This is a genomic window from Haloarcula halobia (assembly GCF_029338255.1).
Lineage (GTDB): Archaea > Halobacteriota > Halobacteria > Halobacteriales > Haloarculaceae > Haloarcula > Haloarcula halobia.
On sequence record NZ_CP119787.1, the window covers coordinates 2,036,168 to 2,255,283 of the forward strand.

At 66.8% G+C, this 219,116-nt stretch carries 233 protein-coding genes, 4 tRNA genes and 4 pseudogenes (2 of these 241 running past the window's edge); 101 read left to right on the top strand and 140 right to left on the bottom strand.

The genetic code is table 11. The annotated features are described in order from the left end of the window. On the bottom strand, nucleotides 1–366 hold the 5' portion of the coding sequence (locus tag P1K88_RS10785; protein WP_276410182.1) for an MBL fold metallo-hydrolase. Its footprint begins 465 nt before the window's first position; only the first 366 of its 831 coding nucleotides appear in the window; its start codon is at nucleotides 364–366; the stop codon falls past the left edge of the window. A gap of 105 nt (nucleotides 367–471) precedes the next feature. Next, nucleotides 472–870 carry a YlbF/YmcA family competence regulator gene (locus P1K88_RS10790; RefSeq protein WP_276410183.1) on the bottom strand — a complete coding sequence of 133 codons (399 nt, stop codon included), beginning with the start codon at nucleotides 868–870 and terminating at the stop codon, nucleotides 472–474. Between the two features lie 114 nt (nucleotides 871–984). On the opposite strand from P1K88_RS10790, the gene dph2 reads away from it, so the two are divergent. Then, nucleotides 985–2,031, top strand: coding sequence for a diphthamide biosynthesis enzyme Dph2 (gene dph2, locus P1K88_RS10795; RefSeq protein ID WP_276410184.1), 1,047 nt, complete (start codon nucleotides 985–987; stop codon nucleotides 2,029–2,031). A gap of 139 nt (nucleotides 2,032–2,170) precedes the next feature. Further along, nucleotides 2,171–2,797 carry an METTL5 family protein gene (locus P1K88_RS10800; RefSeq protein WP_276410185.1) on the top strand — a complete coding sequence of 209 codons (627 nt, stop codon included), beginning with the start codon at nucleotides 2,171–2,173 and terminating at the stop codon, nucleotides 2,795–2,797. 1 nt (nucleotide 2,798) lies between these two features. On the opposite strand, the gene P1K88_RS10805 is transcribed toward P1K88_RS10800, so the two are convergent. Together P1K88_RS10805 and P1K88_RS10810 are read right to left on the bottom strand one after the other, a co-directional pair. Then, on the bottom strand, nucleotides 2,799–4,457 hold the full coding sequence (locus tag P1K88_RS10805; RefSeq protein ID WP_276410186.1) for a rhomboid family intramembrane serine protease: 1,659 nt from the start codon (nucleotides 4,455–4,457) through the stop codon (nucleotides 2,799–2,801). A 120-nt stretch (nucleotides 4,458–4,577) separates the two neighbouring features. Then, on the bottom strand, nucleotides 4,578–4,997 hold the full coding sequence (locus P1K88_RS10810) for a DoxX family protein (protein WP_276410187.1): 420 nt from the start codon (nucleotides 4,995–4,997) through the stop codon (nucleotides 4,578–4,580). A 136-nt stretch (nucleotides 4,998–5,133) separates the two neighbouring features. Here P1K88_RS10810 and P1K88_RS10815 point away from each other — a divergent pair, with 136 nt between their 5' ends. Together P1K88_RS10815 and P1K88_RS10820 are read left to right on the top strand one after the other, a co-directional pair. Next, entirely contained in the window at nucleotides 5,134–5,481 is a 348-nt protein-coding gene (locus tag P1K88_RS10815; RefSeq protein WP_276410188.1) for a winged helix-turn-helix transcriptional regulator, read from the top strand. Between the two features lie 48 nt (nucleotides 5,482–5,529). Beyond that, nucleotides 5,530–5,856 carry a DUF5789 family protein gene (locus P1K88_RS10820; RefSeq protein ID WP_276410189.1) on the top strand — a complete coding sequence of 109 codons (327 nt, stop codon included), beginning with the start codon at nucleotides 5,530–5,532 and terminating at the stop codon, nucleotides 5,854–5,856. Nucleotide 5,857: 1 nt separating this feature from the next. Here P1K88_RS10820 and aglJ read toward each other — a convergent pair whose 3' ends face one another. Then, a complete protein-coding gene (gene aglJ / locus P1K88_RS10825; protein ID WP_276410190.1) occupies nucleotides 5,858–6,859 on the bottom strand; it encodes an S-layer glycoprotein N-glycosyltransferase AglJ in 1,002 nt (333 codons plus the stop codon). 141 nt (nucleotides 6,860–7,000) lie between these two features. Between aglJ and P1K88_RS10830 the strand changes: the two genes are divergently transcribed. Further along, nucleotides 7,001–7,852, top strand: a complete 852-nt coding sequence (locus P1K88_RS10830) for a TrmB family transcriptional regulator (protein WP_276410191.1) — start codon at nucleotides 7,001–7,003, stop codon at nucleotides 7,850–7,852. On the opposite strand, the gene P1K88_RS10835 is transcribed toward P1K88_RS10830, so the two are convergent. Continuing rightward, the gene (locus P1K88_RS10835) at nucleotides 7,843–9,297 is read right to left on the bottom strand and encodes a sulfatase (protein WP_276410192.1); all 1,455 of its coding nucleotides are present in this window, start codon (nucleotides 9,295–9,297) and stop codon (nucleotides 7,843–7,845) included. The genes P1K88_RS10830 and P1K88_RS10835 overlap by 10 nt on opposite strands. A 3-nt stretch (nucleotides 9,298–9,300) precedes the next feature. Continuing rightward, complete coding sequence (locus P1K88_RS10840; protein WP_276410193.1) at nucleotides 9,301–10,278, bottom strand: alkaline phosphatase family protein; 978 nt, start codon at nucleotides 10,276–10,278, stop codon at nucleotides 9,301–9,303. 42 nt (nucleotides 10,279–10,320) lie between these two features. On the opposite strand from P1K88_RS10840, the gene P1K88_RS10845 reads away from it, so the two are divergent. Genes P1K88_RS10845 through P1K88_RS10855 form a run of 3 tightly spaced genes read left to right on the top strand, consistent with a single transcriptional unit; the run spans nucleotide 10,321 to nucleotide 14,598 of the window. Continuing rightward, nucleotides 10,321–11,760, top strand: a complete 1,440-nt coding sequence (locus P1K88_RS10845; RefSeq protein ID WP_336407539.1) for a sulfatase — start codon at nucleotides 10,321–10,323, stop codon at nucleotides 11,758–11,760. Further along, nucleotides 11,757–13,196 carry a lipopolysaccharide biosynthesis protein gene (locus P1K88_RS10850; RefSeq protein ID WP_276410194.1) on the top strand — a complete coding sequence of 480 codons (1,440 nt, stop codon included), beginning with the start codon at nucleotides 11,757–11,759 and terminating at the stop codon, nucleotides 13,194–13,196. The genes P1K88_RS10845 and P1K88_RS10850 overlap by 4 nt, the downstream gene beginning before the upstream one ends. Nucleotides 13,197–13,251: 55 nt before the next feature. After that, nucleotides 13,252–14,598 carry a sulfatase family protein gene (locus P1K88_RS10855; protein WP_276410195.1) on the top strand — a complete coding sequence of 449 codons (1,347 nt, stop codon included), beginning with the start codon at nucleotides 13,252–13,254 and terminating at the stop codon, nucleotides 14,596–14,598. Here the strand turns inward: P1K88_RS10855 and P1K88_RS10860 are convergent, their stop codons facing one another. Then, nucleotides 14,599–15,741, bottom strand: coding sequence for a glycosyltransferase family 4 protein (locus tag P1K88_RS10860; protein ID WP_276410196.1), 1,143 nt, complete (start codon nucleotides 15,739–15,741; stop codon nucleotides 14,599–14,601). A gap of 4 nt (nucleotides 15,742–15,745) precedes the next feature. Further along, complete coding sequence (gene aglG / locus P1K88_RS10865) at nucleotides 15,746–16,681, bottom strand: glucosyl-dolichyl phosphate glucuronosyltransferase (protein WP_276410197.1); 936 nt, start codon at nucleotides 16,679–16,681, stop codon at nucleotides 15,746–15,748. A gap of 173 nt (nucleotides 16,682–16,854) precedes the next feature. Here aglG and P1K88_RS10870 point away from each other — a divergent pair, with 173 nt between their 5' ends. Beyond that, the gene (locus P1K88_RS10870) at nucleotides 16,855–19,908 is read left to right on the top strand and encodes an oligosaccharyl transferase, archaeosortase A system-associated (RefSeq protein ID WP_276410198.1); all 3,054 of its coding nucleotides are present in this window, start codon (nucleotides 16,855–16,857) and stop codon (nucleotides 19,906–19,908) included. A 126-nt stretch (nucleotides 19,909–20,034) separates the two neighbouring features. Here the strand turns inward: P1K88_RS10870 and P1K88_RS10875 are convergent, their stop codons facing one another. The 3 genes from P1K88_RS10875 to P1K88_RS10885 form a co-directional block, all read right to left on the bottom strand. After that, the gene (locus P1K88_RS10875) at nucleotides 20,035–20,211 is read right to left on the bottom strand and encodes an HEWD family protein (protein WP_276410199.1); all 177 of its coding nucleotides are present in this window, start codon (nucleotides 20,209–20,211) and stop codon (nucleotides 20,035–20,037) included. Nucleotides 20,212–20,267: 56 nt separating this feature from the next. After that, nucleotides 20,268–20,723 (bottom strand): DUF7992 family protein, encoded by a 456-nt coding sequence (locus P1K88_RS10880; protein ID WP_276410200.1) that lies wholly within the window; start codon nucleotides 20,721–20,723, stop codon nucleotides 20,268–20,270. A gap of 120 nt (nucleotides 20,724–20,843) precedes the next feature. Continuing rightward, a complete protein-coding gene (locus P1K88_RS10885; protein WP_276277410.1) occupies nucleotides 20,844–21,119 on the bottom strand; it encodes a PadR family transcriptional regulator in 276 nt (91 codons plus the stop codon). A 336-nt stretch (nucleotides 21,120–21,455) separates the two neighbouring features. Here P1K88_RS10885 and P1K88_RS10890 point away from each other — a divergent pair, with 336 nt between their 5' ends. Genes P1K88_RS10890 through purM form a run of 3 tightly spaced genes read left to right on the top strand, consistent with a single transcriptional unit; the run spans nucleotide 21,456 to nucleotide 24,659 of the window. Beyond that, complete coding sequence (locus tag P1K88_RS10890) at nucleotides 21,456–22,976, top strand: TraB/GumN family protein (protein WP_276410201.1); 1,521 nt, start codon at nucleotides 21,456–21,458, stop codon at nucleotides 22,974–22,976. Next, a complete protein-coding gene (locus tag P1K88_RS10895) occupies nucleotides 22,973–23,605 on the top strand; it encodes a site-2 protease family protein (RefSeq protein WP_276410202.1) in 633 nt (210 codons plus the stop codon). Before P1K88_RS10890 ends, P1K88_RS10895 begins: the two co-directional genes overlap by 4 nt. A 49-nt stretch (nucleotides 23,606–23,654) precedes the next feature. Next, nucleotides 23,655–24,659, top strand: a complete 1,005-nt coding sequence (purM, locus tag P1K88_RS10900) for a phosphoribosylformylglycinamidine cyclo-ligase (RefSeq protein WP_276410203.1) — start codon at nucleotides 23,655–23,657, stop codon at nucleotides 24,657–24,659. A 6-nt stretch (nucleotides 24,660–24,665) separates the two neighbouring features. Here purM and P1K88_RS10905 read toward each other — a convergent pair whose 3' ends face one another. The 3 genes from P1K88_RS10905 to P1K88_RS10915 form a co-directional block, all read right to left on the bottom strand. Beyond that, nucleotides 24,666–24,827: a hypothetical protein gene (locus tag P1K88_RS10905; RefSeq protein ID WP_276410204.1), complete on the bottom strand. Its 162-nt coding sequence runs from the start codon at nucleotides 24,825–24,827 to the stop codon at nucleotides 24,666–24,668. A gap of 122 nt (nucleotides 24,828–24,949) precedes the next feature. Continuing rightward, nucleotides 24,950–25,492 (bottom strand): CBS domain-containing protein, encoded by a 543-nt coding sequence (locus P1K88_RS10910; protein WP_276410205.1) that lies wholly within the window; start codon nucleotides 25,490–25,492, stop codon nucleotides 24,950–24,952. Between the two features lie 74 nt (nucleotides 25,493–25,566). Then, nucleotides 25,567–25,935 (bottom strand): DUF555 domain-containing protein, encoded by a 369-nt coding sequence (locus P1K88_RS10915; protein WP_276277416.1) that lies wholly within the window; start codon nucleotides 25,933–25,935, stop codon nucleotides 25,567–25,569. Nucleotides 25,936–26,210: 275 nt separating this feature from the next. On the opposite strand from P1K88_RS10915, the gene P1K88_RS10920 reads away from it, so the two are divergent. From P1K88_RS10920 to P1K88_RS10930, 3 genes are all read left to right on the top strand, one after another. Further along, nucleotides 26,211–26,381, top strand: coding sequence for a hypothetical protein (locus P1K88_RS10920; RefSeq protein ID WP_276410206.1), 171 nt, complete (start codon nucleotides 26,211–26,213; stop codon nucleotides 26,379–26,381). Nucleotides 26,382–26,457: 76 nt separating this feature from the next. Then, a complete protein-coding gene (gene psmB, locus P1K88_RS10925; protein WP_276410207.1) occupies nucleotides 26,458–27,180 on the top strand; it encodes an archaeal proteasome endopeptidase complex subunit beta in 723 nt (240 codons plus the stop codon). A gap of 188 nt (nucleotides 27,181–27,368) precedes the next feature. After that, nucleotides 27,369–27,647, top strand: a complete 279-nt coding sequence (locus P1K88_RS10930; protein ID WP_276410208.1) for a DUF8106 domain-containing protein — start codon at nucleotides 27,369–27,371, stop codon at nucleotides 27,645–27,647. Between the two features lie 30 nt (nucleotides 27,648–27,677). Here P1K88_RS10930 and P1K88_RS10935 read toward each other — a convergent pair whose 3' ends face one another. From P1K88_RS10935 to P1K88_RS10945, 3 genes are all read right to left on the bottom strand, one after another. Further along, on the bottom strand, nucleotides 27,678–29,825 hold the full coding sequence (locus tag P1K88_RS10935; protein ID WP_276410209.1) for a PAS domain S-box protein: 2,148 nt from the start codon (nucleotides 29,823–29,825) through the stop codon (nucleotides 27,678–27,680). Nucleotides 29,826–30,620: 795 nt separating this feature from the next. Further along, a complete protein-coding gene (locus P1K88_RS10940; RefSeq protein WP_276410210.1) occupies nucleotides 30,621–30,761 on the bottom strand; it encodes a hypothetical protein in 141 nt (46 codons plus the stop codon). Nucleotides 30,762–30,786: 25 nt separating this feature from the next. Further along, entirely contained in the window at nucleotides 30,787–31,275 is a 489-nt protein-coding gene (locus P1K88_RS10945; RefSeq protein ID WP_276410211.1) for a type II toxin-antitoxin system death-on-curing family toxin, read from the bottom strand. A gap of 177 nt (nucleotides 31,276–31,452) precedes the next feature. Between P1K88_RS10945 and P1K88_RS10950 the strand changes: the two genes are divergently transcribed. From P1K88_RS10950 to P1K88_RS10960, 3 genes are all read left to right on the top strand, one after another. Then, nucleotides 31,453–31,827: a hypothetical protein gene (locus P1K88_RS10950; RefSeq protein ID WP_276410212.1), complete on the top strand. Its 375-nt coding sequence runs from the start codon at nucleotides 31,453–31,455 to the stop codon at nucleotides 31,825–31,827. Nucleotides 31,828–31,830: 3 nt separating this feature from the next. Beyond that, a complete protein-coding gene (locus P1K88_RS10955; protein WP_276410213.1) occupies nucleotides 31,831–32,160 on the top strand; it encodes a hypothetical protein in 330 nt (109 codons plus the stop codon). A gap of 163 nt (nucleotides 32,161–32,323) precedes the next feature. Next, nucleotides 32,324–32,794 carry a hypothetical protein gene (locus P1K88_RS10960; protein ID WP_276410214.1) on the top strand — a complete coding sequence of 157 codons (471 nt, stop codon included), beginning with the start codon at nucleotides 32,324–32,326 and terminating at the stop codon, nucleotides 32,792–32,794. 257 nt (nucleotides 32,795–33,051) lie between these two features. Here the strand turns inward: P1K88_RS10960 and P1K88_RS10965 are convergent, their stop codons facing one another. Continuing rightward, a complete protein-coding gene (locus P1K88_RS10965) occupies nucleotides 33,052–33,483 on the bottom strand; it encodes an ester cyclase (protein WP_276410215.1) in 432 nt (143 codons plus the stop codon). A 407-nt stretch (nucleotides 33,484–33,890) separates the two neighbouring features. Beyond that, nucleotides 33,891–35,249: an NAD(P)/FAD-dependent oxidoreductase gene (locus P1K88_RS10970; RefSeq protein ID WP_276410216.1), complete on the bottom strand. Its 1,359-nt coding sequence runs from the start codon at nucleotides 35,247–35,249 to the stop codon at nucleotides 33,891–33,893. 141 nt (nucleotides 35,250–35,390) lie between these two features. On the opposite strand from P1K88_RS10970, the gene P1K88_RS10975 reads away from it, so the two are divergent. Beyond that, entirely contained in the window at nucleotides 35,391–36,344 is a 954-nt protein-coding gene (locus P1K88_RS10975) for a D-2-hydroxyacid dehydrogenase (RefSeq protein WP_276410217.1), read from the top strand. A 69-nt stretch (nucleotides 36,345–36,413) separates the two neighbouring features. On the opposite strand, the gene asd is transcribed toward P1K88_RS10975, so the two are convergent. After that, entirely contained in the window at nucleotides 36,414–37,451 is a 1,038-nt protein-coding gene (gene asd, locus P1K88_RS10980) for an aspartate-semialdehyde dehydrogenase (protein WP_276410218.1), read from the bottom strand. Between the two features lie 72 nt (nucleotides 37,452–37,523). Beyond that, nucleotides 37,524–37,961, bottom strand: a complete 438-nt coding sequence (locus tag P1K88_RS10985; RefSeq protein WP_276410219.1) for a DUF7960 family protein — start codon at nucleotides 37,959–37,961, stop codon at nucleotides 37,524–37,526. A 91-nt stretch (nucleotides 37,962–38,052) separates the two neighbouring features. On the opposite strand from P1K88_RS10985, the gene P1K88_RS10990 reads away from it, so the two are divergent. From P1K88_RS10990 to P1K88_RS11000, 3 genes are all read left to right on the top strand, one after another. Next, the gene (locus P1K88_RS10990; protein WP_276410220.1) at nucleotides 38,053–39,087 is read left to right on the top strand and encodes a tyrosine--tRNA ligase; all 1,035 of its coding nucleotides are present in this window, start codon (nucleotides 38,053–38,055) and stop codon (nucleotides 39,085–39,087) included. Between the two features lie 144 nt (nucleotides 39,088–39,231). Then, nucleotides 39,232–39,888, top strand: a complete 657-nt coding sequence (locus P1K88_RS10995) for a class I SAM-dependent methyltransferase (protein ID WP_276410221.1) — start codon at nucleotides 39,232–39,234, stop codon at nucleotides 39,886–39,888. Nucleotides 39,889–39,954: 66 nt separating this feature from the next. After that, nucleotides 39,955–40,025 (top strand) — tRNA-Gly (locus P1K88_RS11000). Between the two features lie 184 nt (nucleotides 40,026–40,209). Here P1K88_RS11000 and P1K88_RS11005 read toward each other — a convergent pair. The 3 genes from P1K88_RS11005 to P1K88_RS11015 are packed head-to-tail and all read right to left on the bottom strand — an operon-like array spanning nucleotide 40,210 to nucleotide 41,989. Further along, a complete protein-coding gene (locus P1K88_RS11005; RefSeq protein ID WP_276410222.1) occupies nucleotides 40,210–40,608 on the bottom strand; it encodes a hypothetical protein in 399 nt (132 codons plus the stop codon). A 50-nt stretch (nucleotides 40,609–40,658) separates the two neighbouring features. Next, nucleotides 40,659–41,471, bottom strand: coding sequence for an HD domain-containing protein (locus P1K88_RS11010; protein ID WP_276410223.1), 813 nt, complete (start codon nucleotides 41,469–41,471; stop codon nucleotides 40,659–40,661). Nucleotides 41,472–41,515: 44 nt separating this feature from the next. Next, the gene (locus P1K88_RS11015) at nucleotides 41,516–41,989 is read right to left on the bottom strand and encodes a redoxin domain-containing protein (RefSeq protein ID WP_276410224.1); all 474 of its coding nucleotides are present in this window, start codon (nucleotides 41,987–41,989) and stop codon (nucleotides 41,516–41,518) included. A 208-nt stretch (nucleotides 41,990–42,197) separates the two neighbouring features. Here P1K88_RS11015 and P1K88_RS11020 point away from each other — a divergent pair, with 208 nt between their 5' ends. Then, nucleotides 42,198–42,443: a twin-arginine translocase TatA/TatE family subunit gene (locus P1K88_RS11020; protein ID WP_276414141.1), complete on the top strand. Its 246-nt coding sequence runs from the start codon at nucleotides 42,198–42,200 to the stop codon at nucleotides 42,441–42,443. An 80-nt stretch (nucleotides 42,444–42,523) separates the two neighbouring features. Next, a tRNA-Arg gene (locus P1K88_RS11025) sits at nucleotides 42,524–42,597 on the top strand. Between the two features lie 184 nt (nucleotides 42,598–42,781). Here P1K88_RS11025 and P1K88_RS11030 read toward each other — a convergent pair. Further along, on the bottom strand, nucleotides 42,782–43,318 hold the full coding sequence (locus P1K88_RS11030) for a halocyanin domain-containing protein (RefSeq protein ID WP_276410225.1): 537 nt from the start codon (nucleotides 43,316–43,318) through the stop codon (nucleotides 42,782–42,784). 204 nt (nucleotides 43,319–43,522) lie between these two features. Between P1K88_RS11030 and P1K88_RS11035 the strand changes: the two genes are divergently transcribed. Then, entirely contained in the window at nucleotides 43,523–45,052 is a 1,530-nt protein-coding gene (locus P1K88_RS11035; protein WP_276410226.1) for a cryptochrome/photolyase family protein, read from the top strand. Between the two features lie 15 nt (nucleotides 45,053–45,067). On the opposite strand, the gene P1K88_RS11040 is transcribed toward P1K88_RS11035, so the two are convergent. From P1K88_RS11040 to P1K88_RS11060, 5 genes are all read right to left on the bottom strand, one after another. After that, nucleotides 45,068–46,804: an ABC1 kinase family protein gene (locus tag P1K88_RS11040; protein ID WP_276410227.1), complete on the bottom strand. Its 1,737-nt coding sequence runs from the start codon at nucleotides 46,802–46,804 to the stop codon at nucleotides 45,068–45,070. A 60-nt stretch (nucleotides 46,805–46,864) separates the two neighbouring features. Further along, a complete protein-coding gene (locus P1K88_RS11045; protein ID WP_276410228.1) occupies nucleotides 46,865–47,572 on the bottom strand; it encodes a TMEM165/GDT1 family protein in 708 nt (235 codons plus the stop codon). Further along, nucleotides 47,569–48,282 carry a metal-dependent transcriptional regulator gene (locus P1K88_RS11050; RefSeq protein ID WP_276410229.1) on the bottom strand — a complete coding sequence of 238 codons (714 nt, stop codon included), beginning with the start codon at nucleotides 48,280–48,282 and terminating at the stop codon, nucleotides 47,569–47,571. Before P1K88_RS11050 ends, P1K88_RS11045 begins: the two co-directional genes overlap by 4 nt. A gap of 64 nt (nucleotides 48,283–48,346) precedes the next feature. Beyond that, nucleotides 48,347–48,496, bottom strand: a complete 150-nt coding sequence (locus tag P1K88_RS11055; RefSeq protein WP_276410230.1) for a hypothetical protein — start codon at nucleotides 48,494–48,496, stop codon at nucleotides 48,347–48,349. 106 nt (nucleotides 48,497–48,602) lie between these two features. Next, nucleotides 48,603–48,851 carry an MTH865 family protein gene (locus P1K88_RS11060; RefSeq protein WP_276277455.1) on the bottom strand — a complete coding sequence of 83 codons (249 nt, stop codon included), beginning with the start codon at nucleotides 48,849–48,851 and terminating at the stop codon, nucleotides 48,603–48,605. Between the two features lie 113 nt (nucleotides 48,852–48,964). On the opposite strand from P1K88_RS11060, the gene P1K88_RS11065 reads away from it, so the two are divergent. Beyond that, complete coding sequence (locus P1K88_RS11065; protein ID WP_276410231.1) at nucleotides 48,965–50,311, top strand: PQQ-dependent sugar dehydrogenase; 1,347 nt, start codon at nucleotides 48,965–48,967, stop codon at nucleotides 50,309–50,311. Between the two features lie 96 nt (nucleotides 50,312–50,407). After that, nucleotides 50,408–51,010 (top strand): metal-dependent hydrolase, encoded by a 603-nt coding sequence (locus P1K88_RS11070; RefSeq protein ID WP_336407540.1) that lies wholly within the window; start codon nucleotides 50,408–50,410, stop codon nucleotides 51,008–51,010. A gap of 3 nt (nucleotides 51,011–51,013) precedes the next feature. Here the strand turns inward: P1K88_RS11070 and P1K88_RS11075 are convergent, their stop codons facing one another. The 5 genes from P1K88_RS11075 to P1K88_RS11095 form a co-directional block, all read right to left on the bottom strand. Next, on the bottom strand, nucleotides 51,014–51,604 hold the full coding sequence (locus tag P1K88_RS11075; RefSeq protein WP_276410233.1) for a DUF2238 domain-containing protein: 591 nt from the start codon (nucleotides 51,602–51,604) through the stop codon (nucleotides 51,014–51,016). A gap of 66 nt (nucleotides 51,605–51,670) precedes the next feature. After that, on the bottom strand, nucleotides 51,671–52,264 hold the full coding sequence (locus P1K88_RS11080) for a DJ-1/PfpI family protein (RefSeq protein ID WP_276410234.1): 594 nt from the start codon (nucleotides 52,262–52,264) through the stop codon (nucleotides 51,671–51,673). Nucleotides 52,265–52,319: 55 nt separating this feature from the next. Then, nucleotides 52,320–53,126 (bottom strand): HAD-IIA family hydrolase, encoded by an 807-nt coding sequence (locus P1K88_RS11085; protein WP_276410235.1) that lies wholly within the window; start codon nucleotides 53,124–53,126, stop codon nucleotides 52,320–52,322. Between the two features lie 79 nt (nucleotides 53,127–53,205). Further along, complete coding sequence (locus tag P1K88_RS11090; protein WP_276410236.1) at nucleotides 53,206–53,907, bottom strand: DUF2071 domain-containing protein; 702 nt, start codon at nucleotides 53,905–53,907, stop codon at nucleotides 53,206–53,208. Between the two features lie 25 nt (nucleotides 53,908–53,932). Continuing rightward, nucleotides 53,933–54,631, bottom strand: coding sequence for a YqjF family protein (locus tag P1K88_RS11095; protein WP_276410237.1), 699 nt, complete (start codon nucleotides 54,629–54,631; stop codon nucleotides 53,933–53,935). 97 nt (nucleotides 54,632–54,728) lie between these two features. Here P1K88_RS11095 and P1K88_RS11100 point away from each other — a divergent pair, with 97 nt between their 5' ends. Both P1K88_RS11100 and P1K88_RS11105 read left to right on the top strand, forming a co-directional pair. Next, on the top strand, nucleotides 54,729–55,232 hold the full coding sequence (locus P1K88_RS11100; protein ID WP_276410238.1) for a macro domain-containing protein: 504 nt from the start codon (nucleotides 54,729–54,731) through the stop codon (nucleotides 55,230–55,232). Further along, a complete protein-coding gene (locus P1K88_RS11105; protein ID WP_276410239.1) occupies nucleotides 55,229–55,501 on the top strand; it encodes a DUF8145 family protein in 273 nt (90 codons plus the stop codon). The genes P1K88_RS11100 and P1K88_RS11105 overlap by 4 nt, the downstream gene beginning before the upstream one ends. A gap of 6 nt (nucleotides 55,502–55,507) precedes the next feature. On the opposite strand, the gene P1K88_RS11110 is transcribed toward P1K88_RS11105, so the two are convergent. From P1K88_RS11110 to P1K88_RS11135, 6 genes are all read right to left on the bottom strand, one after another. Then, nucleotides 55,508–55,801: a hypothetical protein gene (locus P1K88_RS11110; RefSeq protein WP_276410240.1), complete on the bottom strand. Its 294-nt coding sequence runs from the start codon at nucleotides 55,799–55,801 to the stop codon at nucleotides 55,508–55,510. A 114-nt stretch (nucleotides 55,802–55,915) separates the two neighbouring features. Beyond that, nucleotides 55,916–56,347, bottom strand: coding sequence for a DUF7522 family protein (locus P1K88_RS11115; protein WP_276410241.1), 432 nt, complete (start codon nucleotides 56,345–56,347; stop codon nucleotides 55,916–55,918). Nucleotides 56,348–56,497: 150 nt separating this feature from the next. Then, on the bottom strand, nucleotides 56,498–57,475 hold the full coding sequence (locus P1K88_RS11120; RefSeq protein ID WP_276410242.1) for an aldo/keto reductase: 978 nt from the start codon (nucleotides 57,473–57,475) through the stop codon (nucleotides 56,498–56,500). A gap of 42 nt (nucleotides 57,476–57,517) precedes the next feature. Then, on the bottom strand, nucleotides 57,518–58,603 hold the full coding sequence (locus P1K88_RS11125) for an ABC transporter permease (RefSeq protein ID WP_276410243.1): 1,086 nt from the start codon (nucleotides 58,601–58,603) through the stop codon (nucleotides 57,518–57,520). Further along, nucleotides 58,596–60,467 carry an ABC transporter permease gene (locus P1K88_RS11130; protein ID WP_276410244.1) on the bottom strand — a complete coding sequence of 624 codons (1,872 nt, stop codon included), beginning with the start codon at nucleotides 60,465–60,467 and terminating at the stop codon, nucleotides 58,596–58,598. Before P1K88_RS11130 ends, P1K88_RS11125 begins: the two co-directional genes overlap by 8 nt. Next, nucleotides 60,468–61,370: an ABC transporter ATP-binding protein gene (locus P1K88_RS11135; protein ID WP_276410245.1), complete on the bottom strand. Its 903-nt coding sequence runs from the start codon at nucleotides 61,368–61,370 to the stop codon at nucleotides 60,468–60,470. A 60-nt stretch (nucleotides 61,371–61,430) separates the two neighbouring features. On the opposite strand from P1K88_RS11135, the gene P1K88_RS11140 reads away from it, so the two are divergent. Continuing rightward, entirely contained in the window at nucleotides 61,431–61,868 is a 438-nt protein-coding gene (locus P1K88_RS11140; RefSeq protein ID WP_276410246.1) for an SRPBCC family protein, read from the top strand. Nucleotides 61,869–61,908: 40 nt separating this feature from the next. On the opposite strand, the gene P1K88_RS11145 is transcribed toward P1K88_RS11140, so the two are convergent. From P1K88_RS11145 to P1K88_RS11165, 5 genes are all read right to left on the bottom strand, one after another. Further along, entirely contained in the window at nucleotides 61,909–62,145 is a 237-nt protein-coding gene (locus tag P1K88_RS11145) for an HVO_2901 family zinc finger protein (RefSeq protein WP_276410247.1), read from the bottom strand. Between the two features lie 154 nt (nucleotides 62,146–62,299). Further along, nucleotides 62,300–63,310, bottom strand: coding sequence for a sensor histidine kinase (locus tag P1K88_RS11150; RefSeq protein WP_276410248.1), 1,011 nt, complete (start codon nucleotides 63,308–63,310; stop codon nucleotides 62,300–62,302). A 42-nt stretch (nucleotides 63,311–63,352) separates the two neighbouring features. Beyond that, the gene (gene sucD, locus P1K88_RS11155; RefSeq protein ID WP_276410249.1) at nucleotides 63,353–64,225 is read right to left on the bottom strand and encodes a succinate--CoA ligase subunit alpha; all 873 of its coding nucleotides are present in this window, start codon (nucleotides 64,223–64,225) and stop codon (nucleotides 63,353–63,355) included. Further along, entirely contained in the window at nucleotides 64,222–65,370 is a 1,149-nt protein-coding gene (sucC, locus tag P1K88_RS11160) for an ADP-forming succinate--CoA ligase subunit beta (RefSeq protein ID WP_276410250.1), read from the bottom strand. The genes sucD and sucC overlap by 4 nt, the downstream gene beginning before the upstream one ends. 141 nt (nucleotides 65,371–65,511) lie before the next feature. Next, complete coding sequence (locus P1K88_RS11165) at nucleotides 65,512–65,940, bottom strand: universal stress protein (RefSeq protein WP_276410251.1); 429 nt, start codon at nucleotides 65,938–65,940, stop codon at nucleotides 65,512–65,514. A gap of 113 nt (nucleotides 65,941–66,053) precedes the next feature. Between P1K88_RS11165 and P1K88_RS11170 the strand changes: the two genes are divergently transcribed. Continuing rightward, nucleotides 66,054–66,338, top strand: a complete 285-nt coding sequence (locus P1K88_RS11170; protein ID WP_276410252.1) for a VIT1/CCC1 transporter family protein — start codon at nucleotides 66,054–66,056, stop codon at nucleotides 66,336–66,338. Then, nucleotides 66,338–66,499 (top strand): annotated as a pseudogene (locus tag P1K88_RS18465) (VIT1/CCC1 transporter family protein); the annotation flags it as partial. The gene P1K88_RS11170 and the pseudogene P1K88_RS18465, both read left to right, overlap by 1 nt. An 87-nt stretch (nucleotides 66,500–66,586) precedes the next feature. Here the strand turns inward: P1K88_RS18465 and P1K88_RS11175 are convergent. After that, on the bottom strand, nucleotides 66,587–66,874 hold the full coding sequence (locus P1K88_RS11175; protein WP_276410253.1) for a hypothetical protein: 288 nt from the start codon (nucleotides 66,872–66,874) through the stop codon (nucleotides 66,587–66,589). Nucleotides 66,875–66,963: 89 nt separating this feature from the next. Here P1K88_RS11175 and P1K88_RS11180 point away from each other — a divergent pair, with 89 nt between their 5' ends. Further along, nucleotides 66,964–67,719, top strand: a complete 756-nt coding sequence (locus P1K88_RS11180; RefSeq protein ID WP_276410254.1) for an NAD-dependent deacylase — start codon at nucleotides 66,964–66,966, stop codon at nucleotides 67,717–67,719. On the opposite strand, the gene P1K88_RS11185 is transcribed toward P1K88_RS11180, so the two are convergent. Then, nucleotides 67,720–68,145 carry a DUF5793 family protein gene (locus tag P1K88_RS11185; RefSeq protein WP_276410255.1) on the bottom strand — a complete coding sequence of 142 codons (426 nt, stop codon included), beginning with the start codon at nucleotides 68,143–68,145 and terminating at the stop codon, nucleotides 67,720–67,722. Between the two features lie 125 nt (nucleotides 68,146–68,270). Between P1K88_RS11185 and P1K88_RS11190 the strand changes: the two genes are divergently transcribed. From P1K88_RS11190 to P1K88_RS11210, 5 genes are all read left to right on the top strand, one after another. Continuing rightward, a complete protein-coding gene (locus tag P1K88_RS11190; RefSeq protein ID WP_276410256.1) occupies nucleotides 68,271–68,771 on the top strand; it encodes a TIGR04206 family protein in 501 nt (166 codons plus the stop codon). Between the two features lie 123 nt (nucleotides 68,772–68,894). Beyond that, entirely contained in the window at nucleotides 68,895–70,514 is a 1,620-nt protein-coding gene (locus tag P1K88_RS11195; RefSeq protein ID WP_276410257.1) for a type II/IV secretion system ATPase subunit, read from the top strand. 1 nt (nucleotide 70,515) lies between these two features. Beyond that, complete coding sequence (locus P1K88_RS11200) at nucleotides 70,516–72,957, top strand: type II secretion system F family protein (protein ID WP_276410258.1); 2,442 nt, start codon at nucleotides 70,516–70,518, stop codon at nucleotides 72,955–72,957. A gap of 38 nt (nucleotides 72,958–72,995) precedes the next feature. Beyond that, on the top strand, nucleotides 72,996–74,654 hold the full coding sequence (gene ligA, locus P1K88_RS11205) for an ATP-dependent DNA ligase LigA (RefSeq protein WP_276410259.1): 1,659 nt from the start codon (nucleotides 72,996–72,998) through the stop codon (nucleotides 74,652–74,654). Nucleotides 74,655–74,702: 48 nt separating this feature from the next. Then, the gene (locus P1K88_RS11210) at nucleotides 74,703–75,446 is read left to right on the top strand and encodes an MBL fold metallo-hydrolase (RefSeq protein ID WP_276410260.1); all 744 of its coding nucleotides are present in this window, start codon (nucleotides 74,703–74,705) and stop codon (nucleotides 75,444–75,446) included. Nucleotides 75,447–75,473: 27 nt separating this feature from the next. Here P1K88_RS11210 and P1K88_RS11215 read toward each other — a convergent pair whose 3' ends face one another. The 3 genes from P1K88_RS11215 to P1K88_RS11225 form a co-directional block, all read right to left on the bottom strand. Continuing rightward, on the bottom strand, nucleotides 75,474–76,076 hold the full coding sequence (locus tag P1K88_RS11215) for a class I SAM-dependent methyltransferase (RefSeq protein WP_276410261.1): 603 nt from the start codon (nucleotides 76,074–76,076) through the stop codon (nucleotides 75,474–75,476). Between the two features lie 95 nt (nucleotides 76,077–76,171). Then, on the bottom strand, nucleotides 76,172–77,278 hold the full coding sequence (locus P1K88_RS11220; RefSeq protein WP_276410262.1) for a DNA topoisomerase IV subunit A: 1,107 nt from the start codon (nucleotides 77,276–77,278) through the stop codon (nucleotides 76,172–76,174). A 1-nt stretch (nucleotide 77,279) separates the two neighbouring features. Further along, nucleotides 77,280–79,667 carry a DNA topoisomerase VI subunit B gene (locus tag P1K88_RS11225; RefSeq protein WP_276410263.1) on the bottom strand — a complete coding sequence of 796 codons (2,388 nt, stop codon included), beginning with the start codon at nucleotides 79,665–79,667 and terminating at the stop codon, nucleotides 77,280–77,282. A 252-nt stretch (nucleotides 79,668–79,919) separates the two neighbouring features. On the opposite strand from P1K88_RS11225, the pseudogene gyrB reads away from it, so the two are divergent. From gyrB to P1K88_RS11240, 3 genes and pseudogenes are all read left to right on the top strand, one after another. After that, nucleotides 79,920–81,849, top strand: a pseudogene (gene gyrB, locus P1K88_RS11230) (DNA topoisomerase (ATP-hydrolyzing) subunit B). After that, nucleotides 81,846–84,299 (top strand): DNA gyrase subunit A, encoded by a 2,454-nt coding sequence (gene gyrA, locus P1K88_RS11235; protein WP_276410264.1) that lies wholly within the window; start codon nucleotides 81,846–81,848, stop codon nucleotides 84,297–84,299. Before gyrB ends, gyrA begins: the two are co-directional and overlap by 4 nt. 13 nt (nucleotides 84,300–84,312) lie before the next feature. Continuing rightward, a complete protein-coding gene (locus tag P1K88_RS11240) occupies nucleotides 84,313–85,095 on the top strand; it encodes a glycerophosphodiester phosphodiesterase (RefSeq protein WP_276410265.1) in 783 nt (260 codons plus the stop codon). Here the strand turns inward: P1K88_RS11240 and rocF are convergent. Both rocF and P1K88_RS11250 read right to left on the bottom strand, forming a co-directional pair. After that, nucleotides 85,092–86,006, bottom strand: a complete 915-nt coding sequence (gene rocF, locus P1K88_RS11245) for an arginase (protein ID WP_276410266.1) — start codon at nucleotides 86,004–86,006, stop codon at nucleotides 85,092–85,094. The two genes, P1K88_RS11240 and rocF, sit on opposite strands and share 4 nt — an antisense overlap. 55 nt (nucleotides 86,007–86,061) lie before the next feature. Beyond that, nucleotides 86,062–86,979, bottom strand: a complete 918-nt coding sequence (locus P1K88_RS11250; RefSeq protein ID WP_276410267.1) for an NAD-dependent epimerase/dehydratase family protein — start codon at nucleotides 86,977–86,979, stop codon at nucleotides 86,062–86,064. A gap of 123 nt (nucleotides 86,980–87,102) precedes the next feature. Between P1K88_RS11250 and P1K88_RS11255 the strand changes: the two genes are divergently transcribed. Continuing rightward, nucleotides 87,103–87,636 carry an HTH domain-containing protein gene (locus P1K88_RS11255; RefSeq protein ID WP_276277488.1) on the top strand — a complete coding sequence of 178 codons (534 nt, stop codon included), beginning with the start codon at nucleotides 87,103–87,105 and terminating at the stop codon, nucleotides 87,634–87,636. Between the two features lie 152 nt (nucleotides 87,637–87,788). Further along, nucleotides 87,789–88,952 (top strand): NAD(P)/FAD-dependent oxidoreductase, encoded by a 1,164-nt coding sequence (locus tag P1K88_RS11260; RefSeq protein ID WP_276410268.1) that lies wholly within the window; start codon nucleotides 87,789–87,791, stop codon nucleotides 88,950–88,952. Nucleotides 88,953–89,134: 182 nt separating this feature from the next. On the opposite strand, the gene P1K88_RS11265 is transcribed toward P1K88_RS11260, so the two are convergent. From P1K88_RS11265 to malQ, 4 genes are all read right to left on the bottom strand, one after another. Then, complete coding sequence (locus tag P1K88_RS11265; RefSeq protein WP_276410269.1) at nucleotides 89,135–89,959, bottom strand: nucleoside phosphorylase; 825 nt, start codon at nucleotides 89,957–89,959, stop codon at nucleotides 89,135–89,137. After that, the gene (gene cdd, locus P1K88_RS11270; RefSeq protein WP_276410270.1) at nucleotides 89,956–90,342 is read right to left on the bottom strand and encodes a cytidine deaminase; all 387 of its coding nucleotides are present in this window, start codon (nucleotides 90,340–90,342) and stop codon (nucleotides 89,956–89,958) included. Before cdd ends, P1K88_RS11265 begins: the two co-directional genes overlap by 4 nt. Nucleotides 90,343–90,405: 63 nt before the next feature. Next, entirely contained in the window at nucleotides 90,406–91,761 is a 1,356-nt protein-coding gene (locus P1K88_RS11275; protein WP_276410271.1) for a phosphohexomutase domain-containing protein, read from the bottom strand. Nucleotides 91,762–92,030: 269 nt separating this feature from the next. Continuing rightward, nucleotides 92,031–93,521, bottom strand: coding sequence for a 4-alpha-glucanotransferase (malQ, locus tag P1K88_RS11280; RefSeq protein ID WP_276410272.1), 1,491 nt, complete (start codon nucleotides 93,519–93,521; stop codon nucleotides 92,031–92,033). 137 nt (nucleotides 93,522–93,658) lie between these two features. Here malQ and P1K88_RS11285 point away from each other — a divergent pair, with 137 nt between their 5' ends. Beyond that, entirely contained in the window at nucleotides 93,659–94,720 is a 1,062-nt protein-coding gene (locus P1K88_RS11285; RefSeq protein ID WP_276410273.1) for a glycosyltransferase family 4 protein, read from the top strand. Here P1K88_RS11285 and P1K88_RS11290 read toward each other — a convergent pair. Next, complete coding sequence (locus P1K88_RS11290) at nucleotides 94,717–95,070, bottom strand: DUF7510 family protein (protein ID WP_276410274.1); 354 nt, start codon at nucleotides 95,068–95,070, stop codon at nucleotides 94,717–94,719. The genes P1K88_RS11285 and P1K88_RS11290 overlap by 4 nt on opposite strands. A 93-nt stretch (nucleotides 95,071–95,163) precedes the next feature. On the opposite strand from P1K88_RS11290, the gene P1K88_RS11295 reads away from it, so the two are divergent. After that, a complete protein-coding gene (locus P1K88_RS11295; protein ID WP_276410275.1) occupies nucleotides 95,164–99,714 on the top strand; it encodes a DUF7997 domain-containing protein in 4,551 nt (1,516 codons plus the stop codon). 90 nt (nucleotides 99,715–99,804) lie between these two features. On the opposite strand, the gene P1K88_RS11300 is transcribed toward P1K88_RS11295, so the two are convergent. After that, nucleotides 99,805–100,629, bottom strand: a complete 825-nt coding sequence (locus tag P1K88_RS11300) for a CPBP family intramembrane glutamic endopeptidase (RefSeq protein WP_276410276.1) — start codon at nucleotides 100,627–100,629, stop codon at nucleotides 99,805–99,807. A gap of 71 nt (nucleotides 100,630–100,700) precedes the next feature. Further along, nucleotides 100,701–101,249 carry a DUF1684 domain-containing protein gene (locus P1K88_RS11305; protein WP_276410277.1) on the bottom strand — a complete coding sequence of 183 codons (549 nt, stop codon included), beginning with the start codon at nucleotides 101,247–101,249 and terminating at the stop codon, nucleotides 100,701–100,703. A 99-nt stretch (nucleotides 101,250–101,348) separates the two neighbouring features. Between P1K88_RS11305 and hisD the strand changes: the two genes are divergently transcribed. The 3 genes from hisD (at nucleotide 101,349) to P1K88_RS11320 (ending at nucleotide 103,515) form a co-directional block, all read left to right on the top strand. After that, nucleotides 101,349–102,620: a histidinol dehydrogenase gene (gene hisD / locus P1K88_RS11310; protein ID WP_276410278.1), complete on the top strand. Its 1,272-nt coding sequence runs from the start codon at nucleotides 101,349–101,351 to the stop codon at nucleotides 102,618–102,620. Nucleotides 102,621–102,662: 42 nt separating this feature from the next. Further along, on the top strand, nucleotides 102,663–103,037 hold the full coding sequence (locus P1K88_RS11315) for a HesB/IscA family protein (RefSeq protein WP_276410279.1): 375 nt from the start codon (nucleotides 102,663–102,665) through the stop codon (nucleotides 103,035–103,037). Between the two features lie 73 nt (nucleotides 103,038–103,110). Further along, nucleotides 103,111–103,515: a hypothetical protein gene (locus P1K88_RS11320; protein ID WP_276410280.1), complete on the top strand. Its 405-nt coding sequence runs from the start codon at nucleotides 103,111–103,113 to the stop codon at nucleotides 103,513–103,515. Here the strand turns inward: P1K88_RS11320 and P1K88_RS11325 are convergent, their stop codons facing one another. From P1K88_RS11325 to P1K88_RS11355, 7 genes are all read right to left on the bottom strand, one after another. Continuing rightward, nucleotides 103,516–103,716, bottom strand: a complete 201-nt coding sequence (locus P1K88_RS11325; protein ID WP_276277503.1) for a dodecin — start codon at nucleotides 103,714–103,716, stop codon at nucleotides 103,516–103,518. It abuts the gene before it with no gap. 35 nt (nucleotides 103,717–103,751) lie between these two features. Continuing rightward, the gene (locus tag P1K88_RS11330; RefSeq protein WP_276410281.1) at nucleotides 103,752–104,420 is read right to left on the bottom strand and encodes a DUF2238 domain-containing protein; all 669 of its coding nucleotides are present in this window, start codon (nucleotides 104,418–104,420) and stop codon (nucleotides 103,752–103,754) included. Next, nucleotides 104,417–105,037 (bottom strand): hypothetical protein, encoded by a 621-nt coding sequence (locus P1K88_RS11335; RefSeq protein ID WP_276410282.1) that lies wholly within the window; start codon nucleotides 105,035–105,037, stop codon nucleotides 104,417–104,419. The genes P1K88_RS11330 and P1K88_RS11335 overlap by 4 nt, the downstream gene beginning before the upstream one ends. Nucleotides 105,038–105,134: 97 nt before the next feature. Next, complete coding sequence (locus P1K88_RS11340; protein WP_276410283.1) at nucleotides 105,135–106,049, bottom strand: metal-dependent hydrolase; 915 nt, start codon at nucleotides 106,047–106,049, stop codon at nucleotides 105,135–105,137. A gap of 40 nt (nucleotides 106,050–106,089) precedes the next feature. Next, nucleotides 106,090–106,620 carry a mechanosensitive ion channel domain-containing protein gene (locus P1K88_RS11345; RefSeq protein ID WP_276410284.1) on the bottom strand — a complete coding sequence of 177 codons (531 nt, stop codon included), beginning with the start codon at nucleotides 106,618–106,620 and terminating at the stop codon, nucleotides 106,090–106,092. Nucleotides 106,621–106,644: 24 nt separating this feature from the next. Next, a complete protein-coding gene (locus tag P1K88_RS11350; protein WP_276410285.1) occupies nucleotides 106,645–106,959 on the bottom strand; it encodes a DUF7116 family protein in 315 nt (104 codons plus the stop codon). Between the two features lie 72 nt (nucleotides 106,960–107,031). Continuing rightward, nucleotides 107,032–107,271, bottom strand: coding sequence for a DUF5816 domain-containing protein (locus P1K88_RS11355; RefSeq protein ID WP_276410286.1), 240 nt, complete (start codon nucleotides 107,269–107,271; stop codon nucleotides 107,032–107,034). A gap of 128 nt (nucleotides 107,272–107,399) precedes the next feature. Here P1K88_RS11355 and P1K88_RS11360 point away from each other — a divergent pair, with 128 nt between their 5' ends. After that, nucleotides 107,400–107,843, top strand: coding sequence for a universal stress protein (locus P1K88_RS11360; RefSeq protein ID WP_276410287.1), 444 nt, complete (start codon nucleotides 107,400–107,402; stop codon nucleotides 107,841–107,843). Here the strand turns inward: P1K88_RS11360 and P1K88_RS11365 are convergent. Then, nucleotides 107,804–108,808, bottom strand: a complete 1,005-nt coding sequence (locus P1K88_RS11365) for a mechanosensitive ion channel family protein (protein ID WP_276410288.1) — start codon at nucleotides 108,806–108,808, stop codon at nucleotides 107,804–107,806. The genes P1K88_RS11360 and P1K88_RS11365 overlap by 40 nt on opposite strands. A 208-nt stretch (nucleotides 108,809–109,016) precedes the next feature. On the opposite strand from P1K88_RS11365, the gene P1K88_RS11370 reads away from it, so the two are divergent. Next, nucleotides 109,017–109,211: a DUF8106 domain-containing protein gene (locus tag P1K88_RS11370; RefSeq protein ID WP_276410289.1), complete on the top strand. Its 195-nt coding sequence runs from the start codon at nucleotides 109,017–109,019 to the stop codon at nucleotides 109,209–109,211. A 48-nt stretch (nucleotides 109,212–109,259) separates the two neighbouring features. On the opposite strand, the gene P1K88_RS11375 is transcribed toward P1K88_RS11370, so the two are convergent. Continuing rightward, complete coding sequence (locus P1K88_RS11375; protein WP_276410290.1) at nucleotides 109,260–110,111, bottom strand: eIF2B alpha/beta/delta subunit family protein; 852 nt, start codon at nucleotides 110,109–110,111, stop codon at nucleotides 109,260–109,262. Between the two features lie 88 nt (nucleotides 110,112–110,199). Between P1K88_RS11375 and P1K88_RS11380 the strand changes: the two genes are divergently transcribed. Next, nucleotides 110,200–110,637, top strand: a complete 438-nt coding sequence (locus tag P1K88_RS11380) for a type IV pilin domain-containing protein (protein ID WP_276410291.1) — start codon at nucleotides 110,200–110,202, stop codon at nucleotides 110,635–110,637. 14 nt (nucleotides 110,638–110,651) lie between these two features. On the opposite strand, the gene P1K88_RS11385 is transcribed toward P1K88_RS11380, so the two are convergent. Together P1K88_RS11385 and P1K88_RS11390 are read right to left on the bottom strand one after the other, a co-directional pair. After that, nucleotides 110,652–112,112 (bottom strand): RtcB family protein, encoded by a 1,461-nt coding sequence (locus P1K88_RS11385; RefSeq protein WP_276410292.1) that lies wholly within the window; start codon nucleotides 112,110–112,112, stop codon nucleotides 110,652–110,654. Nucleotides 112,113–112,165: 53 nt separating this feature from the next. Then, nucleotides 112,166–113,260, bottom strand: a complete 1,095-nt coding sequence (locus P1K88_RS11390; RefSeq protein ID WP_276410293.1) for a DoxX family protein — start codon at nucleotides 113,258–113,260, stop codon at nucleotides 112,166–112,168. 134 nt (nucleotides 113,261–113,394) lie between these two features. Between P1K88_RS11390 and P1K88_RS11395 the strand changes: the two genes are divergently transcribed. Genes P1K88_RS11395 through P1K88_RS11405 form a run of 3 tightly spaced genes read left to right on the top strand, consistent with a single transcriptional unit; the run spans nucleotide 113,395 to nucleotide 115,970 of the window. Then, nucleotides 113,395–113,874: a GNAT family N-acetyltransferase gene (locus P1K88_RS11395; RefSeq protein ID WP_276410294.1), complete on the top strand. Its 480-nt coding sequence runs from the start codon at nucleotides 113,395–113,397 to the stop codon at nucleotides 113,872–113,874. A gap of 39 nt (nucleotides 113,875–113,913) precedes the next feature. Then, nucleotides 113,914–115,092 carry a DNA primase small subunit PriS gene (gene priS / locus P1K88_RS11400; protein ID WP_276410295.1) on the top strand — a complete coding sequence of 393 codons (1,179 nt, stop codon included), beginning with the start codon at nucleotides 113,914–113,916 and terminating at the stop codon, nucleotides 115,090–115,092. Beyond that, the gene (locus P1K88_RS11405) at nucleotides 115,089–115,970 is read left to right on the top strand and encodes a hypothetical protein (RefSeq protein ID WP_276410296.1); all 882 of its coding nucleotides are present in this window, start codon (nucleotides 115,089–115,091) and stop codon (nucleotides 115,968–115,970) included. The genes priS and P1K88_RS11405 overlap by 4 nt, the downstream gene beginning before the upstream one ends. 47 nt (nucleotides 115,971–116,017) lie before the next feature. On the opposite strand, the gene P1K88_RS11410 is transcribed toward P1K88_RS11405, so the two are convergent. Continuing rightward, nucleotides 116,018–117,115, bottom strand: a complete 1,098-nt coding sequence (locus P1K88_RS11410) for a S1C family serine protease (RefSeq protein WP_276410297.1) — start codon at nucleotides 117,113–117,115, stop codon at nucleotides 116,018–116,020. A gap of 78 nt (nucleotides 117,116–117,193) precedes the next feature. Between P1K88_RS11410 and P1K88_RS11415 the strand changes: the two genes are divergently transcribed. The 5 genes from P1K88_RS11415 (at nucleotide 117,194) to P1K88_RS11435 (ending at nucleotide 120,792) form a co-directional block, all read left to right on the top strand. Next, the gene (locus P1K88_RS11415; protein ID WP_276410298.1) at nucleotides 117,194–117,457 is read left to right on the top strand and encodes a hypothetical protein; all 264 of its coding nucleotides are present in this window, start codon (nucleotides 117,194–117,196) and stop codon (nucleotides 117,455–117,457) included. A 59-nt stretch (nucleotides 117,458–117,516) separates the two neighbouring features. Further along, the gene (locus P1K88_RS11420; RefSeq protein ID WP_276410299.1) at nucleotides 117,517–118,227 is read left to right on the top strand and encodes a metal-dependent hydrolase; all 711 of its coding nucleotides are present in this window, start codon (nucleotides 117,517–117,519) and stop codon (nucleotides 118,225–118,227) included. A 306-nt stretch (nucleotides 118,228–118,533) separates the two neighbouring features. Next, nucleotides 118,534–118,929, top strand: coding sequence for an OsmC family protein (locus P1K88_RS11425; RefSeq protein ID WP_276410300.1), 396 nt, complete (start codon nucleotides 118,534–118,536; stop codon nucleotides 118,927–118,929). Between the two features lie 71 nt (nucleotides 118,930–119,000). After that, nucleotides 119,001–119,438, top strand: a complete 438-nt coding sequence (locus P1K88_RS11430; protein ID WP_276410301.1) for a DUF5799 family protein — start codon at nucleotides 119,001–119,003, stop codon at nucleotides 119,436–119,438. A gap of 220 nt (nucleotides 119,439–119,658) precedes the next feature. Continuing rightward, the gene (locus tag P1K88_RS11435) at nucleotides 119,659–120,792 is read left to right on the top strand and encodes a hypothetical protein (protein ID WP_276410302.1); all 1,134 of its coding nucleotides are present in this window, start codon (nucleotides 119,659–119,661) and stop codon (nucleotides 120,790–120,792) included. A 21-nt stretch (nucleotides 120,793–120,813) separates the two neighbouring features. Here P1K88_RS11435 and pfkB read toward each other — a convergent pair whose 3' ends face one another. From pfkB to P1K88_RS11490, 11 genes are all read right to left on the bottom strand, one after another. After that, entirely contained in the window at nucleotides 120,814–121,728 is a 915-nt protein-coding gene (gene pfkB / locus P1K88_RS11440; RefSeq protein ID WP_276410303.1) for a 1-phosphofructokinase, read from the bottom strand. Beyond that, entirely contained in the window at nucleotides 121,725–122,486 is a 762-nt protein-coding gene (gene glpR / locus P1K88_RS11445) for an HTH-type transcriptional regulator GlpR (RefSeq protein ID WP_276410304.1), read from the bottom strand. Before glpR ends, pfkB begins: the two co-directional genes overlap by 4 nt. Before the next feature lie 80 nt (nucleotides 122,487–122,566). Beyond that, on the bottom strand, nucleotides 122,567–123,550 hold the full coding sequence (locus tag P1K88_RS11450; RefSeq protein WP_276410305.1) for an isocitrate/isopropylmalate dehydrogenase family protein: 984 nt from the start codon (nucleotides 123,548–123,550) through the stop codon (nucleotides 122,567–122,569). A gap of 115 nt (nucleotides 123,551–123,665) precedes the next feature. Then, the gene (locus P1K88_RS11455; RefSeq protein ID WP_276410306.1) at nucleotides 123,666–124,034 is read right to left on the bottom strand and encodes a hypothetical protein; all 369 of its coding nucleotides are present in this window, start codon (nucleotides 124,032–124,034) and stop codon (nucleotides 123,666–123,668) included. Between the two features lie 92 nt (nucleotides 124,035–124,126). Continuing rightward, entirely contained in the window at nucleotides 124,127–124,825 is a 699-nt protein-coding gene (leuD, locus tag P1K88_RS11460) for a 3-isopropylmalate dehydratase small subunit (protein ID WP_276410307.1), read from the bottom strand. A 100-nt stretch (nucleotides 124,826–124,925) separates the two neighbouring features. Beyond that, nucleotides 124,926–126,347: a 3-isopropylmalate dehydratase large subunit gene (gene leuC / locus P1K88_RS11465; protein WP_276410308.1), complete on the bottom strand. Its 1,422-nt coding sequence runs from the start codon at nucleotides 126,345–126,347 to the stop codon at nucleotides 124,926–124,928. Further along, nucleotides 126,344–126,643, bottom strand: a complete 300-nt coding sequence (locus P1K88_RS11470; RefSeq protein ID WP_276410309.1) for a DUF7989 family protein — start codon at nucleotides 126,641–126,643, stop codon at nucleotides 126,344–126,346. The genes leuC and P1K88_RS11470 overlap by 4 nt, the downstream gene beginning before the upstream one ends. Beyond that, the gene (ilvC, locus tag P1K88_RS11475; protein WP_276410310.1) at nucleotides 126,636–127,667 is read right to left on the bottom strand and encodes a ketol-acid reductoisomerase; all 1,032 of its coding nucleotides are present in this window, start codon (nucleotides 127,665–127,667) and stop codon (nucleotides 126,636–126,638) included. Before ilvC ends, P1K88_RS11470 begins: the two co-directional genes overlap by 8 nt. Continuing rightward, nucleotides 127,660–128,247: an acetolactate synthase small subunit gene (gene ilvN, locus P1K88_RS11480; protein WP_276410311.1), complete on the bottom strand. Its 588-nt coding sequence runs from the start codon at nucleotides 128,245–128,247 to the stop codon at nucleotides 127,660–127,662. Before ilvN ends, ilvC begins: the two co-directional genes overlap by 8 nt. Nucleotides 128,248–128,261: 14 nt before the next feature. Next, nucleotides 128,262–130,022: a biosynthetic-type acetolactate synthase large subunit gene (ilvB, locus tag P1K88_RS11485; protein ID WP_276410312.1), complete on the bottom strand. Its 1,761-nt coding sequence runs from the start codon at nucleotides 130,020–130,022 to the stop codon at nucleotides 128,262–128,264. 345 nt (nucleotides 130,023–130,367) lie between these two features. Beyond that, nucleotides 130,368–131,564 carry a LeuA family protein gene (locus P1K88_RS11490; protein WP_276414142.1) on the bottom strand — a complete coding sequence of 399 codons (1,197 nt, stop codon included), beginning with the start codon at nucleotides 131,562–131,564 and terminating at the stop codon, nucleotides 130,368–130,370. A gap of 188 nt (nucleotides 131,565–131,752) precedes the next feature. Between P1K88_RS11490 and P1K88_RS11495 the strand changes: the two genes are divergently transcribed. Together P1K88_RS11495 and P1K88_RS11500 are read left to right on the top strand one after the other, a co-directional pair. Further along, a complete protein-coding gene (locus P1K88_RS11495; RefSeq protein WP_276410313.1) occupies nucleotides 131,753–133,567 on the top strand; it encodes a formate/nitrite transporter family protein in 1,815 nt (604 codons plus the stop codon). A gap of 89 nt (nucleotides 133,568–133,656) precedes the next feature. Continuing rightward, on the top strand, nucleotides 133,657–133,959 hold the full coding sequence (locus tag P1K88_RS11500) for a DUF5779 family protein (protein WP_276410314.1): 303 nt from the start codon (nucleotides 133,657–133,659) through the stop codon (nucleotides 133,957–133,959). A gap of 3 nt (nucleotides 133,960–133,962) precedes the next feature. On the opposite strand, the gene P1K88_RS11505 is transcribed toward P1K88_RS11500, so the two are convergent. Then, entirely contained in the window at nucleotides 133,963–134,649 is a 687-nt protein-coding gene (locus tag P1K88_RS11505; protein ID WP_276410315.1) for a VOC family protein, read from the bottom strand. A gap of 88 nt (nucleotides 134,650–134,737) precedes the next feature. Here P1K88_RS11505 and P1K88_RS11510 point away from each other — a divergent pair, with 88 nt between their 5' ends. Both P1K88_RS11510 and P1K88_RS11515 read left to right on the top strand, forming a co-directional pair. Next, on the top strand, nucleotides 134,738–135,418 hold the full coding sequence (locus P1K88_RS11510; RefSeq protein ID WP_276410316.1) for a hypothetical protein: 681 nt from the start codon (nucleotides 134,738–134,740) through the stop codon (nucleotides 135,416–135,418). Between the two features lie 43 nt (nucleotides 135,419–135,461). Then, nucleotides 135,462–135,872 (top strand): JAB/MPN domain protein-containing protein, encoded by a 411-nt coding sequence (locus tag P1K88_RS11515; RefSeq protein ID WP_276410317.1) that lies wholly within the window; start codon nucleotides 135,462–135,464, stop codon nucleotides 135,870–135,872. A gap of 1 nt (nucleotide 135,873) precedes the next feature. Here P1K88_RS11515 and P1K88_RS11520 read toward each other — a convergent pair whose 3' ends face one another. The 5 genes from P1K88_RS11520 to P1K88_RS11540 form a co-directional block, all read right to left on the bottom strand. Next, nucleotides 135,874–136,083 carry a ribbon-helix-helix domain-containing protein gene (locus P1K88_RS11520; RefSeq protein WP_276277535.1) on the bottom strand — a complete coding sequence of 70 codons (210 nt, stop codon included), beginning with the start codon at nucleotides 136,081–136,083 and terminating at the stop codon, nucleotides 135,874–135,876. Between the two features lie 39 nt (nucleotides 136,084–136,122). Then, nucleotides 136,123–136,284 carry a hypothetical protein gene (locus P1K88_RS11525; protein WP_276410318.1) on the bottom strand — a complete coding sequence of 54 codons (162 nt, stop codon included), beginning with the start codon at nucleotides 136,282–136,284 and terminating at the stop codon, nucleotides 136,123–136,125. Between the two features lie 199 nt (nucleotides 136,285–136,483). Next, nucleotides 136,484–137,659 carry a M24 family metallopeptidase gene (locus tag P1K88_RS11530; protein WP_276410319.1) on the bottom strand — a complete coding sequence of 392 codons (1,176 nt, stop codon included), beginning with the start codon at nucleotides 137,657–137,659 and terminating at the stop codon, nucleotides 136,484–136,486. A gap of 50 nt (nucleotides 137,660–137,709) precedes the next feature. After that, nucleotides 137,710–138,966, bottom strand: coding sequence for a thiol-disulfide oxidoreductase DCC family protein (locus P1K88_RS11535; RefSeq protein WP_276410320.1), 1,257 nt, complete (start codon nucleotides 138,964–138,966; stop codon nucleotides 137,710–137,712). Next, the gene (locus P1K88_RS11540) at nucleotides 138,956–139,672 is read right to left on the bottom strand and encodes a hypothetical protein (RefSeq protein ID WP_276410321.1); all 717 of its coding nucleotides are present in this window, start codon (nucleotides 139,670–139,672) and stop codon (nucleotides 138,956–138,958) included. The genes P1K88_RS11535 and P1K88_RS11540 overlap by 11 nt, the downstream gene beginning before the upstream one ends. Before the next feature lie 297 nt (nucleotides 139,673–139,969). On the opposite strand from P1K88_RS11540, the gene aroA reads away from it, so the two are divergent. Continuing rightward, a complete protein-coding gene (gene aroA, locus P1K88_RS11545; protein ID WP_276410322.1) occupies nucleotides 139,970–141,262 on the top strand; it encodes a 3-phosphoshikimate 1-carboxyvinyltransferase in 1,293 nt (430 codons plus the stop codon). A gap of 47 nt (nucleotides 141,263–141,309) precedes the next feature. Here the strand turns inward: aroA and P1K88_RS11550 are convergent, their stop codons facing one another. From P1K88_RS11550 to P1K88_RS11560, 3 genes are all read right to left on the bottom strand, one after another. Further along, on the bottom strand, nucleotides 141,310–141,600 hold the full coding sequence (locus tag P1K88_RS11550) for a HalOD1 output domain-containing protein (protein WP_276410323.1): 291 nt from the start codon (nucleotides 141,598–141,600) through the stop codon (nucleotides 141,310–141,312). A 2-nt stretch (nucleotides 141,601–141,602) separates the two neighbouring features. Next, nucleotides 141,603–141,956 (bottom strand): DUF7344 domain-containing protein, encoded by a 354-nt coding sequence (locus tag P1K88_RS11555; protein WP_276410324.1) that lies wholly within the window; start codon nucleotides 141,954–141,956, stop codon nucleotides 141,603–141,605. Between the two features lie 143 nt (nucleotides 141,957–142,099). Beyond that, on the bottom strand, nucleotides 142,100–142,768 hold the full coding sequence (locus P1K88_RS11560; RefSeq protein ID WP_276410325.1) for a helix-turn-helix domain-containing protein: 669 nt from the start codon (nucleotides 142,766–142,768) through the stop codon (nucleotides 142,100–142,102). Between the two features lie 120 nt (nucleotides 142,769–142,888). On the opposite strand from P1K88_RS11560, the gene aroC reads away from it, so the two are divergent. Continuing rightward, nucleotides 142,889–144,088 carry a chorismate synthase gene (gene aroC, locus P1K88_RS11565; RefSeq protein WP_276410326.1) on the top strand — a complete coding sequence of 400 codons (1,200 nt, stop codon included), beginning with the start codon at nucleotides 142,889–142,891 and terminating at the stop codon, nucleotides 144,086–144,088. A gap of 1 nt (nucleotide 144,089) precedes the next feature. Further along, complete coding sequence (locus P1K88_RS11570) at nucleotides 144,090–144,716, top strand: uracil-DNA glycosylase (RefSeq protein WP_276410327.1); 627 nt, start codon at nucleotides 144,090–144,092, stop codon at nucleotides 144,714–144,716. A gap of 397 nt (nucleotides 144,717–145,113) precedes the next feature. Here P1K88_RS11570 and P1K88_RS11575 read toward each other — a convergent pair whose 3' ends face one another. The 8 genes from P1K88_RS11575 to P1K88_RS11605 all read right to left on the bottom strand — a co-directional run bounded on the left by P1K88_RS11575 (nucleotide 145,114) and on the right by P1K88_RS11605 (nucleotide 150,870). Then, entirely contained in the window at nucleotides 145,114–145,680 is a 567-nt protein-coding gene (locus P1K88_RS11575) for a hypothetical protein (RefSeq protein ID WP_276410328.1), read from the bottom strand. Nucleotides 145,681–145,800: 120 nt separating this feature from the next. Continuing rightward, the gene (locus tag P1K88_RS11580; RefSeq protein WP_276410329.1) at nucleotides 145,801–147,051 is read right to left on the bottom strand and encodes a DNA methyltransferase; all 1,251 of its coding nucleotides are present in this window, start codon (nucleotides 147,049–147,051) and stop codon (nucleotides 145,801–145,803) included. A gap of 87 nt (nucleotides 147,052–147,138) precedes the next feature. Continuing rightward, entirely contained in the window at nucleotides 147,139–147,870 is a 732-nt protein-coding gene (locus tag P1K88_RS11585; RefSeq protein WP_276410330.1) for a DNA methyltransferase, read from the bottom strand. 69 nt (nucleotides 147,871–147,939) lie between these two features. Next, on the bottom strand, nucleotides 147,940–148,407 hold the full coding sequence (locus P1K88_RS11590; RefSeq protein WP_276410331.1) for a DUF4870 domain-containing protein: 468 nt from the start codon (nucleotides 148,405–148,407) through the stop codon (nucleotides 147,940–147,942). Nucleotides 148,408–148,749: 342 nt separating this feature from the next. Then, nucleotides 148,750–148,968, bottom strand: a complete 219-nt coding sequence (locus P1K88_RS11595; RefSeq protein WP_276410332.1) for a hypothetical protein — start codon at nucleotides 148,966–148,968, stop codon at nucleotides 148,750–148,752. 262 nt (nucleotides 148,969–149,230) lie between these two features. After that, a complete protein-coding gene (locus P1K88_RS11600) occupies nucleotides 149,231–149,659 on the bottom strand; it encodes a CBS domain-containing protein (protein ID WP_276410333.1) in 429 nt (142 codons plus the stop codon). Nucleotides 149,660–149,977: 318 nt separating this feature from the next. Beyond that, the gene (locus tag P1K88_RS18585; RefSeq protein ID WP_473092250.1) at nucleotides 149,978–150,235 is read right to left on the bottom strand and encodes a DUF8106 domain-containing protein; all 258 of its coding nucleotides are present in this window, start codon (nucleotides 150,233–150,235) and stop codon (nucleotides 149,978–149,980) included. 422 nt (nucleotides 150,236–150,657) lie between these two features. Then, nucleotides 150,658–150,870: a hypothetical protein gene (locus tag P1K88_RS11605; protein WP_276410334.1), complete on the bottom strand. Its 213-nt coding sequence runs from the start codon at nucleotides 150,868–150,870 to the stop codon at nucleotides 150,658–150,660. A gap of 389 nt (nucleotides 150,871–151,259) precedes the next feature. On the opposite strand from P1K88_RS11605, the gene P1K88_RS11610 reads away from it, so the two are divergent. After that, nucleotides 151,260–151,496, top strand: a complete 237-nt coding sequence (locus P1K88_RS11610; RefSeq protein WP_276410335.1) for a hypothetical protein — start codon at nucleotides 151,260–151,262, stop codon at nucleotides 151,494–151,496. A gap of 350 nt (nucleotides 151,497–151,846) precedes the next feature. Here the strand turns inward: P1K88_RS11610 and P1K88_RS11615 are convergent, their stop codons facing one another. Together P1K88_RS11615 and P1K88_RS11620 are read right to left on the bottom strand one after the other, a co-directional pair. Further along, complete coding sequence (locus P1K88_RS11615) at nucleotides 151,847–153,217, bottom strand: hypothetical protein (RefSeq protein ID WP_276410336.1); 1,371 nt, start codon at nucleotides 153,215–153,217, stop codon at nucleotides 151,847–151,849. 250 nt (nucleotides 153,218–153,467) lie between these two features. Beyond that, nucleotides 153,468–153,605 carry a hypothetical protein gene (locus tag P1K88_RS11620; protein WP_276410337.1) on the bottom strand — a complete coding sequence of 46 codons (138 nt, stop codon included), beginning with the start codon at nucleotides 153,603–153,605 and terminating at the stop codon, nucleotides 153,468–153,470. A gap of 85 nt (nucleotides 153,606–153,690) precedes the next feature. Between P1K88_RS11620 and P1K88_RS11625 the strand changes: the two genes are divergently transcribed. Next, a complete protein-coding gene (locus P1K88_RS11625) occupies nucleotides 153,691–153,846 on the top strand; it encodes a hypothetical protein (protein ID WP_276410338.1) in 156 nt (51 codons plus the stop codon). Between the two features lie 344 nt (nucleotides 153,847–154,190). Here the strand turns inward: P1K88_RS11625 and P1K88_RS11630 are convergent, their stop codons facing one another. Together P1K88_RS11630 and P1K88_RS11635 are read right to left on the bottom strand one after the other, a co-directional pair. Next, complete coding sequence (locus P1K88_RS11630) at nucleotides 154,191–154,919, bottom strand: DUF7847 domain-containing protein (RefSeq protein WP_276410339.1); 729 nt, start codon at nucleotides 154,917–154,919, stop codon at nucleotides 154,191–154,193. 234 nt (nucleotides 154,920–155,153) lie between these two features. Then, the gene (locus tag P1K88_RS11635; protein ID WP_276410340.1) at nucleotides 155,154–155,612 is read right to left on the bottom strand and encodes a pyridoxamine 5'-phosphate oxidase family protein; all 459 of its coding nucleotides are present in this window, start codon (nucleotides 155,610–155,612) and stop codon (nucleotides 155,154–155,156) included. Nucleotides 155,613–155,724: 112 nt separating this feature from the next. Between P1K88_RS11635 and P1K88_RS11640 the strand changes: the two genes are divergently transcribed. After that, the gene (locus P1K88_RS11640; RefSeq protein ID WP_276410341.1) at nucleotides 155,725–156,144 is read left to right on the top strand and encodes a DUF8059 family membrane protein; all 420 of its coding nucleotides are present in this window, start codon (nucleotides 155,725–155,727) and stop codon (nucleotides 156,142–156,144) included. 202 nt (nucleotides 156,145–156,346) lie between these two features. On the opposite strand, the gene P1K88_RS11645 is transcribed toward P1K88_RS11640, so the two are convergent. The 4 genes from P1K88_RS11645 to P1K88_RS11660 all read right to left on the bottom strand — a co-directional run bounded on the left by P1K88_RS11645 (nucleotide 156,347) and on the right by P1K88_RS11660 (nucleotide 159,995). After that, nucleotides 156,347–156,850: a hypothetical protein gene (locus tag P1K88_RS11645; RefSeq protein WP_276410342.1), complete on the bottom strand. Its 504-nt coding sequence runs from the start codon at nucleotides 156,848–156,850 to the stop codon at nucleotides 156,347–156,349. Between the two features lie 233 nt (nucleotides 156,851–157,083). Next, nucleotides 157,084–157,293, bottom strand: coding sequence for a hypothetical protein (locus P1K88_RS11650; RefSeq protein WP_276410343.1), 210 nt, complete (start codon nucleotides 157,291–157,293; stop codon nucleotides 157,084–157,086). A 238-nt stretch (nucleotides 157,294–157,531) separates the two neighbouring features. Continuing rightward, nucleotides 157,532–158,659 carry a right-handed parallel beta-helix repeat-containing protein gene (locus P1K88_RS11655; protein ID WP_276410344.1) on the bottom strand — a complete coding sequence of 376 codons (1,128 nt, stop codon included), beginning with the start codon at nucleotides 158,657–158,659 and terminating at the stop codon, nucleotides 157,532–157,534. Between the two features lie 808 nt (nucleotides 158,660–159,467). After that, complete coding sequence (locus tag P1K88_RS11660; protein ID WP_276410345.1) at nucleotides 159,468–159,995, bottom strand: hypothetical protein; 528 nt, start codon at nucleotides 159,993–159,995, stop codon at nucleotides 159,468–159,470. Nucleotides 159,996–160,340: 345 nt separating this feature from the next. Here P1K88_RS11660 and P1K88_RS11665 point away from each other — a divergent pair, with 345 nt between their 5' ends. Beyond that, nucleotides 160,341–160,775 carry a universal stress protein gene (locus P1K88_RS11665; RefSeq protein WP_276410346.1) on the top strand — a complete coding sequence of 145 codons (435 nt, stop codon included), beginning with the start codon at nucleotides 160,341–160,343 and terminating at the stop codon, nucleotides 160,773–160,775. A 33-nt stretch (nucleotides 160,776–160,808) separates the two neighbouring features. Beyond that, a complete protein-coding gene (locus P1K88_RS11670; RefSeq protein WP_276410347.1) occupies nucleotides 160,809–161,027 on the top strand; it encodes a hypothetical protein in 219 nt (72 codons plus the stop codon). A 22-nt stretch (nucleotides 161,028–161,049) separates the two neighbouring features. On the opposite strand, the gene P1K88_RS11675 is transcribed toward P1K88_RS11670, so the two are convergent. The 3 genes from P1K88_RS11675 to P1K88_RS11685 all read right to left on the bottom strand — a co-directional run bounded on the left by P1K88_RS11675 (nucleotide 161,050) and on the right by P1K88_RS11685 (nucleotide 162,439). Continuing rightward, nucleotides 161,050–161,229: transfer RNA gene (locus tag P1K88_RS11675), tRNA-Trp, on the bottom strand. 54 nt (nucleotides 161,230–161,283) lie between these two features. Continuing rightward, nucleotides 161,284–161,511, bottom strand: a complete 228-nt coding sequence (locus P1K88_RS11680; protein ID WP_276410348.1) for a DUF5795 family protein — start codon at nucleotides 161,509–161,511, stop codon at nucleotides 161,284–161,286. A gap of 40 nt (nucleotides 161,512–161,551) precedes the next feature. Continuing rightward, nucleotides 161,552–162,439: a DUF5794 domain-containing protein gene (locus P1K88_RS11685; RefSeq protein ID WP_276410349.1), complete on the bottom strand. Its 888-nt coding sequence runs from the start codon at nucleotides 162,437–162,439 to the stop codon at nucleotides 161,552–161,554. Nucleotides 162,440–162,822: 383 nt separating this feature from the next. On the opposite strand from P1K88_RS11685, the gene guaB reads away from it, so the two are divergent. After that, nucleotides 162,823–164,307: an IMP dehydrogenase gene (gene guaB, locus P1K88_RS11690; RefSeq protein WP_276410350.1), complete on the top strand. Its 1,485-nt coding sequence runs from the start codon at nucleotides 162,823–162,825 to the stop codon at nucleotides 164,305–164,307. A gap of 30 nt (nucleotides 164,308–164,337) precedes the next feature. Here the strand turns inward: guaB and P1K88_RS11695 are convergent, their stop codons facing one another. After that, nucleotides 164,338–164,562: a hypothetical protein gene (locus tag P1K88_RS11695; RefSeq protein ID WP_276410351.1), complete on the bottom strand. Its 225-nt coding sequence runs from the start codon at nucleotides 164,560–164,562 to the stop codon at nucleotides 164,338–164,340. 107 nt (nucleotides 164,563–164,669) lie between these two features. Between P1K88_RS11695 and P1K88_RS11700 the strand changes: the two genes are divergently transcribed. Continuing rightward, on the top strand, nucleotides 164,670–165,104 hold the full coding sequence (locus tag P1K88_RS11700) for a GNAT family N-acetyltransferase (protein ID WP_276410352.1): 435 nt from the start codon (nucleotides 164,670–164,672) through the stop codon (nucleotides 165,102–165,104). Between the two features lie 18 nt (nucleotides 165,105–165,122). Here P1K88_RS11700 and P1K88_RS11705 read toward each other — a convergent pair whose 3' ends face one another. Both P1K88_RS11705 and P1K88_RS11710 read right to left on the bottom strand, forming a co-directional pair. Continuing rightward, on the bottom strand, nucleotides 165,123–165,362 hold the full coding sequence (locus P1K88_RS11705; RefSeq protein ID WP_276410353.1) for a hypothetical protein: 240 nt from the start codon (nucleotides 165,360–165,362) through the stop codon (nucleotides 165,123–165,125). A gap of 345 nt (nucleotides 165,363–165,707) precedes the next feature. Next, nucleotides 165,708–165,781 (bottom strand) — tRNA-Lys (locus P1K88_RS11710). Nucleotides 165,782–165,977: 196 nt separating this feature from the next. On the opposite strand from P1K88_RS11710, the gene P1K88_RS11715 reads away from it, so the two are divergent. After that, nucleotides 165,978–167,435, top strand: coding sequence for a DHH family phosphoesterase (locus P1K88_RS11715; RefSeq protein ID WP_276410354.1), 1,458 nt, complete (start codon nucleotides 165,978–165,980; stop codon nucleotides 167,433–167,435). On the opposite strand, the gene P1K88_RS11720 is transcribed toward P1K88_RS11715, so the two are convergent. Then, nucleotides 167,432–167,731: a PRC-barrel domain-containing protein gene (locus P1K88_RS11720; RefSeq protein WP_276277563.1), complete on the bottom strand. Its 300-nt coding sequence runs from the start codon at nucleotides 167,729–167,731 to the stop codon at nucleotides 167,432–167,434. The two genes, P1K88_RS11715 and P1K88_RS11720, sit on opposite strands and share 4 nt — an antisense overlap. Before the next feature lie 129 nt (nucleotides 167,732–167,860). Here P1K88_RS11720 and P1K88_RS11725 point away from each other — a divergent pair, with 129 nt between their 5' ends. From P1K88_RS11725 to P1K88_RS11740, 4 genes are all read left to right on the top strand, one after another. Further along, the gene (locus P1K88_RS11725; protein ID WP_276410355.1) at nucleotides 167,861–168,295 is read left to right on the top strand and encodes an SRPBCC domain-containing protein; all 435 of its coding nucleotides are present in this window, start codon (nucleotides 167,861–167,863) and stop codon (nucleotides 168,293–168,295) included. A 70-nt stretch (nucleotides 168,296–168,365) separates the two neighbouring features. Then, entirely contained in the window at nucleotides 168,366–168,740 is a 375-nt protein-coding gene (locus P1K88_RS11730) for a thioredoxin family protein (protein WP_276410356.1), read from the top strand. 122 nt (nucleotides 168,741–168,862) lie between these two features. Further along, on the top strand, nucleotides 168,863–169,564 hold the full coding sequence (locus P1K88_RS11735) for a metal-dependent hydrolase (protein WP_276410357.1): 702 nt from the start codon (nucleotides 168,863–168,865) through the stop codon (nucleotides 169,562–169,564). Between the two features lie 50 nt (nucleotides 169,565–169,614). Continuing rightward, nucleotides 169,615–170,319, top strand: coding sequence for a protein sorting system archaetidylserine synthase (locus tag P1K88_RS11740; protein WP_276410358.1), 705 nt, complete (start codon nucleotides 169,615–169,617; stop codon nucleotides 170,317–170,319). Here the strand turns inward: P1K88_RS11740 and P1K88_RS11745 are convergent. After that, complete coding sequence (locus tag P1K88_RS11745) at nucleotides 170,308–171,081, bottom strand: alpha/beta fold hydrolase (protein WP_276410359.1); 774 nt, start codon at nucleotides 171,079–171,081, stop codon at nucleotides 170,308–170,310. The two genes, P1K88_RS11740 and P1K88_RS11745, sit on opposite strands and share 12 nt — an antisense overlap. A 153-nt stretch (nucleotides 171,082–171,234) precedes the next feature. Between P1K88_RS11745 and P1K88_RS11750 the strand changes: the two genes are divergently transcribed. The 3 genes from P1K88_RS11750 (at nucleotide 171,235) to P1K88_RS11760 (ending at nucleotide 174,433) form a co-directional block, all read left to right on the top strand. After that, a complete protein-coding gene (locus P1K88_RS11750) occupies nucleotides 171,235–171,486 on the top strand; it encodes a DUF7127 family protein (protein WP_276410360.1) in 252 nt (83 codons plus the stop codon). Beyond that, nucleotides 171,483–173,753: a CDC48 family AAA ATPase gene (locus tag P1K88_RS11755; protein WP_276410361.1), complete on the top strand. Its 2,271-nt coding sequence runs from the start codon at nucleotides 171,483–171,485 to the stop codon at nucleotides 173,751–173,753. The genes P1K88_RS11750 and P1K88_RS11755 overlap by 4 nt, the downstream gene beginning before the upstream one ends. Before the next feature lie 119 nt (nucleotides 173,754–173,872). Then, nucleotides 173,873–174,433 carry a DUF420 domain-containing protein gene (locus P1K88_RS11760; protein ID WP_276410362.1) on the top strand — a complete coding sequence of 187 codons (561 nt, stop codon included), beginning with the start codon at nucleotides 173,873–173,875 and terminating at the stop codon, nucleotides 174,431–174,433. Nucleotides 174,434–174,449: 16 nt separating this feature from the next. Here P1K88_RS11760 and P1K88_RS11765 read toward each other — a convergent pair whose 3' ends face one another. The 5 genes from P1K88_RS11765 to P1K88_RS11785 all read right to left on the bottom strand — a co-directional run bounded on the left by P1K88_RS11765 (nucleotide 174,450) and on the right by P1K88_RS11785 (nucleotide 180,196). Then, the gene (locus P1K88_RS11765; RefSeq protein ID WP_276410363.1) at nucleotides 174,450–175,400 is read right to left on the bottom strand and encodes a zinc-dependent metalloprotease; all 951 of its coding nucleotides are present in this window, start codon (nucleotides 175,398–175,400) and stop codon (nucleotides 174,450–174,452) included. Between the two features lie 159 nt (nucleotides 175,401–175,559). Further along, nucleotides 175,560–175,718 carry a hypothetical protein gene (locus tag P1K88_RS11770; protein WP_276410364.1) on the bottom strand — a complete coding sequence of 53 codons (159 nt, stop codon included), beginning with the start codon at nucleotides 175,716–175,718 and terminating at the stop codon, nucleotides 175,560–175,562. A 416-nt stretch (nucleotides 175,719–176,134) separates the two neighbouring features. Beyond that, on the bottom strand, nucleotides 176,135–177,574 hold the full coding sequence (xacF, locus tag P1K88_RS11775) for a 2,5-dioxovalerate dehydrogenase (protein WP_276410365.1): 1,440 nt from the start codon (nucleotides 177,572–177,574) through the stop codon (nucleotides 176,135–176,137). A gap of 956 nt (nucleotides 177,575–178,530) precedes the next feature. Next, nucleotides 178,531–178,803 (bottom strand): hypothetical protein, encoded by a 273-nt coding sequence (locus P1K88_RS11780; RefSeq protein WP_276410366.1) that lies wholly within the window; start codon nucleotides 178,801–178,803, stop codon nucleotides 178,531–178,533. A 217-nt stretch (nucleotides 178,804–179,020) separates the two neighbouring features. Beyond that, on the bottom strand, nucleotides 179,021–180,196 hold the full coding sequence (locus P1K88_RS11785; protein WP_276410367.1) for a mandelate racemase family protein: 1,176 nt from the start codon (nucleotides 180,194–180,196) through the stop codon (nucleotides 179,021–179,023). Nucleotides 180,197–180,342: 146 nt separating this feature from the next. On the opposite strand from P1K88_RS11785, the gene P1K88_RS11790 reads away from it, so the two are divergent. The 3 genes from P1K88_RS11790 to P1K88_RS11800 are packed head-to-tail and all read left to right on the top strand — an operon-like array spanning nucleotide 180,343 to nucleotide 183,243. Beyond that, complete coding sequence (locus P1K88_RS11790; protein ID WP_276410368.1) at nucleotides 180,343–181,149, top strand: SDR family NAD(P)-dependent oxidoreductase; 807 nt, start codon at nucleotides 180,343–180,345, stop codon at nucleotides 181,147–181,149. 4 nt (nucleotides 181,150–181,153) lie between these two features. Next, nucleotides 181,154–182,026 (top strand): amidohydrolase family protein, encoded by an 873-nt coding sequence (locus P1K88_RS11795; protein WP_276410369.1) that lies wholly within the window; start codon nucleotides 181,154–181,156, stop codon nucleotides 182,024–182,026. A 50-nt stretch (nucleotides 182,027–182,076) separates the two neighbouring features. Continuing rightward, complete coding sequence (locus P1K88_RS11800; protein ID WP_276410370.1) at nucleotides 182,077–183,243, top strand: enolase C-terminal domain-like protein; 1,167 nt, start codon at nucleotides 182,077–182,079, stop codon at nucleotides 183,241–183,243. A 15-nt stretch (nucleotides 183,244–183,258) separates the two neighbouring features. On the opposite strand, the gene P1K88_RS11805 is transcribed toward P1K88_RS11800, so the two are convergent. After that, the gene (locus P1K88_RS11805; protein WP_276410371.1) at nucleotides 183,259–184,056 is read right to left on the bottom strand and encodes an ATP-binding cassette domain-containing protein; all 798 of its coding nucleotides are present in this window, start codon (nucleotides 184,054–184,056) and stop codon (nucleotides 183,259–183,261) included. 117 nt (nucleotides 184,057–184,173) lie between these two features. Between P1K88_RS11805 and P1K88_RS11810 the strand changes: the two genes are divergently transcribed. From P1K88_RS11810 to P1K88_RS11820, 3 genes and pseudogenes are all read left to right on the top strand, one after another. After that, nucleotides 184,174–185,160 carry an ABC transporter permease gene (locus tag P1K88_RS11810; protein WP_276410372.1) on the top strand — a complete coding sequence of 329 codons (987 nt, stop codon included), beginning with the start codon at nucleotides 184,174–184,176 and terminating at the stop codon, nucleotides 185,158–185,160. 72 nt (nucleotides 185,161–185,232) lie between these two features. Next, a complete protein-coding gene (locus P1K88_RS11815) occupies nucleotides 185,233–186,327 on the top strand; it encodes a substrate-binding domain-containing protein (protein WP_276410373.1) in 1,095 nt (364 codons plus the stop codon). A 34-nt stretch (nucleotides 186,328–186,361) separates the two neighbouring features. Continuing rightward, a pseudogene (locus tag P1K88_RS11820) lies at nucleotides 186,362–186,700 on the top strand (MBL fold metallo-hydrolase); the annotation flags it as partial. A gap of 1 nt (nucleotide 186,701) precedes the next feature. Here P1K88_RS11820 and gfo6 read toward each other — a convergent pair. The 5 genes from gfo6 to P1K88_RS11845 form a co-directional block, all read right to left on the bottom strand. Continuing rightward, complete coding sequence (gene gfo6, locus P1K88_RS11825; RefSeq protein ID WP_276410375.1) at nucleotides 186,702–187,784, bottom strand: D-xylose 1-dehydrogenase Gfo6; 1,083 nt, start codon at nucleotides 187,782–187,784, stop codon at nucleotides 186,702–186,704. Between the two features lie 161 nt (nucleotides 187,785–187,945). Next, nucleotides 187,946–188,701 (bottom strand): IclR family transcriptional regulator, encoded by a 756-nt coding sequence (locus tag P1K88_RS11830; RefSeq protein WP_276410376.1) that lies wholly within the window; start codon nucleotides 188,699–188,701, stop codon nucleotides 187,946–187,948. A 75-nt stretch (nucleotides 188,702–188,776) separates the two neighbouring features. Further along, a complete protein-coding gene (locus P1K88_RS11835) occupies nucleotides 188,777–189,745 on the bottom strand; it encodes a carbohydrate kinase family protein (protein WP_276410377.1) in 969 nt (322 codons plus the stop codon). Nucleotides 189,746–189,798: 53 nt separating this feature from the next. Next, nucleotides 189,799–190,455: a transaldolase family protein gene (locus tag P1K88_RS11840; RefSeq protein WP_276410378.1), complete on the bottom strand. Its 657-nt coding sequence runs from the start codon at nucleotides 190,453–190,455 to the stop codon at nucleotides 189,799–189,801. 52 nt (nucleotides 190,456–190,507) lie between these two features. Then, nucleotides 190,508–191,284, bottom strand: a complete 777-nt coding sequence (locus tag P1K88_RS11845) for an SDR family NAD(P)-dependent oxidoreductase (protein WP_276410379.1) — start codon at nucleotides 191,282–191,284, stop codon at nucleotides 190,508–190,510. 162 nt (nucleotides 191,285–191,446) lie between these two features. Between P1K88_RS11845 and P1K88_RS11850 the strand changes: the two genes are divergently transcribed. The 4 genes from P1K88_RS11850 to P1K88_RS11865 are packed head-to-tail and all read left to right on the top strand — an operon-like array spanning nucleotide 191,447 to nucleotide 195,405. Next, a complete protein-coding gene (locus P1K88_RS11850; RefSeq protein ID WP_276410380.1) occupies nucleotides 191,447–192,580 on the top strand; it encodes a sugar ABC transporter substrate-binding protein in 1,134 nt (377 codons plus the stop codon). 57 nt (nucleotides 192,581–192,637) lie between these two features. Beyond that, a complete protein-coding gene (locus P1K88_RS11855; protein ID WP_276410381.1) occupies nucleotides 192,638–193,633 on the top strand; it encodes an ABC transporter permease in 996 nt (331 codons plus the stop codon). After that, nucleotides 193,630–194,463 (top strand): ATP-binding cassette domain-containing protein, encoded by an 834-nt coding sequence (locus tag P1K88_RS11860; RefSeq protein ID WP_276410382.1) that lies wholly within the window; start codon nucleotides 193,630–193,632, stop codon nucleotides 194,461–194,463. Before P1K88_RS11855 ends, P1K88_RS11860 begins: the two co-directional genes overlap by 4 nt. Nucleotides 194,464–194,508: 45 nt before the next feature. Further along, nucleotides 194,509–195,405: an SMP-30/gluconolactonase/LRE family protein gene (locus P1K88_RS11865; protein WP_276410383.1), complete on the top strand. Its 897-nt coding sequence runs from the start codon at nucleotides 194,509–194,511 to the stop codon at nucleotides 195,403–195,405. Nucleotide 195,406: 1 nt separating this feature from the next. Here the strand turns inward: P1K88_RS11865 and P1K88_RS11870 are convergent, their stop codons facing one another. Then, nucleotides 195,407–196,375, bottom strand: coding sequence for a mannonate dehydratase (locus P1K88_RS11870; protein ID WP_276410384.1), 969 nt, complete (start codon nucleotides 196,373–196,375; stop codon nucleotides 195,407–195,409). Between the two features lie 80 nt (nucleotides 196,376–196,455). Here P1K88_RS11870 and P1K88_RS11875 point away from each other — a divergent pair, with 80 nt between their 5' ends. After that, entirely contained in the window at nucleotides 196,456–196,791 is a 336-nt protein-coding gene (locus tag P1K88_RS11875; RefSeq protein WP_276410385.1) for an L-rhamnose mutarotase, read from the top strand. A 139-nt stretch (nucleotides 196,792–196,930) separates the two neighbouring features. Further along, nucleotides 196,931–197,386 (top strand): universal stress protein, encoded by a 456-nt coding sequence (locus tag P1K88_RS11880; RefSeq protein WP_276410386.1) that lies wholly within the window; start codon nucleotides 196,931–196,933, stop codon nucleotides 197,384–197,386. A 7-nt stretch (nucleotides 197,387–197,393) separates the two neighbouring features. Here P1K88_RS11880 and P1K88_RS11885 read toward each other — a convergent pair whose 3' ends face one another. Both P1K88_RS11885 and P1K88_RS11890 read right to left on the bottom strand, forming a co-directional pair. Beyond that, nucleotides 197,394–198,416, bottom strand: coding sequence for an aldo/keto reductase (locus P1K88_RS11885; RefSeq protein WP_276410387.1), 1,023 nt, complete (start codon nucleotides 198,414–198,416; stop codon nucleotides 197,394–197,396). Nucleotides 198,417–198,470: 54 nt separating this feature from the next. Then, nucleotides 198,471–198,929, bottom strand: a complete 459-nt coding sequence (locus P1K88_RS11890) for a MaoC/PaaZ C-terminal domain-containing protein (RefSeq protein ID WP_276410388.1) — start codon at nucleotides 198,927–198,929, stop codon at nucleotides 198,471–198,473. A gap of 127 nt (nucleotides 198,930–199,056) precedes the next feature. Here P1K88_RS11890 and P1K88_RS11895 point away from each other — a divergent pair, with 127 nt between their 5' ends. After that, a complete protein-coding gene (locus P1K88_RS11895) occupies nucleotides 199,057–200,058 on the top strand; it encodes an LLM class flavin-dependent oxidoreductase (RefSeq protein ID WP_276410389.1) in 1,002 nt (333 codons plus the stop codon). Between the two features lie 43 nt (nucleotides 200,059–200,101). Further along, nucleotides 200,102–201,112, top strand: coding sequence for an aldose 1-epimerase (locus P1K88_RS11900; protein WP_276410390.1), 1,011 nt, complete (start codon nucleotides 200,102–200,104; stop codon nucleotides 201,110–201,112). A 2-nt stretch (nucleotides 201,113–201,114) separates the two neighbouring features. Here P1K88_RS11900 and P1K88_RS11905 read toward each other — a convergent pair whose 3' ends face one another. After that, a complete protein-coding gene (locus P1K88_RS11905) occupies nucleotides 201,115–202,299 on the bottom strand; it encodes an AGE family epimerase/isomerase (RefSeq protein ID WP_276410391.1) in 1,185 nt (394 codons plus the stop codon). A gap of 125 nt (nucleotides 202,300–202,424) precedes the next feature. On the opposite strand from P1K88_RS11905, the gene P1K88_RS11910 reads away from it, so the two are divergent. Further along, nucleotides 202,425–203,090: an RraA family protein gene (locus tag P1K88_RS11910; protein WP_276410392.1), complete on the top strand. Its 666-nt coding sequence runs from the start codon at nucleotides 202,425–202,427 to the stop codon at nucleotides 203,088–203,090. On the opposite strand, the gene P1K88_RS11915 is transcribed toward P1K88_RS11910, so the two are convergent. From P1K88_RS11915 to P1K88_RS11925, 3 genes are all read right to left on the bottom strand, one after another. Continuing rightward, entirely contained in the window at nucleotides 203,087–203,875 is a 789-nt protein-coding gene (locus P1K88_RS11915) for an SDR family NAD(P)-dependent oxidoreductase (protein ID WP_276410393.1), read from the bottom strand. The genes P1K88_RS11910 and P1K88_RS11915 overlap by 4 nt on opposite strands. Before the next feature lie 206 nt (nucleotides 203,876–204,081). Further along, nucleotides 204,082–205,134 carry a mannonate dehydratase gene (locus P1K88_RS11920; RefSeq protein WP_276410394.1) on the bottom strand — a complete coding sequence of 351 codons (1,053 nt, stop codon included), beginning with the start codon at nucleotides 205,132–205,134 and terminating at the stop codon, nucleotides 204,082–204,084. 55 nt (nucleotides 205,135–205,189) lie between these two features. Beyond that, on the bottom strand, nucleotides 205,190–206,425 hold the full coding sequence (locus P1K88_RS11925; protein WP_276410395.1) for an ABC transporter substrate-binding protein: 1,236 nt from the start codon (nucleotides 206,423–206,425) through the stop codon (nucleotides 205,190–205,192). 139 nt (nucleotides 206,426–206,564) lie between these two features. Between P1K88_RS11925 and P1K88_RS11930 the strand changes: the two genes are divergently transcribed. The 4 genes and pseudogenes from P1K88_RS11930 to P1K88_RS18590 all read left to right on the top strand — a co-directional run. Continuing rightward, a complete protein-coding gene (locus P1K88_RS11930) occupies nucleotides 206,565–207,755 on the top strand; it encodes a CaiB/BaiF CoA transferase family protein (RefSeq protein WP_276410397.1) in 1,191 nt (396 codons plus the stop codon). A gap of 50 nt (nucleotides 207,756–207,805) precedes the next feature. Then, on the top strand, nucleotides 207,806–208,981 hold the full coding sequence (locus P1K88_RS11935; protein WP_276410398.1) for a glycoside hydrolase family 88 protein: 1,176 nt from the start codon (nucleotides 207,806–207,808) through the stop codon (nucleotides 208,979–208,981). After that, nucleotides 208,978–210,636, top strand: a complete 1,659-nt coding sequence (locus tag P1K88_RS11940) for an acetate--CoA ligase (protein ID WP_276410400.1) — start codon at nucleotides 208,978–208,980, stop codon at nucleotides 210,634–210,636. The genes P1K88_RS11935 and P1K88_RS11940 overlap by 4 nt, the downstream gene beginning before the upstream one ends. Then, nucleotides 210,633–210,977: pseudogene (locus P1K88_RS18590) on the top strand (DUF8173 domain-containing protein); the annotation flags it as partial. The gene P1K88_RS11940 and the pseudogene P1K88_RS18590, both read left to right, overlap by 4 nt. Before the next feature lie 676 nt (nucleotides 210,978–211,653). Here P1K88_RS18590 and P1K88_RS11945 read toward each other — a convergent pair. The 3 genes from P1K88_RS11945 to P1K88_RS11955 all read right to left on the bottom strand — a co-directional run bounded on the left by P1K88_RS11945 (nucleotide 211,654) and on the right by P1K88_RS11955 (nucleotide 215,768). Continuing rightward, nucleotides 211,654–212,124 (bottom strand): halocyanin domain-containing protein, encoded by a 471-nt coding sequence (locus tag P1K88_RS11945; RefSeq protein WP_276410401.1) that lies wholly within the window; start codon nucleotides 212,122–212,124, stop codon nucleotides 211,654–211,656. Nucleotides 212,125–212,342: 218 nt separating this feature from the next. After that, nucleotides 212,343–213,875, bottom strand: coding sequence for a glycerol kinase GlpK (gene glpK, locus P1K88_RS11950; protein ID WP_276410402.1), 1,533 nt, complete (start codon nucleotides 213,873–213,875; stop codon nucleotides 212,343–212,345). Between the two features lie 318 nt (nucleotides 213,876–214,193). Further along, nucleotides 214,194–215,768, bottom strand: coding sequence for an ATP-binding protein (locus P1K88_RS11955; protein ID WP_276410403.1), 1,575 nt, complete (start codon nucleotides 215,766–215,768; stop codon nucleotides 214,194–214,196). 156 nt (nucleotides 215,769–215,924) lie between these two features. On the opposite strand from P1K88_RS11955, the gene P1K88_RS11960 reads away from it, so the two are divergent. After that, nucleotides 215,925–217,151: a lactate racemase domain-containing protein gene (locus P1K88_RS11960; RefSeq protein WP_276410404.1), complete on the top strand. Its 1,227-nt coding sequence runs from the start codon at nucleotides 215,925–215,927 to the stop codon at nucleotides 217,149–217,151. Here P1K88_RS11960 and P1K88_RS11965 read toward each other — a convergent pair. Together P1K88_RS11965 and P1K88_RS11970 are read right to left on the bottom strand one after the other, a co-directional pair. Continuing rightward, the gene (locus P1K88_RS11965) at nucleotides 217,137–218,879 is read right to left on the bottom strand and encodes a PH domain-containing protein (protein WP_276410405.1); all 1,743 of its coding nucleotides are present in this window, start codon (nucleotides 218,877–218,879) and stop codon (nucleotides 217,137–217,139) included. The two genes, P1K88_RS11960 and P1K88_RS11965, sit on opposite strands and share 15 nt — an antisense overlap. Then, on the bottom strand, nucleotides 218,876–219,116 hold the 3' portion of the coding sequence (locus P1K88_RS11970; protein ID WP_276410406.1) for a PH domain-containing protein. The gene runs 221 nt beyond the window's last position; 241 of the gene's 462 nt are visible here — the last part of the coding sequence; its start codon lies off the right edge, out of view — the gene reads right to left on this strand; the stop codon is at nucleotides 218,876–218,878. Before P1K88_RS11970 ends, P1K88_RS11965 begins: the two co-directional genes overlap by 4 nt.

Consider the following 219,116-nt stretch of genomic DNA (forward strand, 5'->3'; position numbering starts at 1 on the left):
TGCCCAGTTCTCGAGCCACCGCTCCTCGCTGACGACCTTGTGACCGCTGTCCGTGGTGTAGTAGTCGGCGTTCGTCCCGGCGAGGATGGGCGCCTGGGACGGGCCGTGGACGTGGTCCGTGTGCTCGTGTGTGCCCAGGACCGCGTCGGCCTCGATGACGTCCTCGGGGTTGAACGGCACCGGAATCATCCGGACGGTCCGCGGGGGGTCGCCGATGCCGAGATACGGGTCGACGAACACCGTCGTGCCGCCGCTGGATTTCACGGCGAAGCCGTTGCAGCCGAGGAACCAGACGGCGAGGCCGTCGGGGTCGGCGTCTTCGATAGCGCGCGGGAGCCAGTCGTCCCAGTCGGATTCGATGGGCATACCGTGGACTGCTCGTGGCTCGGGTTAAGTCGTTACGGACCACCGGCGGGGTCGTCCGCGCGTGGTCACCAGATGTGGCTCGTGGAGACCCGACGTGTCGGCCCGTCAGTCCTCACAGCAGCCGCCGGCCTTCCCGCCGAAGTCGACGGTCAGTTCCGCGGAGACGAGTTCGTTGAGTTCCTGCAGGCGCAGTTCGAGCTCGTTTTGCACCTCGAGGTACTCGCTCATCACGGGCATCTCGTGTAGGTCCTCCTGAGCCGCCTGGACCGACCGGAGGTCCTCCTGGGTGGCGCGGCCGGTCTGTCGGGCCAGCATGTACTCCTCGCGGATCTGCTCGAACTCCTGGATGGCCGCCTGGGCCTCCTCGTCGGCCTCGACGGCCGCCTTGGCCTCCTGGTAGCGCTGGTAGACCGGCAGGTCCGCGATGGCCTCGCCGAACTCGCGTGCGAGCTGGTCGACCCGGTCGCCGGCCTCTTCGGTCGCAGTGTCGGTCTCGATGCTCATCAGCGAACGATTGGGACTCGCGCTGTATGAACCTGCCGAAGCCGTGTGCGGGGCCGTCACGGCCGCCAGGACGAAGCGCGGAGGTTTTACGCACCGAGCGGGTACCCCGGATCAATGAGCCAGGAACGGACCGAGGGCGACCTCCGCAACACGGGCCTCTCGCTGAAGCACGACCGCGAGTGGGACTACGAACTCGACCGCATCGTCGACGCGGTCGTCGAGCGGGACGCCGCGACCGTCGGCCTCCAGTTCCCGGAGGGGCTGAAACGGCGTGGTCCCGCCGTCGCCGACGACCTCCGGGCGGAACTGCCCGACGACGTCCAGGTGATGATATCCGGTCAGCCGTGTTACGGCGCCTGCGACCTCGATACGTACCTGATGCGCCGGACCGACGTCTTCGTCCACTTCGGCCACTCCCCGATGAAGGAGTCCGAGAAGATCATCTACGTGCCCCTGTTCTCGAACGTCGACGTCTTCCCCATCATGGAGCAGGCCCACGAGGAGGAGCTCGCACCCCCCGAGGACGACCCCGACGTGGGTCTCGTGACGACGGCCCAGCACATGAACAAGTTCGGCGAGATGCGCGAGTGGCTCGAGGACCGGGGCTACGAGGTCCACACGCGCAAGGGCGACGACCGCCTCACCCACGAGGGCCAGGTGCTGGGCTGTAACTACGCCTCGGCGGACGTCGACGCCGGCCAGATTCTCTACGTCGGCGGGGGGAAGTTCCACCCGCTGGGCCTCGCGATGGAACACCCCGACAAGAAGGTAATCATCGCGGACCCGGTCAACAACGCACTGACCGTCGCCGACACGGAGCAGTTCATGAAACAGCGCTACGCGTCGGTCCACAAGGCGATGGACGCCGAGACCTGGGGCGTCATCTTCTGTACGAAGATCGGGCAGGGCCGCTGGGAACAGGCCCAGGAGATCGTCGAGAACAACGACGACGCCTACATCATCACGATGGACGAGGTCACCCCCGACCGCCTGACCAACTTCGGGATGGACGCCTACGTCAACACCGGCTGTCCGCGCATCACGACCGACGACGGGCCGCAGTTCAAGAAGCCGATGCTGACCCCCGGCGAGTACGAGATCGCAATCGGCGAGAAACCGCTCGAGGAACTCGAGTTCGACACGTTCCACGGCACCTGGTAGGTGCTGTCTCGCGGCTCTCTTCCCGCGCCTCGATAGACCGGTCCGTCGCCCGGACGCCAGGCGGACCGCGGGCCGCATCGGGTGGATAACTGCTGGACATTTCCAAACATTTTTGCATGAATCCAGCGTATCGCGACCGATGCCGACGAAGAGCGCCCTCGCCCAGCAACTCGCCGTCGTCGCCGGGTTCGAGAACCCACGGGCCGGTCTGGAACAGTATCGGACGCCGCCCGAGCTGGCGGCTCACCTCGTCCACACGGCCGACCTGCAGGGGGACGTCGAGGGCCGCATCGTCGTCGACCTCGGGTGTGGCACCGGGATGCTCGCGCTCGGCGCGGCGCTCCGGTCGCCCGAGACGGTCGTCGGGGTCGACATCGACCCCGCGCCGCTCGCGACCGCCCGGCAGAACGAGCGCAAGGTCGGGTCGACTACATCGGTCTCGTGGGTGCGCGGCGACGCCACGGCGGCGCCTCTGTGCCCGCCCGTCGAAGACACGACGGTGGTGATGAACCCGCCCTTCGGCGCCCAGTCGGGCAACGAACACGCCGACCGGCGGTTCCTGGAGACGGCCGCCGAGATCTCGACGGTCTCCTACTCGGTCCACAACGAGGGCAGCCGGGAGTTCGTCGAGTCCTTCGCGGCCGACAACGGCGGCAAGGTGACCCACGCCTTCGAGACGGAGTTCGAGCTCCCCCGCCAGTTCGACTTCCACGACGAGGAGGCACGTGTCATCACCGCCGAGGTCTTCCGCGTCGCCTGGCAGTGAGTCACCGCTCGCGCTGGTCGGTCTGGTAGCGCGCTATCTGGACGCGGGTGTCGTTGCGCCCCACGTAGAGTCGCGTCCGGTTCCGTTCGAAGGTCAGCCCACCAACGTCCGCCGTGGTCATGTTGGCGGGGACGCGGCCGACGCCGAGCGTCTGGTTCCCCCGCCACACCTCGAGGACGAACCCATCCTCGGCTGCCCGAACGGTGACGTTCCGGCCGGCGACGGTCGTCGGCGGCGTCGAGGGCGGCGACGCGAACACCGGTTTCGGCTCGCCGCCCGCCCGACGGAGGGTGACCCGATAGACGGTGTCGTTGCCGAACACGACCCACCCGGCCCGGTTGGCGACGACGCGTTCGCGCCACCCGACCCCGCCCACGACGACCGTCGCTCGTCCGTTCAGCGCGAGCTGTCCCTTCTGGACGACCGGGAGCCACGTCTCGCGGGCGTCGCTCGCGACGATGACGCCGCTCTCGTTGACGGCGGTTCGGTCCGTCTCGACCGGCGTCCAGATGCCGGCCGCGTACTCGTTTCGGACGTTCTCGTCGTAGGTGACGACGTAATCGCGGACCGTCACGCCGTCGTCCGGGACCTCCTCGGGCCCGATGGTGACGACGCTCGCGGGGACAGCCGCGAACGCGAGGGCGCCGATGACGACCAGCAGCACGAGCGTCGCCAGCGACGCGCTCGGCCGCTCGAACCCGACCTCGAGCGGTTGCTCCACGTCGGCCACGGCCAGCGCCACGACGAGCGCGAGCAGGAACACTCCCGCGGTCCCGACCCATCGGAACAGCGTGAACCGGGCCCCGCCGAGTGGCACGTAGATGGCCCACAGTCCCTGGAAGACGGCGAAGACGAGGGCCGCAAAGAAGACGCGGGGCACGTTGGGCTGGGACTCGCGCCGTCGGAGCATCCAGGCGGCAAGCACGACGCCGGCCAGCATCCCGATGGCGTGACCCTGGATGGCGACGTCGGCCCACCACGGGGTCACGAACTGCTGGCGCGCTCGCGCTGTGAACTCAGGGAACCGGAGCGCACGCACGAACAGGTCGACGATGCGACCGGCCAGCAGGGCTCCCAGGAAGAGGACCGGCCGGGTCACGAGTGCAAAGCCGGCCAGCGCGAAGACGACGCCGGAGAACCCGACCACGGGGCCGATGGCAAACAGTGCGGTGAAGAGGCCGACGACGAACGCCGCCAGCGGGATTGCGAGCACCCTGGCGAAGGGGTTCGTCCGGATCGAGGAGAACGTCTGGACCCCCCGCCGTCGCGGGTAGTGACCCCAGGCGTACTCGACGACAGAGCCGTAGACGAGGGTCCCGAGCAGGTTGCCCGTGATGTGGCTCTGCCCGCTGTGGGTGAACGCGCTCGTGAGGATGCCCAGCGGGTAGAAGTACGACCACGTCCGGAACGGCGTCACGAGCGGGCGCGCGTGCCACCACGTCCCCTGCAGGAACAGGTAGACGGCCACGAGGGCCCCCATCGTCAGGAGCGTCCCCCACGGCACGCCCAGGAGGAGACGCGTCCGGGCTGTCTCGGGCACCCGCACGCCGGTCACCCGTCGCAACCCGAGGCCGGTCGCGAGGACGACCAGGACTACGGCGGCCCCACGCAGTGGGAGGCCGGTCAACACGCTCGGCAACTCGGGCGTCGCCTGTATCATTGGTTTCCCTCTGGACGGCGAGGATTTATCACTGACGCCGTGTCTGTGGCCATCTTCGGCCGCCCGCAAGCGAATCGATCGCGCCGCCGGAGGCCCACACCGGGACCGGCACAGCCCCCTTCAGAACAGGCCGACGCCGAGGCTGTAGGGCCAGTTCGTCCCCGCCAGGGCCAGCAGCGTGAACGCGCCGCCGGCCATCGCGACGTTCTTCAGGAACTGCGTCATCTCGTCTTGCTGCTGGTCCTCCGGGACGGCCCAGAAGTCGTGCATCGTCAGGGCCGACCCGAGGAGGAACGTCGCGAGTGCGCCGGCCGCGAGGACCGGATAGGCACCCAGGATGAGCAACACGCCGCTGGACGCCAGCAGCCCACCGCTGAGGTACACCGACAGCGCGGGCGCGGGGAGCCCTTTCATCTCTGCGTACGGGATCATCTGGTCGCCGTTCAGGAAGTGGTTCAGGCCCATGAACGCCAGGATGCCGCCAAACAGGATCCGTCCGAGGAGGAACACCTCGGCCGAACCGGCAGTCTCGAAGGCCATCAGGTCCGCACCTCCGTCGCCGCTGTGGTCGTCGTTCGGTTCCGGTACCAGTCGACAAGTGGTTTCGTCACGTTACGTGGTTCGAATCCGAACCTATATATCGATTCCCGGACATAGCCGATACCAGGTAGCATCGATGTCATCTGACGTATTCACAGACGCTGTCGAGGAAGAGACCGGGCCGTGTGCCGTCGTCGAGTCGATCGACCAGATCGGGTCGCGCTGGCGCCTGGTCGTGCTCCACGAACTCCAGGACGGGGAACGACGCTTCAACGAACTCAAGCGGGCGACCGACGCGAGCTCGCGGACGCTCTCGCGCGTGCTCGACGACCTCCAGGAGACCGACTTCGTCGAACGCCGCCTGGAGGAAGACGCACCCGTCGCGACGTACTACCGACTCACCTCCAAGGGGCGGTCGCTCTGTCCGGTCTTCGAGGAGATCGAGGCGTGGGCCGACGAGTGGCTCGCGACCGAGGCCGAGTGAGGAACGCGAACACAGGATTTTCGACCCCCCGGGCCGAACCAACACCCAATGGGAGTCCGGCCACCAAGCGACGACAGCGACGAACCAGACGTCATCGAGTTCGGGATCGCAGCACTGGACGGCAAACTGCCCAGCGACGACCTGGAGTTCCCAGCCACTGCCGGTGAGATTCGCGCTCACGCAGGCACGATCGAGGTACCCTACGACCCGGCCGGACACACGATGACGGTCGGCGAGGCCCTCGACGAGAGTCCAGAGCAGCGCTTCGAGACCGAACAGGACCTGCTGAACGCGCTCCACCCTGTTTTCGAACGGAAACGGCTGTCGGGCGGGACCAGCCTACTCGCACAGTTGCGCTCGCTCGTCCCCTTCTGAGTCAGTCTTTCGACTCGCTTGTGGTCACCGTCGGCTCCGTCTCGACGCTCCCCGACCGCTGGTCGCTCCCGTCCTCCTCGGTCAGCTTCCGGGCGATGTCTTCGAGCTGGCGCGTCTGTTCGCGATTCACCGCGACGATCATATCCGAGAGGACGCCGAACATCAGCAACTGGAGGCCGAGCAGGATGGCGACGCCGCCGACCAACGCGATGACCTCGTGGGAGGTGCTGTTGACGAACCAGTCGTAGGCGACGTAGGCCGCGAGCACGGCCCCCAGCAGAATCGAGCTCAGGCCGACGCTCCCGAAGTAAAAGAGCGGGTTGTTCGTCTTCGCCATCTGGTAGAGCGTGAGGATGATGGTCGCGCCGTCGCGCAGCGGGTGCAGGTTCGTGTCGGACTCCTCGGGCCGGGGTTCGTACGTTATCGGCACGACCGCTGTCCGGACGTTGTGCTTGACACACTCGACGGCCATCTCCGTCTCGATGCCGAAGCCGTCGGCGGACAGCGACAGCCGCTCGAAGGACTCGCGGGTGAACGCGCGGTAGCCCGAGAGGATGTCCCCCATGTCGCGGCCGTGGATGACCGCGAACGCCCGGTTGATGAATCGATTTCCGACCATGTTGAGCCGCGTCATCGCCCCCGGGAGCATGTTCGCGAACCGGTCGCCGATGACGTGCTCGGCGTCGCCATAGAGGAGCGGTTCGAGCATCCGGTCGGCCTCTTCGCTCCGGTAGGTCGCGTCGCCGTCGGCCATCAGCACGTACGGTTCGTCGATCCACCGGCGGACCGCCTCGCGGACCGCCTGGCCCTTGCCGCTACCGGACTGCTCGACGACGCGGGCCCCGGCCGCCGCCGCGATGTCCCGGGTGTCGTCGCTCGACCCGCCGTCGACGACGAGGACGTTGTCGAATCCGGCCTCGCGAAAGCCCGTGACGACAGACCCGATGGTCTCTGCCTCGTTGTAGGTCGGCAGCAACACGCAGACGTCGTCACGGTCGGCCATCGTCCGAATGTCTGCCACGCGCACTCAAATAAATCACGGGTCTGCGCTGTCGCCACGGGCCTGCCCTGACGGCGGTGGCCCCGTCCTGCTGGACGCATGGCGAGTCGCGCCTTTTACTATCGTGGCCCCGCTGGCTCCGGTATGGCCGACCCGTCGGACGTGTTCGAGCGCCTGGGGCTGACCGAGTACGAGACGACTGCCCTGGAGAAACTGCTCTCGCTCGGTCGCACCACCGCGCCGAACCTCGCGTCGGCCACCGGTATCCCGAAGGCCCGCATCTACGGCGTTCTCGACTCGCTGGCCGACCGGGGGTTCATCAAGGTCGTCCCCGGCCGTCCCAAGGAATATCAGCCCAAGTCCCCCGAGGCCATCCTCGACCGCGCGGTCGAGAACCGCCGGCAGTCCTTCGAGGGATTCGCCCGGGACATCGACAGCCACCGGGAGGCGTTCCTCGCGGAGTATCGCCCCCGGTACGAGCGGGCCAGCGAGGACATCTCGCCGACTGCGGAGCTGTTCCACGTCGTCGACGTCGGCGACCCCAGCGAGCGCGAGACGCGACGGCTCTACCGCGCCGCCGACGAGACGCTGCGCATCATCACGAACAGTTTCGCGTACCTCGACAGTGTCGCCGGCGCACTCCGGGACGCGGTCGACGCGGACGTCGACGTCGCGGTGCTGTTCCTCGACCCCGACTGGTTGCCAGCCGAGAAGGCCGCCGTCCAGGCCGAGGTGGTCGACCGACTCGAACAGGAGTATCCGGCCGCCGACGTTCGCTTCAGCGAGCAGCGCCTCCCCTGGCGTGGCACCGTCGCCGACCCGAGCATGGACTACGACGGCGGCGAGGCCATCCTGCTCGTCGAGGAACCCGACGTCCCGAACCACATGCGACAGGCGGCACTGACCGACAACGGCTCGTTCGTGGCCGGGATGCAACGGTACTTCGACCTGGTCTGGGAGTACGAGAGCCGAGAGCCGGCGGACGTCTACACGTAGCCCAGGTCCGCAAGCCGGTCGTACGTCGCGCTATCCAGTTCGTCGAAGTCCTCGCCGTCTTCGCGGACGCCGAGTTGCTCGACGTCGGCGAACGCCGCCTCGACGCGCGCCAGGCCCTCGTCCGACGTCCGGTAACTCGTCTGTGCGTCCCGTACGTCCACGGTCACGGCCCCCCCGTCCTTGGCACAGTACTTGTGAACGACGTCGCCGTCGCGCTCGTAGACCGCCCGAGACGTCCCGAGCCACGGCGAGAGGTCGTCGACGTACTTCCCGGCCCGCTCCTGCAGCGGTTCGTCGAGTCCGACCGCCGTCGTGATGACCGGGTCGTCTGAGCGGAACGCACCGGGGGTCCTCTCACCGTCCCGGGCCCCCGCGACGACGTCCGGGAACGCGGTGAGTGAGACGGGCTCGTCGAACCGCGCTGGGTCCGTCTGTCCGGGCTGGCGGACCACGAGCGGGACGTGGAACAGTACCTCGTGGATCGCGACACCGTGTTCGGCGACGCGGACGCCCGGGCGGAGACGACTCGGTTCGCCGAAGCCCTCGCCGTGGTCGCTCGTGATCACGAGCAGCGTGTCGTCGAGATCCCCTCGGTCCCGAAGCGCGCCGACGAGTCGTTCCAGTTCGGCGTCGAGCTGTCGTATCGCCCCGTCGTAGAGCGACTCGACGGCCCGCTTTTGCCACCAGGGCCGGTCGCCAGCGTTGAACGACCACTTCTGGTCCTCGAATGCGGACTGCAGACTCCGGGCCTTCGCCCCGCCCCACTCGTCGTACTCGCGTGCGGGTTCGTAGGGGATGTGTGCGTCCATCAGGTTGACACACGCCGCCCACGGCCCCTCCCGTCGCTCGCTCCAGTCGAGGAACGCGTCGACGTAGACGTCGGCCGGCGTCGACGACCGGACGCCGTCCGGGAGGAAGCGCTTGTAGTCCGACTGGACCTTCGTCGCGACGCCGTTGGCCAGCGACTGCAACGGCTGGTCGCTCCCGAGTGCCGCTTTGACGAAGGCGCCGTACTGGCCCTGCCCCTCGTTCGAGACGAACTCGTGGGGGTTCATCCCCGCCGGGAACGGGACGTTCCGCGCGCCGACGACGGTGTCGAACCCGTCTTTGAGACCGACGTCGACCGCCGTCAGCCAGTCGTTCTCCGTGAAGACGCCCGTCTCGTAGCCGGCATCCCGGAGCGTCGAGAAGACAGAAACCGACGGGTCGAGCCGGTGGCCCGCGGAGACGATGCCGTGTTCCTCGACGTGGAGCCCCGAGAAGAGGCTCGCGTGGCTCGTCACGCTCCTGGCGCCGGGCGCACGTGCCTGTTCGTAGACCGTCGCGTCGGCATCGGCGAACGACTCGAGGAACGGGGTCGTCTCGTTCGCGTGCCCGTAGAGGCTGCAATTCCGCGCGCGAGCGCTGTCGAGGACGACCAGGAGGACGTTCGGGTCACCAGGCATCGGTCACATGTACCCCAGGTCTTCGAGTTGTTCCCTGACCGCGTCCGCGTCGCCGGGACCGGTCGTTTCGACGGTGCGCTCCGGGGGGGTGTGGTCCGCCCGCGCGAGTGCCGTCTCGATCGCGCCCTTGACGTCGAGAACGCTCTCGACGTCGTCGACGACGCTCGGTTCGGTACTGGCGACCATCGCCTCGTGGGTGTGGACGCCGTCCTGCAGGCCGTGGTCGCTCACGAGCAGCAGTTCGTCCGTCTCGCCCAGATCCTCGCGCACCTCTCTCACGAAGTCGTCGAGTTCGTCGTACGCCTCGCGCTGGAGCCCAGGGGCCTCGTACGCGACGTGACCGACGAGGTCGAGGCCGCTCGTGTACGCGAAGACGAGCTCGGACGCGCCGCCACGGAGCGCCCGCCGGGCCCGGGCGATGCGTATCATCACCATCTCGAGGCACTGCTCGTAGAACGCCACGGGGTCCGCCGACCGGTGGCCGCCGACGGCGTCCGGGTCCCGCTGGAACAGGTCGCCCATGTTCTGGCGCAACTGGTTCTCGCGGTCGGTCTCGTCGGGGTCGACGACGTAGTTCGGGATGCCGATGGCGGTCCCGTCCGTCGTATCGAACACCGTCTCGATGCCGCGTTCGGCGTAGTACGTCGCCGGCGTCCGGAACGCGTCGGCGGCGGTGTTCGTGAGGATCCAGGCGCCGATGCGGGTCTGGATCGCGTCGGGCAGCAGGTAGTCTGCGACCCGGCTCCCGGCGTCGAGCAACGGGTTCTCCCAGGCGACGCCGTCGTCGTCGAGCGTCAGTCCGTGCTCCCGGGGTTCCAGCCCCGTGATGATCGTCGGCCAGAGCTCGTGCGTGCTCGGTTCCCCTTCGACGCTGTCTATCGTCGCTATCGAGTCGTGGGCGTCCAGCACGAGGTTCGGGTGTCGCTGCCCGTCGACGAGTTCCGGGTCGAGGGCGTCGATTCCCAGGACGACGAGGACCATCGTTGTCACGGAGGAGACTCGGCGGCCGCTAATCTCTTTCGGATGGCAACCGGAACACAGAAACTCCTCCCCCGGAAACGGACCACTCACGTAGCGATGGCGCGCCCCAACATCGTCTGGATCACGCTGGACAGCGTCAGGGCGGATCACACCACCCTCGACGGATACGACCGCGAGACGACGCCGGACCTAGAGCGTATCGGGCGCGAGGGACACGCGTTCCGGAACTGCTTTGCACACAGTCTCTCGACGCTGCCATCGACCGGGGCGATGATGAGCGGGTATCCCCCGTCACGGAACACCGTCGGCGTCGACGGCAACCAGCTGCCCGACTCCATCAGCACGATGCCGGAGCGATTCGCCGACGCCGGCTACACGACGGCGTGTCTCTCCCGCAACTCGTATCTCAGTTCGGCGACCGGCCTCGACAGGGGATTCGATCGCTTCCAGTGGCTCTCCTCGTCGACACTCCACGAGGCTGGTCTCAGGCCGCTCCTCTCCTATGCGTTGAACCTCAGGACACATTCCGCGGGGCTGTCGACTGATACGGCCAAGCACTCGTCGGCGTACCTGATGAACGAAGTGGCGAAAGACTGGCTGTCTGACTTCCGGCGCGCGGACGACCCGTTCTTCTTCTACCTGCACTACAACGAACCGCACCGCCCGTACTACCCGCCCCGGAAGTACCTCGACCGGTTCACCGACGACATCGCGATGTCGGGGACGGAGGCCGCCGAATTCGCGCTCGACGTCCACTACAATCTGGAGGACGTCGTCGCGAACGGCTGTGGGCTGACCGACGACGAGTGGGCTGCACTGAAGGCGATGTACGACGCGGAGATAGCCTACACCGACGAGATGGTGGGCCGCCTGTTCGACCATATCCAGTCGAACGCCGATCGGGACACCGTCGTGGTCATCACCGCCGACCACGGCGAGCTGTTCGGCGAGTACGGCCTCCTGTCGCACAGTTACGTCCTCCACGACGCAGTCACGCGCGTCCCACTGGTCGTCCACGGGCTCGAGGACGACCTGGCCGTCGACGGGGACGAAACGGTCCAGCACCTCGACGTGTTCCGGACCTTGTTGAACGTCGTCGGTGGGGACCCGGGGGACACTATCGGCGTCGACCTGCGGGAGGAGACGCGGGACTTCGCCGTCTCGCAACGTGGCCCGACGGATTTCGACGAACTACTCGCACACAATTCCTCGTTCGATACGTCGCGCTTTCACACCGAGACGCTGACTGCACTCCGGACGCCGGAGTTCAAGTACCAGCGGAGCGCGGACAGATCGGAACTGTTCGCGCTCCCGGACGAGGACGAGGACGTCTCGGCCGACTACCCCGACGAACGTACGGCGCTCGACGAGGAACTGGGCGACTGGTTGGAACAGTACGGACAGCCGGTCGGGGACGCCGAGGAGGACGAGTTCTCCGACGCGGTGACCCGTCAGCTTCGCGACCTCGGCTACATGGAATGAGACTCGGGAAGACCGCCGCCTCTCACTTCGCTTCGCAGGTCGTCGTCACGCTGTCGGGGTTCGTCGCGACGTGGCTCATCGCGTTCGTCCTCGGGGCCGAAGGGCTCGGTCGGTACTCGGTGGTGGTCTCGCTTGGCTTCTTCTGGCTGGTCATCCCGTCGAACGCGGTCAGTATGGCGATCAAAAAGCGGATGAGCGAGCAGGAGTCGCCGGCGGCGTTCTTCGGGGGCGGCGTCCTGCTGAACATCGCGTTGGCCGCCGTGCTGGCCACGCTCGTGCTCGCAGCCGGTGAGCTGCTGGGCGGCATCGTCTCGCGGAATCGCGAACTGATGATCGTCCTCATCGAGTACGACGTGGAGATAGCGGTGTTACTCTCCGCGGCGATCGCCCACCAGACGGCGCAGGCGGTCCTCCAGGGACAGAAGCGCGTTGCCACGACGGGGTGGTTGAAAGCCGGCGAGCGAATCGGCCGGACCGCGTTCCAGGTCGGTGCGCTGGTCCTCGGACTGGGCGTCGCGGGCATCTCGTTCGGTCACGCCGCGTCCCTCGCACTCGTCGCCGTGGCCGGTTTCCTCTTCAGCAAGTATCGGCCCTCGATTCCCTCACTCGCCCAGGTAAAGAGCCTCCTGCGATACGCACAGTTCGCCTGGGCCGGGGCGCTGCGGGGTCGCGTGTTCGGGTGGCTCGACACCATCGTCCTCTCGTTTTTCGTCAGCGCGTCGTTCATCGGTATCTACGAGGCTGCGTGGGGTATCGCGTCGATGCTGGCCATCGCGAGCGGGTCTATCAGCCAGACGCTCTTCCCGGAGGTGAGCGAGCTCAGCACCGACAGCGGGTTCGACCGCATCCGCCACTACCTGGACGAGGCCCTGGCGTTCGGTGCCATCTTCGTCATCCCGGGGCTGTTCGGGACGCTCGTCCTCGGCGAGCGAGTCCTGCGGTTCTACCGACCCGAGTTCGGGCAGGGGACACAGATACTGCTCGTCCTCATCCTCGCGTACCTGGCCGACGTCTTCGCGTCGCAGTTCACGAACGTCCTCAACGGCATCGACCGCCCCGACGCGGCGTTCCGCGTCAACGGCCTCTTCATCGTGGTCAACATGGTGCTGAACGTCGTCCTCGTCTGGCAGATTGGCTGGTTCGGCGCGGCACTCGCGACGGCGTCGTCCTCCCTGCTCCGGGCCGTCGCCGGCTACTGGGTCCTCGAGCGGATTCTCGGTGGCGTCAGCATCCCGTACGGCGAACTCCTCCGGCAGGTCGTCGCGGCACTGGTGATGGCCGGCGCAGTCTTCCCGGTCGTCGGCCTGGCGCCGAGCGGCCGCGTGGGGACCGTCCTGCTCGCCGGGTTCGGCGGCGTCGTCTACTTCGCCGTGCTGCTGGGGATCGCCCCGCGGATTCGCTCGAAAGCGTTCTCGCTCGTTCCCGAGGCCGCCTGAGCGCTCCTGGTCGCTATGGGAATTCTTAATTGCGAGAGTGCTGGACACTCCAGACATGGAGAAGGTCCTCCTCGTCACTATCGACTCTCTGCGGGCCGACCACGTGGGGTACCACGGCTACGACCGGGACGTGACGCCCAATATCGACGAGCACGCGGCACGCGGCAGCCGGTTCACGAACGCCCACTCGCACGTCGGTGGCACCCGGTTCTCGTTTCCCGGCATCCTGACGGGCGTGACGCCGATGATGTACGGCGGTCACGAGCGCATCTCGGCGGACCAGACGCTCGTCTCCGAGGTGTTCCACGAGGCCGGCTACCGTACCGGGGGCTTCCACTCGAACCTCTACGTGTCCGGACAGTTCGGCTACGACAGGGGCTGGGACGAGTTCTTCGACTCGGCGCCCGACGAGTCGGCGACCTCGAAGTTCCGCAAGTGGGCGAAGACGAACCTCGACGGGGTCGTGCTCGACGTTCTGAAGAAGGGCTACGACTTCCTCGAGTCCTCACAGGGGATGAACGTCGGGTCGTACCACGTCCCCGCCGACGAGATGACCGACCGGGCCATCGAGTTCGTCGAGGACACGGGCGACGACCCGACGTTCGCCTGGGTCCACTACATGGACGTCCACCACCCGTTCCTCCCGCCCGAGGAGTACCAGCGCGAGTTCCTCGACGAACCGGTCTCTCACGAGGAGTCCATCCGGCTTCGCCGGAAGTTCATCGAGAACCCCGACGACGTCACCGACGAGGAACACCAGACGTTCATCGACCTCTACGACGCCGAGATCAAGTTCAACGACGCCGAGATCGGCCGCCTGCTCGACGCCGTGGAAGCCGAGTGGGGCGACGACCACCTGCTGGCGCTGACCGCGGACCACGGCGACCACTTCCTCGAACACGGGTACTTCGGCGGCGCCCGCCTCCTGGAGGTCAAGAACCACGTCCCGCTGTTCGTGAGCGGGTGGGACGACCAGGGGGAGTACGACGAGCTCGTCGGCCTGACGGACCTGCCGTCGACGCTTGTCGACAGCGCCGGCCTCGAGATTCCGGACAACTGGTTCGGCTACAGTCTCCGGGACCTGGTGTTCGACGGCGAATGGGCGCGTACCGACGTCATCGGGGGCTACCGTGACGAGGACGGCGAACACATCCGCGTCAGGGATCCCGAGTGGAATCTCGTGGTTCACGAGGACGAACCCGACGCTCTCTACCACCTCACCGAGGACCCGGGCGAACACGAGAACGTCATCGACGAGTACCCCGAGGAGGGACGGCGACTCCGGAAACGGCTCGACGCTCACAGACAGCTCGTGGAGTCGACGGTGGCCGAGGACGTCGAGCGTCCCGACATGAGCGAGGACGTCAAGGAACGGCTCCGCCGGCTGGGCTACAAGGAGTAGTCAGGCGACAACGGCGAGGATCTCGCGATACCGCCCGCAGGCCGCCTCGAAGCTGTACTCCGATTCTATCAGTTCACGCCCGTTCGCACTCACTTCCGAGAGGTCGTCCCGTCCGAATATCGCCTTGATGCCCGCACACAGCGCGGCCGGGTCGCGGCTGTCTATGTGGAACCCCGTCTCCCCGTCTCGGACCACGTCCGGGACCCCCGAGACCGGCGACGCGTACACGGGCGTCCCACAGGCCAGCGCCTCGAGAATCGTCGTCGGCAAGCCCTCGGTGGGCTGGGAGGGGAGCACGAGCAGGGACAGTCGGTTCAGTTCCGCGGGGACGTCGTCGTGGTCGACCCAGCCGGCCAGTTGAACCTGCCCGGACTCGATTTCTGTCGCGAGCTCGCCCTCGAGCCACTCGCGGAGGTCGCCGTCGCCGATGAAGCGGAAGGTGACGTCCGCCGGGAGGTCGCGGGCCACCTCGGCGAGCTCCCGGATTCCCTTTTCCTCGTCGAGTCGCCCGAGGAACCCCACGACCTGCTCGCGGTCGTCGTAGGGCGTGGCCACGTCGAAGGCGTCGGTCCGGACGTATCGGGCGCCCTGCGGGTACACGTCGGGGGCTTCCGGATGCAGTCCGAGCTGGCGGGCCATCGCCGGCGTGTAGGTCACGACGCCGTGCGCAGCGGCGAAGCCGGCCCGTTCGAGTGTGCGGACCAGGCCAGCGAGGCCCCGGGCGACCGGGTCTGGCAGTCGCTGCTCCCAGTTGAGTCGCAACGTGAGCGGCACGTCGCCCCGGGGTTCGACCAGGACGGTCTTGCCGAGGAGTCGCGCGGCGAGTATCGGGAGGAGATACGACGTCGCGCCGTAGAACAGGACGACGTCCTCGTCGCGGCTCGCGAGCACACGACACATCCGGAGCTGGTTCAGGACGAACCTGGCGGCGGCCACGGGGACCGAGTCGCCGGCGCCCTTCTGGGTCAGTTCGATCAGCTCGTGTCGGTCACGAATCTCGGAGTCGGCCGGCAGGTCCGCGGTGACGAGCGAGACGACGGTAATCGCCGACAGGATGTCGAGCAGGCTCCGGGTCGCGTTCTCGCCCGCGGCCGCGAGCGGGTGGGTGACCACACAGACGTCGGGGAGAGTGGTGTCGGGCATCGGGTTACCCCCACACGTACATGCCATAGAGGTAGCCGACGCCCACCGCACCGGTCAACACGACGAGGAAGACCAGCTGGAGGACCGCCGCGACGGACGGCGAGCGAACGAGGCCGCCGAGACGGGCCGGGACGTACGAGAACAGCAGGTCGCCGAGGAAGGCAGACTCCTCGCCGGTCGACTCGGGGACGAACACCTCCATCCCGCGTTTCGAGTAGCCCTGCCAGAACGCCCGGTCGACGAGCCACCCCGGGTCGGTCCGGTACTGGAACACCTTGTGGGCCACCAGCGCGTCCGGGGTGTAGTAGACGCCCGCGTCGTACTCGCTTCGGAGCCGTGCACAGAGTTCGGTCTCGCCGCCCTGCAGGTTCTTCTCGCCCGTCCGCCCGCCGATGTCGTCGTCGAACCCGCCCAGGTCTAAGAACACCTCGCGGTCGAAAGAGATGTTCGAACCGAACGTGTTGCGGACCTCGCCGGGTTCGTCCGGGTCGCCGTCGGGGCCGAACCCGCGATGGGTGACCCCGACGAGCCAGTAGAACTCCTCGGGGAGGAAGGCCGGCTTGCCCGCAACCCACGCCGGGGTCATGCGGCCACCGACGGCCAGTACGTCTTCGCGGTCGTACGCACGCACGAGTGCTTCCACCCAGTGCTCGTCGGCGATTGCGTCGTCGTCGATGAACGCGACGACGTCGCCCGTCGCCACGGCCGCGCCGTTGTTCCGACTCTCGAGCAGGCCGACGTTCTCGTCGTTGCAGTGGGTCAGGACGTCCTCGCGGTCGCCGAAGTCCGCCTCGTAGCGCTCGTAGACGGCCTCGTCGCCGTCCGAGACCAGCACCAGCTCGACGTCGCCGTAGGTCTGGTCGAGGACGCTCTCGGCCGCCGCGCGACAATCGTCGTACCGGTCCAACGTGTGCGTACAGAGGACGACCGAGACGCGCATGTCGGGCATTGGACGACCGGCGCTGTTAGTCGTTTCTATCCGCCATGTGGTCCGTCGCTCGCGGCGGCGCGGGATTCCGAACCGCCAGACCGTCGGCGTGTCGCTGCTGTTCGAGGCGCGCGCTCGTCCAGAGGTCAAAAGGCTTATGCGCGCCTTGGCAGTTTCTCCGTCCAATGAGTCAATCGTCGGGCTATTTTGACGACAACCCCGAACTCGACGCCGCCCTGGACTGGGCCGAGCGGTGGTATCACGTCCCGATACTGCTGGTCATGGTCGGGTTCATGCTCTGGAACCGCGTACAGAACTGGCGCCGTTTCGTCGTCGACGGCGAGGTGCTGTTCAGCGGGAACGACCCGTTCTATCACTTCCGGTCGACGATGTACGTCGTCAGGAACTGGCCGGCGACGATGCCCTTCGACCCCTGGACCCGGTTCCCCATCGGGAATCGCTCCGGACAGTTCGGAACCCTGATGGATCAGGTCGTGGGGACCGTCGCGCTGGTACTCGGTCTCGGGTCACCGAGCGAGGGTACCGTCGCGATGACCGCGCTGTTCGCGCCGGCCGTCATGGGGACGCTAGCGGCGATTCCGACCTACTACGTCGGCAAGCGCCTGGGTGGGCGCATCGGCGGCGTCACCGCCGTCGTCGTCCTGGCCCTGTCGGCCGGCACCTTCACACAGCGGAGCCTCGTCGGCGTCTACGACCACCAGGTCGCCGAGGGGCTCCTCCAGGTGACGGCGGTGCTCGGGGTGATGGTCGCCCTGAGCGTGGCCGAACGCGACCGCCCCATCTACGAGCAGTTCGTAGAGCGCGACGTCGCCTCCCTCCGTGACACCCTCGGCTGGTCGGTGCTCGCCGGCTTCGGCGTCGCCATCTATCTCTGGACCTGGCCGCCGGCCGTCCTCCTCATCGGTATCCTCGGCACGTTCTTCCTCCTCCGACTCGTCGTCGAGTTCTGGCGCGGCCAGAGTCCGGAACACACCGCCATCGTCGGCGCGGTGACGATGGGGACGGTCGGCGTCCTGACGCTGGCGTCCTTACAGACGTTCGGCCTCACCGCGACCGATCATTCCCTCCTCCAGCCGCTTCTGGCCTTCACGGTCGCGCTCGGGTGCGTGTTCATGGCCTGGCTCGCCCGCTACGTCGAGGCCGAATCGCTCGACCGGAACCTCTACCCGGTGACGGTCTTCGGTATCATCGCCGTCGGGGCGGTGCTCATGGCCATCATCCTGCCGGACGTCTTCAGTTACTTCGTCGACCAGGTGCTCCGGGTCGTCGGCTTCACCGCCTCGCCGTCTGCGACCCAGACCTCGGTCGGTGAGGCCCAGCCGCTGCGGAACCCCTCGTCGCTGTACAACGAGTACGGCCTCGCGTTGCTGCTTGCCATCATCGGCGCGCTGTACGTCCTCTTCCAGCAACTTTTCGGCAGCAGGCGGTCGGCCGAGGAGTTCTTCGTCTTCGTCTGGACGGCGTTCATCTTCGCCGCCACGCTCACGCAACTGCGCTTTGGCATCTACACCGTCTTCCCCATCGCGACGCTCACGGGACTGGTCGTGGGCAAGGCCGTCGACTGGATCGACCTCTCTGCGAACGACGGCGTCGACACGTACCAGGTGCTCGCCGTCATCACCGTCGTGTTCGTGGTCGTCGGCCCGCTGGTGTTCGTGACCCCCACGGCATTTGACCTCGGTCGCTCGGCCGAACCGGGTGACGGGATCCAGGGCTGGGACCAGAACCTCGAGTGGATGCAGGGCAACACCCCCGAGGAGGGCGCCTACGGTGTCGGCGGCAACCGGTCGCTCGAGTACTACGGCACCTACCAGATGCAGGACGACTTCGACTACGACGAGGGCGAGTACGGCGTCATCTCCTGGTGGGACTACGGGCACTGGATCACGACCCAGGCCGAACGCATCCCGAACGCGAACCCGTTCCAGCAGGGCTCTGACCTCGCCGCGAACTTCCTACTCGCACCGACCGAGGAGAAGGCCAACTCGGTGCTCGACGGCGTCGACGAGGACGACGCGCACACGCGGTACGTCGCCGTGGACTGGAAGATGGCGCAGGTCGCTGCCGGGCCCGGCTTTCAGGGCAAGTTCTTCGCGCCGCCGCGCTTCGAGGACCAGTACAACACCACTGCGTCAGACTACTACCGCCCACTCCAGGTCCAGCAGAACGGCGAGGTGACCAACCAGCGGTTCTACTACCGGACGCAGGACTACTACAACACGACCGTCGTCCGGCTCTATGAGTTCCACGGCAGTGCCGTGCAGCCACAACCGTTCGTCGTCGACTGGGACCGCGAGACGGTCAACGGACGGACCTTCAGGGTCACCCCCACCGACGGTCGAACCCTCAAGCAGTTCCCCAACATGTCCGCGGCCCGCGCGTACGTCCGTGAGGACGGAACCGCGCAGGTCGGCGGGTTCGGGACCAATCCGGGCGAACGCGTCCCGGCGATGGAGCACTACCGCTACGTCGGGTCGAGTTCCATGAGCGCGTACGAGTCCACCGCGCACAACCGCGCGACGCTCGTCGAGGCCCAGAGCATCGGGCTCCGGCTCCGCCAGGCGAGCACCTGTACGGCAAACGAGACGAGCATGCCTCTCGGCAGTGCGAACTTCTGTATGCCCGACGGCGGTGCGGACCTGATGAACGCCAACAACCCGGCGTGGACCAAGACGTTCGAGCGAGTGCCCGGGGCGACCATCGAGGGCACCGGTCCGGCCAACACGGCGGTGACCGCCGCCGTGCGGATGCACAACGAACAGACCAACGAGACGTTCGTCTACCGCCAGCAGACACGGACCGACGCCAGCGGCAACTTCGCGATGACGGTCCCGTACTCGACGACCGGCTACGACGAGTGGGGGACGGAAGCTGGCTACACGAACGTCAGCGTCCGTGCCGAGACGAGCTACCAGCTGACCGCGACGAGTGCACAGAACGGCATCCAGATGCCCTTCACTGCGACGACCAACGTCACCGAGGGCCAGGTCATCGGCGAGAACGAGTCGGCGGCGACCGTCGAACTCGAGCCGGCCTTCGAGATACAGTCCAACGATACCACTCAGAGCGAGAACGAGACGGCGGGCGACGTCACCACCGACGACGGTGACCAGACGACACCGAACGAGACCAGCGGGTCGGACACCTCGACGAACTCGACGGACACCTCGAACTCGCTCGCGCCTGTCGCCGGTGAGCGGTTCGTCGTCGCGCCCTGACAGCCCTCGTTCGTTCGTTTCGGTGCGGGTCCCTGCGCAGGTCCCTGTCGAGGCCCTGGCCGTGGCTGTGGACGCCGCTCTGGCTCAGTCACACAGAGGGTGGTTGCGTCGGGCCGACGGCCGGTCTCAGGCGAGCGGGTTGTAGGACCCGCTGATGTCCCACTCGTGCAGGCAGTAGGGGCTGCCGGCCTCCTTCTCGCCGTCCTCGACGGCGATGACCCAGCCGACCGTGCTGTCGTCCCACACGTCGTGTCGCCCGCACCGTTCACAGACCCGCTCCCGTGGGGGTGCGATTTCTGCCATGTGCGCTGAAAGTAGACGAATCCCTATCAGCGTGCCGGTCTTCCGGGGTGTCCGGCTCAGAAGTCCGGCAGGTCGTCGACGTCGGGCTCCTCGGCCTCCCAGTCGAGGTACTCGTCTGCCAGTACGTCACAGACGACCTGGCCGAGTTCGGTCAGGCCGGCGTTGATGCCCGAGACGGTCGCCCAGGACTCGATCGAAGGGTGGACCTCCCGCTCGCGCCAGTCCTCCGGGAGGCCCGGCGCGTGGTAGCCGACGCGGCCGGCAAAGGAGTCCCAGAAGAAGTCGAACTCGCCGACCAGCCCCAGGTCGGTGACGACTTGCCACTCCGATTCCTCGAGGCCCGTCCGGACCGCCCACGCCTCGAACGCGTCGGCCCAGGCGCCCGCGCGGAGCGCCTCGGCAAGTTCCTCGCGTCTGTACTCGTCACCCTGGACGTCCGCGTCGTCGTACTCGTCGACCGACGTTCCGGTCGCGAGGTCCGGTACCGGCGGTGTAGCCACGTCGAGTCCCATACCGGTCCTAGGGCGTCACAGGGGATAAAATCAGGCCGTCGGGCGCTCGCGCAGGCGGACCTCGGACGCCCAGTTGTGACTGGTCGTAGCGCCGCTCGTGTCAGGGAGACACGTCGGGTGTTACGCCGAGACGTACTGCGCTTCCCAGTCCTGCCGGGCGTCGAGCTCCCGCAGCCCTCGCTGGGTCAGCGTATAGAAGTTCGTCCGTCTGTCGAGCTGGCCCTTCTCTACGAGCCCCTTCTCGACCAGTGTGTCGAGGTTCGGGTAGAGTCGCCCGTGGTTGACGCCCCCCTCGTAGTACTCCTCGAGTTCCTCTTTGATGGCGAGGCCGTGGGGTTCGTCCAGCCCGGCGATCACGTACAACAGGTCACGTTGAAAACCAGTCAGGTCATGCATAAACGGTAACTAGTACACCGTACCCAACATATATCACTCTTGTTAATCTCGGAGTGAGTAGAAACCCCGATAGTACGTTCGTAGCGAACCGGCGGTAGTGGAATCGCGTCTCTCCCGACACACTTCTGGCCGGGTATCGACCCCGCGCCGAGGTCCGAATACCTAGATGAATAGACATAACAGATGACGAGGCCTGGGTAACACATGTCGGGAATGTAGACTGACTGGACGGTACCCTCGCAGTATCGGGGACTGCATCGGGGATCACGGGTGCTCGTTTCCGGGCCTTCGCCCGTACCCGACAACGGTAAAGGAGATGACTGTGTAACGCGGGTGATGACCGAACACGCGGAGTCGGCGCCGGACGACCTCCCGGAACCGTCGGGGGAGGGGTCCGTCCAGGTCGTCGGAACCGCCCACGTCTCGGAGCACAGCGTCGCGGAGGTGCAGGAGGCGATAGCCACCTCGCGGCCCGACATCGTCGCCGTGGAACTCGACGAGGGTCGGTACCGGCAGATGCAGGGCGAGACGCCCGACGACCTCGACGCCAGCGACCTGCTCAAGGGGAACACCGTCTTTCAGTTTCTGGCGTACTGGATGCTCTCGTACATCCAGACCCGCCTGGGCGAACAGTTCGACATCGAACCGGGCGCCGACATGCAGGCGGCAATCGACACGGCCGAGGAGCTGGGTCTGGGCGTCGCACTCGTCGACCGCGACATCCAGACGACCGTCCAGCGGTTCTGGGCCCGACTGACGGCCAGAGAGAAAGTCAGACTCGTCGGGAGTCTCCTGGCCGAGCTCGGACCGCCGCTCACCGTCGGACTCAGCATCGGTGTCATCGTCGGCATCTCCGGGTTCGTCGTGGCCTCGGCGCTGGGTGGCCCGTTCGTCCTCCCGCCGGCCGTCGCGGGCACCGTCGGCGGATCAATCGTCGGGATCGTGGATGCGCTGCTGGTCGGCCTCGCGGTGACGCTCCTGGTCGGGACCGCCATCGCCGCGTTGCTCGCCCGGCAGCGCGGCGGTGACGACATCGACGAGTTCGACATCGAACAGCTGACCGACACGGACGTCGTGTCGGCGATGATGGAGGAGTTCCGTCGGTTCTCGCCGGGCGGCGCCGAGGCGCTCATCGACGAGCGCGACGCGTTCATCGCCCACCGCCTCGTCGGCCTGCGTGAGGCGGGCTACGATGTCGTCGCCGTCGTCGGCGCGGGCCACCGGGAAGGCATCGAGCGGTACCTCGAGCACCCCGAGTCGCTCCCGCCGATGGAGTCGCTGGTCGGCAGGGAGACAGGGAGCCGGTTCTCGCTGTACAAGCTCGTCGGGTGGGCGATCACCGTCGGGTTCGTCGCGTTCTTCGTCCTCCTGGCGATGGCCGGCGTGCGCGATACCTTCCTGCTCCAGGTATTCGCCGCCTGGTTCCTCATCAACGGCATCGTCGCCGCGGGTCTGGCGCGACTGGCCGGTGCCCACTGGAGCAGTTCGCTGGTCGGCGGGGGCGTCGCCTGGATGACCAGCGTCAATCCGCTGCTTGCCCCTGGCTGGTTCGCCGGCTACGTCGAACTGCGCTACCTCTCGGTCAACGTCGGCGACATCGGACGACTCAACGAGATTCTGGCCGACGAGGAGTCGCCGATCCTGGACCTCGTCCGGCGTATGCGCGCCGTGCCCCTGTTCAGACTCATCCTCATCGTCGCCATGACGAACATCGGGAGCATGATCGCGAGTTTCCTGTTCCCCGTGATGGCGCTCCCGTATCTCGCCTCGCAGGACCGCGACGTCGGCTGGGTCGTCTCGAAGATGATTGAGGGCGCACAGAACAGCGCCGATTTCATCTGGGGGCTAGTCGTATGAACGTCACCTTCAGCGACGAGGAGATAACGGACCTGCTGGTGGCCTGGGCCGCTCTGGGCGTCGCGTTCACGCTCTTTCTCGAGCGCGACATCCGGATGGCGCTCCTCGGGCAGGTCGAGGGACTCACCGTCGCCGGCGTCGTCTCGACGCTCCTGGTCAGCCTCCTGACCGTCGGCGTCGGGTTCCTGCTCCACGAACTCGCACACAAGGTCGTCGCCGTCCGCTTCGGGCAGATCGCCGCGTTCAAGGCGGACTACCGGATGCTGGGCTTTGCCATCGTCGGCGGCCTCGTCGGGTTCCTCTTCGCGGCGCCCGGTGCGGTGGTCCATCGTGGCCGCATCACGGAACGCGAGGGCGGTCTCATCGCGCTGGCCGGTCCGGTGACGAACCTCGGGCTGGCACTGCTGTTCATCGTCTCCGTGCTCGTAACGCAGCTGGCGGGCCTGCGCGGGTTCCTCCTCAATCTGGCGCAGATGGGGGTCCAGATCAACCTCCTCCTCGCTGGATTCAACATGATTCCGTTCGGCCCGCTCGACGGTCGGAAGGTGTGGTCGTGGAGCAAGGTGGTTTTCGTCGGTGCCGTCGTCGCCGTCATCCTGTTCGGCGTCGCTGGCTTCGCAGTCCTGTAGGGGTCCCGGGAACGATGCGCTTTTGCCCGCGCCACGTCCCCACACGGGTATGACCGAAGACCACGACGACGAGACGGGCACAGAGGAGGGGCTCACCTACGCCGAGACGGGCGTCGACATCGACGCCAGCGAGGCGGCGACGAAGGCTCTCATCGGCGCCGCGGGCGAGTTCGAGGGCGACTACGCGGGCCTGGTCGACATCGGCGACCAGTACCTCGCGCTCGCGACGGACGGGGTCGGGACGAAGCTGCTCGTAGCCGAGGCCGTCGACGACTACTCGACTATCGGCATCGACTGCATGGCGATGAACGCCAACGACCTCGTCGCCACGGGTGTCGAACCGGTGGCCTTCGTCGACTATCTTGCCGTCGAGGCGCCCGACGAGGAAACGAGCGAGGCGATCGGCGCGGGGCTCCGTGAGGGGGCCGAGCGGGCCGGCGTCAAGCTGGTCGGCGGCGAGACGGCCGTGATGCCCGACGTCATCAGGGGACTGGACATCGCCGGCACCTGTGCGGGCCTGGCGCCCAAGGACGGCGTCTTCCCGGGTGAGGCAGAGGCCGGCGACGCCATCGTCGGGTGGCCCTCCTCGGGCATCCACTCGAACGGGCTGACGCTGGCCCGGGAGGCCGTGACCCGGACCCACGACTACGGCGACCCGTTCCCGCCGAACCCGGACTCCACCATCGGCGAGGAACTGCTGACGCCGACGCGAATCTACAGCGACGTCCTCCCGGCGCTGCGGGCCCACGAGACCCACGCGGCGGCCCACGTCACCGGCGGTGGCTGGACGAACCTCACGCGGATGGGCGCGTACCGCTACGACGTCGATGACCCCTTCGAGGCACAGCCGGTCTTCGGGTTCGTCCAGGCGGAGGGCGACGTGAGCGACGAGGAGATGCACCGGACGTTCAACATGGGGACCGGGTTCGTGGCGGCGCTACCGCCCGAAGACGCCGAGTCGGTCGTCGAGGCCTCCGCCGACGCCCGCATCGTCGGCGCTGTGGTCGACGGCGACGAGGTGGTCTCGATTCGGGGCCTCGAGCTGTCCGGCTGAGTCCGTTCAGGCGGGCTCGACGGCCTCGGTGTCGTCGGGGCCGTCGGTACGCGCCGACTCGGCCACCCGCAGCTGGAGTGCCTCTCGCAGGTGATAGCGGACGCGCTCGTGTTCGGCCCGTTCGAGTGCCGATTCCAGGTGCTCGTCGACGGACGCGGCTCGTGACATGGCTCTATCCGGATCGTCTCGCGACCGACCGATATACCCACTCGATCGTTCGAGCGCGTAGGCGGTGGCTGCGTGCCGTAAGCGAGCGCATAACTGTCCCAGATGGAGCGGGCCCGGCGACGTCAGCTGACCGTCCGGGCGATGTCGGCTTCGGTGATGACGCCGACGGTCCGCCCGTCCTCGACGACCATCACGGCCGCGTTGTGGTTGAGGTAGGCGTCGACCTCGTCGATGGTCGCGTCGGGTTCGACCGTCGCGATGGACTCGTGCATCACTTCCGCGACGGGCAGGTCGCCGACGTTCTCCTCGGGGCGCTGGCGGATGTCCGAGTTCCCGATGAGCCCCTGGGGCGACCCGTCGCGGATGACGGGGACCTGCGAGTACCCCTTCTCGTCCATCAGCGCCTTCGTCTCGTGGACAGAGTCGTCGGGGGCCACCGAGACCACCGGGGAGTTCATCAGGTCGGCCGCCCTGACGATGCCACCCTCGGCCTCCTCGAGCGCGTTGACGATCCGGCGGAGTGTCGAGAGACGCGGGTCGACGTCCCCGCCCTCGATGCGCGCGATCAGCGGCTGGGAGACGTCGGCCTGTTCGGCCAGTTCGCTCTGGGTCAATCCGAGCTCGTTCCGGCGCTCCCGGAGGTCCTCGGGCGTCGGCAACTCCATACCTCGTATTACTGGAGGTAATACAAAAAGCCATCGGCTACCCGTTCCGGCCAGCGACCGCGAGCGCGCGCCGGTCAGGCCTCGGCCTCGGCCTCGTCGTCCTCCTGGGTCTCGAACACCTCGATGACCTTCAAGGGGACGTCGCGGAGGGCGCCACCGATCTCGCTCTTGGCGATGCGCTGTGCGTGTTCGGTCGACTCGGCGTTGAAGACGTCCATCTCGAGGACGAGCCCGACCAGTGCCGTGTCGGCGGCGATGAACGCCGAGTCGAACGGTTCGCCACAGGCGGGACATCCCGTCGCGCCGACCTCGACTTCGACGTAGTCCATCTCAGCCTCGTTGAGCCGTTTCCCTGCCTCGCTCACGGCGACACCGATGGCGTCGTCGATGTCTTCGACGTCACGGACCAACCAGGCTGCTTCCATCGCTACGAGATAGTTCATACACGACCCAACGACGCCCGCCTATTCGTTAGTTTTGATTCGCTCGCGGTGCGCACGTCATCGGGAATATTCCCATAACGTATCCAGACTCCGGCGCTCCCCCATGACCCAGTTACGCCGCGAACGGCGCGAACGACTCAACGAGTTGGACTCTCTGCAAGTGGAGTTTAATCGCACCACGGCGGCAGGACTGTCTGTCACGAACGTTCAAACATGACTGATCGGTGTCAATAACTTATTTATACCGGCGTTTTCCTCTCCACAACCGAGGGACGATGGAATCCCAACTGCACAAGACGACGCTGCTCGCGCTGTACCAACTGAGCCTGATGCTGGGTATCGTACTGTTCCCGGTGGCGGTGGTCACCCAGCGACTCGGTGTCAGGCTGCCCGTCGAACGACTCGTGACTGGGCTCAACGAGGCCTACGAGCAGGCGAGCGCGTGAGGTGAGAGCCGCCTGGTGGCGGTCAGGCTCACCACAAGAAGAGGTTTTATCACCGCCCGACTGATACCGGTGGGTAATGCGAGAGACAACTCCTGGCCCCGATTTCTCCCGACCGCCGAGCGCGGACGAGTTCCAGAGCGACCCGTACGCACCCGAGGTCGGATCGCTGCCCGACCAGTCCCCTCGTGACACAGAGAAGGTAAACAAGACGGGGACGACCACCATCGGCATCTCGACGACCGACGGGGTCGTCATCGCGACGGACATGCGCGCCTCCCTCGGTGGCCGGTTCGTCTCGAACAAGAACGTCCAGAAGGTCGAACAGATCCACCCGACAGGTGCGCTCACGCTCGTCGGCAGCGTCGGCGGCGCCCAGTCGTTCATCCGCACCCTCCGGGCCGAGGTCGACCTCTACGAGGCCCGTCGCGGCGAGGACATGTCGATGCAGGCCCTCTCGACGCTCGCGGGCAACTTCGCCCGCGGCGGTCCCTTCTTCGCTATCAACCCGATTCTGGGCGGCGTCGACGAGGACGGCCACCACGTCTACTCCATCGACCCGGCCGGCGGCGTGATGAAAGACGACTACACCGTCACCGGGTCGGGGCTGACCGTGGCCTACGGGACCCTTGAGGACCGGTACGAGGACGATATGAGCAACGAGGAGGCACGCGAGGTCGCGGCCGCGTCCATCAAGGCCGCCGCCGAACGTGACACCGGGTCCGGCAACGGCATCTACCTGGCCGACGTCACCAGCGACGGCGTCGACATCCAGGGGTACGACTTCGACGACCTCCTGTAGTCCGGCCGGTTCGCTCCCCGGGAGTCGTCTCTCCCGGTCCTCTGAGTCCGGCGGGTCCCGGAAACTTCGCTCGGCCCCGGCATGGCGTCGCCGGAAGTCCCACACGATTTTTCACCGACGTACATACATATTTGTCCAGAAACACCGCGTTACAGAAGACATATATGCCGCTGTTGGCAGGGTGACGTATGACCTCCACAGAACCGACCCGGAAAATCAAATCGACGTTGTTCTGCCCCAGCTGCGAGTACCGCGGCGAGGCCGACACCGACTGGGTGGAGTACACCCTGCGAGGACACACCCAGCGTCGCTGTCCTGCGTGTTACGACGTCGTGGACAGGCGGCCGGCACGCGGCGACGAGGACGCGTGGGCACGGTACACGGCACCGATGCAGTCCGGTCTCGTGGCCTGGAAGGCCGGCCTGCAACGCGTCAGCGAGTCGGTCAGACAGTTTTCCCCACTGTAGCGTCCCCGACTACGCTGCCGTATCCCGCCGTCAGCGGGTGACCTCGACGCCGGTAATCTCGAACCGGGCGCCGCCCGTCTCGCCGGAGGCGTGGTCGAGTGACCAGCCGTGAGCGTCGGCGACCCGGCGCGCGATGCTGAGGCCGAAGCCCGTCCCCTCAGCGAGATTCGACCACCCGGGCTCGAAGACCGCGTCCCCGTACGCGGCCGGCAGGCCGGGCCCGTCGTCCTCGACGTAGAAGCCGTCCGCCAGCTCCCCGACGGTGACGGTCACCGACTCCCCGCCGTGTTCGACGGCGTTGCGCAGGAGGTTCTCGAAGAGCTGCTTGAGTCTGGACCGGTCGGCGTGGACGGAGCAATCGACGTCCGCCCGCAGGGTCGCCGCCTCCGTCTCGACGGTCTGCCAGCACTCCGTCACCAGGGTCGCGAGGTCGACGGGTTCGGCGTCGTTCATCTGGTTGCCGTCCCGAGCGAGTTGCAGGAGGTCGTCGATGAGCGTCGACATGCGTTCGTGTGCGTCCTCGATACGGTCGAGGTGGTCACTCTCACAGTCCTCGCGGGCGAGTTCGAGGTGGGCCCCCGCCACGTGGAGTGGGTTCCGGAGGTCGTGACTGACGACGGACGCGAACTGCTCGAGTTGCTCCTCGCGCGCTTTCCGCTCGGAGATGTCGCGGCTGACGACGATGAACCGCGCCTCGTCGTCCATGTCGTGGCGCCGGGTGTGGACCTCGACTGGGAACGTACTCCCGTCTTTCCGGCGGTACCGTCCCTCGATCGTGAATTCGTCGTCCTGGTCCATCGACTGCCAGTGGGCCCTGGCGGTCTCCGGGTCGGCGCGTTCGTCGACGTCCCAGACCTTCATGGCGGTCAGCGTCGACTCGTCGTAGCCGGTCTGTTCGCACAGTCGCGGGTTCGGGTCGATGATGTTCCCGTCTATGTCGTGGATGTTGATCATGTCGGGCGACTCGTCGAACAGCGATTCGAGCCGGGCCTTCGTCTCCTGGAGCGCCTGTTCGCGCTTCTTCCGTCCGGTGACGTCGCGGCTGTTGACGACGATGCCGTCGATGCCCGGGTGGTCCCGGTAGTCGGTGGCACGGAGTTCGAGCCAGCGCCACTCGTCGCCGGCCGTCCGGAACCGTAGTTCGTCGTCGGTACGCCGCTCGTCGCTCGTCAGGAGCTGCTCGAAGGTCTGGAGTGCCGAGGCTCTGTCGTCCGGGTGAACGTACTCGAAACCCTGCTCGCCCACCAGCTGACCCGCGTCGTAGCCGAGGATCCGCGTCACCGACGGGCTCTGGTACTGTATCGTTCTGTCCTCGTCGAGGACGGTGATGATGTCGGTCGATCCCTCGAGATACGCCTTGTAGCGCTCGAGGTCGCGCTGTCGCTCCCTCCGGTCCGTGACGTCTTGGAACAGCGAGATGACGGTCACGACGTCGCCGTCGTCGTCGGTGATGACGCGATTGTGCCACTCACAGACGATTCGCTCGCCGTCCTTGCGCACGTTCTCGTCGACGCTCCGGAACCCACCCCTCGCCGCCTCGAGTTCGTCGGTGACCCGGTCGACGTGCTCGTAACTCTCCTCCGTCACGAGTACCTCCCACGTCTCGCCGACGAGTTCCGATTCGGTGTACCCGAGGATCTCCTCTCCAGTCTCGTTCAGCCGGACGATCTCGAAGTCCTCGTCGTACTCCAGGACGCCAAGCGGCGACTGCTCAAGGAGCAACGACAGCCGGTCCCGACTCTCCTCGAGCGCGGTCGCGGCCCGGTACTGCTCGACGGCGTTCGTGATGCGGTTGGCGAGCACGGTGTACTGTCCCGTGCCCGTCTCTTTCTGCAGATAGTCGGTGACGCCCCTGGAGATGGCTTCGCTGGCGATCTCCTCGGACCCTTTCCCGGTGTAGAGGATAAACGGCAGGTCCGGGTGGTCCTCGCGGACGGCCGAGAGGAACTCGATGCCGTTCCGGTCCGGGATGTCGTAGTCGGAGACGATGCAGTCGAACCGGTGTTCGGCGAGCATCGCCAGTCCCTCGTCGACGTCGCTGGCCGTGGTCACCTCGAACCGGTCGTTTTCCACCTCGAGATAGGTCTTTGTGAGATCCAGCAGGCCCGGTTCGTCGTCCACGTGGAGGATGGCGATCGTACCGTTGTCGGTCGCGCGCCTGCTCGGGGAGGAGGTCATCTGTCACCCCCTCCCTTCCGGGGGCGTTCGCCACTCGAGCGGTCGCACTCGCCACCGTGGGCGGGTCGCCAGGATCGTACCGCGATGGCGGCCCGGCCACGTGAAGTAGCCAGGCTGACCGCGATGGTCGTCGTCCGAGCGGTGCCAGAGACGTGGCCGGGGCGTAGCATCGTCATGTGTATCGTGGGCACGGAGCGATGTGTCAGGTGGGATACCGCGACCGGCCGAGGAATGACCCGTCCGCTCGCGACGCCACCGAGAACATTCGCTCCCGGGTCCGACACCCTTGCATACAGTGTAGAACAGTGACGTATCGGGATATAGTTTTATCTCACCCTGTGGCAACCTTCACGGTTCAACGGGTGGTGCTACGCACGTGCTGTTGACAGTCCTCCGACGAGTCTTCGTCCGGGCACATCAAGACAGGGATCCGCATGATATCCGGAGGGATACTATGGCGTATCGTTTTACACTGAGAGGACAGGACCTGCTGCATCCGTACCCTGAATCTCGCGCGGCTAACCAGAGTAGACAGATTTCGGGGCACCCGACGGGTCTCATCTCCGACTCCTCATCATCGACAACTTCCGATGTCTCGTGAGATAGACGGGCTACTACCGAGGAACCCACCTCCACGGTAGACAGTGGCTGAAGTGGCCTGTAGTACTCGGAAATCAGTCTAACAGGACGCTCGAAATGTACGCCCGGAACACTACCGGAAGAGAATCTACTAGTAGGTTCGGTAGAAGTAAAACTCACGTTTCTGCGAACCGAGAAGGGACGGACGTGAGAACGCTATTCGTTTTCTAGAGCGTCGTAAATGTCGCGGTGTTCGTCCCGATCAGCCTTGGCGACACGCAACACGAGCTCTCGACGAATCTCCTCCATCACGTCGTCAAGCTGTGTTCGTTCCTCTGTTTTCTTTTCCGTCGCCATGTCTACTTCTTGACCACGAATCCGGTTAATCGTTCGGGTCCGATGATTCGTCGGACAACTGATCAAGTCCATACTCGACGAGGTCGCCTCGCCATCGTTCGACCACTTCGTTCAAATCAACGTCTGTCGTGTGTGCTCGAAGATATTCGAGCACGTCGTCCTCATCGACTGCCTTCTCGTCGGTGCCGAACTCCACCAGTATCTCTCTGATTTCGTCGTCGTAATCGAAGCGATAGCCGTTGAGCAGATAGAATACGACCACCACGTTGAGTGCGGTGCGCTTGTTTCCGTCCACGAACGGATGGTTGGCGACGAGAAGCCGAAGCAGGTGAAACGCCTTCTCGTGAACCGTCTCTGGAACCGACCCGAAGCTCCCTTCCTCGACGTACTCAAGTGCGAACTCAACGTCACCCCGGTTCCGGACGCCAGGGCTGGTATCCGGGTATTCGGAGACGATATCGTCGTGGATATCGACGATGTCCTTGGCGGACGGATACCAGAGCCGATCACTCATCGTCCGCGCCAACGGGTGGGGAGAAAATGTAGCTTTCCACGCGGGGATTCGCGCGACCGCCGCTGGAACTCAGTTCGAAAATGTACGCCCGGAACACTACCGGACGAGGATCTACTAGTGAGCCCGTACGCGAAGTACAGCAGTACATTCATTACATCAGCACTCTAATTCCTCCGTATGCCCGTGAGTATCGACGAGTTCGAATCGGGGGACTTGCCGGAGGGGCCGAGCGTGCCCGAGCAGGTGATCACGTACCTCCACACGCATCGGGACGCAGCGTTCACCCGGTCAGAGATTGCGACCGCTATCGACGAAGATCCGAACACGGTCGGCACAGCACTCACGCGACTGAAAGAGCGCGATCTCGTCCGTCACCGTGGTCAGTACTGGGCAATCGCGGAGGACGAACAGCGAGTCACTGCCGCGTACGACCTCCACGACGTGAGCAGACGGCTTGACGAAGCCGACGGTGGGATCGATTCAGCGGATTGGGACGCTGTCGCTCCTGACCAAACCCATCCGAGCGAACAGGATTCGAGCGAGGACGGGTAATCGATGGAGCCGGAACGCGGCGATGTCGTCAGGAGTACCGATCCATTCAAACACGGTACCGAGCGTCAGCGTCCGTGGCTCGTCGTGAACACCAGTACCCACCCGTTCGCCGACGAGCAACACATTGCGGTCGCTATCTCTACGAAGGAATACGACGACTCGCTTCCGCTCAGTGAGGACATCTGGGAAGTCGGCGGCGTTCCACGAGAGTCGTTCGTCTCGCCATGGGCGGTCCACTCACCCCGGAGCGAGGACATTGTTGCGTGGCAGGGTCGAGTCACTGACGAATTCGTGGACCGCGTCGTCGATTCGCTGGAGACGTATCTCCGGTAGTTCTGAGATGTACGCCCGCAACACTACCGAGCGAAAATCTACTAGTAGGCCTAGTGAAAGTGAAATCGTATGAGTGGTATCTGCTCAGTACAGGCCGATCATTGGCGGACTGACGCACATTTTTATTACTTATGTCGTCGTTTGTTGTTACCATATACCATACATGACCACCGCAGAATCTTCAACAGTCGCGGATAGTCAGTCAGCCACACAGAAGAGCGGAACGCTCGGTGGATTCGCTGGCACCTTCGTTCCGGGACTTTGCTTCGAGAGCGGCTACTGTTTTTGGCTCCTCGCATTCACCGATACACCGACTCAGTTCAATGAGTACACCGAACTGTGGATTATCACGCCGGATGGAGAACGGATTCTCTATACTGACCCTGAACCAGCCGCAGAGGAAGTCCAGAAGTACCATGATTTCGACCGGGTGAATGGTGCTACCATTACTTGTGACCTCAGTGACAAGCGTTTCAGTGTTGAGATGGAAGCGACCGATGGGACGGAGTTGGAACTGACCGGCGCTGCCCGCCAAACCATCGGAACCAGAATATTGAATACCGTCATTGGACTGACGCCTGACGCTATCCTTCAGAGCCGTGTGGGAACAACAGTAAGCACTCTCTCTCTCTGAATCTGCTTTTGGATGCTAATGGGCTGAAAGTCGCCGGACGGACGGAAACAGACCGACGGTATCGGCTGGATGCCAAGCGGTTACAACAGATTACAAACGCCTCTGGGACCTTAGATGAGCGCGATCTCGGTTCGCTCAGTTCCCCGGACCAACCGATTGAATTTGGCGACGCAAAAACGACTTCGGACGCGCTGTATGTTCCCGGTACATTACATTTGGAACAACGCAACGGAAAAAAGTAACACCCAAGAGGGGTGTCAAAACGGGAGTTCGACGGCACCAATGCCTTCCATAAGCCCCAACATATCTGTCCGTGGCCACTCGTCAACGACATACCCATCATTAATTCGGAACAGGGCCGCATTGGTTATCTCGAAGCGATTCCCCGTTGCGGGAATTCCCAGCATCTCCCCTGAATGAGTCATAGCCATCTCGAAGTCGTAGGCGACGATGTCGTCCTCGACCAGACAGTGTAGTTCCGTGATCTCGATGTCGGAGAACCCACCGAGGGCTCCCTGCAGGTATCCTTGAAGCGCTTCGCGGCCCTCAATACTTCCCTGCAGGCCACCGTGGCGGGTTGCTCCCGATGCGTAGAACTCCGGGACTACATCGAATGACTGCTTCTCGTAGAGCGTTTGATAGAGCTCACGGACCAGTTCCTTTTGTTCTGCTGAGCTGTCTTCACTCATAGTTCGGCTCCTGTTGCGTTCCGTAAGATGGCTACCTCTCCAATCAGCTACTGACCCCGTGGAACGCTACTCTCGAAATGTACCAGCGACTATGTTAAATGTTACCTCTCCTCAAGAAATCCGTTGTAGTCCATATTATTTTGAAGTTATCTAAATATCATACTGAAATTATCGCCCGGAACACTAACGTCCGGCATCATCCTGGGCGGTGTGCCAGGTCAGCCGACAAACCCTCGTGCCGGGCGGTCGCCTCACGGCGACGGGTCCGCTGTGTCACGCGCCCGGGTTCTCCGGTCTGTCATCGTCCCGATGTCGGGCCTCGGCCGGGGATTGAAGGCACGTGCTCGACGGTACCGTGTCGGTACACCTAAGCGTGGCGTTCGGGTCCGGGCCGGCTTCGCGTGGCCCTATACGGTGTAGTCCGACTCGCGCAACTGGACGTACCGGCCGTTCCGGTAACCGAACTTACCCCACTTGTACGTCACAACCATCTTCAGGCCGTAGTAGCCGCCTCTGAGGGCCGCGTCGGCCTTGATACCGCGGGTGTCCATCAGGGCATTGGCGGTGGCGAAGGCGCGGTCCCAGTCCGCCGGGCGCCAATCACGGACCATGTCGGCGAAGGTGACGTTGCGGAGGATCTCGTCACCGATGGCGGCGTGCCACTCGTCGTTGTAGCGGTCGAGACGCCCCTGAGCGGCGAGGCGACCGGCGATTTTCCCGGTCCGGACAGCGACGTGGTCGCCGCCCTCGTGGAACGCCGACGTCGCGCCCATCGCCCCGCCAGTGACGGCGATGCCCGCCCGGCAGGGGGATTCGATGGGGCGTGTCGAGGAGATGGGGTAGGTCTCCGTCCCGCCGGACTTGCCCCGGTCCTCGACGAGCGGGAAATCGGCGAGGTCGTAGTCGGGGAACTGCCGTTCGAGGAGGCGTCTCACATACTCGTTCCCGCGGGGGATGCCATCGTCCTCGTGACGCAGCAGGTCCCACTCGCGCTTGTCGTAATCCCCGATGTCGAGGCCGATTGGCATCGTCAGGCCGATGCGAGCCACCGGCGGGTCGTTCGGGAAGATCCAGGGATAGGCCGTGTGGCCGGGCATGATACCCCACCAGAACTCGATGAACTCCGGGTCGAACAGCTCCTCGGGCATCCGGCGGTGTTCCTGGTAGGCGATGTGGTTGGCCGACGTCGAGGGGAGAATCTCTGCCATCGAGCGCCCGTCGGGGAGGAACTGGTCGAGCGTCCCGCTGGTCACGGTGCGCTGTGGCCCGTCGGCCAGCACGACCGCGTCGGCTCTGAGATTCTCGCCGTCTGCGAGGGTGACCGTGTGGCGTGGCGTCCGGGAGAGGTCCGACTCGACGCCGGTGACGCTGACGCCCGTCCGGTAGTCCGCCCCGGCCTCGAGGGCACGCTCGCGGAGCCAGTCGTCGAACTTCGCCCGGTGGAACGTGAATCCGAACCCGTCGTAGGTGGCGTCGATGCCCGTCTCGGTCAGCTCCAGTTCGCTGTCGGGGCCGTAGAACCTCGCGCCCTCGAGTTCGCTCAAGACCACGTCCTCGGGGAACTCGCCGGGCTCGAACTCCATGATGTCGAGCCAGTAATCCAGCAGTCCGGCCGCGTCCGTCGAGTCCGGACCCAACCCTTCGCGGTCGGCCCTGGGGACCCCCTTCTCCAGGACCACAGCGTCGGCGCTGTGGGCGGCCGCGGCCCGGGCCGCAGCGGACCCGGCCGGGCCGCCGCCGACGATAGCGACGTCTACGTCTTCCATACGCACAGTCGTGCCGCCCCGGTGGCTAAAACCTATTGTCTCGGACCGCTCGAGTGCTCGTCTCGCCGCCGTTCGCCGCCACAATTTTGCCAGTCCGGTGAGCAGGCCACCTATGCACGATACCGACGCACGGAGGCCACGATGACGGACATCCTCGTGATGCGACACAACATCCACGGGATACCTCTCGACCGGTACGTGACCGCCCTCAGAGAGCGTCTTCCGGACTACGACGTCGCCGTCGCCCGGACCCCGGACGAGGAACGGGAGCTGGTCTCCGACGCGACGGTACTGACCGGCGTTGCGCTCCCCGATGCGGTCCTCGACAGGGCCGAGTCCCTCGAACTGTTCGCCAACATCTACGCCGGCTACGACCACCTGCCGCTCTCGGAACTGGCAGCCCACGGGATCGCGCTGACGACCGCTTCGGGCGTCCACGGACCGAACATCGCCGAGCACGTCATCGGGAACTGGCTTGCGTTCGCTCGTGGCTTTTTCACCGCCCGGGACCAACAGCAGGACCACGTCTGGCAGTCGTTCCCCTCTACGGACTTCGCGGGAAGTACCGTCTGTGTCGTCGGTCTCGGGGCCATCGGCCAGGCCATCGTCGACCGCTTGGGCGGGTTCGGCGTCGACACCGTCGGCGTCCGGTACTCGCCGGAGAAGGGTGGCCCGACCGACGAGGTCTACGGCTTCGACGAGATACACGACGCCGTCGTCGACGCCGAGTACGTCGGCATCGCGTGTCCCCTGACCGAGACCACGCGACACCTCTTCGATGCCGACGTCTTCGAGACGATGCGGCCGTCGGCCGTCGTCTCGAACGTCGCCCGTGGGCCCGTCGTCGAGACGGACGCGCTGGTCGACGCGCTCCGGCACAACAACATCGGGGGCGCGGCGCTGGACGTCACCGATCCCGAACCGCTCCCCAACGACCACCCGCTCTGGGACTTCGACAACGTGCTCATCACGCCCCACAACGCGGGCCACACCGAATCGTACTTCCAGCGCCTGGCCGACATCGTCGCGGAGAACGTCCGCCGTCACGAGGAGACCGGGACCTGGGACGACCTGCAAAACCAGGTCGACCTCTGAGGGGGCGTCGACCGGCGAGACGCGCCGCTCCGACCCTGGTCCCTCGAAACGTCCGAGTGTGTCGGCTCCTTACAGGTAGCCGCGCTGTTTCAGGAGTTCGCCGTTCAGGATGCTCGCACCGGCGGCACCGCGCATCGTGTTGTGCGCCAGGCAGTTGAACTGGACGCCCTTCGTCGTCCCCTGGAACCCGCCGACGGCGACGCCCATCCCGTCCTCGACGTTCCGGTCGAGTCGGGGCTGTGGGCGGTCCGGTTCCTCGAAGACGGTGATGAGCTGGTCGGGCGAGGACGGGAGGTCGATGCCGGTGACCTCGGTCATCGCGCCCTCTGCGTCTGCGGCGGTGACGTCCGCGGCCGTGTCGGCCCAGACGTTCTCGAGGTGGCCGTCAAGCGTCGCGATGCGGTTACACGATGCGGCGACGTCCATGTCGTGGAGGGAGACCTCCGCGCCGTCGAACGAGCCCAGCAGTTTGCGGGACTCGGTCTCCATCTTCTCCTCCTCGCCGCCGATGTACGGGATGGCGTTGTCGATGATCTCCATCGACGTGACGCCGGAGTAGCCCGCGCCCGAGACGGCCTGCAGGGTCGAGACGTTGACATCGGTCAGGCCGAAGGCCTTATCGAGAGCGGCCAGCGGCGGGACCATCGTGATGGTCGAGCAGTTGGGGTTCTTCAGGAGCGCGCCGTCCCACCCGCGCTCGTCACGCTGGACCTCGATGAGGTCGACGTGGTCGGCGTTGATCTCGGGGATGGTCAGCGGGACGTCGGGGTCCATCCGGCCGTTCGAGGAGTTCGAGGAGACGACGTAGCCCGCCTCGCAGAAGTCGGGTTCGACCTCGGCCCCGACGCTCGAGGGGAGCGACGAGAAGATGAGGTCGACGTCGTCGGGGACGTCTTCAGGGGTCGTCGCGCCGACCTCGATTTCGGCGACGTCCTCCGGGATGGGGGAGTTGACACGCCACTTCGCGGCCTCCTTGTAGGTCTTCCCGGCGCTCGATTCGCTCGCGGTCAGTGCGGCGATCTCGAACTCGGGGTGCGGGTCGAGCAACTGGATGAGTCGCTGTCCCACTGCCCCGGTCGCGCCGAGAACGCCTACGCGTACAGACATTGTGCTACCGGTCTGCGTCGGGTACACTAAGCAGTTTGGGTATCGTCTACCCCTGTCAGCCTGCCGTCAGATTCAGGACTCGACCAGCGTGTCCTCGAAGGCCCACGTGACGACGCGTGCCTCCACCAGGTCGCGCTCGTCGACGTACGGGTCCTCCGGGTCCGAGAGGACCGCTGTGGCCGACTCGCGCATCTCGCGCTCGAGGTCGCTGTGGTCCGGTTCGTCCCGTACGTCGTTCAGCAGCGCCTCGAAGTCCTCGCGCAGGTCGAAGGAGGCGTGGGCGACGTTACACCGGGAGAGCGGGCTCATTCCGGTCTCCAGCACCAGGTCACGGACGGTCTCCCAGTCACGCTCACAGAAGTAGATGGACACCTCGCCGACGATGTCGCGCCAGGCGATGGCCTCCGAGTGTTTCAGCAGCGGGACGGCGCGCGGGGGCAGGTCGATGCGCGTCTCGATGTCAGGGTTCCCACACAGGCAACAGGCCGTCTCCGTCTTCCCCGTGTACATGCCGTCGTGTTGGGCCGGACGGACTTGTGTGCACCGCTCCCGGGCGAGGCGACACGGAACGTTTTACTCGCCGGAGCGGGGACCGGAGCGTATGGATACGGCCGAGCGACTCGACCTGGTGACGCGACACACACAGGAGGTCGTCACCGAAGACGAACTCGAAGCACTGCTCGACGACGACCCGTCGGCCTACATCGGCTACGCCCCGACCGGCGAGATGCACATCGGCCACTTCACCACGATGCGCAAGCTCGCGGACTTCCTGCAGGCCGGCGTCGACGTGACGGTCCTCATCGCGGACCTGCACGCTCACCTCGACGACAACAAGAGTCCCTTCGACCTGCTCGACGCCCGCTCGGAGTACTACCAGATCGCGATCGAGGCGATGATCGACGCGGCCGGCGCCGACCCAGACGACGTCGAGTTCGTCCGCGGGACGGAGTTCCAGCTCGAGGAGGACTACACCCTCGAGATGTACCGGATGGCCGCGGAGACGACCATCTCGCGCTCCCAGCGCGCCGCCAGCGAGGTCGTCCGCGAGTCCGAGAGCCCGAAACTGGGTGGCCTGCTCTATCCGCTGATGCAGACGCTCGACGTGAAGGCGCTGGACGCCGACATCGCCTACGGCGGCGTCGACCAGCGCGGTATCTACATGCTCTCCCGGGAGGTGCTTCCCGACCACGGCGGCGACGCCCCGGTCTGTCTGTTCGCCCCGCTGCTCTCTGGGCTCTCGGGCGGCAAGATGAGCGCCTCCGAGGAGGCCTCGAAGGTGAACCTCACCGACTCGCCCGACGAGGTCGAGGAGAAGATCGGCCAGGCCTACTGCCCGGCCGGCGAGCTCGAGGACAACGGCGTCCTGGAGTACCTCGACCACCTCGTCTTCCCCGTGTTGGCGGAGCGCGGCGAGGACTTCGTCGTCGAACGGCCCGAGGAGTACGGCGGCGACCTCGTCTACGAGGCCTACGAGGCCGTCGAGACGGACTTCCTGAGCGGCGAGCTCCACCCCGCGGACCTCAAGCCCGCGGCCGCGGCGGCGATCTCCGACGTCATCGGCCCCGTCCGGGAGCGACTGCGCGAGGAGCCCGACCTGCTGGCGGATGCCTACCCCGACGCGTACGGCGAGTAAGGAAGGAGTGCCCACGCACCGAGGGCCGAGGCCCGTCGTCTGCTGGGCCGTCTCCCGGGCCGGTTCGTAGCCGCGGCAGTGACTCCTTCCCTGTCGAGCGGCGCTGTCGAAACCCGTAAACCGCCGGTTCACCCACTCGATGACATGGACGAGCGGTCCCGCCACGGCGTCCGCGAGACGTACGAGACCATCGGCGAGCACTTCTCGAAGACCCGGGAGTACGCCTGGCCGGAGGTGGCGGCGTTCGTCGGGACTGACCGGGAGGTCGACATCGCGCTCGACCTCGGGTGTGGCAACGGCCGGCACGCCGCGCTGCTCGCCGACGTCGCGAGCCGCGTCGTGGGCGTCGACGCGAGCCGTGCGCTCCTGTCGGCGGCCCACGAACGGGTGGGCGACGACGTCGCCCTGGTCCAGGGAGACGCATCGCGGGTGCCGCTGGCGGCCGACAGCGTCACCCTGGCCGTCTACGTCGCGACGTTACACCACCTCCCGACGGACGCCGACCGGGCGGCCAGCCTGGACGAACTCGCTCGTGTCCTCGCCCCGGACGGGGAGGCACTCGTGAGCGTCTGGAGTACCGCCCACGACCGCTTCGACGCCGACGCGGACGCCGCGACGGGGTTCGATACGACCGTCGACTGGACGCTCCCCGGCGGGGAGACGGTCCCGCGGTTCTATCACATCTACGCACCGGCTGAGTTCCGTGCCGCCCTGGAATCGCGTTCGCTTCGCGTCGTCGACTTCGAGGTTTCGAGCGGGAACTGCTATGCCGTCGTCGAACCGGAAGGGAAACGCCCTTAACGGACACCCGGGTAAGACCAGGTACGTTCGCGACACGGCGTGCCCGTGGACGGACGCGCGACTCGAGCGGCGGTGGTCTAGTGGTAGGACCTGAGCCTTCCAAGCTCATGGCCCGGGTTCAAATCCCGGCCGCCGCATTCTGCGAGGAACGCAGGTGACGAGTGTAACAGCTGCGCCGGAGTCGTGAATCCTCTCGGTCCCGCCAGCAACAGCACCGCGTGGTCGGGACGCTTTCTGAGACGCCGCGTGCGGCCGGTCTGTCGACGAGTAGAGAGTGAAAAGTGGAACCGGCGACGAATCGGTGTCAGACCCGCTGGGCCGTCACCGCTCGACGTCTTCCCACACGTCGGAGGTTATCGAGGCGTCCGGATTGTCCGGGTGTGTGATGGTGAGCGTGTCCCGGCGCGTCTCGCCGACGAGTTCGACGGCGTTTCGTTCCGAACGGTTCCGCGCTGGATACGTGAACGGGCGGCGCCGGTCCGGGAGTCCGGCGACGCTCCCCCCTCGTGGTGGGTCGACGGCCGCGTCCGCCAGCGCGTCCGCTGTCGTCTCGTCCCCGCCTCCGTCGTCGCTCTCTGTGACCACTCGGCGGACACCCGGAACGCGTCGAAGCACCTCCGTGAGTCCGTCCAACACCCGTCGCGTCAGCGACCGGTCGTCCGCGTCCGCTCGCGGTACGGCTTGCCCACCCGTTCCCCCACCCTTGGGTGTGACACTCATAGCCGGAGTATATGTTACCTGGCTACAAAATCGTTGTGTCACGCCCCCGTTCAGAGTTCGATGCGCTCGACGATCTGGTCGCCGTTGTCGTGGCTGTTGATGGCCACGATACGCACGTGATCCTCGAGGCCCGACTGGTCCAGCTTCGCCTTCAGGAGGTTGTCGACCTGGTAGACGCCGGCCGCGTTGTTCATCGCTATCTCGACCAGCACGGGGGAGTCCTCGCCGGGGTTCAGCTCTACCTGCTCGATGGCTTGGCTGGAGACGGTGTTGATGCCGCGGCCACCGCTCTCGTAGGGAATCCGAGAGCGGCCATGTTCCATGTCCAGGGCGTCGGCGACGCGCACCACGCCGGCCTCGAGCGTCAGGGGAGTCTCTTCGGTGTGGTGACAGAGGATAGCGTGGAGCACTTCCCCCTTCACGCGGATCGCCTCTGGCAGGTCGTAGAACTCGGTCAGGAAGTCATCGAGGACGTCGGCCGCCAGCGGAATCGAGTAGTAGGGGTGGGAGTCCCGGTGGACGACGTGGCCGATGTCGTGCAGCGTGGCGGCGAGCGCGATGATGACGGCCTCGTCGGCTTCCTCGAGCCCCTGATCGCTCGCGCCGTTGAACTCGACGTCGCCTCGCTTGAGGAGGTCGTACAGGCACAGTGCCCGGTGGCGGACGATGTCGATGTGTTTCGCGCCGTGGTCGTTGTACCGCATCCGCTTGACGGGGTTGACGTTCTGTGCGTCGAGGTAGGTCTGTATCCGCTCGTTCTCGGCGATCGAGCGGAGCACCGCGTTCACGCGGCCGTCGGGAAAGGCGTGCTGGGCGTTCTCGTCGTATCGCCGACCCCCGTGGGTGGCATCGTCGCTACTCATACTCTCGAAGAGACGGGCCGGTGCAAAAAGGGCTTCCCGGGAAGTCAGTCGTCGCGGACGGCCTCCAGGACGTCGTCGTAGTCCGGTTCGACGCCGGGGTCGTCGCTGACCCAGGCATAGGAGACACGGTGGTCCGTGTCGACGACGTACACCGCTCGCTTGGCGAGGTTTCGGACGCCGCTCGATTCGAAGTCCATCGAGATGCCGTAGGTGTCGACTATCTCGCGGTTGGTGTCGCTTACCAGACCGAACTCGAGTCCGAGCTGGTCACGAAACTCGTTGAGGGTGAACGGTGTATCGATGCTGACGCCGTAGACGTCGGCGCCTGTGTCCGCGAACTCGCCGAGTCGGTCCTGGAACGTGCTCATCTCGTGACTGCAGGTGCTGGTGAACGCGGCGGGGAAGAACGCGAGGACGACCGGTTGTTCGCCGACGGCCTCCGAGAGCGTGAACTTGTCGACGGTGCCGTTGGCGAGCGGTGCAGTGAAGTCCGGGGCGGTGTCACCGACAGTAATCATGTCCGACGGGCGTTCGCGGTGGGCGCTGATAGCCCTTGGGAAAGCGTCCGACCGATCGAGGGTGATAGCGTCGCCGTGGGCCGGTTCGCTGCCGCCGGAAAATCCATCGACGGCGGCCCAGGAACGGGGCTTTTGCAAAAAGACTATAATAACAACCACGTAAACTCCGGTTACAATGGCAGCACCATTCGTACCACTGTTCCCCGGCATGCCGGGGACGACGGAGATGATGGTCATCCTCCTCATCGCCGTCCTCCTGTTCGGAGCGAACAAGATTCCCAAACTCGCACGGTCGACCGGTGAGGCGATGGGCGAGTTCCAGAAGGGGCGCGAGGAAGTCGAGCAGGAACTCGAGGAGATGCGTGGGGGGGCGACGGGCGAGGCCGATTCCGAGACGACCGAGGTCACCGAAGCCGACGCCGAGACCAGTACCAGCACCGAGACCGAGAAGTAACTCCGCTCCATCTTCCTCCGCTTTTTGGCGCCGAGAGCGGTAGCGAAAGCGTTTTTCACGCGCTCCCCGACGACCCGGTAGGGCGTGTGGCCTAGTGGACGAGGGCGAGGGGTTCCTAACCCCTCGATCGCGGGTTCGAATCCCGCCACGCCCGTGCATCGACCGCAGGGAGCGAACCGGCATGGCGGGATTCTAATCAGGGAGGTCGCGCGCAGCGGAGCGAGCACGTCCGACCGTGGTTCGAATCCCGCCACGCCCGTGCTGCGGGGAGCGGACGCGACGAGGGAACGGGCGTGACCGCCTTCGAGCCCCGGATAGAAAACCAGCGGAGACGGTGCCTATTCGACGACGACGGCGCCTTTCATCCCGAGTGAGAGGTGGGGTTCACACTGGTAGAGGTAGGTTCCGGCCTCCTCGAAGGTGTATTCGAAGGTCGTCCCCTCCTCGGCGACGGCCGAGCCGGAGTCGAACGCGCCGTCCTCTTCGACGACGTTGTGGGTGCCGCCCGCGCCGGTCCACTCCCAGACGACGGTCGTTCCCGTTCCGACCTTGATGGCGACCGGTTCGTAGGCGAAGGCACCGCCGTTGCCCTCGGCGCCGACCATGACCGTTACCTCGCCCTGGCCGGTCATGTCCTGGACCTGCCCATCGAAGTTCGAGGTGTCGCTCAGGTACTCCGAGACCTCGTCACTGGCGCTGCTGCTGCCGGAGCCACCGTCACCGCCCGAACCGCCATCGCCACCGTCACCGCCCGAACCGCCATCGCCACCGTCACCGCCCGAACCGCCATCACCGCCACAGCCAGCGAGCATCGAGACGGCCGAGACAGCAGCGGTAGTACGGAGGAACGTCCGTCGATTCAGGTTGGGTTGCATACGTACTCCTGTACGGATTCAATACATAAAAGAGGGGCGTTTTCCGACCGATAAAACGAGCGCATTACGCCCTCTACCGCACGATTCCGAGCGTTTCGGTCACGATTTATCGTGATACGTATCACCACCGTTACCAACGTGATTGTGGCGTGGTTTGATGACCATCCCGTCCGTAGGCGACGTAATGATTCGGAGGATCACACCGTGACTGTCTGGCTCCGCGGTGACCACCTCGTTCGCCGCCGTGGCCCGCTGACGGACCGGCCGGACGACCGCGTCGTGCTCGTTGAGGCCACGTCGTTCGCGCAGAAGCTCCCCTACCATCCCCACAAACTCACGCTGGTGTTCAGCGCGATGCGACACTTCCGTGACGAACTCCGCGACGCTGGGCGGACCGTCGACTACTACCGCGAGGAGACGTTCGCCGACGCACTCGAGGCCCACTTCGAGGCACACCCCGGGGACGAGCTGGTGACGCCGGCACCGGTCACGGAGCGCGAGCGTGACCGCCTCACGGAACTGGTTGCGGCCGCCGGCGGGACTGTCGAGTTCGTCGCCGACGAGCGGTTCGTCTGCTCGCCGGCGCAGTTCGACGAGTGGGCCGGCGACGCGGACGGCTACCGTCACGAAGACTTCTACCGGTTCCTGCGCCGCGAGACGGGGTACCTGATGGACGGCGACCGACCGGTCGGCGGCGAGTGGAACTACGACGACCAGAACCGCGAGACACCGCCGGACGACTGGACGGCGCCGGACCCGCCGTCGTTCGAACCGGACGAGCTGACCAGGGAGGTCGCCGTGTGGGTCGACCAGACGTGTGCGGGTGGGTACGACGAACCGCCGTACGGCGGTGACTGGGCCGACCCCGGGCCGTTCCGGTGGCCGGTGACGCGACGGCAGGCCGTCCGGGCGCTGGACGACTTCGTCGCGAACCGCCTCGCAGAGTTCGGACCGTACCAGGACGCCATGCGCCGCGAGGAGTGGGCGATGAGCCACAGCCTCCTGTCGACGTCGATCAACATCGGGCTGCTCGGACCGCGAGAGGTGGTCGAACGAGCAATCGCGGCCTACGAGGCCGGTGAGGCGCCCCGCAACAGCGTCGAGGGGTTCGTCAGGCAGGTGCTGGGGTGGCGCGAGTTCCTCCGCCACGTCTACCGGCGCGAGATGCCCGCCCTCGCCGGGGCGAACCAGCTCGGCGCCGAGGAGGACCTGCCGCCGTTCTACTGGACCGGGGAGACGGACATGGCGTGTCTCGCTGACGTCGTCGATGGCGTCCGGACGCGGGGCTACGCTCACCACATCGAGCGCCTGATGTTGCTCTCTAACTTCGGGCTCGTCTACGGCGTCGAACCCGTCCAGCTCAACCGCTGGTTCCACGCGGGCTTCGTCGATGCCTTCCACTGGGTGACGACGCCGAACGTCGTCGAGATGGGGCTGTTCGGCGCGGGCGTCTTCGCGACGAAACCGTACGCCGCCTCGGCGAACTACGTCGACCGGATGAGCGACTACTGCTCGGGGTGTCCCTACTACAAGACCAAGACCACCGGAGAGGGTGCCTGTCCGTTCAACGCGCTGTACTGGGACTTCCTCGACCGCAACGAGGAGCGATTGCGGTCGAACCACCGCATGGGGCTCGTCTACAGTCACCTCGACGACAAGGACGACGACGAGCGGGAGGCGATTCGCGAGCGGGCCGACCGGGTTCGGACGATGGCCACACGAGGGGATCTGTAGGTTACCGCCCGGCGCTCACTCGTCGGGGTCGGTCCCCCGCTGGCGGAGCTGGTGGCGGGTGAACTGGGGCTGGGACAGGCGCGGGCCACGCCGCCGCCGAAACGAGACGAGGAGTACGACTGCGGCGATGGCCGCCACTGTCACGGCTGTCCCGAGGGCGAGGGGGTCACCACGGGTGTAGAAGAACGCCACGACGGGCACGCCGGCGCTCACGACGATTCCGAGCAGGAGTCGGCGCGCCATCAGCGTCGTCAGGCCGTCGCTGTCGGCGAGCAGCGCCCGGACGGGCAGCCCCTCCCTGCTGGCGGTGTCCAGGGTCGACTCGAGCGACGGCGGCGTGTGGATTATCGCCCGGGCGGTGGCCGTCGCGGCTGTCTGGACCTCCTCCCGGACGGCCGTGCCTGCGTCGGCCGCGCCCTGTTCCATCACGTACTCGGTGATGATGTCGATGAAGTCGAACTCGGGGTCGAGCGACCGGCAGACCCCCTCGAGGACGGTCGTCACGCGCACCACGAGCGCGAGGTCCTGCGGGAGTCGCATGGGGAACTCGTACAACTGCTCTTCGAACTGGCCGACGAGTTCCTCGATGCGGTACTGGCTGATGTCCTCACCGCGGAACTGCTCGATGACGATCCCGAAGGCCTCGCGCATCACGTCGCGGTTCGCCTGCGGGTCCAGCGCCCCCATGGCGACGAAGGCGTCCATCACCCGATCGACGTCGTCTGTCGCCAGCGCGACGTAGAACTCCATCAGCTGCGCCCGGGTCCGGGCACCCAGGTGGCCGGTCATCCCGAAGTCGTAGAAGACGAGCGCCCCATCGGGCTGGACCGCGAGGTTCCCCGGGTGCGGGTCCGCGTGGAAGACGCCGTCCTCGACTATCATCTGGATGTAGACCTCCTCCAGCCGACGTACCAGTGCCCGCCGGTCGATGCCGAGTTCGTCGAGTCGGTCGACGTCGTCTATCTTCACGCCGTCGACGTAGGTCATCGTGAGGACGCGGTCGGTGGTCCGTGACGGCAGGACCGACGGTATCACCACGTCGTCCCTGTCCGCGAAGTTCGCACCGATCTCCCGGAGCATCCGCGCCTCGTGGCCGTAGTCCATCTCCCGGCGGATGGTCGCCGCGAACTCCTCGGCGAGGTTCTCCAGGGTGTATGCCTGGCCTGGCGGGGCGCCGCTGGTCAGAATCGGCGTCAGCGCGCGCAGGACCCGGAGGTCGGATTCGACCCGCTGGCGGATCCCGGGCCGGAGGACCTTCACGGCGACCGTCTCGCCGTCGCACTCGGCGACGTACACCTGGCCGAGCGAGGCGCCGCTGATGGGCGTCGTGTCGAAGTCCTCGAACTGCTCGTCGACGGGGCCCAGTTCCGCCTCGATGACCTGCCGGATGTCGCCCCAGTCGTCCGGCGGGACGCGGTCCTGCAGTTCCGCGAGGACGTCGACGTACTCCTGTGGGATTGCGTCCGGCCGGGTCGAGAGCATCTGGCCGAGCTTGATGAAGGCCGGCCCGAGGTCGACGAACGTCGTCTTGAGCTCTCGGGCTCGCCGCGTCCGCTCGGCCGCCGGCACGGAGCGCGACCGGCCAAAGAGGACGAACCGGCGTCTGTCCCGGGCCCAGGCCAGCACCAGGGGGACGAACTGCCAGACGATGACCACCGTCCGCCAGAGGGCGCGCAGGGTGACCCGGAGGCCGGTCGGCCGCGCCTCGCCGCGCTGGTCGTACCCGTGACCCCCGCTCTCGGAGTCGCTCACTATCGCTCTGTCGGGGCCCGTGACAGATGAGTGTACTGGACGAGGCAGTCGCGGGCCGGGTCACACCGGCACGAGGCTGCTGGCGACCTCGACCCCGGTCTCCCAGACGGAGACGCCGACGGTCACCGAGAGCGCGAAGTCGGCGGCGAAAAACAGGAATATCACCGCGCCGACGAAGTGTGCCTTCCGGAGGTCGAACGCGTGTGAGAAGCGATGGAAGAACAGCGCGTTCGCGATGCTCACCGGGATGATGGCCAGCATCTCGCCGGTCCAGATGGCTGTGGGGAAGGACGGATACTGGGTCGCGAGCAAGATGGTGATAGTCTGGGTCTTGTCCCCGAACTCGCCGAAGGCCATCATGGCGAAGATGGGGAGGAACCCACCCAGCCTGTTCGGGACGCGAACACCGAGGAGGGGGACGCGGACCTCCAGCTCGCCACCGTCCGTGGTGAACCCGGACTGGGTGCTGGTGTCGGGTGCGCCCTCCGGCGGTGCCGACCGCACGAGCAGGACGGCGAAGGCCACGAACAGCAGTGCGGTGAGTGCGTCGAGGTAGACGCCGGGTAGCAGCTCGGTGACGCGCCGGCCGACCCAGACCTCGACGACGGTCCAGCCCGCGAAGGCACTCCCGGCGGCGGCGACGACCATCGCCGGGTGGAACCGCGTCGAGAGCCCCGCGATGATGAACTGGACCTTCTCGCCGGGGAGGACCGCCAGCTGGGCCCCCGCCGCGATGGCGACCACGCCGAGCCAGGTCACCTCGCTCATGACTGGGTGGATTCGTCGGTCCCGGGGACGGTCGATTCGACGCGCGGCTCTTCGAGCGGGCGGACCTGGATTGCCTCGGTGATGTGGTCGGGGAGCGAGACGGTCCCCGTCCCGTCGATCCGGACGGTCATCAGCCCGATGGGCGCAATCTCCTCGACGGTGAACCGGGTCCCGGGCGTGATGCCCTCCCGGTCGAGGTAGGTGAGTTCCTCCGGGTCCCGGTCCCGCACCCGGACCACCTCGAGGTGGTCGCCCTCCCCGTGGTCCGACAGCGACGACTCGCCTGCGTCGTCGATGGGTTCGAGCGCGTCGTTGGGAATCGGGTCGCCGTGCGGGTCGACCACGGGCTGGTCGAGGCGGTCAGCCACACGGCGCTCGAACTCCTCGCTGATGTGGTGTTCGAGTATCTCGGCCTCCTCGTGGACCTCGGCCCAGTCGTAACCGAGTTCCTCGCTGAGGAACGTCTCGATGAGGCGGTGGTGGCGGATGACCTCGAGCGCGACCGTCTCGCCCTCCCGGGTCAGCGTCACGCCCGTGTACTTCTCGCGGTCGACGAGGCCACGGTCTGTCAGGTTCTCGATCATGCTCGTGGCCGTCGGCGGCGTGACCTCGAGCTTCTCTGCGAGTCTGGAGGTGGCCACCGGCCCTCGGTCCTTCCGTTCGAGGGTGTAGATGGCTTTCAGGTAGTCCTCCATCTTCGCGCTTAGCATACCAGAATTTAGACGTGTCGAATTCAAAAGTGTGGTGATGTGCTAGTCCGGCGTCGTGGGGGCCTCACTCGTCGGCGGCGTAGGTCTCGGTCCGGTACCTGGTCAGCAGGTACAGGAACAGGTACCCGATGGCACCGAGGATGAAGAGCGTCGCCGGGATGAGGAACGGGCCGAACGTGCTGACCAGCGTCTCGACCACCGGCGTGACGAACATACCCGGGTTTGGGAACGGGCACTGATAAAACGACGAGACACGAACCGGCCTCAGTCACGGCGCCGTCGCTCGCAGTCTTCGTACCCGTCCGACCGGAGCCGGCCGTTCAGATGAGGTCCTGGTTCTCGAGTGACTCCATCACGTCGTCGACGAACGCGTCGACGCTCTCGTATGGGAACTCACCGTCGAGTTTCGTGTTCAGTTCCATGGCCGTCATCGAGAACTCGCCCGACTCGAACTTCGTCGACGGGCCGGCCGGCAGGGCCGGGACGAGGTCCATCGGACTGGATATGGGGTAGTCCGCACCCTCGAACGCCTCGACGAACTGCTCTCGGAGGTCTGCTTTGTCTACCATCGTTCGTCTGACTGTACCGCCAGCCGTTCCATAAAAGGTTCGAAGGGGAGACACTCTTCCGTTGTTTGAAGTTTATTCCGCGCGTTCTTGTCGCTCCAGTCCCAACAGCGGGTATGGTCACACAGCGCCGACGGCAGTTCCTCCGCGCGGGCCTGCTCGGACTCGGCGGGCTCGCAGGGTGCGTGGGTCCGGGTGGGCCCGCATCCTCGCGCACCGAACCGGCCGACGACACCGGACCGTCGCCACCGTCCCCGGACGAGTCGCCCGACCAGTCGCTCGCCTCGCTCGAACTCACCGGGGACCCGGTAGCGGACGGGTTTACTGCACCCGTCGACGTCCTCGCGCCCCGGCCGGACGAGTACTTCGTCGCCGACCAGGCCGGTGTCGTCACTCGCATCGGTCCCGAAGGGGAGTCACGCCCCGTCCTCGACGTTCGGGACCGTATGGTGTCCGTCAGCGGGTACGACGAACGAGGTCTGCTCGGCCTGGCGCTGCACCCCGATTACGACGGCGACGGCCGCCTGTTTGTCAGGTACAGCGCTCCACGGCGACCGGGGACGCCCGAGAACTTCTCGCACACGTTCGTGCTGGCCGAGTTCGCGGTCCGCGACGGCAGCGTCGACGAGGGGAGCGAGCGGACCGTCCTGGAGATCCCACAGCCACAGTCGAACCACAACGCCGGCGCCGTCACGTTCGGGCCGGACGGGTACCTCTACGTGGCCGTCGGTGACGGCGGTGCCGGCGGTGACCGGGGACGGGGCCACGTCGACGACTGGTACGACGCCGTCGAGGGCGGCAACGGCCAGGACGTCACCGAGAACCTCCTCGGGAGTATCCTCAGACTCGACGTGGACGACGCGCCCAGCGGCGAGCCCTACGGGATTCCGGACGACAACCCGCTGGCCGGCGAGTCCGGGCTCGACGAACACTACGCCTGGGGCTTTCGCAACCCCTGGCGCTTCTCCTTTGGTCCCGACGGGCGATTCTTCGTCGCCGACGTCGGGCAAAGCGAGTTCGAGGAGGTGAACCTCGTCGAACGGGGCGGGAACTACGGGTGGAACGTCCGCGAGGCGACACACTGTTTCGATGCGTCGGACTGTCCGACCGAGACGGCCGACGGCCGGCCGCTCGCCGATCCGATCATCGAGTACCCCCACGGCGGGAGCGACGTCTCGGGCGTCTCCGTCATCGGCGGGTACCTCTACGACGGCGCGTCGATTCCGGCCCTCGACGGCCGGTACGTCTTCGCCGACTGGCGGGCGAACGGTCGCCTGTTCGTCGCGAGCGAACGCGACCGCGACCGCTGGCCCGTCCGTGCCGTCCCCATCGTCGGCGAGGACGTGGGCCAGAACGTGCTCGCGTTCGGGCGGACGACGGCGGGGGAACTGCTCGCCTGTACCACGGAACGCGGGGGCGTGAGCGGCGAGAGCGGCGTCGTCCACCAGATTCGGGAGCGCTGATGCCGGCTTCCCGCCCTCGCGGCGGGAGGCGGTCGGTGTGTCACCACACCTGCCGATACGGTTTTACGTCGCAACGCGATATCTTCGGGCGAGATGATGGCAACGACCCACGCGCTCGTCGGGGTGGCCGTCGCGTCCGTCGTCGCGGTCACCAACCCGGAGTACGCCGGTGTCGCGATGGTGGGGGCGTTCGCCGGCGGGGTGTTCCCCGACCTGGACCTCTACGTGGGCCACCGCAAGACGCTGCACTACCCGACGTACTACTGGGTACTCGTCGGCGGCGCGGCGCTGGTCGTGGCCGTCGCGAGTACGCCGGTCACCGTCGGGGTCGGGTTCTTCCTGCTGGGGGCGGCCCTGCACTCGACGATGGATATCTTCGGCGGGGGCCTCGAGTTGCGACCCTGGGAAGCGGGATCGGAACGTGCGGTGTACGACCACTTCCGGGGGCGCTGGCACCCCCCTCGCCGGTGGATTCGCTACGACGGGTCGCCGGAGGACGCCCTCGTCGCCTCGGCCGTCGCGATACCTGCACTCACCGTGACGGACGGGCCGGTGGCGACGCTCGTCGCGGGGGCGGTGCTGGTCTCGGTGACCTATGCGCTGGTCCGCCGGCAGATACCGGTGCTGACGGAGCACGCGCTCCGGTTCGTCCCTACGCCGCTGTACGCCTACCTTCCAGACCGGTTCGTCGAGGGATGACCGTCAGCGGTCGTCCCGGCGACTCTCGTCCCGGTCGATGAAGTTCTCGAGGTACTCGTCGCCGACGGCCAGGACGACCAGTGCGCCGACGAGGTTGAAACAGAGGTCAAGGAGCGTGTCCGTTCGCCCGTAGGTCCGCAACATGGGCTCGACATCCAGCGCGTCCGCGACACTGTGGATGCCGTACTCCCCGATCTCCCAGACGATGCCAGCCAGGCCGACGGCACCCATGACGGTCGCGGTGGGGTCGTTCCCCCGCCGTCGCGTGACGACGTGGACCAGGCCACCGAGTAGCGTCGCCGAGTGAGTGTGCGTGAGGTGGTCCCACCACCAGACGTCGTCGTAGGGGCCGAGCATACCGACGGCGTGGGTCACCATCGCCGATCCGGTGTACAGCCGTTGCCAGGGCAGGAACTCGACGCCGTACCTGGATTCGAGGACGGGAGGGAGGAAGGTTCCGGCCAGCGAAAGGACGGCGTTGACTGCCGCACTCCAGTTCCGCCGGTGGACGCCGACGAGGAAGACGGCGACGAGCGTGACTCTGATGCCTCGCTCGGCGGTCCGAGCGGGGCCGTTGGAGGAGGATGACGACACTGGGGCTCGTTTCGTATCTGACGGATGGCGTGGAAAAATGTGTTTCGCCGACGCGAGTGGCGTCGGTCAGTCGTCGGCCGGCACTGCCGCGTCGCCGTGGGTGACCTCGTCGCCCATGAGCGTCATGAACTCCGCGAGCCACTCGGGGTGGTCCGGCCAGGCCTGTCCGGTCACGAGGTTCCGGTCGCGGACGACGCCGTCGACCCACGAGCAGCCGGCGGCTTCACACTCCGGGCGACAGGCCGGATAGGACGTCGCCTCGTAGCCGTCGAGGACCCCTGCCGCGGCGAGTATCTGTGGGCCGTGACACAGCGCCGCGACGGGCTTATCCGCCTCGAAGAAGTGCTGGACCGCGTCGATGACCTCCTCGTGTGTCCGCAGGTACTCCGGGGCGCGGCCGCCGGGGACGACCAGCGCGTCGTAGTCGCTGGGGTCGATATCGGCCATCGTCGCGTTCAGCTCGAAGTCGTGGCCCCGCGCTTCCATGTACGTCTGGTCGCCACGGAAGTCGTGTATCGCCGTCTTGATCTTCTCGCCGGCCTCCTTGTCCGGACAGACCGCGTGGACGTCGTGACCGACCATCTGCAGCGCCTGGAACGGGACCATTATCTCGGCGTCCTCGCCGAAATCGCCGACTATCATCAGGATGTCGTTGCTCATTGGTACCACCGTCCGTACGTTCTCGCTCGGCGGAAATAAAGACAGAGGTGAACTATCAGATACGTTTCCCTTCCGGCGGCTCCTCGAAGAGCCGTCCCACGTCGGCGAGCGAGTCGAGGACGTAGTCGGGTCGGACGTCGCTGCGGGCGAGTTCAGCCTCGTCGGTGACGCCCGTCGTGACAAGCGCCGTCGTCATCCCGGTCCGTTCCCCCATGGCGATGTCCGTGTCGAGACGGTCCCCGACCACCAGGCACTCCTCGGGCGGACAGCCGACCCGGTCGAGGGCCGCGTCGACGGCCACCTGTGAGGGCTTCCCCAGGATGGCGTCCGGGTCCCGGTCGACGACGCCGGCGATGGCGTTGATGATGGCGCCCGAACCGGGGGTGGCCCGGCCCGCTTCGTCGGGGAACGTCCGGTCCGGGTCCGTCCCGAGGAACGCCGTGTTCTCGTCGACGGCACGGAGCGACGCCACCAGGTCGCGGTAGTGAAACGAGTCCGTCCACGAGGCCAGCAGCACGTCGGCCGCCGCCGGGTCCGAGACGACGTCGACCGACGTCGCACGGACGTGTGCCCGGAGCGGCTCGCTGCCCACGACGAACACCCGGTCGCCGGCGTGACGCGAGTCGAGGTACTCGCAGGTGACGACCACCGACGAGCAGGCTTCGCCCGGCCGGGCGTCGACGCCGAGCGCACCGAGGCGCTCGACGTACTCGGTGCCGTCGTGGAGCGGGTTGTTCGAGAAGAAACAGACGTCGGCCCCCCGACGCCGTATCTCGTCGATGGCGTCGGAGACGCCCGGCAGGAGGGTGTCGCCGCGATAGACGGTGCCGTCCAGGTCAAGAATTACGCCCCCGTATGTCATCTACCGACGCTTCGGACCCGAGAGACAAAAATCCGTCTCGCCGGCGGCGTGATCTCGCCGGCGCTCACCCGGCCCGCCGTCAGCGACGCCGGGACCCGACCAGCGGCGTCGGCGGCGCCAGGGCGACCTCGATGCCGGGGCTGTAGTGAACCAGCGGGTCGGCGACGGGACCACCGAGCCCGACCAGTTCGAGCGGCGCGCTTCCGACCGACGCCTCCACCGGGACGAGTCGCCAGGGGTCGTGGCCGACACTCCCGGCGAGACGGGTCCCGGCGGGCCCCGTCGCGAAGTAGCGCTCCCGCTCGACGAGAAAGCCCGCAAGCGAATCGGGCGGTGCCGTCGCCCCGTCGCTATCGGCGGGCACGTACTCGACGTCCAGCGCCCGACGGTCGTCCACGTCCAGCGTCCGGTGGGTCGAGCCGTCGGGTCCGTGGCGAACAGCGAGGCGTCCACGGCGGTAGGGGAGACCGAGCAGGCGGCTGGCCGTCTCCCGGGTGAACCGGTCCTCGGTGTACAGGCCCAGGAAGTAGACGCCGCGCTGGTCGGTCGGCCCCCGGACGTACGTCCGCAGGTTCACGGCAGCGGCCGGGCGCGTCAGGTCGACGCCGAACGACCGGACGCGTTCGACCGTGTGTGCGACCGCCGAGACCCACGCGTCGCCGTCGACGGCCTCGACGGTGAGCCAGTCGGGCACCAGCGGGGTCAGGACTTCGGGAGCGACCGGCCAGTGACAGAAGCACACGTCGTCGAGTGTCGTCCGAAGCGGGGTGACCGAGACCACGGCATCGCTTGGAGCAGGACGACAATCAGTCTAGCGCCCGGGCCTCGAACCGGTGGAGCACGCCGGCGGTCACGTCGATCCCCTCGCTGTAGTGGACGAGCGGTTCGCCGTCCGGGTACTCGAACCCGTTGACGTCGAAGAGCTCGTTCCGGCGGACGTCGGCCGTCCCGGCCTCCAGCGGCCACGGGGCGTGGTCGATGTCGGCGTAGTAGACCTGTCCGTTCTCCGCGCTGGCGTAGAACCGGTACCGTTCGACGAGGAACTGCTCCAGCGAGTGTGCGTCGGGTGTCGACGGCGCTCCGTCACCCTGGTAGGTCACGTCGAACCGCGCCGTCGACCCGTCCGTCCCGGGCCGCTCGCTTTGGAACCTCACTCGGCCGTCGCGGGACTCGACGCCCATCGACGCCGAGTAGTACGGCAACATGAACAGTCGGCGGGCGAGGCGGACGCTGAGCGAGTCGTCGGCGTCCAGGTTGTAGAAGTATACCCCGGGAGTCCCGTCGGCGCGGACGTAGGTCCGCAGGTTCAACTCGCCGAACGAGCGGCCGATCGGGCTCCCCCGGGGTCTGATGTCGGCCATCCGGAAGGGAACGACGCCAAGGTACGCGTCGCCGTCGTAGGTGTCGACCGTCATCGGGTCGGGAAGAGTCTCGGCGACGACGGACGGGTCGACCGGCCAGTGGAGGAACCCCACGTCCCGCCAGCGCATCCGGAGGATGTCCATACTGGATAGTACGTGCTCGAGGACTTTCGGCCTGTCGTGAGAGTCGTCCCCACGCACCCGGCAACGCTTTTTTCGCCAGGGGCCCGACGGTCCACGTATGGACTTCGAGGTCATCCAGGGCGACATCGCCGCCCAGTCGGCGGACGTACTGGTCAACGCCGCGAACACGAGCCTCCACATGGGGTCGGGGGTCGCCGGGGCGCTCAAACGGGCGGCCGGCGGGGGGTTGGACGACGAAGCCGTCTCGAAGGGACCGGTCGAGCTCGGCGGCGTCGCGACGACGGACGCGTACGACCTGGACGCCGAGTACGTGATCCACGCAGCGGCGATGCCCCCGGGCGGGTCCTCGACGGCCGACAGCATCCGCGACGCCACACGGCACGCCCTCGAAGAGGCCGACGCGCTGGACTGTGAATCGATGGTCCTCCCGGCGCTCGGGTGCGGCATCGCCGGGTTCGACTTCGAGTCGGGCGTCCGCATCATCTGTGAGACCATCGCGGCGTTCGACCCCGGCTCGCTCGAGAACGTCCGTCTCATCGCCTACTCCGACGACGACTACGAGCGCATCCGGCGTGTGGCAGACGAGGGACGCACGGCGTGACGGACCCCGACAGACCGGCCGACACCGGGGCCGACGAACCCGAGTCGGACGGCCCCGTCCGCTGTCCGGTCTGTGGCGCCGACTTCGAGTCGGCGTCGGTCCACGACGAGGGGCTGATGGTCAACCTGCTCGAGAACGACCGGTTCAGACGCGTCTGCGTCCAGCCCGTCGGCGACGGCGACGGGACGCCCCTCGTCCGCTTTTTCCACCACACGCACGAACAGGCCGGGACGGGCCAACCCGGGACTGTCGGCGGGCGGGTCCCCTGACGGCGGTCAGGTCAGCACCAGTCGGCCGGCGCGCCACTCCCAGAGCGCCTCCAGCGTGAGCCAGACCAGCAGCCAGGCGGCCAGGAACGTAAACACAAGCAGCGTCGAGGAGAGGTAGTGCAGGACCTCGCTGGCCGCCGCTAGCGCGGGGTAGAACAGCGCGGTTCCGACGAACGTCAGGGCGAACCCGACGAAGCCGGTGACGTAGTGTTCGACGGGGTCGACCGGGAGACCCTGTGGGGCCTCAGCACCGCACGTGCGTCCCGACTGTACCCGGTCGTCGGTCCGTGACGTGGGCATTGTTCACACACCACACCTAGACGGACGCGATCGGCCTATTTAATCTTTGGCACCACCGGCTGCGTGCGCGGGGAGATCTGCCCACCGAGGGCACGGACCGGTCAGCAGTGGCGCTCAGTCGGCCGCTTCCTCGAGGAGTTCCGTCACGGCCTTCGCGGCGTCCTGGAAGGCCTCGACCTCCATCTCGTCTGTCGTCAGGAGGACGCCGATGCCGTCACCGAGGAAGCGGATGACGTAGCCGTCGTCGTGGACCCGTACGGTGAACTCGTAGGTCCCGATGCTTGAGGGGTCGCCCGGGACGGAGAGCACCGATCGGACCGGCGCCTCGTCGAAGCCGATGCGTTCGAACTCGACCAGTCGCGACTTGGCCTCCATCGCGCCCTGCTGGGTCTCGTAGAGGTCCTTGCGGACGTAAAGCAGGTCCATGTCCCGCTCTGTGAAGTAGATGACGCTGCGGAGCGTGTCGCCCAGCGTCGTCCGGGCGGCGCTGATGAGGCTGTCGGCGAACGTGGTGTCGATGCCGGTGCTGAACGGGACAGAATACATGCGCCTCGTAGGTATCCTGATATCTTAAAGTTATGCGTCCCTTTTCGAGCCAATAGTACGAAAAAGAGTCCAGGATTGCGAGAGAATTGAACCGTATCCGGACTCCGTCGTGACTCGTGGGCGTCTGTCAGCGGTCGACGCCCACCGCTCTCACTCGTGTCCGGACACGCGGACCGGTTCGTACGGGTCTTCGAGCCACTCGACGTCGCTCGCCGAAAGGTCGATATCGAGGGCAGCGACGGCGTCCTCCAGGTGTTCGATGCTCGTGGTTCCGACGATCGGTGCGTCGACCCACTCCTTCTCGAGGATCCACGCCAGCGCGATCTGGGCCATCGAGGCGTCGTACTCGTCGGCCAGCTCCTCGACGCGTTCGTTGACCTGGCGGCCGCCGCCATCGAAGTAGGGATGGCCGCGCGCGTGGTCGTCCGTCTCGCCGCGCGTGGTCGCTTCGAACTCCTCGTGGGGCCGGGTGAGATAGCCCCGCGCGAGCGGACTCCACGGGATGACACCGACGTCCTCCTGCTCACACAGCGGCAGCATCTCGCGTTCCTCCTCCCGGTAGAGGAGGTTGTAGTGGTTCTGCATCGTCACGAACCGTTCCAGCCTCTCGCGGTCGCTGGTGTGCAGCGACTCGGCGAACTGGTGGGCCCACATCGACGACGCGCCGACGTATCGCGTCTGGTTCCGGCGCACCAGGTCGTCGAGGGTCCGCATCGTCTGCTCGATGGGCGTGTCGTAGTCCCACCGATGGATCTGATAGAGGTCGACGGTGTCCATCCCCAGACGCTCCAGTGAGTTCGCACACTCCTGTTCGAGGGCCTTCCGCGAGAGACCGGCGGAGTTGGGATTGTCCTCGTCCATCCGGTGGAACCCCTTCGTCGCGACGACCTGTGCGTCGCGCTCGTAGTCCGCGAGGACGTTCCCGAGGACGCGCTCGGACTCGCCCAGCGAGTACATGTTGGCGGTGTCGAAGAAGTTGATGCCCAGGTCGATGGCGCGCTCGATTATCTCCCTGCTCTCCGGTTCCTCGAGGACCCAGTCCCGCCAGTCGGACGTACCGAAACTCATACACCCCAGACAGAGGCGGCTGACTTCCACGCCGGTCGAACCGAGTGTCGTGTACTCCATACCCACACGGCGAGCGCCGGGGATAAAAAGGTAGAACCCGGGTCAGAGTCCCTCGGCGTCGACGGTGCCGACGTACCGCCTGGCGACGGCGTAGGTCCCGACGGCGACGGCAACGGTGGCGACGACGTGGCCGTAGGTCAGCAGCGTCGGACTGTCGACGGCGAGTTTCGCCACCGTCGTCGCCGGGTGCTCGGGGAGCAGCACCGCCGCGCCGAAGACGACCAGCGTCACCACCGAATACAGCAGTTGCGCGGGCCGCCGGCGCTTCGTCGCCAGGCCGAGGACGACGCCGAAGGTCACCACCAGCAGCGCGACGGCCGTGACGAAGACGACGAGCGTCCCCAGGTTGGCGACGGTGATGCCGTTCGTCGAGAGCAACAGGACCCACAGCAGCGCCTGGAGCGGCGCGAGGATCACCATCCCCAGCGCCTTGCCGTCGACGATGTCGAGCAGAGAGACGGGCGCGACCCGCAGGAGCTCGAGCGTCCCGCGCTCTATCTCCTCGGTGACGACGTCGACGGCGACGGACCCGCTGATAAAGGGCGGGAGGAAGAGCAAGAGCGGGATCAACACGGTGTAGGTGAACCCGAAGTAGGGGCTCGCGCCGATCTTACGCGGCAGCGGGGCCGGTGGCTCGTCGAGCGAGGCCGCTCGTTCGACCCGCTCCTGTCGTTCGAGCGCGTTCAGGACCCGCCGCACCTCCACGACGACGAGTGTCGACCTGATGCTCCCCTCGGGGACCGTCGCGATGACGTCTATCGTCCGGCCGCCCCCGTCGGGCGCCGAGACGTACTGGCCGACGAGGACCGCGTCGACGCGGCGGTCCTGGAACGCCTGCCGGGCCCTGTCGGGGTCTTCGAAGACGGTGGCCCCGGCCCCCTCCTGTTCGCGGGCCGCCTCGAGCAGTTCCGCTCGTGCGTCGCCGGTCACGGCCATCTCGACGTCCTGCGTGGCGACCGAGGACGGGTCGTACAGCGAGGTCAGGCCCACGACGAGGAAGGACGAGAACCCGGCGACGAACAGCTGGATGAGCAGCGCCAGGACGATCGTCTTCTCGCGAGACAGCGAGCGCACGTCCCGCTTGGCGACGACGAGACGCGGGTCGCGCCACCAGGGTCGGTCAGACAAGGCTGGTCACCACCGTGAGGTTGTAGGCGAAGTGGACGACCACGGCCGCCCCCAGGCCGGCCAGGTAGCCCGACCGGCCCCGCGTCGCCCCGACGGCCGACAGCGCCGCTGTCACCGTGTGCAAGACGAGCGGCGCGAGCAAGAACAGCAGCGCGACAGCCCACAAGGGCACGCCGGCGGGCGGGGTCGCCCCCTGGAGCGCCGCCTGGCCGATGGGCAGGCTCTCTAAGTTCGAGAGCCGGGCGATGAGGAGGCCCTTCTCGGCGACGAAAAACCCCAGCCCCGAGAGCGCGCCGAGGCCGAGCGCCGAGCGAACCGTCCGCTCGTACCGGGCGGCGTCGTAGCCGGCGTAGACGTGCAGGCTCTTTGCTACCTCCTCGACGACGGCGACGACGCCCAGAATCAGCAGGACGCCGAGGGTCTGGTTCGTCCCGAAGACGTTCAGCGACACCGAGTCGAGGACGAACAGGAACGCGATGGCGACCAGTTCCGCGACGACGACGAAGGGCAGCAGGACGACGCTCATCTTTGCCGCGCTCCGCCGGGACCTGATGCGCCCCGACAGCGCGTCGAGCACCTTCAGCGGGATGGCGCGCTGGGTGAACATGTCCTCCTCGCGGTAGAGGCCGGCGCCCAGACCAAAGAGGACGAGCGCCGTCACCAGCGGCGGGAGCGTCGAGAAGGCGAAGGCCGACGGACTGATCGCCTGTCCAGTGAGGTCCATCACGACCAGCGTGAGCGGCGAGATGAGCGCGATGGGTGTGATGTCGGTGAAGATGGCCGGGACGAACGCGTAGGAGGTCAACGAGACGGTTATCGTGACGGTGACAAAGGTCAGTTCCTTGAACGACCGCGCGAACATCGCCCCGCAGAACGTCGCCGCGAGGAAGAGCAAGGCGAGTGGCACCACCGCCAGCACGGCGATGGGACTTCCCCCGGGCGCGATACCGCCAAAGCGCAACGTCGCGGTGATGGCCGTCGCCACGCCGACGGCCCCAAGCAGGTACGGGAGCGTCTTGCCCGCGATGATGTCGGCCCGCGAGGCGGGCGTCACGAGCAGGAGTTCGCCCCGGCGGTTCAGGCGCTCGGAGAGCATCGACGACCCGTAGGCCTGGATGACGAAGTTCATCGGGACGATATAGAGGAAGGCGAGCACGAGCGACTCGAAGGGGAACGGCGGGGAGATATCCGACGGCGTGCCGCCCTGCACCTCGCCGGCCAGCCGCCCCCCGAGGCCGCTCAGACTCGCCCCCCCACCACCGGCCTCGCCGAGGCCGCCATCACTACCGCCCGCGCTCGCACCGCCGTCGGACCCACCGCCGGCACCGGCGCCACCGCCACCGGCCCCGTCGTCGTTGCCGCCATCGCTGCCGGCGGTCCCACCGTTCTCCCGGGGATCCAGCACGTCGGTGCCGGCCTGCTCCCGGTAGACCAGCGTCACCGAGACGGGGAACGCCGCCGTCTGGTTGTCGTCGCCGGCGAGCGTCCGGTCGTTGTACCGCTCGGTGCTGGAGCGGAACTCGTCGAGTGCAGCGCGTTCCTTGGGCGTCTGCGGGACGCTGACGAGGCGCGTGCCACGGAACAGCAGTTCCTGCTCCCCGCGTTCGACGGCCGCCGGATCCGGGTCCCGGACGACGAACGTCCCGTCGTCGGCCGCCACGTCGTAAAACGGGCTCGCGTCGTCGACGCCGACGCGGTAGAGGCCGTCGTCCAGGCCGGCGCCACCGCCGCCGACGGCGATGGCCGCGACGCCCCCCATCGCGACCAGCGACAGCGCCATGACGGCGACGGTCCGCCGGTCGAGTCCGCCGGCGTTCTTGGTGACCTCCCACCGCGCGACGCGCAGGAGTTTGTCCCACTCCATCTACGGCGCGTCCTCCCCCACGTACCGCGTCCCGCGCGTGCCGGCCTCGGCCACGTTGAGGAACACCTCTTCGAGGCTCGACTCCTCGGTCCTGATGTCGACCACCTCGCCGCCCGCCGCGCGAGCGGCCTCTCTGGTCTCCTCGACGGCGGCCATGCTCTCGACCACCCGCTCGTAGTTGCCGTTGACGCGGGTGGCGTCCGGGACGTCGACGGTGGTGTAGACGTGATAGCGCGTCTCGCCGTACTCGTCTTGAAGCTCCGCCAGGTCGCCGCGGGCGACGATGTCGCCCTCGTTCATGATCGCGACGCGGTCACAGATGGATTCGACGTGAAAGAGATTGTGCGCGGAGAAGACGATGGTCTTGCCCTCGGCGGCCAGCTGCTCGGTGAACTCGATGACGTAGTTGGTCGTCAGCGGGTCCAGTCCCGAGGCTGGCTCGTCGTAGACGAGCACGTCGGGGTCGTTGATGAGCGAGCGGGCGATGGCCACCTTCCGTTTCATCCCCTTGGACATGTCACCCAGCTTCCGGTCGCGGTGCTCTAGATCCAGTTCGTCGAGCGTCTCGTGCATCCGCTCGTCGGCCACGTCGGGGTCGACGTCGTAGAGGTCGGCGAAGAAGTCGAGATACGAGACGGGCGTCATCTCCTCGTAGAGGGGCGACTCCTCGGGGAGGAAGCCGAGTCGGCGGCGCATCTCTGTCGTCTCGGTGTCGTAGCCGGCGATGGTCGCCTCGCCGCTCGTCGGTTCCAGCAGGCCGGCGAGCATCTTCAGCGTCGTCGTCTTGCCGGCGCCGTTGGGGCCGATGATGCCGAACACCTCGCCGCGGTCCACCGAGAACGAACTGCCCCGGACGGCGACGAAGTCGCCGTACTCCTTGCGAAGGTCGCGGGCGTCTATCATCTGCGCGTCGGTTGTGACGGCACGAACCTATACCTTGGCGCCGGTCTATTGGTTTTGATAATGGTCGCCATCGGCGAGGCGGACGTCTCGGTACAGCAGACGGAGGACGGCCGCCGACTGGTCGTGAGCCACCCCGTCGACGCGTCGCGCGACGCGGTGTGGACAGTCCTGACCGACACGGCGCTGTGGCCCGACTGGGGCCCCTCTCTCACCGACGTCGAGGTAGACACCCGGGTCATCGAGGACGGGACGACCGGTCGGGTCCGGACGGTCGGGGGCCTGTGGCTCCCCTTCGAAGTGACGGCGTGCCGGGCCCACCGGTGGACGTGGGACGTCGCCCGGATACCGGCGACGGGCCACCGGGCGGACGCGGGGCCCCTGGGCTCACGGGTCGTGTTCGAGATACCCGTACTCGCCGCCGGCTACGTGCCGGTGTGCGTGCGGGCCTGCCGGAACGTGGCGTCGCTGGCCGCCGGGGAGTCGGCGCCGGAACCCTGAGCGCTGCTCGGGGGTGTTCGTGTCGTGACGGGCCGCAGGACTACTTGCTCGTTACTCGCGCGTCAGATACGTTGTGGATGTCCTCGCCGATACCTTCGCCGTCGCAGTCCTCGTTCGGACATCGATAGTGCCACCCGTCCTCCGTCGCCGAGCGCTCTGTGAAGCGGCCGCCGCACTCGTCGCAGTAGAGCTGGCCCGCAGAACAGGTGTCGAGGTGGAGTTCGAGTTCGAGTTCCGTGCCGAACGTCCGCTTGCAGTTCCGGCAAGTGTGGGGCATAGAAAAATCTACATATCCATGCCTTATATCTACACCGGAACGTTCACGAGTGGCGCTTCGGCGGTCCTACCCCGGTCTCTCCGTTCTCAGCGACGGGGCCGACGTGGCGGCCGTCGGTCCGGCATCTCGTCGTGGGCGGTCGGTTCAGCCAGCCCTACCGCGGCGTCGCTCGGCGACCGGTGGCTACCGACACGCGGGTCCCACCGGCCTCGCTCTCGCCGACCTCGAGGGTCCACCCGTGGGCATCGGCGATGGTCGCGGCGACGAACAGGCCGTACCCCTCGCCGCCGTTCGTTGTCGCGTACCCCTGTTCGAAGACGTGGTCACGGTCGTCGGCGGGGATGCCGGGGCCGTCGTCAGCGACGGCGAAGCCGCTGTCAGTCGCCGCGACGGTGACGGTGACGTCCTCGCTGCCGTGTTCGAGCGCGTTCTCGAAGAGGCGTTCGAGGAACGTCTGCAAGCGTTCGGGGTCGGCCACGACGGTGACGTCGTCATCGGTCTCCAGGGTCGCGTCGTCGACATCGAGGGTCTGCCAGACCGTCTCGGCGACGTCGCCGACGTCGACGCGTTCCGTCTCCGTGACCGGCCGACTCACCGACCCGAGCGTCGACAGCTCCTCGAGCAGCGAGTCGATGCGGTCGACCGATCGGGTGATTGCGTCGGCGTGGACCGGGTCCATCTCCATCAGTTCCAGTCTGCCGACGACCACGTTCAGCGGGTTCTTCGCGTCGTGGGCGAGATTGCTCGCGACGTCGCTAAAGCGGTGTGCCACACCGTGGCCGTCGCCGGTCGGTGTGGCGGTCCGGGCACGGATCCGTGCGATGAGTTGTGCCATACTCCCGGGACTCCCGAGGACCGTCACGTCCGCGGCGCCGGCCGACAGCAGCGCCTCGACACGCGCTGGGTCGGTCGACTCGGTAGCGACGAACACGGGGCGGGACGGGTCGGCCTCGCGGGCCTCCTCGAGTGCAGCGAGCCCGTCGTGGGCCGGCAACGCGTCGGTGACGACCACGGCGTCGACGTCGCGGTCGGCGGCCGCCGTCGCGGGCTCCGTGGACTCGACGACCTCCACGGTCTCGGTGTCGAGGTCCAGCTCGATTGACTCAGAGTGCGTGGTGGTTTCGCCGACGACGGCCACCCGCAGTGACTCACCCGTTCGGTTCACTGCCGACCGCTACGAAAGGGGCCCCTATGAATCCGTCGCCGCCTACAGCAGGTTCTCGACGTGGTCGGCGACCTCTTCGGGGGTGTCGCCGACAGGGACGCCGTTGTCCTCGAGGGCGTTGATCTTCGACTGGGCGGTCCCGGTTCCGGACCCCGAGACGATGGCGCCGGCGTGACCCATGCGCTTGCCGGGCGGTGCCGTCCGACCGGCGATGAAGCCGGCGACCGGCGTGTCCATGTGCTGGCCGATGAACTTCGCGGCCTGTTCCTCGTCCTCGCCGCCGATCTCGCCACACATCACGACGGCGTGCGTGTCGGGGTCGGCCTCGAACAGCTCGAGGGCGTCGATGAACCCGGTGCCGATGATTGGGTCGCCGCCGATGCCGATGGCGGTGGTCTGGCCCAGGCCGCGGTCGGTGAGGTTGTCGACGACCTGGTAGGTCAGCGTGCCCGACCGGGAGACCAAGCCGACGTTCCCCGAGGAGAAGATGTTGCCAGGGAGGATGCCCAGTTTGGCGACGCCGGGCGTGATGACGCCGGGACAGTTCGGCCCGACGAGGTGTGTGTCGGTCTCCTGCAGTTTGCGGTAGACCCGCGACATGTCCTGGGTCGGGACGCCCTCGGTGATGGCGACGACGAGGTCGACGCCCTTCGCGTCCAGCGCCTCGAAACAGGCGTCCGCGGCGAACGCGGGCGGGACGAACACGACGGAGGCGTTGGCGTCCTCCTCGCGGGCAGCCTGCTGGACCGTGTCGTAGACCGGCACGCCGGCGACCTCCTGGCCGCCGCGTCCCGGCACTGCGCCTGCGACGACGTTGGTCCCGTACTCGAGCATCTGCTCGGTGTGGAACTTCCCTTCGCCGCCGGTGATACCCTGTACGACAACGCGCGTGTTTTCGTCGACTAGAACGCTCATGTGTCCACCTCCCCGGCGTACTCGACGGCACGCTGGACGGCGTCCTCCAGCGTGTGTTCGACGGTCACCAGGTCTTCGTTCAGAATCTCCATACCTTCCTCGGCGTTCGTGCCCGCGAGCCGGACGACGACCCGCTTGGGGATCTCGTCGAACTGCTCCAGAGCCTGATTGATGCCCTGGGCCACCTCGTCACCGCGGGTGATGCCCCCGAAGATGTTGAACACGACCGAGTCGACGTTCTCGTCGGAGAACACCATGTCGAGTGCGTTCGCGATGCGGTCGGCCTTCGCGCCGCCGCCGACGTCCAGGAAGTTGGCGGGCGACCCGCCGTAGTGGTCGACGAGGTCCAGCGTCGTCATCACGAGGCCAGCCCCGTTGCCGATGATGCCGACGTTGCCCGAGAGGCGGACGTAGTCGAAGCCGTACTCGTCGGCCTTCTGCTCGAGCTCGTCGCCGTCGGCTGCCTCCTCGCCCATCTCGGCGAGCTCGGGCTGGCGGAACAGCGCGTCGTCGTCGATGTTCATCACCGCGTCGGCGGCGATGACCTCGTCGTCGCTCGTGATCATCAGCGGGTTGACCTCGACGTCGCTGCCGTCGCGGTCGTCCCAGAGCTGGTAGAGCGTGCGCAGGACGCCTGCGACGTCGTTGGCCAGGTCGCGGTCGACGCCGGCGTCGTAGACGACCTTCCGGGCCTGGAAGGGGTGCATGCCGAACGCGGGGTCGACGTGCTCGCGCGCGATGGCGTCGGGGTCCTCCTCGGCGACCTCCTCGATGTTGACGCCGCCCTTCGTCGAGACCATCGCGACGGGCTTGCCAGCGCCCCGGTCCATAGTCACGCCGACGTACAGCTCGTTGACGAAGTCGACGGCCTCCTCGACGAGCACGGTCCTGACGTGATAGCCCTTGAGGTCCATCCCGATGATGTTCTCGGCGGCCTCGCGGGCCTCATCGGCGTTCTCGACGAGTTCGATGCCGCCGGCCTTCCCGCGCCCACCGACGTGCACCTGTGCCTTGATAGCGACCGGATAGCCGATTTCCTCGGCCGCGTCGACGGCCTCCTCCACTGTCTCGGCCAGCCTCGATGCGGGTGTGGGGACGCCCGCGTCGGCGAAGACTCGTTTCGCCTGATATTCGTGCAATCGCATGTCATGCGGAAAGGGGAGTGGGGACGGTTTAAATCCGTCTGTACACGACGGAGCGGCCGGTACCGGGCCAACAGTATCGCCGGTCGACCCGGTACCGTGCTCCCGGCCGTGTATTTCGGGGTGCAGCGGCCGTCATAGCGCCTATCGCACGACGGTGACCGGGACCGGCGACTGCCGCATCACCTGTTCGGCGACGCTACCGAGGACGAGTCGCGAGACACCGGTCCGCCCGTGACTCCCCATCACGACGTGGTCGACGTCGTGTTCGTCGGCGTACGACAGTATCTCGCGGGCAGGCCGGCCGGTCACGGTGGCGGTCGTCACCGTACTGTCGTGGTCGGCTGCCAACGCCTCCGCGTCGGCATGGAGTGTCGCTGCGTGGGCCTCCATCTCCTCGACCCACGAACTGGCAGTGGGGAGCCCCTCCGTCTCCGCGTCGTAGACCGCGAGCATCGGGTCGACGACGTAGAGGACGTGTATCCCGGCGTCGGGGTGGTGAGTGAGGACCCGTTCGAGCGCGCGCTTCGAGAGCGGGGACCCCTCGTAGGGGACCAGAATCAGTTCGTCCATGTGACATCTTAGCGGGGACGGGTCGAAAACCTTCCTCCGCGCTCGAGTGCACAACGTAATTGTCGGCAACCAGTCTAGCGGGACACACGATCGAACGGCTCCTCCGCGACGAGGTGCAATCGTCCGGCCGGTACCTCGCAGAGGTCATCTACGGCGCCAACGACAGCATCGTCACGACGTTCGCCGTCGTCTCGGGTGTCGCCGGCGCCGCGCTGAACCCCGCCATCGTCCTCGTTCTCGGGGCCGCGAACCTCTTTGCCGACGGGTTCTCGATGGGCATGAGCAACTACCTCAGCCGCCGGTCCGAACTCGAGTACGGGGAGTCGGTGGGGCCGACTCGCCGGACAGCCCACCGGCGGACCTCGACGGCGGGAAGTCCCCCAGGCGGACTGCGCTGATCACGTTCGCAGCGTTCGTCGTCGCCGGGTGGGAACCGCTCGTGCCGTACATCCTCGCCGCCACGCCTGCCTTCCCGCTTTCCATCGGCTTCACCGGCGTCGCCTTCTTCCTCGTCGGAGCGAGTCGGAGTCTGGTGACCCGGCGCGCCTGGTACGTCAACGGCGTCGAGATGTTCGTCGTCGGGATGCTCGCCGCGGCCGTCGCGTTCACCGTCGGGCGACTGCTCGGCGGCCTGGCCCGACGGAACTCAGGCCGATTCCACGGACCCCTCGCCGCGACCACCGAGACGGGCCCGCCCACGCTGGACGAGTGCGCCGGCGACGAAGAGACAGAGGTGCAACACGGCCCCCAGCGCCACGGCGCCCGCCACGCTCGCGACGACCAGTAACGCGGCCGCGCCCTCGAACAGCGCGACACCGAGGACGAGCGCCCCCGCCAGGCCGCCGTTCCGGAGCGCACAGCGCAGTTCCGACGCCACCAGGTCCCGGAACGGCGTCTCGGTCACCCCGTCCCCGGTCAACCGATCGTAGCACATGCCCGTCGCTGGGGCCGCGATCTGTATAAAACGTCGGACAGAGTCGTCGTACCGACGACGCTTTTTGCCTCGCTGTCGTACGCCCGGGCGTGACCGGGGACGACGTATTCGACGACGTGGCCAGTACCATACGGACCGCCGACTCGACGGTCGCGCTGACCGGCGCGGGCGTCTCGACGGCGTCGGGCATCCCATCGTTCCGCGGCGAGGACGGGGTCTGGGACGAGTTCGACCCGATGTCCTTCCACCGCCGGCGGTTCGACGCCGACCCGACGGGGTTCTGGCGGGACAGACTGGACCTCCGCCGAGCGATCTACGCCGACCTCGACCCGGCCCCCAACGCGGCCCACGAGGCGCTCGTCGACCTCGAGTCAGACGGGCGACTCGAGGCCGTGGTTACGCAGAACGTCGACGGCCTCCACCACGCCGCCGGGACCGACCGGGTCGTCGAACTCCACGGCACGCACCGGCGTGTCCGGTGTGACGACTGTGGCGACCGGCTGCCAGCCGACGAGGTGTTCGACCGGGCCGCAGACGGTGAATTACCGCCACGGTGTGCCTGTGGCGGCGTCTACCGCCCCGACGTGGTCCTGTTCGGGGAGTCCCTGCCCGACGAGGCGATGGACGCCGCCCAGCGCCTCGCCCGGGAGAGCGACGTGTTCCTGGCACTCGGGTCCTCGCTCTCGGTGCGGCCCGCGTCGCTGCTCCCCCGGATTGCCACGCGGGCGGGGAGCACGCTCGTCGTCGTCAACCTCGACCCCACGCCCAGAGACGACGAGGCGACCCTCGTCGTCCGCGATGACGTCACGACCGTCCTGCCGGCCGTCGTCAGGCGTCTCCGGTAATCACAGCTGGACGCCGCCGGGGATCAGGCTCTGACTGCGAAGCAGGCTCCCGTCGTGGTCGTAGACGAGCAGCGTCCGCTTCTCGTAGACGAGCGACTTCCCGTCGCTGTCGGTCAGGCGGACCTCGTACGTTCCGTCCTCACGGTCCTCCGCGGCGCCGACGAGGGCCAGTATCGCCTCCGTCGGTGCGCCGGCCTCGAGGATGTACTCCCCTGTCAGCCGCGTCGACAGCGAGACGACGCCGTCCTCGTCGCCCGGCTGGCGACGTAGCGTGACGTCTATCTCGTCGGCGTCGAGTGTCCCGGTGTCTGTACTGAAGCGCTCGCGCAATCCCCCCGTCGGGCCGCTGTAGTCGATGCGTATCGTCGGTGTCCCCCCGTCGGTCGGGTCTGGCTCTACGTCGACGGTGAAGTAGTCGCGCCTCATTCGGTTACGCTTCGCTAGGTGTCGCGATGCAATGAACGTAACGGCGGCGGGGTCACGGGGCCCCGTCGAACCGGTCGGCCGGTATCGGTAGCTTTTCCCTGGCACCCCATCCTTCTGGAGACGTCATGGCCTGGGTCAAATCCGAGTACGCCGGCGAGATGGCCGTCCTCTCGACGTGGCTGGTCGCGCTGGCGCCGTGGTCCGTCTCCGTCTTCCAGGTGTCGGACCTCACCGTCGTCGCCCTGCGCTTTCTCCCCTTCCGACTGCAGTTCATCTTCGGGGCGACCATCGAGAACGAGCGGCCCTTCCTGTGGGCCTGGGAAGTGGCGCGGTTCCAGACGTCGCCCGAACTCACGCTCGCCGGGACGCTCGGGTTCGCCGCGCTGGTCCTGTTTGCTCTGCCGTTGACGCTGAGCGTCTACTACTACTTCGAGGAGGAACGGGTCGGCGACCTGCTCCCGCTGGACCCGGTGCGCCTGTTCGGCGGTCTGCTGGGTCTGGTGGCGCTCGCGACGGTGGCGGCCACGGCGCTTTTCGTCCGGTTCTTCCCCGGCGTCACCCTCCCGGTCGGTGCTGCGCTCTCCGCCCTGTTTGCCTATCTCCTGTTGACGATAGACCGCACCTGAGTCGTCCGTTCGCTCGACGGTACCATACTCTCTCGTGATAATTCGGAGAGCGAATTTAAGTAGGAGGCCGAACAAGGCACGACAGACCGTAGCCTACGCCGCGATCACCGGTCGTTTCCGCAGATGTCCAATCCCGAGACACCAGATCCAGGTGACGTCGTCAAGGACCCCATCGGCCACATCCAGTCGTGGCTCTCGCGGACGGCGACCATGCTCAGTGGCGGGGCCATCCCCGAGTCGAACTACGACCCGGGCCGTCACGGCGCGCTGGTCGCCTTCGACGGCCTGGCGGGCCAGGAAGAACTCGACCGCTACTGGCTCAACGCACCCTTTGCCTTCGTCTCGATCAACCACGACCCCGACCGTGACGAGAACCGGTACCACGTGGTCGAACCCTCGCTGACCGACATCGAGGCGGAACTGCTGGACCGACTGTACGAGGACATCCGCGGGCCGCTCATCTACCGGGACTCGGTGGACCGCGACCCCGAGACGGCGCTCCGCGAGGAGCTCCGCGTTCGCCTCGAGGAGTACGGCGTGGTCATCGAACCGGAGACCTTCTACCGCCTCTATTACTACCTCTACCGCTCGTTTCTCGGCTATGGCTACATCGACCCCCTGATGCACGACCCGGCCATCGAGGACATCTCCTGTGACGGTGCAGGCCTGCCCATCTTCGTCTACCACGACGAGTACACCGACGTCGAGACGAACATCACCTACGAGTCGGAGGAACTCGAGGAGTTCGTCATCCAGCTGGCCCAGCGCTCCGGCCGGCACGTCTCCGTGTCCGACCCCGTCGTCTCGACGACGCTGCCCGACGGGTCCCGCATCGAACTCGCGCTCGGCCAGGAAGTGACCCCGCGAGGCAGCGCCTTCACCATCCGGAAGTACGCGGACGAACCGTTCACACCCATCGACCTGCTGGAGTACGGCACCTTCTCCGTCGAGATGCTGGCGTACCTCTGGCTGGCGATCGAGTCGAACAAGTCGCTCATCTTCGCCGGCGGGACCGCCGCCGGCAAGACGACGTCGATGAACGCCGTCTCGATGTTCATCCCGCCCCGGTCGAAGGTGCTGACCATCGAGGACACCCGCGAGCTCTCGCTGTACCACGACAACTGGCTCTCGTCGGTGACCCGGGAGCGATTGGACGACTCGGACATCACGATGTACGACCTCCTGCGCTCGGCGCTCAGACACCGCCCGGAGTACATCGTCGTCGGGGAGGTCCGCGGCCAGGAGGCCATCACGCTGTTCCAGGCGATGAACACCGGCCACACGACGTTCTCGACGCTCCACGCCGACTCGGTCCAGACGGTCATCAACCGCCTGGAGAACGAACCCATCAACGTGCCACGACCGATGGTCCAGTCGCTCGACATCCTCTGTGTCCAGGTGCTCGCCCGGTCGGGCGATGAGCGCGTCCGGCGGGCCAAGACCATCGCCGAGATAGAGGGCATCGACCAGCGGACGGGCGAACTGGACTACTCGAACACCTACGCCTGGCAGTCGACCGGCGACGAGTTCAGTCGGTCGAACAGCGAGCTGCTCGACGAGATCCGCTCGGAACGGGGCTGGAGCCAGTCGGAGTTGCTCACGGAGCTGCAGAACCGCCGACGGTTCCTCGAGTACCTCCGCCGGGAGGGCATCTCCGACTACCGCCGGTTCACTGCGATGGTCAACAAGTACTACGCCGACGCCGAACAGGTCATGAAACGAATCGACGACGAGTCCCTCTGAGATGGCCCTGAACCCGCTCGGCCTGACACCGCTCGCGCTGCTGGTCGTCCTCCTCTCGATCGTCGGCCTCGGTTTCGTCAGCGAGCACTGGGACCGCCGCCTGACGCGGTTCTCGCGGCGCCTCTTCGGCCGGTACGTGGGGGCCTCACCCGAGCGCAAGCGGGTCCTGGAGTCCGCGTACATCGGAGAGACCTACCGCGGATACGCGGCTCGCACCTACCTGTTTACAGCCATCGCGGCGGTGTGCGGGGCACTCGGTGGGGCCTACCTCGTGGGCTTGGTCTTGCTCGCGATCCCGACCATCGTCGACCTGCTGCTGGGCCTGCCGAACACGATGGTCAACGCGCTTGGCATCCGTGGCTTCGAACTGGTGTTGGCCCCGACGCGGACGCTCGCCATCCTCGCCGCCGGCGGCGTCTTCACCGGCGCTGGGGCGGCTGGGCTGACCTACATACTGCGCTGGGAGCTCCCGAAGAACACCGCGGCGGTCCGCCGGCGCAACATCGAGGAGGGGATGCCACGGAACATCGCCTTCATGTACGCACTGGCCCGGGGCGGCATGTCGTTCCCCGACATCGTCCGAGTGCTCGGTCGCAACCAGGACATCTACGGCGACATGTCCCGCGAGATATCCATCGCCGTCCGCGAGATGGACCTCTTTGGCCGGGACGCCATCTCCTCGCTCCAGCACGTCTCACACCGCACGCCCAGCGAGAAGATGAAGACGTTCACCGAGAACCTCTCCAGCGTCCTCCAGAGCGGGCAGTCCCTCGAGTCGTTTCTCCACGACCAGTACGAGCGCCACCAGGAGGACGCGGCCCAGCGACAGGCGGACATCATCGAGAGCCTCGCCACCGTCGCGGAGGCCTACGTCACGATCTTCGTCGCCGGGGTGCTCTTTCTCATCACGATCCTCCTCGTGTTCGGCCTGACGACGACCGACACGCTCCCCTTTCTCCAGTTGCTCGCGTATCTGGCCATCCCGCTCGCGAACGCCGGCTTCATAGTCTACCTCTCGTCGAAGATGGAAGCGCTCGGCATCAGCGACAGCGGCACGACAGACGTACTGGACCGCCTGGAGACGACGACGTTCGGCAAGCCGGCGGCACGGCCCGAGGGCGGCGTCACCGACGGTGGCCAGGTCGGTACGGCCACCGACAACTGGGCCCGCCTGCGCCTGTACGACCGGGTCCGGCGGGTGAAGCGGATACTCCGCTCGCCGGTCGAGACGCTCGTCTGGAACCCGACGCAGATACTCTACGTCGCCGTCCCCGTCGCAGTGCTGGCGTTCGCCCTGCGCGCCCCGGCGGCCTTCCAGACCTCGCTGGTCAACGTGCGACTGCTCGACGACCTGCTCGTCCAGTCGACGCTGCTTGTGCTGGGTTCTTTTGCCGTCGTCAGGTTCGTCTACGTCCGTCGGGTCGCCCGCATCGAGCAGGTGACGCCGGAACTGTTAGAGCGCCTGGCGAGCCTCAACGAGGCGGGCATGACCGTCGTCGAGAGCATCCGCCGCGTCCGGGGCAACGACGTCGGCGTCCTCACGTCCGAAGTGAAACGCATCTGGGCGGACATCCGGATGGGCGCAAACGTCGACGACGCGCTAATCCGGTTCGGGCGCCGCATCAAGACGACGGCGATCATCCGGGTCGTGACGCTCCTGATACATTCGATGCGGGCCTCCGGGGAGTTGGGGCCGGTCCTCCGTATCGCCGCGACCCAGGCACGCTCGGAACTGCAGCTGCGGAGGCGCCGCCGGCAGCAGATGCTGACCTACCTCGTCGTCATCTACATCTCCTTCGTCGTCTTCCTGGTCATCATCGTCGCCGTCCAGGAGGTGCTCGTGCCGGCGCTCCCGTCAAACGTCCCGACGCCGACGGGGTCGGCCAACCGCCTGGGCGTCGGCGTCGACCAGTTCGCCCGCTTCGGACGGGTCGACAAGGCGGCCTACACGCTGGTCTTCTTCCACACGGCGCTCATCCAGGCCGTCCTGACCGGGTTCATCGGCGGCCAGCTCGGCGAGGGGACGCTCAAAGACGGTGCAAAACATGCCGCCGTCCTGCTGGGGGTGGCCTACGTCGCCTTCCTGCTCCTGTCCTCGCCGGTGGCCTCGGTGACCGTCGCCGACCAGCCCGTCGACGGGGGCGAACTGACCGTCGGGTCAGCGTCGCTCTCTGACGGCGGGTTCGTCGTGGTCCACGAGCGAGACGCCGATGGCCCGGTCGTCGGTACCTCCGGCTACCTCCAGGCGGGGACCCACCAGAACCTCCGGATATCGCTCGACAGGTCGGTGAGCTCGGGCACGCCGCTGGTCCTGGTGGTCCACCAGGACACCAACGGGAACCAGGCCCTGGACTACGACTTCGAGGGCGCGGGTGGTCCAGACCAGCCCTACGCCGCGACCGGCAACGAGGAGTTCGTGACAGTCGAACTGACGGTCGAGTGACGCTGGGTTTACGGTCGTCAGCGGGGAAGACGGGGTAGATGGAGTTCGCCGCCTTCGCCGATGCCGCCGCCGCCATCGGGGCCGAGAGCACAGACACCGCCGTCGTCGCGGCGGTGACCGACCTGCTGGCCGACGCCGACGACGACCTGGCCCACCTCGCGCGCTTCGTCCAGGGCCGGGTGTTCCCGGCCCACGACTCCCGCACGCTCGACATCGGGCCACAGCTCTGCTACGAGGCCATCGCCCGCGCGGCCGGACAGAACGTCTCCGCCGGAGACGTCGAGGACCGCCTGGCCGAGGTCGGCGAGATCGGGGCCGTGGCCGCCGAGTACGACTTCGGCGGGCAGCAGGGTCTCGCGGCGTTCGGGGCCGGTGGGCGCGAACAGCTGACCGTGGCCGAGGTGACCAGCGAACTCGTGGACCTGGCGGCCGTCGACGGCGACGGGAGCCAGTCGACGAAAGTCGAGATGCTCTTTGGCCTGTTCAACCGCTGTTCGCCGACGGAGGCCCGGTACCTGGCGCGACTCGTCCTCTCGGAGATGCGCATCGGCGTCGGGACGGGCACCGTCCGTGACGCCGTGGCCGCGGCGTTCGACGTCCCCGTCGCGGCCGTCGAGCGGGCACTCCAGGTTTCGAACGACTACGGGTACGTGGCGACAGTGGCCCGCGACGAGGGCGTCGACGGCCTCGACGACATCGACCTCGAGGTCGGCCGGCCGGTCCAGGCGATGCTCGCACAGGCCGGGACCGTCACCGGCGCGCTCGAGGACTGGGAGACGGTCGCCGTCGAGTGGAAGTACGACGGCGCCCGGGTCCAGGTCCACTTCGACGGCGAGTCCGCCCGCCTGTTCTCGCGCAACATGGAGGAGGTGACCGACCCCCTCCCGGAGGTGGTCGAGACCGTCGAGTCGACGCTCTCGGTGCCGGCGATTCTCGACGGTGAGGTGGTCGCCGTCGACGACGGCGGCGACCCGTTGCCCTTCCAGGAGGTGTTGCGGCGATTCCGCCGCAAGCACGACATCGCCGCCACGCGGGCGGACGTCGCCGTCCGCCTGCACGCATTCGACTGTCTCCACGCTGACGGCGAGGACCTGCTCGACGTTCCGCTGCGAGAGCGCCACGCACGCCTGCAGTCGCTGTTCCCGGACGGCAGCGAGGCGGTCTCGACGCTCGCGCTCCGGTCCGAGGCCGACGCTATCGGCGACATCGAACGCGAGGCCCTGGCGGCCGGCCAGGAGGGCATCATGCTCAAGGACCCGCGTGCCGCCTACACACCCGGCAAGCGGGGCAAGCGCTGGCGCAAACGGAAACCCGACGTCGAGACGGTCGATTGCGTCGTCACCGGGGCCGAGTGGGGCGAGGGGCGCCGGGCGAACGTGTTCGGCACCTTCGAACTGTCCGTGCGGACCGACGACGGGTTCGGGACGGTCGGCAACGTCGCGACGGGCATCACCGACGAGCAACTCGAGGCGCTCACCGACCGCCTGGAGCCCCTGACTACGGCGGCGTCCGGTCAGCAGGTCCGGCTGGACCCGACCGTCGTCTTCGAGGTGGGGTACGAGGAGATACAGTCCTCCTCGAACTACGACTCGGGCTACGCGCTCCGGTTCCCCCGGTTCGTCGCCGTGCGGGAGGACAAAGCGCCCGGCGAGGCGGACTCCCTCGAGCGTCTCGAGGGGCTCGCCGGGGAGCAGTGAGCTGCCGGGACCGACATCTGTTTCAGACTGGTGCGCGTACCGACACACATGACAGTCAGACACGACAACGTCACCGCCGAGTGGCTCGGGTACGCGACGCTCAGACTCGAGGCCGACGACACCGTCGTCTACTTCGACCCGGGCCGATACGGCGTCCTCACAGGCGAGTGGGAACCTGACGACCCCAACGCGGGCCACCCGGAACCTCAGGACTACGACGCCCGCGACGGCGACGTCGTCTGTGTCACGCACATCCACCACTACGACCCGGACGGCATCCGCCGCGTCGCAGGGCCCGACGCCACGGTCGTCGCCTTCGAGGGCATCGACGTCCACCAGTCCGACCGCGACCTCGAACGGCTCGCCGACCTGGACTACGAGGTCCGCGAGGTGTCGATGGAGGACGAACTGCTCGTCGACGGCACGCCCATCTGGACGGTCCCGGCCTACAATCACGAGGACGGCCCGAACGTCAAGCCCGACGGGTCGCCCATCCACCCGAAGGGCATCGGCTGTGGGTTCCTGGTCTCCCTCGAGGGTACGCGCGTGTTCTGGACGGGCGACTCGGACGTCCTCGACGGGCACGACGAACTCGACGTGTCGCTGTTCGTCCCCTCCATCGCGTCCAGCTTCACGATGGACCGCCACGGGGCCGCCGACCTGGCCGAGGCGATGGATCCGGACCTCGTCCTCCCGATGCACTACAACACGTTCGACTCGCTGGCGGCCGACGACGAGGCCTTCGCGGCCGACGTCGCCAGTCGGGGCGTGCCGGTCGTCCTCGACCGGTAGTCACCGGTTCGGTTCGACCCACCCCGCCTACCGGGCGATATCGGGATACGACTGGCGACCGCCGCTGGACTTGCGTGCGACCAGCTGTGCCGTCGCGGACCGGCCGCCCTCTGGCCTGGTGCTCGTCCGCTCGTCGTAGTGCAGGACGGTCAACCCCAGGCCGGTCCGTAGCAGTTCGTTCGCGGCGAACCGGTAGCGGTCCGTCGACGGTCCGACGTCGGCGTCGTCCGTCGTCCGGAGGTGGTGCTGGACGAAGAGACACCCGCCGTCTGCGAGGGCCTCCACGACGTCGGGGAACCGGTCGACGACGCGGTAGAAGCTGACGGTGACCACGTCGTACGTCGACTCGGGGAACCCGTACCTAGGAACGTCGGCCTGGATCCACTCGATTCGGTCCGCGACGGCTGCCTCCGTCGCGTTCTCCCGTGCGATCCGGAGGCCGGCGCGTGACTGGTCGATTGCGTCGACGTCGTAGCCTGCCTCGGCCAGCGGGATCGCGTTGCGACCGGTCCCCGTCGCGATATCGAGCGCCCGCCCCTCGGGAAAGGTCGGCAGGTACTGTTCGAGCACCGGATGCGGGTCGGGATGTCGCGGGTACGACCCGCTCCGGAACCGTTCGTCCCAGTCCATACGACAGGGTGAGGGCCGGCGGGGGGATGAATCCTCTGCCCGCGGCGGTCACTGGGACTGTCGAGTCACGCAGCGAGAACCGCCCGCGTGACACCTCAGAGGACGCCCATATCGGTCAGTCGCTCGGGCAGGTACGTGTCGGTCACGAAGTCGAGGCCGCGGGAGGCGAGCGCCTGCTGTTCGGCCTTCTTCCCGATGTCGAGCTGGAGTTCGATCTGCTCCGTCCAGAACTCAGTCTGGAACCGGGGGTCCTCGAGCTCGGACTCGAGGGCGTTGACGTCCGAGTCCGACAGCGGGTCCGTCGGAAGTTCGTACTCGACGATGTCGGCCGGCCGGATGCCGATGAACTCCGCCTCGGGGGTGGCGAGGTACTCCGAGAGGTGGGCCGACTTGATAGAGCCGTAGGCGACAGAGCCGTAGATGCGGTACGACCACGGGTCGCCGTCGGTGAACACGGTGACCGGGAGGTCGAGTTCGTCGTGGAGGCGCTTGGTGATGCGGCGGGTGGCCCGGGCCGGCTGGCCCTTGAGGTGGACGACGATGACGTTGTACTCCTCGTCGAAGCCGTTCTCGACCAGCCGGTCGCGCATGCCACCGGTCTCGACACAGAGCACGAAGTCGGCGTCGTTCTCCAGGAACTCGATGGTGTCGGGGTTGTTGGGAATCTGGTAGCCGCCCTCGCCGACGTCTTTCTGACAGTGAATCTCGCGCTCGCCTCGCCGGGTCTGCTCGCGCAGCTTCAGCGGGCCCATGATGGTCGCGCCGGACTCCTCCGGCCGCATGTGGAAGTCCTCGCGGGTGACCTCCGAGACGATCTCCAGGTCCTCGACGAGCTGGTTGGACTCGTCCTGGTCGTTGAACTGCGCGTCCTCCATGTCCCAGGATTCGGAGAGGTAGTACAGTTCACGCAGGGTCGACGAGCGGTCCTCCTCGAGTTGCGTCGAGAGGAAGTCGATGGTGTAGATGGCCTTCAGGAGCTTCTGGGCCCCGGAGACGGACTTGGCCGACCGGGTGGAGTGGCGGTCGCCGTAGACCCAGACCTTCTTTTCCTCGTCGTACTCGATGTTGGACTTCGTCCGCGTGGGGATGCGCATCGACGGCACCTCGCCGCCGGCGAACTGGTCGTAGAACTCCGCCGCGAGGTCGATGAGTCGCTCGCGGGCCGTCTCCGATTGCTGTGGGATGTCTGAATCTGAGCTCATATCAGGCGTTCACCGTCAGTTTCTCGTCTTCGATACCGTCGACCGAGACGGTGAACTCGGCCTCGTCTGTCACGCTGTACTCCAGGACGGCACGCTCGCCGGCCCCGACCGTCGGGGACCACTTGACGAACCATTCGCCGTCCATCTCGACGACCGTCGCCCCGTTCGTGTCCCGTGGCTCGGCGGTCACGATGTCGGTCAGTTCGACGTCGGCGTTCCGGTCGTCGTTGTTCTCGACTATCAGCCGGACCCGCCCGTCCTCGATCTCTCGCTCGACGAGGACGTTGTTCATGATGCGGGCCAGCGAGTCGTCGATATCGAGCTCCTCGTTCCCGGTGACCTCGGTGAGTTTCCGTGCCATCTCCGGGAGGATGGTGGCGAGCTTGTTCTGTTTCTTCCGGCGTTGCTGCATCGACCGGCGCTTGTTGAGGTAGCTCTTGAGCTCGCGTGCGGCCTCCCGGATGGCGAGCTCTATCTCGTCTTCCATCTCGGGGATGTTCGCGATGGCGTCCTTGGACTCGCTGGTAAACGGGACGTTCGTCGAGGCGACGTGGACCATCACGACCGCCGGGCCGTTGGGGATGCCCGAGCCGCCGGGCTGGTCTAAGTTGTAGTTGCGCCAGTTGATGGTCTTGATGACGTCGGTGGTGGCACACGCGCCCCGCTGGTAGACCAGCGGGACGCGGTTGGCAAAGCGCATCACGTCGACGGCGCCCTCTGCCGGCAGGTCGCCGCCGTATGCGATGCCGGCCTCCACGACGAACGGGTCGCCGCCGTGGACTGCGGCGTCGCGGGTCGACGCCGCGTAGAAGTCGGCGTCGAACTCCTTCCGGAGCCCCTCCTCGACGAGCTCTGCGGTGATGGGCGAGAGGCAGTCCGTCGGCGGAGCGATGATGTCCGTCTGGCGCATCGCCGTCAGGAGGTCGCTCGCGGTGTCCCGGTCGTCGGCGACGGCAGAGACGTTCGGCGGGTCGTCGGGCACGGGAACGGCGGCCGTCCAGAGCGCATTCACGATGTTCCCGCGGGCCGTCTCGCCGAAGGTGGCGCCGTCGTGGTCCTCGGTCATGTCGGCGGCCCGGTCGACGTAGTCCCGGAGGGTCTCGCGCGTGACCCGATGGCGGCCGTCACCGAACTTGTCCACGAGGCGGCCCGAGATGCCTTCGACGGCAGCGTCGTCCTTGCGGGTCGAGGTCGCGTCGTCGACCAGTCCGTAGAGGTCGCTCCGGCGCTCGGCGACGACGGCCGTCCAGGCGGCCTCGACGGCGTTCCCGGTGACCGTCGCGCCGAACGTGGTGTCGTACTCGGCCTCGATGTCCTCGGCGACCTCGTCGACGATGGCCACGATCTCGTGGTATGCGACCCGGTCGCCGTCGTGGACGGCGTCGGCGACGGCCTCGGCGAACGCCGCGGTCGCGTCGGCGCCCTTGTTCGCGACCGCGTCCTCGACGGCCGTCCGGACGTCCTCGTCCTCGTGGGCCTGGGGTGGTCGCCAGGCCATCCCCCGGCCGTAGTGGTAGTCGTTGAAGTTCGCGATGACCTTGTCGGCCGTCTTCGCGCCGACCCGGGTGAACTCGCCCTGCAGGAACCCCGAGATGGAGTACGAGTCCGTCTCGGCGAGCATCTTCAGCAGCGTCCCGAGTTCGACGCCGTGGGGATGGGGGCGTATCTCCGAGGTCTCGGCCGGCAGCTCGGCGCCCTCGACGCGTTCGAACTTGAGCGGTTCCTCGAGCCCCGGTTCGTCGAACTCGATGCGTGCGTGGGGATTGACGACGGCCGTATCCTGGATGTAATCGTGGAGGCTGGATCGGGCACGCATGTTCGCCTCCATCTCGAGTTCGATGCGCGTCCCGTGGGGGCGCTCCCAGGTCGTCGTCTCGTCGGCGCTTATCTCCGGTTCGTTCGTGTCCGTGTCGATGATGAGTTCGAAGTACTGCGCCTCGGACTGACCCTTGGGTCTGGAGGTGATCTTCGCGGGCTTCCCCGAGGTCAGCTGCGAGTAGAGGACGGCGGCGGAGATGCCGATGCCCTGCTGTCCGCGGTTCTGTTCGCGGGCGTGGAACCGCGAGCCATAGAGGAGCTTCCCGAATATCTTCGGGAGCTGTTCCTTGGTGATGCCGGGTCCGTTGTCCTCGACGACGAGGCGGTAGTAATCGCCGGCCTCCTGTATCTCGACGTAGATGTCGGGGAGGATGCCGGCCTCCTCGCAGGCGTCGAGCGCGTTGTCGACGGCCTCCTTGACGGCCGTGACCAGCGCCCGGGCCTCCGAGTCGAACCCGAGCATGTGCTTGTTCTTCTCGAAGAACTCGGCGATGGAGATGGCCCGCTGTGTCTGGGCCAGCTCCTCGGCGATTCCCTCGCCCTCACCGAGTTGGGACTGAAACGAGGTCATTGACGTGGGGGAAGGTACTAACGTCGAGTTTAAAAGGTGTTCGCCAGGGGAGTGAAAGTGAAACGGGCGAGCCCCCGGTCGGCACTTCGTCCGGGAGACGACCGATCCGATCGTCACAGCAGGGGCGAATCGACGTCCCGGCCGACGTGAATCTGGGCCGTGTGAGCAGTTCTCGACGGGGAAATCAGACGGCTCTCGCACGCGCGTGCGGGGATTTTATATTCCCCCCGCTACTAGAACTCGTAAGTTCCTATGTCAGGTGAGTCTGATGAGTACGGCGCAAAGTCTATCCAGACCCTCGAAGGTCTCGAGGCCGTCCGGAAACGGCCCGCGATGTATATTGGCTCGACCGACGCGAGGGGGGCTCCACCATCTCGTCTACGAGGTCGTCGACAACGCCATCGACGAGGCGCTGGCCGGGTACTGTGACACCATCGGTGTGACGATTCACGACGATGGATCGGTCTCCGTCAGCGACGACGGCCGTGGCATCCCCGTCGATATCCAGGAAGAGCACGGCGTCCCGGCCGTGGAGGTGGTGATGACTATCCTCCACGCGGGCGGGAAGTTCGACAACAAGTCCTACCAGGTCTCCGGCGGTCTCCACGGCGTCGGCGTGAGCGTGGTCAACGCGCTCTCGAAGTGGCTCGAGGTCGAGGTCAAGCGCGACGGCGCAGTCTGGAAGCAGCGCTTCGACCACGGCGAACCCGAGACCGAGCTCGAGCGGGTCCGCGACCTGGAACCCGGCGAGGGGACCGGGACGACGGTCCGGTTCTGGCCCGACGACGAGATCTTCGAGACCGGCGAGTTCGTCTTCTCGACGCTCGAGTCGCGCCTGCGCGAACTGGCCTTCCTCAACTCCGGCGTCGCTATCACGCTCGGCGACGACCGCGACGGCGAGACCACGACGTTCGAGTACGAAGGCGGTATCCGGGAGTTCGTCGAGTACCTGAACGAGACCAAAGAGCCCCTGCACCCCGACGTCATCTACTTCGAGGACGAGGAAGACATCGGCGAGGGGGTCGTCCAGGTCGAGATCGCCATGCAAGGCACCGCCGACCTTCAGGGCTCGATCCACGCCTTCGCCAACAACATCAACACCCGGGAGGGCGGAACCCACCTCACCGGATTCAAGACCGCACTCACGCGCGTGGTCAACGACTACGCGACCGAGAACGGTCTGCTGAAGGACCTAGACGACACGCTGAAGGGCGACGACATCCGCGAGGGCCTGACAGCGGTCATCTCCGTGAAACACCCCGACCCGCAGTTCGAGGGCCAGACCAAGACCAAACTCGGCAACAGCGAGGTCCGGGGGGTCGTCGAATCGGCGATGCACGACGGCCTGGCGACGTTCTTCGAGGAGAACCCCGATACCGCCGAGGCCATCGTCGGCAAGGCCGTCGAGGCCGCGAAGGCCCGCAAGGCCGCAAAGAAGGCCGAAGAGCTCACACGCCGGAAGTCGGCGCTGGACTCGACGGCCCTGCCGGGGAAACTGGCCGACTGCCAGACCCGCGACCCGAGCGAGGCGGAACTGTTCGTCGTGGAGGGCGACTCCGCGGGCGGCAGCGCCAAGCAGGGGCGAAATCCCGAGTTCCAGGCCATCCTCCCCATCAAGGGAAAGATCCTGAACGTCGAGAAACACCGCCTGGACCGCATCTTAGAGAACAACGAGATCCGCAACCTCATCACCGCGCTGGGAACCGGCATCGGCGACGAGTTCGACATCGAGGACCTGCGCTACGAGAAGGTCATCATGATGACGGACGCCGACGTCGACGGAGCCCACATCCGGACGCTCCTGTTGACGCTGCTCTACCGACACATGAAGCCGCTCATCGAAGCCGGGAACGTCTACGCCTCCCAGCCCCCGCTCTATCGCATCCGGTACCGGGGCGAGACCTACGACGCGATGACCGAGGAGGAGCGGGACCGGATAGTCGAGGAGAAGTGCGACGGCAACCCGACGCAGGTCCAGCGGTTCAAGGGACTGGGCGAGATGAACCCCGACCAGCTCTGGGAGACGACGATGGACCCGGAGAACCGCATCCTGAAGCAGATCACCATCGAGGACGCGGCGGCCGCCGACCGGATGTTCAACATCCTGATGGGTGACGCCGTCGAACCGCGCAAGGAGTTCATCAAGGAACACTCGCCGGAAGCGGAGTGGGTCGACATATGAGCTCGGACGCACCAGAGGACGCGAACCCCCCGGCACAGCGCATCAAGCACGTCCGCATCGAGGACGAGATGGAGCAGTCGTACATCGACTACGCGATGTCGGTCATCGCTGGTCGGGCGCTCCCTGACGTCCGCGACGGTCTCAAGCCCGTCCACCGGCGCATCCTCTATGCGATGCACGAGATGGGCATCTCGTCGGGGTCGAGCCACCGGAAGTCCTCGTCGATCGTCGGCGAGACGATGGGTGACTACCACCCCCACGGCGACAGCGCCATCTACGACACGCTGGTCCGGATGGCCCAGGACTTCTCGATGCGCTACCCGCTGGTCGACGGCCAGGGGAACTTCGGGTCGATGGACGGCGACCCGCCCGCAGCGATGCGGTATACGGAGGCCCGCATGGCCCCCATCGCCGAGGAGCTGCTCGAGGACATCGAGAAAGACACCGTCGACTTCTCGGGGAACTACGACGACCGCCTGGAGGAACCGGACGTCCTGCCCGCGAAGGTCCCCAGTCTCCTCCTGAACGGCTCGTCGGGCATCGCGGTCGGGATGTCGACGAACATCCCGCCCCACAACCTCGGTGAACTGGTCGACGCCACCGTCACACTCATCGAGGACCCGGACGCGACCGTCGAGGACCTGATGGAGCATATCAAGGGCCCGGACTTCCCGACCGGCGGGAACATCGTCGGCCGCGACGCCATCTACTCGGCGTACACGACCGGCCGCGGTCGGCTCAGAGTCCGCGCGGAGTACGAGATCGACCGCGAGGACGGGCGCATCGTCATCAGCGAACTCCCCTACCAGGAGAACAAGGCCCGCATCGTCGAGCGCATCGCCGACGACGTCAACGAGGGCAAGATCGAGGGCATCGCCGACCTGCGCGACGAGTCCGACCGGAACGGCGTCCGCATCGTCGTCGAACTCAAGCGCGGCGCGAACATCGACGTCGTCGAGAACCGCCTGCTGGACCACCACCTGGAGTCGACGTTCGGGGTCATCAACCTCTCGCTGGTCGACGGGCAGCCGAAAGTGCTCTCGTTGAAAGAGACCCTCCAGCACTACATCGACCACCGCCGAGAGGTCGTCCGGCGGCGTTCCGAACACGACCTTGCCGAAGCCGAGGACCGCGCGCACATCCTCGAGGGCCGGCTCAAGGCCCTGGAGAACGTCGACGACGTGGTCGAGCTCATCCGCAACAGCGAGGACCGGGACGCCGCCCGCGCGGGCCTGCACGAGGAGTTCGACTTCTCGGAGGACCAGGCCGCCCACATCGTCCGGATGCAACTGGGCTCGCTGACCTCGATGGAGACGGCCGAAATCGAGGCGGAGTACGAGGAGGTCCAGGAGACCATCGGGTACCTCGAGTCCGTGCTCGACAGCCGCGAGAAGCTCGACGGCGTCATCGTCGACGAACTCGAGGCGATGAAAACCGAGTACGACGACGACCGACGAACCTCCATCGTCGAGGACGAGGGGCAGGTCACCCACGAGGACCTGATCCCCGAGGAGGACTGCGTCGTCGTCATCACCGAGGACGACTACATCAAGCGGATGCCCGTCGACGCCTTCGACCCGCAGGGTCGCGGCGGCAAGGGCATCATCGGGTCGGACCCCAAGGAGGGCGACCGGGTCTCGAAGGTCTTCCGGGCAAACAGCCACGACTACCTGCTGTGTTTCACCAACCGGGGCCAGGTCTACCGGCTGAAGACCTACGAGGTCCCCGAGATGTCCCGGACCGCCCGGGGGAAGTCGGCGGTCAACGTCATCAAACTCGACGACGGCGAGGAGATAACCGCCGTCGTCTCCACCGACGACTTCGAGGCCGACGAGTGCATCACGATGGTCACGCGCCACGGGTACGTCAAGCGGACCTGTGCGACGGATTTCGAGAACATCCTCACGACCGGGATCCGCGCCGCGAAACTCGAGGACGGAGACGCGCTGATCGACGTCGAGGTGACCGACGGGACGAAGGACCTCGTCGTCGCCACCGAGGGCGGGATGACCATCCGCTTCGACGAGAACGAGGTCCGCGAGATGGGGCGGTCGGCACGCGGGGTCCGTGCCATCGACCTGCAGGGCGACGACCGGGTCGCCGCGATGGTCGCCACCGACGACGCCGACGAGCGCGCGCTGCTGACGGTCACCCGGAACGGCTACGGGAAGCGCACGAAACTCGCCGAGTACCGCCGCCAGTCCCGGTACGGGAAGGGCCTCATCGACATCAAGACCGACGACCGGAACGGCCCCGTCGCGACGGCGAAGGCCGTCACCGAGGACGACCACCTCGTCATCATGTCCGAGACCGGCCAGATAATGCGCATCCGGGCCGGCGACGTCTCGCAGGTCGGGCGCAACACCAAGGGCGTCACCATCATGGGCCTGGAGGCAGGCGACCACGTCGCGAGCGTGACCGTCGTCCCCGACGTGGCAGACGAGACCTGAGTGACGCGTTTCGATGGCTACCCTCCCGACGACCATCGCGCATCGAGGGTTCACCGGCTGTCTCCCCGAGAACACGGTCGCCGCAGTCCGGGGCGCCGTCGACCATGGCGCCGACGTCGTCGAGGTCGACGTGATGCCGACGGGGGACGGCGACGTCGTCGTCTTTCACGACGACCACCTCGGGGACGCCGGCGAAAGCAGGGGCATCACCGACCGCGAGGGTCTGGTCTGGGAGCGGCCGACAGACGTCGTCACCGCGGCCCGGGTCCTCGGCACCGACCAGCGAGTCCCGACGCTCGCCGACGTCGTGGCGGCGCTCCCCCCGGACGTCGCCCTCAACGTCGAGCTGAAGAACCCCGGTACGGCGGCCATCCGACCGTTCGAGGCCCTGTCTGGACGGGACCGTGACCGGGCCCGCGAGCGGTGGACCCCGTTCGTCGACCGGGTGCTGTCCGTGACCGAGGAGTGCACCTTGGAGGTACTGTTCTCGTCGTTCTGCGAGGGGGCGCTCGCGACAGTCCGGGCACATCGGCCCGACGCGCGTCTCGCCGCGCTGTTCGGGCGGCGTGACTGGGGGGCCGGGGCGACGGTCGCCCGGCGCTACGACGTCGACGCGCTCCACGTGCCACTCGAGCAGGCCGACCACCCGAACCTGGCGGACCTGAGTGCGGCGCTCGGAGCGGCCGTCAACGTCTGGACGGTCCGTGACTGGCAGGACGCCCGCCGGGCGCTCGCGGCGGGCGCCGACGGAATTATCGCGGACTATCCCGGCCTCCACCGCTGCGTGTCCGATTAAAGCGTCCGCTTGCCGAACGCACTGGCGACCAGCTCACAGGCCAGCTCGGCGGTGCGGTTGTGGTCGTCGAGGATGGGGTTGACCTCGACCAGTTCCATCGAGCGCAGCGCCTCGCGCCGTTCGGCGACGGACTCCATGGCGACGTGGGCCTCGCGGTAGGAGACGCCGCCCCGGACCGGCGTCCCCACGCCCGGTGCCTCCGTTGGGTCCAGCCAGTCCATGTCCAGCGAGACGTGGATGGCGTCGGTACCCTCGGTCGCGACGTCGAGCGCCTCCTCGACGACGGCGGGGGCGCTCCGGGTGTCGATGTCCGACATGGTGTAGGCGGTGACCTCGCTCTCGTTGATGAGGCGGCGTTCCCCGTCGTCGACGTCACGGAGGCCGACGAGGACGACGTTCTCCGCTCGGATTTCGGGCGTGTGTGCCCAGTCGTGGTCGGCGAACTCGCCGTACCCCAGGATTGCCGCGAGCGCCATCCCGTGGGTGTTCCCGCTGGGCGAGGTGGCGGGCGTGTTGAAATCGCCGTGCGCGTCGAACCAGACGACGCCGACGTCCTCGTCGGGGCCCGCCGCCCCGGCGACGGTGCCGATGGCGATAGAGTGGTCGCCGCCCAGCACCAGCGGGAACTCGCCGTCCGCGACGGTGGCTTCCACGGCCGTCCTGACGTCGGCACAGACGTCGCGTGTCTCTTCGAAGTACTTCGCCCGGCCGCGTTCGAAGACCCCCGAGTCCGGGTCGCGCTCCTCGGGGTTGGGGACAGCGAGGTCGCCGCCGTCGACGCAGTCGTACCCCAGGCGCTCGAGCTGGCCGGCGAGCCCGCCGTACCGGATGGCAGACGGCCCCATGTCGACGCCACGGCGGTCGGCACCGAGGTCCATCGGCACACCCAGGATACGGACGTTCGACTGCATACGCGGAATTCTCGGGGCGACGAGAAAAAGCCCGGTGCCCGTTCGTCCCGGGGGGTCAGGTGTACTGCTCGCAGACGCGCTCGATGCCTTCCTCGAACGGGATCCGGGGCTCCCACCCGGTCGCGGCCCGCATCTTCGAGGCGTCGGCACAGGTGTCGTGGACGTAGACGTCCTCGGGGATGGGGTTCTCGACGAACTCGGGTTCCACGTCGGTGCCCAGTTCGTCGTTCAGCATCTCGACGACGGTGAGGAAGTCGTAGGCCTCGCCGGTCCCGAGGTTGTAGATGCCGTCCAGCTCGTGTTCGGCCGCCTGCACCAGTCCGCGGACGATGTCGTCGACGTGAGTGAAGTCCCGGGTCTGCGTTCCGTCGCCGTACAGCACCGGCGATTCGCCGTTCGCGATGTCGTCTGCGAACTGGGCGATGACGTTGGCGTACTCACCCTTGTGTTCCTCGGCCCCGCCGTACCCCTGGTAGACCGAGAAAAAGCGCATGCCAGCAAGCGAGAGGTCGTAGTGGTTGTGGAAGTACTCGGCGTAGGTCTCGCGGGCCATCTTCGACGCCTCGTAACCCGTGTTGACAGTGACGTCCATCGACTCCGGGGACGGCTCGGTCCGACTGCCGTAGATGGACGACGTCGACGCGTAGACGACCGTCTCACACCCGTCATCGCGGGCCTGTTCGACGGTGTTGACGAACCCCTCGACGTTGACTCGGGCCCCGCGGGTCGGGTCGTCCTCGTGCATCGCGTACGAGGACAGCGCCGCGAGGTGGAAGACGACGTCGACGTCGGTCGGGAGGTCGTCGCCGACCACGCTCCCCTCGACGTACTCGACGTTCTCGTCGAGGTTCCCCGGCGTCCCGAGGTAGCCGTCGTCGAGCGCGACGACCGCGTTGTCTTCGGCCAGCGCGTTGGCCAGATTCGACCCGATGAACCCGCCGCCGCCAGTCACCAGCACTCGATTGCCGTTCATGGGTAGTCACCCACGAGCAGGCGTGATAGTGGTGTCGTTTTCCGCACGAAAGCGCCCGGACAGCGGCGATTGTTGATGATGTTCACCGCCGGGTTTAAGGACAGCTACACCGAACGAGAGAATATGTCATCAATCGAATTGACTCCGAGTCAGAAGAACATCCTCCAGGAACTGGTGAACCTGTACCGGGAGAGCGAGTCCGCCGTCAAGGGCGAGGACATCGCCGCCGAGGTCGACCGCAATCCCGGAACGATTCGAAACCAGATGCAGAGCCTCAAAGCCCTCCAGCTCGTCGAGGGCGTCCCGGGTCCGAAGGGCGGCTACAAGCCGACCGCGACGGCCTACGACGCCCTGCAGATCCAGGACATGGAACAGGCCGCAGAGGTCCCCCTCCGACACAACGGCGACCTCGTCGAGCACTCGAACGTCGAGGAGATCGACCTGACCAGCGTCCACCACCCCGAGGAGTGTCGCGCCGAGATCCAGCTGCAGGGGTCTATCTCGGGGTTCCACGAGGGCGACTCCGTCACGGTGGGCCCGACCCCGCTGTCGAAACTCCAGATAATCGGTACCGTCGAAGGAAAGGACGACACCAACAACAAGCTCATCCTGACCATCGACGACATGCGAGCACCGGCGGGCGAACCCGAGCACTAGTCCGGTCGCGATTTCTCTCTGCGGTCTCTCTGTGGCGCCCCACTCTCCAGTCCCGATTCCGACCGACATCCCACATGATTATTATCGCGGGAAGACGGCGCGCTCGCAGACGTTTCAAAGCCTTTGTATCACCCCACTCCTCAACGTGAGATATGACTGATAAGGTCGTCGTGCTCGGTGCTGGCTACGCCGGTGCAGGCGCCGTCAAGAGTTTCGAAGACGAGTTGAACGGTGATGCAGATCTGACGTGGATCTCGGATACGGACTATCACCTCGTCCTCCACGAATCCCACCGCTGCATCCGCGATCCGTCCGTCCAGGACAAGATCACGATCCCGGTCAACGAGATAAAGGAACCGACGACGTCGTTCATCCAAGACGAGGTCGTCGACATCGACACCGACGAGCGCGTCGTCGAACTCGCCGACAACGACGGCGTCGACTACGACTATCTCCTGGTCTGTCTTGGCTCCCAGACGGCGTTTTTCGGCATCGAGGGCCTCGAGACGCACGCCCACACGCTCAAGAGTCTCGACGACGCGCTGGGCATCCACGAGGCCATCCAGGACGCCGCACGCGAGGCCACGCAGAGCGACCCCGCACAGGTCGTCGTCGGTGGCGCGGGCCTCTCTGGTATCCAGACCGCTGGCGAGGTCGCGGAGTTCCGTGACAGGCACAACGCCCCCATCGAGATTCATCTCGTCGAGGGCCTCGACGAGATCTTCCCGGGCAACGACCCTGAACTCCAGGGCTCGCTCCGCAAGCGTCTCGTCGAGCGCGACGTCGAGATAATGTGTGGCGAGTTCATCGGCGAGGTCGACGAAGAGACCGTCTACATCGGCGACGACGAGGAACTCGACTACGACGTCCTCGTCTGGACCGGCGGCATCACCGGTCGCGACGCCGTCCGTGACGTCGACCTCGACAAGGACGAGCGCAACCACCGAATCCACACGGAGAGCGACTTCCAGACCGACGACGAGCGCGTCTTCGCTATCGGCGACTGTGCCCTCATCGACCAGCCGGGCGAACAGCCGGCGCCGCCGACGGCCCAGGCCGCCTGGCAGGCCGCCGAGGTCGCCGGCGAGAACCTCGCTCGCGCCGTCCGCGGTCAGCCCCTGACCACCTGGACCCACAAGGACAAGGGGACGGTCATCTCCGTCGGCGAGAAGGCCGTCGCCCACGACGTGATGGGCCTGCCCATCTCGACCTTCGGCGGCCTCCCGGCGAAGATCCTCAAGAAGGGCATCGCCGCCCGCTGGATCGCCGACGTCACCGGCATCGGTCGCGCCGCGAAGGCGTGGCCGGACATGTAGTACCTTTTTACTTCGTCGGGTGTCCTCGCGTCGCCGAAGGCGACGCTGCGGGCACCACTCCTCGCAAAAATCTACGCTAAAAACGTCCTTCACGCCCCCCTCGCTCCGCTCGGTCGCGTGAAGTGAAACCGCGCCTCACGTCGTTCGGCGCGGTATGCACTGAGGCGGTCGGGAACCCTCTGTTATCGGTCTATCGAGAGGCCAGCGTGCCAGCCGTCGCTGTCGCTCGCCTCGACGGTCGCGTCCATCCGTTCGAGATACGTCACTGCGAGACTCGCACACTTCGCGGCCTTGCGTTCGCCCTCGGTCCGGAACTCCCCGGTCACGCGGTTGGCATAGACGGTACAGACCGCGCCCGCCCGGAGGCCGTAGATGCTGGCGAGCGTGAGGATGCTCGCGGCCTCCATCTCGAAGTTGAGGACGCCGGCCTGGCGGAGTTCCTCGAGGCGCTCCTGGCTCCCGCGGGCCTCGAAGTCATCGAAGCCGGGGCGTGACTGGCCGGCGTAGAAGCTGTCCGTCGAGCAGGTGACGCCGAGGTGGTAGTCGTAGCCCAGTTCCTCGGCGGCGGCGACCAGCGCCGAGACGACGCGGTGGTCCGCGCTCGCCGGGTAGTCCTCGCGGACGTACTCCTTGCTCGTCCCCTCCTGGCGGACCGCCCCCGTCGTGATTATCAGGTCGCCGACGCCGGCCTCCTCGCGGATGGCCCCACAGGACCCGACCCTGAGGAGCGTGTCCGCGCCGACGCGGGCCAGTTCCTCGACGGCGATTGCCGCCGAGGGCGACCCGATGCCGGTGGAGGTAACCGAGATTGGCGTCCCCTCGTGCGTACCAGTCGCCGTGCGGTACTCGCGGTGGTCGCCGACGACGTCGTGGCCGTCCCAGTCGTCGACCACCTTCGCCACGCGCTCGGGGTTCCCCGGGAGGAGCACGCTGTCGGCGACGTCGCCGGGGCCCACCTCGAGGTGGTACTGGACCTCGTCGCTCGGGTCCTCGCTGTCGCCGGTCATTTGCCAAGGTGGGCGGGCGAGATGGTCTCCGGCAGGAGCTCCCCCAGCGTGTACTCCGTCCTGTCCTCGCCGTCCGTGACGACGGGCAGCGACTCGTCACAGAACTCCGCGAGCGTCTGGCGACACATCCCACAGGGCGTCACGCCGTCCCGAGCGGCCGAGGAGACGGCCAGCCGCGAGAACTCGCGATGGCCGTCCCGGACCGCCGCCCCGACGGCCAGCTCCTCGGCGTGGAGGCTGTTGCTGTAGTTCGCGTTCTCGACGTTACAGCCCGTGTAGACGATGCCATCGGCCGTCTCGATGGCAGCGCCGACCCGGTACTCGGAGTAGGGCGCGTACGACGCGTCGATGGCGTCCCGTGCGGCCTGCATGAGGTCGTCCATGGTCACGGGTGGACTGGCCGGGTGAAATAGCCACCGCCGGGGCCCACGGAGCGGTCTCTCGCCTCAGCTCGCGTCGTCGACGGCGGCCCGGACCAGTGATTCCACGCGGCCGACCAGGTCGTCGACGGACTCGCTCTCGGCGTAGACGCGGACGTACGGCTCCGTGCCGCTGGGGCGGACGAGTGTCCAGGCCCCGTCGTCGAACGACAACCGGGCGCCGTGGTCGGTCGATATCGAGGCATCCGGGAAGGCCGCGGGCAGCGTCTCGGCGAGCGTCTCCATCGCGCCAGCCTTGGCCGCCTCCGGACAGGGGACGCTCACCTTCCGGTAGGGCCGTTCGTCGACGACGGCCCGTCGCTCCGCGAGCGGTGTCGCCGCGAAGAGCCGGGCCAGGACGGCCGCGCTGGCGACGGCGTCTATCCAGCCGCCGAAGCCGGGGTGGACGTGCTTCCACGGTTCGGCGGCGAAGGCAACCTCGGTGTCCGAGCCGGCGTCGGCGCGAACTGCAGCGATGCCCTCGTGGAGCGCGCCAAGACGGACACGTTCGACACGCCCCCCGGCGTCCTCGACGCGCCGGTCGATGCGACCCGACGCGTTCGGCGTGGTGACGACGACCGGGTCAGCAGCGCTCGACCGGGCGGTGTACTCCTCGGCCAGCATCGCGACCACCGTGTCCTCGTGGACAACCTCGCCCTCGCCGTCGACGAGCACGAGTCTGTCGCCGTCGCCGTCGTGGCCGATGCCCAGGTCGGCGTCGGTGTCTCGCACGAACGCCCGGAGGGCGGCGAGGGACTCGGCCGTCGGTTTGCTCTCGCGGGCGGGGAAGTGCCCGTCGACGTTCGCTTCCGTGGCGACGACGTCCGTGCCCAGATCCCGGAGGACCTGCGGTGTCGCGACCCCCGCCGTTCCGTTCCCGCAGTCGACGGCGACGGTCAGAGCCGACGGGCGACCGCCGAACGAGCGGGCGTACTCGGCCACCGCCGCCCGGTAGGCCGGCAGGACGTCCTCGCGTTCGGACGCGCCCCACTGGTTCCACGACGCCGGGGCCGCGTCGGCACCGACGCGCGCTTCGAGTCGGCGTTCGGCGTCGCTGTGGTACTCGACGCCGTCGACGAACAGTTTGAGGCCGTTGTCCGTCGGGGGGTTGTGACTCGCGGTCACCATGACGCCGCGCCGGCCCCGCGAGGCGTAGGCGAGCGCCGGCGTCGGCACTCGACCGAGCTCGACCACCTGTGCGCCGGCGCTCTCGAGCCCGGCAGCCACCGCGTCGGCGAGCGCCGGGGAGGTGACACGGCCGTCGTACCCCACCACGAACGTCCCGCCGTCTCGGCCGGCGGCCCGGCCGACCGCCAGTGCCCGGTCTGGCGTGACGTCGGCGTCGACGGGGCCTCGGATGCCGGCCGTCCCGAACAGGTCCATAGGTTGCGTTCCGTGAGGGCGCGGTTTAATTCTCCCGTTCTCACGAGTCAGGACTCGCCGGTCCGGTTCGGGACCCTCCAGTCGTACTCACTCCGGTTCGGCACGACTACCGGCCCGTCCATCCGACTGTGGCCGGCCGCGCACGCCGACTCGACGAACGTCCCGATCCGCTCGGCGAAGGTCCAGCGGGCCGCGGGGATGGTGCCGTCGTCGGCGCTGAGGACGGCGCCGCCGGTGTCGCGGGCGGCACGGGGAGCACACGCGTCGGACTACCGGATGGTCCGGTCGGTCACCTGGCGCAGCCGCTCGGCGACGTCCTCGTCGAACCCGTCTTCGGTGACGCGCCACTGCCAGTTGCCGGTGGCGCTCCCGGGGAGGTTGAACCGGGCGTCGCTGTCCAGTCCAAGCAGGTCCTGCATCGTCGTCATGGCGACGACGGCGTTGGAGTTCCAGACCGCCTCGATCATGTCCCAGTTGATCTCGCTGCCGTCGGTGCCGAGGTTGTAGTGCAGGCAGTCGCGCTGGTGGTCGTCGAGCTGGCGGTAGTACCCGACGATGGTGTCGGTGTCGTGGGTCGAGGTGTAGCCGACGGCGTTCTCCGGGAAGTGCATCGGCTGGTACATGTGGCCCTCCTGGCACCAGTCGGCGTACTGCGGCACGCGCATCCCGGGGAACTCGAAGCGGTCGCGAAGCGACATCACGCTCTCGTCGACGAACCCGAGGTCCTCGGCGAAAAAGGGGAGGTCGCCGAGTTCGGCCTCGACCGTCTCGAAGAAGTCGGCACCGGGTCCGTCGCGCCACTCGCCGTCGGCGGGGTCGTCCGAGTCGGCGGGGATAGCCCAGTACTCGTCGAACCCCTTGAAGTGGTCGAGACGCGTGATGTCGACCAGCTCGAACAGTCGCTCCAGGCGGTCGATCCACCAGTCGTAGTCGTTCTCGGCCAACGTCCCCCAGTCGTAGAGGGGGTTCCCCCAGCGCTGGCCGCTGTCGTCGGGGTTGGGCGGGACGCCGGCGACGACGGCGGGGTCGTTGTCCTCGGTCAGCTGGAACGCCTCGGGGGCCGCCCAGACGTCCGCCGAGTCGAGCGCGACGTAGATGGGCAGGTCGCCGACCAGTTGCACGCCGGCGTCGCTGGCGTACTCGTAGAGGGCCTGCCACTGCTCGTCGAACACCCACTGGACGAACTCGTGGTAGCCCACTTCGTCGGCCAGCTCCACGCGGTAGTCTTCGAGCGCCTCGGACTGGCGAGTCTTGACCTCGTCGGGCCAGTCTGTCCAGATCTGGCCGTCGAACTCCGCCTTCAGCGCCATGAACAGCGCGTACCCGTCGAGCCACCCCGCCTCACGCTCGCGGAACGCCTCGAAGGCCTCCCGGTCGGCCTCGCTCGCGTCGTCGTCGAAGCGCTCGTAGGCGATGCGGAGGCGGTCTCGCTTGAACTCGCTAACCGTCCCGTAGTTCACCGAGCGGGCGGCGACGCCCTCGGGCGGGTCGAGCTCGTCGTCGGTCAGGTAGCCACGGTCCCCGAGGTCACGCAGGTCCACCAGCAGCGGGTTCCCGGCGAACGCCGAGAACGACTGGTACGGCGAGTTCCCCAGCTCGGCCGAGGTTGGGCCGAGCGGACAGAACTGCCAGAGCGACTGGTCGGCCCGTTCGAGGAAGTCGACGAACCGGCGAGCGCCGGCCCCGAGGTCCCCGATGCCGTGCGGGCTCGGCAGCGACGTGTGGTGGAGAAAGAGTCCACTCTGTCGTTCGAATCGCATGGGAAGGTGTTCATCCGACACCCCCTTCAACGGTCCGATACTTTCCGAGGGGGCTGCTGAAGGGGGCTGTGGGCCCCGTCGGACGGCCGTGCCCAAAGGTACATAACCGCATCGGCCATCCACTCGGGTATCCGAACATGCCACCGAAAGTGCTGATGCTTGGCTGGGGGTTCCCACCGAACATCACCGGCGGCCTGGATACGGCCATCGGGGAACTGTTCGAGGTGATGCAGCCCCGCGACGACGTCCAGTTCGAGCTGGTGTTGCCCGAGGAGTACGCACCGGCGGGGCGTGAGAACATCCACGGCGTCCCGACGGGGAAAGGTGACATCATCACCCGCATCGGCCGGCTGGCGGGCGCCTTCGCCGACCACGCCGAGGACGCGGACATCATCCACACGAACGACTGGTTCGGCTACAACCCGGGCTCGCGAGCCAAGTCCGCCCACGACGTCGAGTGGATAACGACCTTCCACTCCCTGTCGTCCGACCGGAACGTCAACCCGCCCGAACGGGAGGTCGAGACCGAACAGCGCGTCGCCGACCGGTCCGACCACCTCGTCGCCGTCAGCGAGTTCACCGCCGGGAAGATACAGGCGGAGTACGGCGCCGACTCGACGGTCATCTACAACGGCTTTTCTTCCGTCGAGGCCACGGGCCGGGACGTCAAGGCCGAACTCGACATCGACGGGAAGATGCTCTTTTTCGTCGGTCGCCACACCGACCAGAAGGGTATCTCCTATCTCCTCTATGCCCTCCCGAAGCTCGACCGCGACGACGTCACGCTCGTGCTCGGGGGCTCGGGCCACCTCACCGAGCAGCTCGAGCGGTTCGCCGAGCTGCTCGGCGTAGAGGACCGGGTCCGGTTCCCGGGGTACATTCCCCAGGCGGAACTGGGCGATTACTACGCCAGCGCGGACCTGTTCGTCTCCCCGTCGCTGGCCGAACCGTTCGGCATCACCTACGTCGAGGCGCTCTCGGTCGGGACGCGCGTGCTCGCCTGCGAGAACGGCGCCGGCGAGATCCTTCCGGACGACTGCGTCATCGAGGTGGACCCGAACTCCGACTCGATCGCCGAGGGCATCGAGTACGCCCTAGACATCGACTCGCCCATCGAGTACGAGGAGCGGACCTGGGAGGAGGTCGGCGACGAACACGTCGAGTTCTACCACGAGGTCCTCGAGGACGCCGACAGTTAGCGGAGGAACCGGACGTCAGTCACCGGTTCCGGGTGCTGTATGATGTACCCGTCGGCGGTCGGTTCCAGGCCCGTGACGGAGGTGGCGTCGGGGTGAGAGTCGTAGGGACTGTCGCCGCTCCCGCTCTGTGACTGGTACGGGCTGTCGTAGGGCGTCTGTCGGCCCTCAGTCGCCGACCGGTCGAAGTCCTCCGGGGGCAGGTATATCTTCTCGCCCGACGCCGAGACGACGACGACGGCGGTGTCGCGGTCCCCCGAGACGACGATACGTGTCTCGCCGTCCACGATGTCCATCTCGAAAGAGACGGTCTCGTCCTCGGTCGCCTCCGTGGTGTCTGCCGGGTCGTCCATACGCCGACTCGGTGGGTGAACCCCTTAGGTATTCTCCCGTCGCGACCCGAAATCACCCAATTTACTATACACGACGCGATGTAGGGGTGGGATATGCGGCTGCGCACGGCGCTCAACAACTACAAGCGCGACCGGTCTGACCCCGACAGGTACGCCGGGGAGCGGCGGACCACGGAGGGAGCCTTCTCCGGTCACGGCGACCGGCTGGTGCACGTCGACGCCGACGGCTATCTCCGTGACTTCTCGGCGCCGCTGTCTGAACTGTACGGCATCGACCGCTCGCAGCTCGGCATCAGGACCGGGACGGAAACCTACTGGTTTGCCGACTTAGACACGATTCGCCAGCACTACTACCGCGAGACGAACCTCGTCGAGACCGAGTACGACGTGGGGGAGTTCACCGTCCACCAGTACGACCTGACGCTGGGGCGGGCCCACGTCACCCACGTCGAACTGCGCGGTGCCGTCCCGTCACAGGCCCACCTGGTCGCGTTCATGACGCTCGCGCCGGAGGGGCGGGAGACCCGCGTGGGCCGCCTCATCCACGAGGACGGCGGGCCCGACGGGAGCAAGGCCGTCGAGGTGTTCCACCACCACGAACACGACTACGTGACTGCCTCGACCGGCCTCGACGAGGTCCACGGCCAGGTCCCCGAGCGGTTCGACGAACTATTGGGCGAGGAGCCTGTCTCTTTCCCCCGAGACGTCGCCGCCCGGCGCTACGAGGACACCCACCTGAGCGGCGACATCCTGGTGACCGCGCCGCTGGAACAGACCGGTCGCGCGGCGCGGACCTCGCTCGTGACACAGCTGTCCGACCACGACGCGATCTCCCGCGAGGAGGCCCTCGCGGACCTCAGACACTGCGTCAGCACGCACGAGACGTCCGACGACCTGCGTGCGGCGGCCCGCGAACGGACGTCGGTGACGGTCCCCGAGGAGTCCCCTCGCCCCTCGGTGGTCCGGACCGACCTCCGCGTCCTCGACCTCCTGCTCGCGCCGACGGGGGCCCACGTCTCGGCCCCCGACTTCGACCCCTTCTTCGTCAACTCGGGAGGCTACGGCTACTGCTGGTTCGGTGAGGATGCCACCGTCGCGAAGAACTTGCTCGCCGTCGACGACAGCGTCGGCCTCGGCGTCGCCGACCGCCTCGCCGATAAGGCCGCCTTCTACTGTGCTGGCCAGCTCGAGGACGGGACCTGGCCCCACCGCGTCTGGGCGTCGGACGGGGACCTGGCCCCGGGGTGGGCCAACGCGCGAGTCGAGAACGACGACACCTCCGGCGAGTTCCAGGCCCACCAGTCGGCTCAGGTGACCGCGTTCCTCGCCCGGTTCCTCCGAACCCGGGGTGACGACATCGACGACGTCCTGGCGGGGGAGATACGGAAGACACTGGCCGACGCCGTCGACGCCATGGACGGCTCGCTGGACCAGAACGGGCTGCCAGAACTGTGTCAGAACGTCTGGGAGGACACGATGGGGCAGTTCGCCCACACGGCCGCCTGCTACATCGAGGCCTACGTGGCGGTCGCCAGAGCGCCGGTCGGACCGGCGGTGGAGGCCGCCGCGACCGACAGCGCCCACCGTGTCTACGAGGCACTGGACGAGCTGTGGGGCGACGACGCGGGGACGTTCGCCCAGCGACTCGACGGCAACGGCATCCCGGACCGGCGCCTCGACGCCTCGACGTTCGCGCTGGTCGACGCGTTCCGGGCCTACGCCTCGCTGGAGTCGGTCACGCTCTCGGAGACGGACCTGGACCGGCTGTCGAGTCACGTCGGTGCCCTGCTCAACGGCCTGTACCGGAACCCGCCCGGCAACCCCGTCGGCGGCCTCGTACGGTTCGAGGGGGACCGCTGGCGGACTATGGACCAGGCAGACGAGAAGATCTGGCCGCTCGCGACGGCGATGGGGGCCGCGGCCGCCGCCACCCTCGGCGAACTGCTGGAGGGCTACGGCCGCAGCGGCGAGGCGTTCCTCAAGCGCGGGAGCGACCTGTACAACCTCCTGCGGGAGGAGGGGCCGCTGACCAGCGACGTGGGGTACCTCCCGGCGCAGGTCTTCGACGACGGGACACTCGACGGGGCGACCCCGCTGGGCGCCGCCCACGCCCTCAGACTGCGGGCCACGACCGTGCTCGGCGAGCAAAACGCCCTGCCGACGGCGCCCGCCCCGACCGGGCCCGAAGAGCGGCTGCGGTGGACGACCGGGGAGAAGTACGGCGTCAGTACCGTCGCTGACCACGGCAGTCAGGACCCCTCCCGGGTGTGGTTCACGCTCACCGAAGGGGCGCTGACGGAGGCCCGGTTCCCGCGCATCGACCTGATGAACCTCCGGACGCTGGATTTCCTCGTACGCTGCCGGGACGAGCAGTACGTCGTCCGGACACACAAGGAAAACCGGCGGCGCAGCGCCACCGACACCGTCGACAGGCGCGTCGAACCGGCGGCCGACGACGCCCTCCTGTTCCGGCACGTCATCACCGAACAGAGCGACGGCCACGGCCACGCGTGGTCCCTGACCGTCGAGTACGCCGCCGACCCGGACCACGACGCCGTCGTCGCCGACGTCACGTTCGAGGCCCGCGACGGGAAGACCTACGACGTCTTCGCCGTCGCCGACACCGCTCTGAGCACGACGGGCGAGACGGAACGGGGCCTTCGCCTCTCGGGGTCGACCGGTCACCACCTGGTCGCTCGCGACGCGGAGGCCTACACGCAGTCGGCCACCCCGCCGCTGCTGGTCGACGAGGACGGCGAGGGCTACTCGGTGGCGCTCGCGCTGGCCGCCGAGGGCCGCTTCGACTGGGCGACGGTCGGCGTCGCCGGCGACCGGCACCTCCAGACGCTCTTCTCCGAGGAGGAGCTGCCGGCCGGACGCGACAGCGTCGAGAGCGACCACGTCGTCCTCGTGGGTCGCATCGGGAGCGGCGCGGAGACGGACACCCGCATCGCGCTGGGGTTCGCGGGCAAGGCCGACACCGCGGCGGCACTCGGCGAGGCCGAGGGTGCGCTGGCGGCCGGGTACGAGTCCATCCGCGACGGCTACCGGGACAGCTGGCAGTGCTTCCTCGCGGACAAACCGCTGCCGGACTCCGTCGCCGGCGACCCGGACCTGGCCGCCCAGTACCGGAGCGCGCTGATGACGCTGCTCGCCGTCGAGGACAAGACCTTCGACGGGGCGTCGGTCGCGTCGCCGTCGGTGCCCTGGGGCGAGGTGGTCACCGCCTCGAAGGCCCAGGGGGTCGGGTACAACTTCGTCTGGTCGCGGGACCTCTACCAGGTCTTTACCGTCTTCGACGCCGTCGACGGCCTGGACCGGGCCATCGACCACCTGGAGTTCGTCTACGAACACCAGCAGCAACCGGACGGGTTCGTGCCACAGAACACCTACGTCAACGGCGAGACGCGCTGGGTGGGCGAGCAGATGGACAACATCTCGTTCCCGCAGGTGATGGCCTACCACCTCTGGGAGCGCGGTGTCGACTTCGAGGACGTGGCCTACGACTTCGGGAACCTGCGGCGGTCGGCCGACTACGTCGCCCGGAACGGGCCAGCGACCTCACAGGAGCGCTGGGAGGAGGAGGCGGGCTACTCCCCCTCGACCATCGCCGCCGAGATCGCCGGCCTCGTCTGTGCCGGGAAGGTGGCGATGGACACCGGCCGGGACGCCGACGCCCTCTCGTGGTTCGCGCTGGCCGACCAGTGGACCAACGTCGTCGAGTCCTGGACCGCGACGGAGACGGGCACCGAGAAGCACGACCGGACGCCGTACTACGTCAGGGTGACCCGCGAGGGCGAACCGGAGTCGGGGGTCAAGCGGACGCTCGCGAACGGCGGGCCGACCCTCGACGAGCGGGACATCGTCGACGCCGGGTTCCTCGAACTGGTCCGTCTCGGCATCAAACCCTGGGACGACGCGGTCGTCCGCAACTCGGTGGCCGAGGTCGACAAGACCATCCGCGTCGACCTGGACGGCAAGCCGGCCTTCTACCGCTACAACGGCGACGGCTACGGCGAGCGCGAGCGAGGCGACCAGGGGGGGCCCTGGTCCGTCGAACACAACGGTAAAGGACGGCTCTGGCCGCTCCTGACCGGCGAGCGCGGCGAGTACGAGCTCCTCACGGAGGGCGAGGCAGCGAGCGACGACCCCCAGGATCTCCTCGACGCGATGGCGGCCTTCGCCAACTCCGGGCGGATGCTCGCCGAACAGGTCTGGGACCGCCAGTACACCACCGACTACGACTGGGAACCAGGCGAGGGGACGGGTGCGGCGACGCCGCTGGCCTGGGCGATGGCCCAGTTCGTCCGACTGGCCCACGGCATCGACGCCGGCGAGCCGGTCGAGACGCCCGAATTCGTCCGCCAGCGCTACCTTGAGAGGGAGGTTCACGAACACGACCGGGGGCCGGCACTCAGCGTCGACACCCGGTTCCAGGGCGAGCGCATCGTCTTCAACGGCAAGACCACGGGCGCGCTCGTGGCGGTGAAGACGCCCGTGGACTCGGCGCTGGTCGAACCCGAGGACGGCACGTTCGAGGTCGGCCTCGAGATGGAGTACGGCGAGAACACCTGCATCGTCGCCGCCGCGTCGGGGACGGACCTGGAGCGGGCCGGGACGACGGTCTCGCGCTTTACGCTCTGAGAGGGTCACTCATACTGCCGGCTGTAACATGTAGAAAATACTCGGCTCCCCGGGGTGCCGAGAATTGGTACGAACGTACAGCCGGCAGTATCAGAACACCAGCGCCGCCTCGGGCAGCCCCTCGCCGTACTCGATGGCGACGTACAGCAGGGTAAACAGCGTCGCGTTGTAGACGCCGTGGATGAGCGACGGGACGACGATGTTGTCCGTGAACTCGTAGGCCAGGCCGAAGACGAGGGAGGGGCCGACCAGCACGCCGAGGACGACGAGGTTCCCGGTGGTGGACCCGCCGCTGAGTGCGAACCAGTGGAGGGCGGCGAAGATGACGCTGGCGAGGACCACCGCCACCTGCCACCCGAACACCTCCTTGAGTCGGCCCTGGACCACGCCCCGGAAGAGCAGTTCCTCGCCGGGGCCAATGAGGAGGATGGACGCCGGGATGAGCAACAACAGCACCTCGGGGTTCTCCATCCCGACCTCCGCGGCGGCGTTCTGGCCGGTCTGGACGTTCAGCGACGATACGACGAGGCCCCCGACCATGGCGGCACCGATGGCGGCGACGTACCCGACGCCGACGATGAGGACCTGTCCGACCGTGGGCACCGCCGCCGGCAGCGAGAGCGAGGAGACGCCGCCGGACAGACCCAGCACGGACCGAACCTTCGGCGCGAGTCGCGGGCGATACTTGCGATAGGTCAGCGCGACGCCGGCTGCCCCGATCCCCTGGACGAATATCAGGCTGATGACGATAAAGCGAACCGGCGTCATCTCGATGCCGACGCCGGCCGAGAGGACGAACCCGGCGAGGAGGGCCAACACAAATCCCAGGAAGAGGCCGCCGCCGCCGAGGCCGACGGCCGCGACGAGGGCGACGGCCGACCGGACGACGGGGCGCTCTCGGGCGACTGTTTCCATACGTCATGTAGCGTCGGTACGACGAAAAATGTTCGTTCTTCGGGTGGGGTTTCCGGGACCCGTAGAGACGGCTACCGATCGCGCTCGCCGGCCTCGACGGTGGTCTCGAGCCAGTTCTCCTCGGGCGGGACCGGGCAGTCGAACGCCTCGCTGTATGCACAGAACGGGGCGTACGCGAGGTTGAAGTCGACCGTGAAGGTGTCGCCGTCCTCGAGTTCCCGGTCGGCCTCCAGTTCGAGGTACCGACCCTCGTGGTAGGTCTCCTGTCCGGTCGTCTTGTCGCGGAACGGGACGAACAGCGACGTCGGGTCGTCGCCCGCCTGGCGGTAGCCGTGGAGTTCGACCCGGTCGCCGTCGAGGTCGAACGACAGCGTCGCGACGCGCAGGTAGCGCACCGTGCGGCCGGCCGTGGTGTCCATCTCAACGGGCTCTGGGTCCTCGTGGACCGTCACCGTCGCCTCGACACGGTAGGCCGGGTCCGGGTCGTAGTAGTGCAGTCCCTCGAAGGAGTCGCGCTCGTCGGGCGGGATGGGCGACTGGTCGTGTTCGGCGAGGAACCGGTCTTTCTCGGCGCGGTTGGCGCGCAGTCGCTCTGCCCAGTCCTCGGTGGCGTCGGTCATACGCAGCTGTTCTCGGCCAGCAGTTTGGGTCTGTTGGGACGCGCCGACCGGGCCCGTCGAAAGGGAAACCCGTTTTTCCACGCGTCACGAACGCCGCCTATGAACGTACGTACGGTTGCCGACCTCGCACCAGACGAGCGGGCAGCGCTGTTCGACCGCGACGCCGGGGTCGAGGCGGTGCGCGACGACGTCCGGGACATCGTCGACCAGGTGCGCGAGGAGGGCGACGTGGCGCTGCGGCGCTTCGCCAGCGAGTTCGACGGCGTCGAAGTGGGGAACGTCGACATCACCGACGCCGCCGAACGCGCCGCGAACGAGGTAGACGACGAGGTGCTCGCCGCCATCGAGACGGCCGCCGAGAACGTCCGCGAGTTCCACGAACGGCAGGTGCCCGACGACTGGCGCGAGGACTTCGACGGCCGGGAACTCGGGCGTCGTTTTCGCCCCCTGGAGAGCGCCGGCGTCTACGCGCCCGGCGGCACCGCGGCCTACCCCTCCAGCGCGCTGATGGGCGTCATCCCGGCGAAGGTCGCCGGCGTCGACCACGTCGCCGTCGCGACGCCGCCGGCCGACCCGGTCAACCCCGTCACGCTCGCGGCCATCCACGTCGCCGGCGCGGACGCCGTCTACCAGGTGGGCGGGGCACAGGCCATCGCCGCGCTGGCCTACGGCACTGAGACGGTCAGCGGGACGGACATCGTCGTCGGCCCCGGGAACCGCTGGGTCACCGCCGCGAAGGCCACGGTCCGGGGCGACGTCGCCATCGACTTCCTCGCCGGCCCCTCCGAGATCATGGTCGTCGCCGACGAGACGGCCGACCCCGCGTTCGTGGCCGCGGACATGGTCGCCCAGGCCGAACACGACGAGAACGCCTCCGTGGTGACCGTGACCGACGACGAGGCCCTCGCCGAGGCGGTCGTAGACGAGATCGAGGCCCAGGTCGACGGGCGACAGCGCCAGGCGGTCATCGAAGCGGCCCTCGAGAACGACGCCTCGGGCGTGTTCCTGGCGCGCTCGATGAGCGAGGCGGTCCTGTTCGCCGAGGAGTACGCCGCCGAACACCTCTCGATACAGGCGGCAAACGACGAGGACCTCCTGGAGCGCATCCCCTCGGCCGGGTCGGTGTTCCTGGGCTCTTACAGCCCGGTCGCCGCGGGCGACTACGCCGCCGGGACGAACCACGTCCTCCCGACGGGCGGTGCCGCGCGCGTCACCGGCGGCCTCTCCGTGGACACGTTCGTCCGCTCGACGACTGTCCAGCGACTCTCGGCCGACGCTCTCAGCGACCTCTCGGGGACTATCACGACGCTCGCCGAGGCCGAGGGCCTGGAAGCCCACGCCGAGAGTGTCCGCAGGCGCTCGGAGGAGTAGGTCGGCGTCACTGTTAACCCGTTCCGGAACGCACGTTCTCCCATGAGTAGCACCGCCGACGACGCCAAACCGGAACCGGGCGGGACGAACGTGGCCGTCAGCGAAGAGGCGGCAGCCCAGGCGCGCGAGCTCATGGAGAGCGAGGGGATGGACCTCGAGGCGGCGGGCCTGCGTCTGTACGTCCAGCAGGGCGGGTGTGCCGGCCTCTCGTACGGGATGCGCTTCGAGCACGAACCGGAGGCCGAGGACAACGTCTTCGAGCGCAACGGCCTGCGGGTGTTCGTCGACGGCGCGAGCATCGACTACATCGAGGGGTCGGTGTTAGACTACGAGGGCGGCCTCCAGGGAGCGGGCTTCCACGTCGAGAATCCGAACGTCGTCAGCGAGTGTGGCTGTGGCGAATCGTTCCGGACCTGACCGGCCGACACGTTCTCGCCGTGCGGTCCTGTCCGCGCTGGGCTCGCTCGCCGGACTGGCTGGCTGTAACACGGTGAGCGACAGCCGCCGGGAGACTGTCACTCCGGTACCGGTTCCGTCACCGGACGCGACGACGCCCGGTCCCGCCGACGGCGAGCTGGCTCCGTTCGAGGAGGGGGCGTCACTGCGACTCCGAAACGAGCGGGCCTCCCGCCGGAGTCTCGTTGTCCAGGTCACACTGGACGGGACGGTCCTGTTCGAGGCCAGCGAGACGGTACTCGGCGGTCGGGGGGTCACCTACGAGGGTGTCCTCCCCCGGACCTACGGTCTCACGAGCGACAGTCCCCTGACTGTCGTGCTCTCGACCCTCGACGGTCGACTCCGCTTCGAACGGGACATCGCCGTGACCGGTTCCACGCGCTTGCTCGTCGCCGGACTCGTCCGCGACGGGGTCGAGTGGACTCGACTCGACGGCTGATCACTCCTCGAGCTCGAAGGCGACGACGACTTCGGCCTGGTACTCGCGACCCTCGACGCTGGCGATCTCGACGCCCAGCTCCTCCACCTCGACCCACTTCAGGTTGTCGAGCGTCTGCTCGGCGCGCTCGATGGCGTCGTCGGCGGCAGCGTCGAAGCTCTCGGGACTGGTACCGATTAGTGTAATCTTCTTGAACACCATGGCGTGGTGTCGAGTCGTCCGGTGACGACATAAAACTACGGCCGGAGGCCGGTGCGGGACTCCAGCAACTCCTCGACGTAGCCCACGGCGTCTGTGAGGTGGGCCGTCCCCCAGACGGCGACGATGATGGCGCCGATAGTGTTGAACACCAGGTCGAGCATCGTGTCACGGAGGCCGTACTGGGTGAGGATCGTCTGGTTCCCCGTCGCCTCGGCGAGAAGCGAGACAGAGAACTCGATGACCTCCCAGATGACGCCGAAGGCCATCACGAACAGGAGGAGGAACACGAACATGAACCGGGGCGGGAGGTAGAGCCCCTCGGAGTGCCTGTCGAGGGCCCGAACCGTCGTGTAGCCGACGGCGGCGACCACGGACGACGAGAGCGCATGTGTCACGTTATCCCACAGGGGGACCGTAGCGTAGAAGTTCTGCTCGGCGCCGGGGAGACCGACGACCCCCAGCGCGTGGAGGAAGACGGCCGAGGTGATCCACAGCGTCAGGGCGGGGTCGAGCGCGATACCGTAGTCGCGTTCGAGCAGCGACGGCAACTGCGTGACCAGCAGGCCGATGCCCGTGTTGACCATGATGCCCAGGTTGCCACGCTCCAGGCCGATGGCGAAGATGCCGACGAGACAGAGCGTCAGGAACCGCGATATCTGGCGCTGTCGTCGGCGACCGACGCCGATGCGGTCGCGCAGCCTCATGGCTCCGGTTGCACCTCCGGCGGTATCCGACGTGTCCCCAGCTGGCGGCGGACGTAGAACGCGAAGACGAGGCCGGCCCCGACCCCGGCGATGGTGGAGGCCACGAACTCCCACATCAGCGCCTCCTCGATCTGGTGTTCGGTCAGCGCCGGGTCGAGGACGAACGTCGTCCCCAGCAGGACGTCGGCCCCCCACCGGAGCACGGCCCACCCGCCGGCCGCGGCCATCGTCGCGATGGCGACGAACACGACGGCAAAGCGGGGCGTCATCCGGACCGGCGTGAACACGTGGAGCTCCACGGCGATGATGAGCGCGATGGCCGCCACCGAGAGGTAACTGGCCAGGTTCCCGGTGACCGGCACCGTCGCGAACAGGCGGCCGACCACGGGGAGGGACGCCAGCAGGAGTATCTCCCACGGCAACATCGCGTAGCGGTTGACGAGCATGACTGGCGGTAACACCGCCAGCACCCCCACCGTCGCGGCGAACACCGTCCAAAGGTGGTTCCCCCCGAGGAGACTCGTCGCGGCCACGGCGAAAAGGACGGCCACGATGGTCCACCCGACCAACGCGTTCAGTTGCTTGTCGCGCAGGAGGTCGGTGACGTCCCGGTTCATACTCTCTGCAAACCACCCGACCCCGAAAATGCTATCGGCTACGGGCCGATCGACCTGTTCAACGAGCACACACGTTCCCGTCTCGCCCGACAGCCGGTCAGAGCAGGCCGTATGCAAGCGTGTACGCCACGGCCGCGATGGTGATGGCGGCGAGTCCCGTCACGAGCGCCTGGAGCCAGTCGACACCCTCGCTGAACGACCGGACGGGCGTCCCGACCGCACCGAGGGCGAGCACGCTGAACACGAAGTGGGCCGACTGGTCGAGTGTCGGGGCGGGGAGGACGAACACGGCGACGGCGTAGCCGACGCCGAGCGAGGCCCGGGGGTAGACCAGCGCCGTGAGCGTGTACCCGTTGAGTCGCGCGTAGGTCCAGACGGCCAGCCAGACTGTCGCCAGTTCGACGGCGAACGCCGCCAGGAGGTGTCCAGTCGGGTCGGGGTGCAGGAGGACACGCTCTGCGAACAGCGTGACCTCGAACGGGTAGAGCATCGGCGGCGGCGATCCGGTGAAGAGGTCGCCGAAGGGGTGCGAGAGGAGGCCGACGAGTGCGACGGCCAGCGCCTGGCGCGGGGCCACGTCGAACCGCTCGGTCAGGAGCGCCACCGCGAGGCCGCCCAGCCCGTAGACGAGGACCACGAGGCCGCCCACCCCGCCGCTGAACAGCGTCGCGACGGCGGCGAGTCCGCCCACCACGCCGATCGAGAGCACCCGCGCCGGGTTACGGCCGGACACCCACAGCGCGACGGCGACGGCCAGGACCGTCCCCATCACGAGCGAGTGAGTCGGTCCCCGGTGGATGACGTTGGCCGTCTCCCAGAACACGTCCGGGCCCAGCGAGTTGACCGACCGCAGCAGGAGGCCCACCGGCGCGTAGACGACGTCGACGTCGGGCACGGTGGCAAAGAGCGCGGCCAGCACACCGAGCGTCAGCGCACGTGCTCGCGGGAGCCCCCACCGGTCCGCGGCGAGGGCCACGAGCGAGAACGCCAACAGGCCGTGTCCGACGAACATAGGGTTACCTTTGTGGTCAGGACTCTTAACTACCCCTGTGCTACGTGCTGGCGTTCTTCGTCCACTGCTTCTCGATGTCCGCGTTGGCTCTGACGACGGTGTCGCCGTCCACCAGGAACCGGGTCTTCCGGAGTTCGATGGCGACGACTTCGCCCGTGACGCCGCCGGCCGTGACGTGGTCCCCGGGGTTGAAGTCGGGGTCCCGGAGGAGGTAGACGCCGGCGACGGCGTCGGCGATCATCCCCGACAGGGCGTAGGAGACCCCCAGTGCGAGGAACCCGGTCGCCGTGCCCAGCGACGCAGCGATAGCGGTGAGCCCGACGATAGAGAGAAAGGAGAGCACGACCGCGAACCACAGGAACACCAGCACCAGGACGGCGATGAACTGGCGGTAGACCGTCGATTCGCCTGGAAAGGCGTTCTTCAGGACCGCCCTGACGACGACCATGACGAGTTTGATGAGCACCGCGGCTACCGCGAGGAAGACGATGCCGGTGATTATGTCTGGCAGCGCGTCGGTGACGTTGGTTACGATCTGCTCGAACGCGCGGTTGAGGACGTCGACTTGCACGCCGGCGAATCGAGCGTCGCGGGCTTAAAATGTGGGCGTGGTGTCGGCGGGGAACACCTCGTACTCCCCGTCGTCCCGGACGCCGATGAGCGCCCACTCGTAGGACAGGTCCATCCCCCGCAACCGGTTATAGAGACGGCCGACGTCACCGTCCCGTGTGACGAAACACCTGAGTTCGCCGGTGTCCGGTGGCGTCTCGTCCGGTTCGAGTACGGACACGGTGACAGTGCGCCACTTGTACTCCGCGTGGATTTCTGAGCCAGTACGCGACACGGTGTAGCCGAGTTCGTCGAATATCGACCGAGCCTGCTCGCCTAGCGATGTGGTAACGGCCCCCATCTGCCACTCAGTACCAATGGGGGGGACATAAACGTTCCTACTGACAGGAATCCACGTACAGTCAGGTAGCGGTCACTCGTGTGCAGCGTCCCACTCGTCGGGTTTCCGGAGGTTGCTACACTCGTTACAGCGGATACGCCCCATGGAGTCCATGGCGTTGTCGAACGTCTCGCAGTTACTGCAGAAGTAGCCCCACCGTCGCGTGCCCGCTGTGTCGGTATACGCGACGTAGAACGGTCCCTTGGTCCCGATGTCGCCGTCGGTGGTATCGACGTACAGCGTCGTCCCCGTCGGCCCGTCGTAGGCGTCCATACGTTCCCGGAGGGCGGCCACGGGCTAAGGTGCTGCGACTCCGGCGTCCCGGACGGTGGCTCCGGTCATACAGCAGACAGACGTCTCCGTCGCTAGGAATATAAACACCCGGAGCCAATCATCACTCGATGCAACAGGTCGTCGTCCCGGTCCGGTATCCGCTCTCGGAGAACTCGCGAGCGACGCTCGGGGAGGCCATCACGGTCGCAGAGGAGCGGGACGCCGACCTGACCGTGCTCCACGTGAACCTCTATCAGAACGGGACGCGAGTGACCCGCAGCGACCTCAAGCGGGCCGTCGAAAAGGCGTTCGGCCACCTCCCGCGGACACGATACGTCGTCCGGACGGGCCTGCTCGTCGAGGAGACCATCTTGGACGAGGTGGCCGCTCAGGACGCGGACGTCGTCGTCATCGGGAGCAAGCAGGTCAGTCGGTGGCGAAAGATGGTCCGCAGACTCGTCGACGACCCCGACATCGACCACTTCCTCCGGGAGGAACTCGACTGTGACGTCGTGACGGTCAGCCCGGACGCTCAGCCGTCGCGCGCCTCGTCGAGATCCTCCGGGCCCTGACTGTCACCGGCGACCGGCGCCTCGTCGGCCAGCGAGACCTGCATCTCGCCGCTGGTCTCGTCGAAGTGCAGGTGCGAGTGGGGGTAGGCGATCTCCACGTCGGCGTCGTCCAGTTCGTCCAAGACGACCGTCTGGATCCGCGAGCGGACGCGAAGCAGCTTGTACGGCTCTGTCGCCCAGTACCGGAGTGTCAGCAAGACCCCGTGGTCGGCGAAATCGTCGATGTAGACCGTCGGCGACGCCGGGTAGCGAGCGGCGCCGATTCGGATGTCGGGCCCGCCCTCGATGACGTCGTCACACCGCTGTGCGGCACGCTCGATGAGGTTCCGGGCCGCCGGGATGTCGCTCTCGTAGGTGACCAGGAACTGCTGGGAGAGGCGAGTCCGGGGGTCCTCGGCGGAGTAGTTGATCACGTCCCGCTGGCGTATCTCGCCGTTGGGAATCACCAGGAACGTGTTGTCCAGCGTGAAGATCTTCGTGTGCCGGAGCGTGATGTCTTCGACGAACCCCTGCTGGCTCCGGTCGGCCAGTTCGATCATGTCACCGATCTCGTAGGGCTGGTCCGCGAGCAGGAACATCCCCGAGATGATGCTCCCGACGATGGGGGCGAGGATGACACCGATGACCGCCGAGAACACGGTAACGGAAAGCGCGATGTCGGCCAGCTGGAGGCCGTAGATGTTCATCACCGTCAAGAGCGCGAAGATGAACACGAAGGCGCGGATGCTCCGTAACGCCGTCCGGGTGAGGCTCGGGCGGCGGAACCGCTGGGCGATGCGGCGGCCGAGCAGGCGGACGAGGAGCCGGGAGATGACGAAGGCGACGGCCATCACCAACAGCGCTGTGGCCAGGCGCGTGACCCAGAGCGGGATGGCGACCGGGAGCAACCCGCCGAGGTCGGTCGCGGCCTCGGTCGGCGTCGGCGTCTGTGTCGCCTGTAACAGCCAGACGGAACCGGTACGCATAGGCCACCATCCACGTGCCCCCGAGAAAAGGATTCCCCTCCGGAAACAGCGGGCCCGACCCCCGGAATCGCCCCCGCCCGCACCGGCACACCGGTGGAGTTATCAAATTTGCAGTAAATAACAAAACCACCAGACGTGAGCGGTCTGTCGTGAACAATCAAACAGTTGCCCGACACTTATATCCGTGTTCGTCACCTTCGTCTACGTGATGACCTCCACCGAGCCGTTCACTGTGGGCGGCGTCGACGATTTCTCGCCCCCCGACGAGCGACGCAAAGCCGTCCTGTTTTGCCCCGACTGCGGTCACGAGATCGACCTGCGAGACGACTGGGAGCCCGTCGAGGGTGGCGACTGCGATCAGCTCCGCTGTCCGGTCTGCTGGACCGTCGTCGACACCGACTGACACCCCCAGAACAGATTTTCGCCGCTACGGCCGACGAGACGACACCCGTCAGTAGTCGTAGACCTGGTCGTCCGTCACCACGCTGTCGAGCAGCTCTGTCGGCGTCGCGTCGTAGGCCGGGTTCGCGAGCTCGAACCCCTCGGCCGGTTCGCGCATCACCTCGGCCACGGGGCGGAACTCGTTTTTGAAGGCGAACCCGCCCTCCACGAGTTTCGCGCCGGCGCCGACGACAGTTATCGGGACACCGGCGTCGACGGCCACCGTCGAGATCTGGTAGGTGCCGACCCGGTTGTAGTACGTATCTCCGACGATACACGTCATCCCCAGCAGGACGCGGTCACACTCGCTGACGTAGTAGCCCGCGGCGCTGTCGACGATGAGCGTCACGTCGATGCCCTCCCGCTGGGCGAGCTGGCGGGCCGCCTTCCGGCCCAGCATCCGGGGCCGGGACTCCGTGACGTATATCTCGAACGTGGCGCCGTCGGCCAGCGCCTCGTCCAGCGCGGCCATGACAGTCGAGGAGAAGTCGTGTAACAAGAGGACGTCGTCGTCGGCGATGAACTCGGCCGCCCGTTCGGCGGCCCGGTCTTTCGCGCCCTCGACGTCGGTGACCACGTCGTCGATAGCCGCGAGCGTGACGGCCTTCGCGGCCTCGACGTCGTCAGGGTCCCCGTCGCGGACGCGCTGGACGATTTCCTCCTGGGTGGTGTGGAGCGACGCGTGAGACGGGTTCGCCCGCTGGAGGGCGTGGCTGTTCCGTTCGAGGGTCCGGAGGTACGCCTCCACGGTCGGATAGTCCCGTTCGGTCAGCGTCCGGAGTGCCTTGGCCGCTTTCACGGCGACGACAGAAGAACTGTGGGTCTGCATCTCCTCGATCTGCTTGACCGTCTCGTCTATCATACCAACTGCTGTGGCCCGGACCGTCATGTGTCTTCCCCCACGAGACCCGAATGACCTATACCGCTGGTCACCCTTCCGTCGGAACGAGATGCGTGGGCGACGACTGCGCACCGACACGCTCGGGATGTCTGAGGCCATCGGCGTAGCGGTGCTCATCGGCCTGACGATAACCGTGACGGCGATGGTCGGCATGAACGTCCTCGTCCTCTCCGGCGAGGACGACGGCGGCGTCCCGCAGGCCAACTTCACCTACGACTACATCGAGGGGAACAGTGCCCTCATCGTGACGCACGCCCGCGGTGACGAGATCCAGGCTGGAAACATCGAGTTCCACGGGCCGGGGAACAACGTCACCTGGGCGCAACTGGCCAACCGGAACGAGACGGCCACGGTCGGCCCGGGCGACATCACCCAGCTCGGATCCGGGAACGCCTACGGGCAGAGCGTCCAGCGCGGCGACCGCATAGAGATATATCTCAACCGGAGCGGCAACCGGACCAAACTGAGCGAGTGGGGCGGGGGCTGACAGTCCCAGACGGGTCAGCCCTTGATGTTACAGACGGGGAAGGTTCGAGCCACCTTGTCGCCGATACCCAGGGCGTCGGAGACGCGGACCACCTCGTCGACGTCCTTGTAGACGCCGGGGGCCTCCTCTGCGACCGTGGCACCCGACTGGGCCTTGACGTAGACGTGCTCGTGTTCGCGGAGGTCGTCCCTGACGTCCTCGCCCCAGTACTCCTGTTTGGCCTGGGTGCGCGACATCAGCCGGCCGGCACCGTGGGCCGTCGAGCCGAACGACTCCGTCATCGACTCGGCCCCGCCACGGAGCACGTAACTCCCGGCGCCCATACTCCCGGGGATGATGATGGGCTGGCCGACGTCGGCGTAGGCCGGCGGCAGTTCCGGCCGACCGGCCGGGAACGCGCGCGTCGCCCCTTTCCGGTGGACGAACAGCTCCCGCTTTTCCCCGTCGACGTCGTGGACCTCGCGTTTCGCGATGTTGTGGGCGACGTCGTACAGCAGGTACATCCCCATGTCCGCCCACGAGCGGTCGAAGACGTCCTCGAAGACCGTCCGGGTCCGGTGCATCACGAGCTGGCGGTTCACCCAGGCGAAGTTGATTGCCGCACACATCGCCGCGTAGTAGTCCTCGGCCAGTTGCGACCCCGCGGGGGCGGCGGCCAGCTCCTTGTCGGGCAGCTGCTCGAGCAGCCCCTGGTGGGCCTGCTCGATCTTCCGGAGGTAGTCCGTACAGACCTGGTGGCCGAGTCCGCGGGAGCCACAGTGGATGAGAACGACGATCTGGTCGGTCGACAGGCCGAAGTCGGCCGCGACGTCAGCCCGGAACACGTCGGTGACGCGCTGGACCTCCAGGAAGTGGTTGCCGGACCCGAGCGACCCCACCTGGTCGCGCCCGCGATTCTTGGCCTTCTCGGAGACCTTCGACGCGTCCGCCTCTGGTCGGTAACCCTCGTCCTCGCAGTGGGCCAGGTCTTCCTCGACGGCGTAGCCGTGTTCGAGCGCCCAGTCCACCCCGCGTTCGAGAATCGCCTCGACGTCCTCGACGGTGCCCTCGTGAACACCGCCACCGCCCAGCCCCGACGGGATGGCATCGAACAGCGCGTCGACGAGGGCCGCCTCGTGACCCTGCACGTCGTCGTAGGTCAGGTTCGTCTTCAGCATCCGGACGCCACAGTTGATGTCGTATCCCACCGCGCCGGGCGAGATACAGCCCTCCTCGGCGTCGATACCGGCGACGCCGCCGACCGGGAAGCCATAGCCCTGGTGCCCGTCGGGCATACAGAGCGTGTACTTCCGGACGCCAGGGAGGTGCGCGGAGTTTCGCAGCTGCTCGAGCGTCTTGTCGTCGCTGATCTCGTCGAGCAGCGCCTCGCTGGCCAGCACGCGCGCCGGCACGCGCATCCCGTCTTGCTCGGGAATCTCCCAGACGTAGTCCCGGACCTTCTCGAGCGTGACGTCCCCGGCCTCGTAGGTAGTCATGGGAGACACTCCGGTCCCCAGGCTAAAAATGTCACCCGTGAAACGGCAGGGGGTCAGTCGGCGGCAGCGGGCGAGTCCCCGTCGGCGACGGCCGGGCGGCCGATCCAGTGGTCGATAGAGAGCGGACCGGCCCCGAGCGTGAACAGCGCCGAGACCAGGCCGTAGAGCGTGACGTGGACGAGGACCGGGTCGTCCGGCAGGCCAAAGAGCGTCGTCGTGAACAGCAGGAACGAGACGGCGGCGGCCCCGCGGGTGAACAGACCGACGACGAATGCGAGGCCGACGGCGACTTCGGTCAGGCCCGCGCCGAGCACCCACAGACCGGGGTCGACCGGGACGAATGCGGTCAGGTCGTACTTCTCGACGACGAGCAGGGCGCTCCCGGGGGTCGCGAGCTTCTGGAACAGACCGAGGTAGACGAACGTCGCCCCGACGCCGACCCTGAGTACGACCGGGACGTACCGGCGGTACGGGGCCGTCACCTCGTCGAAAAAGCCATCGAGGAGGTGGAACGGGTCGAAGCGGCCGTAGATGGTCCCCTCGGTGCTCGCGACCTCCTTGAGCATCTGGTCGGCGCTCGGCCGGCCGCCACCGAGAATCAGCAGCGCGAGGAACGCGGGCACGAACTCCATGGCGATGACGGCGGCGGGGTCGACGGTCAGCGTCCAGGCGTAGGTCGCCAGGCCGACCGCGCTGGCGATGCGGACCGCCAGCCCGAACAGGAGGACGAACCCGAGGCCGATCAACAGCACCCGGAGGCCGGGGTTTGCCGTCGTCGAGAAGGCGACGGTCGGCGCGAAGCGGTACCCCTGGAAGCCGGCGCCGACCAGTGGGAGACCGACGCTCAGGCGAATCATCCACGGGACGAGGTCGGCGTAGCCGGCGAGCGTGTTCCGGAGGACGACGATGTCGGGTATCGTCGGCCGGACCCAGAGATAGCCCGCGGTCCCGGCGACGGTGAGCAGGCCGACGGCGGCAAACAGCGCCGCGTTGAACGGGTTCGACAGCACCGCGAGTGCGAACTCGACCGCGTCGATGGCCTCCCCCGGCCCGTCGGTGACGTAATCGACGTGGCCGGCGACCGGACGACTGTACGCGAGCACCATCAGGACCGCGACGAGCGGGCGAAGGCTCCGACGAACGGACATGCGAGAGATTACGGGCAGAGACACCTAATCCTGTCCTTGTGTGCCGGAGTGCCACAGTCGGTCTGTGGTCGGACCGCCCAGTAGCACCGTCAGGGCGGTGGAATTATGTTCGTGCCGCTGGAAACTTGCAGTCAGTGAGCGTCAACGTCGAAACGCGCATCGTGGAGCGGGGTAGCGACGACTACGTCGACGCTGCCTGGCGGCTCAAAGAGGACATCCGTCAATCGGAGGGGGTCCTGCGCCAGCGACACGGGTTCTTCCGCAACGCGTACCGCCGGTCGACGGTGTATCTCTACGTCGACCGTTCGCACGACCGCCTGGTCGGATTCGCGGCGGTCCGTCGTGACGGGTACATCCTCTTTCTGGCCGTCGACGACGAGTACCGCGGCCACGGCTTCGGCAAGCGCCTCGTCGCCCGCGTCGCCGAGGACTACGGCACCGTGACATGCCACGCCCGAACGACAAACGAGGAGGCGCTGGGTTTCTACAAGCACGTCGGCTTCCAGATTCGGCGCCGCATCGACAACTACTACGAGGACGGCGGCGACGCCTACTACCTCCGACTGGGCGAGGAGACGATTCGGGACAAACTGTCGAAGTTGCTACGCGGCTAGGAGAACGCTTTTGAGTGGAACCGACGAACGGAGTAGCCGATGGAAGAGCGGACGCTCTCGTACCTGCGTGGCCGCTTCGGGGACCACTACCGGCGGGCCTCGATCACCCCGCCGCCGGCCGCGAACGAACGCGAGTGGGGGTTCGTCCCCTGGACCGAGGGCCCGGGCGAGACGATGGTCCGCCACCGCTCGCTGCTCGACCTGGGCGAGCTGACCGAGTTTCTCGGCCGCAAGAAACCCAGACACGTCTACTTCTCCGCGGGTCGCTACGACGACCCCAGCGCGTCGACGATGAGCGACAAGGGGTGGCGCTCGTCGGACCTCGTCTTCGACCTCGACGCCGACCACCTCCCCTCGGTGGTGCTGGGCGAGGACACGTACGGGGAGATGCTCGAAAAGTGCAAGCACGCCCTGCTGCGCCTGCTGGACTTCCTCGAGGAGGACTTCGACTTCGAGGACATGACCGTCGTCTTCTCGGGCGGCCGGGGCTACCACGTCCACGTCCGCGACGAGAGCGTCCGCGGCCTGAGCCGGGAGGCGCGCCGCGAAATCGTCGACTACGTGCGGGGCATCGGCCTGGAGTTCGAGGAACTCGTCAGCGAACAGGCCGTCTCCGGGACGGCCGGCCGGTCCAGTCCCGCACAGAAGCGGACGCTCGTGACCGAGGGCGGGTGGGGCGAGCGTACCCACCGCCACATCATGGCCGAGGTCGATTCGCTGCTGGAGATGGACGAGCAGGCGGCGCTCGAACGCCTGCAGGAGTACGACGGCATCGGCGAGGGGAAGGCGACGGCCGCGCTGAACGCCGCGGGGAACAACTACGACCAGCTCGTGGCCGGCAACATCGACGTCCACCCAGCGTTCTTCCAGATTGCGCGGGTGCTCCACCACGAGGCAGTCGCGAACGACAACGCCCCCATCGACGAACCGGTGACGACGGACACGAACCGCCTCATCCGGTTGCCGGGCTCGCTCCACGGGGGGAGCGGCCTCGAGGTCCAGCGCATCGACCGCGACGACATCGCGGCCTTCGACCCGCTGGTCGACCCCGTCCCCGAGACGTTCCGGGGGCACGAGATCACCGTCGACGTCACCGACCCCGGCCTGGTCGAGCTCGGGGGCGATAGTTTTACAGTCGAGGCGGGTATCCAATCAGTACCAGAGCACGTGGGTATCTTCCTGATGGCCCGCGGGCGCGCGGAGAAGGGCAAGGAATGAATCTCGACGAACTCCAGTCCGTGCAATCCCGGGAGCGCCAGACCGACCAGCTCCAGCAGCTGCGCGCGACCTTCTACGAGGAGGCGGGGGAGTTCATCGCCCAGCTGCGCGAGGAGCGCTCGCGGGCGGCCGAGCGGGCCGACGACCCCTTCGACGCCCCGGAGGTGAACCACCTCACCGACGACATCAACACGGCCGAACAGACCATCGAAGCCATCTACGAGCGCCGCGTCGGAAAGATCGTCAAGATGGCCTCGCTGGCCGCCGCCGACATGCCGATGGAGGACGACGGCCTCACACAGGAGGAACGGACCCTCTTCGAGACGATGGTCCAGGCCATCAAGGACAACCGAAACCACGTCCTCGACGTCGTCTCCGGTGAGACGAGCGGCGCCCCCGTCGAAGCCGGCACGACGGCCGAAGCCGGCGCCGAGTCCCGGACCTCCCCGGCGACAGACGACGCGGTCGGTGCGAGCGAGACCGGCCGGTCGGGGGTCGACGCGGCGGACGTGATGGGCGCGTCGGGGTCCGAATCCCCGGAGCAGTCACCGCCAGTCCCCGACGACGTCGGCGGGGACCGGCCTCCGGACGAGGCCGGTATCGCGACGGGCCCGGACGATTCGCCACCTGACGCGACCGACGGGGACGCGCCCACGAACGCATCCGAAGACGAAGCCAGCGGTCCGTCGGCGAACGGCGGCGACGCCGGCGGCAGGGACGACGTGGCCCGTCGAACCGTCCGCATCACCGACGACGTTGGCGAGATCTTCGGGGTCGACGAGCGCGAGTACGACCTCTCGCGGGACGACGTCGTCACCCTCCCCAGCGACAACGCGGACCCGCTGGTCGAACAGGACGCCGCCGAACCACTGGAGTGAGTCCCCGGGAGCGACGGCGACGAGTCGTTCGGTGGCGGCGCTATCTCTCAGGGCTCGGGCCGTTCGCCGAGCGTCAGGTCGACGGTCTGCTCGCGTCCGTCGCGCTGGACGGTGACGGCGATGGTGTCGCCGGGACTGGTCTCGAGGGCGAGGTACGTCGCCAGCGCCTGCCGTGTCGCTGTCGATGTCCCGTCGAGGCGCCGCACCACGTCGCCGCCGGTCGGCACCTCCGTGCCGGAGACGACCCGCGATCCGTCGCTCCCCCGGAGAACGCCCTCGGCGGGCCCACCCTCGACTGTGTCGTCGATGTAGACGCCGCTCGCCGTCTCCAGGCCGTTCGCTTGCGCGACCAGCGGGGAGACGCTCCGTAACAACACCCCCATGTAGGAGTGGTCGTAGGCCCCGCGACTGATGAGCGCGGGCGCGACCCGCCGGGTCAGCTGAGCGGAGATGGCGAAGCCGACGTTGTCGCCCCCGCCGGAGTTGATGACGCCGAGGACGGTCCCCTCGAGGTCGACCAGCGGGCCGCCGCTGTTGCCCGGATTGACCGCTGCGTCGGTCTGGATGGCATCCGCGATGGAGAAGTTGTTCGCGCTCCTGAGCGTCCGATCGACCCCGCTGACGATGCCGGCCGAGACGGACCCCGAGAGGCCGAAGGGATTGCCGATGGCGACGACCTCCGTCCCGATGGCGGGGTCCCGCTCGGCGAGTGTCAGCGGGGTCGCGGCGGCCGACGGTTCGGCGACCTCGAGTACCGCCAGGTCGCTGTAGACGTCCGCCCCGACGAGGGTCGCCTCGCGCCAGCCGGTGTCGGCAAAGCGCACGTAGTACGCGTCACCGCCGGTGACGACGTGCTCGTTGGTGACGATGTGGCTGTCGTCGACGACGAACCCACTGCCCTGTGACCCGCGACTGGCGTCGGTGACGACGCGTATCGACACCACCGACCCGGCGACCTGCTGGTAGACGTCAGCGTATCTGCTCCCGTCGGTCTCGACCCCGACGGCCTCCCGAGCAGGGGTCGACGTCGACTGGGACTGGTCCCGCGACTGGCCGGCCTGTCCGGGCGACTGACAGCCTGCTGCCCCAGCAATGGCGACGCCGACCGAACCGAGAAACCGGCGTCGCGACAGGGAACTATCCATGTCCGTACGTCGGGACCGAGTCCGATGAATCCCACGGTCGGCCGAAGACTCAATACCGTCGACCGCCCACCGCCACTCATGGGAAAGAACGCATCCGGGTCCGAGACCCCCTCACCGGGGTTCGTCCTCCCCGGACTCAGAGCGGGCGTCGAGATGGCACTCGTCGGCATCATCGTCGCGCTCATCGGCCTGCCGGCACGGGAACCGCTGGTCCTGGGGGTCGTCTTGCTCGCGGCTCTGCTCGCGATGACGGTGGTCCTCTTCTGGGCGATGAACCGGCACATGCGAAAGTGGATCCGCTACGCGCAGGGCAAGCCCACACGGACGAGCCTGTTCGACTGACGGGGACCTGCCAGCCCACTGTACAGTTAAGTGCGAGCCCCGTGTACCGTCGGGCGCTTATGGAGCTAACCTGGCACGGCCACTCGACGTGGCACGTCTCCGTCGACGGAACCGACCTGCTCATCGACCCGTTCTTCGACAACCCGGTAACCGACACCGATCCCGAGGAACTCCACCCGGACTACGTCCTGCTCACACACGGGCACGCCGACCACATCGCGGACGTCGACCGCTATCGGGGCAGCACCGTCGTCGGGACGCCCGAGGTCGTCGAGTACTGCGAGGACAACTACGGCGTCTCCGACACCATCGGGATGAACATCGGCGGCACCGTCGAGGTCGGTGACGCCTTCGCCACGATGCACCGCGCCGACCACACCAACGGGATGGACACCTCTTACGGGGCCACCGGCGGCATGCCCGCGGGATACATCATCTCGGACACCAAGCCCACACAGGTCAGCGACGCCGACTCGACGACCTTCTACCACGCCGGCGACACCGGCCTGATGACCGAGATGCGCGAGGTCATCGGCCCGTACCTGGAACCGGACGCCGCCGCGCTGCCGGTCGGCGACCACTTCACCATGGGCCCGATGCAGGCCGCCATCGCCGTCGACTGGCTCGACGTCGACCACGCGTTCCCCATGCACTACGACACGTTCCCGCCTATCGAGATCGAGGTCGACGACTTCGCCCGCGAGGTGAAAGCGACCGGCAGCGACACCGAAGTGCACGTCCTCGACGGTGACGAGACGTTCACGCTCTAGTCGCGGACCCGCAACCCGATACCTCGAACCGGGTGCCGCCCTCGGCGCTCCCGGTAACTGCTATTCCAGTCGCTGTCGGCGGCGATTCCCCTGGTACTGTCGAGCTCGGACCGCCGTGTCCGCAGTATCGGAGTACTCGACCTCGAAGACGCGGTTTGGGGTGTCGACGAAGACGCCCGGCGCGTTGTCCCCGAGGGGGTAGCCGTCCGGCCTCACCCCGCGGGGTGACGAAGTCCTCGCCCGCGTGGGCTTGCACCGGGTCGCCCAGCAACACTTACCACGCCGGGCCGAGACTGGCCGAACGCAATGACAGACATCGAAGTCACCAGCACGTGCGAGGAAGGGTACACGGTCGAGAGCGTCATCGACGGCGAGTGGGAGCTCGTCGTGGACGCGCTCAGCGAGGACGGCCCGTCGGCGAACCAGGTCCTGGCAGCGGACTACGCCTCCTGTTACATCCCGGCGTTCCGCGTCGCCGCGAACAAGACCGGCTACGACGACATCGGGACGGTCACCATCGACGTCGAGGCCGACCTGGACGAGGACGACGACCTCGAGGCCATCCGCTGGCACATCGAGGTCGAACGGAACCTCGGCGACGACGAGGCGGACATCGTCGAGCTGGGCGAGGAGATCTGTCACGTCCACTCGGCGCTCCGCGAGCCGCTCCACGCCGACATTACCATCGAGTCCGGCGTCTGAGTGGCCGCCGACCACCACTGCGGCGGCGGTCCCGGGAAACGCTCATACGCACGGCCCCCCAAGAACGGGCCATGAGCGATTCATCCTGGACCGACCGCATCGCGGCCGAGCGGATGTCCGTCGACCAACAGTTCAACGAACACGTCGAGGCCTCGTCGTTCTCGAGCCAGCAGTGGGGCCTCGTGATGACCGCCGTCGAGTTCGAGATAGAGAACCCACAGAACCCCGACGAGGCCCGCGTGGTGGCCAACACCTCCAAGCTCGCGAGCGTCATGCCCGAGATGGACCGCATCGAACAGCAGTCCCCGATGGGTGCCGGCGGCGGGTCGGGCGGGTCCAGCGGCGGCATCTTCTCGGGCGTCAAGGCCGCACTGGGCCTCGGTGGGGGTGGGAGCCAGAGTGCACGGGAGGATGAGGCGGCGCAACTGGCACAACAGTACGCCGAGAAGCTCCAAGAGGAACTGGAATCCAAGGGGCGCTGGAAGGCGATCTGCGAGATAGCGGCCTGATCCGACCGCGACGAACGCGAGGTGGTCAGACGGAGCCTGCACGTTCGATACGAAACGTACACAATCGAAAACGGTTAGTGCGTATTCCCGGAACGTCCCATCGTATGCGAGACGTTAGCGCCGGTCCGCCCCCACGGACCGACGTCGGGAGGCACAGCGACGACGCCCGGGCCACACGTGTAGAGTCCAGCAGTGAACGCGTCGGAGGACGGTGCCTGCGATGACCGTCGACGACGACACGCGCGCGGCGGTCGAGAGGGCCCTCGAACAGTTCCCCGAGGCGACCGCTCTCCCGGCGGCCATCGACCGCGGGACTGTCGTCTTCGGTTTCGACGGGTACGTGGACCGCGTCCGCGAGCTGGTCGCCGACCGGTCGGACCCGGAGACGTTCGACCGTCTGGCGACGCTGGCCTCGCTGGGCGAGCGGATCGAGCGGTCGGTGGCCGCCGACAGCTCGCTCTCGTTCGAGTGGCTCCAGCACGGCACCCGGACGGGCGGCCACACCTGCCACCTCTCCCGAGCCTTCGGCACCTGGACGTTCGACCCGGTGATGGTCGGGATGTACGGGGACCCCGTCTCCGAACCGTTCGAACGGGAGTTCGGCGACTACGAGATGCACTCGCTGGGCGAGAACGGCGTCACCGACGCCGTCGAGTTCGACGACGGGAAGCTCATGCTGACCGAAGTCGGCGACACGATGGACCTAGACTGGGCGACGCTGGACGAGGCGGTCGGCCACGACACGCTCGTGGATCGCCTCGACGGCGCTCGCCTGCTCGGGACCGGCTACTGGTCGGAGACGCCCGACCTGCCGGCCGTCCTCGACGGACTCCGCGACCGCTGGGGCGACGTCGAGAATCCGCCGAGTCACGTGCTCGTCGACCCCGGCGACGTCCGCAAACTCGACGACGGCCGGCTCCGGGCCGGCAGCGAGGCCATCGCTCGCTTAGACGAGGTGACGAACGTCGTCGTCTCGTCGAACCGGGCCGAGACGAGCGTCCTGGCCGACGCCTACGCGGGCGCTGCCGACCGCTCGTTCGAGGGCGACGTCCGGGCGGCCTTCGACGCGCTCGACCCGACCTGGTTCGTGGGCCACGGCCTCGAGCGCTCGGCCGTGGCGACACCGGACGGTGTCTTCAGTGTCAGTAACCCGACGGTCGATGAACCCGAGATGACGACCAGTTCCGGCGACCACTTCAACGCCGGCCTGGGCCTGGGCCTGGTGGCCGGCCTCGACGCGGCGCCGGCCCTGGTGCTCGGGAACGCAGTCGCCGGCTACTTCGTCCGCACGGCCGACCAGCCGTCGCTGACGGAGGTCCGGACCTTCGTAGAGGAGTACCTCGCGAAGTTCTGAGTTGTGGCTGTCGCGGGGCGCTCACTCGTCGAGTCGACGGACGGAGACCCGGTCGCGCACGCCGTCGAGGCCGTCGAAGGCCGGGACGGAGGTCCCTGCCTGCTGGACCACTCGCGAGGAGACGGCCACGCCCGTCCTGAGCGCCGTCAGGTCGTCCGCGCCGTCGTCCCAGGCACCGACGAACCCCGAGAGGAGCGCGTCACCGGCCCCGACCGTATCGACCACGTCGACGTCGAGGGCATCGGCGTGGTACAGTGCCGATTGCGTCGCGAGCACGGCCCCGTCGCCACCCATCGACGCGAGGACGCGGTCGAAGCCCCGACTCCGGAACCGGTCTGCCGCGCGGGCACACCCGGCGACGGTCGAGACGTCGGCACCCGTGGCCTCGCCCAGTTCCTCCCGGTTGGGCTTACAGAGCGCGTAGGACGACTCGAGCTGGGTGAGGTACGCGCCGCCCATGTCGACGAGCGTCTCCCAGTCGCCGGCGTCGGCGATGCGGTCGACGTCCGCCGTCGAGACGCCCGGCGGGAGGCTCCCCGCGACGACCACGCGTTCCGGGTCCGCGGACCGGACCGCCTCGACCAGGTCCTCGACGGACTGGTCGGCCACCGGCGCGCTGTCGTGGTTGAGCTTGTACTCCTCGCCGGCCGCGATGGCCGTCGTGTTCAACCGGGTCGGCCCGTCGACGTGGACGAAGTCCGCCTCGACGCCGGCTTCGCGCAGCTCGTCACGGACGAACTGTCCGGTGAACCCGCCGACGACACCGGTCGCGAGGCACGGACGACCCATCGCCGCGAGTATCTGCGCCACGTTGATGCCCTTGCCGCCGGCGTCGAACCTCGCCTCGGTGGCCCGGAGGACGGTGTCCGGTTCGATGGGTTCGTCGAACTGTATCGTCTGGTCCACTGCTGGGTTGTAGGTGACTGTGACAATCATGGGCTGACACTCTCTACGAGTACGTCGGCTTCGTCGAGCGCGGCCGCGAGAGTCGCCGGCGGGTCGGCGTCCGTCACGAGCACGTCGACCTGGTCCAGGTCGGCGAAGGTGACGAAACTCCGCTCCTCGAACTTCGAACCGTCGGCGACGAGGACGACCCGCCCGGCGCGCTCGACCATCCGCGCTTTCACCTCCGCCTCCTCCTCGTTTGGCGTCGAGAGCCCCGCAGCCGCGTCGATGCCGTTCGTCCCGAGAAACAGGAGGTCGAAGTTCGTCCGGTCGAGGAAGGCCGTCGCCGTCGGGCCGACCAGCGCCCGCGTCCGGGAGCGAAGCGTCCCGCCGGTGAGCTTGACGTCGACGCCACGCTCCGAGAGCTCGGTCGCCAGCCTCGGCATGTTCGTCGCCGCAACGTACCCGCTGTCGGGCAGCGCGCGAGCCACCTCGATTGTCGTCGTGCCGGCGTCGAAGAACACCACCTGTCCGTCCCGGACCTCCGCTTTCGCGTGGTCGGCGATGGCCTGCTTGGCCGACAGTCGCTCCACCTCACGCTGGTCGTACGGTCGCTCGGTCCCGACCGAGGACGTCGGCACGGCGCCACCGTGAGAGCGCTCGATTCGGCCCTCCGCTTCGAGGTCACGGAGGTCACGGCGGATGGTCGCCTTCGAGAAGCCGAGTTCGTCGGCCAGCCGTGCGACCGAACAGCCGTCCCGTTCCGTCACCAGTTCCACGATAGTCCGTTTTCGCTCGGCCGGGAGCATCGTCGCTCGGGAGGTTTGCCCCGGACCGATTTACCACTTTCTATCGTATCGTTTCGTTTCTGCGCGCTTCGGTCGGGAGCTTACAGCTCTGCCAGCACGGCGTCGGTGACGTCGCGGGTGGCGGCGTCACCGCCCAGGTCGGGCGTCCGCGGACCGCTCTCCAGGACCGTCTCCACGGCCGTTCGCACCCGGTCACCCTCGTCGTCGTAGCCGAGGTGGTCCAGCAGCATCGCCGCCGAGAGGATCATCGCCGACGGGTTGGCGACGCCCTCGCCGGCGATATCGGGGGCGGAGCCGTGGACCGGTTCGAACAGCGCGTTGTCCTCGCCGACGTTCGCCGACGGGAGGAGTCCGAGGCCGCCGACCAGGCCGGCCGCGAGGTCCGAGAGCATGTCCCCGGCGAGGTTCGGGCAGATGACGACGCCGTAGTCCTCGGGATACATGACCAGATGTGTCGCCAGCGCGTCCATCAGCGCCGTGTCGTAGTCGGCGCCGCGCTCGTCGCCGACGGCCTCGGCCGTCTCCAGGAACAGCCCGTCCGTCTGGCGCATGACGTTCGCCTTGTGTGCGATCGTCACGTCGTCGTAGCCGTTCTGCTTCGCGTACTGGAACCCGAACTCCGCGATGTCGCGGGACGCCTCCTCGGTGATGACGCGCGTGCAGGTCGTGACGCCGTCGGTTATCTCGCTCTCGATGCCCTTGTAGACGCCCTCGGTGTTCTCGCGGATGAACACGAGGTCGGTGTCCGGCTGGACGGCGTCGAGGGCCGGGTAGGAGACGGCCGGCCGCACGTTGGCGAAGGAATCGACGACCTGCCGGAGCGGGAGGATGACGTCGGCGGCCGTCTCGCCGGCGGCGCCAAACAGCGTCGCGTCGGCGTCGGCCGCCAGGTCCCGCGTCGCCTGTGGGAGTGCCTCGCCGGTCTCGGCCTTCACGGCGTCGCCGGCCTCGCCCTCGACGAACTCGAAGTCGACGGATTCGATGGCCTCCAGTACCTCGACGGCGGCGGGCGTGACCTCCTGCCCGATGCCGTCCCCGGGGATGACTGCGATCTCGTGTGTCATGGACGTACTTCCGCCGGTGGCCGAAAAGAGGGTGTCGATATCCGAGACGGTGCCCGGTCCCCGCGGATGTGACTGGCACGACGGCGAACCTTTGTGCCTCCGACGCGTTCGACTGTCAGAGTCGCTCGTAGAGGTAGCCACCGACCAGGACGAGCATCAGCGCGAACGTCCAGCTGAAGATCTGTACGGTGACGTCCGGCGGCGACATGCCGACCGCGATTATCGGGACGACGATGCTGCCGACCGCGACGTTCCGGGCGACGAAGTACTTCGACCCCGGTCTCCCGAGTCGATCGTGGCGGAGCCGCAGATACAGAAGCGTCAGCGGAAAGAGCGGGTACGTCAGCACGAGCACCGACACCCACTTGCCGGGCCACTCGACGCCACGCGTCGCGGCGTCGAAGGCGACCCAGACGACGGCCGAACCGACCGTGACCGGGACGATGAACCCGAACAGCAGCGCGAGGAGCAGCCAGTGGTTCACGACAGTGCTACCGGGTGAGAGACCGATAAACTACACGATTCCGACGGTCAGCGAACCGGACGCTCGCGAAGCGGTGATAACATACCGCTCGGTCAGTCGTCCGCTTCGAGGTCCGACCGCGTCTGGTCCAGATACGGCAACTGCGCGGCCGTCTCCTCGATGGCGTTGCGGTTGGCCTTCATCAGCGCCGTCGTGTCCCAGATGCCCTCGACGAGGGCCTGTCGCTGGGCGTCGTCGACGCTGACCGAGATCTCGTTGCCGAGCGCAGAACTCTCCGAGTTCTGCTCGGCTCCGGAATCGTCCGATTCCGGAACGCCGTAGCGGACCGTCTCTGCCGCCACGTCGACCTCGATCTTCCCGTCGGGGTTGTCGTCGACCCACTGCTGGAGCGCGTTGATGGTCTCGTGGTCGGCCGTGACCGTCGGGATGCCCAGCGCGAGGCAGTTCCCGGCGAAGATCTCGGCGAAGCCCTCGCCGATGATGGCGTCGATGCCCCAGCGCATGAGCGCCTGCGGGGCGTGCTCGCGGGAGGAGCCACAGCCGAAGTTGTTGTTGACCACCATGACGTTGGCGTCCTGGAACCGCTCCTCGTTCATCGGGTGGTCCTTCTCGTTGTCCTCGTCGTCGAACCGCAGGTCGAAGAAGGCAAACTCCCCGAGGCCGTCGAAGGTGACGACCTTCATGAACCGCGCGGGGATGATCTGGTCGGTGTCGATGTCGTTCCCGCGGATGGGGACGCCGGTGCCCTCGACGTAGTCGACCTCGGGAATCTCCTCGGTCGGGTCGGTCATGCGACCACCCCCAGGACTTCGTCCTGGCGCGGTCGCTTCGGACGCTCACGGGTCGCTTCGCTCCCCGTTCGCGTATTCGAGACGCGTCGCGTCTCGCTTGTCATGCTAACGACACCTCCTTCAGGTCGCGCACGTCGGAGACCTGCCCGTTGATGGCCGCGGCGGCGACCATCCTGGGATTCATCAGGACCGTGCGCCCGTCCTTGGAGCCCTGGCGGCCGACGAAGTTCCGGTTCGAGGACGAGGCACACGCCTCGTCGCCCTCCAGCTGGTCCTCGTTCATGCCCAGACACATCGAACAGCCGGCGTTGCGCCACTCGAAGCCGGCCTCCTCGAAGATGTCTTTCAGTCCCTCCTCCTCGGCGGCGCGCTGGACGCGCTGGCTGCCGGGGACGACGAACGCACGCACGCTGTCGTCGACCTGCCGGCCCTTGACGATGCGGGCGGCGCGTCGCAGGTCGGGCAGGCGGGCGTTAGTACAGGAACCCAGGAAGGCGACGTCGACGTCGTAGCCCTCCATTGTCTGGCCGGGCTCGACGCGCATGTGCTTCTGGGCGCGCCGGGCCGTGTCCTGCTTGTCCTCTGGGAGGTCCTCGGGGGCCGGGATCGGGTCGTCGATGCCGATGCCCTGGCCGGGCGTGGTCCCCCAGGTGACGACGGGGTCCAAGTCGCCGGCGTCGATCTCCACGACGTCGTCGTACTCGGCGTCCGCGTCACTGCGGATGGACTCCCAGTAGGGCTTCAGCTCCTCGAACTTCCCGGGGTGCTCCTGGAAGTAGTCCGTCTCTTTCATCCACTCGTAGGTGGTCTCGTCGGGGTTGACGTAGCCCGCGCGAGCGCCGCCCTCGATGGACATGTTACAGATGGACATCCGGCCCTCCATGTCGAGGTTCTCGATGGTCTCGCCGGCGTACTCGTAGACGTAGCCGACGCCGCCCTCGGTGCCCAGGCGACGGATGATCTCTAAGATGATATCCTTGGCCTCGACGCCCTCGTCGAGTTCGCCGTTGACCTCGATCTTGCGGACCTTTTGCTTCTCCATCGCGATGGTCTGGGTCGCCAGCACGTCGCGGATCTGGCTGGTCCCGATACCGAAGGCGAGCGCGCCGAACGCGCCGTGAGTCGAGGTGTGGCTGTCGCCACAGACGATGGTCTTGCCGGGCTGGGTGATGCCCTGCTCCGGACCGATGACGTGGACGATGCCCTGGTCGCCGGTCGTCGGGTCGGAGAACTCGATGCCCGCGTCCCGGACGTTCTGTTCGAGTTCGGCCATCATGGTCTCGGCCGCGTCGTCGCTGTAGGGCCGGTCCTGGTTGGCCGTCGGGACGATGTGGTCGACCGTCGCGTGGGTCAGGTCCGGGCGCGCGACCTCGAGGCCGCGCTCCTGGAGCATGCCGAACGCCTGTGGACTCGTGACCTCGTGGATGAGGTGGAGGCCCACGAACAGCTGGTCCTGCCCGTTGGGCAGCGTCGTGACCTTGTGGCGGTCCCAGACCTTGTCGTAGAGCGTGCCTCGACTCATACTGACTCGTCTCGTCCCTCTGTCCCGCGCTCGTAGGCACGGGAGACGCCGTCACCGGGGGTCTCGTGGTCGACGTCCTCCATCGTTTCGTCGGCCTCGGCGGTCGCCTCACCGTCCGGGTCGACCGCGTCCCGCTCGCCGCCGTCGGCGGCCACTGTGGGGCCGCGGACGAACGCCGCGCCGAACGTCTCGTTCGTGTGTGGATGCGTGTGGTCCACGTCTCGCATGGTGTCTGTGCCTCGCTCACCGCGGTGGCCGTTCGCGTTCTCCGAGAAATCGCGTTTCTCGCTAGTCATCTGCTGGTGCTTCCTGTGTCTCTTGCTCGGCGTCCTCGCTCCACGAGAACAGCTCGCGGAGTCGGGCGCCGACCTCCTCGATCTGGTGGTTCTGCTCGGCATCGCGGTACTGCTTGTAGGCCGGCCGGTGGGCCTGGTTCTCCGAAATCCACTCGCGAGCGAACTCGCCGTTCTGGACCTCCTCGAGCAGTTTGTCCATCCCCTCGCGGTTGATGACTTCCTCGCCCCGCGTGAGGCCGCCGTACTCGGCCGTGTCGGAAACGGAGTTCCACATGCCCATGTGCCCGCCCTCGTACATCAGGTCGACGATGAGCTTGGGCTCGTTGAGACACTCGAAGTAGGCCATCTCCGGCGCGTAGCCCGCGTCGACGAGCGTCTCGAAGCCGGCTTTCACCATCTCGGTGACGCCGCCACAGAGGACGGCCTGCTCGCCGAAGAGGTCGGTCTCGACCTCCTCCTGGAACGTCGTCTCGATGACGCCCGCGCGGGTGCAACCGATGGCCTTCGAGTACGCCAGGGACTCCTCCTTGGCCGACCCAGTCGCGTCCTGGTAGATGGCGATGAGGCCCGGCGTCCCCTCGCCGCGCTCGTAGGTCCGGCGCACGAGGTGTCCGGGGGACTTCGGCGCCGACATCGTCACGTCGACGTCCTCGGACGGGCGGATCTGCCCGTAGTGGATGTTGAAGCCGTGGGCGAACTGGAGCGTGTCGCCGGCTTCGAGGCCGTCCTCGATGGCCTCGTAGACGGCCGGCTGGACGGTGTCCGGGACCAGCATGACCACGCGGTCGGCCTCCGCTGCGGCGACGTCGGGCGTCTCGACGCGGAGCCCTTCGGCTTCGGCGGCCTCGCGCGACGAGGAGTCCTCGCGCAGGCCGACGACGACGTCCATGCCCGAGTCCTTGAGGTTCAGCGCGTGGGCGTGGCCCTGGGATCCGTAGCCCAGGACGGCGATTGTCTCGTCTTCGATGAGCGATACGTCTGCGTCCTCGTCGTGGTAGACCGTGGTGGTGAATTCTTCAGTCATGTTTCTCCAGTGTGTCTGCGCCCCGTTCCAGTGCTGCTGCACCGGTGCGGACGACTTCCTGCACGTCGAACTGCTTGAACGCCTCGACGGCGGCGTCTATCTTCGGCTTGCTTCCCGTGACCTCGACGGTCACCGAGTCCGTGGCGGCGTCGACGGCCTGGCCGCCGTACATCTCCGCGACGGCGTTGACGTCGTCGGGTTTCTCCCCGCCGACCTTGATGAGCGCCAGCTCGCGGCGGACCGCCTCGGGTTCGAGTTCGGTGACCGAGATGACCGGAACCAGCTTCTGCAGTTGCTTTTTGGCCTGGTCGATTCCGGGTTCCGGTTCCTCGATGAGGATGGTCATTCGGGCTGTATCCTCGTCGACCGTCGGCCCGACAGTGAGGCTTTCGATGTTGAACTGCCGGCGGCTAAAGAGGCCCGAGATCTCGGCCAGTACGCCGGGCCGGTGTTTGACCAGCGCCGAGAGCACGGCCTGTCGGGGTTCGTGGGTCACTTCGGCCTCGGGGTCGACGCGGATCCCCTGCGAGTTGCGTCGACCCTCGGGGCGCATCCGTTCGTCCGGTGCTGGACCTGGCATTCCTCCAGTCATTGTTAGAGCATCTCCAGATGGGATTCTTCGAGCGCGAACAGCCCGTTGTCACCGCCGCTGGGGACCATCGGGAAGACGTTCTCCGCCGGGTCGATGATGGCGTCGATGACCGCGGGGCCGTCGTACTCGCGCGCTGCCTGGATGGTGTCCTCGACGTCGGCTTCGTCCTCGAGGCGGAACCCGCGGGCGCCGAAGGCCTCGGCGAGCTTGTCGAACTGCGGAATCCACGGGTACTCGGAGGCCATCCGCCGCCCCTCGTAGAAGCCGTCCTGCCACTGGCGGACCATCCCGACCGCCTCGTTGTTGAGGACGACGTAGGTGATGTCGAGTTGCTCGCGGACCGCGACGATCAGTTCCTGGACGGTCATCAGGAACGAGCCGTCGCCGTCGAAGCAGACCACCTCCTGGTCGGGCGCCGCGAGCTTCGCGCCGATGGCCGCGGGGGCGCCGTAGCCCATCGTCCCCAGGCCGTGCGAGGAGACCCAGGTCCGGGGCTCGGTGAACTCCCAGAACTGCGAGGCCCACATCTGGTGTTGGCCGACGCCGGTACAGACGATGGTGTCGTCGTCCGTGACCTCCGAGAACGTCTCGACGATGTACTGCGGTTTCAGGGGTTCGTCGTCGGGCATCTCGTAGGTCATCGGGTACTCCGATTTCCAGTCCTGACACCGCTCGCGCCACTCGTCGGCGTCGGGCGCACGCGGCATCGCGTCGTAGAGCTGGCGCAGGACCATCTTGGCGTCGCCGATGAGCGGGTAGTCCGCGTAGATGTTCTTGCTGATCTCGGCCGGGTCGATGTCGACGTGGATGATCTCGGCGTCGGGCGCGAACGAGTCGACGCCGCCGGTCAGGCGGTCGTCGAACCGCGTCCCGATGGCGAGCATGCAGTCGGTGTTCGTGATGGCGAGGTTGGCGTACCCGGTGCCGTGCATCCCGGCCCACTCCAGCGAGAGCTCGTGGTCCTCGGGGAACGAGCCGATGCCGGGCATCGTCGTGATGACCGGAATCTCGTACTCCGTGGCGAACTCCCGGAGGGCCGGCGAGGCGTCAGCCTTGATCACGCCGCCGCCGGCGAGGATGACCGGGCGCTCGGCGTCGGCGAGCGCCTCGACTGCCTCCTGGACGTCGGTGTCGTCGGCTTCCTCGGGGACGTCGTAGGTGTCGGGCGTCGTCGGCGCCATCGGCTCCCGGTCGGTCTCGCCCTGCGTGACGTCTTTCGGGAGGTCGACCAGCGTCGGTCCCTGTCGGCCCGACGCCGCGAGGGCGAACGCCTCGCTGACGTTGTCGCCGACGGTGTCCGAGTCGCCCGCGAAGTAGCTCTCCTTGGTGATGGGCTGGGTGATGCCGACGGTGTCGGTCTCCTGGAAGGCGTCGTTGCCGACGAAGTCGGTCGGGACCTGACCCGTGAGCGCGATCATCGGGTCGGAGTCCATGCTGGCGTCGGCGATGCCGGTCACCAGGTTCGTCGCGCCGGGCCCGGACGTCGCAAAGCAGACGCCGGGGTCGCCGGTCACGACGCCGTAGGCGTCGGCGGCGTGTGAGGCCCCCTGTTCGTGGGCCATCGTCACGTGGGTGATGTCGGAGTCGTACAGCGCGTCGTAGACGGGCATGATGGCCCCGCCCTGGACGCCGAAGACGTAGTCCGTCCCGGCGTTCTCGAGCGCCCGGATGACCGACTGGGCCCCCGTGGTTATCGGCTCTCGGTCGTCGTCCTGTTCGGTCTCCGTCTGGTCCTCTTTCGGGACCGATGCGCGTTCACTCATAGCTGCCTCCTGTGGGTCGCATCGTCGTGGGTGTGTGCATGGCTGTGTAGTTGGGTGGTAGCGAGTCGGTACGAGCGGCGTCGGATGTGAAGATGTGTGGGGGCTAGAAGGCCCCTACGATACCCTCGCCGAGAAGTACGGACGCGCGGCTGGTCGACGGTCGGTCGCGGTGTCCAGCGCGCGCAGTCGTCACGTACGGAACCAAACCGCCCCGGATAATAAGCGTTCTGTGAGAGGATTTGCCGCACGTGGCGGCCCGTGCCGGCCGCTCGGGGGCCGAACCGGTGCCCCGAGACCACGCGTCGCTCGCGGGGACGAACTGCGACCGGAGACGGGGTCATGGGCCTACGCCCGGACCTCCTCTTGCTCCTCGTCGACGCCGAGCTCCTTGGCGAACCGCTCCAGCTCGGTCATCGTGACCTGCTGTTTCTCCGCGCCGTAGTCTTTGACGCGGCGGGTCACCTCGCGGACCTCGGCATCGGTGGGGGCGTAGCCGGCGTCCTGCAGCCGTTCGCGCACCGAGTGGGTCCCGGTGTGCTTCCCGAGCACCAGTTCGCGCTCGGAACCCACCATCTCGGGGGTCATCACGCCCGGCTCGAACGTGTCGGAGTTCTCGATGACGCCGGCGGCGTGGATGCCGCTCTCGTGGGAGAACGCGTTCGAGCCCACGATGGGCTTGTTGGCCGGCACCGGGATGTTGGACTTCTCCTCGACCATCCGTGACAGCTCGGTGATGCGGGTCGTGTCGATGCCGGTGTCGACGTCGTAGAGTGACTCCAGTGCCATCACGACCTCCTCGTAGGCCGCGTTACCGGCCCGTTCGCCGATGCCGTTGACCGACACCTGGGCCTGGCTCGCGCCGGCCTCGAAGCCGGAGATGGCGTTGGCCGACGCGAAGCCGAAGTCGTCGTGCGTGTGCACGTCGATGCGGGCGTCCGTGTGTGCGTCGACGATCTCGATGAGGTCGTAGAACCGCCGGGGCGTCGCCACGCCGACGGTGTCCGGGATGTTGATCCAGTCTGCACCCGCCGCGGACGTCTCCTCGATGACCTCGATGAGGAACTCCTCAGAGGTCCGGGTGGCGTCCATCGGCGAGAACATGCACTCGACGCCGGCCTCCGTGACGCGCTCGATGCACTCGATGGCAGCGTCGAGCGCCTCCTGCCGGGTGGCGTGCATGGAGTCTTGCAACTGTACGTCCGACGTCGAGACGAACGTGTGGACCATGTCGACGCCGGAGTCCAGCGCCGCCTCGATGTCTTTCTCGACAACACGTGCCAGTCCGCAGGTCGTCCCCCGGGTGGACTCGGCGATGTCGCGCACTGCCTCGAACTCCGCGTCGGAGTTGACGGGGAACCCGGCCTCGATGACGTGGGTACCCATCTCGTCCAGCAGCGCGGCTATCTCGCGTTTGTCCTCGTAGTTGAACGACGTGCGTGGCGACTGTTCACCGTCGCGCAGCGTGGTGTCGAAAATGCGTGCGTCTGTTATCTCAGACGTGGAATCCAGTGTGCCCTGGAAGAACTCGATCCGCCGGAGAATCCGACGTGCCCTCGTTGTTGGACATAATCACTTCTACCTGGACGCTTCCGGTACTTATAGTTGTCCGTTGCGGCCCCCGCCGTCTGACACCGGCGTAGCCGGCGCCCGTCGGTCGGATTCGCACACGTACCCCACGACTACCGACGGGGAGAAGAACTACTTAGTGGCACCACGGAGTCGTCCCACCAATGAGCGATATCGACAGGACTGACAGCGACGAATCGCTGCGCGAGGCCGTCGAGCGGTCCCGGAGCGGCGCACCCGCCGTCGGCAGCGTCGTCAGGGACCGGTTCTCCTCGGACGAGGTCTTCCAGCGCATCGTCGCCGCGGCGGACGAGGAGATAACGTCGGGCTCTCGGGAGCTGTTCTTCAGTGCCCTCGCGGCCGGGTTCGCCATCACCATCACCTTCATGCTCTACGTCTCGATGAAGACCTCGACCGGATCGGACCCGGTCCTGAGCGCGATGCTGTACCCGCTGGGGTTCATCTACATCATCATCGGCGGCTACCAGCTGTACACGGAGAACACGCTGCCGCCCGTGGCGCTGACGCTCGAGCGCCTGGCCAGCGTTCCGGCGCTCCTGCGCAACTGGGTCGTCGTCCTGACGGGGAACTTCACCGGCGGCGCGATGGGGGCCGCCGCGCTCGCGTTCGGCGGCGTCCTCTCCCCGGAGGCCGCGACGGTCGCGGCCGCCATCGCACGCGAGGGGGTCGACACCGCCTGGTGGAGCCTGTTCAGCAAGGCCGCCTTCGCCGGGCTCATCGTCGCCGGCGTCGTCTGGGTGGAGTACGCCGCCCGGGACACCATTTCACGCCTCGTGGTGGTCTACCTGGCCTTCCTCGCGATTCCGCTAGGGGGGCTGTACCACTCGGTCGTCTCCTTCACCGAGATGATCTACCTGGTGTTGCACGGCGACATCGCGCTCGGAGTGGGCCTCGCGGAGTTCGTCCTCCCGGTGTTGCTCGGCAACACCGTCGGCGGCGTCGTGCTCGTGACCGTGGTCAACTACTTCCAGACGACCGAGGAGCGCCTCGCGTCGGCCCGGTTCGAGGGTGCGGAACGACAGCTCTCGATACCGGAGTGGACGCTCGGGAGCCTCGCCGGGCGTTCCTACGTGCCGCTGCTCGACGAGGAGGATGCCCCGGCCGTGGCCGACGACGACGGGTACCGGATTCTCGTCCCCATCCTGAACCCGCGGACCGAAGGCGACCTGGTCCGGTTGGCCTGTCTGCTGGGGAGCGACCGGCCGGACGCGGTCGTCTCCCCGGTCCACATCGTCCAGACGCCCACCGGTCGGCGGGGATACGGCTCGTCGGAGCGCAAGCAGATCGTCGACGAGTCGAACAGGCTGATGGCGGACCTGGCTGACGTCGCCGCCGACTACGACGTCGACTACGAGAGCGCCACGGTCGTCTCCCAGCGCTCGTTCGAGGCACTCTTCGAAGTCGCCCGCCGGAACCAGGCTGACCTGGTCGTGATGCAGTGGGACGACGACCGGGTGTGGGGTGCCGCGAGGGCCTCCCGGTCGCTCAGCGACCTGACTCGCGAACTCCCCTGTGACTTCCTCGTCCTCAAGAACCGCGGGTTCGACCCCTCGCGCATCCTGCTGCCGATCGAAGCCGGGCGAAACTGCGAGCTGAGCGCGCAAGTCGGGCGCACGCTCCGGTCGGTGGCCGGCGCCGACCTCTCGCTGTTGCACGTCGTCGACGGTCCCGACGAACGCGAGGCGGGGGAGGCGTTCCTCGAACGCTGGGCGCGCGAGCATGACATCGAGGACGCGACGCGAACGGTCGACGACTCGGGCGACGTGGAGACGGCCATCGCCCGCGAGGCCCGCTCGCGCTCGCTCGTCATCGTCGGGGCGACCGAGCGGGGGCTCCTCACGCGTCTCGTCCACGATTCGCTGAACCTCTCGGTCGTCGACGACCTCGAGTGTTCGGTGTTGCTCACCGAGCGGGCGACGCCCCGGTCGCTCACCGAGCGGCTGTTCGGCCGGCGCTGACGGGTCGGGGGGGACGGCCCACCCGCCGACGGCGACGGGCCGACCCGCGCTGCGGTGGATTTTTGCTGGTGCCACGTCTGCTCCCGTGCATGAGTGATTTCGAGGGGCTCGACCTGCAGGCCGTCGAGGACCAGATGGACGTCGACGCCGACGCCAGCGGGAGCAACCGCGTGGTCCTGGGCGTCCTCGACGGGCGGACGGACGACCAGGAGTGGATCGACGCCGTCGACGGCGGGGCCGTCCTCGTCTTGAACGTCGAGGGGGACCTGAACGAGCTCGCGTCGGGGTTCGCCCGTCCGATAACCGAGGCCGGGGGCGAACTCATGCACTTTCGCGGGTTCCTCGTCGTCACGCCCCCCGGCGTCAGCATCGACACCGACCGCCTGAACTGAGGTCTACTCGTCGACCAGCGTCAGGTAGTGGCCGTCCCGGTCGCGTATCCGGACGCCCTCGTCGACGGTCGTCACCGCGAGCGCCTCGTCGGCGACCGCCCGCGCCGTCGACTCCGGGTCCTCGGCGACCACGCCGAAGTCGACGTGGACGCCCCCGCGGGCATCGGCGATACCCAGTCGCGGCGCCCACAGTTCCAGGTCCAGGTCGCCGGTGGTGCACCTGACCCGCCCGGACTCCCGGTCGTCGTCGACCACGTCGAAGCCCAGTGCGGTGTAGAACTCGACGGCGGCCGGGAGCTGTTCGACCTCGAGGACGAGTTCGAACAACCCGGTGACGCCACGTCCCTCGTGGGCGCGCTCGCCGAGTTCGACGCAGTTGCCCTCGGGGTCGTAGAAGTACAGCGAGCGGTCGTCGCCGAACGTCTCCTCGACCAGGTCGAACTGTCCGTCGAGGCGCTCGTACCAGTCGTCGTACTCGCTGTCGGGCACGGTCAGCGCGTAGTGGGTGTGCAGGCCGCCACGGGGGACCGCTCCCGGGGCACGGAGCCGGAGGTCGGTGTCACCCGCCGCGAGGACGGCCTCGGACTCGGACGCCTCGCGGACGTCGAGTTCGAGGAAGGCGTCGTAGAACGCCGCCGCGCGGTCGGCGTCCTTCACCTCGAGGGTCAGCCAGGCCGGGGCAGAGAGCATGGCGGACGTACGCCGCCCAGCCCCAAAGGTCCAGGGACCTAACCCAGTGGATGGCCCCTTTATCTGCCCGAGGGTCGTAGACCCACCCATGTCACTGAAAGCAAGCGGCCCCGCGACAGACTGGACGGCGGTCAACCGCTGGGACCGCGGCGCCAGCTGGATTGCGTACCCCGAGGAACCGATGCAGCGCGCGAGTCACGTGCTCTCGACGGACGCGGGCGTGTTCGTCGTCGACCCGGTGGACGCCGAGGGCGTCGACGACCTGTTGGCCGAGTTCGGCGACGTCGTCGGGGTCGTCCTCCTGCTGGACCGGCACAAGCGCGACTGTGCCGCCGTCGCCACCCGGTTCGACGTTCCCGTCTACGTCCCCGACTGGATGAGCGGCGTCGAGGACGACCTCGCGGCGCCCGTCGAGCGCGTCCATCGGCAGCTCCCGGACACGGACTACGGCGTCCACAAGGTCGTCAAGAACCCGCTCTGGCAGGAGGCGGCGCTCTACGGGGACGACGACGATACGCTGGTCGTCGCGGAGGCCGTCGGCACGGCTGACTTCTTCCTCGCGGGGTCGGAGCGGCTGGGCGTCCATCCGGCACTCCGGCTGACGCCGCCGACGAAACTCGGCCGGCTGTCCCCAGAGCGGATTCTGGTCGGCCACGGGCGCGGCGTGATGGACGACCCGGCGGCGGCGCTGACAGACGCACTCAAGGGCTCGCGCTCCCGGGCCCCGGGCCTGTTCGCGAAGACCGTCAAGTCGCTGGTCATGGGGTAGGAGGCGCCGACGGGACTTTACCCTCACCGCGCTAACGTAGGGTGTGGTTTACATCACCCGCGGCCTCGTCGATACCCTGTTGCGCCTGGCACACGAGGCGGAACCGTCCGACGTGACCATCTCGCTGGCGGTGACCCCCGCCGGCGAGTTACCGGAGACGGGGCTGCCCGACGAGGCGCCGGTGTTCACCGACTTCTACCTCCCGTCGGCCGGAGGGTCGGTCAACGCCGTCTTCGGGATGGACCTCGGGATGCCCGCCGGGCAGACCCAGGGGCGGTTCGTCTCCCACCCGAAGGGCAACCTGAGCATCAGCGAGGCCGACGACCTACACGAGGTGGTCTTCGTCGCGATACCGCCGTGGGACCACGGGTCGTTCGCGGCGTTCGACCGGGCCGGTCGCGAGCAGGACGTCAGGGTCCTCGACGTCGAACCGCCCGAGGAGTCCCTGGCCTGACCTACTCCAGGTAGCCCAGGTCGCGCAGCTGGTCGGTGATGTCCTGGAACTCCGCCTCGGTGAGCTCGCCCTCGCGCTGGTGCTGGACGACGATGCTCCGGAGCAGGAAGCGGACGAGGTCGGACGTGCTCGAGAAACTGGTCCCCTCGATGGTCTCCTCGACGCGGTCGGCGAGGTCTTTCGGGATAGAGACCGTGGTGTAATCGGCCATAGCGTATCCTACGATGCCGACGGGAAAGGAGTTGTCCTCTCAGACCTGGTCGGCCTCGGTGTCGAACTGGCCCATGAGGGCGCCGCTGGTCGGCGAGAACATCATGGGTGCGCGGTCGCTACGCGAGCGATTCTCGGCGAAGGAAGTGGAGTCGGTCGTGAACGCGTCGTCGTCTGCCGGGGTCGTGATCTGTGTGGTCATCCTGGGGGTCGATAGTGTCGTGTCGGTTCGGTCGGTCGGTCCGTGGTCGAGTCGCTGTGGCGTGCCGGCGGGCGAATTGCCTTGGGTACAAGCATGACGTACTACTCCGTTACGGGCCATTCGTCATAAACGTTAATGATTTATTACCCACTATTCTGCGATGTGGTCTCTACCCACACGCCACTCCGGGCGGACACCCTCAGACGACCAGGCGCTTCTCGTAGTCGGTCAGGTTCTCGTATCCGTCCTCGGTGACCAGAACCAGGTCCTCGATGCGGACCCCGCCCACGTCGGGGTCGTAGAGCCCCGGTTCCACGGTCACGACGTGACCCGGCCGCAGTTCCTCGCCGTCGGGGGAGACGCGTGGGAGCTCGTGGACGTCGAGACCGACGCCGTGGCCGGTGCTGTGGATGAACCCCGTCTCGGCCCGCTCGTCGCTCCGGAGCGTCGGCAGGCCGGCCTCCTCGTAGACGTCACAGACGGCGTCGTGGACGGTCTCCCCGGTCACGCCCGCCTCGAGCACGTCGTAGGCAGCGTCCATGGCCCGCTCGGTCAGGTCGTACCACTCGGCGATGGTCTCGCTGGGCTCGCCTTTCACGAACGTCCGGGTCATGTCGGCGTGGTACTTCGTCGCCTTGTCCCGGGGAAAGATGTCGACGACGATGGCCTCGTCGGCCGAGAGCGGGCCGCTCCCGCGGTCGTGGGGGTCCGCCGCGTCGTTTCCACAGGCGACGATCGTATCGTCGAGCGAACACCCCGCCCGCAGGAGCGTGACCTCGATCTCGGTCTTGACGCGCTCGCTGGTCAGCACCTCCCCGTCGGCCTCGAGCGTGCCATCGTCCCGGACCGACGCCGAGCGCAGGAGGTCCTCGGCGGCGGCCATCGCCGCCTCGTTAGCCCGCTGTGCGGTCCGGACGTGTTCGACCTCCGCGTCGGTCTTCGTGGCCCGGATCTGGGTGACGATGCCGTCGGTGTCGGGGGTCACTTCGATGCCACGGTCCCGGAGCCCGTCGGCCGTCTTCAGCGGGAAGCGCGGCGGGACCGCGACGTGATCGACGTCGTACGAGCGCAGGAAGTCGGCCAGGACGTAGGCGACCGCCGCTTCGACGCCGTGTGCCTCGATGTGGTCGGCGTGGTCGAAGTCGACGTATCGCTGGACGGTGTCGGCCCGCGACTCCCGCTTGGCGCGGCCGAACTCGAGGCTGCGCGGGAAGAGGAGGTGCGTCTCGCCGTCGTACAGGGTCATGAACGGGTCGGGAGCGTCGAACCCCGAGAGGTAGAACTGATCTGAGAGCGTCGAGTCCGCGTCGACGAAGTAGCCGTCCGCACCGCTATCGTCGAGATACGTGTCGAGGCGCGAGAGGTCGGGGTCCATACTGTGGCTACCGGCGGCGAGGGTGATAGGCGTGGCGGCACGGGCCCCGCTCAGTCGTCGCTCTCGACCTGACAGGAGAACTGCGTCCCGCGGTTGGCGGCGACGTAGCGGTAGACCCGGGTGCCGACGCGGGCCACCGGTGCGAGACCCATCAGGTAGACCAGCGGGAAGAACACCCGGAACTGCCGGAGGAGTTCACGGAAGGCGTCGTAGCCCGCGTATGCTGTCGTCCCGTCGAAGGCGTACATGGCGCTCTGGAAGTCGACGTCGCCGCGCTGACGGTAGGCGTCCGGCGCCTCCGCCTGCGGGATGAACCGGACCGTGCCGTTGACGTCGAGCATCTTGAACAGGTACAGACTCCGCATACAGAAGTAACACTGCCCGTCGAAGACCACGTCGAGGTCCCGGTCGCTCACGACGCGCTCGTAGACCCGGTCCCACGCAAAGAACGTCAGCAGGAGCGGGTAGGTGTCGACGAAGAAGATGCCCAGCAGGACCAGCACGCCCGTCTGGAACCCCAGCAGGCCGATGATGAAGGGCGTGACCGTGACGCCGAGCAGCACCGCGACGAGCAGTCCCATCTCGACGACGAGCGTCCCGATGGACCCGGCGGTTATCAGGGCCGGGTACTCCACCAATGCCGGGCCGATGGGGACGTGCCACTGGTAGAAGGCGTCGCGGACGACGATGATGCGCGAGAGGGTCACCGACCCCAAGTAGCCGGCGTGGAACCCGCCGAACGGGCCGTTCGGGAAGAGCTTGTTGACCCCGGACCCGAAGTATATCATCGCGATGACGAGCAGCGACCACTTCAGCGCGGGCAACTGGTACGAGTCCCGCCCGGAGACGATGAATGACCGCAGCGAGTCCACCGACCAGTCTCTCGTCCGGCGCAGGCCGTCGACGGACAGCGCGTGGGTCCCGGAGAAGAGGCTGTAGAACACCAGAAAGTAGACCCCGAGGAACAGCGCCTGGCTCTCGCCCGAGTTGTTCTGAATCTCCCTGACGGTCCCGAAATGCGCCAGAAGCAGCGCACTGAGCCCCCCGGTGAGGCGGATGCGATAGCCCACGGCAAAGAGGACGAGCAAACCGATGAGCACCCACTTCTCGACGGTCATGAACAGGCCCGGCGCGACCGGCGGGACCGCCCACGTGAACTCCGGGGTCAGGAAGAAGGGCACCTCGAAGAACTCGTTCCAGTCGTACATCGCAGTCTTCCAGACGAGCCAGACAGTCAGTATCGTCCGCCCGACGGCGAGGTTGACCGGTGACGAGCGCTCCTCGTCGGCGAAGTAGTTAACGAACATCGCGTGCCTCCAGTTCGGCCGCCGAACGCCCTTCGTCCCGGTCGTAGTACTCGAAGACGACCGTCTCGGACTTCGAGACGACCTCGGACCCGTCCGCGGACGTCTCTATCTCGACCCGGTAGAGGCGGAGGCCGACGAACTCGCCGTACTGGCGGAGTTCGGCCGGCGTCCACGTGCCGACGTGCCCGTGGGCCGGGAAGTTCACGGCGTGTCGGAGTTTGACGCCGCCGTCTGACCAGACGAGGGCGTTCCGGCCCCCACCCGCCTCCAGTTCGCCGCGGTACTCGCGGGAACTCTGCAAGAGGAACCGCGCCACCTCCTGATTCTCCGCCTCGGAGTACTCGGTCAGCATCTGGTGGTGCAGGCGCGACATCCGGATGCCCTCGAACGCGAGCGTCGACTTCGAGTCGAACGGGATCTCCTGCCCGTTCTCGTCGACGACGCGGAACTCGTACTCGACGCGCTCCTGGTCCCACGTGTTCGAGAACTTGTGGTAGGTGGTGAGCGGCGGCACTGTGAGGGGGACGAGACTGACCTGGCAGAGCAGGAAGACGACGACGAACCCGACGGCGAACGTCCGCCTGACTTCCGGGCGCCGATTGAACAGCAGCGCGAGGCCGACGACGGCGAAGAACCCGAAGAATATCAGCGGGAGCACCAGGCCGGCGTAAGCCCGGAGTACTTCGATGAACGATTGAAGGAGCATGGTTCTATCGACCGCCCGCCTCCCCGAGGTGCGAGTCCGACATGGTGGTGATACGTGAACCTGTCGCCGACACCGCATCTAAGTATTCCCTCCTTAACGGGCCCGAATCGGCGTCTCAGGGCACGAAGTGGCCTGCCGCTGGCCACAGGTTCGGTCACTGAAGCAGGGACGTGGCCGGGTAGGTCTCGTGGGTGCCGACGGTCACGACGCGTGGGCGTGTGCGTTCGAACAGCCCCACGGTGTCGGTCCGGCTTCCGGGAACGGTATCCTCTTTGCATCCGCTCACGACGGGCGGATATGGACGTCACAATCGCGAACTCGACGGTCACCGGGGTGGCACAGGCCCCGCCGTCGAAGAGTTACACGCATCGTGCGATTCTCGCTGCCGGGTACGCCGAATCGGCCCAGGTCCACGACCCGCTGGTGAGCGCCGACACACGAGCCACGATGCGGGCCGTCGAGGCCTACGGCGGCAGCGTCGAACGCTCGGCCGACGAGTCGACGCTGGACGTCGAGGGATTCCACGGGCGCCCCGCGACGCCCGACGACGTCATCGACTGTGCCAACAGCGGGACGACGACCCGACTCGTCACGGCTACCGCCGCCCTCCAGGAGGGCCTGACGGTGCTCACCGGGGACGACTCGCTCCGTTCGCGGCCCCAGGGGGCGCTGCTCGACGCGGTCGAGCAACTCGGCGGGCGGGCCGAGAGCACACGCGGGAACGGGCAGGCACCGCTCGTCGTCGGCGGGGGCATCGGCGGCGGGTCCGTCGCGATTCCCGGCGACGTCTCCTCGCAGTACATCACGGCCCTGCTGATGGCCGGCGCGGTCACCGACGAGGGCATCGACGTCGACCTGACGACCGAGCTCAAGTCCTCGCCCTACGTCGACATCACCCTCGAGGTGCTCGAGGCGTTCGGCGTCGAGGCCGTACAGACCGACGCTGGGTACTCGGTCGCGGGGGGCCAGACCTACGACCCGGCGGGCGGCGAGTACCACGTCCCCGGGGATTTCTCCTCTATCAGTTACCTGCTGGCGATGGGTGCGCTGGCCGCTGACGGCGGCCTCCGGGTCACGTCGGCGTTCCCGAGCGCGCAGGGCGACATCGCCATCGTCGACGTGCTAGAGCGGATGGGCGCCGACCTCGAGTGGGACCGCGAGGCGGGCGAACTCACCGTCAGGAAATCGGCGCTGGAGGGGGTCGAGGTCGGCGTCGAGGACACACCGGACCTGCTCCCGACCATCGCGACGCTCGGGGCCGCCGCAGATGGCGTCACCCACATCACCGACGCTGAACACGTCCGGTACAAGGAGACTGATCGCGTCAGCGCGATGGCCGAGGCGCTCACCGCGATGGGCGCCGTCGTCGAGGAACACGAGGACTCGCTGGTCGTCTACGGCGAGGACAGCGACCTGACCGGCGCGACGGTGGACGGCCGCGCGGACCACCGCATCATCATGTCGCTGGCCGTCGCCGGACTGGTGGCCGACGGCGAGACGACGGTCACCGGCGCCGAACACGTGGACGTCTCGTTCCCGGACTTTTTCGACGTGCTCGCGGACCTCGGAGCGTCCGTCACGCGTGCGTAACCAGGCCGAGTGCAACGAGACGACCGCTCCGGCATCGGGACCGGACGTCAGTCGTCGAGGGTAGCGACCTCGAGTTCGCCCGTTTCGCTGAGAGCGACCGCCATGCCAGCGTACGTGAAACAGATGCGGAGGTCGGCGTCGGTCTCCCGATGCGTGAGTCGATCGAGAGCCCCCGTGTCGGTGGCGTCGTACAGCACCGGGAGGTCGACCGGGTCGGTGTCGGTCAGGGCGGCGACGGACCGGACCACGCTGTCGCTCGGTTTCGCAGCTTCCTCCGGGGAAAACGACTCCCGGACCGACGTGTCCGGTATCTCCGGTGAATCGTTGCGCTCTCGCATGCTCAATCGTCTGCGCGTTGCTTGGGGGCCGCGGTCTGGGGCGAGACCAGCTGGGGGGTGACCGTTCCGATGGGCAGTCTGTAGGCGAGCGCGTTCAGCGACACGATCCGCTCCGTAGGGTCCCAGTCGACGAGGCCGGCGTCCGCGAGCGTCGGGAGCCCCGTGTGGTGGAGGGAGGCCGTGACGGTTTCGTGAGTGTCGCCGTCTGTCACGTCGTTTGCCCCCAGCTCCGTTGCCAGTTCTTCCACCGCCAGTTCCCCGTTCCCCTCGAACAGAGTCTGCAGGACCGTCCGGCGCTCCTCGCTCGCGAGCGCGCGGAAGATGCGGTCCCAGTCTGCCTCCGCTGCCTGGATCATACGAATCTCCCTTCGAGAGGGACTAGGAATAGTGTGGTCCTTGTTATTTCAGGCCCTTTATATTACGGGTAAATCCACGTTTCTCAGGTCGGTCACCGGCGGCGGCCTGTTATCCCCGGTAGTAAGGCGTTCTTTCGGTCCCGTCACCGCTCGCTCAGGTCGTTCGCTGACCGCTCGAGGAGTACCTTGCGCAGCACCTTGTTCGCGCCGCGCCGGACGTTCTCGGAGGCCGTCTGTTCGGTGATGCCCAGTTCCGCGCCGATCTCACCGAGCGTGGTCCCGCGTGGCACCTCGAAGTAACCGTTCTCTACTGCGACCGTCAGGGCCTTTCGCTGTGAATCCGTCAGGTCGAACGAGTACCCGCCCTTCTGTTCGTCCGTCAGCGTATAGACCCGCTCTAGGGTGAGGGAGATGTCGTGTTCGGTACAGTAGTTGTGGAAGTCCGCCAGCCCCGAGTGGTCGTCGAAGCGCAGTCGGAAACGCCACCTGTCGTTCCCGCTCGCCTCCAGAATCGTGGCGTTGACCTGGGCCATCCCGTAGACCAGGCTCTCGACGTCCTCGTTCCACTGCACCCGGTAGAGCCCCCTCCCGTCGACGTAATCCAGCCCCGACAGCGACTTGATGCTGTCGTCGGCCCGGACGTGTTTCTCGAAGTCGTCCAGATCGACTCCGGAGACCCAGACGTACGGCATTACCTGTCTCGACGCCGGCACGACCCGCTCCATCTCGACGTGTGTCCCCGCGTCCATCGAGAGCACCCGGCCGAGGATGAATTCGCTGGAGTCGATGGTGAACTTCGCGATTACGGACATCTGATCTGCATCCATTTGCTCCGGTGATACGATAAACCCATGCATCGGCAGGGGGGACCGGGTGAGCGGCGGTCCCGTCATCTACAAGGTTCAAATGCCCCCGTCCCTCACACCGTGATAATGAACGGCAACGAGTTCGGTCGTCTCTTCCGGATGACGACCTACGGCGAGTCACACGGCGAGGCGATGGGCTGTACCGTCTCCGGCGTCCCGGCGGGCGTCGAACTCTCCGAGGAAGACATCCAGACGGACCTGGACCGGCGCAAGCCCGGGCAGTCGATGATAACCACCTCGCGCGGCGAACCTGACAAGGTGAATATCAACTCGGGGCTCCAGGACGGGTACACCACCGGGACGCCCATCGGGATGGTCATCCAGAACAAGGACGCCCGCTCGGGGAAGTACGAACCGTTCATCACGGCTCCCCGTCCCTCCCACGGCGACTACACCTACTCGGCGAAGTTCGGCACCCGCAACTGGGGCGGCGGCGGCCGGTCGTCGGCGCGCGAGACGGTCAACTGGGTCGCCGCCGGCGGCGTGGCGAAGGCGGTGCTCGCCCAGTCGGACTTCGACGTCACCATCAAGGCACACGTCTGTCAGATCGGCGACGTCGAGGCCGGGCCGGTCACCTTCGAGGACATGCTCGAACAAAGCGAGGCAAACGAGGTCCGGTGTGCCGACCCGGACGCCGCCGCGGAGATGCGCGACGTCGCCGACCGGTACCAGAAGGAGGGCGACTCCATCGGCGGCGCCATCTACTTCGAGTGCCGCGGCGTCCCGCCGGGACTGGGCGCGCCCCGCTTCGACAGTGTCCCCTCGCGGCTGGCCCAGGCGATGTACTCCATCCCGGCGGTCAACGACTTCGAGTACGGCATCGGGCGTGCGGCCCGGACGACCGCCGGCAGCGAGTACAACGAGGACTGGGAGTTCGACGACGACGGCCACCCGACGCCCGTCGGCAACGACCACGGCGGCATCCAGGGCGGTATCACGACCGGCCAGCCCATCTACGGCGAGGTGTCCTGGCACCCGCCCGTCTCCATCCCGAAGACCCAGGAGACCGTCGACTGGGAGACCGGCGAGCGAAAAGAGATCACCGTCACCGGGCGCCACGACCCCGTCCTGCCGCCGCGCGCCGTGCCCGTCGTCGAGGCGATGCTGTACTGCACCGTGCTGGACTTCATGCTCCTGGGCGGACGCATCAACCCGGACCGACTGGACGGCCGCCCCGGCGAGTACGACACGGCCTATCACCCCTCCAGCCCACAGAACGACCCCGACGACGCCGGGACCCACGCAAAGACCGTCGACGAGGACTGAGATGGACACAGACCAGGACTCGATGTCGAACCCGTTCGGAATGGACGCCGAGTGCCGGAACTGCGAGGCGCTCTGTTCGACTCGCGAGAACGTCGTCCACGGCTACGGCGACGTCGGTGCGGAGTTCCTCTTCCTGGGCCCCTCGCCCAGTGACGGCGCGGACGCCACCGGGATTCCCTTCACGGGGACGACCGAGCGGGAACTGCTCGACATCCTCGCGGCCGTCGACATGTGCGAGGACCCCGACGCCGACGAACCGGCGCTCCCCAACGCCTTTCTCACCTACGTCTCGCGGTGTCGGCACCCCGACCGCGAGGCGACCGAGGAGGAGGTGCGGAACTGCGAACCGTACCTCAACAGCGAGATACGGATGATAAACCCCGAGATACTGGTCCCGGTCGGCCAGCGGGCCCTCGAGGCGCTGGCCTTCGAGTACACGACCGAGAACGCGGCCGACCTCGACGTGACCGAGATGCACGCGACGACAATCCGCGGCCGCGGGTTCGAGATTATCCCGATGGTCCACCCGGCCGACCAGTCCGACGAGCAGCGGACCGCGTTCCTCGAGCACTTCGGCGAGACGCTCGGCCGCGACTACCGACAGACGAAGGGGCGCCGGAGCCGGTAGGGGCACCGGAGCCGGAGAGACGACGGGCCCCGGTCGTGTCAAGATACTCCACACCGTAGTTCTAGGGCCTCCCGTGCCTCCGGCCGCCGACCCCCCGCAAGCGGTAGCACAGTTGCTGGAGACCCTCCGCGCGGACTTCGGCGACGGGTTGCGCAGCTGCGTCGAGTACGCCCCGACGAAAAACGAGGTCTACTATCAGGGAAGACATCGACGACACCGTCGCCCAGGGCCGCCTCGTCCGCGTCGAGGAGCTCTACGAGTTCGAGCGCGTCGTCGGTTTCTCCGTCGACGCGTCCGCGACCCCGGACCTGAGCGGGATGCTCTCGTCGTATCTCGAGACGGTGTTCGACCCGGGCGACTCGGCCTGAGACGGGCGGGCGTCGAGGGGTCGCGCGCCTCAGATCGACTGGAGTATCTCCCGCTGCATCTCCATCTTGCGCGTCTTGTAGTTGATCTCGACCGGGTCGACGTCGTCGACGTCCTCCGGCCGGAAGATAAAGGAGAGGGCGTCGAAGTCGAGGTGGGCCTCGATGCCGTCGGGGACGCTGACGAGGTACTCCTCCAGCGTGTCGGCCGAGACGAGCGCCAGCGCGTCCTGCTGGCCCAGCAGGTAGAACTCGGCCATGTCCGGAATGTCCGTCCCCTTGTTCTGCCCGAGGCTGTTCTTTATCTTGGGCTTGATGCTGCTCGAGGGGTTCTTTCGCGCCGCGGTGAACATCAGGTCCGTCTCGTACTTGAACTCGATGTCGAAGCCGTACTCGGCGTCCCGGAAGTCACGGCCCTGTTCGTCGACCCACCGGAGACGGCCACTGGAGAACTCGGCGACCCCCTGTTCGATGAAGTCGGACTTGTCGAAGCGGTCCTGGGCGCGGTTGAGCTGTGACCCGAGCGAGACGATGAGGCGGGCGTACCGTTCTGCGTCGATGACGTTCTGGAGTTCTCTTGCGTACGAACTCGCTTCCATACTATGTCCACATTCGGGTAGATGGATATAAATCCTCGAGTGTGACTCTCAATCTTGATCACCGGGTCGCCTCGAGCACCGACACAGTCAGAGAGACCACGTCGCGTCGCCGCGGCGCGCTCAGTCGAACGAGCTCAACGTCTGCTGGCGCCCCGGGAGTACCTTCGTCTTCAGGCCGTCCGGGTCGTCCTCGACGTGGACGTCGCCGCGGTGGGCGATGAGGATGCGGTCTATCTCGGTGGCCTCGCCCTTCGTCTCGCCCCAGATGCGCGAGACCTTCTCGTTGTCCGGCACCCTGTCCTCGACGATGCGGCCGACCTCGAACCCGTCCATCGGGGCGACGACTTCCTCCGCGACCTCCCTGGCGAGGTTGATGGTCTCGTCGCCCTGGTCGACGTCGCCGATGACGAACGCGGCGACGCCGCTGTCGCTGTCGAGTACCTCGTCGGCGACGGCGAACGTCTCGGTCATGAACTCGAGATACGCCTCGAGGTCGAGCTCGTCGTCGAGTCGCTCGTCGACCACGTCGGGTTCCTCGTCTAAGAACCACAGCCGAATCCAGTTGTAGAGGCCGTACTTGAGGACCTTCAGATAGGGCGGCGACGTGAAGATGAGGTCCACGTCGTCGACGTCCTCAAGATCCGGGAGCGTCTCGGGCAGGTCCCGCGCGTCCCCGAATATCGCGTGACCGCTCCTGGCCGGGGCGCCGTCGCTGTAAATCGTGCGGAGGCGTTGCTGGAGTTTGTCGAAGACGTCCCGCCGGGGCGGCTCGAGGCCCTCCTCCTCGATGTAGTCGCTGACGTAGCCCTCAGACATAGAGAAGGTGTTGGGCATCGAGACCGAGAGGTACTGTCCGCTCTGGCCGTGCATGATGCCCAGCAGGAGCGCCGTGACGAACGTATCGACCTGCGAGAGCGAGCGCAGGTCCTCGGGGATGCCATCGGTCCCGAGGCCGAACTCCTCTTTGAGGTAGACGAGCTGGCCCAGCGTGTGGTCGTGATAGAGCATCCGGACCTTCTCGGGGACGTGGTCGGTGGCCGGCGCCTCGTAGGCAAGGCGCAGCTCCTTGAGGCGGTCGTGTACCGCTGCGGCTGTGGGCGGGTCGACCTTCGCCCGCGTCAGCACGTACGCCATCGGGTTGAGATCGTTCCCGACGCCGACCCGGTCGTCGACGCAGGCCTGGAGTGCCGTCGTGCCACGACCCGAGAACGGGTCCAGCACGACGTCGCCCTCGTCGGTCAGCTTCTGGATGAAGTAGTGGGGGAGCGACGCGGGGAACATCCCCATGTACGAGCACATCGGGTGGAAGCTGTGCTCCCACTTGCGCTTGAGCGTCCGCCACTCGGGACGGATGTCGTCGAGGCTTCCCATTGGACACTCCTGGGATCGTTCGGCTATTGAACCCGGCGATACGTAACTCGTCGGTCCGGCGGTGGCTGCCAGTCCGTCGTCGTTCGCCTAGTCGGTGAGCGCTGTCATCGTCTCGGCGAAGACGTCCTTCGCGTTCTCGTTCAGGTCGCCCAGCACCGCCTCGCGGTCCTGCTGGGCGGCCGCGATGCCGACGACGCCGGCCCCGGCCAGCGGGTCGAACACCGTATCGCCAGGCTGTGAGAAGTGGTCGAGGAGGATATCGACCACCTTCGGCGGCAGGCGCGTCGGATACTTGGGCATCTCGCGGAGGTAGTTGCGCTTGACGTCGAGCACCGAGAGGTTGGCCTCGCCCTCCTGGCAGTGGTCGTAGGAACACTCGTTCGAGTAGTACCAGTCGTCGCCCTTGACCATCCAGAACAGCTCGTAGACGTTGTGCGCCGGCCGGAGCTTGCAGTAGGGCGCGAAGTTGTACGCCCAGTACAGCTTCCCCTCCAGCGTCCACTCGTCGTGGCCGAGGACGGCCTGGTGGACGACGTGGCTGTTGTCCTTCCCGGAGAAGACGATGGCTTGGCCCGCTTCGTGGGTGTTGCGTGCGAGGACGTCCAGCAAGGTGTCGATTTTCTCGCCGTACTCCTCGGTCTCCCACTCCACGTACCCGTCGACGACGCGCGACGTGTCGCGGTTGTAGTTGCTCGCCTTCCCGTCGAACTGCAGGCCGAAGGGCGGGTCGGTTATCGCGAGGTCCGCGTCGACGCCATCCCACTCGGTCATATCGGTGAGCGAATACTCGACACGGTCGGCGACGGAAGACTCGGTCATTGGCGGGACTCACACTATCGCCGTATAAATGAATTCTGAAGGTCCGGCCGACTGCCGGACCGCGCCCGCTCAGTCGATGAGGTCGACGGTCAGCGGATAGTCGTAGACCTCCCGGTCGCTGGCCCGCACCGTCGCCAGCACGACGATGACGATCCAGGCGACGGCCACGACGGGAACGAGCAGGAACCCGATGCCCACCAGCAACGTCAGCAGCGCGACGAGCATCAGCATCGTCCAGGTGAGCTGGAAGTTCAGCGCCGCCTTCCCGCTCTCGTCGATGAACGCACTCTCGTCTTTCTTGATCAGCCACACCAGCAGCGGTCCGAGGACGTTCCCGAAGGGAACCACCAGACCGGTGAACGCGGACGCGTGGAGGATGACCGCCCACGTCTGCTCGTCGTCGGTCACGACGTGCGTCTCGCTCGTCTCGGCCGCCGCGTCCGACGTTGCCGTGGCGTCCGTCGATACCGTCTCGTCGTCGGTGTCGTCACTGGAGGGGTCAGACAAGCCCGGTTCGTCGTCTCGTTCGGAGACCATACTCGTGTCTGACACGACAGGTACAAAATACGTTGGGTGTCAGGGGGCCGGTCGCATGGACTGGAGCCGGCGACCGCCGAGTCGCCGTCTGGAGGGCGACCGGGACTCCCTGATACGCGTTCGCTCCAGTCACCGTCGCTCGGGACAGCGACAGGCGGGCACGGTTCGCTCTCCCGGGGCCATCGCTTCGGCCAGTCCCCGTCCTGCTCCCCGGCCGCCGTTTCCCTCGGTGCCGTGTCCCAATCAGTTCGAGCGGGTGAGACTCCCCCGAGCCGATACGGCGTCGTACTCCTCAGGGCCGTCTCGGCTCCCGTGCCTGGCGGTGGCGGCCTCCACCACCGGTCACTCCAGTTGCGCTTTCGCCTCGCTGTCGCTGAACTCGAAGTACTCGATCGGTTGTGAGTCGAGTACGCGCCACCCGTCACCCGTGTACCGCTCGCTGAGGCGTCGGATGTCACTCGACCCGGGCACCATGACGATCCGGAACCGACGTGGGACGTCCTCGATCGGGTGGTATTCGAACCGGAATATCTCCTCGATCGCCAGGTCGCCCCCGTGCACACGTGTCCGGGGAACGAGAGGGGCCTTTGGTACTTCTATGAGCCCTGTACAGGTCTCTACAGCACTATTGTGTCTATTGGGGTGCGTTTCGTCCCCGGTCGGCCCCGGACCGACACCGACGCAGTCCCCGAGACTCCAGTGGAACACTGGGGGTCCGGGAGACGGATGTCCCGACCGGCTACTCGGCCTATTTGGGCCTCAGTAGCCCATCTGCAGTCTCGGAGTTGCATACGTCGAGCCACGAGCGAGCGTTGTCGGGCTGTCACTGTGTAACCAGGTCGGTTCGTCCACGAAGGATTGTGTTCCTGAGCCGAGGCAGATACTGGGTGAGATCAGATGTCGTGAGGATGCCGACGAGTTCGCCGTCGTCGGTGACCGGAAGCCGCCGAATCGAGTGCTCTTTCATCAGTGTGGCAGCGACGTGGATGTCGTCCGTGCTTGCGGTCGTGACGAGTGGCGTACTCAGAAACCCAGCCACGTTAACGGAGTCAATATCGGCCCCGGCTGCCACCTGCTGCATGATATCGGTTTCAGTTACGATGCCGCTGTACTCGCCCGTCTCGGGGTCGACTACGACTGCCGATCCGATACCGTGATCTGCGAACAGCTTCACGACGTCACGGGCCGTCGTTTCTGGCGGAATCGTCCGAACTGACTGTGTCATCACGTCACCGACAAACTGTTCAATCATACGACTAGTTCCCGCTTGAGACGGTTAACCTTGCCGTGTACGGGCACCTGCTGGCCAGCGTACGCTCTCCCGCTCGCGCTGAGATGGGTCAATTACAGTGGAAACGGTTTCTATGACGAGTCGTGATTCGGTCAGTCCAGGTCACACAACAGGTGAGTAGCCCGAGCGACGACAGAGTTCGGGTCTGCCGCGACCGGGCGTCCCGAAACCGGGGCAAGGACCGGTGCTCCATCCGTAGGGGTGTTACTGCCGGCTGTAACCGTAGAGCGTGCTCGACAACGGGTGCCGGGAATCGTTACCAACGTACGGTCGCCGGTATTAGTTCTCGGCCGCAAAGCGGAGCGAACCGCCACTCCCAGCGGTCAGTTCGCCGCCCTGTCGGCGGGAATTGATTCTCGCATCACAGTTCGGACACTCGTATGTGAGAGAATCGGAACGGACGTGGATGGTCCAGTCACCATTGATTCGACCGTCGTACTCGCAGTCAGGGCAACACAGCATTGCCTCGTCAACCGGCTGTCGCTCAGTAATGAAAGTAGAAGACTCCATTCCCTCAACTACCCTCCAGACACTCATAACCCTGTCGTCGTTCAGACCGCGTATCGACTTGTCACCGACGGCTGATAGGGCCGATGCGGTGACGAAATCGGGCAGTTCGTATACCTACCACCTGGCGTATTCTCGCTCCGAGATGGATCGATTACAGTGGTAACTGCTTCGCGGACAGGGCCGAGACCACGCTGATAGCGGAGACGGAGTAGTGGACTCGTCTCCCTGCTCGCTGGCGCACCTTTGACCGCGATTGGACGGTGTCACTCGTCTCGCCGCTTCCCAGTATGATATCAACTGGGCGGCTATCGCGACTTCTCGTCTCTGGGCTATTGGTGACACCCATACCCGGTAAGAGGTCTCCGAGACCGTGCTGCATGGCGGGCCCACAGTCGCAGACGGTACCGGTGGAGGCACCGATCTCGCGCGGCGGTCGTGGAGTCGATGGATCAGTCGATATAGCCGAGGTCGCGGAGATTGCTCAATACGTCTTCGTCTTCAACAGCCCCGTCGATGGCTTTATCCAGATCACCGTGACGCTGCCGGATCACTTGGAGGAGTTGTCGGGCACTGCGGAGTTTATACTTCACATTCGGATCATCCACGTCGTCCATCGTCCCTTCCAGTAATTCGTCTATCGTCTCGAGTGTAGTTTCGGCCATAGAAACGCTAAGTGGCACAAATTACTAAGTTTTGCTGAATACACTCTCTGCAGCCAGCACGCTCTCGACAAACGAGCCCGGATGGTTCCAGATTCGGGTGAGTGTTTCTAGCCGAGGGTTGTCTCGGCGAATCCGGCATGCTGGCCAGCCCATCTTGCGTGGCTCGGGACCGGTCCCGCCAGGTCGGGACGACCCCGTCGGGCGGAAACGCGGAAAGGATTGCGACGATTGGTGTGGCGACACTGCCGACACGGAACACTCCCCCGACAACAGTCACGATCGAGGTCGCACCGGGCCGAAACGCTCCGGGATACGGTAGATCGACCGAGGGAAGTGTCACGAGAGACGCGGCCGCAGTCACGACGAGCGTCGCGAAATGAGTCGGGCGCGTGGCCGGCGATTTCATCGTCGAGAACGGGATGGCCGTCATGGGAGAGGCGCTTTGGGCCTTCGATGCCGGCGTCGGCCTCGAAAATTTCCGCATCTCGGAGAGCCGTTCCGACGGTGTCGTCGGTCAACGACCCCTCGAAGCCTTCGTAACGACTGGATTCGACTCGACGCCGGCGACAGACGCCGAGTGCTGTGTCAAAAGGCGGCTCCGAACCGCAGTAGAGTCGACTACCTGACCCACTGTCGCCGAATTGCAGCGCGATTCGCGGGAGATACGTCGCCAGGAAATCGACACGACGATCCAGCCGTTCGTTGATTCCCTTGCCGTCGTCTGCTTCCGTATCGCTAGCAGGGCGGGACTTGTCCACGAGGACCACAACAGTCCATAGCGGCCTGTCTCTCGTGTCCCGACGACACACGTATCGACCGTTCGCGTGTCAAGCACTCGGACCGGGTCGTCGACGAGCGAGTTGTCTGGTTGCTGTCAGGACAGGTCTGCTGCATACAGCGTGTACGTTCAGGCAAGCACCACCGTGCTCTCTGATTCGGGTTATCGACGGTAGGAACCGAAAGACACCGGGCCGCCTCACAAAACGAACGACGCCACGATGGGCACCGTGTCGATGATAACGACGCCGACGAGGCTCTGCCGTTTGACCGGCCAAGTGGGCGCGCCTTGAAGCGACTGCCACGGCTGAGCGTCCCTCTGTGTATCCGTGAACTTGTCGGGGCGCGACCCGTCGGTTTCCCGGTCTCCACGCTGGTTGTTCTCAATCTGCTGTTGCTTGCCCTTTTTCATTTCCCGATGGATTCGAAGGAAGGAGTGATACAGCCAGAACGCGGTCAACACGATATATCCGATGAGCGGTCCAACGTAAAATGCGCCCCACGTGAGGGCGGCGACCGGTGACGAGACGTCGATCCCAGAGAGACGGACGACCCCTTCCGCGTAGAACCGATACGCGACGTACATTCCCGAAACGAATAGGATCGCGTTCACGTGCATCGCAAACCGGCCCAGATCACGAAACCCCCCGTGTTCGTCCGGATGGAACGGTTGGTACTGCAGGACGTCCCGCCGGAGAAGTTCGACGAAGTAGTAGATCAACACGAACACGTCGTAGAACACGGCGATGACAAACAGCGTTACGAGATTGTACGCCACGTAGGAAATCGCCTCCCACGGCTGAAACGAGTCGAAGGTGAACGGCAACAGCAGCGGGCCGAGCGCGACCACCAGTGCGAACACGACGGACCGCGGGACCGTGATGGGACCAGCCGCATACGAGTACCCGAGCGTATCCACCATCTCCCGGTAGAATTCGTCGTACGCCTCCCGCTTGACGATGCTCGTGTCCCCTAGCTGACTCAGGAGATGCTCCGTTTTGAGTACCAGCCCGTCGTAGACCAGATGCCCGGCGACGAGAACAAACAAAAAATAGCCGGCCTGAACGGTCACAGCGGGTTTCCCCGTCGAACCGGACATCGCTAGTACACCGTACAGCGTGTACACGGTACCGATTCCGAGCGGGAGGGCCGTTCCGAAGAACACGGTACTCCGGTGAAGCGACGACCCACGCAGCGGGTACGTGACGAGACGGTAGATGAGATACAGCCAGACTGCTGCGAGCAGGACTCCGGGAACCAAGAGCCCGATCGGTCCCAGGTCCGGCGGTCCGACGGAAACGGACAGTCGCCCCGTTCTGATGAACCCGAAAGCGAGCGTCGGAACGTAGATTGCCAATACGGCCAGGAGAACGACAGGAAGGTTCCGGAGAACGTCTCGGGTGATCCCGGAGGTTACCTCTATCTCCGGCTTCTTCTCGGAGGACGTGCCCGAGGCGTCCGAAACCGTATCGAACGGAAAGACGGCACAGGCGCGATAGAATGGCCCTGTCTCACCGGTCCATCGTTTCCAGTGTGACTGTCGAGCCGGCTTCGACTCGTCGGTGCCCATGCTCTGTAAGGGAAACCGGGTCTGTATAATAATTTGGACGAGGCCGTGGATTCGGGAGTTGTACATCAGGGTTAGCCGGTACAACGGGGATTGGAAGGCCCGCCTCCTCACGTTGGTCGCGGCGCTGCGTGATCGGACCGCGAGGCACGTGGAGGTCGACGGCCGACTCGTACCGGTCGCTCGCCAGTTCCCGCTCGACGACCTTCCAGATCCGCACCCCCTCGAGCGGGTCGATGCCGTCGATCAGCGATCAGCCGAGGTCCTCGCGGGTCGCCTCCTGGAGGGCGTCCCAGTCGAGCCAGCGGGCTGGCACCTCGCCGGATCGGTCGCGGGCTTTCGGACAGTGCAACCGCTCCCGATGGTCGCTGGACTGCTGGGTCGCCGGCATTCGGCACCGTCACCCCCCGACCGGTCGGCGGTCGGACTCGATGACCGGTAGTTGTTTATCGACCGCTCGTGACACCATGCAAACGATGGTCCTCCAGTACCTCCTCCCGGCCCTGATCGGGTTCGTTTTCGTAATGGGAGCTGCCTACGCCGGCACGCTCCGGGCGTTAGAGGTCTATTTCGACCCGAACCGTCAGAGCATCTTTCTGTCAGATGACCGCGACCCTCCGAACGACCGCTAGCGTCTGCATCCCGCTCACCCTCGACGGCCGCTGCCAGCGGTTCGACGGCACCGATGACCTGCAACTCGACGTCGGTCCCGGTAGCCATCACACGGACGAGTCGGTCACTACTCATCGATTCCCTGCCAGACGAGGCCGTCGTTCCTCCGATCGATCACTGCACGTGTGACCGAGGGGATCCGAACTGCGGTACAGTCCCCCAGCAACCCGTGCTCCGCGACGAAGTGACCGACGGCGACCTCGACATCCGGGTCATCCCACGTTTTCCCCACAGTGCTCACATTCGGCCATAGCCCAGGCTGCCAGCAGCACTGCTGAGGCGGTTATGCTGATTTACCACTGAGTCACCCTTCGAGAACACCCGACTCCTCGTCTCGCAGTTGGAGATACGCTTCGGCGATGATAGCAAAACTGACTATCACGAGCGGCGTGGTCACCACGAGACTCACGAGTTGCCCAAGCGTCGGACTCACGAACGAGGCAAGCGACCCGAGACTACTGATGAGTCCAGTCACGACGCCCACGACCAACAGCAGCGCCGCGAGCCGCCATCGATTCCCCCGTGCGATCCCCCAGCTTCGCCGCAGCGACGCCACGAGCCGGGCGTCCTCGACGGCAATCACGAACAAGGCGAACGCGAAACTCACCATGAGGAAAATTCCCGGGATAACCAGCAGGAGGAACCCGATGAACGTCGCGATGCTGATGACGATGTTCGCACCGACAGCACTCAGCAGCGCCCGACCGATTCGCCGCGTGAACAGCGATCCGGTGACCGTGCCGCTGTCGGGCCCCTCCCGTGTGAACGCCCGTGCGGCGGCGATGTAGATCACCATACCGAATACGATGGCCGCGAACGCGAGCGCTCCTGCCACAGCACTCGGGAGGGGTAGCGTCAACCCAATCTGTCCTTGTTGCTGGACTCCAGGGGGCAGCTGGTCGGCGACAATCGTGTTCACCGAGCTGGTAAACAGCAGTACATAGACGGCGGTGAGGGCCATCAGTGCGATTCCAACCGGAGAGAGACTCCGGCGAACACCGTTGCTAATTGCACGGCCAATCTGGAGGGCCATGGCACATGTGCTCGGGAAGGTGTGAAAAAATCTCCGCCTCGCAACAGGTCGGAAACGATTCACCTCGATGGACCGACACCAACCAACCGTCCTGTCTGGTGCCTGTCGAGATGGATGCTTCTTGGCTGACCCCGACTTAATCACTGTGGGGGTGACAGAGTACGTCTCGAGATGTATCTATCCGGTGTGAGTGCCGAGCGCTGTTGGTCGATCGGAGTGCATAGCAAGGAGGTCTCAGGTATTCCAACCACCGTACTCGGTGGAGAATTCACGGCCTGTACGATCTTCCGGGTGTAACCCGAAGAGGCGAAACTCGACCTCTTCGAACGGAACTCCCCAGATGCCGAAATCCGGTGGGAACTCCGCGTTTGCAGCCAAACTTGCGTAGGCTTTCTCTTCGTCTTCGGTGTCGATCTCGTATATCTCGCCCGTGATAACGACACTCCGCCAGATGGAGTCATCATCGGTATCCTGCTCGTAGACGGTGAGGCAAACATTCGGATTGTCATCAATGACCGCAGTTTTCCTGCCTTCGTACCCGCCACCCCACTGCATCGGGAAGATCGGTTGCGATACGTCATATCCAAATGATATCGGAATGGCGTATGGGATGTCTCCGTCGACCATCGCGAGTACGCCAACCCCGTTCCGAATGAGCATCTCGTCGATCTCGTCTGTCTCTAATTCTCTCATATCTGAACGTTACAGAGTAGTATGGTTAATCCTGTGGCCGATACCCTTATCTCAAGCATCCAACGAAAGGTAATTTTTATGTGAGATGGATTGGTCCGTTGTGGTGTCACGTATGACACGTGCACTCAAAGGCTCAGGATTCCTTGGATTGGCCGTGATGATGGTCGTCGGGATGCATCAGTTCGTTCTCCTGGCAGGTGGGAACGGGGTTCCACCGTGGATGATCGGTGGGCACGCCCACCTGGGAGTCTTGTCAATCCTTGCGATCGTCATGGGATTCGCGGTCCCGGCGTTAGGCATTACTGGCACGCTTCGAACTGCAGTCACTGGTCTGTTTATCGCCGGTCAGTGGGGTATTCCGGGGATTGTGTGGCTCGGTGAGGGATTTGGCCTCGGGTTCCTGATGCCGACAGGATTCCTCTGGGGCACTGCCCTGATTGTATCGATGCTTATCATGTTCTACAAATCAGTCACCCAGTCTGCTAACGCTACTGGGGGTGGCTCGGCTGGGTTTGCTCCGACCGACGATTAATCCCTGATCGGCTCCCGCTCGATATCAGTACTGGGGCCGATATCATCAACAGCGTCAGAACTCCCCCTGATGCTTTCCTCACAGTGGGTCTGAGGCCCGTTGCGTGACTGTCTACTCCGGATTGTCGAGACATCCTATCATCCAGTTCGTTGATGCTATTGAGTGGTACGTAGTCTATTTGGGCTTATTTCGTTAGAGGACACTACAGTTCGACCCCCGCTCCGTTCGGCGGGTCTCGAAAGGAACCGGTGGGGTTCCCGATAGCAGGATCCACCTGTCGAGCCACGTCTCTGGGATCGAGATTCACCAACGGATGCTCCTGCGTCTCCTTGGCTGACCGCTCGTGCCGTTGTTCATGTACCCGCGAGTACGGCACCGTCGATAACCACTCCACCAGTTCCTCCGGCGACTCCCGCAACACCTCGAAAAAGTGCACGAGGTGCTCGTCGATAGTGATGCAGATGAGCGAGACATTCGGGACTTCATAGAGTGCAAGCAACGACTCTTCATCCAGGACAGCGACCTCGTCGAGGACGGCGATGAACTGCTCGTCACTCTCACGAAGTTCCTCGATATACATCGACGTTGGCGTGCCCTCGGTCCGGAGATCGGCGCCAACACCGACCTCGCGAGCGTCGACGAGGTCGTCGTACCGGTGGCCTTCGTTGCAGGCCTTGCAATAGACCGACGGACCGTCATTGTCCACGAGGCGAGTGTGTCCCTTCGGGCACCGTATCCGCCACCCCAGTGCAATCCGATCCTGGATTGCTTGGTCTGTGTTCGTCAGAGACGTGCGCTCATTCGAGTGCATGGCCCACCTGTTCGTGGTCGGCGATTGACTGGCAGCGCGGGCAAGCGACGACCCCTGAAAGCGTATCCGTGAAGGGGTATCCACAGGCCCGACACCGATACTCGATCGCAATCGTACTGCGAGATGCCTTACTCATCGCCCGCCTCCGAGATCTTCTGGCAGTACTCGGCTGCGGCTGCAGCGGCCGTCTCACCGTGACCTTCGACAGCGGCGCCGCCCTGCGTGGCGAGCCAGCCACCGTCGTCCCGCTCCTTGAGTACGAACGTGGTCCAGTGCTCGTGGTGCGTGTGGAGTTCGGTCCGTTTGTGGACCGTCCTGTCGTCGTCGGTCGTCCCCATAGACGGACAGAGCAAGTGGTAATGAAAAGGACGCAGCCATGGATGTAGAGTGGAAGTGAAAGTAGAGAGTAGCCCACGATCTACTTTCTGAGCAACTGGTGACGACAGTAGTTTCATCGTTTCAGGGTTGCCTCCGGTTGGAACGATCCGTAGAATCGCTCGGCGAACTTGCAGTAGCACGAAAGAATATATTTCGAATAGTCTGGCGGCGCTACCGACTTCCCACACCCGGATCGCATCACCGAGAGGGGTTCTCGATTGACCGGCGCAGCCACGGCTCGAAGGCGATGTCGCCTTCGATATCGTCTCCCCGCCCCACTTCTCGATCAGCGGGATTCCGCCGACCATCGGGTCCGCCTGGTCCACTGGCATGCCCCCACCAATTGTCGGTCGCATCAAGCGTGCCATCGTCCCTGTTGAATGCCCCTAGGCGCGTATTCCCGGCGATATCGTTGAAGTCGACGGTAGTCTCGTCGGCCGCAACCTTGACTTCGATTCCCAAATTGTTGTCTGCAATCACGTTCTCGGTCGCGAGATATCCGGTCCCATCGGCTTCGACCTCAAACCCGACGCCGTCGAAGTCCGAGTCCGGATCCGACAACACCCTCGCCAACTCGTTCCCACGCACGTCGACGTCTTCGGGCACTTTACCGTGGTTCCCAGTACCTCGAATCACGACACCGAATCCGTAGGCAGTCACCTCCTCGGCGATGTCCCTCGTGACGTTGTCCTCGACGACAGCCCCGGTAACGTTCCCCTGGATACTGATGGCGGCAGCGCCCCCGACGTCCTCGTTGCGCAGGTTCCGCACCAGATTCTGGCGTACAGTCGGAGCCTCGACCGCCTCGTCTCCGGCGCCACCGAAGATGTTGATCCCATCGACACCGTAGAACCCGCCACCGGGATCATCCCGCTCGAAGTCACGCACGATGTTGTTCTCGATAACGACGTCGTCAGGCGCGTTGCTGGCTCTGACAGCCTCAGAGGTCTGAGTGCTTTCTGCTGCCGGTGGTGTCACCTCAAATCCGTCCAGCACAGTCTCATCGGCAGAGAGAACTACCTGCCCTCCGACGGTTGCCTCGTCACCACGGTCGCCATCGCCAGGTGTCCCACTGTTGGGGCCCGCAAGGGTGAGACCGCTCACGTTGACCGTGATATCCTCGTTGTAGGTGCCTGCTTCGACGCAAATCGTGTCATCGGAGTCCGCACTGTTGATCGCCGCCTGGATAGAATCACCATCACTTACAATCGCATCACAGTGCTGGCTTGCACCGGCAAGGCCACTATACGCAGTACTTGCAACGATCGTGCCGCCGAGTGCTTGCAGAACTGTCCGTCGTCGAACCTGGTTGGTATCACGGGTCATAAGTTGTCGATTCACCCGTTGCCGGGTGACTCGTATATGTAATTGACACAACTTGAGTTTAAATAACTATTGGTATACTAACCATTCGACCAGCCTCAGACGAACACCTGTGGGATTGAAGCGCTGGATACTGATCTCTTCAAGCTCCCGACGAACTGGGCACAGACGAACCGATGAGGGATTGATATATTGGCACCGATCCGAGATTCCCTGCTGACAGTCTTTGTTTCGGACTAGTTCTTTGAATTAATACTCACCTCATGCCCGGGAGAACAGTTGCACGTTTTTACAAAAACGCGAAATCGTGCCGATACCGGGTCGCTCTATCACTCGAATCTCGCGTCTCCGGGAACGAATCAGTCCGTCTGTAGTCTTGAAGTTGCAAATCTTCAGCGACGAACGAAGCAGCCGAAGGGCTCAGTATACTGCCTGCAAAGGCTACAAATTGATTTTGTGTCTTAGGTGATTCTTTATTTACTCCGCGACTACGCCCATTCAAGAACAATGAGTCCGCTCCAAACACTCTACCCGTTCGTTTTGATTCTGCTGAATATCGTAACGGGATGGCTCCTCTACAACCCAGTTGGATCCGACCTCGCAGTAATCTGTTTGTGCGCGGGTCTACTTGTCGGCCTGACCACGCTCGGCCGAACAGCTGGCCGGTGTGCCGATAAATATTTGAGACGAACACCTACTAAGTAGTCTCTTCTCTCGGCTACCACCAAAACGAAGCGAATCTGCAGTAACGACTTCACACAGGAGTCGCGATCCGGTCAGTCGAGACGATGTAGTCAGCAGACGACTGTTGTCAGCTTTCTCGACGGAAGTGGCGACTGTGACGGTCCGTATCCCCACGACGTCGGCGTGTCGCCACCTCACCGCCCCGATTGAAGAGTCGAGACGTGAACGGTGCGAGACCCGCGCCGACGAGCAACAGACCACCGGCGGCAAGCAAGAACGGCTCTGCACCGAGAACGAACATGACGGTATCGCCCTCGAATCCAGCGCGCTGCATGGAGAACTCTCGGTAGAGCGGCCTCGGGGACTGAACCAGATTGAATACCGCCCGAACTGCGTAGAACAGCACGATTCCGCCCACGACGACCGAGATACTCGACAGGCGTTTCCAACGAAGTCCGGCGACCACACTCCCGACACCAAGCGCCCCCAACTGAACGAGCAGCACCTCTTCATGATTCAGGCTTCCATCCCAGCCGGACATAATGGTCCCTTCGTATCCCGGTGCGACGTGGATCAACCCCTGAGAGACGCCGATCCCGATGGCCGCAAACCCAGCGATAGCCAACGCCAGCGGGACGAATCGATGGTGATTCATAAATGAGGTATGCGGTGTTTGATAGATAAAATATTGGGACACATCTGGTACTGATTCGTCATCCGAGTATCCCCGGTCCTCCCTGCGAATTCACACTTACAGAACCACTACTGTCTACAACGCACGCCAATTGAGTGGGTAGATCGCTACTCTCCGTCTGAAACCCGGACTAACGACCTGTTTCGCAAGTCGGCATCGGTTAAATTAGCTAGTATCGTTGTATTGTCATTGGGACTGTTAATGCCGTACTCAGACAAATATATTAACCAACAAATACTCTCTCTATCGACGTACGTTCGATCGGAATCGAAAACACTGTGTGATCTAACGTGATCAATACGGACGATGTATAGCAATATTCTCGTCCCGACGGACGGCAGCGATTTCGTTGATACGGTGTTGGAACATACAATCGACATCGCCGACGGTCGAGACGTCACCGTCCACGCCTTGTACGTCGTCGACGATCGCGCATTCCTGTCGATGAACGATGAAATGCAGGAGGAGGTTCTGGAGAATTTGAAGGCCGAGGGAGAAGAAGCCACGTCGGTCGTCAAAGAGACGCTAAAGAAGGAGGGAATCGACGTCTCAATGGCAGTGTTGCGAGGGAAACCAGCAGACGTCATCGTGTCATACGTTACTGACGCCGATATCGACCTGGTCACGATGGGGACACAAGCGGATGAGTACGAAAAGAACATGCTCGGTAGTACGGCACAAAAAGTCGTTCAGAGGTCGCCCGTGCCGGTATTAACTGTTGGCGTTTCCAAGTCGGAATAGGGGAGTTATACGGATTACCAGTAGAGCCCATACGTGCGTTCTCGGAGCATCTGTCACGTCGGTGTGTTCTCCGAGGAGACCATCGTCATTGAGAGTCTGACGGAGTTCCGAGAGGAAGCGTGCCTCGTCAAGATCGACGCTGACCGGTACACGCTCTTCCCGCGTATCGACGGCGAAGTCGAGAACGCCACGAACTGGACCGTCGCCACCGTCTGGACGACGTCGTCTGGTGCATCCTCGTCGATGATGTGATTCACGACTGAAAGGAGTGGAATGGGGTCGGAGGGATTTGAACCCCCGATCGGCTGATATCTCCGTCCTGTGCCTCGGAACTCCAGAGGGTCATCGTCGCGAACCGGTGATCAGCCGGCCGCTCAGTATATCAGCCCTAGAGTCTCGTCCCAGGCACGTGGCCTCTGGAGTCAGCCGCCTTCCCGGACTAGGCCACGACCCCGCACTCCTGCCTTACCCCAGTTGCATTAAAGGGATTTCGATTGGACGACGACGGTCACTCGCGGTCGGTCTCGGCCCAGTCGCACTCCTGGCACTTGTAGCCAGTGACGAACTCGAGCGCAGAGGGCATGTAGCCCACGGAGAGGACGTTCTCGCCGCACTCGGGACACGCCCGGTCGGCGTCTTCGATCGGTTCAGCGTCCATCACGCTCTCGCCCTCGATGAGTTCGGCGAGGCTCTGGGGGGTCTGCATCCGCCCCTGGACGACGCGGTTGTCTGCCATACCGGACACCGGAGCGGGACCGGCCTAAATGTTCCCGTTCTCAGAGCCAGGGCGCGCGTTCCTCGTCGGGGTCGTAGTCGACCGCGGCACCTGCATCGGTCCCCTCGCTGCCGGCGACGCCCTGGGAGGCTCCGCCGTCGGCGAAGGCGGCGGTGAGGTCGACGTGGTCCGGTCGGTACTCCGTGTGGCGCTCGCGGACCTCCTGTGGGTCGAACGAGAGCAGCGCAGTCACGGCGAGCACCGCCAGGGCGACGGGCGCGGTCGTCGGCATCACGCCGAGCACCGACAGTGCCAGGACGCCCAGGGCGACGGCGCTCCCGAAGCGGAACCGGTCGATGTCGACGGCGTTGCGGAGCCACGGGCTCGTGAGTGCGACAGCGAGGGCGAACCCGACGCCGATGCCGGCGGTGGCGGCCGCGCGAGCCATCAGCTCCGTGTTGGCATCGACCACGAGTCGCGCGCCCGCCGGATCGACGCTCGCGAGCAGACCGAGGCCGACGATGACGGCCGGCCGGGGCAGATACTCGCCGACGCGGGCGCTCGCGGTCTGGGCTGCGACGGCCAGGATGACGATGCCGGCGAACCGCTCGAACGTCGCGAGATCGACGACGGCGGCGAGGGTCGGGGCCAGGGCGGCCTCGAGGACCGCGAGCGGGAGCAACACGGCGCCGATGAGGAGCACGACTCTCGCTTGCTCGCGTGGCGTGCCGTCGAGTTCCGCGAGGACGACGGCGACCATCGCGGACCCGCCGAAGACGAGCAGGCCCACCTCGAGCATGCCAGTGGCCGTCGAGAGCGCGCCAGCGAGGACGAGCGCCGGGAAGATGCCGTCGACCAGTGGGAGGCCCATGACGGTGGCGAGGAGTCGCCCGCCACGACCGACCTGCCGCTCGACGTCGAGTGCGACCGGGTGTCTGGAGCTACTCATCGAGTCCTACGGCCGGGGATACCCCAACTCCCGTCGGGCGGCTACGGCACTGGACTGGCTCGATGAGGGGGACAGCCAGTTGCCTTTCCCGAAGCCCACCGAAAATGTCGTGACGGTCTCCGGAGAGAGCGTCTGTGGTCGGGCAGTGCCCGCGCGGGTGGGTTCGGTCGAATGCATATCTGTAACTAACGTTGATATTAGTATAAGCGTTGTGTGATATTCGGCCGCATACACCACGAGAGTTCCACGGTAACCGTACACAAGTGAACGTGTGTCCCACCAGCGGCTCGAAATCTGGACGGGGGGTGCGTGTGAGTGTGTGACCGTCCGCCAGTCCCGGTTACTCTCGCAACGTTTTTTACCGGCGATACTGGACGGTTTACATGGCGAACGATTCCGAGCCCTTTTCGGAGAAACTCCGCGTTCCGGAGGCGCTGACCTTCGACGACGTACTGCTTCGACCGAAGGAGTCCCGCGTCGAACCCGACGAGGCCGATACGACGACGCGAGTGACCAAATCGGTCAAACTCCAGAAGCCGGTCCTCACCGCCGCGATGGACACCGTCACCGAGGGCGACATGGCCATCGCGATGGCCCGGCAGGGCGGCCTGGGTGTGCTCCACCGCAACATGGACGTCCCGGAGATGGTCGCCGAGATAGAGCGCGTCAAGCGCGCCGACGAACTCATCATCCGCAACGTCGTCACCGCACGGCCCGACCAGACCGTCCGCGAGGTCGACGAGATGATGGAGCGGGAGGGCGTCTCCGGAGCCCCGGTCGTCGACGAGGCGACCGACGAGGTGCTGGGCATCATCTCCGGGACGGACATCCGCCCGTACCTCGAGGTCGGCGAGGACGACGCCGTCAGCGACGCGATGACCGACGAGGTCGTCACCGCACCCGAAGACGTCAGCCCGCGCGAGGCACTCGAGCTCATGTACGACCACAAGATCGAACGCGTCCCCATCGTGGACGACGAGAATCGGCTCGTCGGTCTCGTGACGATGCAGGGGATCCTCCAGCGCCGCGAGTACGACGAGGCGGCCCGCGCCGAGGACGGCAGTCTTCGCTGTGGCGCGGCCGTCGGCCCGTTCGAGGTAGACCGTGCCCAGGCCGCCGACGAAGCCGGCGTCGACATCCTCTTTATCGACTGCGCTCACGCGCACAACGCCAACGTCATCGACAGCGCCCGCGATATCAAGGCCGAGGTCGACGCCGACGTCGTGGTCGGCAACATCGGCACCCGCGAGGCCGCCGAGGCCGTCGTGGACTTCGCCGACGGCGTGAAGGTCGGCATCGGCCCGGGCTCTATCTGCACCACCCGCGTGGTCACCGGGGCCGGGATGCCCCAGATCACGGCCGTCGCGCAGGTCGCCGACGTCGCCAGCCAGCACGACGTGCCCGTCATCGCCGACGGCGGCATCCGGTACTCCGGTGACGCCATCAAGGCCATCGCCGCCGGCGCCGACGCCGTCATGCTCGGCTCGTACTTCGCCGGGACCGACGAGGCCCCGGGCCGCGTCATCACGATGAACGGCAAGAAGTACAAGCAGTACCGCGGGATGGGCAGCGTCGGCGCGATGAACGAAGGTGGCGGCGAGCGCTACCTGAAGGACGACGAGGAAAACGAGGAGTACGTCCCCGAGGGCGTCGAGGCCGCGACGCCGTACAAGGGCTCGCTCGCCTCCGAACTCCACCAGCTCGTCGGCGGGATGCAGTCCGGCATGGGCTACGTCGGCGCCGAGACCATCCCCGAGTTCAAGGAACGCGCCGAGTTCGTCCGCGTCTCCGCGGCCGGCCAGCAGGAGAGCCACCCACACGACGTGATGATCACGGACGAAGCGCCCAACTACAGCCCGGACAGCTAACCGCGGGCAGGAATCGCTCGACCCCGTCGTTCAGTCGTAGTACTCCTCGTCGAGGGGCAGCGTCACGTCCGCTTCCTCGACGGCCTCGACTGTCGCCGTCAGCGCGAGCGTCTCGCTACAGCTGGGACACGGGACGGCCACGGTTACGTCGAGGGCACCGTCGCGTTCGGCGACGTCGAGCACCGCGGCATCGGCCGGGTAGAGGTACTCGGCCGACAGTTCGTGCTCGTGGTCGGTGACGTGGTCGAGTTGCATACACGTGGAGATTCGACACGAACGCTGTTGACAGTTACGGGCGTTCTCGGGTGCTGGGCCCGCCCCCCTAACGCAAGATACAGTGTCCCGGTGTGCGAAGTGAGCGCGTGTCATCCTACGTCCTCCACAGCGGTCCCGACGATGAACTCGGCGACCGGGCCCGAGCGGTCCGCCGGACGGTGTTCATCGAAGAGCAGGGCGTCCCCGAGCGCATCGAGATGGACGACAAGGACGAGGCTGCCAGGCACTTCCTCGTCACCGACGACGGCGACCCGGTCGCGACGGCGCGGACCCGGTTCGTCGACGAGACGACGGTGAAGGTCGAACGGGTCGCGGTCCTCGACGCCTACCGTGGCGAGGGGCTGGGCGAGCGGGTGATGGACGCCGCCGAACAGGACGCGAGAGAGCGCGGCGCGAGGTCGGCACTGGTCCACGCCCAGCGCCGCGTCGAGGAGTTCTACACCGACCTGGGCTACGAGACAGTCGGCGAGGAGTTCGAGGAGGCCGGCATCCCGCACGTCGAGATGGGTAAGTCCCTGTAGGCTGGGTTCCAGCGGCGGTCAGTTGCGGCCGATGGCGACGTACAGGATGATGACCAGCAGGCCCGGCAGCAGACCGAGGAAGAAGCCAAAGCCTGTCGCGATAGCCCAGATGACGGCGTTGTCGTTGCCGCGCTTCGACGCGTCGGAGTACACCCAGTAGCTCGCGCCGACCAGTATCGCGAGGCCGACGAGAAAGATGAACAAGACGATGAACAGCTCGATGGCACCGGGTATCTGCAGCAGTGGGAGGGGCGGCATGGTCGAGGGGTCTCCCGGGTCAGATATATACCTTCTGTCTGATAGGACACGGAGCGCAGTCCAGAGAGGAAGTCGCTCGCCACTCAGGTCACTGTACGGTCGAGAGAAGCCGCGCCGAGAAAGCGGACGGGGGAAATGAGAACCCGACTGCGAGGCTCCACCAGTCGTCTCGCGTGGTTCGCCCCTCCGTAGCCACGTCGCTCCTCATGAATGGTTCGCAAGGGAACGGGCCGGACGGGAGTTGAACCGGCGGCAGACGGTCGCTCGCTACACTCCCGCTGCGACTGCCGGGGTTCAAATCCTTCGTAGACGCGTCGCTCCTCACGAAAGGTTCGGAGCAGAAGACGGGCCGGAAGGGATTTGAACCCTCGACCGACGGCTTAAGAGGCCGTCGCTCTGCCAGACTGAGCTACCGGCCCAGCAACTCATCGTTACGGAGGGGGTTGTAAATACGTTTCCTTTCGAACCCGCAGCGGCCGGTGGAATCCGGTGACGGCGGGCGTGGTCTATCCGTTCTCGGTCGGGGACGGGTCACCGTTCCAGACCGTTGTCGCGTGTGCTGTCTCCGGACTGATACGGTGTAATATAAGTGCGTCCGTCCGTACGTGACAGTCAATGAGTGCAGCCAGCGGCATCACGATGGCCTCGATGTCTACCTACGCCATCCTCGGGTGTGGGAGCGTCGGCCACGCCGTGGCGGAGGAGCTCGTCGAGGAAGGCAAGGACGTCCTCATCCTCGACGCCGACGAGGGCCGCGTCGAGGCCCTGCGGGACCAGGACCTGAACGCACAGCAGGCGGATATCGCCGAGGAGCACATCGTCGAGACGGTCAGCGACCGCGACGTCGTGCTCATCATGTCGCCGGACGTCGAGGCAAACGCCGAGGCCGTACTGAACATCCGCGAGGCCGGCGGCGACCAGTTCATCGTCGCCCGGGCGGACGACCCCGTCTCGGCCGACGAATTGGCCGACCTGGGTGCCGACGTCGTCATCAACCCCTCGGCGGTCATCGCCGACTCGGCCCTGCGAGCACTGGAGACGGGCGAACTCGAATACAAGGCGACCCAGCTGGGCGACGTCATCGACGGCACGGAAGAACGGATGGCGATTCTCGTCCAGCGCTCGCCCGACCCGGACTCCATCGCGTCCGCGGCGGCGCTCAGGGCCATCGCCCGGAGCCGTGACGTCGAGGCCGACATCGTCTACGAGGGGGAGATCGGCCGCCAGGAGAACCGCGCGTTCGTCAACCTGCTGGGCATCGAACTCGCTGCGCGGGAAGACGTGGACCTGAGCGAGTACGACACCTTCGCGCTCGTCGACGTCGCGAAGGGCGGCGAACCGAGCATCGAGGACATCGACATCATCATCGACCACTACGAGCACGAGGACGACCACGACGCGACGTTCTCGGACATCCGGCCGAACGTCTCGGCGACGTCGACCATCCTCACGAAGTACATCCAGGAACTGGACCTGAACCTGAACGAGACGGTTGCGACGGCACTGCTCTACGGGATTCGCGCGGAGACGCTCGATTTCAAACGCGACACGACCCCCGCGGACCTGACCGCGGCGGCGTACCTCTACCCGTTTGCCGACCACGATACCCTAGAACAGGTCGAGTCGCCCTCGATGAGCCCCGAGACGCTCGACGTGCTGGCAGAGGCCATCCGGAACCGGGAGGTCCAGGGCAGTCACCTCGTCTCGAACGCGGGGTTCATCCGCGACCGGGACGCCCTCTCGCAGGCGGCCCAGCACCTCCTCAACCTGGAGGGCATCACGACGACGGCGGTGTTTGCCATCGCCGACGACACCATCTACCTGGCCGCGCGCTCGAAGGACATCCGCATGAACATCGGCAAGGTCCTTGGGGACGCTTTCGGCGAGATGGGCAAGACGGCCGGCCACTCGACGGACGCGAGCGTCGAGATCCCCCTGGGCATCTTCACGGGCCTCGATACGAGCGACGGGAACCGCGACACGCTGCTGGAGCTGACGGAGTCAGCAGTCAAGCAGAAACTGTTCCAGGCGATGGGCGTCGACAGCTCGAGCGAGAACGGGAACGGCAACTAGGCCGGGACTTCCTCTTCTTCGTCGTCGGGGTTGCGCAGGCGCTCGACGATGTCGTTGACGATGATGACGTCGCCGACGGCCTGTACCCACCGGTACGGGAGGATGATGCCGCGTGCGGTTCGGACCTCCTGGTCGAACAGCTCGGTGTTGACCTGGTGCAGGGCGAGGCCGGTGACTTCCTGGCGGTCCAGGTCGAGGCGGAGGTCCTCGACTTCGCCGACGAAGACGCCATTGTTCGAGTACACCTCGCGCCCGACGAGTGTCGTTATCTCCTGTGGAACGCTCTCCGGGTCCATAGGATGAGGTCGGACGGACGGGTCTTAAAACTTCTTCGGCGACTAGCACGTTCCGGCGGCCGCCCAGAGAGGCACGTGACAACACGACCCACGGGAGCCTTTTGAATCGAGAGTCCCTAGCCGGGCGCGATGCCCGTGATCGCAGCGTCCATCGACGTTTCGGCACCGCCGGCGACGGTCTGGGAGGTGCTGACCGACGTCGAGGCGTACCCTCGGTGGAACACGCTCCTCCGTGTACGCGGGGACCTGACCGAACGGGAGACGGTGACCGCTCGCCTGTCGATACCCGGACTCCCGACCGTTGCGTTTTCCCCAACGATTCTCTCGGTGGTCCCCGGGACAGAGGTGCGCTGGCGCACGTCGCTGTTCGGCCACGCCGCCGAGCACGCCTTCCTGCTCGAACCGCTCGAGGGCGGCGCGGGCACGCGGTTCACCCAGCACGAGCGAATCGACGGCCGGTTCGCCACCCCGGTCGTGAACCGGTTAGAGCGGCGGATGCGGCGGGGCTTCGAGCAGATGAACGTGGGCCTGCGGCGCAGAGCCCTCGAACTCGTAGAGAAGTAACTCCCGCGGTCGTGCACCACGGGAGCACAGAGACAGACCGGCTAAACCCGTACTGCCCCTCTCTGCTGGTATGCGTGACGCAGGCTCGAATACGGACGACGACGTCCCGGACCCGGAACCGCAGTCGGTCGACGCACCGATCCACGTCGAGAGCACAGCGCACTTCGAGTCGCTGGTCGCCGACCACGACCCCGTCCTCGTGGACCTGTATGCCGACTGGTGTGGCCCCTGCAAGATGCTCGAACCAGTCGTGGCGGCGCTCGCCGCCGAGACGCCGGCCGTCGTGGCGACGGTCGACGTCGACCAACGCCAGCAGCTGGCCCAGGCGCTCGACGTCCATGGCATCCCGACGGTCCTGCTCTACGACGACGGTGACCAGGTAGAGCGCCTGGTCGGGATGCGCGACGAGTCGACCCTGCGTGAACTCGTCGCCCGGTACGTCTGAAGGCGCCCGCCGCTGCGCACCGAGACCCATCGCGAAGCGATGGCCCCGGCGGCGTCCGCGAGGCCAGCGAGACAGGCCGGATCGACCACAACACTCATCTCGTCCGTGACGAGTGACAACGTATGCCCTCGCTGGTGGTCCACTACGCGCTGGTCGGACTGCTCGCGGCGACGTTGCTCGGGGCGGCGTTCGACCGGCGGTCGCTCCTGGTGTCGCTCGCCGTGGTGACGATTCCCGACGTCGACGCGTTCATCGCGCTGTTCTCGACGGCGGGCCATCGAACGGCGACGACGAACCTCGTGATTCCCGCCGTCGCGGCGGCAGTCCTCGCCGTCGACCTCTACGTGCGTGAGGAGTCGTTCGTCAGGGACCGGTGGGGGGCCTACGGGGTCCGCGTCGCCTGGTTCTGCGTCTTCGTCTACGCCGTCGCGCACGTCCTGCTGGACGCCGTCGGCGGCGGCGCGAACCTGCTGTGGCCGCTGCACGACCAGTTCTACCAGATTCGCGGGCGACTGGAGCTGTCGACCCAGCGCGGCATCGTCCAGACGTTCGTCGAGACAAGCCCACCCGCGTCGGAGAGTGGCGGCGGTGGCGGTGGCGGTGGCGGCGGTGGCGGCGTACCAACCCTCCCGTCTATCGGCAACACGAGCGAGGTCCAGATGAGCACGGGTATCGACCCCAATCCGGGCGCCGAGGAACAGCCGGAGGTCGTCGACCGCGTGTTCCCCGTCGCGCGCGGCGGCTGGCAACTGTACCTCCTGATAGTGGGGACGCTCGCCACCGCCGCTCGCTTCGTCGTCGGCTACGACCTGCCCGAGGAGTGAGCCAGCGCCGTTCCGAGTCCTTCTTGTGGGCGGTTGCCGACCGGACACGCATGGGCTTCGACGTGCGCCGACGGCTCAGTGTCGCCGACACGGTCACGCTCGCCAACGCGGTGGTCGGATTCGCCGCGGGCGCGGTGGCCTACACCGACCTCCAGCTCGCGGCTCGACTCATGCTCCTCGCGATAATCCTGGATGCCGTCGACGGCATCGTCGCCCGCGAGGGCGACAGTTCGGCGGTCGGTCCTCTGCTCGACTCCATCACGGACGTCATCTCCTTCGGGGCGACGCCGAGCCTGTTCCTTTTCGTCGCGCTGACAGGAGCCTACGGCAGCGTCGGCGAGGCGTCGCCGGTCGTCGTCGTCGGCATCACGCTACTCGCCGCAGTCTATGCCGTCTTCTCGGTCGTCCGAACCGCGTTCTACACGACCTACATCGAAGGCGTCGACGCCCGACCCGGCATCCCAAACACGCTGGGCGTCATCATCCTCGCGACGGCCTACCTCTCCGGGATCACGAACCCGCTCGTCCTCGCCGCCGGCGCCGTCGTCCTCTCGCTTCTGATGGTCGCCCCCTTCGACTTCCCCAAACCGGGCGCCAGGACGGCGATACCGATGGGCGCCGTCCTCTCGATCTCCGTCGTCGCACCGACGGCGCTTGGTCGGCTGGGGCCCCGGGTGATGCTCGTCGTGGCGCTGCTCTTTCTCACACTCGGTCCGCGCTACTACTGGGAGGGGACCGAGGCATCAGGCGAGTGAATCCAGGAACGATTCGACCGCCTCGTTGAACGCGGCGGGGTGCTCGACCATCGCGAGGTGGGCCGCGTCGGGCACCAGTGCGAACTCGCCCCGCGATATCGACGCGGCGAGGTCCTCGTGATACGCGCGCGGGGTCAGTCTGTCGTGTTCGCCACAGACCGCGAGGGTCGGCAGGTCGATGTCGGTCAGCCGGTCCCGTCCGTCGAAGCCGTGACAGGCCAGGAAGTCCCGGCGGGTGACCCGCTGACCCACGGCGCGCATCTGGGACCGGGACCGGGCGAGCGTGTCGGCGCCGGTGTCGTGGAACAGGCGGTCCCGGCCGTGGAGGAACTCGACGGCCCGGTCGAAGTCCGATTCCAGCCACTCCCGCAGGCCCTCGAAAACCGGGAGGGTCGGCCCGGTGCCGAGCAGCACGAGTGCCGAGAGGGCGAGGTCCAACTCGGTGGCGGCGCGCTGGACGACGGCGCCACCCAGCGAGTTGCCGACCAGGACGTCCGCGTCGACGGCCCGGGCGACGGCCGCCACGTCGGCGGTGTACGCGTCGATAGCGCCCGCCGGGCCGGCGTCGACGTCGTCGGACTCCCCGTGGCCGCTCAGGTCGAGCGCCGCCGCCGGGTGCGTCGGCCCCGACGGGCCGTACTGATGGCCCCAGACGGCGTGTGTCGCGCCGCTCCCGTGGACGTACAGCGCGGTGTGACCGTCCGCTTCCGGGCGGGTGTGACGATACGCCGTCTCTCGTCCGTCGTGCGCCGTGGTCTCCATGTAACGGTATCCACGCGAGCGCCGGGAATAAATGCGGTGTCCCGCTGCACGGAACGAGTGTGAACCGCATTCAATCGATTAGCACCACCCCGCTGCCGTGTTGCGTATTTTTGCGAAATCTTTAAATAGTTGTCTAACTTACCTTGTGTTAGGATGAATTCAGAACGTACGTTGTTCGGCGACGCCCCCTTCCGTCGGTTCGAGTACGACGACCACGTCGTGTTCGCGGCGGACGTGGGACCCGTCGACGACGCCAGTGTCGACATCGTCGACGGTACGATCATCGTCGTGGCGGGCGACGACCAGTACGAACAGGCGCTCCCGGCCGGTGTGGACGCACGAGCGTTTATCAACCACGGCGTCCTCACCATCGAGCTATCCGACCCCGAGGAGGAGATTCGATGAAACTCACCGTCAAACCACTCAAGCAGAAGGACGCCGGTCGCGGCCTGGCAGCCATCGACCGCGGTGCGATGGACGAGATGGGCCTCGAGAACGGCGATTACATCGTCCTCGAGGGGCGCCAGGGGAACCGCGCGGTCGCGCGGGTCTGGCCCGGGTACCCCGAGGACACCGGCAACGGCATCGTCCGCATCGACGGCCAGCTCCGCCAGGAGGCCGGTGTCGGCATCGACGACAGCGTCTCCGTCGAGAAGGCCGACGTGAACCCGGCGACCCACGTCACCGTCGCCTTGCCCCAGAACCTCCGCGTTCGGGGGAACGTCGGGCCGATGATCCGCAACAACCTCAGCGGCCAGGCCGTCACCCAGGGCCAGACCGTCCCCGTGAGCTTCGGCCTCGGCCCACTCTCGTCGATGTCCGGCCAGAAGATCCCGCTGAAGATCGCCGAGACCGAACCCTCCGGGACCGTCGTCGTCACCGACTCCACGGAGATTCAGGTCAGCGAGAAACCTGCCGAGCAGATCCGCGGCGGCGAGACCGCCGAGGGACCGGAGACCCCCGACGTCACCTACGAGGACATCGGCGGCCTCGACGGCGAACTCGAGCAGGTCCGCGAGATGATCGAGCTGCCGATGCGCCACCCCGAGCTCTTCCAGCAGCTCGGCATCGAACCGCCGAAGGGCGTCCTGCTGCACGGCCCGCCCGGCACCGGGAAGACGCTGATGGCCAAGGCCGTCGCCAACGAGATCGACGCGTACTTCACGACCATCTCCGGCCCGGAGATCATGTCGAAGTACTACGGCGAGAGCGAGGAGCAGCTCCGTGACATCTTCGACGAGGCCTCCGAGAACGCGCCGGCCATCGTCTTCATCGACGAGATCGACTCCATCGCACCCAAGCGCGGCGAGACCCAGGGCGACGTGGAACGCCGCGTCGTCGCCCAGTTGCTCTCGCTGATGGACGGTTTAGAGGAGCGCGGCCAGGTCATCGTCATCGGTGCGACCAACCGCGTCGACGCCATCGACCCAGCGCTCCGCCGGGGCGGCCGGTTCGACCGCGAGATCGAGATCGGCGTCCCGGACAAGGAGGGCCGCAAGGAGATCCTGCAGGTCCACACCCGCGGGATGCCCCTCTCCGAGCAGATCGACCTAGAGGAGTACGCCGAGAACACCCACGGGTTCGTCGGGGCCGACCTCGCCTCGCTGACCAAAGAGAGCGCGATGAACGCGCTCCGGCGCATCCGCCCCGAGCTCGACCTCGAGTCCGACGAGATCGACGCCGAGGTCCTAGAGCACCTGGAGATAACCGACGAGGACTTCAAGGAGGCCAAGAAGGGTATCGAGCCCTCGGCGCTCCGCGAGGTGTTCGTCGAGGTCCCCGACATCACCTGGGCCGACGTCGGCGGGCTCGAAGACACCAAAGAACGCCTCCGCGAGACCATCCAGTGGCCCCTGGAGTACGGGAGCGTCTTCGAGGCGATGGACTTACAGGCCGCGAAGGGCGTCCTGCTGTACGGCCCGCCCGGCACCGGGAAGACCCTGCTCGCGAAGGCCGTCGCCAACGAGGCCGACTCGAACTTCATCTCGGTGAAGGGGCCCGAACTGCTGAACAAGTTCGTCGGGGAGTCCGAGAAGGGCGTCCGCGAGGTGTTCAGCAAGGCCCGCGAGAACGCCCCCACGGTGGTGTTCTTCGACGAGATCGACTCCATCGCGACCGAACGGGGCACCCGGTCTGGCGACTCGGGCGTCGGCGAGCGCATGGTCAGCCAGCTGCTGACCGAACTCGACGGCATCGAGGAGATGGAGGACGTCGTCGTCATCGCGACGAGCAACCGGCCCGACCTCATCGACAGCGCCCTGCTGCGCCCCGGACGCCTGGACCGGCACGTCCACGTGCCGGTGCCCGACGAGGAGGCGCGCCGCGCCATCTTCGACGTCCACACCCGCGACAAGCCGCTGGCAGACGACGTCGACCTGGACCGCCTGGCCCGCCGCACCGAGGGCTACGTCGGGGCCGACATCGAGGCCGTCGCCCGCGAGGCGTCGATGGCCGCGACCCGCGAGTTCATCGCCAGCGTCGACCCTGAGGACATCGACGACACGGTCGGCAACGTCCGCGTGACGATGGACCACTTCGAGCAGGCCCTGGACGAGGTCAACGCCAGCGTCACCCAGGAGACCCGCGACCGCTACGACCAGATCGAAGAGAAGTTCCAGCGCAACGAACCCGGCATGGCCGACGAAGACCCCGTCGGCCGGACCTTCCAGTAGGACCGGTTTCGGCCGGGCGTCCGCACTCGCTCGTCTTCTCCGTCTACAGCGACGCGGGCAGTCCCATCGTCGCGTCCCAGAACGCAATACACATTGTCCCGTTGTCCTAACTCCGATCCATGCAGGTGACTGTTCGTGACAACGTCGGGCCGATAACCGGCCTCCTGACGGTCGTCTCGCTCGCCGTCGTGTTCGGCGCCGTCCTGGGTGCGATTCCCCGGTCGGTGCTGCCCCATCCCCCCGACGCCGTCGTCGACGCCATCCCCCACGTCAACGCTGCCCTGAGTCTCGTCGCCATCGGCACGATCCTCGGCGGGATTCGCGCCATCCGTCGCGGCGACGTCCGCCGGCACCGACGGCTGATGCTCGCCACCTTCGGGCTGTTCGTCGCGTTCCTCGTCCTCTATCTCTACCGGGTCATCTTCGAGGGGCCCACGCAGTTCGCGGGCCCCGCCGTCCTCGAGACGTACGTCTACTTCCCGCTGCTCGCGATACACATCCTGCTGGCCATCGTCGCCATCCCGCTGGTGTACTACGTCCTCCTGCTCGCGTTCTCGCACCCGCCCGCCCGGCTGTCCGAGACCAACCACCCGCGAGTGGGAAAGGCCGCGGCGACGCTGTGGCTCGTCTCCTTCTCGCTGGGCGTCGTGGTCTATCTCCTGTTGTACGTGTTCTGGTGACAGGGCAACGCCGGATCTATGGGTCGACCCGCGCTATCCACAGGTCCGGAGCGTCGAGTTCCTCCCGGGTCGGGAGGTTCTCGGGGCGGTCCCAGACCCGGCCCGCGGCAGCGACGCCCCGGTCGTCGACCACTGCGTCGAAAAACGCCTTGCCCCGCTCGTACTGCTGGCGCTTCATCCCGAGGCCCAGAAGGCGCCGGACCAGCGTCGCCACCGGGCCACGTCCCTTCCGGCGCTCGTCGACCTTCCGCCGCAGGTCGTCGTACTGGTCGTCGAACGCCCGGTCCATCAGCAGCTCCGCGTACCCCTCGACGGCCGTCATCGTCGTGTCGAGTTCGCCGAGCGACGAGCGGTCGAGGTTCCCGTCGCTCAACTTGTCGATGGCCGTCTCCATCGACTCCTCGAGGTGGTCAGAGAGCCACGGCGCGGCCCCGAACTCCGCCGCGTGTGTCACCTCGTGGAAAGCGATCCAGCGGCGGAACCGGTCGCCGTCGACGTCGAGTTGCCCGGCGACGCGCTGGATGTTCGGCCGGACGAAGTACAGCGCGTGCTCGTCGCCGTCGGCCAGCAAGAGCGGATCGTACTGGCCGAGGACGTTGTTCCCGAGAAACGAGAGCGCGAAGGCCATCGACCCGGTGTTGACGACCCGGGCGATGCCCGGGATGTACTCCGCCTGCTGCTCGATCGGTGCCATCACCCGCTCGAACGTAGCGACGTTGGCGTCGATCCAGTGGTGGCGGTTCTGGATCTCGACCGTCTCGGGCAGGTCGAAGTCGAGTTCGCTGACGCGCCGGACGCGGTCTCTCGCGTCCCGGACGTCGGTCGCGTACCCCTCACGCTCGGCCGTCGAGACGTCGAGGTCACCGGGGTCCGTCCCCGCTTTCGCCGCGGCGGCGACGGCCTCCCAGTCGATGGGCCCGTCGCCCGACGCCCGCGCGACGGCCCTGACGCTATGGTACAGTCCCATACACCATCGACGGGACGCGCCGAAATATGCCTTCTCCCCGTTCGCCCACCCGCCGTCCGGCACCGTGGCGTCGCTGGCCGGGTAACCGTGGGCTACTGGTGTGTCTGCCGGACGCGTATGACGAGTCGTGGTGGAGGAACCGCGGCCAAACGTCGTCGGTCAGACGAGCGAGCCACACGACCGACAGCGAGCACGGCCCGCTGTCGGGTCGTACGCGAGCCCGATGGCCTCGCAGTGACGGCAGTACCTGTCGTCGTCGCTCTCGGGGACTGGGGCACGTCGTGCCTCGACGGCCGCCCGGTGATCAGTGGCGGTCATACGTCATCCAATACCACGGTTCCACTAAAGTACGATGCGCATACTCCCCGTAAGCCTCGGACAATGGCGGTTTACACTTCCGTCTGCCAGCGCCGCACCCGGCCTCGGATGACGTGCTGCCGAACACGTCTGTGGCTCGTTTTGCGCGATAACGGTATCGGTCTCTCCGCGAGTGTCGCAGTATCGCGATATCGTCGCCCGAGAGACGCCAGTATACACACAATTTGGTTAATCGCCCGTACGTGAGTGTTTTTCGTCTATCAAATCGTCGCAAGTATATCCAAGAGCCCACATAGAGGCAAGTATCGCGTTCTGGACGAGTGGATAGTGGTTTTTGCGCCCGGAACCGCTCGATAATTCAACCGGTTACGGTATCCCCGGATAGAGATCCAGAATCGAATGGCGGTACGGAGTTCCTAGTAGTTGAGGTAGACGGTCTTGGAGATGGTATAGAAGTCCAGGCCGGCGTCGCCCTGCTCGCGGTAGGTCTCGCTCGAGGAGTCTTTCATCCCCCCGAAGGGCACGTGCAACTCCAGTCCCGTCGTCTTCTCGTTTACCTTCACCACGCCCGAGTCGGCGTCAGCGACGAAACTGTGGGCCTCCGAGAGGTCCTCCGTGACGATGCTCGCCGACAGCCCGTACGGGACCCCGTTGGCCACCTCGACCGCCTCATCGTAACTCGAGACCGGGATGACCGACAGCACCGGCCCGAAGATCTCCTCCTGGGCGATGCGCATCTCCGGCGCTACGTCCGAGAACACCGCCGGCTCCACGAAGTATCCCTCACCGTCGACCTCCCGACCACCGGTCTCGAGCGTCGCCCCCTCGCTCTCGCCGACCTCGACGTAGTCCAGCGTCCCCTCGAGCTCCGCCTCCGAGACGTGGGGACCCATGTCGGCCCCATCGAGGCCGGGGCCGATTTCGATAGCCTCTGCTGTGGCGACGATGCCCTCGAGGAACTCCTCGTAGAGGTTCTCGTGGACGATGGCCCGCGAGGTGGCCGTACAGGCCTGCCCCGTGACCCCGAAGGCACCCGCCGCCGCGATGTCGACGGCCTCCTCGACGTCGGCGCTGTCCATCACCACGACGGGGTTCTTCCCACCCATCTCCAGCTGGACGCGCTTGCCCGACTCGTTTGCCTGCGAGCCCACCGTCTCGCCGACGGCCGAACTCCCCGTGAACGACACCGCGTCGATCGCCTCGTGAGTCGAGAACGTCGTCCCGACCGTCCGACCGGGACCGGTGACCATGTTCAACGCGCCGTCGGGCAGGCCGGCCTCGTCCAGACACTCGACGAGTTGGCGTGCGACACTCGGCGCGATGGATGCCGGCTTGAAGGCGACGGTGGTGCCGGCCGCGAGGGCCGGCGCGATCTTCCAGGCCGGGATGGCGATGGGGTAGTTCCACGGCGTGATGAGCCCCGCGACGCCCACGGGTTCGTTGACCGTGTACAGCGTCTTCTCCGGGGCACTTGCGGGTTTGACCTCGCCGCCGACCTCGCTGGCCTTGGTCCCGTAGTAGGCGAAGATGTCGATGGCCCGCTGGACCTCACCGCTTGCCTCCGGGCGCGCCTTGCCCTCCTCGCGAACGAGGGTCTCGGTGATCTCCTCCTTGCGCGCGGCGAGGTTGTTCGAGGCCTCACGCAGGATGGCGCCCCGCTGTGGCCCCGGTGTGGTGCCCCACTCGTCCTGAGCGGCCGCCGCGGCCTCGACGGCCCGTTCGGCGTCGGCCGTCCCGGACTGCTGGTACCGGGCGACGACCTCCGAGGGGGCCGCAGGATTGTATGTCTCGTAGGTCTCGCCGGTTTCGGATTCGGTCCACGCTCCGTCGACGTAATTGTGGTACGTCTCTACCATTGGTAGGAGGGACTCGCCCCGACTACGAGAAGGTTTTGGTGACCGTCGGACAGCACGCACACGTGCTCGCGACGGCCGGGCGGCGAACTGGGCAGAACCCGGGTCGAGGGCCGAAGAGCGAGGCCAGCCGCGCTCGACGGCGGTTCGACCGAGTTCGGGGACATCCAGTGGTGGCCCCGGACCGCGAGAGTACGGGCGACCGAAGTTTCCCAACCGCGTATTCACCATGTGTGAACAGAGTTTCGAACTATCGTTCGTGAGGAATTCGGGTTTTCGTGACATATGTACGTTTGTTAGAGTGTCCGTCGTTGTTCGGGATTCGGATTTCAGTGACCGAGTTCGAACGCCTTCGTTTCGGGCGCGAAACGGCAGGATTCGGACGCTTGACGCTCTCTCAGATGGTACCGACGGAACTTCTCGTCTGTATGACTGAACGTTTACACTGACTGAACTACAGTTCTGACAGGGCAGACGACACGTGCTCAGAGAGCGACCGGCGTCGGGGTCCCGCTGCCGTAGCCGACCCCGACCACTCGGCCCCGACTGCCCAGGACCCGCCAGGCCGTCCGCAGGGAGGGCCGGAGCTGCGCCGCCTACCGGCGGGTCGGCCCGTCCGTCGTGGTCTGCGAGGACGAGCGTGACGTACGTAGCGACGTCGAAGATCCCGATTTCGTCCGAGGAGGCAGAGAAGCGAACTTCCTCGACTTCCGCGTCCGACGCGATAGTCCCCCGCGGGACGGGGGCCTGTCTGCTTTCAATCAACCGAGATACCCGTTCTACATGACAGGATAGGGGATACGGTGGGTCCGGGAGACGGGTCGTTCTGACCGTCTCAGCGTCGCGCAGTACTGCGGTTTTCGGCTCCCCTGTCGGGAGTATCGGGCAGCCCGGAGGAAGCATTCGTTCACACAGGGTGAACACGGGACGGGCGCCCGATCGAGAGCGGAAGGGAGCGGTTACCTGGAGGTGATCATCCCGTCTTTTAGTGGCCGGACGAACGGTATCGAGACCCGGCTGCCCGTGCAGTGAGAGTTGTAGAACGCGACGATGGTGTCCAGCGAGCGGGCCGCTTCGACGCCCGTGGACGGATTCTCGATGACCCCGTCGAGGACCGCGACGATGTCGCTGACGGCGTTGCACGCCCGCCGGTCGCCGTCGTCCCGCGTCCAGGCGTCCTCGATGCCCGGGAGCGGACGTGCTCGCCGCCCTCTGGCCGCCAGTAGCGACACTCGCCGTCGTCGTTGTTGCGGGAGACCTCCCCCTCGCTGGCGATGAAGTTCAGCGTCATCGAGGACTCGTTGGTCGGGCTTGGGCAGTCGACGGTCGTGAACGTCCCGTCGTCCGTGTGGCTAGAAATCACGTCGAGGTCCTCCTCGTCGTGCATCCCGAGGATGCCCATCCCGGGGACGTCCCCCCGTCCCGACGATACCGGCACTGTGAGTCATCTCACTCGTAGGTGTGGAGACTCCCCGTCTGGTTCTCCTCGATGTAGTCCCAGTCGTAGTCGACGCCCAGTCCCGGGCCCTCGGGCACCTCGACCATGCCGTTCTCGTCGACGGTGTCGATCATATCGGAGTAGTCGCCCTCGTAGACCGGCGGTTGCGTGTTGGGACAGTCGGGGTGCACCAGGGCGAGTTCGTAGTAGTTGGTGTTCCGGATGGCCGCGATGCAGTGCCGCTGTGCGGGGCCGGGCGCGTGGAACTCGACGTCAAGGCCGAACCCTTCCGCGACGTTGGCACGTTTCATCGCCCCGGTGATGCCGGCGTCGTACTCGGGGTCCGCCCGGAGGAAGTCCGTTGCCTCGTTGGCGACGAAGTCCGTCGCCGGTTCGAGCCCCCGGACGTGTTCCGTCTGGAGGATGGGGGTATCGAGCTTCTGACGGAGCTTGCGGTGGCCGTGCTGGGAGATGCCGCCGTCCCGGTACGGGTCCTCGTACCAGAAGAAGCCCTCCTCGTCGAGTGCGCGACCGAGCTTCAGCGCGTCGGCGAACGTCTCGAGTTCGCAGGCCGGGTCGTGCATCAGGTCCATCTCGTCGCCGACGCGCTCCCCGACGGCGTGGACCGCCTCGAGTTCACGCTCTAGGTCGCGCGAGCCCTCACTCCCGCCCCAGCCGTGGATCTTGAACGCCCCGTAGCCCATCTCGAGACACTCCTCGGCGAAGTCGGCGAAGGCCTCGGGCGTGTCGAGGCCGCCGTTCTCGTCGCCGTGGTAGGTCGACGCGTACGCGGGGAACGTCGTCCGGTACGTGCCCAACAGCTCGTGGATGGGCGCGTCGTAGTACTTCCCGGCGGAGTCCCACAGCGCGATGTCGATGGGGCCGATCCCCATCCGGTCGTACTTCCGGAGGGCGCGCTTGATCTCCGACCAGTGGTGTTCCCGCTCGAGCGGGTTCTTTCCGAGGAGGTAGTCCGCGAACATGTTGACCTGGGCCGCTCCGGGCGAGTTCCCGCCGACGTACTCCCCGGTGATGCCCGTGTCGGTGTGTATCTTGAGACCGAACAGTTTCCGTTCGGTCACCGAACCGGGTTCGTAGACGAGGTTGAACCCGTGCTGGTCCGTCCCCACGTCTTCGATAGGATAGGAGAACTCTACTGACTCGATGCCGGTAATCTCTGGCGCCATACGAGTAGCAAGAGATACCACCACAATAAACCTGCGTGCTTCCCCGCCGAGTACCGCGCCGCGTCCGGCGAACGTCTCAAGTCGTCCCGAGTCCCCTCCGAACCACCGGTGGATTCATCACGACATGGCGAGACGGTCCGCGTGCCATGGTAGGGCACACCGAATACGACTACACCGGCGAATCGGCAATCGTCACCGGGTCGACGAAGGGTATCGGCCGGGGCATCGCAGAGGGACTCGCCGACGCCGGGGCGAACGTCGTCGTCAACGGCCGCGACGACCAGGAGGTGGACGCGGTCGCCGACGAACTGGACGACCGCGGAGGCGGAAGCGCTGTCGGCGTCACGGCGGACGTCGGTGACCCGGCGGCGATAGAGCGCCTGGTCGACAGCGCCGTCGACGCCTTCGGAGAGATAGACCTCCTCGTGAACAACGCTGCGACGTGGCCCGAGGAGGAGTCGCTCGTCGAGTCGTCGCTGGACCAGTGGAACCGGACGATGGACGTCAACGTCCGGTCACAGTACTACGCCGCGAAGCTCGTCGCCGAACACATGATAGCCGAGGGCATCGAGGGCTGTATCGTCAACCACACGAGCCAGGCCGGCGACCGCCGCACCGGCCCCTTCGGCCTCTATGGCATCTCGAAGACGTCGATAAACGGCCTGACGTGGCGGATGGCCCAGGAGCTGGCCGAGCACGGCATCCGGATGAACGCCATCTCGACGGACGTGACCGAGACCGCACAGACCCGCTACGAGGCCGAACAGGCGGCGAAGGACCACCCGGACAGGACCGCCGAGGAGATACTCCGCGAGCGGGGAGAGAAGCGCCCCCTCGGCCGCCTCGGGCAACCCGAGGACCTCGCGGACGCGGTGCTGTGGCTGGGAAGCGACAGGGCCGACTACGTCGTCGGCGACATCGTCCGCGTGAGCGGCGGGGGGAACCTGGAGTAGTCCCGTGCGGGTCGTCGATACCCACACCCACACCTGGGGCCCGGACACCGAGGAACTGCCCTGGCCGGCGGAGATCCTGCCGCCGGGGTGGGAGGGCGCCTACACCGCCCACGACCTGATAGCCGACATGGACGCCGCCGGCGTCGAGGAGAGCGTCATGGTCACGACGCCGCTGTACGGCCGCGGCGTGCGAGCAAACGAGTACACGATGCGCTCCATCGAGGCCTACCCCGACCGCCTGTGGGGCGTCGGCCTGATGGACTTCTTCGGGGACGACCCCGAGCAGGTCCGTGCGGCCCTCCGTCGCGTCGTCGGCCACGACCGGATGCTCGGCGTCAGGATGCACGCCTGTCTGGCCTACGAGGAGCACGCCTCCGAGCTGGACCGGACGGCCGACTGGATCCTCGACGACACCCTCGAACCGGTCTGGGCGGAGGCCGCCGAGCTGGACACGTCGGTGTTCGTCTTCCCGAAGGCCCAACAGGTGTCGATGATAGAGACGCTCGCGGGCCGCTACCCGGACGTCCAGCTGGTCGTGGACCACATGGCCTTCCCGGACGAGACGACCGACCCCGACGAGGCCCCCTGGACCGACTTGGAGGCGCTCGCCGACCACGACAACGTCGCCGTCAAGGTGAGCTCGCTTCCCCGGTCGAGCGACCAGGGATGGCCCTACGAGGACCTCTGGGGGTACGTCCGCCACCTCGCCGACTGGTTCGGGAGCGAGCGGCTGATGCTCGGGTCGGACTACCCGTGGATGGACGACTGGGCCGACTACGAGGCATGCCTCTCCTGGGTCGAGGAGGTCCCGTCCCTCTCAGCCCGGGACTATGCCTACATGGCCCACCGGACCTTCGAGTCCATCCACGAGGGCTAGACTGGTAGCTCACCCTAGACGTTTATCGGGTCGCTGTGTCACAGGTCGGTATGACTGCGACCATCGAGCGCATCGAGACCGTCGAGTTCAGCTACCGGTTGCCCGACGTGGGGACCCCGCCCGGCGGGTTCGACGTCGTCTACGACCCCGGGAACACGATGGAGCGGCACCTCTTTGCCGTACGAGTCTCGTGTAGCGACGGCCTGACCGGCGAGTACGTCGGGAGCAACTCACCCGGCGCCGCCCAGATCAACACCGTCGCGGACTACCTGGTCGGGAAGGACCCGCTCGAGCGGGAACACCACTGGTCGGAACTCAAACGCGCGCTCCGGAAGTACGACCGGATGGGCATCGGCCCGCTCGACGTCGCGCTGTGGGACTACGCCGGCAAGCAGTACGACGCACCCATCCACGAACTGCTGGGGAGCTACCGCGACCGGCTCCCGGCGTACGCCTCGACGTACCAGGGCGACCGGAGCGGCGGCCTGGACTCGCCGGCGGCGTACGCCGATTTCGCCGAGTCGTGTCTGGACCGTGGCTACCAGGGCTACAAAGTCCACGGGTGGGACGGCGACTGGCGCGACCCCGACCTGCTCGAGGCGACAGTCCGGGCCGTCGGGGAGCGCGTCGGCGACGAGATGGACCTCATGGTCGACCCCGCGTGTGACCTCGATACCTTCGCCGAGGCGCTCCAGGTCGGACGGGCCTGTGACGACCACGGGTACCTCTGGTACGAGGACCCGTACCGGGACGGCGGCATCTCCCAGCACGGCCACCGCAAGCTCCGTCAGAAGCTCGAGACGCCGCTTCTCCAGACCGAACACGTCCGTGGCCTCGAGTCACATACGGATTTCGTCGCCAACGAGGCCACGGACTTCGTCCGCGCCGACCCCGAGTACGACGCCGGCATCACCGGGGCGACGAAGATTGCGAACGTCGCGGAAGGGTTCGGCCTTGACGTCGAGTTCCACGCGCCCGGCCCCGCACAGCGCCACGTGATGGCCGCGACTCGCAATGCCAACTACTACGAGATGGCACTGGTCCACCCGGACGCACCGAACACGACGCCGCCCGTCTACGATGGCGACTACCGCGACGACATCGACGCCGTCGACGACGCGGGGACGGTACCCGTGCCCGACGGCCCGGGACTGGGCGTCGACTACGACTGGGACTACATCGAGGCCAACGAGACCGGGCGACGGGAGTACCGCTGACCGCTGTCGACCGTCTCAGAGGTCCGTCGCCTGCTCGCTGCGTTCACCCTCCGGCATTCCGCCGACCATCCGCTTGACGATCTCGTCCTGGTCGAACCCCTCGGCGTCGATGGTGCCCGCGCTCTTGCCCTGGTGGAGGACGTGGATGCGGTCGGACGCCCGCTGGATGTAGTCGAGGTTGTGGGAGATGAGGATGATGGAGATGCCCTGTTCCTGCATGCGGTCGATGAGGTCGAGGACCCTGTCGGCGCCCTCTACCGAGAGCGCACTCGTCGGTTCGTCCATGATGACGATCTTCGGGTCCGACAGGAGCGTCCGGGAGATGCTGACGAGCTGTCGTTCCCCGCCAGAGAGGTTCGACACCTTCTCGTCGACGTCGACGCCGATCTCGAGGTCGTCGAGGAGTTCGCGGGCCCGCTTGCGCATCGCCGGTTTGTTGAGGACCCCGAACAGCCCCGAGGGCCCCGACACCGACTCGCGGCCGAGGAAGATGTTCTGGGTGACGGTGAGGTTACCGGCGATGGCGAGGTCCTGGAACGTCGTCTCGATGCCCAGGTCCTTCGAGGCGCGAGCGTTCGCTATCTCGACCACCTCGCCGTCGACGCGGATGGTCCCCGAATCCGGCTTGATCGCCCCGGCGAGACACTTGATGAGCGTCGACTTGCCGGCGCCGTTGTCGCCGGCCAGCGCGAGAATCTCGTTGCGGCGGAGTCTGAACGTGACGTCCGACAGCGCGACCACCTCGCCGTACGTCTTCGTGATGCCCTCCATCTCGACGATGTGGTCCACGTCGGCGGCTGTCGCCTGGCTCATGGCTGTGAAATGTCGACCGTAGAATAAAAACATTGGCCCGTTAGGGACCGTCAGGCAGCGAGCATACATGTCACTTCGTCCAAAGATTTACTAATGCGTCGCCTGAAGCAACCCAGCATGGCGCGTACGGCCGTCGACGTCGGTGCTGCCAGGGAGCAGGTCACGCTCAAAAAGATCAGTCAGTACGGGCCGATAATCGGCCTCGTGGGACTGTACGTCGCGTTCACGCTGTTGAACGACAGGTTTCTGACCGTCGGGAACCAGGTGAACGTCCTCCAGCAGGTGTCGATAATCGGCATCATGGCCATCGGCGTCACCTTCCCCATCCTCTGTGCGGAGATCGACCTGAGCATCGCGCAGGTGATGGAGGTCGGCGGCCTGACGATCGCGACGCTGGCTGTCGGCGCGCGACTGTTCGAGGGGTTCGCCATCCCGGTTCCGGCGGCCATCCTCGTGGGTCTGTTGCTCGGTGCCACCTTCGGGGCGCTGTCCGGGTTCGTCACCGCGCGGTTCGGCGTCCCGTCGTTCATGACCACGCTGGCGGTGCTGTTTCTCGCCGACGGGTTCGGTCTCATCGTCTCGGGCAACCGCCCTATCATCGGGTTGCCGGCGTCGCTGACGGCCATCGGTGGCTCCCGCGTGCTCGGGTTCCCGAGCATCGTCCTCGTCTTCCTCGCCCTGCTGATCGCGTCGCAGCTGGTCCTCTCGTACACGAAGTTCGGCCTCTACATCTACGCTATCGGTGGTGATCGGCAGGCCGCAGAGCGGATGGGGATCAACGTCCCCCTGGTGCGGCTGGGGACGCTCGTCATCTCGGGACTGTTCGCCGGAATCGCCGGCCTCGTGACCCTCGGACGCCTCGGTAGCGCCGTCCCGACGATGGGTTCGGGGCTCCTGTTGCCGCCGATCGCCGCCGTCATCCTCGGCGGTGCCAACCTCTTCGGGGGGTCCGGCAACATGGTCGGCACGCTCGTGGGCGTGCTCATCCTCGGCATCCTCCAGAACGGCCTGAACCTGATGGGCGTCGGCCCGTCGGGCCAGCTGGTCGCCCAGGGCATCGTCCTGATGCTGGCCGTCCTCGCGAACGTCGTCGGCCAGGACTGATACCTGATAACTGAAACGACTTCCATTTATACCGATAGTTCTTTCACAGGGCGTGTCAAATTGTGGTGGTGTATGTCACGCGACATTCCCAGGCGACGGTTCATCCGTACCAGTGCGATCGCAGGCACGGCACTCTTCGCCGGCTGTGGAGGTGACGGTGGCGACGGCGGCGACGGCGGCGATGGCGGCGACGGCGGCAGCGACGGCGGCGATGGCGGCGGTGACGGCATGGACGGCGGCGACGGAGACGGCGGTGGCGACGGCGGCGGCGAACAGACGACCACCGAGAGCGGTCCGCCGACGGTCGCGCTCTCGGTGCCGTCGCTCGAGTTCACGTTCTTCGCCCGGATGCAGAACGCGTTCGACGCCGCCAAGAGCGACGGGGCCATCGCCTCGGACTCGGCGTTCTACGACGCCGGCAACTCACAGAGCACGCAGGTCTCGGACGTCGAGACGGCCATCTCGAACGAGGTGGACCTCCTGCTCATCTCGGCCCTCACGGCCGAAGGGGTCATCAACGCCATCGGCCAGGCCAACGAGGCCGATATCCCGGTCGTCGCTATCGACCGTAACGTCGCCGAGGGGGAGACGGTGAGCTACGTCGCCTCCGACAACGTCCAGCTGGGCCGTCGCTCGACGGAGCTGTGTCTGGGCTTCATGCAGGAGATGGAGCAGAAAGACACCTACAACATCGTCCAGCTCGAGGGGACGCCCGGGGCGAGCGTGACGAACGACCGCGGCGAAGGGTTCAGCAACGCCGTGAGCAACAACGACAGTCTCAACCGCCTCGCCAGTCAGACCGGCGAGTTCTCCACGCAGAACGCCCTCAGCGTCATGGAGGACTTCATCACCCAGTACGGCGACGAGATAGACGGCGTGTTCTGCCAGAACGACCTGATGGCGCTCGGCGTCCACCAGGCGCTCCAGAACGCGGACATGTCGATGCCGGTCACCGGCATCGACGGCACGGAAGCGTGGGTCCAGCGGTTCTCGGACAACGAGTTCTACGGGACCATCGCGCAACTGCCCGAGGAGATGGTCAACACCGCCATCGAGACGGGCAAGACCCACCTCGCCGGCGAGGACGTCGAGGACACCATCGTCATCGACGGCCTCGAGGTCACCCAGGACAACGCCGCCGACTACCTCAGCCAGTACTTCGGCTGAGCGGGTCGGCGACGTCACCGTCCACGTCCGCGGGGCCGACGCCTTCGCGGCCATCGGCGAGGAGTTCGACATCGACCTGGGCGTGCTCGCCTTCGGCACCGTCGGCCGCATCCACCACAGCGAGGACGGCGAGACCAGGCCGACGAAGTGGTACATGTCCGAGAACGAGGTCGTCGAAGCCGCGAACGACCTCCGGCTCGACCGGCTGCTGCCCACGCACTTCGACATGTGGAAGGGCGTCACCGGTGACCCGAAGGGCCTGCACGAACACGCCGCGTCCTACGAGTACCCCCGGACCCTGGAGGTCGTCAGCGTCGGGGACCGGGTCGACCTGGGCGCCCCGGGCGTCGTCCCGCCGTCGACGAACCGCTGACCTATCGGAGGTCGACCGCGCGCCCGTCGGCCGCGGCCTCGTAGACGCCCTTGAGCGTCCGCATGTCGACGAGTCCGTGCTCGCCGTCGGCGTAGGGCGCCTCGCCGGTCAGCAGGCAGTGCGAGAAGTACTCGAACTCCTCTTCCATCTGGTCTATCTGCTCGAAGGCGACGTCCACGTCGGACCCCCCGTGGGAGACGTGGAGCTCTCGCTCGTCCCACGGATAGAAGGCCGGTTCGACGCGCACCTCTCCCTCGGTGCCGGTCACTCTGATGTGACTCGCCATGGTCGCGTTCTGACTGGCCGTACAGAGGCCGAAGGTGTGGTCGGGGAAATCGACCTGGAAGGCGGCGTGTTCGTCGGGTACGTCGTCGAACTCCTCCTGGACGGAGGCGACCGAGCCCTGGACGCGCACCGGATCGGCGTCGAGCAGGAACCGGGCGGTGTTCAGCGAGTAGATGCCGATGTCCATCGCCGCACACCCGCCCGAGAGCTCCCAGTCGAGACGCCACTGGTCGGGGTCGGGGACGAGCTCGAGGATGGGTTCGGTCATGTTGCCGTGGACGAACACCGGGTCGCCGATGTATCCCGCGTCGATGAGATCACGCGCCCGCCGCACGGCGGGTTCGGTGTGCATCCGGTAGGCGATCATCAGCGTGACGTCGTGCTCGTTGCAGGCGGCGACCATCTGCTCGGCCCGGTCGACGGTCGCCTCCATCGGTTTCTCACAGAGGACGTCCTTCCCGAGTTCGGCAGCGCTCTCGACGAACGGGAGGTGCCGGGCGTTCGGCGTGACGACGTAGACGGCGTCGTAGGCGTCGCTGGCGGCACCGTCGTGGAACTCCTCGTACGTGATGGCGTGCTCGACGGTCTCGGCGTCGGCGGCGACTGACCCGGCTTTCGCCCGGTCGCCACTGACCAGCACCGTCGTCTCACAGAGGTCGCCGGCGGCGACGGCCGGCATCGCCTGTTCGCGGGTCCACCAGCCGAGCCCCACCATCGCGAACCTGACGGGGTCGTCGGTCTCGGTCAGGTCTTGCCAGTCGCGGCTGTCGAAGTCCTCGGTGAGTGCGGAAAGCTCCATACCGGCCGTTCGACCGCGTTCCAGAAAGAACTACTGGCGCTCACCGCCCACTCAGGCGACGGCGTCGTGAGCGCGTCGCGGGGACCGACCGTCCACGCCGAGGGCGTCGTCGAGATTCGCCCGGGGAGGCCGCTGGGCCCTCGGCCCGGCCGAATTCGTGCTCACGAGTACGCCATGTTGATCTCGACGACGTTGGCCGCCGAGAGCAGCAGTTCGGGGAGCTCCTCGTGGAACATGTCGCCCTTGATGCGCGTCGTCGGGCCGGAGACGCTGAGCGCGGCCACCACGCCGTCGGTGACGACGGGCGCGGCGACACACCGGAGGCCGGGAAGGCGTTCCTCCCGGTCGTATGCGTACCCACGCTCGCGGACCGTCTCGAGTTCCCCCTTCAGCTCGTCGGGGTCGGTGATGGTGTTCTCCGTCCGCTGGGGCATCCCGTGTTCGTCGAGTATCTCGTCGACACGGGACTCGGGCAGTTCGGCCAGTATCGCCTTCCCGAGCGCCGTGCAGTGGAGGTAGACCCGCTTGCCCGCGTACGTGTCGACGTTGACCGCCTGCTGGCCCTCGTGTCGGGTGATGTAGACGCCCTGACCGTGTTCCTCGACGGCGGCGTTGACCATCTCGCCGGTCTTCTCGGCGAGCGTCTCGGTTTCGGGGCGGACCGTCTCGTAGATGTCCATCCGGTTGCGCGTGAACTCCCCGAGTTCGAGGAACCGGAGCCCGACGCTGTAGGTGTCGCCCTCTTTGAGCACGTACCGCTCCTCCAGCAGCGTCTGGAGGTGGTTGTGGACGGTGCTCTTGGGGATGTCCAGCTCGCTCGCGACGGCCGTCACGCCGGCCCCGTCCAGTCGTTTCAGGACCTCGATGATGCGGAACGACGTCCGTGTCGCGTTGACGGTGTTCGCCTGGGAGGACATATTGAACCATACAGGAGCCCGGTACTTAACTGTTCAGTCCGTCCGAACGGGTTATCAACCCAGGCGAACGGTGGCTCACTCCCACGGGATGTCGTCGTGGAACTCCCGTATCTCCTCGAGGCCGGTCAGCGCGGAGACGGCGCCCGGTCGGGTCGTCGCGACGGCGCCGGCGGCGTTCGCGAGACCGAGCAGTCGCTCCGGGTCCCGGACGCCGCTGGTGAGCGACGCGATGAAGCCCGCGAGGAAGACGTCGCCCGCTCCCGTCGCGTCCACGGTGTCGACGTCGTACCCGGGGTGTTCGACCAGGCCCGGAACCGGACTCTCGTCCGTCCCGAAACAGATCGCGCCGTCGCTGCCCCGCGTCAGGACCACCGTGTGTGGACCGAGCGCGGTCACCGCCTCCGCGACAGCGGCGGGGTCGTCGTCATCGAACCCGGCGGGGCCGAGGTCCTCGGCGGAGGCCTTCAGGACGTCGACGTTCCCGAGAGCGCCCCGGACGACGGCGGCGTACTCCTGACGACTGTGCCACATCTCCGGTCGCCAGTTGGGGTCGAGCGAGACCGTCGCCGTCCCCGAGGCCCGTTCTTGCAGGTCCAGCGTGGCGGTGCGACTCGACTCGACGCTGAGTGTGACACCGGTCGTGTGGACCCAGTCCGTCTCGGCGAGCGTCGCGTCGGGCACTTCCCCCGCCTGCATCCGCGTGTCGGCGCCGTCGCCCCGGTAGAAGTTGAACGAACGGTCGCCGTCGGCGTCGTGGGAGACGACGGCCAGCGTGGTCCGCGCGTCGGGGTCGGTGACGACGTGCGTGGGCGGGATCGCCGAGTCGTAGAGGTGGCCACGGAGGAAGGTGCCGAAGTCGTCGTCGGCGAGTCGCGTCCAGAACGTCGGCGAGACGCCGAGTCGATCGAGTGCGAGCGCCACGTTCGCCCCCGACCCGCCGAAGTTCGGTGTGTAGCCCCCCGCTTCGCCGGGCGGCCCCGGTTCGTCCGGGAGCAAGTCGACGAGCGTGTCGCCAGCGACCAGAACGGTTCCGTCTTCGGCCATACCGCCACTGTCGCCCCCGTGGTACTTATAGCATGTCGCGCGAGCGACGACCGTCAGTCCTCGATTGGACTGCCCCGGTCGCCCCAGGCCTCGTCGAACCCCGCGATACCCGCCTCGGTCTTCGGGTGGTCGACGTGCGCTTCGAGCAGGGCTGGGCCCATCGTGATGGCGTCGATGCCGGCCTCGTACAGCGCCGTGGCCTGAGTCGTGTTGCGGACGCTCGCCGCGAGGACGTCCGTGTCGAACCCCTGGCGGTCGAAGGTCCGCTGCATCCGGGTGACCGTCGCGAGGCCGTCGGCGCCCGCGTCGTCCAGTCGGCCGACGTACGGGGCGACGAAGTCCGCGTCGTTCTTCGCGGCCAGCATCGCCTGCTCGATGGAGAAGACGACTGTCAGTCCAGCGGGGACACCCTGGGAGCGAACGCGAGCGAGCGCCTCGACCCCGGCCCGATTGGCCGGAATCTTCACGACCACGTCGTCGGCCCACTCCTGGTACCGGTGGGCCTGCTCGACCATCTCGTCGGCCGAGTCCGCGATGACCTGCGCGAAGACGGGTCCGTCGGTCACGGCGGCGACGTCGGTGACGGCCTCGCGGTAGGAGCGTCCCGACGCCGCGACGATTGACGGGTTGGTCGTGACGCCGTCGACGACGCCGAGCGCGTCGCCGGCGCGAATCTGCTCGACGTCTGCCGTATCGAGGTAGAGTTTCATTCGACCAGTCCTGGGCGGGCGGGTTCAAAGAAGGTATCGCCTGCCCCCGACGTCAGCGGCCGGCGCTGTACCCGCCGTCGACGAGCAGCTGGGCGCCCGTGATCCAGGCGGCCTCGTCCGAACAGAAAAACCGGACGGCGTTGCCGACGTCTGCCGGTTCGCCCAGGCGCGAGAGGGGTGTCTTCGCGGCTTCGCGCTGCTGTGTCGCCTCGTCGTTTATGTCCTGCATCGGCGTCTTGACCACCCCCGGGAGGACGGTGTTGACCGTCGTCCCCGCCTCGGCGGCCTCGAGGGCCAGCTCCCGCGTGAGATTGACCAGCGCGGCCTTCGTCGCCGCGTAGGGCGCGCCGCCCCCGCCGAAGTGGGCGTTGACGCTCGAGACGTTCACGATTCGGCCCGACGGTGCCTCGTCGAGATACGGCATGGCGTACTTCGCCGTGGTGAACGCGCCGGTGAGGTTCACCCCGAGGACCTCGTACCACTCGTCGAGCGAGATCTCCTGTGTGGTGCCCGGGATCTGGATGCCGGCGTTGTTCACGAGGATGTCGAGGCGGTCGAACCGGTCCAGCGTGTCGGCGACGAGTTCGAGGACGTCGCCCTCGTGGCTGACGTCGGTCTCGACGAACAGCGACTCGACGCCGTGCTCGTCGGCGACCAGCTCGTCGGTGGGGACGGACACGTCCGTCTCGAAGTACTGCCCCTGCTTCGGGGCGCGGCGAACGTCGGCGACGACGACGTTGGCCCCGGCTGTGGCCAACCGGTCAGCGATGCCGCGTCCGATACCGCTCGACCCGCCCGTGACGATGGCCGTCCGGCCGTCGAGTGCCATACTGGACCTGTGGTACCGACTCACAAGACCATTGTGGCTCCGCGGACGAGCGGCATCGATCGGCACATCCGTCAGATATTAAATCGAGCATAGAACTTTCGATAGGTGAAATCAGCGTACTTCATAAACTTTTATATTAATTGGACCAGAAGCGTAGTTCGCATGGTAGACACCAACAGGCGTTCGTTCCTGAAAGCGACGGGCGCAGCGGTCAGTGCAACGGCGATTGCTGGGTGTTCCGCCGGCCCTGGGGGCGGGAGCAACACGCTCGAGAAAGTCGGGATGTCGGCGTACGTCCGCGGTGGTTCGTGGATCACAGCCTACATCGAAGCCGCCGAGTTCTACGCCGAGGACCTCGGCATCGAACTCGAGGTCCGGCCGAACCAGCAGAGCGCACAGAAACAGGTCCAGGACATCCGAGACTTCACGAACGGGGACCACGACGCCATCCTCGTCGGCGTCTGGTCGACCGGTGCCGCGGAGGGCGCCATCAACCAGGCCATGGAGCAGGGGACGCCGGTGTTCGCGACGAACGCCGACACCTCGAGTTCGGAGATTCCGCTCTACGTCGGGTTCAGTAACTACGACGGCGGCGCGTCCTCGGCCGAACAGATGGTCGCGGCCCTCGAAGAGCAGTACCCGGACAAGGACACCTGGCGCGTCCTCAACGTCCGGGGCGTCCAGGGCAACCAGTCGGCCAACCAGCGCTCACAGGGCTTCCTCGACGTGATGGCGGAGAACGACCGCGTCGAGGTCGTCCAGACGTTAAACGGGGAGTACGCCCGCGACGTCGCCCAGTCGACGGTCCAGCAGTGGATCAACGCCAACGGGCGCGTCGACGGCATCTACTCCGGGAACCTCTCGATGGGGTTAGGCGTCGTCCAGGCGCTGCGGAACCAGGACATACTCGTGCCGAAAGGCGAGGACGGGCACGTGGTCCTGACCCAGATGGACGGCAGTCCGGAAGTGAACCCGCTCGTCGGGGAGGGCATGATCGACGCGGCTGTCGACCAGCCCAACTACTTCTACAATCCCATCGCGATGCAGTACATGAAACAGTACGTCGAGGCGGGCAACGACGACAGCGTCATCCCGGAAGTCGACTCGGAGGTCACCGCGGACGACCTCACCATCGAATCCGGCCAGCACAAGGGCGTCGAGATGTGGTCCGAGCCCATCTGGGAGCCCGGCATCATGCGCGAGCAGAACGGGCACCCATGGTTCCGAACCAACAGCGTCGTCATCACCCAGGAGAACTACGACCAGCCGTTCCTCTGGGGCAACGTCTGGGGCTGAACCGACCCAGGACTATCTTCAGTACTCCACCACATCATGTCTACCGAAGAAGGATTCTTGAGTAGCCGTTTCGGCGACACGGACGACGCCGTACTGACGCTGTTGGACAACATGATCTGGCCGATTCTGGGCCTCGTCATCCTGGGGGTCCTCGTCTTCGTCCCCCAGACGCTCCGGAACGTCCGGTCGGTCCAGCTGCTGCTGTGGGCCGCCGTCCCGCTTGGCCTGCTGGTGCTGGCCGAGAGCCTCTGTCTGCTCTCGGGACACTTCGACCTCTCTATCGGGTCGATCGCGGGCTTCTCGGCGATGTTCACCGGGATGTTGCTCGGGACCTGTCCGAGCTGCTGGAACGTCGTCTCGAGTCCGTGGATCGGGTTCGGTATCATCCTCGGCGCGGGCGCACTCATCGGCCTGGCCAACGGGGTGATGATCGCTCGCGTCGGCCTGAACCCGTTCCTGCAGACGCTGGCCTTCCTCATCATCTTCGAGGGGGCGAAGACAGCGATGCAGACCCAGCCGGTCACAGGGCTGCCGGCGCTGTACCTGGACATCGGCGGCACGCCGAACTTCGCCATCGGGGTCCTGCTGGTCGCGTTCCTCGCGTTCGGGCTCCTCATGCGGTTCTCGCGGTTCGGCCAGGCCGTCTACGCGCTCGGGAGCTCCGAGAAATCGGCCCGTGAGGTCGGCATCGACACCTCGCGGCTCATCATCGTCATCTACACCATCAGCGGCGTGCTCTCGGCTATCGCGGGCCTGATGTTGACCGGTTTCGTCGGCGTCGTGCCGCCACTCATCGGCGAGGGGCTGGTGTTCCAGGCGTTCGCCGGCGCCGTCATCGGCGGCATCAGCCTGTTCGGTGGCCGCGGGAAGATCACGGGCGCGCTGGGTGGGGTCATCCTCATCCAGCTGGTCCAGTCGGCACTGAACAACAGCACCGCGGTCGGCGCGACGGAGATACAGATGATAAACGGGTTCGTCCTGCTCGTCGCCATCCTGCTGTACAGCACGCAGAGCAAGATCAGGTCTCGCATCCTCGCGAGTGGTTCGGTATGAGCACCGACGACGGCGCCTCCGACTCGGAGAGCGTGGCACAGGCGGAGGTCCCGGAGGTCAGCGGGACGCCGAAGATTCGCGTCGAAGACGTCGTGAAGACGTTCGGCCGCATCACCGCGGTCGACGGCGTGACGCTCGACATCGAGGAGGGCGAGATATTCGCCCTCATCGGCGACAACGGCGCCGGCAAGTCGACGCTGATGAACATCCTCAGCGGCGTCCACCAGGCCACCTCGGGGTCGATGTACGTCGACGGCGAGGCGGTCTCGTTCTCGAACCCGAGCGAGGCTCGCGCGAAAGGCATCGAGACGGTGTATCAGGACCTCGCGCTGATGGACGACCTGGACATCGCGACGAACATCTTCATGGGGCAGTTCCCGATGAAAGGCGTCGGCCCAATCAGGTACATCGACTGGGACGAGACGTTCGAGCGGTCCCGGGAGATAATGATGGAGCGGCTCGGCCGGGACATCGACCTCAACACCGAGGTGGAGTTCCTCTCCGGCGGGCAGCGCCAACTGGTCGCAATCGGTCGGGCGCTGGCGTTCGACCCCGAGGTCATCATCCTGGACGAACCGACGAGCGCGCTGTCCGTCGACGCGACGCGACTCGTCCAGGATACCATCGAGTCGCTCTCGGAGGAACAGGGCATCACCATCGTCATCGTCAGCCACAACATCGAGTCCGTGCTGGAACTGGCAGACCGCATCGGCGTCCTCTACCAGGGGCAACTGGTCGACATCCTCGACCCGTCCGAGACGGGGCTCGAACCGCTCAACGACCTGATGACGACCGGGATGCTCCGTGAGGGGATTCGCGGCGACGACTGACCCCCGCCACCTATTCTTAAGTCACCGTCAGTCGAATCCCCGTCCATGACAGACCCATCCATAGTCGTCGACGTCGCCTGTGAAACGGGCGAAGGACCACTCTGGCACCCCGACGAGGGGCGTCTCTACTGGGCCGACATCCCCCGTGGGCGCATCTACCGTCACGACCCGGATTCGGGCGACCACGAACTCGTCTACGAGGACGAGACAGAGCGCATCGGCGGATTCACGTTCCAGGAAGACGGCTCGCTGCTGCTGTTCCAGGAGGCGGGGGCCGTCCGCCGTCTCGACCGGGCCGACGGGGGCGTCCGGACGGTGGTCGACCCGGACCCCGACCGCTTCCACGAGCGGTTCAACGACGTCATCGCCGACCCGGAGGGGCGCGTGTTCGCGGGCGTGATGCCCGACACGGAACGGGACCGCCCCGGCCAGCTGTACCGCCTCGACACCGACGGTACCTTCGAACTCGTCCGGGAGGCGTGTACGCTCCCCAACGGGATGGGATTCACGCCCGACCGGTCGCAGTTTTACTTCACCGATACCGGCCTCGTCGACCCGGACAACCCGGGATACATCTACCGCTACGACTACGACGTGGCGACCGGGGCGATATCGGACCCCGAGGTGGTCGTCGAGTGCGACGAGTTCGACGGCTACCCGGACGGGATGACCGTCGACGAGACGGGGGCCGTCTGGTCGGCGTTCTGGGACGGCAACGCGCTCCACCGGTTCTCGGCCGAGGGGAGCCACGAGGAGGCGGTCGAGTTCGACCCGCGGAAGGTGTCGTCGCTGACCTTCGGCGGCCCGGACTACGAGACGGCGTACGTCACGACGGCCTGCGTCAAGACGCGCGAGACAGAGGGCGAGGGCGCGGGGAGCCTCTACACCGTCGACCTCGGCGTGGGCGGCGTCCCCGAGTTCCGCTCTGCCATCGAGGGCTGACTTACCGGTCGGCCTGGACCTGTTCCCGCAGTCCGCGCATGTAACCGATTGCGAACAGTCGGCCGAGCGTGTGGTAACCCGGGTTCGAGTTGTCCTCGCCGGCCATCGTCGGGACGTGGTCGGGCCGCATCGGGACGTCGTCGCCGACGTGTTCCTCGTGGGCGCGCATCGCCGCCAGCATGTCGGTCTGCCCCTCGTCGTGCCACGTCTCGACGAAGTGGTCGGCGTCGCCACGGATGTCGCGGAAGTGGACGAAGTGGATGCGGTCGCCGAAGTGCTCGATGGCCGCGGGGACGTCCGTCTCCATCGCCGCGAAGTTACCCTGACAGAACGTGATGCCGTTGTGCTCGCTCTCGTAGGCGTCGAGCACGCGGTCGTAGGCGTCGACGCTCCGGATGATTCGGGGGACGCCACGGAGTTCCTCGCGCGGCGGGTCGTCCGGGTGGAGCGCGAGTTTCACGCCGGCCTCCTCGGCGACGGGCGTGACCTCCTGCAGGAAGTACTCCAGGGCCTCCCAGAGGTCCTCGTGGGTCGCACTGGCCGCGTCCGACGGCGGCCCGCCCTGGACCTTCGCGTTGTCGAACTCGGTCGTGTACGAGCCGCCGCGCGATTCGACGTGGGCGGCGGTCCGGGCCCACCGCACGCCGGCCATCCAGTCGTAGGCGACGACGGGGATGCCCACCTCGCCGCAGGCCCGGAGGAACCGCTTGAACGTCTCGATGTCCTCGTCACGTCCGTCCCGGCCGAGTCTGACCCGGTCGGAGATGGGGACCGAGCCCTCCAGGACCGAGAACTCGAGACCCGCGTCGGTGAGCCAGTTGTCGAGACCCAGGAGGTCGTCGTACGACCAGTGTATCCGGCCGTCGCCGATCTCGAGTGGGTGGATGACGGTCTTGCGAACCCCCATCTGTTTCGCGAGCTGCCATCGTTCGTCCGGTTCTGGCGGCAATACGAGTGCTGGATCGACCATACCGGGGCTGGGAGTGGGGGTATTGTAAGTCTCACGGTGGGCCCGAAGACTCTTCGGCGGGGAAGCCCTCGCCCCCAAATATGACCGAACGAGCAGTCTACATCCAGCGGCTCGACCCCGACCGGCGAGACGAGTACGTCACGGCCCACGAGGACGTACCCGAGGGAGTGACAGACGCGATGGAGCGGGGTGGCGTCGAGGCGTTCGAACTCTACCTCAGAGACGACATCGCGGTCTGTATCCTCGAGTGTGCGGACGTAGAGGAGTACCTCGAGGCCGTCGACGGGGACGAGGCGGTCGCCGAGTGGGAGCGCCACACCGGTCAGTTCAAGCGGGAGGGCGTCGACCCCGACGCCGACCCCGAGTCCGGCATCCCGTTCATGGACCGTATCTGGCGGTTCGAACCGGAGGACTGAAAGCGGCCACCGACGGCGGACCCGACCCACAATACTGAGAGAGGTCGCCCGACTCGGCACCACTTTCGGCCCGACGGCGTCCTCACCATCTGGTAACGACCGGAGGTATTTTTTCGGACCCCCGAGAACCACCACCCGTATGGATACTTCGTTCGATACTCTCGTACTGGCCATCGGCCCACGTGACGACGACAGACTCGAAACGCTCGCACAGACGGTCCTCCAGGTCGCGAAACCGACCGGCGCGACGGTCATCCTCTCACACGTGTTCACCGGCGACGAGTTCAAGGAGTTCGCCCGGGAACTGGACTACCCCCGCGCCACGGAGGAAGACATCGACGACATCGTCGACCGGCACAAGTCGGTCCGCTACATGGAGGACGTGTTCGACGAACACGACGTCGACTACGAGGTCGAGGGGTTCGTCGGCGACGCGGCCGAGAAGCTGGTCGACCTCGCCGATAAGCGCGGGGCGGACCGCGTCGTCATCTCCGGCCGGACGCGAACGCCGGTCGGGAAAGCCGTCTTCGGGAGCACGTCACAGACGGTCCTGCTCGACGCGCCCTGTCCCGTCACCTACGTCAAGCCCAACTGAGGCGCGCTCAGCCCCAGAGGTCGCCCTCGGGGTCGTAGCGGGCGTCCATGATGCGGTCCCACTGCGCGTCCGAGAGATCGACGTCGGCGGCGGCCACGTTCTCCTCGAGCTGCTCGGGCGTCCGGGCGCCGACGATGGGGACACAGGTGAACTCGTCCCAGTCCATCACCCAGCGCAACGCCACCTGAGCGGGCGTCGCGTCCACCTCGTCGGCGACGGTGCGGACCGCCTCGAGGACCTTCCAGCCCCGCTCGGAGGCGTACCAGTCGCCGAAGAAGTCGTCGAAGCTCCCGCGTGCGCCGTCGGGGGCCTCGACGGCCTCGGGGCCGTCGGGGTCGGCCCGCTCGTACTTCCCGGTGAGGAAACCGCCGGCCAGCGGCGAGTAGTTACAGACCGCGAGGTCCTGGTCCGCACAGACCTCGAGGTACTCTTTCACGTCCTCGTAGTAGCCGGCGTGGTGGAGCGGCTGGGTGACCTCGAAGCGCTCGAGGCCCTCGACGTCGCTCGTCCACAGCGCCTTGGTCAGTTGCCAGGCGGCCATCGTCGACGCGCCCAGGTAGTGGACCTTCCCCTCGTGGACCAGGTCGTCGAGGGTCCGCAGCGTCTCCTCGATAGGGGTCTCGTCGTCCCAGCGGTGGATGTAGTAGACGTCGAGGTAGTTCGTCCCCAGTCGGTCCAGGGTCCCCTCTACCTGGGCGCGGATGTGCTTGCGGCCCAGCCCCCGGTCGTTCGGGCCCGGTTCCCCGTCGCCGTTGTACGGGAAGTACACCTTCGACGTGATAACGAAGTCCTCCCGGTCGTGGTCTTCGAGCCAGTCGCCGACGTACTCCTCGCTCAGGCCGTGGGGCGTCCCGTAGACGTTCGCGGAGTCGATGAAGTTGATGCCGTGTTCCCACGCCGCATCGAGCAGTTCGTGTGCCGCCTCGCGGTCCGTCTCGACGACGCCGTTTGTCTCTTTGCCGAAGCGCCACGTCCCGAAACAGAGTTCGGAGACGCGGGTGCCCGTGTTGCCCAGCTGTCTGTAATCCATCTCGTCGAGGTGTCCGTCTGGTTCGGTAAACAACCTTTCGCCACACCGCGGGGATCACTCGGCGGTCTCGCGCTCGACGAGCGTGATGTGCTCGCAGGCCAGCAGCGTCGTCCCCTCCTGGTCCTCGACGACGTACTCGTAGACCACCCGCCCCAGGTCGTCGTTGTAAGCTTCGGTCTCGACGACCTCCCGGTGGACAGTCAGCGTCGTCCCGATGCCGACGGGGTTGACGAAGCGCAGCGAGTCGTAGCCATAGGAGAACGAGCGGGGGTTCATGTCGGCGACGAGCGCCTCCGCCACCGAGAACACGAGGTTGCCGTGGGCGATTCGCTCCCCGAAGTCCGACGCCTCGCCGCGTTCTGCGCTCATATGGAGCGGGTGGAAGTCCCCCGAGAGGCCCGCGAAGTTCACGATGTCGGCTTCCGTGATGGTCCGGGCTGCCTCGACGGTGAAGGTCTCGCCCTCCTCGATGGCCTCGAAGTACCGGTCGGTATCCTTGGCGGGTGCGTCCATGTCTCCAGTGACGCCGGAGACGATAATAAATCCAGGCGGCGACGCTGCCTGCGGTGAGGGGCCGTGAGAGACCTCCAACGGTTACCCGACCCAAAGGGATTATGCACTCCAGTCCGATTGGGCGCATATGCAGTTCGATTGGATGGTCCAGTGTTACGCCGGCGCGGGCGTCCACCGGGACACGCCGATGCTCGAGACCGTGGAGCGCGAGACAGTACTGAACGGCGTCGACGCCGCCGTCGACACCGGCCTGGAGGGTCTGTGGGCCCCCGACCACTTCATGCTCGGCCCGAAGGCCGAGGAGTACGAGGTGTGGACGCTGCTCAGTGCGCTGGCCGAACGCACCGACGACGTGGACATCGGCCCCCTCGTCGGGTCGGTGACGTACCGCAACCCGGCGCTGCTGGCGAAGATGGCGACCACCGTGGACATCCTCTCGGAGGGGCGACTCAAACTCGGCCTGGGTGCCGGCTGGCACGAGGAGGAACACCACGCGTACGGCTTCGACTTCCCCGACATCGGAACCCGCATCGAGATGCTGGAGGAGACGATACACGTCGTGAAGGCGATGTTCACCGAGGAGCACCCGACCTACGAGGGCGAGCACTACCAGATCGACGACGCGCTCAACAATCCGAAACCGCCGAGCGAGCCCCATCCCCCCATCGTCATCGGCGGCGCCGGTCCCCGGATGCTCCGTCTCATCGCCCGCCACGCAGACGAGTGGAACGTCGAGATCAGCGCCCGGGCCCGGGGGAAGCCCATCGACTTCAAGGTGCGCAAGTTCGACGAGTACTTGGAGAACGAGGGGCGGGACCCCGACGACGTCCGCCGGTCCTGGCTCGCCCACGTCCTCGTCCGCGAGGACGAGGCGGCCGTCGAGGAGGCGGTCGACGACATCTTCCCGCTGCCGTGGGGCGAGGAGGCCGACATGAACGAGGAGCTCAGCGACGCCGACGACGCCCGCGAGAAGGGCAGCATGCTCATCGGGACGCCCTCGCAGGTCGCCTCCCAGATAGAACGCATCCAGGACCTGGGATTCGACCGCCTCCAGCTGATGTTCCTGGACTTCCCCAGCGAGCGGAGCATGGAACTGTTCGGCGACGAAGTGGCCCCCGAGTTCCAGTAACCCGCCGACCGAGCTATTTATCGCCCGGCGTCGAAGGCCGCCCATGGGCTGTACGGTCACCGACGAGTACCAGCGTCGTGGCATCGACACCGTCTTCCTGGAGAACGACCATCTCCGCGTCGAGGTGCTCGCCGGCAAGGGGAGCGACGTCACGGAGATTCGGGACAAGCGCACGGACACGAACGTCCTGTTCGAGTCGCCACACGAGTGGCGGCCGCCGGATGCCGGCCCGACCGCCGCGCCGGACGCTGAATTCGCCTTCCTCGATCACTACCCTGGCGGGTGGCAGACCGTCCTCCCGGCGGCGGGCGGGCCGACGTCGGTCGCCGGGGCGACCCTCACGCTCCACGGCGAGTCGAGCCTCGTCCCGTGGGACGCCCGAATCACCGCCGACGCCGACGAACGGGTGGCCGTCGAGTTCTCGACGTCGCTGACGCGCTACCCGTTCACCGTCGAGCGCGAGATGACGCTGGCGGCCGGCGAGGCCGCGCTGACGGTCACGGAGACGGTCCGGAACGAGGGGGAAGTATCTGTCCCCTACTCGTGGCTCCAGCACGTCGCGCTCGGCGAACCGCTCGTCGGCCCGGACGCACGCCTGACGGTCCCCTGCGAGACGGTGCTCGTCGATCCCGACCAGACCAGCGACAACGCGCGGCTTCCGCCCGGCGAGACCTACGCGTGGCCGGTCTGTGAGACGCCCGAGGGCCCCGTCGACCTGCGGGTGTTCCCGCCCCGCTCGGAGCGGGTCCACGACCTGGTGGCACTGACCGACCTCGCAGAGGGACGCTACACCGTCTCGAACCCGACGCTCGACCTCGGGGTGACCGTCCGCTTCCCCGAATCACTCTACGAGTACCTCTGGTACTGGCAACCCTTCGGCGGGTTCGACGAGGCGCCCTTCTTCGGGCGCACCTACAACGTCGGCCTCGAACCGTGTACGTCGATACCCAACGCCGGCCTCGAGGAGGCCATAGAGAACGGCACCGCGGAGTCACTCGACCCCGGCGAGACCCGGACGTCGACGGTGACCCTCGAGACCCACCCCGTCGAGTAGGCTCACTCGCCGAAGGCACCCATCGCGACCCAGGCGTTGTTCAGCGGGTGGTACCCCGGTTCGACGGCGACGCCGCGGTTCGGGTCGTCGCGTTCGTGGGCGCGGGTCAGCCGCCCGTACCAGTTCCCGTGGCGCGGGTTGACGAAGTGAGCCATTGAGTGTTCCCAGATCCGGTCGTACCACTCGAGGTAGGCGTCGTCGTGCTGGGCGAGCAGGGCGGCGGCGCCGATGGCCTCGGTGAGTTCCCAGCTGTACTTGTCGTCGACGACCGGGTCGCCGTCGCCATCGACGGTGTAGTAGAACCCGCCGTGCTCGTCGTCCCAGCCCGTCTCGACCGCGACGTCGAACAGTTCCGTGGCTCGTCGGACCTGCCAGTTCGCCGGGTCGTGTTCGTGGAGGACGAGCAAGAGCTTCGCCCACTCGGCGTGATGGCCCGGCTGGTAGCCCCAGGGACGGAACTGGTGGGCCGGGTCGTCGCGGTTGTACGCCATGTCGGGGTCCCAGTCCTCGGTGAAGTGCTCCCAGAGCCGGCCGGTGTCGTCCTCGGCGAGGTCCCTGGTCACCGTCGACGCGATGGTGCGCGCCCGGTCGAGGTAGCGGTCCTCACCGGTGGCCTCGTAGGCCGCCAGCAGGGCCTCGCAGGTGTGCATGTTCGCGTTCAGGCCACGGTAAGGCGACAGGTCGCTCCAGTCGCCGCTGGCCTCGTCGGCACAGAGGCCGTGGCCGGGCTCCCAGAACCGCTCGTCGACGACGTCGTAGGCGCGTTCCAGCGTCTCCTGGCCGCCCTCGATGCCGGCCTGGTGGGCGCGCGCGCCGGCCAGCATCACGAAGCCGTGGCCGTAGCAGTGTCGCGTCGAGTCGACCGTCTCGCGGCCCTCGAGGAGCCAGTCGTACCCCTCGTGGGTCTCGTCCCAGTGCCCGGACTCGAGGAAGGTGAGCCCGTGTTCCGCCGCGGCACGACACCAGACCGGGCCGTCGAGCATGGCACCGACGCTGAAGTTGTGGACGGCTCGCGCCGTCGCGACGAGGTGTTTCGTCCGCCCGTCGTAGCGGTGGCCGTCACGTTCGTCCAGCTGTGCGGTGTAGCCGCCGTAGTGGATGTCGACACACGAGGGGTAGTAGAAGGACAGGACGTCACGGATCTGCTGGCGGAGCCAGTCGGGGTCCCGATAGCGTGAACCGGACATGGACGTCGGTACCAGCGGACGGCATAAAACTCTACGTGGCTGTCATCGACGCGCTTCGGGCGGACGGTCACCCCGGGACAGATACGGTGGCGTACTGTTAAGCCGTTGCCGGCCGACCCGGGAGTATGGACGACCCGTCACTCGCGGAACTGACCAGCAGGTACGAGCGGCTCTATCCCGGGGCCGTCGTCGACGTGCTCGACGACCGGGGGTTCGAGGACCAGACGATGCGGGCCGGCATCGCGCCGCTCCGCGACGGGATGCGGACGGCGGGCATCGCGTACCCGGTGGTCGGCCGGCCGAACCGGAGCGTCGACCCCGAGGCGAACATGCGCCAGATACTCCGGATGCTCGGTGAGGCGCCCGAGCACGGAGTACTCGCCTACCAGACCAACGACGACGGCGACGCGGCTCAGCTGGGCGAACTCTCCGTCGTCGCGCTGAAAGCCGCCGGCGTCAACGGAGCCGTGGTCGACGGCGGGGTACGCGACGTCTCGTACATCCTCGAGGAGGACTTCCCGGTGTTCTCGGAGTACCGGACGCCGGCCGACGCGGTGCCCCGGTGGGAGATACTGGAGTGGGGCGACAGCGCTGTCGTCGGCGGGGTCGACGTCTCCGCGGGCGACGTGATCCTCGGCGACGTCGACGGCGTCGTGGTCGTCCCCGGGGAGGCGCGACAGTCGGTCCTCGAGGAGGCCGAGGAGCTCGCTGCGACGGAGAACGATGTCCGGGACGCCGTCCGCAGCGGGATGGCGCCGCTCGACGCCTACGACGAGTACGGCGTCTTCTAGAGGCCGCTGTGGGCCAGCCAGCCGCCGTCGACGGGCACGTTCGCGCCGGTCATGAACGACGCCTCCTCGCTGGCGAGGAAGACAGCGACGTCCCCGATGTCCTCCGGCGTGCCAAAGCGGGGCAGGAGGGTGTGCTCGGCTGACTGCGCGATATCCTCCTCGGAGAGGTAGTCCTGCAACGGTGTCTCGACGTACCCCGGGTTGATGCAGTTGACGCGCACGTCGTCGTCACCGAGTTCGACGGCCAGGTCCCGCGTCATGTTCACGACGCCGCCCTTCGCGGCGGCGTAGGCGGGGCCGCCACCGCCCTCGAAGCCCCGCACCGACCCGATGTTGATGATCTGGCCGCTCCGCTCGACGATGTGGGGGACGGCATACTTCACGGCGTAGAAGACGCCGCTGAGGTCGACATCGAGCGAGCGCGCCCAGTCCTCGACGTCGGTCGTCTGTGAGTCGCCGACGACCTGGATGCCCGCGTTGTTGACGAGCACGTCGATACCGCCGTAGGTGTCGACGGCCGTCTCGACCATCGCCTCGACGCTCCCGGGGTCGCCGACGTCCGTCTCGACGAACGTGCCGTCGCCACTGGTCTCCTCGGTGACGACCTGGGCTGTGGGCACCGTCTCGTCGCTGTCGTAGCGGTCGCCCTGTTTCGGGTCGCGGCGGACGTCCGCGACGACGACGTTGGCGCCCTCCGTCCCGAACCGCCGTGCGATGCCTCGACCGATGCCGCTGGCCGCGCCGGTGACGATGACCGTCCGGTCGGCATGTCGCTGGGCTTCCATACAGGTAACTCGACCGGGACCGGCTTATAGGTTCGTCGCCGGGCGTCAGGGGTAGTAGATGCGCGTCATCCTGCGGCGCCGGACAGTCACGCTCGCCAGCACGTCGACGGGACGGTACTGAAAGGGGCCGGGGGGTTTCCGGCTGGTTGCTCCGCACCGCCTCGATGAAACAGTACCCCGGCGTCTGCCGACAGTCCGTGGCGGAACTACGACTGACCGCGCTCGTGGCGAATCGCCGAAAGCAGCCCGTTGAGGTAGCCGACGGCGTGGGCGCGCCCGCGATGGTCCCAGTCGGTGTCGTCGTCGACGTGGGGCGTGTGGTCGGGGATGACCATGCCCGAGAAACCGACCTCCTCGAGCAGCGAGAGGATCTCGTAGGCGTCGTAGTTGCCCTGGTCGATGAACGTCTCGGTGAACTTCGGGACGGTGCCGTCGACGTCGCGGAAGTGGACGTAGAACAGCTCGTCGCGCTCGCCGAAGTACCGGATGACCGCCGCTAAGTCCTCGCCCATCTCGGACCAGCAGCCGAGACAGAACTCGAGGCCGTGGTTCTCGCTGGGGACGAGGTCCATCGCCCGCTTGAAGTTCTCGAAGTTGCGGAACAGTTGCGGGATGCCGCCCAGCGACTCGACGGGCGGGTCGTTGGGGTGCAGACACACCTTCACGCCGGCCGCCTCGGCGACCGGGAGGAGTTCCGAGAGGAAGTACTCGTAGTTCTCCCAGAGTTCGTCTTCTGTGTACGCCCGGTCGTGGGTGAGTTCGTCGTCGACGGCCTCGAGGTCGAAGCCCGAGGCGCTGGCACCGCCACGGACCTCGACGTCGACGTTCCGCCAGACGCCGCTTGGCATCCAGTGGTAGCCGAACATCGGGATGCCGGCCCGACCCATGTTGCGAATCGTCGTCTTGACGTGGTCCATCTGTTCTTCCTTGCCCTCCTTGCCGAGCATGATCTTGTCGTAGAAGGAGATGGGGATGTTCTCGATGGCGTTCAGCCGGAGGCCGTGGGACTCGACGCGTTCGCGGAGTTCGAGGAGGTTCTCGTAGGACCACTCCTCGTCGCCCTCCAGGGGGATTCGCTCGTTGTCGGGCATGTGCGGGTAGTCGGGCGTGTACCGGTACATGTTCAGGAGGACGTCGTCGACGCCGAGTTGCTTGGCAAAGCGGAGTTTGTCCGCGGTCGGGTCCATGAACTGCCCGAGACCGACCCGGAGCGGGAGGTTCTCGAAGTCGGTCGCGAGGCTCTCTGACTGCTGGCTCATACAGAGACAAGTCCGAACGCGAGTATAAGCGTTTTCCAGGGGGTTGCAGGTTCGGCTACGCGAGCAACCGCTCGGCGCGCTCGCTCGCGTCGGCGATGGCCTCCTCGACGGGGACTGACCGCTCGACGACCGCCGCCTCGACCATCTCGTCGAGTATCTCGTTGAGGTCGACGTACTCGGGGATGCGCGGCAGTGTGTTGACCGGGCCCGTGTTGACCTCCTCGACCATCGAGTAAAAGGAGTTCTCCCGGAGGATCTCCGGGTCGCGCCAGGTCGAGAACCGCGTCCCGGAGGCGCCCTCCCTCGTCGTCACCAGGTCGTTCTCGGGGGACGCGGCGTGGCGGATGAAGTCGTACGCCAGGTCGGCGTGTTCGCTCCCGCTCGGGACCGTCAGGCCGTACGTCACGGTCAGCGAGGTGTGCTCGCCGGCATCGCTGTCGGCCCGCGGGATGAGGCCGTAGTTCGTCCGCCCGAAGACGTCCGAGTCCGGGGCCTCGGCCATCGCGCCAAAGCCCGACCAGTTCCACATCATCGCGGCCTTCCCGTCGGCGTAGAACTGGCCAGTCTCGACGCTCTCCATCTCGAGGGACTCGGGTGGGACCACCTCGTGTTCGTGGATCAGGTCGTGGTAGTACTGGAGCGCCGCCCGCCCCTCGGGGCTGTCGAAGGCGGGCAGCCCGTCGTCGTCGAGCAGGCGGCCGCCGCGGCTCCACAGCTGGATACAGAAGTCGTAGACGTCGTTGTGCCCGTCGGGTTTCGCCGCCACGACGGTCCCCCACATGTCCTCGTCGGGCCGGGTGAAGAACTCGGCCACCTCGAGGAACTCGTCCCAGGTGCGTGGCACCGAGAGCGGGCGTCCGTACTCGGCGCGGAAGGCGCGCTGTTCGACGACACTCTCGAAGCAGTCCTCGCGGTAGTGGAATATCTCCGGGCCGTCGTGGTACGGGACGCCGTAGGTCGTCCCCTCGTAGGCCATCAGCTCGCGGAGGCTCGCTGCCCACCCGTCCGGCCAGTCTACCGGTGGGTCGCTCTCGAGGGAGCCGTCGATCGGTCGCAGGTAGCCTGCGTCGGCGAGCATCGGAAGCCAGTCGCTCAGACAGAGCAGGAGGTCGTACGTCCCGTCGGCGATGTCACCGGTGGCGACGAGTTCCTCGTGTATCTCCGGCAACGGGCGGTGCTCCCGTTCGAACGTCACGTCGGCGTCGACCGACGCGGTAAAGGAGTCCATCTGGCGCTGCAGCGCGTGCTCGAACCCCTCGAAGGGGCGCCCGACGAACCGTAGGGTTACCATAGAGTTGCTGACACGAGAGGGCACTTTAATTTCACTGTTGCACGACTGTCGACAGTAGCGCCTCGTGCTGCACGCAGGTCGGCAGCGTCACCCGAACGTGGCGAAGAAGATATACACGCTGGCAGTGAGTACAACGCGTATGGACCGCGCTCTCGAAGACGTCGTCGTCGCGGATTTCACCCAGATGATGCAGGGGCCGTGGGCGACACAGAAGCTGGGGGACATGGGTGCCGACGTCGTGAAGATCGAGCGACTGGGGGGCGAGTGGGAGCGGACCCTCGAGGCGGGCGGCCGGTTGCTCGACGACGTGAGTCCCTTCTTCCTCGCGATGAATCGGAACAAGCGAAGCATCACGGTCGACCTGACGGCCGACGATGGCAGGGAGGTGGCCCTCGACGTCGTCCGGGAGGCCGACGTGCTGGTCGAGAACTTCCGGCCGGGCGTCATGGACCGGTTCGGCCTGGGCTACGAGGACGTCCGCGAGGTCAACGCGGACCTCGTCTACGTCTCTGCGACCGGGTTCGGCAGCGACGGCCCGTACGTCGGGCGCCCGGGCCAGGACCTCCTCCTCCAGTCGATGAGCGGCCTGGCGAACTACACCGGCCGGAAGGGCGAGCCGCCGACGCCGGCCGGCACCGCCGTCGTCGACGAACACGCGGCGATGCTCATCGCGTTCCACACGATGGTGGCCCTGTTCCACAGGGAACGCACCGGGGAGGGACAGCGCGTCGACGTGAACCTGCTGAACGCGGCGCTGGACTTCCAGTGTCAGGAGATCACCGCCGCGCTCAACATGGACGTCGACTTCGAGCGCAGCGAGGCGGGCATCGCCCAGGCCTGGCTCGGGGCGCCGTACGGCATCTACGAGACGGCCGACGACCACGTGGCCATCGCCATGGCCCCGATGGACGCGCTCGCGGAGACGCTGGACCTCCCGGAACTGGCCGAGTACGAGACGCCCGAGGAGACGTTCGAGCACCGCGACGAGATAAAACGGACGCTGGAGGCCTACACGCGCGAGCGTCCGGCCGACGAGCTGCTCGAGACCCTGCTCGAGGCAGACGTCTGGGCCGCCGAGGTCAACGATTTCCAGGACGTCGCCGCGGACCCGCAGGTCGAGCACAACGGGATGCTCGTCGAACTGGACCACCCCGAGGACGGGACGTTCACGACCACCGGCATCCCGGCGGCGATGTCCGAGACGCCGGGCGACGTCCGCTCACCCCCGCCTCGTCCCGGCGAACACACGGACGAGGTACTCGCCGAGCTCGGCTACGACGAGAGCGAGCGCGAGGAACTGGTCGCGGCCGGGGTCGTCGGACGTCCCTGAACTGCCGTCCGGGGCGGAGTTTAAATACCAGCACCGGCAGAGTTACGCGTATGGATTCGGGGAACCACGAGTCACACACGAGGGCACTGGCCGCACTGCTCGACCGTGTCGAGAGTACGCTCGAAGCCACGGGCCCGCGGTTCCCCTACGTGTTCGACCGGGAGGACGGAGCCTGGGAGACGACGGCCGACGGCAACTGGTGTGGCGGCCACTGGGTCGGCCTCCTCTGGCTGGCGAGCGCCCACGCCGAGGCCCCGGCGGACCGCGAGCGGTTCGAGCGGGCGGCCCGGACCCACACCGAGCGACTGCGTGCGGCGATGCCACGCGACTCGATGTTCTGCGGGATGAACTTCGCCTACGCCGGCTTCCGGGCGTACGACCACAGCGGCGACCGGACGCTGTTCGGCGTCGGCCTGGAGGGCGCCGACGCGATGGCCGACGCGTTCCACGAAGGTGCGCGACAGGTGCCCCTCGGAAAGCTCGCCATCAAGGGACCCGAACAGTTCCGCGGCCCCGACACCGACCACGGGCCGCCGGGGGACCGCATCGGCGCGGTCGACAACCTCTACACCGCCGTCGCGCCGCTCTGGCGCGCCTACGAGGCGGTGGGCGACCCGCGGTTTCGCGACGTCGCCGTCTCCCACGCCGACCGGCACCTCGACTGGTACGTCCGCGAGGACGGCCGGACCTGGCACCACGCGGTGTTCGACGCCGACGGGGAGCTCGAGCGCCAGTACAACGAACTGGCCCACAGCGACGACACCTGCTGGGCGCGCGGCCAGGGGTGGAGCATCGCCGGTCTCTCGGCGGCCTACGCGGCGACCGGGGCCGAACGCTACCTGGACGCTCTCGAGGCCAACGTCGAGTACTACCTCGACCACGTCCCCGACGACCTGGTCCCTCACTGGGACTTCGAGGTCCCGGACCCCGAGGGCGAACCCCGGGACAGCAGCGCCGCCGCGCTGGCAGCGTACGGCCTGCTCGTCCACCTCGAGGATCGGACGACTGGCGATCAGGACCCCCGGGTCGCGAACCTCCGGGCGGTCGGGTCGGACGTCCTCGACTCGCTGATCGAGTCGTACCTCCGCACTGACCCGGACGACCCGGCCCGCGGTCGGGTCGAACACGGCTGTTTCAACCGGCCGGGCGGGTACGCCACCGACACGGAACTCGTCTGGTCGACGTACTACCTGGCCGAGACGCTCGCGAGCGTGCTCGAGGAATGACCGGGAACTGGACCGGATACGCGATACCGGAGGCCCCCACCGACTACGAGGCGCTGCGCGATGGGTTCACGTGGCAGATTCCCGAGACGTACAACATCGCGGCCGTCGCCCTCGACGGCGACCCCGACGCCGTCGCACTCCGTCACGTCCCCGACCAGGGGAGCGCGGCCGCCGTCAGTGGGCCGACGCGGACCCTCACCTACGGCGACCTCGCGTCGGCGTCGGCCGCCGTCTCGCTCCGACTGGCCGCCGACGGCGTGACCCCGGGCGATCGGATTGCGGTCTGTCTCCCGCAGTGTCCCGAACAGGTCGTGGTCCACCTCGCGGCCTATCGCCTCGGGGCCGTCGTCGTCCCGGTGTCGATGCTCCTGGGCGACGGGGCCTTCGACCACCAGCTGACGCACGCCGAGCCCTCGACCCTGTTCGTCGACGAGCGGCGCTGGGACCGCGCGGACCTGAACCGCATCCGGCGGCCCGAGACGACGGTGACAGTCAGGGTCGACGCGGACCGGTCGGCGCTGGGCGGCCTCTCGCGGTTCGCCAGCGACGCCCCCGGCGCCGCGGCCCCGCCGATGGCCGAGACGGCGCCCGAGGACCCCGCGCTCGTCCTCTATACCTCCGGCACGTCCAGCGACCCGAAGGGCGTCGTCCAGGGCCACCAGTACCTCCTCGGGTCGATGCCGGGGTATCACTGCTGGTACGACCTCTTCGACCCCGAGGCGGCCGCGGCGGCCCGGGTGTGGACGCCCTCGGAGTGGGCGTGGGCGGGAGCGCTGTTCGACGTCGTGTTCCCGACGCTCGCCGTCGGGGGCACCGTCGTCTCTTCCGTCCGTCGGCGGGGGTTCGACCCGGACCGGGCGCTTGACGTAGTCGAGCACCAGCGCGTCTCACACGCCTTCCTCCCGCCGACCGCACTCCGGAAGCTCCGCGAGTCGACGACCCCGAGCACGGACCGGGCCGCCTCCCTGTCGGTCGTGATGAGCGGCGGGGAACCGCTCCCCGACGCCGTCGCGACGTGGGCCGAGGAAACGCTCGGCGTACAGGTCAACGACGCCTACGGACAGACGGAGGCCAACGCGCTCGCGGGCGAGGCCCAGAGTGTCTACCCGCGGGTCGGGGACGGGCTCGGGCGGCCCTATCCCGGCCACGAGGTCGCCGTGGTGGACGACGACGGCGACCCGGTCGCCGACGGCGAGGTGGGCGAGATCGCCGTCGCCCGCCCGGACCCGGTCGTGATGGTGGGGTACCTCGACGACCCCGACGCGACACAGGCGGTCCTCGACGACCGATGGCTCGGGACAGGGGACCTCGGCCGCGTCGCCGCCGACGGCACCCTGGAACACCTGGGCAGGGCGGACGAGCTCGTCGTCTCGTCCGGGTACCGCATCAGCCCGCTCGAGGTCGAGTCCGTCCTGACGGACCACCCGTCGGTCGCGGCGGCGCTCGTCCGGGGCGAACCCGACCCCGAACGTGGCCAGCGCGTCGTCGCGTCCGTCGTCCTCACGGGCGAGGTGAGCGGGGACGAGGACCTGAAAGGCACGCTCAGGGACGCTGTCGCCGACCAGCTGGGCGCCCACAAGAGACCCCACGCGGTCGAGTTCGTCTCGGACCTCACCACGACGCGGACCGGCAAGACGGACCGGTCGGGAACCTGAGCGGCCGGTGGCCGCGCTGTCGGTCTGGGACACATCTTCGCGGTCGACAGCGTCGTCGGCCGCCCGCTCGCTGTCACCGGGTCGGCGTCGTCTACGGACTCGTCGCCAGTCTCCTGCTCGGCGTCGTCCTCCTCGGGGTCTTCCCGCGGTTCTCGGCTGGTGTGGCCTCGAGAGTCAGAGAAGAGTCCCTCCAGAGCGGCGGAGTCGGGCTGCTCACACTGATCGTCGTGCCCGTACGACTCGTGTTGCTGGCGATCACCATCGTCGGCATCCCGCAGACGAACCTCGGGGCCGTCGCGTTCGGTATCGCCGTCTGTATCGGGAGCGTCTACGGCCGGTACGCGGTCACCGCGTGGGCGCTGGCCCGGCTCGGTCTGTCCTTCGCTGGTCCCGTATGCGACGAGGAACGCAGACTTGGATACTCCCCGACCAGTCGTTCGGCCTACACTATTTCAGCGGTGGGTGGTCCGTGCTCTCGCGGTCTGACCGGCCGTGAGCGAACAGGGAACCCCGGCGGACCGCATTCGGTCCGCACGGACCGTCCGGCCTCCTCAGACGTGACACGAATGTTTATACACCTCTCGGACGGACGTATATCTGTCATGTCCCGAATGAAACTCATCGCAATCGTCGCAATCGTCGCAATCGTCGCCATCGCTGCCCGCCGTCGTGGCGGGGACGAAACCGAGGAGTGAGCGATCCAGGAGAGACAGCAAATCTGATCAGATCACGGTTCGATAGTCGAATATTTCCAATTCGATAAACACAGTTATCGCACTTGACGCGCATTCTCGATACGTTCAGACATCAATAGACATATACTGGCGAATCCCGATTTGCAACCTCTCCCTACGGGAGCCGATATCCAAAACCTGGTACCGATACATCTATATTTGCCATATATCGTCTCATAGTTACGTATTCGAATTCTCGATGCTCGGGCAGGGAAGTACCGACCGGCTGCGTCGAGTGGGCAGACTCCGGACTGGTCGGTCCGGGGCCGCCCCCACTGACGACTCACTCGACGGCGATCCCGCCTTTCATCCCGAGGGAGAAGTGCGGTTCGCAGTGGTAGAGGGCGATACCCGGTTCCTCGAATGTCCGCGTGTACTTCACGCCGGACCCACCCGCCGCCTCGCCCGAGCTGAACTCGTAGTCCGACTCGCCCAGTTGCTCCTCGGGCAGGGCTTCGACGTTGTGGGGGTTCCCCTCGCCGGTCCAGCGCCACTCGACGGTGGTGCCCGCATCGACCACGACGGCCGCCGGTCCGTAGGCGAAGGCCCCGCCGTTGCCCTCCGCTCCCACGTCGACAGTCACGGTGTCTGTGCCCCGTTCGTCGGCGAAGGTACCGTCGTAGTTGTCCGCCGCACCCCCGAGGTCCGTCTCCGTGAGCCACCGGTCGATGACCGGGTAGTCGTCTCCGGTGACGCCGCCCCCACCGCTCCCGCCGTCACCGCCGTCGCTCGAACAGCCCGCCACCCCCGCCACCGTACCCCCGAGTACCCCCCGCAGTACGTGTCGCCGTGTCAGTCTGTGACCCGCCATGAGGGAGGGGCGACCGCCAAATGGATAGTTATTTGTAACTTTCCCACCCCGTGCTCGAGAACGTCGGGCTTACCGCAGAGAGCACACGTTTCGGGGCGATCGAGGAGGTGCGGTCACCTCCGCGACGACCGTTCGAGGCGGGCAGACGGCGTGGTAGCGCCTCACTCCTCGTTGGCCCAGTCGAGCGAACGCTCGACCGCCTCGCCCCACCGGTCGTGCATCCGGTCGGCCGCCGCCGCGTCCATCTCCGGGGCGAACTCGCGGTCCATCTGCCAGTTCTGCCGGAGTTCGTCGACGGAGTCCCAGTAGCCGACGGCCAGCCCGGCGGCGTAGGCAGATCCCAATGCCGTCGTCTCGTCGACTTCGGGCCGCTCTATCGTCGTCTGGATGATGTCCGACTGGAGCTGACAGAGGAAGTTGTTCTTGACGGCCCCACCGTCGACCCGGAGGCTGGTCGTCTCGACGCCGGAGTCGGCTTCCATCGCCTCGGCGACGTCGCGCGTCTGGTAGGCGATGGCCTCGAGCGTCGCCCGGACGATGTGCTCGCGTCGGGTGCCCCGCGTCATCCCGACGATGGTCCCGCGGGCCCGCCCGTCCCAGTGTGGCGCACCCAGGCCGGTGAACGCCGGCACCACGTAGACGCCGTCCGTCGAGTCGACCGACCGTGCCAGCTCCTCCGTCTCGGCGGCGTTCTCGATGAGGTCGACGTCCTCCAGCCACTCGATTGCCGCACCCGTGATGAAGATGGCTCCCTCGAGGGCGTACTGCACGGGTTCGCCCGAGAGCTGGAAGCCGATGGTCGTCAGCAGGCCGTGGTCGGATTCCACCGCGTCCGTCCCCGTGTTCATCAGGTAAAACGAGCCGGTGCCGTAGGTGTTCTTCGCGTCGCCCTCGTCGAAGCAGGTCTGGCCGAACAGCGCGGCCTGCTGGTCACCCAGCGCCCCCGCGACTGGCACCTCGGTGCCGAGGAAGCCGTCCGGGTCGGTGGTCCCGTAGTAGTCCTCGTCGGATGACGGGCGGACCTCGGGGACCATCGACGCGGGGACGCCGAACTCCTCGAGCAGTTCCTCGTCCCACTCGAGGTCACGGATGTTGTACAGCATCGTCCGCGAGGCGTTCGAGACGTCCGTGATGTGGTTGCCCGTCAGGTTGTAGATGAGCCAGGAGTCGATAGTCCCCATGAGGAGCTCGCCGTTCTCGGCGCGTTCGCGGGTGTCCTCCGGACGGGAGCGTTCGGTCTTTATCGGGTCGGCGTTCTCGAGGATCCACTCCGTCTTGGTAGCCGAGAAGTACGCGTCACACTCCAGCCCGGTCTTCTCTCGAATCCACTCACCCTTCCCTTCCTCCTTGAGTGCCTCGATGCGGTCGGTGGTGCGGCGGTCCTGCCAGACCAGCGCGTTGTGGACCGGTTTCCCGGTCTCCTTGTCCCAGACGATGGTGGTCTCGCGCTGGTTCGTGATGCCGAGCGCCTCGAGCTGGCTGGCCGACAGGCCGGCGGCCTCGAGGCCGTCCCGGACGACCTGCTTCGTGTTGTCCCAGATCACCATCGGGTCGTGTTCGACCCAGCCCGGCTCGGGGTATATCTGCTCGTGTTTCTGGTAGGCGTTCGCGACGACCTGGCCGCTGTGGTCGAAGACCATGAACCGTGTCCCGGTCGTCCCCTGGTCTATCGAACCGATGTATGTCTCAGTCATGGGTATCTCCAGCACCTCGCGAAAGACGCGACAGAGGCGTCGTGTTCACCCGAGACTCAGATGGAGCGCAGATAAGTATTGTCCATCGGGCCACGCGAGCGGCACGTAGACCGGTGTTCAGAGACGAGCGACACCCGGACCCGTCGTCGCGCTTCGGAGGGCGGAAGTGACGCCCCGGGCCCGGACTGACCGGAGCTTCGCTTCGGGACTCGGCGCGACCTGGGAGTGGCGACGGCAGAGAGATGTGGTCGGCTGTGACGAGGGACCGTCCCGGCCAGACCGGACCGCGTCCGAGGCGTCGGTCATCGAACGCTGACCTCACCGGGTGCCCTCGCCGGCAAGCCGTTTTCGGAGGTGTTGCATCCGCGGGACGACACTCCGGTAGCCCCAGGCCGTCAACAGTCCCAGCGAGAGGCCCCAGACGACGTGGCTCACCAGTATCGAGACCGAGAAGCGCGGGACGGGCGCAGGAATCCCGAGCAGGCGCAGCCACACCGGCCCGACGACGCTCGCCGCGACGGCCCAGAGCACCACGCCCCAGGCGAGGCCGACGCCGACGTACGTCGAGAGGTCGTCCCGGCGGTCCGCCGGGGCCAGCGTCACCAGGCTCACGAAGATGAACCCGAAGACGACGCTGTGGAACTCGTGGGTTATCCAGCCGACGAGCGGATTCGCGACGCCGTAGAAGACGCCGATGCCGGCGATGGAGCCCCCGAGCAGTTCTGAGACGACGCCGTAGATGACGCCGGCGAGGAGCGCGCTGACACCCGTGACCAGCAGGTGCGGCGCGGCCGGCCGGAGCCGAGAGAGGGTCTCCCGGGACGGCCGGAGGCCGGCGGCGCCCGGCGTGACGCGAGCGAGGTCGACGGTGACCTCCGTCCCGGACTCGCCCGTCGCCGTCTCGATGTCCCCCGCGTAGCTCTCGGCGAGGAGGCGGACGACGTTCAGACCGTACCCGCCTCGTGGGTCGTCGAACTCCCCGATATCGCCGGTCTCGAGCAGCCTGCGCTGTCTTCGGGGGAGGCCGGGTCCCCGGTCGCTGACGCTGATGCGGACCCGCGGGCCCGTGACGGTGACGGATATCTCGGGGGCCTGGTCGTCGGCGTGGACGACGGCGTTCTCGAGCAGGTTCGTGAACACGTTGGACAGGCGATCGTTGGCGTACACCTTCAGGTCAGGCGGACAGTCCACCGGCGGGATCTCGGTGTCCGGATACCGCGCCTCGATGGTCTCGACGCTCTCCTCGATGGCCGCCTCGAGATTGACTGGGGCGCCGGCGGCCCGCGCGGGGCCCGCGTGCCTGACCAGATACTTCACCTCCTCGACGGTCTGCTGGATGTCGTCGAGCCGGTCGTTGACGACCCGTTCTGCCTGCGGGTGGTCCGCGGGGTCGACGGTGGCGAACCCGCGCAGCGGCGTGAGCGCGTTGAGAATCTCGTGGCGGAGGATGCGGTTGAGGATGACCAGCCGGTTCGTCTGTTGCTGGAGCGTGCCGCGCTGGCGCCGGTTGCGCGCGGCGTAGATGCCCGTCAGCGTCCCCCCGACGCTCCCCCCGATGAGGAACGTCGACAGGTACGACTGGGACCGTATCGTCGCCAGGTTGGACATGTCGGCCGTCTTCGACCCCAGCACCGTCAGGACGAGCAGGACCGTCATCGCGGCGGTCCCGAGGACACACCACAGCGCGGTCGTCCGGACGGTGGCCCCGTCGACGTCGGCGACGAAGAGCGCGACCCCGAACGCTGCCAGGCCCAGGCCGAGTGCGAGCGGTGCGATGCCCGCCAGAAAGAACCGCACCGGATCCTCGTAGATCGCGAGCGCGACGGTGAACCTGGTGAGCACGAACCCGATGATCGCGATGACGAGTCCGCTGGCGTTGAGCCGTCGCCCCATAGTATCCGGATGGTTACGAACCACGTACAATAAAGTTCGTCATCGAATACCAATGGTGAGAATCGTTGGCTGGACCCGCAGGCCCGCGTCGACCGCCTCCTGTCGCTGGGAGATACTACCGACAGCTGTTCCTCGCTGGACCACGAACCCCCGCCGATGCCCGTTCGAGTACCCTGTGGAGACGGGGACGTCCCTGTGTCGCTGCCGGACTGCTCGGTGACGGTGTGTCGCCCGTCGGGCGGGGAGGCCGTCGACCCGGGCGAGGCGGCCGCCGCGGCGATGGCCGGCCCCCACGGGCCATCGCTCCAGGCGCGAGTCGACCCCGACGACACGGTCGCCGTCGTCGTGACGGACGTGACGCGGGCGACGCCCGACGACGTGCTCGTAGAGCACCTGCTGAAAGCACTCACCGGCGCGGGCGTCCACCGCGAGCAGGTGACAGTCGTCGTGGGGCTGGGGCTGCACCGGCCGATGACCGACGACGAACTGGCAGCGGCGCTGGGCGAGCACGCCGACCTGGCGGTGAACCACGACCCCGAGGCGACGGTCACGGTCGGTCAGGTCGAGGGCGTCGACGTCGACGTTCACGGGACGGTGGCGGCCGCCGACCGCGTCGTCGCGACGGGGATGGTCGAACCCCACCAGTACGCGGGCTTTTCCGGCGGCGCGAAGACCGTCGTCGTCGGCGCCGGCGGCGAGTCACAGATCGGCTACACCCACGGCCCGGACCTCATCGGGCGAGCGGGGGTCCGCCTGGGCCGCGTCGAGGGGAACCCGTTCCGCTCGTTCCTGGACCGGGCCGGGGACGCCGTCGGGATCGACTTCTGCCTGAACGTCACGCACGGCCCCGCCGGCGTCCTCGACGCGGCGGCCGGCGACCCGCGGGCCGTCGTCCGGGACCTCGCGGCCAGCGCACGCGAGGCACTCTCGGTCTCCGTCGAGAGGACCTACGACACCGTGGTGGCCGGCGTCGGGGCGCCCAAGGACGCGAACCTCTACCAGGCGACCCGGGCCGCGACGTACGTCGCGCTGGGCGACGACGACCCGCTGGCCGACGGCGGCCGCATCGTCGTCCCGGCCGAACTCGGGGAGGGCGTCGGCCGGGGCACCGGCGAACGACGCTTCTACGACTGGCTCTCGGGCGCGGACAGCGCCGAGGCCCTCTACGGGACGATGGCCGAGGGGTACGAACCGGGGGCGCAGCGCGCCTTCGTCGTCGCACGGGTCCTGCGGGACTACGACGTCTGGGTGACAAACAGCGAGGCGCCGGGCGTCGTCGACGAGTGTCTGATGCGCGCCGCGGACGACGTGGCCGACGCCATCGAACCCGGGAGCGACGTCCTCGTCGTCCCCGATGCACTGAACACGCTACTCGTCAGGTGAGTCGTCGGTCCTCTCCGGGGCAGGGTCGTCCGTCGCGACCGAGTCCGCTTCGTCCGTCCCCTCCGTCAGCGGCCCCCACTCGTCGTCCGGCCAGTCGTCGCTGGGGTCGGCCCCGGGAGACGACCGCTCTTCCATGTCGCCCGCTGTCTCCGCGGCCGCCTCGTCAACGCTGGAGCGTCTTCGGGCCGCAGCCTTCCGTTCCAGGAGGTCCGTCCGGAGGCGCTCGCGCAGTTCGTCGCGCAGGTCGCCGGCGACGTCGGCGTCGACGTCGTAGGCGCTCGCGCTCCCCCCGACGAGACTCGAGGAACTGGCCGTATCGGCGGTCACGGTGGCGAGGCGACGGCGGCGCTGGAACGGCGTCCGGCGGACGAAGACGGTCTGGATGCGGTAGTACGGCACGACCCGCGTGGTCCGCCGCCAGAAGCCCGTCCGGGTCGCGAGCACGTCGTCCTCAAGCGCGTACCCGCGGTGGACCCAGTGGTAGTACGCACCCGGCACCACGACGGCGAACAGGCCCAGCAACACCCACCAGCGGCCGGACTCGAGGACGAACGTGTCGACTGCGTACCCCACGGCGACGAGGACGGCGGCGACGAATCCGTACCGGAACGCGTAGCGGCGGCGGGCGCGTGTGGGCGGCCGCTCGAACGACAGGTCGCCGAAGGGCGCGACGTCGCGGGCCAGTTCGTACACCTCCTCGCGGGGCGCCATCGGCACGGCGACGCCCTGGCTCGACTGCTGGCTCTGTGGTCCGTACCCGGCCGTCTCGACGACGAGCGTCGCGTACCCGAACCGGCGCATCAGCGCGTTCTCGCGGACGCTGACCGTCTGGACCTTCCCGACGGGGATGGTCCCGCTGTACCGGCGCAACAGGCCCCGCTCGTAGCGCAGGTCGTCGTCCTCGCGGGTGAGCGTGAACTGGTAGTACTCCACGACGGTCAGGACGGCGCTGACGACCAGCGCGACGAACACGAACTGGGCGCCGGTCAGCACGGCGAGCGCGACCAGCCGCGGCGTCGCCATCTCGCGGAGCAGCGGCAGTCCGACGCTCCCGTTCGCGGCGAGGAGGCGGAGGTTGAACCGCAGCACCGCGACGACGACGTCCGACCCCAGCGGCAGGCCGACGAGGGTCAGCACCGGCGCGGCCGGTCGCACCGAGACGACGGCGTACGTGAGCAGGTCCCGCCAGGAGAACGTAAAGAGCAGTTCCGCGGCGACGCCGGGCGATTCGTCCGTGGCCGCCGTCTCACCTCGGTCCGTCGCGTCGGCGGCCCGGGCGTGGTCGGCCCCCCGGCGGTCGTACCCCTGGACGAGTCGCCTGAGTCGATCGGCCTCGGCCACGCCGACGGCGTCGAGGGTGGCCTCCGTCGCGCTCCCACCGGCCGTCTCGAACTCGACCACGGTGAGGCCCAGCAGCCGGTTGAACACGCCCTGCCGGGTGTCGACGTTCTGGACGCGACCGAGCGGAATCTCGCGGGACTGGCGGGCGACGACGCCCGACTCCACCCTGAGCGTGTCGTCGTCGACCTCGTACCGGAATCGGAGGTAACGGAGCAATCCGTAGCCACCGACGAGCATCGCCGCGAGCGGGGCAAAGAGCGGGACGACAGCGGCGGAAAGTCCGAGCGCGCCCGCGAGGGCCGTACCGACGAAAAAGCCGAAGATGGCGCCCTGTAAGGCCGCCCGCGCGACCCGCAGAACCGCGCTCCGTGGGTGCAGGCGTCTCATACTGCGTCGGTGGCCTCGCTCTCGCCGGCGAGGTCACGGAGGCGTTCGCGCAGTTCGGTCGCCCGCTCGGGCCGGAGTCCCGGGATGGTGATATCGGCCCCGCGCGAGCCCGCCGTGTAGACGACGACGCTCGACAGGCCGGCCGTCCGCTCGATGGGCCCCCGCCGCGTGTCGACGTGCTGGACGCGGACGTAGGGGACAGAGGTGTCGGTCCTGGTGACCACGCCCCGGACGAGA

Coding starts and splice junctions, on each gene's coding strand:
- P1K88_RS11850 (WP_276410380.1), top strand. CDS start 191,447: ATGGTAGACACCAACAGGCGTTCGTTCCTGAAAGCGACGGGCGCAGCG.
- P1K88_RS11765 (WP_276410363.1), bottom strand. CDS start 175,400: ATGGGACTGTACCATAGCGTCAGGGCCGTCGCGCGGGCGTCGGGCGAC.
- P1K88_RS11315 (WP_276410279.1), top strand. CDS start 102,663: ATGAGTAGCACCGCCGACGACGCCAAACCGGAACCGGGCGGGACGAAC.
- P1K88_RS11425 (WP_276410300.1), top strand. CDS start 118,534: ATGACAGACATCGAAGTCACCAGCACGTGCGAGGAAGGGTACACGGTC.
- P1K88_RS11770 (WP_276410364.1), bottom strand. CDS start 175,718: ATGACCGCCACTGATCACCGGGCGGCCGTCGAGGCACGACGTGCCCCA.
- P1K88_RS11570 (WP_276410327.1), top strand. CDS start 144,090: ATGGACACAGACCAGGACTCGATGTCGAACCCGTTCGGAATGGACGCC.
- P1K88_RS11785 (WP_276410367.1), bottom strand. CDS start 180,196: ATGGCGCCAGAGATTACCGGCATCGAGTCAGTAGAGTTCTCCTATCCT.
- leuC (WP_276410308.1), bottom strand. CDS start 126,347: ATGAGTCGAGGCACGCTCTACGACAAGGTCTGGGACCGCCACAAGGTC.
- P1K88_RS11800 (WP_276410370.1), top strand. CDS start 182,077: ATGACTGCGACCATCGAGCGCATCGAGACCGTCGAGTTCAGCTACCGG.
- P1K88_RS11535 (WP_276410320.1), bottom strand. CDS start 138,966: ATGTTCGTTAACTACTTCGCCGACGAGGAGCGCTCGTCACCGGTCAAC.
- aroC (WP_276410326.1), top strand. CDS start 142,889: ATGAACGGCAACGAGTTCGGTCGTCTCTTCCGGATGACGACCTACGGC.
- P1K88_RS11070 (WP_336407540.1), top strand. CDS start 50,408: ATGGCAACGACCCACGCGCTCGTCGGGGTGGCCGTCGCGTCCGTCGTC.
- P1K88_RS11555 (WP_276410324.1), bottom strand. CDS start 141,956: ATGATCCAGGCAGCGGAGGCAGACTGGGACCGCATCTTCCGCGCGCTC.
- P1K88_RS11325 (WP_276277503.1), bottom strand. CDS start 103,716: ATGGTGTTCAAGAAGATTACACTAATCGGTACCAGTCCCGAGAGCTTC.
- P1K88_RS11585 (WP_276410330.1), bottom strand. CDS start 147,870: ATGACCGAGTCTTCCGTCGCCGACCGTGTCGAGTATTCGCTCACCGAT.
- P1K88_RS11410 (WP_276410297.1), bottom strand. CDS start 117,115: ATGGATAGTTCCCTGTCGCGACGCCGGTTTCTCGGTTCGGTCGGCGTC.
- P1K88_RS11030 (WP_276410225.1), bottom strand. CDS start 43,318: ATGCAACCCAACCTGAATCGACGGACGTTCCTCCGTACTACCGCTGCT.
- P1K88_RS11665 (WP_276410346.1), top strand. CDS start 160,341: ATGTATAGCAATATTCTCGTCCCGACGGACGGCAGCGATTTCGTTGAT.
- P1K88_RS10935 (WP_276410209.1), bottom strand. CDS start 29,825: ATGACCTCCTCCCCGAGCAGGCGCGCGACCGACAACGGTACGATCGCC.
- P1K88_RS11385 (WP_276410292.1), bottom strand. CDS start 112,112: ATGACTACCTACGAGGCCGGGGACGTCACGCTCGAGAAGGTCCGGGAC.
- P1K88_RS10870 (WP_276410198.1), top strand. CDS start 16,855: ATGAGTCAATCGTCGGGCTATTTTGACGACAACCCCGAACTCGACGCC.
- P1K88_RS11830 (WP_276410376.1), bottom strand. CDS start 188,701: ATGTCCTCCCAGGCGAACACCGTCAACGCGACACGGACGTCGTTCCGC.
- P1K88_RS11495 (WP_276410313.1), top strand. CDS start 131,753: ATGAGCGATATCGACAGGACTGACAGCGACGAATCGCTGCGCGAGGCC.
- P1K88_RS11080 (WP_276410234.1), bottom strand. CDS start 52,264: ATGAGCAACGACATCCTGATGATAGTCGGCGATTTCGGCGAGGACGCC.
- P1K88_RS11550 (WP_276410323.1), bottom strand. CDS start 141,600: ATGCGAGAGCGCAACGATTCACCGGAGATACCGGACACGTCGGTCCGG.
- P1K88_RS10905 (WP_276410204.1), bottom strand. CDS start 24,827: ATGTCACGAGCCGCGTCCGTCGACGAGCACCTGGAATCGGCACTCGAA.
- P1K88_RS10965 (WP_276410215.1), bottom strand. CDS start 33,483: ATGAGTGAAGACAGCTCAGCAGAACAAAAGGAACTGGTCCGTGAGCTC.
- P1K88_RS10815 (WP_276410188.1), top strand. CDS start 5,134: ATGTCATCTGACGTATTCACAGACGCTGTCGAGGAAGAGACCGGGCCG.
- leuD (WP_276410307.1), bottom strand. CDS start 124,825: ATGACCGACCCGACCGAGGAGATTCCCGAGGTCGACTACGTCGAGGGC.
- P1K88_RS11340 (WP_276410283.1), bottom strand. CDS start 106,049: ATGTTCGTCGGACACGGCCTGTTGGCGTTCTCGCTCGTGGCCCTCGCC.
- P1K88_RS10885 (WP_276277410.1), bottom strand. CDS start 21,119: ATGCATGACCTGACTGGTTTTCAACGTGACCTGTTGTACGTGATCGCC.
- P1K88_RS11725 (WP_276410355.1), top strand. CDS start 167,861: ATGCCCGTGATCGCAGCGTCCATCGACGTTTCGGCACCGCCGGCGACG.
- P1K88_RS11120 (WP_276410242.1), bottom strand. CDS start 57,475: ATGGAGTACACGACACTCGGTTCGACCGGCGTGGAAGTCAGCCGCCTC.
- P1K88_RS11580 (WP_276410329.1), bottom strand. CDS start 147,051: ATGGGAAGCCTCGACGACATCCGTCCCGAGTGGCGGACGCTCAAGCGC.
- P1K88_RS11295 (WP_276410275.1), top strand. CDS start 95,164: ATGCGGCTGCGCACGGCGCTCAACAACTACAAGCGCGACCGGTCTGAC.
- P1K88_RS11680 (WP_276410348.1), bottom strand. CDS start 161,511: ATGGCAGACAACCGCGTCGTCCAGGGGCGGATGCAGACCCCCCAGAGC.
- P1K88_RS11290 (WP_276410274.1), bottom strand. CDS start 95,070: ATGGACGACCCGGCAGACACCACGGAGGCGACCGAGGACGAGACCGTC.
- hisD (WP_276410278.1), top strand. CDS start 101,349: ATGAACGTACGTACGGTTGCCGACCTCGCACCAGACGAGCGGGCAGCG.
- P1K88_RS11735 (WP_276410357.1), top strand. CDS start 168,863: ATGCCCTCGCTGGTGGTCCACTACGCGCTGGTCGGACTGCTCGCGGCG.
- cdd (WP_276410270.1), bottom strand. CDS start 90,342: ATGGACGACCTCATGCAGGCCGCACGGGACGCCATCGACGCGTCGTAC.
- P1K88_RS10970 (WP_276410216.1), bottom strand. CDS start 35,249: ATGGAAGACGTAGACGTCGCTATCGTCGGCGGCGGCCCGGCCGGGTCC.
- aglJ (WP_276410190.1), bottom strand. CDS start 6,859: ATGGCCGACCGTGACGACGTCTGCGTGTTGCTGCCGACCTACAACGAG.
- P1K88_RS10950 (WP_276410212.1), top strand. CDS start 31,453: ATGCCCGTGAGTATCGACGAGTTCGAATCGGGGGACTTGCCGGAGGGG.
- P1K88_RS11085 (WP_276410235.1), bottom strand. CDS start 53,126: ATGACATACGGGGGCGTAATTCTTGACCTGGACGGCACCGTCTATCGC.
- P1K88_RS10790 (WP_276410183.1), bottom strand. CDS start 870: ATGAGCATCGAGACCGACACTGCGACCGAAGAGGCCGGCGACCGGGTC.
- P1K88_RS11430 (WP_276410301.1), top strand. CDS start 119,001: ATGAGCGATTCATCCTGGACCGACCGCATCGCGGCCGAGCGGATGTCC.
- P1K88_RS10990 (WP_276410220.1), top strand. CDS start 38,053: ATGGATACGGCCGAGCGACTCGACCTGGTGACGCGACACACACAGGAG.
- P1K88_RS11755 (WP_276410361.1), top strand. CDS start 171,483: ATGAAACTCACCGTCAAACCACTCAAGCAGAAGGACGCCGGTCGCGGC.
- P1K88_RS11655 (WP_276410344.1), bottom strand. CDS start 158,659: ATGACCCGTGATACCAACCAGGTTCGACGACGGACAGTTCTGCAAGCA.
- P1K88_RS11500 (WP_276410314.1), top strand. CDS start 133,657: ATGAGTGATTTCGAGGGGCTCGACCTGCAGGCCGTCGAGGACCAGATG.
- P1K88_RS11415 (WP_276410298.1), top strand. CDS start 117,194: ATGGGAAAGAACGCATCCGGGTCCGAGACCCCCTCACCGGGGTTCGTC.
- P1K88_RS11435 (WP_276410302.1), top strand. CDS start 119,659: ATGACCGTCGACGACGACACGCGCGCGGCGGTCGAGAGGGCCCTCGAA.
- glpK (WP_276410402.1), bottom strand. CDS start 213,875: ATGACTGAGACATACATCGGTTCGATAGACCAGGGGACGACCGGGACA.
- P1K88_RS10955 (WP_276410213.1), top strand. CDS start 31,831: ATGGAGCCGGAACGCGGCGATGTCGTCAGGAGTACCGATCCATTCAAA.
- psmB (WP_276410207.1), top strand. CDS start 26,458: ATGCGAGAGACAACTCCTGGCCCCGATTTCTCCCGACCGCCGAGCGCG.
- P1K88_RS11575 (WP_276410328.1), bottom strand. CDS start 145,680: ATGGAAGCGAGTTCGTACGCAAGAGAACTCCAGAACGTCATCGACGCA.
- P1K88_RS11650 (WP_276410343.1), bottom strand. CDS start 157,293: ATGGGGACGACCGACGACGACAGGACGGTCCACAAACGGACCGAACTC.
- P1K88_RS10910 (WP_276410205.1), bottom strand. CDS start 25,492: ATGGAGTTGCCGACGCCCGAGGACCTCCGGGAGCGCCGGAACGAGCTC.
- P1K88_RS10835 (WP_276410192.1), bottom strand. CDS start 9,297: ATGCCTGGTGACCCGAACGTCCTCCTGGTCGTCCTCGACAGCGCTCGC.
- P1K88_RS11660 (WP_276410345.1), bottom strand. CDS start 159,995: ATGAATCACCATCGATTCGTCCCGCTGGCGTTGGCTATCGCTGGGTTT.
- P1K88_RS11605 (WP_276410334.1), bottom strand. CDS start 150,870: ATGGCCGAAACTACACTCGAGACGATAGACGAATTACTGGAAGGGACG.
- P1K88_RS11095 (WP_276410237.1), bottom strand. CDS start 54,631: ATGGACATCCTCCGGATGCGCTGGCGGGACGTGGGGTTCCTCCACTGG.
- P1K88_RS11840 (WP_276410378.1), bottom strand. CDS start 190,455: ATGAAACTCTACCTCGATACGGCAGACGTCGAGCAGATTCGCGCCGGC.
- P1K88_RS11880 (WP_276410386.1), top strand. CDS start 196,931: ATGGATACTTCGTTCGATACTCTCGTACTGGCCATCGGCCCACGTGAC.
- P1K88_RS11140 (WP_276410246.1), top strand. CDS start 61,431: ATGGTCGCCATCGGCGAGGCGGACGTCTCGGTACAGCAGACGGAGGAC.
- P1K88_RS11250 (WP_276410267.1), bottom strand. CDS start 86,979: ATGAACGGCAATCGAGTGCTGGTGACTGGCGGCGGCGGGTTCATCGGG.
- P1K88_RS10915 (WP_276277416.1), bottom strand. CDS start 25,935: ATGAACTATCTCGTAGCGATGGAAGCAGCCTGGTTGGTCCGTGACGTC.
- P1K88_RS11900 (WP_276410390.1), top strand. CDS start 200,102: ATGGGCTGTACGGTCACCGACGAGTACCAGCGTCGTGGCATCGACACC.
- P1K88_RS11200 (WP_276410258.1), top strand. CDS start 70,516: ATGGCCCTGAACCCGCTCGGCCTGACACCGCTCGCGCTGCTGGTCGTC.
- P1K88_RS11190 (WP_276410256.1), top strand. CDS start 68,271: ATGGCCTGGGTCAAATCCGAGTACGCCGGCGAGATGGCCGTCCTCTCG.
- aglG (WP_276410197.1), bottom strand. CDS start 16,681: ATGCGCGTCTCGGTCGTCCTCTGTACGCACACGTTGGACCGGTACGAC.
- P1K88_RS11905 (WP_276410391.1), bottom strand. CDS start 202,299: ATGTCCGGTTCACGCTATCGGGACCCCGACTGGCTCCGCCAGCAGATC.
- rocF (WP_276410266.1), bottom strand. CDS start 86,006: ATGCAGTCGAACGTCCGTATCCTGGGTGTGCCGATGGACCTCGGTGCC.
- xacF (WP_276410365.1), bottom strand. CDS start 177,574: ATGGTAGAGACGTACCACAATTACGTCGACGGAGCGTGGACCGAATCC.
- ilvB (WP_276410312.1), bottom strand. CDS start 130,022: ATGAGTGAACGCGCATCGGTCCCGAAAGAGGACCAGACGGAGACCGAA.
- P1K88_RS11540 (WP_276410321.1), bottom strand. CDS start 139,672: ATGCTCCTTCAATCGTTCATCGAAGTACTCCGGGCTTACGCCGGCCTG.
- P1K88_RS11360 (WP_276410287.1), top strand. CDS start 107,400: ATGCAACAGGTCGTCGTCCCGGTCCGGTATCCGCTCTCGGAGAACTCG.
- P1K88_RS11870 (WP_276410384.1), bottom strand. CDS start 196,375: ATGGTCGATCCAGCACTCGTATTGCCGCCAGAACCGGACGAACGATGG.
- P1K88_RS11530 (WP_276410319.1), bottom strand. CDS start 137,659: ATGGACCCCGACCTCTCGCGCCTCGACACGTATCTCGACGATAGCGGT.
- P1K88_RS10845 (WP_336407539.1), top strand. CDS start 10,321: ATGGCAACCGGAACACAGAAACTCCTCCCCCGGAAACGGACCACTCAC.
- P1K88_RS11390 (WP_276410293.1), bottom strand. CDS start 113,260: ATGTCCGTTCGTCGGAGCCTTCGCCCGCTCGTCGCGGTCCTGATGGTG.
- P1K88_RS11935 (WP_276410398.1), top strand. CDS start 207,806: ATGGATTCGGGGAACCACGAGTCACACACGAGGGCACTGGCCGCACTG.
- P1K88_RS11790 (WP_276410368.1), top strand. CDS start 180,343: ATGGTAGGGCACACCGAATACGACTACACCGGCGAATCGGCAATCGTC.
- P1K88_RS10975 (WP_276410217.1), top strand. CDS start 35,391: ATGACGGACATCCTCGTGATGCGACACAACATCCACGGGATACCTCTC.
- P1K88_RS11260 (WP_276410268.1), top strand. CDS start 87,789: ATGACTGATAAGGTCGTCGTGCTCGGTGCTGGCTACGCCGGTGCAGGC.
- priS (WP_276410295.1), top strand. CDS start 113,914: ATGGAAGAGCGGACGCTCTCGTACCTGCGTGGCCGCTTCGGGGACCAC.
- glpR (WP_276410304.1), bottom strand. CDS start 122,486: ATGCTCCCGGCCGAGCGAAAACGGACTATCGTGGAACTGGTGACGGAA.
- P1K88_RS11045 (WP_276410228.1), bottom strand. CDS start 47,572: ATGAGCGAGGTGACCTGGCTCGGCGTGGTCGCCATCGCGGCGGGGGCC.
- P1K88_RS11225 (WP_276410263.1), bottom strand. CDS start 79,667: ATGACCTCGTTTCAGTCCCAACTCGGTGAGGGCGAGGGAATCGCCGAG.
- P1K88_RS11330 (WP_276410281.1), bottom strand. CDS start 104,420: ATGAGGCTGCGCGACCGCATCGGCGTCGGTCGCCGACGACAGCGCCAG.
- malQ (WP_276410272.1), bottom strand. CDS start 93,521: ATGCGATTCGAACGACAGAGTGGACTCTTTCTCCACCACACGTCGCTG.
- P1K88_RS11275 (WP_276410271.1), bottom strand. CDS start 91,761: ATGGACCTGTTCGGGACGGCCGGCATCCGAGGCCCCGTCGACGCCGAC.
- P1K88_RS11380 (WP_276410291.1), top strand. CDS start 110,200: ATGCGTGGGCGACGACTGCGCACCGACACGCTCGGGATGTCTGAGGCC.
- P1K88_RS10920 (WP_276410206.1), top strand. CDS start 26,211: ATGGAATCCCAACTGCACAAGACGACGCTGCTCGCGCTGTACCAACTG.
- P1K88_RS11375 (WP_276410290.1), bottom strand. CDS start 110,111: ATGATAGACGAGACGGTCAAGCAGATCGAGGAGATGCAGACCCACAGT.
- P1K88_RS11685 (WP_276410349.1), bottom strand. CDS start 162,439: ATGAGTAGCTCCAGACACCCGGTCGCACTCGACGTCGAGCGGCAGGTC.
- P1K88_RS11135 (WP_276410245.1), bottom strand. CDS start 61,370: ATGATAGACGCCCGCGACCTTCGCAAGGAGTACGGCGACTTCGTCGCC.
- P1K88_RS11300 (WP_276410276.1), bottom strand. CDS start 100,629: ATGGAAACAGTCGCCCGAGAGCGCCCCGTCGTCCGGTCGGCCGTCGCC.
- P1K88_RS18585 (WP_473092250.1), bottom strand. CDS start 150,235: ATGAGTGTCTGGAGGGTAGTTGAGGGAATGGAGTCTTCTACTTTCATT.
- P1K88_RS11940 (WP_276410400.1), top strand. CDS start 208,978: ATGACCGGGAACTGGACCGGATACGCGATACCGGAGGCCCCCACCGAC.
- ligA (WP_276410259.1), top strand. CDS start 72,996: ATGGAGTTCGCCGCCTTCGCCGATGCCGCCGCCGCCATCGGGGCCGAG.
- asd (WP_276410218.1), bottom strand. CDS start 37,451: ATGTCTGTACGCGTAGGCGTTCTCGGCGCGACCGGGGCAGTGGGACAG.
- P1K88_RS11110 (WP_276410240.1), bottom strand. CDS start 55,801: ATGCCCACGTCACGGACCGACGACCGGGTACAGTCGGGACGCACGTGC.
- P1K88_RS11165 (WP_276410251.1), bottom strand. CDS start 65,940: ATGGACGAACTGATTCTGGTCCCCTACGAGGGGTCCCCGCTCTCGAAG.
- P1K88_RS11335 (WP_276410282.1), bottom strand. CDS start 105,037: ATGAACCGGGACGTCACCGACCTCCTGCGCGACAAGCAACTGAACGCG.
- P1K88_RS10800 (WP_276410185.1), top strand. CDS start 2,171: ATGCCGACGAAGAGCGCCCTCGCCCAGCAACTCGCCGTCGTCGCCGGG.
- P1K88_RS11925 (WP_276410395.1), bottom strand. CDS start 206,425: ATGGTAACCCTACGGTTCGTCGGGCGCCCCTTCGAGGGGTTCGAGCAC.
- P1K88_RS11020 (WP_276414141.1), top strand. CDS start 42,198: ATGCCGGGGACGACGGAGATGATGGTCATCCTCCTCATCGCCGTCCTC.
- P1K88_RS11740 (WP_276410358.1), top strand. CDS start 169,615: ATGGGCTTCGACGTGCGCCGACGGCTCAGTGTCGCCGACACGGTCACG.
- P1K88_RS11910 (WP_276410392.1), top strand. CDS start 202,425: ATGGACGACCCGTCACTCGCGGAACTGACCAGCAGGTACGAGCGGCTC.
- P1K88_RS11890 (WP_276410388.1), bottom strand. CDS start 198,929: ATGGACGCACCCGCCAAGGATACCGACCGGTACTTCGAGGCCATCGAG.
- P1K88_RS11885 (WP_276410387.1), bottom strand. CDS start 198,416: ATGGATTACAGACAGCTGGGCAACACGGGCACCCGCGTCTCCGAACTC.
- P1K88_RS11965 (WP_276410405.1), bottom strand. CDS start 218,879: ATGAGACGCCTGCACCCACGGAGCGCGGTTCTGCGGGTCGCGCGGGCG.
- P1K88_RS11895 (WP_276410389.1), top strand. CDS start 199,057: ATGCAGTTCGATTGGATGGTCCAGTGTTACGCCGGCGCGGGCGTCCAC.
- P1K88_RS11195 (WP_276410257.1), top strand. CDS start 68,895: ATGTCCAATCCCGAGACACCAGATCCAGGTGACGTCGTCAAGGACCCC.
- P1K88_RS10945 (WP_276410211.1), bottom strand. CDS start 31,275: ATGAGTGATCGGCTCTGGTATCCGTCCGCCAAGGACATCGTCGATATC.
- P1K88_RS11370 (WP_276410289.1), top strand. CDS start 109,017: ATGACCTCCACCGAGCCGTTCACTGTGGGCGGCGTCGACGATTTCTCG.
- P1K88_RS11285 (WP_276410273.1), top strand. CDS start 93,659: ATGCCACCGAAAGTGCTGATGCTTGGCTGGGGGTTCCCACCGAACATC.
- P1K88_RS11510 (WP_276410316.1), top strand. CDS start 134,738: ATGTCACTGAAAGCAAGCGGCCCCGCGACAGACTGGACGGCGGTCAAC.
- P1K88_RS11930 (WP_276410397.1), top strand. CDS start 206,565: ATGGACCGCGCTCTCGAAGACGTCGTCGTCGCGGATTTCACCCAGATG.
- gfo6 (WP_276410375.1), bottom strand. CDS start 187,784: ATGGAGCTTTCCGCACTCACCGAGGACTTCGACAGCCGCGACTGGCAA.
- P1K88_RS11705 (WP_276410353.1), bottom strand. CDS start 165,362: ATGCCGCCCCTCCCACTGCTGCAGATACCCGGTGCCATCGAGCTGTTC.
- pfkB (WP_276410303.1), bottom strand. CDS start 121,728: ATGATTGTCACAGTCACCTACAACCCAGCAGTGGACCAGACGATACAG.
- P1K88_RS11620 (WP_276410337.1), bottom strand. CDS start 153,605: ATGCCGGCGACCCAGCAGTCCAGCGACCATCGGGAGCGGTTGCACTGT.
- P1K88_RS11920 (WP_276410394.1), bottom strand. CDS start 205,134: ATGAGCCAGCAGTCAGAGAGCCTCGCGACCGACTTCGAGAACCTCCCG.
- P1K88_RS10930 (WP_276410208.1), top strand. CDS start 27,369: ATGACCTCCACAGAACCGACCCGGAAAATCAAATCGACGTTGTTCTGC.
- P1K88_RS11875 (WP_276410385.1), top strand. CDS start 196,456: ATGACCGAACGAGCAGTCTACATCCAGCGGCTCGACCCCGACCGGCGA.
- P1K88_RS11600 (WP_276410333.1), bottom strand. CDS start 149,659: ATGATTGAACAGTTTGTCGGTGACGTGATGACACAGTCAGTTCGGACG.
- P1K88_RS10880 (WP_276410200.1), bottom strand. CDS start 20,723: ATGGGACTCGACGTGGCTACACCGCCGGTACCGGACCTCGCGACCGGA.
- P1K88_RS11630 (WP_276410339.1), bottom strand. CDS start 154,919: ATGGCCCTCCAGATTGGCCGTGCAATTAGCAACGGTGTTCGCCGGAGT.
- P1K88_RS11210 (WP_276410260.1), top strand. CDS start 74,703: ATGACAGTCAGACACGACAACGTCACCGCCGAGTGGCTCGGGTACGCG.
- P1K88_RS11100 (WP_276410238.1), top strand. CDS start 54,729: ATGGACTTCGAGGTCATCCAGGGCGACATCGCCGCCCAGTCGGCGGAC.
- P1K88_RS11355 (WP_276410286.1), bottom strand. CDS start 107,271: ATGGACGCCTACGACGGGCCGACGGGGACGACGCTGTACGTCGATACC.
- P1K88_RS11220 (WP_276410262.1), bottom strand. CDS start 77,278: ATGAGCTCAGATTCAGACATCCCACAGCAATCGGAGACGGCCCGCGAG.
- P1K88_RS11815 (WP_276410373.1), top strand. CDS start 185,233: ATGTCACGCGACATTCCCAGGCGACGGTTCATCCGTACCAGTGCGATC.
- P1K88_RS10985 (WP_276410219.1), bottom strand. CDS start 37,961: ATGTACACGGGGAAGACGGAGACGGCCTGTTGCCTGTGTGGGAACCCT.
- P1K88_RS11015 (WP_276410224.1), bottom strand. CDS start 41,989: ATGATTACTGTCGGTGACACCGCCCCGGACTTCACTGCACCGCTCGCC.
- P1K88_RS11240 (WP_276410265.1), top strand. CDS start 84,313: ATGGCTACCCTCCCGACGACCATCGCGCATCGAGGGTTCACCGGCTGT.
- P1K88_RS11960 (WP_276410404.1), top strand. CDS start 215,925: ATGCCCGTTCGAGTACCCTGTGGAGACGGGGACGTCCCTGTGTCGCTG.
- guaB (WP_276410350.1), top strand. CDS start 162,823: ATGGCGAACGATTCCGAGCCCTTTTCGGAGAAACTCCGCGTTCCGGAG.
- P1K88_RS11420 (WP_276410299.1), top strand. CDS start 117,517: ATGGAGCTAACCTGGCACGGCCACTCGACGTGGCACGTCTCCGTCGAC.
- P1K88_RS11915 (WP_276410393.1), bottom strand. CDS start 203,875: ATGGAAGCCCAGCGACATGCCGACCGGACGGTCATCGTCACCGGCGCG.
- P1K88_RS11505 (WP_276410315.1), bottom strand. CDS start 134,649: ATGCTCTCTGCCCCGGCCTGGCTGACCCTCGAGGTGAAGGACGCCGAC.
- P1K88_RS11350 (WP_276410285.1), bottom strand. CDS start 106,959: ATGGGGGCCGTTACCACATCGCTAGGCGAGCAGGCTCGGTCGATATTC.
- P1K88_RS10820 (WP_276410189.1), top strand. CDS start 5,530: ATGGGAGTCCGGCCACCAAGCGACGACAGCGACGAACCAGACGTCATC.
- P1K88_RS11750 (WP_276410360.1), top strand. CDS start 171,235: ATGAATTCAGAACGTACGTTGTTCGGCGACGCCCCCTTCCGTCGGTTC.
- P1K88_RS11520 (WP_276277535.1), bottom strand. CDS start 136,083: ATGGCCGATTACACCACGGTCTCTATCCCGAAAGACCTCGCCGACCGC.
- P1K88_RS11145 (WP_276410247.1), bottom strand. CDS start 62,145: ATGCCCCACACTTGCCGGAACTGCAAGCGGACGTTCGGCACGGAACTC.
- P1K88_RS11525 (WP_276410318.1), bottom strand. CDS start 136,284: ATGACCACACAGATCACGACCCCGGCAGACGACGACGCGTTCACGACC.
- P1K88_RS10960 (WP_276410214.1), top strand. CDS start 32,324: ATGACCACCGCAGAATCTTCAACAGTCGCGGATAGTCAGTCAGCCACA.
- P1K88_RS11255 (WP_276277488.1), top strand. CDS start 87,103: ATGTCATCAATCGAATTGACTCCGAGTCAGAAGAACATCCTCCAGGAA.
- P1K88_RS10995 (WP_276410221.1), top strand. CDS start 39,232: ATGGACGAGCGGTCCCGCCACGGCGTCCGCGAGACGTACGAGACCATC.
- P1K88_RS10830 (WP_276410191.1), top strand. CDS start 7,001: ATGGCCGACCCGTCGGACGTGTTCGAGCGCCTGGGGCTGACCGAGTAC.
- P1K88_RS10855 (WP_276410195.1), top strand. CDS start 13,252: ATGGAGAAGGTCCTCCTCGTCACTATCGACTCTCTGCGGGCCGACCAC.
- P1K88_RS11955 (WP_276410403.1), bottom strand. CDS start 215,768: ATGGGGCGACGGCTCAACGCCAGCGGACTCGTCATCGCGATCATCGGG.
- P1K88_RS10940 (WP_276410210.1), bottom strand. CDS start 30,761: ATGGCGACGGAAAAGAAAACAGAGGAACGAACACAGCTTGACGACGTG.
- P1K88_RS11590 (WP_276410331.1), bottom strand. CDS start 148,407: ATGGTCTCCGAACGAGACGACGAACCGGGCTTGTCTGACCCCTCCAGT.
- sucD (WP_276410249.1), bottom strand. CDS start 64,225: ATGAGCGTTCTAGTCGACGAAAACACGCGCGTTGTCGTACAGGGTATC.
- P1K88_RS10810 (WP_276410187.1), bottom strand. CDS start 4,997: ATGGCCTTCGAGACTGCCGGTTCGGCCGAGGTGTTCCTCCTCGGACGG.
- P1K88_RS10890 (WP_276410201.1), top strand. CDS start 21,456: ATGACCGAACACGCGGAGTCGGCGCCGGACGACCTCCCGGAACCGTCG.
- P1K88_RS11470 (WP_276410309.1), bottom strand. CDS start 126,643: ATGACTAGCGAGAAACGCGATTTCTCGGAGAACGCGAACGGCCACCGC.
- P1K88_RS11625 (WP_276410338.1), top strand. CDS start 153,691: ATGGTCCTCCAGTACCTCCTCCCGGCCCTGATCGGGTTCGTTTTCGTA.
- P1K88_RS11635 (WP_276410340.1), bottom strand. CDS start 155,612: ATGAGAGAATTAGAGACAGACGAGATCGACGAGATGCTCATTCGGAAC.
- P1K88_RS11130 (WP_276410244.1), bottom strand. CDS start 60,467: ATGGAGTGGGACAAACTCCTGCGCGTCGCGCGGTGGGAGGTCACCAAG.
- P1K88_RS11365 (WP_276410288.1), bottom strand. CDS start 108,808: ATGCGTACCGGTTCCGTCTGGCTGTTACAGGCGACACAGACGCCGACG.
- P1K88_RS11050 (WP_276410229.1), bottom strand. CDS start 48,282: ATGCTAAGCGCGAAGATGGAGGACTACCTGAAAGCCATCTACACCCTC.
- P1K88_RS11715 (WP_276410354.1), top strand. CDS start 165,978: ATGAGTGCAGCCAGCGGCATCACGATGGCCTCGATGTCTACCTACGCC.
- P1K88_RS11730 (WP_276410356.1), top strand. CDS start 168,366: ATGCGTGACGCAGGCTCGAATACGGACGACGACGTCCCGGACCCGGAA.
- sucC (WP_276410250.1), bottom strand. CDS start 65,370: ATGCGATTGCACGAATATCAGGCGAAACGAGTCTTCGCCGACGCGGGC.
- P1K88_RS11005 (WP_276410222.1), bottom strand. CDS start 40,608: ATGAGTGTCACACCCAAGGGTGGGGGAACGGGTGGGCAAGCCGTACCG.
- P1K88_RS11265 (WP_276410269.1), bottom strand. CDS start 89,959: ATGACCGGCGACAGCGAGGACCCGAGCGACGAGGTCCAGTACCACCTC.
- P1K88_RS11860 (WP_276410382.1), top strand. CDS start 193,630: ATGAGCACCGACGACGGCGCCTCCGACTCGGAGAGCGTGGCACAGGCG.
- P1K88_RS11065 (WP_276410231.1), top strand. CDS start 48,965: ATGGTCACACAGCGCCGACGGCAGTTCCTCCGCGCGGGCCTGCTCGGA.
- P1K88_RS11055 (WP_276410230.1), bottom strand. CDS start 48,496: ATGTTCGTCACGCCGGTGGTCGAGACGCTGGTCAGCACGTTCGGCCCG.
- P1K88_RS11810 (WP_276410372.1), top strand. CDS start 184,174: ATGGCGCGTACGGCCGTCGACGTCGGTGCTGCCAGGGAGCAGGTCACG.
- P1K88_RS11305 (WP_276410277.1), bottom strand. CDS start 101,249: ATGACCGACGCCACCGAGGACTGGGCAGAGCGACTGCGCGCCAACCGC.
- P1K88_RS11745 (WP_276410359.1), bottom strand. CDS start 171,081: ATGGAGACCACGGCGCACGACGGACGAGAGACGGCGTATCGTCACACC.
- P1K88_RS11560 (WP_276410325.1), bottom strand. CDS start 142,768: ATGTCCGTAATCGCGAAGTTCACCATCGACTCCAGCGAATTCATCCTC.
- ilvC (WP_276410310.1), bottom strand. CDS start 127,667: ATGACTGAAGAATTCACCACCACGGTCTACCACGACGAGGACGCAGAC.
- P1K88_RS11695 (WP_276410351.1), bottom strand. CDS start 164,562: ATGCAACTCGACCACGTCACCGACCACGAGCACGAACTGTCGGCCGAG.
- P1K88_RS11115 (WP_276410241.1), bottom strand. CDS start 56,347: ATGTATTCTGTCCCGTTCAGCACCGGCATCGACACCACGTTCGCCGAC.
- P1K88_RS10895 (WP_276410202.1), top strand. CDS start 22,973: ATGAACGTCACCTTCAGCGACGAGGAGATAACGGACCTGCTGGTGGCC.
- P1K88_RS11760 (WP_276410362.1), top strand. CDS start 173,873: ATGCAGGTGACTGTTCGTGACAACGTCGGGCCGATAACCGGCCTCCTG.
- ilvN (WP_276410311.1), bottom strand. CDS start 128,247: ATGCCAGGTCCAGCACCGGACGAACGGATGCGCCCCGAGGGTCGACGC.
- P1K88_RS10850 (WP_276410194.1), top strand. CDS start 11,757: ATGAGACTCGGGAAGACCGCCGCCTCTCACTTCGCTTCGCAGGTCGTC.
- P1K88_RS11060 (WP_276277455.1), bottom strand. CDS start 48,851: ATGGTAGACAAAGCAGACCTCCGAGAGCAGTTCGTCGAGGCGTTCGAG.
- P1K88_RS10860 (WP_276410196.1), bottom strand. CDS start 15,741: ATGCCCGACACCACTCTCCCCGACGTCTGTGTGGTCACCCACCCGCTC.
- P1K88_RS11865 (WP_276410383.1), top strand. CDS start 194,509: ATGACAGACCCATCCATAGTCGTCGACGTCGCCTGTGAAACGGGCGAA.
- P1K88_RS11835 (WP_276410377.1), bottom strand. CDS start 189,745: ATGGCCGAAGACGGAACCGTTCTGGTCGCTGGCGACACGCTCGTCGAC.
- dph2 (WP_276410184.1), top strand. CDS start 985: ATGAGCCAGGAACGGACCGAGGGCGACCTCCGCAACACGGGCCTCTCG.
- aroA (WP_276410322.1), top strand. CDS start 139,970: ATGGACGTCACAATCGCGAACTCGACGGTCACCGGGGTGGCACAGGCC.
- P1K88_RS11175 (WP_276410253.1), bottom strand. CDS start 66,874: ATGTGCTACGATCGGTTGACCGGGGACGGGGTGACCGAGACGCCGTTC.
- P1K88_RS11450 (WP_276410305.1), bottom strand. CDS start 123,550: ATGACACACGAGATCGCAGTCATCCCCGGGGACGGCATCGGGCAGGAG.
- P1K88_RS11010 (WP_276410223.1), bottom strand. CDS start 41,471: ATGAGTAGCGACGATGCCACCCACGGGGGTCGGCGATACGACGAGAAC.
- P1K88_RS11615 (WP_276410336.1), bottom strand. CDS start 153,217: ATGGGCACCGACGAGTCGAAGCCGGCTCGACAGTCACACTGGAAACGA.
- P1K88_RS11215 (WP_276410261.1), bottom strand. CDS start 76,076: ATGGACTGGGACGAACGGTTCCGGAGCGGGTCGTACCCGCGACATCCC.
- P1K88_RS11185 (WP_276410255.1), bottom strand. CDS start 68,145: ATGAGGCGCGACTACTTCACCGTCGACGTAGAGCCAGACCCGACCGAC.
- P1K88_RS11845 (WP_276410379.1), bottom strand. CDS start 191,284: ATGGCACTCGACGGCCGGACGGCCATCGTCACGGGCGGGTCGAGCGGT.
- P1K88_RS11640 (WP_276410341.1), top strand. CDS start 155,725: ATGACACGTGCACTCAAAGGCTCAGGATTCCTTGGATTGGCCGTGATG.
- purM (WP_276410203.1), top strand. CDS start 23,655: ATGACCGAAGACCACGACGACGAGACGGGCACAGAGGAGGGGCTCACC.
- P1K88_RS10840 (WP_276410193.1), bottom strand. CDS start 10,278: ATGGTCCTCGTCGTCCTGGGAATCGACGCCCTCGACCCGGAACTCGTC.
- P1K88_RS11805 (WP_276410371.1), bottom strand. CDS start 184,056: ATGAGCCAGGCGACAGCCGCCGACGTGGACCACATCGTCGAGATGGAG.
- P1K88_RS10875 (WP_276410199.1), bottom strand. CDS start 20,211: ATGGCAGAAATCGCACCCCCACGGGAGCGGGTCTGTGAACGGTGCGGG.
- gyrA (WP_276410264.1), top strand. CDS start 81,846: ATGAGCTCGGACGCACCAGAGGACGCGAACCCCCCGGCACAGCGCATC.
- P1K88_RS10805 (WP_276410186.1), bottom strand. CDS start 4,457: ATGATACAGGCGACGCCCGAGTTGCCGAGCGTGTTGACCGGCCTCCCA.
- P1K88_RS11405 (WP_276410296.1), top strand. CDS start 115,089: ATGAATCTCGACGAACTCCAGTCCGTGCAATCCCGGGAGCGCCAGACC.
- P1K88_RS11720 (WP_276277563.1), bottom strand. CDS start 167,731: ATGGACCCGGAGAGCGTTCCACAGGAGATAACGACACTCGTCGGGCGC.